The sequence below is a fragment of the Cupriavidus sp. YR651 genome, from assembly GCF_900101625.1.
Lineage (GTDB): Bacteria > Pseudomonadota > Gammaproteobacteria > Burkholderiales > Burkholderiaceae > Cupriavidus.
The window spans coordinates 1-177,325 of sequence record NZ_FMYZ01000011.1 but is presented as its reverse complement, the minus strand read 5'-3'; the positions used below and the strand labels follow the sequence as shown (position 1 = coordinate 177,325).

Genomic DNA, 177,325 nt, shown 5'->3' with positions numbered 1-177,325 from the left:
CTAATCGCGCCGCTATTGAGCGAATCGACCGGCCGGCGACGACTGCGCGCGAAATCTCTTCTCGCTCGGCAATCGTCAAAGCGAGCCTGGAGCGGTGTCGTGGCGTTGGCTGTATCCCGCCATTCCTCGCGAGAACTCGTTGTACTGCTGAGTGGTAGCGATCAAACAGTCTGGCAATCTGCGCAAGGGTGTCACCTTTTCGCCACCGCTCCCACATTAGTGCCTTTTGAGTCTCGGTGTAGTAGATCCTGCGCCTCTGTTTCATTTTCAACACCTCCACTGCACACGCAGTGTCTAGTGTTGCATCGACCCATTGAATCCACGCTCCAGATGTGATTGTCTTCCCAGGTCACCACAACGGTTGATGAGGAAAAGTGCGGGGATCCCCCCCCTATTTTCGCTCAGTTCCGAGCGTCGATTCCATTCAAAAGAGAGATGCTTTGCATGAGCTTTCCGGTTCCATTCGTTGCAAACTATCCGCTTCCAAAGCAAAAAAGCCCCAAACGTCTCGCGACGTCGGGGCTGGATCAATGGAACAGTCAGCAAAGTGCAAGTTGGGTCTGTTCACTACCCAGGCCACTCCACCCTGCGCGGCCCGCTTGAGGCAGGTCCTCAAACGAGACGGATTGAGCCAAGACGCTACGCAAGTCGTAGTTATCGGTCAGACCGAGCCGATCCTTGAACGCCGTCCGCCTGGCGATATCGTCGTGCTCAGCTTTCTGGCTGTGTGAGAGTGTCAGGCAGCCATACTGGGCATACCAACGGTACCCGGCGGTCACCGAACCGGGCGCGCTACAGGCGTCATGCATATCCAGCAGCCTCTCCACCTCGAACTCGGCAATCAGGTGTGCGGCCTCCAGGTCAACTCCAAACTGCTGGGAGGTCGGTAGATCCAGAATCGCCCGGCCATCAGCCCCAACCGTGATTGCGGGCTCACAAGCGCTCCCTTCTGTGAGCGCCTCGCGCATTGGATCCCGCAATCCCGTCCAGTCACTGTCAGGCGCAGAGTCGTCCCAAGCATCACCGACGTGTAGGAAGCGCGGCGCCGGAATGGGCGTTGGCGCGACTTCCAGAACCTCAGGCACGTCATACCGGATGCCACGCTCATGAATGTCCCGCAGGTCTGCCCATGCCGCAAAGGGCCTAGCCACCCCGTTGAGCGACTGCAGCGCGTCGACGGCAACCATCATGTCGAGCGGCAGCAGTTGGAACTTCGGCCGCTCGCCGACGGAGGCCACGCGCTGCTGTTCATCGTAGTCGAGCTGCAGCATGTAGCGCGTTAGTGCGCGCAGCATTGCCGGATGGTATGTGTCGGGCTGTACCTTCACATAACCGCCGCGGATGGTGCGACCGATCCAATGGCGGCGAGACCAGTCGTGACGCGTTGCCCGGATGAACCGATTCAGCCGGTGAAGGCCACGGGCGTAGGCATAGCGTTCGTCGAAGGCGATCATATTGGACAGGCTCTTGTCCTCCGCCATCTGGCACACATGACAGCCCATCCGCGCTCCACATTTGCCCTGCTTACGCGCAGTACCGCCATCCAGGATGGCATCGGCAACGACGGCGCAGCTCCTACCCACCGAATGGGCGTAAATGCGGCGCATCTCCTCAAAGTCGGAGAAGCACGGCCTCGATCCAGAGCCGTAAAGGGCGATCGCCTCCCACACATCGTCATCCGACCAGTGGGCAATCGGGCTGAGGACGAGGTCGCCGTCCTTGTTCCGGGCGGCAGTGTCGTCCGACTCCCCACGCAAGCGCATGCCGGTTGCCCGGCGCACGCTCTCGTCGTACCGCGTCCCCAAGCAAGTGACAGGCTCGGCCAGTCCCCGCTGCGACAACTGGCGGAACAGCTTGCGACGAAAGGCGCGTTGTGGCGCGATCTTGAGGTCGGTCGAACAGTCGCCTTGCGTGCCCGGAAAACTTGGCAGCGCGCGGCCCGAGAGCACCTTCACCTGAAACGTCGATGCCATTGACGGCCGCACCACGTGTGTCATCACAGTGAAACCGTGCGCTTTCCCGAATGCACGCATCCGGACCAGCTCCGCGCGGTAGTGCTGAGCGACCTCGGGGGATTCCATACCAATAAGTATCGCGCGGATGGACAGAGCTCATCGCCTTACGGGACAAGGGTTTCACGGAAGTCAGGCTGTCCATCTCGATGATGAATTTGATGGACAGTTTATGCATGGCTTGTCCATTTTTCGCTTGGCACAAGGAACCTCACCTACAAGGACCGTAGAGCCCAGGTACCGTCAACGGTTGCCTGACGTTGGCAGTCTCGGACGCCCGCGCCTCTGGATCCGAGCGGATGCTGCGTAGTGGTACATTACTGGTCGATGCAACGGCTGGGTGGGGTCGTCCACCGGTGTATCGACCGGTTGAAACCGCAGTCCGGCAGAGACGGTCCCAGTTTCCCTGCGGTAGTCCGTGGAGCGCGCACGGCAGCCGATAGCAGCCAGCCATCAAGATGCCGCGCCATGAGACTTGAGGGCCTGCAACAACCTAGCCCTGAGCGGTGCCAAGCATTCGTGCCGCAATTTCGCAGCATTGCGCGAAAAGCGCCCCCAGCACGACGTGCAACTTGCTTACGTCGTACGCCCCCGATGCAATGGCATCCGGAGTAGCGGTGTAGAACGCTTTGGCGTAGCTGTCCTTGAAGTCGAGTGCCCCCTGGTAGATGCCCAGCGACTCTTTGTAGTTGGTCCAGGTCACCTGCGGCAGTGGACGATCCTTTAACCGCAGGTCCAAATAGCACTCGATGGCTGCGGCACGTCCGTTGATGTCGGCTTTTTCGACACCACACGGTCCTCGTGCCGGGAAGTTGCGTAGCTCCTCCAGGTCAGGCAGGACTATTGCCCGCATGTTCACCGGAAAAGTGAAGCGCTGAAGACCACGAAACGCGTCGATTCCCTCAGCGTCGTTGTCGAAGAGGAAGACAACGCGGTTCTGAACGTCAATCTTGACCAACCCCTCGGCAAACTTGGACAAATTGCCCGTTCCGGAGAATGGGTGCCGGTCTTCGACGTCGATGAACCGGAAAAAGTCCTTGATATCCGGCCGGAGAAGCGCGAAGCCGCGCTTCAGGATGTGGGTGTCGGAGGTGCCCTCGGTCGCAATCAAGTAGGTCTGGGTGCGACGTGCGCCGGCGACGAAGTCTCCGTTTTCTGCCCAGCCGGCAGCGACGAAGTTCCCGTAGTCCCAAACGACTTCAAGGTCCAGATTGGCCGGATTCTCAGCAAGGATTCGGAGGGTTGAGTAGGGGTCCAGGAAACTGATTAGGGCACCGAAGTGACTGCGCTCTGAATACCCGCCCATGTCTCGGTCTGGATCACCCTCGGGTAGCAGAGCGATCGCGGGCTCGCTGGCGAACCGGCCTCGCCCCTGTGCGTGTTCAGCGTCGTAGCCATCGTTGTACTCATCCTTGAGGTCACGCACGGCATGCGCGCGGATGAACGTGACGAACTGCTCGAACGTCAAACGAATGGGCCGAGCAGGCGTGTCATCGGCTTCGGAGCCAGCGTACCGGTCGCTGTCGAGTGCTGATTGGATTTCGTAAGCTGCCTTGACCGCGCTCAACGTGTACCCGAGCAACTCGAGTCGCGAAACCATCGAGCCGAGGGTCCGGCAAAAGCACATCTCGCTTTGAACGACATCTTCTTCTGGATGTTGCTCGTAGTAGTCGTAGTTGATGCTAGGATGCCGGCGGCGCTGACGGTCTCGTTCCTGAAACAGCATGCCGTGATCCATGCCGACGTATCCCGTGTTGTATGTGAGCTCGATGTCGCCGACGGTCAGTGTGATGGGTGTACTCATTGGGTAATGAAAATTGCGCCGGCGTCGGCCATATGTTCTTACCCACCCAAATGCGGGGCGGGGCTACTTGGCAGTCAGTCTACCGGCTGCAACAACCATCGATCCAGTTCATTCGACTTTCGACGGTCAAAAGCTCATGCAAATGGAGCTTGGCTAAGTTGGGCCTTAGCCTGTACGAGTACAAGGCAGCGTTCTTTTGCGCGGGTGACCGCGTTATAGAGAAGCCGTCGTTTTTGCTCGTCGCTACCTCCAATGGCCGCTGGCCATAGCACGATAACGTTGTCAAACTCGCGGTTCTTTGCTCCATGCACTGTCATGCCTTTCCAACCGCTTTCACTACCTTTCCCTACTCGACGTCGCCGAGAAAATCCCTTCTCGATCGCTTTTTCAATCTCGTCTTTAGTAAATGTGGTCTTGGCGCGAGTTCGTCTTTGCGTGTCCATCCAATCAATAAGGTCGTCTGTAGCACGAAAATCACCCGCGGCGGTGAGAAGAGCGACCACCGAAGGAATGTCGTTCATGTCCCGAAGAGCGATCTTGTGAAGGAAGCTGGTGGCAGCCTTTGCTTCCGATTCCTCCCACAGTATTGAATATGGGCCCGCACCTTTCTTCGTTTTGTTCTGAGCAGCCCATGTCACCGTCGTCTCCGCAAACGCGCCCAGGGTAGGTGTGATCACGGCGACGCTCTTGCCTCTACCATACCAACAAAGATTCCCATTGAGCCATGCACCTGCAAGCGGCGGCTTCGGAGTCAATGCCACCATGAATGCCTTTCCCGACATGGGAGCGGCACCTTTGCGAACAGCAGCGGCAGCATCAAGTAGCTCCGCTATGTTTGTGCGTCGCGGCTGTATGAGCTCTTCCGCATAACACACCTGTGCGAGCCATGCGCAAGCGGGGTTCGGCTGCAGGTCCTCGTTGAGGCATTGAAATTCATCGGCGGCAGCAAAGACCTCCAGTCTGCTGGCTAATCCTTCTACAAGACGAAGCCGGTTGGCGGTCAGGTCTTGCGCCTCATCTACCAAGAGAACCGGGAAGGTGGCTGCCACCCAGCCGCAAACGTCTTTGACCTGCAAAAGAGCCCCAGCGGCATCGCACACCCGTTCGTACTGATCCGGTTCGATGTCAGCGAATCCGAGCGTGGCAGCAAGAGACAACCATCTCCGAACCAAGCGCCACGCAAAGCTGTCGATCGTGGCGCAATCTGTTCGTCCCCTCAAAGCACGTAGTAGCCCCAGCCTCTCTTCAAGCCGCCGGCGGGAGCCATGCATGAAAGTCAATGCCAAGACTTTTTGCCCGTCCTTCAGAGGCGTCGCCTCCAAGTGGGCGATCAGTGACTGCATCAATTGATGCGTCTTGCCACTGCCGGCACCTCCGGTGAACGCCCGAACCGTCACGGCTGAAACACCCACACGCCATTGGCGTCGCGGATGAAGCGTTCTGTCGCAGCGGATCCAGCGCAAGCGCACGCAAGCCCGCTGAGCAGGTCAGTAGCGCGCTCTCGACAGCCTGGCGTAGTGGCAATCGCCTCCGCGACAATCTCGTAGGCAATAATGTCCATCTTTTTTGCCTTGAGGTAGGCCACGACGTCCGCAGCAGACGTGGGCGGAACGTGAGATAGTTCAGTGAGATTAGCGATGGCTGCGGCCCCGTCCGCGGCCAAAATCCAACCGACTGCATCCTCAATCATGGCCCCATCATTCCAACGGATGACCGCTGCCGGAGGGGTTGGAGTCGCCATCAGACGCTCAGCGTAGAGTTGCCCTTCTCCGTCGCCATCGACAAGGCAGCACACATGCCTGTGCAGTCGGGCCATCAACTGATGGGTTTCAACCACCTTGGCGTCTTCGGTTGGAACAACCCCGACCTCAATGCCGAAGGGGCGGCTCATGGAGTCGACCCATCCAGCAGTCATCATGAGCGGTCTCAAGATACATCGAAGCAATTGAAAGTCGGCTCTTCCTTCGGGGACAAGCAGAGATGGTTGCATTAGCGCGCTGAGGACATCAACCCGGCTGTGCTGGAAGAATTTACGCTGCCAGTTTTGAGCCGCGGCCGGGAGAGGTGCCTCAAGAAACGGTTCAGCAGATAGGACACCATCGTGCTTCTTCAAGATGAGCACGGAGGTGGGAGCCGCCATGCTTGCTACCAGCGGCGAATGCGTTGTCACAAACGTCTGGGTCGAAAGCGCCTGAACACGCTGGACCAATCGCTGCTGCGCCGATGGAGGCAGATGAACTTCTGGCTCTTCCAAAGCCATCAGAAACTCACCACCTCCGGCGGCGCGGGCGCGCCCCAGTTCAAGTAGCAGGAGCAGGCCTTGCATCGAGACCAGCCCACTCCCCTGCCTCGCAGCGGGAATACTAAGCCCGTCTGTCGCTGCAAAATGGGCCGTCACAGCTTCCATGACAGAGCGGCTGTCAGTCCCAGTCAGCCGCAGTTGCACTTGCGGCGCATTTGGAAAAGAAAGGGCCAGTTCCTTATTGAGGTTTTGAATCAACGGCTCGATACCTGGGTCAGCATCGATCGGCTGTTCCGGCGCTCGGAGGCGATCGCGTTCGGCCAGGAGCGCAGCGGCAGGCTGCGCGGCCGCCGCGAGAACAGTACGCTTGAACAACTCATTGCCCCACGAGAAGACTTTGTCCCATGTGCGGCTTGCTCGAACGAGGTAGAAGCTCAGCTCTTGGATGAGCTTTCCCGGTACGACTGCCGCCGTGTCCTCTGCGAATGGGTCGACAGGCTCTTCATGGTCGTGAAAATACCGGAGCGTTTCCACAGCGAGTGACTCATGGTCAAATCTGGCTTGGACAGCAATCTGGCAGCACAATCTCCAGTCTTGATTATCCCGATGAGGGTGTACTGCACCCGTGGTTTCGTCCAGCCATTTGACGACAGCTCTGCTTTCTCGAAACCATTGACTACTTTGTTCAGGATTGTCGTTCGGAAAATCGGTGATGGTGGCAACGAGTTTGATGCGATCAGTCGCCTGCGGGCACGACCCATAAAAGTCATGTTCGGTTAGCTCCCGAACCAGTCGGTCTCGCCCCAAGAGCAGTGTAAGTGCTTCGATCAGCGTCGTCTTACCGGTGTTGTTGTCTCCGACGAGAACTGGATGCTTTCCGAAACGAACGAAGCCAGCGCGGACTCCGCGAAAGTTCTCAATCTTCAGGGTGGCGACTCTCATTTGATGCTCTTATGTGTGCGCTCGTTGGTAAAGATCGACCATTCAGGATAATCCAGGGACGACGTTGCCAAACTCCATGGTGGACTCCAATGGGAGTTTGCCATAACTCGAACGACCAAAAAAAGACGGAAGTTGCCGTTGCACTTGGAAGTATTGAACGACCGAGCGGGGTCGACTTGCGAGCTCCAAGGATCCCGATGAGCTAAGGCCTCCGCCCGCGGATCGGTAGCACCTTTTCGCCGGTCAGTTTGGCGAGCTCCTTCCTCGTCTCGATCAACTCGACTAGCAGGGACGCCTCTCTTGCCAAGGCCTCCTCCCACAGTAGACGGTAGTTGCTCGCCGACGTTTGCGCTGAGGCCAGCTTCTTCTTGACTTCCTCCTTCGGCTTACCTTGCTTCGCAGCAACCTCGTCGATCGCTTCAATCAAGTTCCGGAAGACCGGCCTGGACTTCTTGATACTTCCTTTTCCGCGCCCGGCCTCCAACGCTACAGCGTCGTTCGAAATCTTGGTGTCCTTCGGCACGATCTTGGGGATTCCCCTCTTTAGCCTCTCAAGCGCTTGGAAGTAGTCGCTAAGCGTATCAGCCATGATCGGCCTCCTTCTCTGTAGTTTCGCGGCAGCGCTTGCGGGCAGCCAGCATTGTGTCCAGGTCGTCCTTCTCCATCCGGTAAGTGGGCGATGTCGGCTCCAACGACTCAACCAAACGCTGTTGCTGGTCAATGATGCGGTCAAGCTTGGAGAGCTTGATTACGATGTTCTTGCAGTCATGCAGACACAGTACGCCCATCAGCCGCAGACCGACCTGGTCGCACTCACCGATCTTCAAGCAGCCTCCGAACGGCGTTTCCTTGTACGCGATCAACCCCTTCTTGAACTGCTTCACAGTCATCTCGCGATCTACGACTTGACCACGGTTCTTCTTCTGTTGCTCGAACGTGCCCGCCGCACCAAACAGACGTTCATCGGAGAACACCACGTCCCGAAGGAAGGCCATCGCCTCGGACACGGGCTTTGCTTCGCGCCAGTCCTTGCACATGTGTTCCCTATACTCATCGGGATCATCCTCAATGAAGTTCCGAGCGAAGACCGATCCCTTCGAGTAGTAAAGGGACATTTCCCTGGTGATATGCTGCAACTGCCGCCGTAGTGACGGCAACGAAACCAACCCGCTTCGCTGTGCATAAAGCGCCAAGGACCGCCGGAACTGGTGCGTCCGCAATGTCCACGCCTGCCCCACCCCGTATTCCGAGTCATTACGCCAGGCGCGATGTGGGTCGATTTCCTCAAGCTCACAGACGTCTTCGTCACCGATAATCGGGCACAATCGAAGCGCCAGCCTCTCGTAGGGCGGACTAGACAATCGCGAATCAGACGTCTGGTACGTATCCTGCACAGCCTGATACGACGGAGTGCCAGAGAATTTCAAATACGACGTCGAGATAAACAGCGGGTACACGTTGATTCGATCCTTGGATGCCGCTGGAGCGTCCCCAATAGCCTCGTAAATAGCGATCGCGATTTTCTGTGCCATGTTGACGGCCCTGGCGCCCTCTGAACTGGTGACCCATTTTGTTCTGCGAATGCGCCCCTTCTCCAACTCCGTTGTTCTCCCTTCGAGGAAGTAATGCGTTATGCCAGTCCCTTTATCGGCCGACAGGCAGTTGAACGGCAGAGTCTGTGCCTCGCTGTGTCTCATACCGCTGTAAGCATGAATCGTCAATCGGCAGACAACCTGGATATCCGAAAGGCCACTAGAGACGCCGGGGACTGTTATCGCCAGTCCCTTCTTCGCGAAGTACTCCGACAACGTGTACTCGGCGATCAGAGGACTGATATCGTAAAGACTGTCGCGCTCACCGCGGGGGATGGCACGGAGAGCTACGATACGCCTTACCAGCGCAAGATACCTATCCGCGACCTCCTCAAAGTCGTTGAGCTCGGCATTGAGTGTCGTCAGCACCGCCGAGTACACCCTGGTTGGCATCGGAGGAGTTTGATTTCTTGCCGGAAATTGGCTAACGCGCTCTTGTAGCGCGGCAAACAGGCTTGAGCATCCCAACGGGAAGCCTATGTCGGCGTCGGGGTCCATCGCCATGAGGGTGGCCATTACCCTAGCCGTTTGGGTCAGCGCGGCTCGGGATTTTAGGGTGAAACAGAAGTCAGAAAGCCGATCAGAGGATTGCCAGAATGCGTCGAATGCGATCCGGTGCATCTCGCAGTAATGGGCTATTGTGCGGAAGACCCCTGCATACTCTGCCAGCGATGCGAAGCTCAATGAGGCTCCGCGCTTCTTGTAGATCACCAGAGCCATGAAGCGCTGCATCTCAGCAACAATCTCAGCCCTCAATGTCGACATCGGCTCTCGGAGAGGTCGATCGATTCTGGACGTCGTTCTCTGCCAATAGTTGAAGACGAGCCACCGCGCCCGTCCATCGGGGTCGTACGGAGTCCAGTTCCAGTAAAGATCCCCAAGCCGCGAGGCAGCATCGCCGTTAGAGTAGCGGCTAACGACAAAATCGTCAGGGAGACGTATTCCTGTGCTGACGGGGTCCCATTCATCCGGCAGCGCAGCCCCCCTCGGCAGATCCAGTTTCGGCTGGAATCTACGGCTCATACAAGGAGCTCCAGATCATTGAGCAATGCCCACTTCTCGGACCAGTAAGGGTCCAGTTCCCCGCCCTCTTCCACCTCGATCGTTACCCGATCGACTATCGGCTCCATGCCTTCAAATGATTTGACTTCCCGCAGTAGCGACGAAATCCTGTCAAGAACCGGCTGGAAATACTCCCGCCCTCCGGGCAGGTACGTTGCCTGTTGAACGACAAAGGCGCAGCTCACGAGTTTGCGTATATCGGGCTCATCAGCGTGTACCCGAAGCTTGTCGCAGAAGAGACATCCTTCCTGCCGTGTGCAGTCCGGTGTGACTGGTACCCCTTGGGCAATTGCTCGCGGGGCAGCGAAGCGAGCGCACGTTCCCAAGTGGCCATTGACACCGTTATTTACGCTCTCGTGGGCTGGCATGACGATTTTCCTGTTAAGCGTTGAATCTTCAACCTTCGACAGGAAAATCGAAAGTTCCTCGTAATGGGCCGACTCGCTGCCAGCGCTATAGTGACGCCTCGCCGTTTCCTCCGAATGTCCCATGATCCGAGCAGTAACCGCGGGATCGTCGTTTCGAATGTGGTAGTCCTGCTTGGCAGCCCGCAGTTTCCGGCTTCTGATCCTCGGGATCTCCGGGTCGACCACCTGCAACGATGCGTAGAAGGACTCCAAGTATTTGATAGTGACCGGCTTGGGGTCACCGCGATACTCTGGGCCCAGATTAAGAAACAGTCGATCGAAATCACGACCGTTCAGCAGATACTGTCGGATCGCAATGAACTTCGCGAACAACGGCAGGAATCTGTTGCGGATGACAGCGGATACTACCTTTCCGCCGGCTCGCCACTTTATCTCTCGGAACCCCTGATGGGACGCTCCAACCTTGTAATGTTCTCCCCACCGCAGCGCAAAGGCTACTGAAGCGTTCATACCGGTCTGTCCGAGGAACAGCAGCAAGAAAGCGTTGTGAGCACGTACCGCAGCAGCGATCCGTGCTGAATGCCGCCCATCTCGGTTTGCCTCAGCCAGCCGAATCTTGGCGTGTCTAACCGCAGCATAGGCGTTGGAGGCGAGGTTGAAATGCGAGAAAATTTCCTCAACCCTGGCGACCTTACCGTTCTCGAAGTCATATGCTGCGTATGAGTGAACGCCGCGCCGTCTTTCGCGAACGCGGCCTGGAGGGTTGCACCAGATCTTGATCGGGAATAGCCAAACGTAGTGACGATCCCAATTGATGTATTTCGGCATGGCCAACTTATACGGAAAGTCTCGATTCTCCAGCACCAAATCGCAATACCCGTTAAAGATGGCGTCGCACAGCCCCTCAAGGCGGCCAAGGTCGCCTTCTGAGGGGGGCGAGGTGCGAGTGTCCGCAGAACGCACAAGATCGAGCAATCGAACCCCCCGATGGATGTCGTGCAGACCTGTGAACCGCTCCATCAACTTTAAGAGCGCTAACTGTCGAGACGCACCAGTCCTTTGCGATATTTGATTGGTGTCAACCCGGTGTCTCAGATACTCGACATAGGCGCGAAAGCCGGCGTAGGTCTCTTCCCCACCGCCAAAGATGTCCGGATATCCATTTGCGTCGGCCCAGTCCACGAGGTTGATCCATAACCCAACCCAGCCATGCACCGTCGAACTGGTGAAGCCGTTGCTTGAGATCAAGTCGGAGAAGAAGGTAGTGAACCGACCGATCAGGCTCACACGCGCAGTGCTCAACGAATCGAGATCTACCATCCGCGGCTGCCGCGTGCGCCGGTTGAGTTTTTCGTTGGCACCCTGCCGACGCAGATAGCAGAGCGCCCCAACATCTTTCGCCATGCCATCGAACATGATGACGGCTCGCTCGGGATGCAGGATGGAGACCCCATTCGCCAACGGAAAATGATGCAAATCTGTTGGTCGGGAAGAGAATTGAACCGCGTGCACGACCTGCCGACTACTCCTCGTCATGGAGAGACCCTCGCAATGCTCTTTCGATCAAGCTGCGAAAATAGTTCTCATGCCCGTCGACCGCTGCATTGACCATCTGCTGGTTCGCTCTGAAGTTCAGGTACAGGTCCGTTGTCGCTGAGCTTGCATGGCCCATCCTGACGCGGACGAAGTCACGGGCCTGCGATAGCGTTTTCTCTTTGCGCTCGACAGCGACCAGCTGGAGATCAGTAAGGTTCATACCATAGGTCGCCCTCAGATCGTGCGGTTTGTAGTGAAAGTCGCGATCGTAACGCTTTCGAACCCACGGTACTACGCGGTCGCGAATGAACATTCGGAAGGCCTGGCCACGCTCTCGGTAGCGTTGACGATAAGCTGGATCGAACTGAACGCTTTCGGCCTTTTGCTGGTAGTACGGCGCCCCTTGCTGCGTGAGGTAAAGGTACTGATCCTCGATGTCACCTCCTCTCGCCTTATCTCGTCGACCAGCGGCCCGCGCAGAGTGCCAATATTGGCGTAACATTTCGTACACCCAGCGCGGAAGGTGCAGCGTCATCTGCTTGTCATTCTTGGTATCCACGCTGGTTCCTGGTCCTACGTTGAAGCGGTATTCGCGAGCCGATTCGGGAAGCTCCCTGCTAACATGACTTCCCCGAAGTGTCAAAGCTGTCTGAATTCTCGCCCCGGAAGTGACCATGACCAGATGGATCAGCAGCATTTCCGGATTCCGAAGATCGGCAAGCGCCTCGAATAGCCACCTCTGTTCGTTTTGCGATAGCGGCCTTAACCGCTCACCGTCATTAATGCATCCGTCGTAAGGATCGTCTTGCTTTGTGGCACGGATGTTGACATCCGTCACGGTAACGCGTTTGCTGATCCCAAGGCCCCCCCCATCCTTGAAGGTCATGTACTGATCCCGGCTTTCCCACAGGGGATTCTCTGGCACTAGCAATCCTTCACTGACAAGGAATCGGTAGAAGCCGATTACAGAGCCCATCGCTCGCCTGGCGGTTGCGGCAGCCATCTGCCGCTGATGAATTCGGCTCTTCAGATACCCGTGAAAGCGGTAGGTTGGACGCTGAAGCTTGAAGCGGGGAAACGAGCAGTAGTCGACCCCGGAATCCTCTAGGAATCGCAGAAAGCTTGCCAAGTCGTCGGCGATCCCTTGAAACGTCGTCATGTCGGGCTGGAGTTGCGCCTGGCAACGGGAGAGGATATAGAAGGTAGCCACGTCCCACGGAACACCGTGGCTATCTAGCACGATGGGAAAGCGGTTGTAGTTGAACTTCATCCACCGTGGGCTGCCGCCATGCGAATCAACGGCATTCGCTACCTCGCGGAAGTAATAGGTCTGCTCGACGCCTCCCTGCTCCGCTGGGATGACTCGCTTCATCGCAAGCGGATCAGTCGAGTCACACGTTTCCGTGAGGACGAAGGCAGGGAGCACAGCACACTTAGGAGGGGGCTTCAGCATAGGTCTTTGATCAATTGGCCTTCGGGCACAAGCAAACCGTACAGAGATGGGATGTAGGCCGCTCGAGGCCAACACGAGGGCGCACAGAACTTAGTCTGTCCATCATGCAAAAACTTATCTGCTAAGGCAACGCTCATCATACTTATCCGTGATTCCACGAGGGTATCGCCCGTCGTTGCAACGACGATAGGCGATCCACCGGAAGCTTTGTGCAGTAGCGCAGCGTGCAGCACCAGCGCAGCAACGGCGCTGCTATCCTTTCCCCCACTGAATGCGATGACCGTCGGATGGCCAGCGTGGAACAGGGTGAGAATCGCAGAGATCGCCTTGTCGGCTTTGCGCTCCACAGGCTCAAATGCACCTTGCGGAAAGAGAGAGATTGTTTCCATGATGGTCCAGAAGATGGACCAGCACCCAACGGGCGCTGGACCCGTTGGGTTGAGAATGCGGCCTTAGAGCCTTGTGGGATCCGGCACCAGTGCGGCGATCTCACGATTCACGTAGCGACGGAAGTAGCCGCGAACGGCATCGTGCTCGGCGCCCTGAAAGTAGATCCCTGCGAGATCCCCTGTAGTGACGTTGAGGGCGGCTTGCACGTGGCCAGCCGCGGCGTCCAACGCCGCGTCAATCAATACCTCCACGAGCCCGATGTTGCGTTCGGTGGAAGTCGAAAGCCATGTATCCAGCGCGTTCTGCACCTGATTGAGAGCGTGCACATAGGTTTCGTTGTCGTCAGCCGTGACGCGAGGGAAGGCCTGCATCACCTGGTCATCGGGTTCGCACAGGCCGCCGATTTCATTGGCTTCCATGTGAGCATGAAGATCCGAGAAACGGGTTACAGTTGGCGGCACCTGCCGGTATGAAATCGCCTGCTGGATGTCTTGCTTCCCACGTGCGATTGCACGATCGATGACGGCCTGCTGGTCACGCGTAAAATTCAAAGTGCTAGGTTGCATTGGCATGTATGGATAAAAAAGCCCGCTCCCTTTCGGGACGCGGGCGGGTTAATGGAAGCGCCGACGCGCTACTGCAGCGCCAGCGCCGTAACGTCGATCACACCATCGGCGTCGTCGACCAGGTCGGGAGTCTGGGAAATGAAAAGCTCCCGCTCGTACCCACCGAGCCGCAGCACCTCGCGCTTCATTTTCATGAAGGCACGCTTGCGCTCCGGATCCAGCGGGCCATCAGCCTCATCGGTGAACAGGGTCTGAAATGGCTGCTGCGCATCCTGCGCTCGGTAGAGCGCAATTCCACGCGTCAGACATTCGTTGATCCATACCTTCTGTCCCCCCGACAGCACACCGAAATCCTTCTTGCTGTCGTTGTCGGCATCCAGCGCCGTGATGGCGAATCCCTCCCGGGCGTCACCATTGGCGAGCTTGGTCTGCGTCTCGATGGCAACCGTAAAACGCCGCCCATAGCAGGCCAGCAGGAGGTCATTGACCATGCTGGTGATGGCAGGGCCGGCATCATCGATCGACAGCGCGATGATCCCGTCATTGCCCAGCCCCTTCGCAAGCAGCTTCCACAGCGCAATCTCGTCGGACAGGTGTTGGACCCTCCATTCAAGCTCGCCGAGGCCGGCAAGCTCCTTATCAAGGTGACTGCACTCGGTGGCCAGCGCGCTTTGGCGACGTATTAACGATTCGATCTTGCCGTCCGAGGCGCTGACTGCCTCGCGGCTGCCAGCAATTCGGCGGTCAAGATCGGCAATCAACCCCGTCACGTCGGTCACCGCCAGAGTGTCGCGTTCACGCTGCACAACCGCTAGCTGGCCTTCCACGTCCTGGAAATCGCGGGTCAGCCGCTCTTTCCGTTCCGTTTCCTCCGCAATGAGCGTGGCCAGATCGCGCCGTGCCGTTTCAAGGCCCGAGGCGGCTGCATCGAGCAAGGGCTTCTTCGCTGCGAGCGCAGTCAGGCGTTGAAGGTCCTGATTGTCCCGGGCGACATCCTGCTGCAAGGCGTTGACAGCTTCGCGTGCGCCTTGCAGCCGAAGCAACGCAGCGTCGAGTTCCTTCAAGGCTGTCTGCTTCTCCTTGTAGTTCGTGCGCAGCGTCGACACCTCGATGACCTGGGTATCCAGCTTTCCCTTGGCCTCGCGAGCCTGAGCGAGCAACGGGCATTGAGCATGCATGGCTTGGCCCGTGCAGGGCACCTGATCCATCACCTCAGTTTGGGCCTGCAGCGTCTTCGCCAACTGAGCCGCCACGGATCCGCGTGCTTCCATCCCACGCAGTTCCGTCGTCAGCGCCGCATGCTGGCTCGCCACCGGCTCGAGTTCGGCAAGCTCCTTCTGCCGCGCATCGAGCGCCGTCTGTCGACGGCCAAGCGCCATCTGGACGGTATCGCGCTCCTCTGCAGCCCCCGTGATCGCACCCGATTGCGCAAGCGTGGCCTGGTGGCCGGCCGTAGCCCGCTCCAGCTCCTGCTTGCGCGTCGCGGCCCTTGCGGATGCCGTGCGATCGTCGTCGGAAGTCTGCTGCCGGCGTGACATCAACTCACGGCTGCGCTGATCCAACTCGCGCAAACGTGCTTCAACGCCTGCCGCGGCGGCCTGCTTTGCAGTCAGGGTGGCGCGCTCCTGTTCGAGCTTGCTCCCGTTGGCCAACTGGTCAGCACGTAGTACGCGTTCAGCGGCGATCGTCCCATCAATCTGTTGGATTTCCGAGGCCATCGCCGACGCCGTGTCACGCTTGCCTGACAGCACAAGCACGTCACGCTGCTGGTTCTCCAGCGCCCGGTTCAACGCCTTTGCGACATCGCCCGCTTTCGCGGACAACTCGCGCAGGTGATCGATCCCCAAAAGCTCGGCTAGCAGCTTCTTGATCTCGCCAGGCTGGTAGCTGGCGAGCGGGCGTCGATTCTGTGCAGAGAACACACTCGTAAAGAATGCTTCGGGGGATCCGAGGACAGCCTCTAGACACCGGTTGTAGGTGTCCGCCTTGCCGTCCGACAGCGTACCGTCGGCCAATTGCACCGGCTTCCAGTCACCATCAGCGCCCTTCTCGAACAGGTAGTACTCAGCCTTGCGACTCTTTCCAGGGTTGCGGAACGCAAATGCCGACCGATAGGTCTTGCCACCATGCTCCCATTCCAGGTCCTTCTCCGCGCGGGGAGCGCAGAGATGATCCCAGTACGAGAACGCGTCGGCCGACATCTTGGCTGCGTGGCTCGGCATGATCGGATACGGATGCAGGTTGTCCATGATCGTCGTCTTGCCGGCCCCATTAGGGCCGACAATAGCGATCAGCCCCTTTGGCAGAGACGTCAGATCCACAGTGACGCTATCCCGCTTCATGCCATCCCGGATTCCGAAAAACCCGGCAAGTGTCAGTTTCAGTGGGCGCATTCGAACACCTCCGTGCCGTTAAGCGAATGAAGGTAGTCCGACGGCACTTCCATGACGTCGTCATCAAGAATGGGCATCTCGGCAAACGCCGGGGCGTCGTGCTCGGGCTTCCCCGCGATCGCACGCTCAAGCGAACGCACAGCCGCGGCAAATTGATCGGTCGCCATCTTCAGTACAGCGGGCCAATCCTCATGACCGGTCATGGCCTTGAGTTCCAACCTGCTCCACTGCGAGGCGAGGCCATTCGAGAACGACCAGATCAGATCCTGCAGTTCCTTGGATGGCGCCACGGCGAAGAAGGTATTGTTGCCTGCCTCGCCAATTGCCAAAACCAGCATGTGACCGCGCTTGGCGATCACGGCGCCGCGGTCGGGGCCAAACGGCTCATACCGCATGCATTGCGTGAAATTGTGAAGCTCGGCAAGGCGTTTGGCCATCGCCGAACGCTCGACAAACACTTCCTCGATATGCAGCCAGTCAGGGCCAGCGTGGTAGAGAATCATGATGCACTCCTAAATTGGACGGAGCGCGCCCCTGACGGGATGCACCCGTCAGGGTAGATGAAAATGAAATGGATACTTCTGGGTCGATGCGTCGAAGACGCGGGGTAAAACCGGGTTTCGACAGCCTCAGCGGCTGTCGGAACATGGCTTCATGTTCTAAGGGTTGGCGTATCGCTACGCGAAAAGGTCATCGGTCAGCCAGTCCATCTTCGGCGCATCGGCTTCAGGCGGCGCTGCCAAGGGTTCGGCATCCGCAATGGCCATCGGCGCTGAGGGCGCTTCATCGTCCATCGTGGAGAAGAACGACGATGCTGGCGCCGCCTCTCCGGCAGGTACAGCCACCTGCACCGGGGTCGCTTCGCGCAGCTGCTGCAACACGCCATCGGCGATCGATTGCGCGTCGACCGAATCCAGCATGGCCAGGCGCTCGATAAGCGGGTCGGCTTCCACGCCGGCCAGTTCGCCCCAACGGGACAGCTTCTCCGGCAGGCTGGCTGCACGGCTGATGCCATCCGCACGACTGCGAACGGCAGGCAGAACCCGTGCCTCGATCTTGACCTCGGCACTCTTGCCAAACAGCGCAAGAATGGCGTCGCGATCCACCAGCTGGCGGTGCTCTTCGTTGAGGGTCCAGCGGATGCGGACGAACTTGTCAGAGGACTCCGTGGCCAGCGCAGCAAGCCTTTCCATGTCCGGCGGGCCATCGAAGTCAACACACACAGTCTCCCGCGCCGGTGTCTCCACCTGCGAGGCAACCGCATGGCCCGTCGCTACCTGCCATTGCAGGTAGCCTTTCGCGCCGATCTCACCGTAGTGGAACCGCCCGATCGAACCTGGATACGCCACCACTCTGCCCTCGCGCTCCCATTGCTGGGCGCGGTGGATGTGGCCGAGCATGAAGGCATCACAGTCCGCGCCGAATAACGCACCGATTGAGAACTCGTGATCGAATCCCGCCATCGGCACGCCGTGCTCGGTCTCGCAACCGTTCACAGTGCCATGTGAAACGCCGATGGTGCGAACACCCAGCGCGCTCAATTGCCGATTCACCACACCAGCGGCGCTCAGATAGGCCCCTAGATGGTCACCAACGGCGGTAGCCGCACCTGCGACGCTCACGGCCGCTGCGAGTACTGCCTTATTGACAGTCGGCACGCATGTGAAGACGACGTCAGGCAGGCCATGATCGGTCAGGAGCACGTCAATCTCCGCCGAAGTAAAGACCGCACCCACGGATGGAAAGAACTGCTCACCGATGAGTGCCACTTGGTGGATACGATCCGCAACATAGACTGGGCACCGCGCGCCTATCAGCCGGAAGACGTCCAACGTACCGGGCGGCTCGTGACTGAATGTCCCTTGAAGCAGCAGGACAGGCATGTGCGCGGACAGCTTGTGGATCTGCCGCCCAAGGGCAGAGAACGCGGGGGTGTGCGCATCCACACGATGGTCAGTGGAATCTCCCGATACAACACCTACCTGGCACCGCGACGCGATCGCGTGATCCACCGCAAAGCCAAAGCAACGCTCCGCCTCGGCCAGGTTGCCGGGGGAGTAATGCAGGTCTGAGAAATGTCCCACAAGCAAAACATTGCGCTCATTGAGCATTGTGCTTCTCCTGAAATGGTAAGTTGCCGGCATCGCGGCGAGAAAGAAAATGGACGCCCTGAGGCGTCCATGAGCGAGCCGGTACAGGACCGGACTCAGGGTGACAATTCGGCAGCAATCGCCTTGACCTGTTCGCGAAAAGCCATCGGGTTCGCAAGCGCGGTGCGCATGTCGTCGAGAACTCGGCGAACATCCTGCGGGCGCTTTGTCCATCCCTTGCCGAAGCTGGCCTGTAGGAACGCGCGCAGATCTGCGCGTTCCGCCTCGCCATCCATGCCGAGCTGGACACCAAGTTCGTTGAACTGATGTGCAAGGTCCGCTTCGGAATCTTGCTCACTCGAATCGGAACGGACGTGGTCGGTGCTTATGGCCTGAGTGGACGGGCTGGGATCCTCTTCGCGTTCGCCCACAGACCGTTGACCTTCCAGGACCGCTACGGCCTGTTCAGCTTCGGTATAAGTCAACTGCGGCTTATCCGAGCCATCCAGCAATGCCGCGAGGTCAATCTCTGCATCAAGCGTGATAAGCCACTGCATTTGACGGGTAGCGTTCCCGCTGTCATCAATGCGGCTGACCTCCTGCTCGATCTTCGACATGAAGAACTTCACACCTACCAGCCGACCCCGCGCAAGCGCAACGGTCTGCATCGCAGCATGTGCCTTCTGCAGGACGTAGATCGAGGTCGTGGGAATCTCGATGAGCCCTAGCCCGCGGATATCTGGCAAGGCGACGAAGAACGACGCTTTGAGGTTGCAGGCGCCATCCTGGTACTGCGGGCAGACATGCGGATCGCAATGACCGTCATGGATGTCGTCGTCCTGCCGCAAGATGACCGTGCGGCCACCCCAGTTTCGCTTTGCGCGGCTGGCGCGGGCATCCCGCTGCGGTGGAGCGTAGGTCTTGCAGTAGCGCAGGCCGTCTGCCCCATACTCGGAAAAATACTTCCGACCGCTGGCCGAGTAGGTCACGAGCTGGTTGGGGATATTGCGCAACCAGTCGTCGAAGGCAAACACGACTGGGAAACGCCACAGGCGCCGGCCGTTCCCATCACCACGATCCTCGCCGTAGATCTGCAGGATCTCATCAGCTACAGCGGGATTGGTGAAGTCAGACCCCCTGCACGTAAAGAACGGGGTGTTCTTTGGCACCAGGGCGTTGGAGATGCCTGTGCAGCGTGCGATCTCTCTGGCGATGCTATCGAACGAGGCTGCTTGCGCGAGCATTCGATCGTGAATCCTGACCGCCTCCTCGTTGTCGCGAGCTTTCTTCGTCAGCACCTTGATGCCGGGACGGATCTTGCCGATGGTGGGCGGCCGCATTGGCCGCTCTTCTATGACGCTGCGAGGACTGCTGAACTCGCTATAGGTGATTGGGGCATGTTGCATGATGCGCTCCTGTCGAGGTAACGAACGACACTCGCGCGAATCGACGCAGCATGCTCCCGAAGGCGCAGGGCTGTGTCGGCCCCGCGCTGGGTCGTAACGGAATTGAGGAAGGCCACTTGCGCGGCTTCCGAAAGACTGGCGACGTGTGCCGCCTCACAGATGTTGTGCCAAGCTGCCGGCATCCCCGCATAGACGGGACGTCGATCGCTCAGCTGTGCCGCAATGGCAGCGGAAATCTCAGAGTCTTGGTACATGGCATTTCCCTGAATCGAGGTCTCTTACAAACAAGAAAAGCCCGCTTCCGGGTGCGCCGGTTGCGAGCTTTTTTAGAGAGACCTGCAATGCCACGCCCCTTCCGGCGGCGTGGCACTCAGGGAGCGGCGCACTGATGCGCGCTGCTCTATGCTGAGGACGTAAAGTCGTCCTCGTGCAGCATGTTCACGCTGCACAACTACCCATTTAGCGAACCCACAGGTTCGAACCGCAGGTTCACGGTCAGCACGACGTCGGCCGTTCTGCCTAGGAGGGGCCTGGAGAGAGACGCCACATGGTCCCAGGCTCGAACGGTGTCCCAGCGTGCGCTCACGAGTGAGGCACAGCGAAGAACGCGTTTTACGGGCTGATTTGGGGAAGTGCTCGGCGAAAACACTTATCACAAGGAAATTTCCACACCGGTAGCCAACCGGTCGGCGCATGCGCAATGGCACGACTTGAACAAAGAGATGGACTCGCTAGGGAGTCAGGGTCGATGCGTCATGGACGCTAGGTATGGAAAGGATTGTGGCACATCTGGACAGCGAAAAAAGTCAGAAAGCTCGGCAATTTCATATCTCTTTCTGCGGTCATGTTTGCGACATTGTGTCGGACAATTCCCTGCGAGAGAGATCCACATGAAGAATGGAAAATGGCCGAATCATCCGAACCCGTGCTTGCCGACGGAGCGCTTGATGTTCAATCGGACGCCGACAGTAGGGCGCGCACGTCTATAAGCACACCCGTTTCCACTGGCGGGCCCAAGCCGATCAAGCGGCTACTGAGTCAGGATCGAGTGTCCAGAATCATCCCGGACACCGATAGCGGAACCACCATCCGCTACTGCTCAGATTTCGTGCGCGACTTCCTGCGCAGCGACTACAACTTCTGCACGGCGAAGTTCTCCGTAGCCAGCCGGAGCAAGATCGTCGCACTGGATGAACGATTCCGAGAAGCCAACGAATGGATGGATGCCCGCCTGGCGTGGTCGCGATCCTTCCGGCGACGGAGCATCAGCCTGCGCTACGACACGCGGGAAATCGTTGTGACGCATTCCCTGGCCGGCCGCCTGATCCGCCTGCTCAATCAGCACGACCAGCTCTTCGACAACGTCCTGGGAGCCTATCTGGCTCACAACGTCAACGACAAGCAGAAGGACGCTGCCCTGCTTGGCGCCGCGCGGCACATCAGCGCCATTCATCGGCTCTGCATCCCCGACAACAACCGCTTTTCGCGAGACGGCAAGCTGCTCGACGAAGAAGTCTGACCCCAATCGCACCTCCTGACCTCGCCATGGATATCAAAGAGATCGCGCTTCTGCACGAACACTACGCCACCCCCCCACTAACCATAGAGATGCCGGCTTCTGGAGAGCCCGCTCTCAGGCTCACTCCGCCCGAGACCGAAGCAGCTCCCGGGTCCAAGCCGCCGCTGTGGGCTCGCGTGTCTCCTGCCCAACGCCAGGCCATCGCCCTCCTTTTCGTTGCAGCCGTCGCGTTCCCAGTTGGGATGTGGTGGGCGTCAAAAGGCAAACGCCCTGCTTCGGCGCCGGTGGTCTCCGCGGAGCAGACACGGGCTACCGCGCCTGATATGGGAAAGCCGCCCGCTGCTGTCACCAACGAATGGCCAGGCCGGCAGGACCGCGCGGAGGGTGCCGCGGCCCCCTCGCAGCCTCAGAGCATTGCTCCGGCCACTCCCGTCAATCTCAACCAGAGTGGCGGACAATCGGCTGCAGCGCCTGCGGTCGCCCCTCCAAGCGCGGCGGCGCCTGCCCCCACGCCAGAACCTTCCCAGACTCGCCCGCTCAGCAAGGCTGCCACCCAGAGCGGCGCTCCGGTAGCCAAATCAGCTAGCCCAGCGCAGCCCGCAATGAAGCCGGTGGCCAGCGCCCCTGCGACCGCAAAGCCGGAAGCCCAACGCACCAACGAAATCAAGCTCTTCTGATCTCCCATGACGACTGCAACATTCAGCCTCATCCAAGCCGGGCTCAGCGTCCACGGCGACGTTGCTTGCGATCACGGCATCAGCTGCCTGGGTCTGGTCGGCGGCGACCTACGGTCCACGCATGGATTGGTACACGTGGGCGCTGAAGGCCTCATTCGCGGGACGGTCGAGGGCGAGCATGTGCTCGTCGACGGCACCATCGAAGGCGACGTAGCCGCCCGCGTGTCTCTCCGAATCAACGGGAGGGTGAAAGGTCGCATCGTCTACGCCGGCACCATTCGACTTGGCCCAAATGCCGCCCTGGAGGGAACGATAGCCCGGGTGTCAAGCCTTGGCTACGACGCCATCAATGTCGCGGCGGCCCCCATTGAATCAGGCGCTGCGCCTGCGGTTGAGCCACAGAAAGCGTGAGCATGCTCACCCTATTTCCTCAGTAAGCTCACATAAAGCTGCGCTGTTTCTCCTGATCGCACCCCAAAAAAAAGGCCCGACGAATCGAATCGTCGGGCCTTTTTCTATTCTCAGGGCAGCTCTCGCATGCTGACAATCTCCTCGATGGTGAAGAGCCGCGGGATCGTCAGCCAGGGGCCACGCTTTCCAGTGCCGTCGACAAACGCAACGATCGGCAACCGGCCGTCGATTCGGCATTCAAATACGCGCTGGCCGCGAGCCGCATCAACGATGGCATACCGTGCACCATGGCGCAGCACGAATGACAGATCGTTTTGTCGGATGCGGATTCCCGCGCTGGCGGCAGTTCCCGGTAGGGCCATGCCTGCAAGCCAGTCATCGAAGTCCAACTGCGTTCGCCCACTCCTCGCATCTGCGTACCATTGATCGACGCGCTGCGCCAATCCTTGCCGAAGGAGCCGTTCGATGTTCAATTCTAGGGGGAAGGTATCCAAGCCATTCTCCTTGGATGTTCCGCGCCCCCGCCAGGTGAGTGGGCGATTGTTCCAGAAAATGGCCACACGCCGTACAACAAGATCAATTGTTGCCAGCAGCGAAATCAAGCAGACGCCTTGAATAGCCTCATCTACGCGGATATGCATGGGAACATCCAAAAAAAAGCCCCAGCCAGAGCCGGGGCAGAGCCTGAAACGACCACATTTCGCACCTTCATCGGCACGAAAAGCGGTGTATTAAGGCAATTGAAAGAAATGATCGGGTTTTAGACGATCACCTCGACGGTTTCACCAAAGGGCGGCGCAGCAATGCGATCCAGAGCCGTGACACTTGCCCAGAGGACTGGATACGACGCGGCCTGGGCGGGAAATGCTCCCAGCAGATCGGTGAGGTAAACCAGAAAGGCCGGCTGCAGGCCTTCCTTGTCGAGCCAGGCGAAGGGCGGCTTGAAGCTCGTGCCCCCTCCTCCCTTCAGCGGGGCAAGGTCCACCACCTCGTCACGTGCAAACATCTGGACCTGCGTGACGCGCGTATCGCAGTCAATGACGATGAGCCGCTCGGGCTGCAGTTGCTGGTGCACGGCGATGATCTCAGCAGCGAACTGCCGCTGTGTTTCGTCGAACACCGAACCACTGGAGTCCCGTACGAATACGGCATCACCGACTGCCTCGGAATGAAGGGACGGCAGGTAGAGCCCCAAATGCGCATAGCGCCGGTTCGGAACCCTCCAGCTGTAGTCAGCACGTGCAGCCTCGGTCGCGAACCGATGCAGCACGGCCCGCCAATCCACCGACGGGCGCTGTGCTGCCTCCACCATGTGCTCGAGGTCTCCCGGCAAGGCTCCGCGCATCTTGGCCGCTTTCGCGGCCTGATTCACGGCAACTCGCCATTCGCTCTCGACACCTGGTTTGTCCGGCCCCGTGTATTGCCGCACCTCACCGCAGCCGTTGGGCTGTGGCGGGGGCGGCTGACTGCCAGATTGCGGTTGCCCACCGCCCGGCTGCTGCGACGGCTGACCGCCCTGCTGCGCTGGCGGTTGACTACCCTGCCCCTGCGACTGGCCAGCGGCTGCGGTGCTACCTGATTCGTCCGGCGATTGCGACGACTCATCCTGTCGCAACATCGCGTAGATTTCCTCGGCAGAACGGCCCAGATACCGGCCGTCCAGTAGCACGCCTTGCGGCAGCTTGAACTGTGCATTGAGCACCAGCGGGTTGACCGCATAGTCACACGCCCTGTTCCAACGGTCTTGGTCCCGCGCACCCATACGCCAGCAATGGCCATTGGCCACGTGGAGCACTTCGTGCGCGAGAAGACCGCGCAACTCAAGGTCATCGACAGTTTCGATGTAGGCCAGGTTGTAGCCCAGGCTTACACCGTCGACCCAAAGGGTCTCGCAGGACGCGTCTTCGACCAGCTTCAGTCGAAGCGCCAGCGCGCCAAAGAACGGCTGCGACAGCACCAGAGCCGCACGTTGTTTCACGAGTCGTGCATGCATGGCGGCCTCACGCGGCGATCAGCTGCAGCATCGGCATGTCGCCGCGGTCACGGGTAATCGCCGGGGGCGGACCACCCATGAACGCCGCCATCTGCGCCTCGATTTCCATCGCGCGCCCGGCCACATCCAAACGCAGCAACGGGTCGTCCTTCAGTTGTGCCCCGGTGTAGCAGGCCAGCTGGCTCTGCGTTTTGGCCAGGATGTCTGAGAGCTCTGGGTCGTCGGAGAAATTCAGCTTCGGCAACAGCGAGCTAAGTTCACGCACCTTGTCCGCGACGTCGAGCCGCACATTGCCTTCCCCGTACAGGCGGTTGGCAAAGTGCTGCACAGCCTCATACAGTCGGCCGACCAGGTCGTTGTTGGCCGTCTTGACGGCGCCCAACACCCGCGCATCCATCTCATCCCGGATGCCAGTCAGCACGTCGGGCGGAAGGTCAATGCCAAACTGGTTGGCATCGGGAAACGGCAGCACCGAGAAGCGAACGCCGAACTTCTTGCGCAGTTCCGCTTCGGTCGGGTAGTCCGCTTCGTCAAAGAGGTCGTTGAGCGCGGCACGTGCCTCGTCCTTCAGGCGTGGATAGTCAGCGAGAAACGTCGCCGTCGCACCTTCGAACTCGTCTCGCATACCACGCAGCTTCTCGGCCACCTCCATGTAGACGGCAGTGGGGAGCAGCCGCACGCCGAGTTGGTCGTAGTCCAGCGAATGGCTGTCGAACAACGAGCGAGCACGATTGCCGATAGCGCATACCTCCTTGTACGACGTAGCACCATCCGTCAGCAGCCGCTTGTTGAAGCGGCCAATGTCCTTGGCTTCGTGTTTGGCTTCCACTTCCTGCGTGGCGCGCGTGTCAAAGCGACGTGCACGCCAGACAGAGACGTTGAGTGTGGCAAGCATGACGCGAGACGTCAGATTGGTAATGTTCATGACAAATCCTGATAGAGATGTGCCGCGCAACGGCGGCGAAAAGAAAAAGGCCGGCAAGGGATTGACCCGAGCCGGCCGGCAGATGTGGTGAAACAGGAAGCGACGATTACTCGCCGCGAATGTGGGCGCCGATTGGGCCGCCTTGCGCTACGATGAACGCCGGCGTGCTGGCGATCGACGAATCACGCTCGACCGCGTCGCGGACAAGCAGCACCGCGAATTCGCCCAGACCCGCCTCATAGAGGCGATTGGCATAGACCATCACGCGATCGAAGTTGTTGGCGTTGGCCAACCGCGCGACTGCCGTGACGATGCCGTACTGCACCGCCACTTCTGTCGGGATGGGTGCCGTGGCCGGTGCAGCAAGCACCGCGTCAGGCGACGGCATCTGGCTGAACAAGCGCTTGAAGGAGACAAACTCGGTTGCTGCCGCCTCGCCGACCGCCCCAGCAAACGCAATGTGCTGAAGGTTAGGGGGGACGACACCAGAGAGCTTGCCTACATTCCCCCAGGTGCGAGGGCTCTCCACGTTCTCGATCTCTCGCGTCTTTGCGCTCGAGTGCAGCAGATCGGGCCTGAAGCGGATGAAAGCGATCAGTTCCGGTGGCTGGCTTGTGGCCACCGCCCAGCGGGTCCAGTCCTCTACCGAAGTCTTCAGCTCCACGATGGTCGCGAAGCGGGACTTCAGGGGGTCAAGGATGTTGGACACGCCAGCGTTGTCGACGCGCCGGTTAGTTGCCGCGACGAACGTGACATGCGGAGGCAGGGCATGCTCGCCGATGCGACGCGCGAGCAGCAACTGCATCTTCGCGGCCTGGACTGCAGGAGCAGCCTGGCCAAGATCGTCAATAAACCAAACCATCGGATTGCGCGCGTTCACCGCCTTTTCCAGATCCCCGAAGGGCAGGAAGCGGGCGTGGCCGCCATCGGCCGAAGGGAACGGCAAGCCCTTCGAGTCGGTCGGATCTTCGACAACGGGGTGAGAGATGAGCAACTCGTGCCCGGCGTCGGCTGCAGCCTTGGCGACGATGTCGCTCTTACCAATGCCCGGAGCGCCAGTCACCAGGACTGGCAAACGGGCGGGAATGCAGGCTGCGAGCAGATGTTGCAGTTGGGTGGGATTCAATTCCATGGGATTCCAAGAGAAGGAACCCACAGGCCGTCCCCACAGGGAGCGGTCCCTGTGGGAAGGTTTCAGAAGATGGCCGGCGAACCGGCGTTGGGGTCGATGCGTCAGCGACGCGGGTAAAACTGTGTTTGGACTGAATGGCTCCAGTACGAACACAGCTTCGCTGGGGAAAGCATACGGTGCGAAGACACACGCAATTGGCTCATAAGCTCACAATTTTGATACGTGTTTCAGGAAAAGCCCCCCGGCCCGTAGGCCAGGGGGGAAGCTCAAGCAGCCAACGCAATGGGCTGGTCAATGCGTGCAAGCCGCGCACGTGCGTAGGACAGCGTACCGTCCTTGGCACGCAGCGGCCGTGAAGCGCCACGCCCGGGGTGATGCATCCAGTAGCGTCGTGCACTGCCACGCAGCTGATCGATCAGCTGCGAGAAGCCCGCAGCGATACAGAAGTCCACATACTCGCGGCCACTCATGATCTGCCCGGTCTCGATCTGGATTCGGGCCTTTTCCGCCTGAACACACACTTCAGCGAACTCCCGATCGGCGCGGGCTTGCGCCTGCTCCTCCGCCGCATTGGATTCCCACCGTGCCTGTTCATCTTCCGAGAACCCGCACATGTTGAAAATCCGCCGCCGGCGGACCGCCGCAGTGCATTGCAGGAGATCCACATCAAGGACGTCGCGCAGGGCGCGCTTCGAGTCGGTGTTCCAGTCCTTCGGGCTATCAAAGTCCCTCAGGATTGACGCAACGTCGCGCTGCAGCACCGCCAGGGCCACCCTATTCGGCCAGTCGAAGCCGGTCGACGCACGGGTATGCGCCGCCCGGCGGCCGATGTCATCGAAATGCCGCTGGGTTATCAGCATGGCCTCGCGGTCGGCTGTGGCCTTCTGCATCGTCTCAGCGAACTGGCGCTCGGTGATGAGTTGATGGATACGCTCAGCCAGTGCAGACACAGGCCTGGCGGCCTCCCCCGCCGGCGCCTTGGTTGTTGGCGCCGACCGAGGCGGCAGAAATCCAGCCGCATACAGAGCATCGTCGACATGCACCATCGTGGCTTCGGCCGGCAGCCGTCGCCCAATTGCCAGTAGCTTCGACGCGTTGTGCTGCGTGATCGGCAGCTTCTCCAGTCGCATAACCTGACACAGGGCCTTCATGTGGTCATGAGGCAGAGCGCCCCGCAGCGAAGGCACCGCGATGAGCGTATGCAGCCATTCAATATCGTGCTGGCCATACCGCTCGTTGCCACGGTACGTGTTCAACACGCACTCGCGTAGCTTGTCGCCGCGCAACAGGGCGTAGGCGACATGCACCTCATGGCGCGCGTTGGGGATCTGATCCGGCGCGTACACCGGTCCATTAGTGCCATAGCCAAAGCGTCGGGCGAACTCCGACCGCACGTAGTCCGCCATGTCGAACGGACCCGATTCCTCGAACAGGTCTTTCGTCTGAAACAGCGGTCCGGCGTCGCCCTGCGCCAGGTCGATGGCTTCTTCAGGAAAAAAGCCCAGACGGCCAGCGGCCAGTACGGCGCCCCAGGAGGCACGACTCATTTCGTGCGGACGCAGGACCTTGCCATCCACACGCACAATGAATCGGTCCACCTCGTCGATGATCTGCGCGAGGATGGAGCGCGCGGTGCCTTGCGGACGGACGGCAAGTTTGCCGGAAGGCAGTCGTACCACCGGGATATCGCCGCGCTCGATGTGACGTAGGGAAATGTCTTCGAGCCGCACCGGGACTTTCGTGTCACGGTCGTCGTTCAGCAATTGCAGCACGCCGGCAAGCGTCGTGCGGGTTTCGGCCCTTTGGCCGAGGGAAGCAACATACATGTTGGGCTCCAAGGCGGAGCACTCCCCTTTCGGGAAGGCCCCGAAAGGGTGAAAACGGCGGAAGGCAAGTCGGAAACTTGCCTTCCATGGAGGTCTGCCCTTCCCCTCGCGCTGAGCGGAGGTTCAGGGTCGCCGGTATTGCCCGACGACGCGGGCGGCGACGACCTATGACGCGAGTTGAAACGGTCCAACCTGGACGCCGGGCTGGGCCTTGGCGGCGATGGCGGCGATGAGCTCGTCCTGACGCGCGGTGGGCACTCCTTTGGCGGACCAGATTGCTCGCAAAGTTGCTTCCGGATCCTCGTTGGGAGCCGAGCCTGGTGCTGTGAGCCCGCTATGCGAGTCACAGTTCTCAGTACTTGGCCTAGACACGGGTACCCCCTTGCGATGCGCAGTAGAGCTCCATCGCGCCGAGCATTCGTTTGCTTACCAGCTCGTGCGAGTCGTCCCCTTTTTCGCAGAAGAAGTTTGCGATCATGTCGGCGACGTGGGCCCGCGTGAGGTAGGTGTTGGCGCAAGAATGCTGACGCAAGTAGACGCCGGCGGGCTCACTGACCTCATATTCGAACACGCCCGGGTAGTCGAGCTTCATAGCCTCGATGACCGGCAGGCAGGCATCGATCAGGTTCGCCCACAGCACGAGGCAGTCGGCGGCGCCGGATTGGCCGCCGTAGTGGTTGGCCTCCTCCGCGGTCAATTCTCGTTTGGTGCCCAGGAATCCGGCCCAGAGAAACATGGCCGTGGTAGTGGTATGGCTGGCCATGCCAGCACGGTTGACGATAGCGTCCATAAGGAAGACTCCGAAAAGGAATGGGCCTATGCAGGCCGTATTTACTTCGCGACAGCGATCGCCCCAAGCAGTGCGCTGGAGGTGATGCGCCAAACGGCGCCGCGTGCGTTTCCGACAGCAAGCGTGCGCACCGGTTTGAAACAGTCGGAATCAAGCGGTGCGCAGACGGTGGATATGGGCAAGCGCCACAGACAGACGATCACCTCGTCGTGCGCCAGCGTTTCGCTGGGGACATTGCTGGTAAAGGTCTCGTAGACGTCGCCGGTCTCGTTTTCGATCAGCGACAACGCAGGACGGTCGTTGAGCGCGTATAGCTCGACGCCGATTCGCAAGGAACCCGGCGAACCGGCCAGGCCGGTCCCGTCGATGGTGATGGGCATGGAAGTCTCCGATGAGCCCACCGCCTTGCGGGATGGGCCCGCAAGGGTTGAAGAAAATTGAGCTGATCAGGCAACGGCAGCCATGCGCCGCGCCGACTTGCCACGGCTGGCCACCACACGTGCAGCCGCGACCTGCGAGAGCAGATCCGCATCCACGATGCGCCAGACTTCGCCGCTGTCAAAGCCAACCTGATTCCAGCGTCCGGTTTGCACGAACTTCCCGGTCTCGAGCAAGGCAGCCTTGAGATCGAGTGGCAGGTTCCAGTCCGCCGAGACGAGGATCTCGTCGTCGGCAAGGGCCGCATCCGGCAGGTTCACCGACAGCACGCCATAGGGCATGTCGTCGTCCGCGCAGACCAGCGAAATCGCCGCGCGCAGGTTGGTGGAATAGACACTGGCGCGCAGCAACACGCCAGCCGGATAGCTGGCCAGGCCAGCGCCATAGACGATATCCTCCATCGGGGTACTCCTTTGGTGGGGAGTCGCCCCGACGGGACGGCTCCCGTGTGGGTGTGAGAAAAGAAAAACGCACCCAGAGGTGCGTTTAAGCGGTGAGCCGACGAATCGGCTCCTGAGAATGGATTGGCGTGCTTGGACCTAGCCGTTGCGGTCAAGATCCTCGAGCATGCGCTCGCGATCAGCATTGCGCAGTACCCACATCCCAAATGCTGCAAAGCATAGGGCCAAGCCGAGAACAAATGGACCAAACATCACTTATCTCCTTTTGCGTGGACTGCACCTAGCGCAAATAGTACCGCAGCGCCTGCCAACAAGCATGCTGCATTTATGACAGTCGCCACAGTCCAAGACGGGGTCCCCGCCACGTACCCTACGAGACCGACGGTACATGCGGCAGAGAGGGTATGGTAATACCGCCCGTATGCCAGCATCTGATCCTTGCTGGGCTTGCGAAATGCATCAGCAAGCCGGGTCACCCAACGCTCGCTCGTGGCGTGCCTGCCGTCAAGCTTGTAGCTGGCCTCGGCAATGTGAATCAGCGGTATCTCATAGCCGCCCTGGTGGGCGACGATGGCATAGCCGTCGCCGGCTTCCACTGCCGCCGTGACGCGAGTCATCATGCGTTTGGGCAAGTCGACGGTATCGTCCTCATGCAACGAGGCGAAGCCGGTGGTTGCCTCTCCCGTCGTTGCGGTGAATGTCACTTTAATGAGCCGAGTCATGATCGCCCTTCAGCCTCGCCGCCCGGCCACCACGCGGAGTGTGGAGACAAGATCGGCATAGCCTTGATCGGTGGCCAGCGACTCCAGGTTGACGGCGTTGTCGCGGCCGCCAGTCTGGTCATCGCGGCTGCGACACGTGCGGTAGGACATGAGCACGCCACCGTCCGCGCCTGCGGGGTGCTGGATTTCCACCAGCAGCGAATCGGTATGCAACGCGAACACGTCAACGTCGCGGCGACGCTGGCGATGCTCGCGGATTGTGTAGTCGCGCGGGCTCAGCGCCATGTCACCTGCGACACGGCGCAGCACGCGGCATGCGTCGCGCCGTACCGCCTGGCAAGCAGCGGAATTGGCCGGCGTATGCCGATTCAGAAAAGATTTGGGAAACTTCATGGATGTCCTCAAGAATGGACGGGACATCCCTTCCCTGACGGGACGAGTGTCCCGCAATGGGTTGGTCCAGCTGATGCTGGACAGTGGTCGATGCGTCAGAGACGCGGGTGAAAGCGACTTGCCGAAGCCTCTAGGCTTGGGCAAGCCCTCTCGGGCTTGCACGCTCGATGTCAGGTGACATCGAGCATCTTGGCGATGGCGCGAACGACGTCCCACCCCTGGGACAACGTCTTGCCAATCAAAAGCTTCTGCGCAGTTGTCGTGAGGTTCGGGGCTTCGCCGGCATGGCCAACACGATCGACAAAAACGGTCCAGCCTTCCGACCACCCGCGCTGCAGGTAGACGGCGAGCCGATCGCGAGCACCGAGTACCGGCCAGGGACGTTTGATTTCGGGCCGAACATGGCTTCATTGTCGTCCTCCACCCAATTGGCTGGATTGAGCCACTCCGGTTCAAGTTCGGTACCGCGCAATTGGCGGTCGATCTGTCGGACAACTTCCGTGATGGTTTTCCCCTCGGTAGTGACGGGGACGAACTTCTGTCGGGCTTCTGCGACTTCGGGCATCTTGGCTCCAATGCGCGAAAGCCCCCCGCGCGGAGGGATTCCGCGCGGGAAGGTGAAAGGAAATGGGGAACCGGATGGCTCCGTTTAACGCGTCAGACGGTAGCCGCCACCAGCGGACACGAGGTAGAGCTGCTGCCCCGTGACGAACTGTTGGTCGGCGTCCTGCGTGACGGCGAGCTGGCTGCCGTTCTCCTTGCGGACAATGACTTCCAAGCCGTTGCGGCGGTTCATGTGACCGGCGACGGACTGTGCCAGGACGGCAGATACGGTGCCCGACATCGCGCCGGCGAGGTAACGACCGTTACCACCGCCGATGACACGTGCACCGAGCAAGCCGCCAACGACTGCGCCAACGACACCAGGGATGCCGCTGTTGGCAGACGTGTACCCGTCACTGTCGACGATCGTGACCGTGCGGACTCGGACGACCGTGACGACTTCGACGGAACCCGTGCGCAGCGCTTCCGAACTCCGATAGGCGTTCGGAGACGTCTGCTGGGCAGCGCAGCCGGTGAAGATGACGCAGCAAAGGAAAAGCGAAGCGATACGCTTGAACATGATGGCCTCTAAGGAAAATAGGGCCAACATGCCTACGGGCAGGAAGGCCCGTAGGTGGGAGAAAAAAAGCTGTCCGGCTATACAACCGGAAGTGTCGATGCGTCTGAGACGCGGAAAGTGCATCAATCTTAGCAGCGGCGCTCTCAATCAGCAACCGTTGACACGAGCGATAGCAAGCGCGTCCGTTCGGGCAATTCCATACTCGGCGGCGGGGTCGACCTGGACCCACGTTGGCGACCCGCACAGCGGGTTGTAGACCTCCATGCCGTCGCAGATGAAAACCAGTCGCGGCCGCGTTTCGCCGCCTCCGTCGTCGTGCATGGTGATGTACAGCCCCAGCTTCGGATAGCGGGAATGGAATCGCTCCAAATCCGCCACGGTCACTCCGGATGGCCCCGCATCTGCGCGAAAGAATCGAAAGCCCGAAAGGCTAATCTCCCGGCCAAGCTCGCGGGTCGAAGCAAACGCACGCAGCTTGGTCATGATGGCGATGTACTGTGCTACGCCAAGGACATCGAAGATGAATTGGTTTGCCAGTTTGCCCGTAACAGGCCCGACGGCGCCATGTGGCGCGAATTCCCAGTATGCTGCGTAGACCAGGTACACAGTGACCTGAGCAAACATCAGAATCGCAGCCCCATAGCTGTCAATGAGCTGCATGGCACGCGATTCGACGGCGCGCGTGCGCGAGCGCACGAGTCCCCAGGACAGCCAGCTGATTGCCACCAGAAGCGCCGGAAATCCGATGCCCGTCAGGACGTGCTCGATGCAGGCCATCCAGTCGCGGGGAATCGCAAGCCATGGCGCCGCGAACCAGCCTTTGTACTCAAAGTACCGGAATGCTCGCGACGCCAACGCAGCGCCACAGAACCCGAAGGCCAGGTACAGATTGATGAAGAAAAGTTTCTTTGCGTTCATGATTGATGTGTAGGGCGCGCGAGCTAAACCGCGCCACTCCCGAAGGAATGGCACGGACGGTCGCGCTTCAGGTTATGCGAAGGTGTGGAGGCGAATCGAGCGGGGTGTCACCGTGATCCGGACCTGCTTGCTGGCCGGGTCGGCTAGTGCGTTTCGAAGGTGCGTCAACGGCAAGCGCTCGCCGAAGTCGTCGCCTCCGAAAGCCCGTCTGGCGTTCTCGTAGAAGTCGGCATCCTTCGCAGGGTTACAGCCCTTGAAGTAGAAGAGACACTGGCGGTCCGGCGTGGCTCCGGTACTGAAACCCACGTACGCGCCATGGTCCTTGGCGATGAAGAACTGCTCAGAACCGGCGGCGTCGCAGAACGCAACGAGCGCGGCGACTTGACTGCGGGAGAGTGTGATTTGCGGCATGAAGGTGCTCCTAAGGAATGCGGAGCACGCCCACCAGTCGGGGACGTGCCCCAGGTGGGAAAGGGAATTGCCAGAATGGCGGCGCGAAGCTGGATAGGGTCGCTCGAACGGGACTATGTCGCCGTGACTACCGGACGCCGCCCAGCTCTGTGGCCAGGCGATCCAGAACCGTCTCGACGAAAATTTCGCGGTTAGACGAGGACATCTGGCCGCCGCCGGTCAGCAGAAGGACGGCCTCAACGATCCTAATCCAGTCGCCCGCGGGTACTGCCAGGCAATGCGTCGCCGGCAAGCGCAGTGCAGTCTTGCTCACCGATGCAATGACCTCGAAACCAGACAGATCGAGATTCGGCCGCCCCTCCATGCGTTCCTCGCAGAAGCTCTGCAACAAGAACGCGGCATAGGGTTCGACGGAAATGCCGTTCGCGACAGCGAGCTCGCGCAGCCAGTCAAGTACGGCCGGCCGCAGGCGAATTTCCATGACGTCGTCGGCGAGGACGGTGTGACTCGCGGCAAGCGCGGGTCGAGGGAAGTCTTGATTCACGTTTGTGCTCCGAATTGAGATGGAGCACAGCCGCTGGAGCGATGTGCCCCAACGGGTGAAAAAGAAAGGTGGCGTGATGCCACGTGGTCGATGCGTCAATGACGCGAGGTGTGCCGGCATCTTAGCAGCCAGGTGCGCGTCGCCGCAACGGCCTAGCACAAAAGAAAAAAGCCATCCCCGAACGAATCGGGAATGGCTGGTTAAGCTGACTTGCGCGACTTCCGCTTGGCAGGCGTTTTGGGAACCGGCAGCTTGTAACCGAAGCGCTCCCATGCCGAAGGATCGACGGGGAGCGCACTGGTCCGGCCTGCAGCCAAGTTCACGAAGGCACCACAGTACTTCAGGGTGCCGGTGCGAAACAACGTCCACAGAAGGTTGTACGCCTGCACCGCGATCGCCTGGTTGATGACCAACGACTGCTTCTGAAGCGCGTCCGCCATCGAACAGGAAGGCGCGGTGTCTGCTTTGTCCCCTTTCGGGTCCAGCAGCTCCGGGAACAGGTCGCCCACATGGGGCAACCGATCCGCCGCCTTGCCACGTACTTGGCCAAGTACCACCTGACCACTATCCGACTCATTGCCACAGTCGAGATAGTAGCCTCCGGTGCCGCCCTGCATCGCACCGAGTATCGCCTTGCGGGCGGTCCGCGTATCGACGCAGCCAATTACCATGTCGCAGACAAATCGGTCCCTGCCGCCAATCCGACGGGTCTGCGCTTCCCAGCGCGTACCCATCAAGTTGTTCAGCCGATTCACGATCAGCGTCGCCTTGTGCTGGCCAACGTCGACGGGATAGAAGCCCTGGCGCCCGACATTGGTCTCGCTGACGGTATCGTCATCGTAGACCGTGCACTCGATCCCACCGGGGTGGCCAAGCGCCAACATGGCGTGATGCAGGCGGGCGAGGTTCGGCAACAAAGCGCTGCCGGTACCGCCCGCACCAACTACTATCACCTTCCACGCTCGCGTCGTCATGGTCGCCGGAATGCGATGTTCAAAGGTCATACCAGCACCTCCTCGCGCGCCGCGGCGTACCAATCGGCGGGTACCTTCTCTACGTTCTCGAAGATACCCTTTGCGCAGAGCCGCAGCGCCATCGATGGGGTCGAGGCGTCGCAGTTGCCCATCACGAACGCAAACTTCACGTCGTGCCGGTCGTCAGCATCGTCGGTGGAAGAGAAGAATGCCGGGTGACGGCCATGCGAATGGCAGTCGACCACCAGCACGTCGTCTTGCGAAAGCGCCGGACGTTCATACTTCAGATGGCCGCCGCTATGCTCCAGGATCTGCACGGGGAGTAGTCGAAACGCCGCGGTTGCGGCATTCCAGACCAACCACCCGCCCGTTTCCTTGGGGTACGCGGCGCGCGCCATCGTGGCGAACTCGCCAATCAGATCCGCCGGTATCCGGCCACAGCGCATTTCGGTGGCTTCTTCCACCTCGCCGTACGGAATCGCGGTGCGGTACTGGAAGGCACCGAGACGGCGGACAACGCGCAGCCAGGGCCGCACGATTTCGAGGAAAACTCCGTTGGCAGCAATGAGCAGGCGCTCGCCGGGCCGCTCCAGGGGCGGTAGCGCGCCGAAGCGCGGCACCATCACAGATGGAAAGGACTGCTGCAGAGCAGCGTCAGCAGGATGCATGATTACTTCTCCAGTTTGCCAGCGATCAGATCGGCCAGCTTGAAGTGCATAGGAACGAGGACTCGCTTCGGATAGTCGGGGAATTTCCCGTCGAGCATGTCCTTCCAGAAGGCGTAAGCGCCGCGCTTGTACGTCACGCGCTTGCCCCCATGGTTTGGATGGGTGAAGGCCGAATTGAAGAACCCGGCTTCCCAACCCGCAATGGATGCCACGTCGATTTGCTTGGGAACATGTGCAGAGCCGATGCAGATCTTCCCGTGATCCCACGTATTGAAGTACGGCGGTTCGTACAGCATGCTGTCCGGTACCGGGCGCTCCTCCCCTCGCAGGGCAAAGACCTGGAACCCGGACTGCGACGCGCGGAAGACGAGCGCGGGGTGCGAAACAACCGCGCTGCGCTTACCAAACTCCTTGCAGTCGAAGAACACGCGTCGCCTTGCGGCGGCACACCACCACGTCACCGCGGTAGGGCTAATGGACAGCACGTTCGGTGTGAGGAACTCACCCTTGGGGAGCGAGGCCTCGGCCACCTCACGGACTGCGTGGATCAACGCCATGCGGTTAAGCGGCGTACCGGCGCCGATCACGGGTCGCCCCGCCACATCCGGCTCGATACGGTGCGCTGTGGCATAGGAAAACTGCCCCGGTGCCTGCCCATAAAGCAGAATGGCCCCCTGGAGGGCCACGTCGTGCGACCGCGAAGCGGTCAGAATATCGGCCATGTGGCCCTCCTCTTAAGAAAAATGCTCAAGCACGCGATCCAGCAGCGCGATGAGGTTGAGTGTGTCTTCAAGAATGGCGTACTGCTTCCGTATGGACGCTACTTCCTTGGGGAAACGAATGAAGCACTGGAAGTACGTCGCGTAGCCGCCATTGCTGGCGCATTCGAAATGGTCGTCCAGTAGCTCACCGACATAGTCGCTGTGCTGATAGGCGATCGTCGCAGCGGAGTACGCCGGCTCCGCCCATTGGGCATCGCGAATGAGTGAAGCATTGCCCATGCGTTCCAGTGCGAGATGCAGGTCCGCCAGCGCAGTGCAAAACCCGCTACGCCAGTCGTCACATTGCCTCGCCAGGTCACGGACGCTACGCCGTGTCAGCTCGCGCAGCTTGCGGTCCTTCTGCGACCACTGCCACTTTGGCAACGTATCGTCGGGCGAAAGCTCAGCGCGCACGACAGAAGGCAGATAGCGCTCGATGTCCGGATCGTCCTCACCGAAGCGCTCCTTCATGTGCTCACGCGCCGCTTCATCGTCGCCCATCAACTCATAGTCCCAGTGCCATCGGCAGAACATCTCAAGCAGATCGTCCGGCGTACGGATATGGAGTGACTTCCCGGCCGCGGCGCGAATCAACTGCAGGGCAGAGAACAGCAACGAAGGGTGAAGGGTCCGCAGAGCATCGGCCCGAGCGGGATGGATGGTGTAGACGTTCTCCTCTTCCAGCCGGATCCCGAGATACAGCGGGGATTCGTTTTCAATCTCCAGGCCGAACTCTGCAATCTCGCACTGTGCGGCTTCATGATCGATCAAAGCGAAGTCGAACTTCAACACCTTGGTCTTCGGCATGCGCGGCATTAGCCAACCCCGGAATGCCTGCGAGAATGCGTCGCCCGCGCTCGTTGGATTTGAGACGTGCTCCGCATCCATGACTTCAGCACGAAACTGCGCGAGCACAAGTTCCGCGAGGTCAACTTCGTCTCCGTAGCTGACGCGAGCTGTAGCTGGAATACCGCGCGGAATGTGCGGCAGTGTCAGAAAATCATGGGCAGGTCGACGTCCGGCAACGGAATGCTGTTGCGCAGACGTCCATCCGGGTTGCCCTGCATCGTTCTCTGGAACAAACGATCGAGGATCGAACAGCATTCCTTGACCTCCTCAGAAAATGAAAAAACCGCCCCGAGGGGCGGCTCCATAGTGGTGTCAGCGAACTGCCCAGTGGACAGCGCTTCCAACAAGTCAGACTTGCGCATGAGCGCCCTTTGCGCCGGCGGCGCGGACGAACGTGAAGCGAGCCGTCTCGTCCTTCACCTCCGGGCCATCCACCGCGGCGGTGGTCAGCTCGGGGTACTGGGCCGAATAGATATCGCGCACTTGCTCGGGCGTGAACGAAGGACCTGGGTCCACGAACGTCATGCCGTTGTAGCAAAACTGGCGAAGCAGCTTCTTGACTTCGAGTGCCATGTCCGTCTCCTTAGATCAGGAGGGAGAGATCAGTACCAGTCGATGCGACCGCCGGGGCTGTCGCATCTGTGGCAGCCTGGGCTACCGGCTTCTCGTCGCCGTCCTCTTCACTCGAATCGTCCGATGCATTGGACGATTCCGATGAATTGGCCTTGGTGAGCGCCTTGGTCGCCTTATTCGACTGCGAGGCCTTGGCTGCATCGAGAATCGAGTTCGTCGCCTCAGCCTGCTCGGCCAGCGACTTCCGTGATTCCGTGGTGCCGCGAACCACTTCGGCAAAGCCGGCGTCGAGCTCCTCGGGCGTTGCCGACAACGCCAGTGGCATGGTCAGAGCAGCATCCGCGGGGTTCTTGACGACCGGTACAACAACCACCGACATCGTGTCGCCCTGCATAGCCAGCGTGATGACGACCTTTTCGCATGTGCGCACCATGGGCGCGAGTTGCGTGAACATAGGTGAATCCTTTTAGGGAAATGGAATGACAGAGGGCGCCAATTGGCGCCCTCCGAGGATGAAGATTGGGATAGATCAGCAGCCCAGGACCTTGGGCACCTTACCGGTGTAATCGAAACCGTCGACCGCCAGCAGGCCGGCGATGACTTCGGGCTTCGACTTGTTGAACAGCTTGGCGAAGCCATCACCCAGCACCTTGCGAATGCCCAGCTCGTCCGCGAGAACCTTCGTCTCGGACTTGGTGAGCATTTCGAGGAAGTCCTGCGACTTCTGCAGGTTCCAGTGATTGCGCAGATCAAGCTTGTGGTACCGGCACAGTTCGCGGAGGTTCGACACCTCCATGCCATCGATTGCCGCGACAGTCAGGGCGACGGTCAGCTGTTGGCGCTTGCCCGTGTCCAGGGCATGGACGGCAGTCAGGCAGCCTTGCAGCGACGACGATGCCTTCTGCTCGGTCAGCTTCTCGAAAATCTTGCCCATCTTGTCCCCGCCAATGTTGCGCGCGAGGCCATTCAGAGCAATCGAGATGAGATAGGCATTGGCCAGCTCGGCGTTCTGCACGACTTCCTTGCGCAGGGCCTTGCGCCAGACGTCGGTGCGGTAGTTCTTCACCTTGTCCGACTCGCTGATCGCCGTCACGACTTTCTCGGCAGCAGCGGAAGACTTCTCGCCTTTCGTTGCCGCAGCCGACTTGCCGCCTGGTGCAGGCTTCGTCGCCGGCGCCTTGGCAGCGTCGCGCTCAGCCTTGAGGCGTGCTGCCACCTTCTGCTGATTGCAGACGGTGTCGAAGCACTGGCCACTGTAGACCTTGCCCATGGAGTCGGGCAGGCCACTCACTGCGGCGCCGAAGTTCTGGCAAGCGTGGCAGGCCTTGGCCTGTTCCTCGCCCACGCCGGTCGGTCCGTCAACCTTCAGCTGGATGCGCGTGTGGTTGTCACCGGCACGCATGATCCTGATGATCGGATACTCGTCCTTGAGCCCATAGGCAATGCCTTGGAGCTTTGCGTCGAGCTTCGTCTCGTAGCAGGCGCGGTTCGTACAATTGCCCGAGGCAATTGCCTCGCCGAACATCTCCGTTTGCAACGAAGAGTTATGCGGGCAGGAAGTGCAATCGGTCTTGTCGAAGATGGCCGTCTCCAGGCTGCACGCGGCGGCCTCGATGGTCTTCTTCAACTCGGCGATAGGCTTCTTCTCGCTGATGATGACCGGCAGGAGCTTGTCCTGCTTGTCTTTGGCGAGCGTGGCCAGCAGTTCGGCGTGGCCGAGCTGGATCTTGCGCTCGTTGAGCGCTTCCAGCACGGATTGGCTGCAGTTCATCAGTGCCAGGCGCTTGTCGAGCGTCGAGCGCGACCAGCCGAGCAGGCGGGCCGCTTCGTCGCGGTCGCCCTTCAGCTGGCCGACGATCTGCGATGCTGACACGGCCTCCTCGGAAGGAGCCATGTCCGCACGCTGGACGTTTTCGATCAGTGCCAGGCGGTCGGCCTCGGCGTCGGTCAGCTCCTTGATGTTGACCGGCATTGGGAAATCAACGCCGTGAGCGGCCTTGGCAGCGCGGTAGCGGCGTTCGCCGGCAACCACTTCGAACTCGTGCCCGTGCTCGTCTTCCTCAACAGGACGGATCAGGATCGGCTGAATGATGCCTTCCACACGAGCGGATTCAGTCAGTTCAGCCATCTTGACAGGATCGAAGTACTTGCGCGGGTTGCGGCCAGTACGGATCTTGCCAATGACAACAGTGGGGCTTTGCATTTGTGGGTTCTCCGAAACGGAATGGGAACCCGTTGCCGCACCGGGAACGTGGTTCCCGATGGGGTGGAAGGATGGACTACCAGGCTATGCCGGCGGCCACCGTACTGCAGAAGCTGGCACCAGAAGGTGCGGGGTCGATGCGTCTGGGACGCGGAAAGTGATGGAATCATACCGCAGCTTTTGGGCGATCGCTAGCGGCAACTCACACACCCAGCAGCCGGCCGCCATCCTGCCGCTGTACGCTAACGCACACAATGGAAGCTGAATTCTCTGGTGCCGAGGCTATAGTGCCTGCAACCACTGTTAGAACCGTCGAGTTGCGGACCTACCGTCTGTATTTGAAATATACGCGTCGAATCATTTTCAACAGAGAAAGGACCTTCTCCATGAATCCAACAATGACGATTAGTGGTCACAATCCGGAAATTTCATTGACACTTGAGAAGACGGTCCCTACCTCGAATGGATTCGGTTACGCGGTGACTCAGGCTGTGCAATTTAATGTCAATCAGGATGCACCAGCCGGCAGTGCACTATTTGTTGATCCGAATAACAACGCTGTTGTACAAGTCACGCTTACCAGCGACCATGTCTTCACCGATGCCTGGGCCCTCTTCCCAAGTAGCGTAGACCAGTCCGGGGCGCCCCGTGTCGAGATCGTTACGGCCATTGAACCCAACGGGAAGGTGGCCATCTTTACCATGCGGACAGGCGATCCGTGGCCAGTTGTACTAGTCACAGCGTTCGTGCTTCAGTTCGCTCCAGATGGGCATTGATCAGCGGCGGTCGCGGGCGAATTGATGACGGGAAGCGAAGCGCTCCATGCCTTCAATAGGGGCTAAGGTCGCCAACCGATGCATCAGTGCAACAGAGAACGCTCCTTGTTCCAAGCGCTCCTGCATACCCGAACGGCTAACTTGGCCATCCCGCTGCGACCTGCCAAGGTCCGAAAGGGATTAATAGCGGTAGGTCCCTTGGCGATGGCACGGGACTTGTCATTGCCCCATCCGTAATAAGAGCGGTAGCCTGAAAGCGCCAACCACTGGCACTGGTTAGACCAACTGCCGGGTCGTTCTAGCCGGTCAGAATTATTCAAAGAAGAAAAAAAAAGCCCTCACGAGGAGGGCTGGTAGAAACGGGTTCATCTGAGAGAGCTTCCGTAGCGGGGTCACGCTACGGAATCCATCATATGGTCATTTGAGCCGGAGACTGACCCAGAAAGCTCGCCAATTTCAGCTGCTTTTCACCATCAGAACAGCGCAAGCTGATCATCAGGTACGAAAACGCGCATGTCGGGTCGAGTCAACGCTGGCTGCTCCGGGTCGGCGCTGATATGGAGGACTGTCGGGGCTTCGGCTTCGACGTCCTCGCGCGGCGTCGCCTCCGGAGATTCGGTAGCGCTGTCCCGGGCTGGCGCATCCACCAAGGCATCCGTTGCCTCGCGGAATCGCTTGAGGCGCAGCTTCGCGCCCCACCCGCCCATAATGTGGGCCGGCGTGAACCAGTTGGCCCAGGACTCCACAGACAAGGCATTGCCGTGAACGACAATGGCCGGAATGTTCAGCAAGGAAAGCTGGACATATGTCATGTGGACGCACCGCGGGTCGATATCGATGCAGGTTGCATGCATGGCCTGCTGGTAGTTTCGGCCCGCATCATGCAGCGCGTCCGCACAGGCGATGACCATTCCGCCCGCGCCGCATGCCGGCTCGCTGATTGTGACGAAACCGTCTCGGTCGACGTACGGATTGCCATCGCCAATGTTCATGCGCGCCATCATCCGAGAGACGTCATATGGCGTGAAGAACTGCCCAGCCCTGTCGTTGCCGAGCTCGAGCATCATGTAGGTCTGGCCAAGTATGTCGGCCAGGCCGTCACCGCTGGGTACCAGCTGCTGCACGCGATCTTCGAACGTGAGCGTCAGTGCGCCAAGCATGCTGGCGAATCGCTCAAGGTCATCGCGCTCGTACCGCTTCACGATTTCCAGGTAGCGCTTCTCTCGCACCTCAAAGTGATGGCGATCGACCGCGTTGCTGATGGCCAGCGCGGACATCTCGACGAAGTCGGAGAAGACTTCATGCATCGAATGCCGGTGACCGAATGCCTTGAAGAACGACAGCAGTTCCTTGTGAGGATCGCTGGCCGTGCCTTCGAACTTGCGTTTCGCGGCGCGGCTCATGGTCGCACCTTACGCAGAAATGGGTACGCTACTGATTCGCAACGAAGATATGGAGAATGATTTTGGGGCATTTCTGCAGACGATTTGTCCGGAAACGCCCCATCCGGGACAGTTCCCGGATGGGTGAAAGAAAGGGTTCAGTCGCCAATGAAGCGAGCCAGGCTTTCGGCAAGCTCGCGGTGCAGACGTATCTCCCAGTGTTCATTGAACTGTCGGATCTCGGCCCCCGGGAATTGCCGTCGCTGCGTGGGGACAAACGACGCATCAACGCGGAATTCGCGCAAACACGCCGCGAGCGCCAATTTGCCGTAGTGCTTGGCGAACACCGCTAAGGCAATGACCACTAGGCGTGCGCGCTCGATCGCGCCGGCGCGAAGCCATCGCATGCCCGATGGCTGGCCGGCCGCCGGTTCGGACACTGCAGCGAGCCGGATAATGCCGTTGCTGCGCGTCAAACGCATACTGAGGACAGCGTTATCGGAAAACGCGCCCCGCAACAGATTCGCCGCATGATCTACGGCCACGGGCTGCGAATCCGACGCGACCAAAGCGTGCCAAAGCTTGTCCAGATCGGGAATCTCGCCAGCATCAATGATCAGCCACACATTGCGGTGGCCACTCAGAAAGACCCTGGTCTCGTCGACGCGTCGCCCGAGTTGCAGACTTGCCTTGTCGACAACGTTTGCGGTCAGGCGCTTCAGGAATGCCCGACGGTACCGCTGCCTCGACTCGCTGGAACGCGGCCGAGTGGCCGGACGAATCGCATTGGGGAACAGATCGGATTCCAGCATTGCGACTCGATCCATGTCGGCATTACTGGATTGCTCGGCGGCCAGGAACTGGCCGATTAATTGGTTGAACATGTGATCTCGATTCGAATCGGGACCAGCCCGCAGGGACATGGTCCCGTGCGGGTAGAGTGCGTCGGTCAGTGCAGGCCGAGCAACGGCGTCATCGGCGCGAAGCCCATTGCCCACCATTGGGCGATAGGGTGATCCGGAAAGTCCGGGATCTCGCCGCTTCTGAAGATGTCTGGCACGAGTGCCATCGCGGACGGTTGCGCGAGCACCCTCTCACGCCACTTCTGCTGCAGGCGCAGCCACGTCAGTTCGGCACGGGCAATGTGGTCCCATTCGATCGGCAGCTTGGCGTCATCGAAAAGGTTGGCGCCCTGGGCCGTCATGACGGCAACCACCTCGTGGTACCGGCCGAATTCATGCGGGAAGCCCCGGCGGACGAACTTCAGCACAGTGGGCTCGGGGTAGCCGAATATCCGCTGCAGCTGCCGGACGTACACGGCGCATTCGCGCCGGGAGCGTTCGTTGTAGTCATCCCGTCCAACCTGCGCGCAGGCCTCTTCGGCCGGGACAGGGCCAACTTCGATCTCGATGACTTTATGACCAATCATGGCGCTTCCTCAAGGATCTGGCGGGAGGCGCCCTTCCGGGAGCGCTTCCCGGCGGGGGTGATGGAAACCGCGCAAGCCCGAGGGCATGCGCGGCTATACGGTCGAATCGACCAAAGCTCAGGCCGGCTGACCGGTGAGCTGATCAAATTTGAAGATGATCCAAACGCTGGCAATCGCCAGGGCGATCGGCAGCAAGGCGCTCAGTTGGACGTAGAGAAGCGCGAGCTTCGTCGTCGTAACGATGAAGAACAGCGCAACGATAAGGATGACTACCAGCGCAAAGACGGCGTAGGCAGTTTCACGGGTGTGAATAACGGGCATGATGGCTCCAAACGAAAAATGGAGCCATGCCCATTAGGGACAAAGCCCCAATGGGTGGAAGGAAAGAAGATAGCCGGGACGCCGGCAAGGTCGATGCGCGAAAGCGCGGAGAATCGGGCGAATGTTACCTCGTGAGTCGCCCCTCGACAAGCGGGGCTCAGCCCACGCCCTTATGCGGCGGCAGACAATCCCGAAAATCTTCATTGAGCTTGCGCACGGGAACCATGTTCGCCTGGGGGTTCGTCGAGACCAATGCCGCCATCTGTGCCGCATAGCAAACGAGGCCGTTGGCGCGGCGGACCACGTTCTCAATCAGATCCAGCGGATACCCTGCCCCCGACCTCGACATCGGGTGCATTCCACCGTGTGTGAAGCTGTTCATGGCACGTATGGATTGCACGCGATACTCATCCAGATGCGCAACGATCCCCTTCGCTCTGGGGTCTTCCAGCGCCAGGAGTTCATCGAACATGCCCTTTACGCTGGGCGCCTTGTCGGCCGCGCGCACCGATTCTTCGGTGAGCGGCTCGTGATAATGGCGCACCCATTTCTCGTTTGCCGCCTCAAGTAGCCAAACGCCGCGCACCAGCGTTTCGAACTGCGGCCGGAACAGCGCCATCGCTGCGTTCGGCATACGGAATGTGACCAACGCGACGGCGCCGGCCGCATGCTCTACGGACATGAGCGCGCACTGATATGCAGGACCAATCCGTAGATGGTTTCCTGGCTTGGACTGCCCGATGCAGGCCACTGCAGCACTATGCAGCTCGGCCGAACGGCTCAGGAAATCATTCGACATAACCAGACCTCCGCATGGACCGGCGAGCTTCGCGCAGCCGGGTGACCACGGCCCAACGACGCTGAGCGACCTCCTCGGGATTCTCCAGACGCGAGTGGTCGAGCACAGGCCCCTCGCCCCCAAAGGGACTGAAGTCGGCCGGGAGCTCTCCCTCATTCATACTCTTTGCGGTCTGCATCCGATTGAGCCCGGCACTGATCTCACTGACCGCGACATAGTCCCAACGAACCGGAACATCGACTTCTGAGAACCAGACTTCCCCTTCGCCCTGCCCGACGATCGCAACGACATCGTAAATGCTGCCTGTTGCGGACGGCATGGCGCGCACTTCAAAGCGCAGGACTTCGCGCCTCGGATACCAGAACGTCCGATCCAGGAACCGTTTGAATGTGAAGGCATCCAGCATCGCAGTGTCTGCATACGACGGGGCACCGGGCTGAATGAACTCGGGCTCGCTCTTTGGGCGGGTGCCAAGAGATACCTCTCGGACAGTCGGTACGGGGGCGTTTGTCATGGGGTTCCGGTAAAACACGCGTGAAATTGTATAGCTTTCACCGCCAATGCCGGCTGGCAGAGCCTTGAAAATGGTACTCGGCGAACATCGCCCGCCGGCGGCTTGACTTTGAATTGGCGCCGGTATGCTGGTCTTAGACCATTCGATACCAAGCTGCCATGCGCTTTAGCCGCCTCGACCGCCATACCCCCATCGACTTCAACGCCCGCCGCCAAGCCGCCTTCGCACGCAAGCAGCAGCGCGAGCGTGACCGCTACCCGCTCTTTCCGGACCACGTGGCAGGCGAGCAGCATACCCCCGACGACGAAGTCGCCCGCCGTCAACGTCGGTCGGACAACTTGGAGCGAACGACGCGGACCCTGCACGCCAGGATTTGGCGTGAAAAACGCGCTGTCTACTTTTCGCTCACGGGCGACCTGCAAGCCGAAATTCGCGCCAAATGGTTGGAGTGGACGGGGCCCACAACCCCCTTGTACTACGCCTACATCGTCGACAACGTAAGCGGCGACTATGAGCGACGCGTGGCCGCCGCCCGCGCAAACGAAAAGGCCATCCGCAAGCGCGTGCTCGCGATGCTGCCCGAACAGACAGCGCTGGAGATCGTTTGATGACGCCGACCGACGAGCAGGAAGCGGTAGTTCATGCTGTCAAGGCCGGTGGCCCGGTGAAGGTCAAAGCCTACGCGGGCGCAGGAAAGACGTCGACGCTCAAGCTTGCTGCCCAGGCCCGCGGCTGCGATCGCGGCCTGTACATGGCGTTCAACCGGGACATTGCTGATGATGCCGCCCGCAAGTTCCCGACCAATACGAAATGCCGCACCGCCCACTCCGTTGCCCGTGCCGCGACGCGCGCTGAGATTACCCGCAAGCTCGACAACCCCTTAGAGCCGGCGCACCACCTGGCCGTGCGTTACAGTCTCGGCCCCCTCCGGTTGCCAACCAGTATCGGCAAGGATCTGGAACTGAGCGCCAGCAAAGTTGCGCGAATGGTCGCGGACGGCGTCGCACGCTTCTGTCGGTCCGCCCAGCCTGAGCCCCTCGCGTGGCACATCCCGGTTGAGCCAATCATCAAGGAAGAGGAAGCGGAGCACCTGCGCACAGCGCTACTCCCCCATGTCAAGCGGCTCTGGCAGGAATACATCGATCCGGCAGGGGCTGGTGCCATCAACCACGATGTCTACCTGAAGCTGTGGCAACTGAGCCGGCCCAGCATCAGAGCCGATTTCATCCTGTTCGACGAAGCGCAGGATGCCGACGGCCTGATGCTCTCAGTACTCCGGGCCCAGCAGTGTCAGGTGGTCTACGTTGGTGACCCGTACCAGCAGATCTATGAATGGCGCGGCGCCGTGAACGCCATGGATTTCATCAAGGCGCCCGAATGCGCCCTGACCGAATCCTTTCGCTTCGGTCCCGCCATCGCGCAGCTGGCCAGCCGCATGCTCCGTCTTATGGACGAGGAAATCCCCGTCCGTGGACAAGGCCAGCTCGAATCCCGTATCCAGTATGACTCGCTCCCAGGCCAGGACCGCTTTGACGCCATTCTCTGCCGCAAGAACGCCACCGTGCTGACGCATCTCGCGCAAGGCATTGGCCGCGGTGACCGCGTGGCCGTCCGCGCCAAGCTGGACGAGCTGCGTGCCTTCGCAGATGGCGCCGAGCGCCTGATGCGCGGCGAGCGGATCTCCTATCCGGCATCCCTTGCCCTATTTGAGACGTGGGAGGAGGTCCAGGACTACGCCGATTCACTAGCCGGGCGGGACCTGCAGCCTTTGGTGAAGCTGATCGACAGCGAAGGCGTGGACTACCTGCGGCTCATCCTTACGCGCGTCAGCCCGGAGAAGGAGGCGGACTACGTCATTTCGACAACTCATCGCGTCAAGGGTCTGGAATTCGATTCGGTCTATCTCGCTGGCGACTTCAAGTTCAAGACCGGCGAGGAAGGCGAGGTGACGATGACACCCGAAGAGAAGCGCCTTCTTTACGTAGCCATGACCCGCGCCAAGCGTGTTCTCAACGTGAGCGAAATCCGGCGCGATCTCGGTGCCATGTTCCGGGACGCCGGAGTTTAGGAGAAGCATCCATGATTACTGTGCGGATCGGCGGGAGCGAATTTCCGCTGGACGATGTGATGGAAGATCCCGGCCGCTATGCGCGGCAGCTTGAGCGTGCGAAGACAATCCAGGGCTTTGCCGAATGCGGATGCGTGGACGTGCGGCCGCGACCAAAGCTGGTCATACGCCGCCATCGGGACATCTTCCTCCTGGCTCGCTGGCCTGAGCAGGCTCATCATCACGCCGGCGGCTGCCCGTTCCACCGTCATGCGCAAGGCACACCTGGCACAGGTGACACTCTCGACGCCTTCCGCATGCGCGACGGCCACCATGACATTCGACTGGACGCCACCCTCTCCGTCAGCACCCACACCCCGGCCAAGGCGGTACAAAGAGCGGCCACGGGCCAGCGGACGAAGGCGCAACGGCGATCGGCTGGCCTCCTCGCCTTTCTCGAGTATGCGTGGGAGCAGGCGGGCCTCAACGTCTGGGGCGGTACCGGCTCACGCGGCTGGAGCGCCTGCTGGTCGCAGCTGACCACGGAGCTTTCCGACTGCCGTATCAATGGCAAGGCGGCAGACGGCCTGTTGCACGTGATGCGGCGATGGGATCCAGCCCGTAAGGGCGAGATCCTGGCCGAGTTCGAAGCCTGGCAGGGCCGCCTCACACCGACGTCGGCGGGCAACCCGCGCGGAATCGTGATTGGTGAGATCGAGTCCCACGAGGCCACCCAGTACGGCGGCAAGATCGTGCTGCGCCAGAGCACGCAGCGATTCTTCATGTCCGGGCCTCACTATAAGGGTCTGCAGAAGTCTTTCGGCACGGCTCTGGCCGGCATCGGAAAAACTGACCAGCGATGCGTTGCCATTCTCCTCGTTGAGAAATCCCCCTCGAACTATCTGACGGTGGTTGACGTGGCGGCTATGCTGGCAAACCGCCAGTTCCTGCCCTGCGATTCGTCCCACGAGGTCGTGATGGCGGATCACCTGGTCGCCCGGCACCGAGCCTTCCGCAAACCGCTGCGGAATGTTGGCCGTGCGGAGGTGCATCCCGATTTCGTGCTGACCGACATCGAGCCCGAGACCGTCATCGAGGTACTAGGTATGACCGGCAACCCCGAATACGACGCGCGTATGGCGGCCAAGCGCCAGCACTACCGTTCTGCAGGCCTCCCGTTCATTGAGTGGGATGCAGTGGCGAAACCAATCGAAAGTGTGCAGCTTCCCCCTGCTGGCACCAGAACGCCCGATGCACGCTGATCGAGCCGTATTGGCAGAAGCCTCGTTCCGTAAGGCGCTGGCGTTGGTCCACCAGCACCGCGCCGCATCTGTGGCGCTCCTGCAGCGCCATCTGGGCATTGGCCCGGACATGGCCGAGACGCTGCTGCGGCGGATGGCCAGTGAGACGACTGCCGTGCGACGCATGCAGAATGGCCTGTACTTCTATACGCACGGCCCCATTGGAGAAGAGCTGGCCGCGCTTCATGGGTTCGCACAGGAAGTTCTTGTCGCCCTTTCCCACGACTGCGTCGATGCCAACCAACTGCGCGAAGCCGCCATCCGCTATGGACTGGCGTCGGAGTCGACGGTCGCATTCACCGCCGAAGCGGCCGTTACCTGAGAGAAGATTAGACGTCCACGACTTGAACGAGACAGAGCGGATCGCCCTCCCCTCGCTCAGTCTGGCCTACGCGCCGAAGCGGATTTCTATGACCGCAGCCCTTGCAGGTGAAGAAGAAACCGCGCTCGTCAAATTCTGGATCGACCGCCGAGAACATCACGGACAGCCGGCATTCGGTGCACGTCCACATTGCGCCACCCCCGTTCCTTGACTTCAGACACGTCGCGATACGCTGATTTGACTGTACTCGCGATCAAACCACTATGAAATCTGCCGGCCGTATCTCATCCACGAAGGCACGTGCCACCCAGGACGTTGAGCAGCGCGGCACGCTTCCGCATGAACCTGTAAGCGTCGGGCGCGGCGTTTGCGAACTTTGCGGCTCAAACGACCCGCACGCGCCGCAACACCTTCCGCCCGAGCGCGACACCCGCACCATGGATCTGTTCGAGGACATGCCCACATGAGCGAAAACACCAAGATCGAGTGGACCGACCATACCTGGAATCCCTGGGAAGGCTGCCAGAAGGTTGGCCCTGGCTGCGATCACTGCTATGCAGAAGGCCATAACGCTCGCTTTGGCGGTGGCCAGGCGCCCAACTGGGGCCCCGGCGCGCCGAGGCGACGCACGTCTGCAACCAACTGGCGCAAGCCGTTTCGTTGGAACGCCGCCCACACCGCCTTTGCCGCGGTGCATGGACGCCGGCAGCGAGTTTTTTGCGCGAGTCTGGCTGACGTGTTCGACAACGAGGTGCCAATCGAGTGGTTTATCGACGTGCTCGACGTCTGGCGCCAGACGCCGAACCTCGACAAGCTGGTACTGACCAAACGCGTCGGCAATGTCTCGAAAAGACTGGCGGAGGCGTTCAACGTGCTGATGGCCCGCGCCGACTGTGCAGAGAACCCGACGGTGGCGTGGCTAGTGTCCTGTCCCACTAATACGTGAGCAAAGTCGGTGCAACTTTTCGAGAATCGAGTCGGCAGTAGCAGTCCAGCGAAACGGCTGGCAGTCCGCGTTGTAAGCGGTCACGAAATGATCGATGCGTTGGACCAACTGTTTGACGCTGGTGAACGAGCCGCGGCGGATGGCCTTATCAGTAATCAGGGAGAAGAAACGTTCGACCTGATTGAGCCAGGAACTGTAGGTCGGCATGAAGTGCATGTGCCAACGTGGACGCGCTGCCAGCCAGGCCTTGATCTTCGGGTGGTTGTGCGTAGCGTAGTTATCGGCGATGCAGTGAATGTCCAGCTCAGCGGGCACGGCTTGTTCGATCTCTCGGAGGAACGACAGGAACTCCTGATGGCGATGGCGCGGTTTGCATCGCGCCAGCACAGCTCCATTCAGGATGTTCAGCGCCGCAAACAGCGTGGTGGTGCCATGACGTTTGTAGTCGTGCGTGACGCCCTCGACGTAGCCGAATCCCATGGGCAGCATCGGCTGCGTGCGCTCCAGTGCCTGGCACTGGCTCTTCTCATCCACGCACAGCACCAGCGCGTTCTCAGGTGGGCTCAGGTACAACCCCACCACATCGCGCAGCTTCTCGACAAAGAACGGGTCGGTAGACAGCTTGAAGCCTTCGGTACGATGAGGTTGCAGCCCGAAGAGTTGGAAGTAGCGCTGCACGCTGCTCTTGGAGATGCCGGTCTCGGCCGCGACAGCACGCACGCTCCAGTGTGTCGAGCCGTTGGCCGGCTTCGTATGCAGGGTGGTCTGAATCAATTGTGCCACCCGTTCGTCGTCGACCGTGCGCGGGGCCCCCGGGCGAACGTCGTCATACAGACCGGCGATTCGGCGTGCAATGAAGCGCGCGCGCCATTTGCCGACCGTGGCGTTGCTCATCTTCAGCCGTTCGGCGATCGCGCTATTGAGTTCACCGTCGGCGCTGCTGAGGATGATGCGCGCCCGATTGCTCAACGCAGCAGGCAACGACCGGCTGCGCGCGAACGCCTGCAACTGCGCGAGTTCATCTTCGCTCAACACCAATTCGGCCTTCGGTCTGCCCGTAATCATCGCGATATCTCCGTTCCCAAAATGCCGAAACGGGATGCAAGACTAATGCCAGTTATTTGCGGGACAGGACACTAGCCACATGGATCGCAGGCGACGCCCCACCCGACATCTGGCTCGGCGCCACCGTGGTATCCCAGGCCGAAGCCGATCGCGATATCCCGAAGCTACTGCGCGTACCCGCCCGGGTCCGGTTTCTTTCCATGGAACCGCTGCTCGGCCATGTCGACGTCTTCTCCGCCTTGACTGGCGAGCTGCTGCACACGTCCGGCGACGACTACAACCCGGGCTCCATCGACTGGATCATCGCCGGCGGCGAGAGCGGGCCTCTGGCGCGCCACATGCACCCCGCGTGGCCACGTAGCTTGCGCGACCAATGCGCGGCGGCCGGCGTACCCTTCCTACTGAAGCAATGGGGTGAATGGCACACCGCCGCCGTGCTGACCAGCAACGGCGAGCCAGTCTTCAGAACGTTCGACACCTTCCAGCAGTGGGTGAACAAGGCGTCAACCTGGGGCAACGGAGGGATCTGTCTCGACCGGCACGGCACGTCGCTCAAAACCGGCGAAGATTTCATGCGCGCGCGACGAGGGACGCTTTCCCGTCACGGTCATGCATCGCGTCGGCAAGAAGGTGGCAGGTCGACTGCTCGATGGTGTTCTGCACGACGCCTTCCCTGTAACGCCGCTCGACGTGGCCGCCGCATGCCAGCGCGCCCTGACCCGCGCGGCGGGATGATTTCTCATACCTTTCTACTACTCCGATGGATCAGCACAGCAACGAAGAACAAGAGTATCCCGAGCCCGAAACCGTCCTTGCCATTCGGGGTGCCATCGCCACCGGCCGACAGGGTGGCCCAAAGGGGCCTGAAGGCCACTGGCTAAACGAGTTCTGGCAGATCGGCCAAGCCCTGCGCGACCACGGCGACATGCTCCACGGATTCCAGGGCACTGCCCGACGCGGCCTGTTAAGCACTTCCACGCGCTATCTCGCGATCAATGAGCCCGTTTATGGAGGGGTCCAGAACGAGCACTGATCTGGCGCAAGCCGCTACGAGGCATAATTCCGGCTTTTCACTCGGATATCCCCATGCCCAGCGGCTTGCTCAATTGCGCCCACTGCGACGGCATTGCCATGTACATTGCCGGCCGCCTTCAGGCCCTGATTGCCTGCGAGGAATGTGGCATGTCCACACCGCCTATAGAGATTGAAGCGGCGGATCCCGACACTGTATTCGAGCAGCTTCGCGCTATCTGGAACCACCGCGTGGAATATAGGCCCGCCGATCGGCAAGCAATTTCGATGCTGGCCAGGCGGACGCTCACCCCCTCCGATATCCCGTTCTTCCTCGGCTTGCTGGCAGAGACCTCCACGGATTGGGAAATCAACGGCCCAAAGTTTGCCGCCATGGCTTCTGCGCTGGCCCAGCCCGGCCATGGACTCCCGCACGTCGCTCCACCAGCGACCGTGCTTATCGACGCCGCGCGCTATCGGAAACTGCTGCGACGCGCCAAGATCATCTATATCGACGGCGCACCCATGATTCGCTTCGAGCCTGTTCCGGCATTGGCCGCTGAGATCGCCGAGGAAGCCCTGGCGGACAAGGCTTGGCCATTCTCCGACGTGGAGGAGTTCGTCGGCAACGCGATCGACAGCCTGCCAGACGGCTGGCAGCCTTGACATCGCGTAGCACATGTCAAGCTGGAAGGGTCTTCCATTATTAGGAGTCCCGATGATTCGCCAGCTCGCCGTCGCCGCCATTCTGGCCCTTGCCTCGCTCTACGCGGGAGCGAGGGATTCCCAGTCGCCCCAATGTGCCCACGTTCTCGGGACCGGCCAACCATCGGTTGGCAAGATTACCGGTGGCACGCAGCTACTGTGCTATCGGGGCTACGCCGTCCTGTATTCGAGTCAGACACGCACAGCACTGTGGTCAGCCGAACGCCTTACGCGCGAGGGAGTGGACGCGGCGCGTAAGCTGCCACGCGATAGCGACTTCTACGAAGAAGGCCGATTGCCCGAGGCGGACCGGGCCAAGTTGACCGATTATGGTCGTCGGTCTGGCTTCGACCGCGGGCACCTAGCTCCGAGCGGGGACTTTCCGGATATGGCATCGCAAGCCGAGAGCTTCAGCCTCGCAAACGTAGTGCCACAGGATAGCGTCTCGAATCGCCGCACCTGGAGCCACATAGAGACCTCCACCCGCAAGCTTGCGCGGCAGTACGGCTCAATCCAGGTAGTGACTGGCCCCGCGTTTGTCGGCAATGCAAGGATGCTCGGCGGACGCGTTCGGATTCCTGATTTCATCTGGAAGGCAATCTATGTCCCGGGCACCGGCGCCGCGGCCTACATCGCTCGCAATGATGCGACGCCAGCGTACAGCGTCATCACGGTCGACGAACTCCGCCACTTCACCGGGATCGATCCGTTCCCAACACTGTCCGTGACGATGCGCTCCACGGCCATTGATCTCCCCCCACCAACGCCGCACCCGGGCGAGAAAGCGGCTCGCCGGGTTGCGTTCGCCTGGTTGGTCTCTGGTGACCGCGTTGAGAAGGAAGCCATCACGGGCCAGATCACACATCTCGTCCGCGATGCTGGAACGCTGGCGTCGCTACTCCTTGCCTACTCCAGGTAGGGAGGTACAGACGGCGAGGCGCACGTACCTTCCAAGAACACGAAAGGCGCGTCACTGGGCGCGCCTTTCTCCTTCTCCAACCTGGCGTATCGGCCTCGACCGCTCGACCGGCTAGCGCCACTGTCATGGTGTATCGCAGCGAGCTCCGCGCCGCCTATTTGTTCACCGCCTCCTTGAACTTTTGGCCGGCCTTGAACTTCACCGTATTCGCAGCTTCGACCTTAATCTCCTCCCCGGTTCGCGGGTTGCGGGCTGTACGTTCGCCGCGCTGTCCCTTGCTGAAAGCACCGAAACCGACCAAGGTCAGCGTTTCACCCTTGGCGACGGCATCCATGATGGCGACCAGAGTTACGTTCAAGGCTTGCTCGGCCTTGTTCTTTGTCAGACCGTCCACACCTGCGGCAATCGCGTCGATCAGTTCAGCTTTCGTCATGCGTCATTCTCCATAAATGGTTGTGCCCGTAGATTCAACCACGCTGCGGTACAAATTGGGCTTCGAAAGATGGCACGAAAGCACGACCTTTTCGGGATTGTGAAGGTGCCAAGTGCGGCGGCATTTATATCATTTGCTTGACGAGCGCCCAGCACCGATTGCTTAGCCCGCTTGATTCGGACAAGGCCGCGTTGGAAGTTCCGCGAAATCTCTTAGCGCGGCAAGATAGTCAGTGTGGCTACAGGCTTCGGCCAGCTCCGGAATGCCTGCCCTCAGCAGGGCGCTGCCGATGGCCCGGCCAAGGCGACGACTTTGCCCATCGTCGGACTTTCGGAGAGTCGCATAGACCCGGAAAATCCGACCGGCCTCGTCACCCTCCTCCCAGTGCCAGCCCGCGGCGCTGATCGTAAGATCGGCGATCCGCACGAAGTGCATGCAAACCAGATCGCTTAAGTTGGTGCCCACGGCGGCGCCATTGCCCCAGAGCAACCCCAGGTCGAAAAACGGATCCTCCGCCAGGTAGCCGGCAAGCGAGATATCACTCTCGAACGTCTCAAGCGTGATCCTGCCCCACACCGTCCGGAAGCCACGGCGCCGTGGCGACAAGGCATCGGCGCCAGCAGCGGGCGTCGTGAGCCACGGCCACTCCGAAGTGGCATTCGGCGCAATGCCGGTTGCCAGGATTTTACGGACGTCATCGTCCGAATACGCCCTGTCTAGATACATTTAAAGAGCCTTTACTACCGAACCAAAGCCGAAAATGCGCTATAAAACATGCGCCTTACCGAGTAAATAGGGTGAGCATGCTCACCCTATTCCAGCCCATTCAATCACCGCGTTCGCACTACGCGGTACCCTTCAGCTTCTCTCAGCCTTTATCCCGAGCGAGAATCCGGTAAAGCTTCGTACGCGAAATCCCCAACTCTCGTGCAGCAATCGCCTTATTGCCTCCAGCCGCGGCGATTGCGGTCTTGACATCATCCAGCGTGGGCTCCGGACGACCGATCGATAGTTGCGTGGAGTACGTGGAGAGGTAGGCGTTTGCCTTTGTCGCACGGCTGTGGCCAGCTGCTTCCACGACCTTCTGCATCGCCGCGCGATGGGCGTCCGGGTCCATGACCTTGCCGCCGCCCTTCACCGGCGCAACCTGGCCAGACGTGCGCTGATACATCTCCTGCAGGAACTGATGCCGCAAGCCGTGTGCCGTGACTCCTGCGCCATTCTTGGTGATGCCATGCTTCTCGAGCACTGTGTAGAACCTCCGTCTCCACCGGTTCTGCGTATAGGTCGCCGGTATCAACGTGCCGCGACCGGGATTGGTGGACTCGGCCAGCCGCGCTGCCTGACCAAGCAGCTCGTATTGCCAACTGAACTCGATCTGGACCCGACGCGGGCGGCCGCCCTTTGTGCCATCGTGTACGTGCAACATGCCGGACGGTAAGACATCCAGTGCGGGACGCAGCCGCCAACTTTCCTTTGCACGAAGCCCAAATGCTGCCTCCAGCTTGAGCTGCAGCGCGACATGCGCATCCGTAACTTCGATTTGCGCAATCTTTGCAGCGGCATCAATCCCCTTGCCCTCCCACGATCGGTCCTCCTTCGCAACGTAGCTGCGCAAATAGTCCGCCGGGCGCTCCATGTAGTTTTCGATGCGGCCTACAACATTGGTCTTCCCCATCCACGCAAAAAAAGCTCGTAAGTGCGTCAAGCGCAGCTCAACCGTTCCTACGTTCAGCTTGCGCTCTTCCACCCAGTGACGAACAAGCCAGCGAACGTGCTTTTGCCGAACGGCATAAGGGGACGTCACAGCCATTCCCCCGACGCGGCGAAGCTCCACGAACATGGCTAGGAGTGCCTGAATTCTTTGGCGCTGCGACATCTGCGACAGCGATCGGCCGCTAACGCGCGTGCCGCTATGGGGTAGGTGGAGATTTTGCGTCGCCAGGATGGCGAACTCCGTTTTGAATCTTTCGGGAAGGTTGTACTGGTCGAGGATCGGACGCAGGTTGATGGTCTTGATCATGATGCATTTCCGTTTCGCCGCGCGCACGCAGCAAGGCCGTCGCACAGACAGCCGCTCACAGGACAGCGCCGACCCCGATTCGGATCTGCCCCATTCGATGTACCGGGATACCAACCCCAGCTTTGCCGGCCCACCCTGCCGGTCCCACTACGACTCTTCCGGTCCTTTAGCGATGCCAAACCGATCGGCCCTGAGCATGGAAGCAATGCGTCGTGACCGTCCGCTTACGCGAACACACAGGCTCTCGCCGTGCGTGCCGCCTGCGCGGCCACCCTATCCGGTGCATCTCGCGATGCCGATCCACTCGCGCAAGGATTTCGTCCTTACGCCCGCGGTTAATGCCGTGATGGGTGATTTCCTGTTGCGCCGTTCTGGTACCGGTGGCGCCCCCCGGATCGATAGTTGCTCAGAAGCCTGCGTTCGCCGTATCTCGGCACGCAAAGCAGCTTCCCGCCCCAAAGTCAGATCATCCCTGCCGCAGTGTGTCGGGCTTCGTGATCCGCACCCAGCCAGGTGGCTGTAAGGGCGTAAGGCTACGGCGGAGATTCCCGTGACACTGTTCAGTGTCCGGCTTCGGAATCGTCCGCACTACGGTCTATTTTCACAAACAGACCGCCAATCGGCTTGGTATCGCGGTGTCCGGTGTCCTCACTATCCGACACGGTCCACTTGATTTGATTGAAAAAAAAGCCGGTTCAATTTCCGGCATGAACAGTTGGTACCGCAAAGCCAAAATACTGAAGGCTGGGTACTAAGGTGCGCCGCGTCAATGGCGGCAAGGTCGATGCGTCGGGGACGCGGTAAGAGCCCACAGAATAAACCACGATCATTCTGAGTGACAACGGAAAGACGCGATAAACGCTGAGCTTTTGCCGACTTGACTTCACCATTACGCCAGTAGAGTTAGAGGCATGGGGCGACACATTGAGTCACTGCAGTGGACATGCTGTCAGTTAGTCACCGCATCACGCCTTTGCTGCTGTCACGTTCTGCCAGGTACAGGACCAATGTCCCACTTCGTGGCAGATTCAGCGACCAAGCAAGCGAAATGTGCGTCCCAACTCTACTTGCCATCTCTGGCGACCACCACCAATGCCGGTCGCTGTTGTTTGGCAATTAGGCAACATCCATCCTCTTTGGGAGTCAAGCTGTGCAACACGAATTGAACGGATCGAAGCTGGTGAAGGCCGCAACCCTTGCAGTCGATGTCGGCTATGGCAACACAAAGTCAGCATTCGCAGTGGGAGCGGAAATCGCGACCGCCATGTTTCCGTCTCTCGCGCCTCAAGCCGCCACAACGAGCTTGACACCTACGAGTGGCACGCCCTTCCGTTCGCGCAACGTCGTCAACGTGGTTATCGACGGCGCGCGGTATGAAGTCGGCCCTGAGGTTTCGATCAGCGGTGCATACAACACCGGACGCACGCTCTCTGAGGACTTTGTGACCACGCCGAACTATGCCGCGTTGCTCGCGGGCGCTCTTTACTACTCCAGGGCAGCCGAGATCGAACGGCTGGTCCTGGGCCTTCCGGTGCACAACATGCAGAAGTACGCGGGCTATCTCCGAGAGCGCTTCGTAGGCGAGCATGATTTCGGGTGGGGAAAGGTCGATATCAAGTCGGTGATGCCCCTTCCCCAACCGTTCGGAACGCTGCTCACGTTCATGCAACAGAGTGGAAAGCGGTACGACCCGGATAACGCGTACCTTGTAATCGACGTGGGCTACTTCACGATGGACTGGATCATCGCGCGCGGCTACACGGTGGACGACACCCGAAGCGGCGGTGTGCCTGGTGGCGCTGCTCGCGTCCACCAGCAGATTGCCAGTCTCATCTCCTCATCTAAGGGTGGCGAGCCCTTCGATGCCATCGAGCGCATCGACAAATCCGTGCGCGAGGGAAAGCCCATGCTCTACTTCCAAGAGGACCTGGACCTAAGTCCGTACCTCACCGAAGCCATGGCTGTGACCAATCAATCCATCAAGGAGATCCAGTCAAAGGTCGGGCGCACAGACGACATTCGCGCCATTATCCTCACCGGCGGAGGCGCCAACCTCTACGCGCCAACGATTCGTGCCGCATTCCCGCGGAATACGATCCACATGATGGAAGCCCCGTGCTTTGCCAATGTCCGCGGGTTCTACACGATCGGCTCTGCGCGCCAGGCCGTGAAGGCAGCAGCATAAGGGGACACTGCATGAGCAAACTGGAGATCAAGCTCACGTTGACAGAGGATTCCACGCCGGAATTGCTGCGTTACTTGCGCGGTATCTCCAGCGCTCGCGATCGCGCCTTCATCTTGAAGCGACTTGCAACCTGCGGCCTTAACGCACTTGGCAACGGAGGAGCTGAAGCGGCCCTCCTGCCGGCTCCGCCGACGGTGACCGCAGCGGTGCTTGCCGCTAACGCAACTGTTCCCGCCGGTGCGACACCATTCAGGCCGGAGCTTACTCCTCCCTCTACTGAGGCGATGGCGCCGTCGCCGGCAGCTGTGCGCATAGTCGTGGACCCGGTGCCGGCTTCGACCGGATCACCGCCATCGAATTTTGAGCATCTTGACCTTGGAGCATTGAACGCAGCCACCGACCAGTTTGCTTGAGCCAGTCCGAGCTACTTGATTCCATTTCGTATATGGCAAACTGGATGCATCAAGCCGAAGGAGACCTAAATGTTGGATTACCTCTCTACCCCTGAAGATGTAAAGCGCTTTGTGTTCTATGCATTGATTGGTTTTTGCGTTCTGCAATCAGCCCTGGAGGTCTATAAGGGGGTGCGCAAGCGCGGTTGATTCTTGCCCGACACAAAACAAAAAGGCCCAGCGAATGCTGGGCCTTTTGGTTAATGGGGTGGGTTCAGTGAAGAACCGAATTCAGGTTGACGCAATACTCGAAGGCGGAGTCGAACGAACGCTCCCGCTTGACCAGGACCAGCTGACCAGAAGTCCCGCGACGGAACACGTCGAAGAACTGCGCGTCAGATTGGCCCGCCATCACGTCGTACGACGATGTGCTTCGCATGGCCTGGATGTGCATCTTGTTCACGATTGCGGTAAATCCCTTTTGCAGCATTGCAGTACTCCTTAGAGTGCCTGCCATACGGAATTCCGCCCCTGTGGGTAGGAACCCACAGGGCAGATAGTAAAAATGGCACCGCCCGGAGGCGGTGTATCGTTCAGGCCGTTACGCCAGCTTCAGACATGGCGCGCAGCTGGTAGCCCGTGCGCCACTGATCGCAAAAGTCCGTGCCCCGCACCAACGGACGGTGGATTACGACGTTGAGTCCCGCCGCCCGCAAGCGCTTGGCCAGCGTTAGCGCATCGGCCATGCCCGGCGACTTTCCTGTCTTCGGATCCACCTGGTCGAAGTCGGCAAAGATGTGGATCGTGTGAATCCCCAATCCTTCCGGGACGACGAACTGACTCAGCAGGACACGATTCAGGCAGTACCACGTCGGAACGCCGAACAGCATGTAAGCGGCATAGGCCGTCTCAAGCCCTTCCGCGATACCGAGTTCGCCGTTGCGTGGTGCCATCAAGCGAACCGCGCCGCCGGCAGGCGGTAAGGCAGAAACGTCATTGCGCTTGGCCGGGAGAATCTCCCCGTCGGCGGAAATCACCGTGGCCTTTTCAGGTCTGGACGTGTCCAACGAGGTCCGATGCACAGTGGCCATGCGGCCATCCGGCAGCGTGAACTGTGCAACGATGGTCCAGTAGCGACCCACCACGACGTCGTCGTGACGGTAGTCCTGCAGCCCAAGACGCAATGCCTTAGGCAAAGGGGCACACAATCCGGGAACACGCGCCGCGAGGTAGCGTAGTGCCCGATCTCCCGGGACCAAAGGCTTAGCGTCGGTCCATTGCTTTGCGATACGTCGCCGCTTCCACTCGGGATCCGACGACTTCCGCGCCTTGACAGACGCAGAGCGCGCCGCTGGCAACGTCAAGGGCTCCAATGGCTCACCATTTAGCCTGCATTGCAGCTCAAGGTACGACATGCCTGTGTAGCGGCACACCAGCTCGATGCCATCACCAGCCTTGGGACTGCCGGCATTGCACTTTCGGCATACCCAGTCACCGCGGCCGTTCTTGTTGTCATACGTAAATCGGTCGTCGCCATCGGCGCAGATGGGGCAAGGACCAGGCTTGCCTTGCCAGAATCTGTCCGTGAGGACGTCTGCTGGAAGGTATTGGCGCACCAGAGCGTCCCATTGAGCGGACGTCCAGCTTTTAACAATATCACTCAGTTTCTTCATGGGATGACTCCGGTTAGGAGAGGTTGGTCGATGCCTGAGACAGGCGAAGGAACGTTTGCTCAAAAGACATCCCGGCTGTTGCCAGAAGGTCTTTTCAGCATGGCGGCTATATTCGGAAGAGGGCTACTGCAGGTACCGTTGGACGGTAGAGAGGAAGGACGACTGCGATCGGATGGACCGATCGCAGTTGCTTTGAAAAATGAAGAATTGGTACACCGCGCGCTTAGTTCAGGGCTCCATCATCCGTGGAGCAGAATTCCAAGCGCTGCAGGTGTTTTCAGAACGGAATGCGGTCTGGATCGTCGTCCATGTCCTCGAAACCATTCGAAGGGCCTGGCTGCTGCTGACGACGGCTCTGGCCGCGCTGGGCGCCACCACCGTTTCCTGCACCGTACCCACCTTCCTCGCCGGTGTCTTGCGACTGTCGACTGTAGCCACCGCCATCGCTCTCGCCCGACGCGCCACCGCGTCCGCCGCCCAGCATCTGCATCTGATCGGCAACGATCTCAGTGCTGTACTTCTCTTGGCCGGACTGATCCTGCCATTTGCGCGTACGGATGCGGCCCTCGATGTAGACGGACGATCCCTTCTTCAGGTACTGACCTGCGATCTCGGCAAGCTTGCCGAAGAAGGCGATGCGGTGCCATTCGGTCGCTTCCTTGAATTCGCCGGACTGCTTGTCCTTATAGCGATCGGTGGTTGCGAGGCGGATGTTGGTGACGGCGTCACCGCTCGGGAGGTAACGCGTTTCCGGGTCTGCTCCGAGGTTGCCCACGAGAATGACCTTGTTGACAGATGCCATGGTGATTCCTTTTCAATGAACGAGGTTGATTTGCCAGACCCACCGATCCCAGAGCTTCTGCAGTCCGGTATCGCGGTCCATAAGCGGGCGGCCAGTCTTCTTGTCGAAGGCGGGCACCTTTTCCTTGTGCAGTCGCTTGACGGCAACGCGGTCACCGATCTTGCACCCTGTGCTGGCCAGGACGTCTTTCAGTCCTTCGCCTTGCAACGTCCTCTCGCCTGTGCTCGTTTCAAGCTTGACGGCGAATGACGTGTAGGTGGGCTTGCCGCCGGCCTTGCGATTGGGAAATTCCATTTCTCCCCAGGCCAGCAACGTCCCTACCTCGTAAGAGGAGTGGGTGGCCTTTCCGTGAGCCGGACGGCCTTCCGCGTCAGCGTCAACTTCGCGTTCTCGGCCACGTGGTGACGGGGCGGCGTGCGATCTTTGAGCGGCAATGGGAGAAGGGTCGCGTCCCGCACCTTCCGATGCAGTGCGTAGCGCCCTTATTACCTCTTCGGCCACGTCCTCTAGCGAAGCGCCTTCGTGCCTCTCTACCAGGTGCCACCGCGGCACAACTTCTGGCAGGAGCTTGTCGCCGTGGGCACAGCGCTCGATACGACGGTCGAATACCGCTACGAAGTGAGCAACCTCGTTGCCAGCTTGATGAAGAAGATGCGGGATGCCGCCGATGCTAAACCGACGTTCGTTCTCTCCACCCTGCCCGACTTTGATCGTTCCCGCCGGATCGGTAGGCGCTGGCCTGCTCAGCGTGTGCGCGACACGCTTCAGGATCTGTATCCAGTCCATGATTTAAAGGAGTGAGCCGCAGCACATCCGGCGCACCTCATTGAGGTCGGCCTTCAGGCGGGCATTATTGAGGATGACGTCTTGAAGGGTCTCGGGATCTACCCCGCTGACTGCGCAGACGTAGGTGTATGGCAACGCGCCCTGCCAGTATCCGAAGATCCAGCCGAGCGTCATCGTGTATTCCTCTAGATCGAGGCCGCGCTGGTTTCGAAGCCGTCCCCGTAGCAGGTCCGCGCAGTCAATGAGCGACTCAGGCATGTTGTCGCCTCGGCGGCTATCACATGCCAGGCTGATCAAGGCATCAACCATTTTGTCCCGCACCGTCTCACTCCAAAGCGACGGATTTGGCAACGGCTCTGCCTTAGGAGGGACCACAACAATAGCAGCAGCTTCACTAAAGAAGTCCAACTGCCATCCTGATGGTTGGGAGGTATCCATAGGGTCTCCAGAACGGATACCCGGAACCCACCTGTCGGCGGGTATCGGATACCCGCGACAGGTGGAAGAGCCGCCCGAAAGTGGGCGGCGCTGGATCAGGAACGATTGTGGGTTCCTGTTCGACGAATTGGCGTCACAACAGCCGAGCGTTCGTACTGCAGCTCAGGTTGGACGAACATCTGTTGCACTTCGGGCTTCGAGCTGGACTGGTAGTCCGGCGTCGACACCTTCGGCGCAGCTGGTACGACTTGACTCCAAGCGACCGCCTTTTGATACAGGAACGACAGCCCGACTACGGCCACGAACAGACCGACCACGAACGACTGCGTTGCCAGGTAAAGCACCATGCAAAGCATGAACAGCTTGAGAGGACGCTTGATGAGGTTGTTGGCAAAGGATTCCACGGTTTCTCTCCAGAAACGTTGCAGGGATTTCCTGGCAGATGCCAGGCGATTATTCGATGCTCAGGGAGCAAGGAATCCTTTGCGGGCGCGCGAACGCGCTTGCGGCATGCCTGGTGCATGGCGCAAACACGCTAGCCGGGAAAGGGAAATGGGAAAGAGAGATGGGCGACAGGTTCAACCAGATGGCCTGGTCAAGATCTGTGCAGGTCGATGCGTTCGATTACGCGGAATTGCAATGATCCTACTGCATCATTTGGCGTCGCTGACCGCAGAAAGCTCGCCAAAACAATACGTCTTTCTGGGTAAATAGCATGAGCATGCTCACACTTTTGACCCGCCGCGCCGACTACCAATCATGCTGCGCGAATTTAATATATTTTACGTCTGCTCTTACCGTTGCTTAAATCGACCCCGTAACGTAGGGGTAAATACCTACAGCCCCCCCACTTCGCCCCGATAAGACGAGTACAAACAGTCAGCTTTTCGAGCTTTCCGGTAAAAGCTACCCCAAAAAGCGTAGCTTTCTGCCGGCCGCAGGTGCCCAGCGTTTCGTAATCTCCCCGTGGACTTGACAACGCGCATCCGTCGATACGCTGGTTGTTGTGTTCTTTATGAGTGAGCGAAACATGCCTGAAAACAACAAAAAGATATCAACAGAGTTGGCGCTGCCACACGCCGACGTTCTCGAGTTTCCCGTTGCACCAGAAGTCGCGCGGATGGAAGGAATCCTGCGCGATGTCCTGGGACCTTCGATTAGCGACGACCTTGTGAGCCGCCTGTGTGAAACGATCCGCAACATTCAGCGCACGCGCGAGAAGATCGAACGCATGCTGCTCGATATGGGCGCGGACCTTCAGCTGGTGCACGATGTCGCGATGCAGTCTGCCCTTCACGAGTTCGGCAACACGCGGGGCGCGCGTATGCGTGGGTGGGACAAGTTCAACAAGATGGCCGACGAACTGCTCGACATTCGCCCGAACCAAGCGAAGCTACACCTTAACCTTTACCGCCGCTTTCTGAGCCACAACGGCGCGCTTGAAAAGCTGAACATCGGCGAACTAATGGTCCTGCGCAGCAATGACTACACCGCGGAAGAGATCGACGCTGTCATCGAGTTCAAGGAAAACGATCCGAGCTACAAGCGCAAGAACATTCGAGAGTTCGTCGAGCGCTTGCGCAAGAAGCAGGAGGAAGTGATCGACGTTACGGCCCAGCTAGAAATGGCGACGTCGGAGCTTGCGAACACTGTCTCCGACAACGCCGACAAGGAGTTCGAAATCCGCCGGCTGACGAGTGAGATCGCGAAACTCACTACCGAACGAGACGCCGATCGTGTCGCCCTCGGCCACATTCGGGAGGAAATGACGCGCCACAATGCGAGTTCCAGCTTGCTGCAGATGCAGATCGATGATCTTGAACGCGAGAAGCGCGAATTGCAGGAGCGAATTGCGTTCGCCAGAGCGAACGCCCGCACCGAAACGGTCGAAGTTCCGGTTGTGCCCGTAGGCTATGCAACGCTCGAAGACGCGCTTGCCGCAAAGAACGAGCAGATCAGCGCAGCCCATACGGAGCTTGCCGATATCCAGTCCCGACGCAACGCCATCGAAAGCGAAATCAATGAGCGCTCAACGGTGTTGGAGCGCCGCACTCGCGCCAGCGATGAGCTTTCGAGCCTAGTCAGTCAGTTTGAGCAGATTGTGTCCACCTTCGCCACGGCCCAGCTGGCAGTGCAAATGGACGGAAACATCGCCGAGTTCCGCCCCACTCTCACCGTTCTCGACAGCGTCGTCGCACGTTTGCATGCCGACATTCGCTCCGCCCTGCACCCCATCTGAAGCCACGTCCATGCAACAGCAATCTCTAACAGCGGAATTCGAGCGTCTACAACTGACGCGTATGACCTGTGATCGCATCAGGTCTGCCAACTATCACCTGACCGACCACCTGGCCGAGTCGCTTGGTGCACATCCGCAGCTCGAAGCCATCCTGCACATCGATCGCGAAAAGGTAGAAATGGTGCGCAAGGCGGAAGCCACACAGCGCGACCTAAAGGGAACGCCCTTCCTTGTCGTCGTGCCCACCTTGCAGGATGTGCAGGATTGGAAATGCCTGACCGAAGGCACCACTACTACGCTCGCCGTGGATGCCCTTCGTGCCCAGCTTCCGGCATGGAACAACGACGACAAACTTCGGATGTTCTACAACAATCGCCACTACATTTGGCTGATCGTGGAGTTGCTGCATGTCAGCATTCTTGCCGCGCCGTTGCTCGGGATCAGCAAGGAACTGGCCGTCTATCTTCGGTCGCTGCCGCAGCACGTACTCGATTTGGCCATCTCGAAGGTCGATTTCCCCATGTTCCGCTGGCGCCTTGACAGCAAACGGTTCTGGCTCGACTTTGAAACCCGACGGGTGACGCCCGATGTGATCGGCCACCATTTCCTGGCAACCAATCTCATCCGGGCAGATCGCATCGAGGCAAAGCAAAGCTGGTCGAACTTGCGTCTGGAGCCGCTTCGGAAGAAGGTCTACAGCGAACTGATGATCCGTCAGTACTGCAGGGCGTCGACCGTCACCTCTCTTCTTGGCATTAACTCCACAAAGACTCGTCAGCTCTTTCAGGAAATCCACGGCGAATCGTCCCCGACCGGACAACTGCCGACCTCAACGATGTGGTACTTCGATCAACCACTTCACCGCATGCAAGCAACGATGATGGTGACGCTCTACCGCATGGCGTTGACGTTTGGTGCGAATGTGCCGGAAGCGTTTGTAGCAGCCTACGATCTGTTTGACAAATTCTTCGGCCCCTCTTCTCGCATTTCGTCTGATCGCGCCTGCCATATCTGCCGGACGATGTCCACGGACGCTGACCTTGACCTGGCCCCATGCCGGAGCTGCCGGACGCCCTATCTCATTGCCAACACCGCGCCAAAGATCGAGCTGAGCCATAGCTTCTCCTGCCCCGGCTGCACTGGTTCGCTCGGCAATCATCAGCTCGGCCGACGCCGGAAAACTTGACCCAGTGCGCGACCTACCCCGTCCTTCAGGGTCCTTCAGGGCGGGGAAGGATAGCGTGGACGCCGAGTGCTCTTGACAATGCCTGACTCCTGATACGATCGAACCATGCAACGACTTCAAGCCTTCAAATACGAACTGATACCGACTGGCGAACAGCTGCGCAACATGCGCCGCTTCGCAGGGTCGTGTCGATTCGTATTTAACAAGGCGCTAGCGTTGCAGAAGGAAAACTACGGGCGCGGTCTGAAGCATCTCAGCTACGTCGAGCTTGCTAGGGAGCTCACAGCGTGGCGCCATAGCACTGAAGATCCTTGGATCAAGGATGCCCCCTGCAGCTCCCAACAGCATGCTTTGAAGTACCTGGATCAAGCATATAGAAGATTCTTTGCAAAACAGGCTGCATATCCCAAGTTCAAGAAGAAGGGTGCTCGTGAGAGCTTCCACTATCCGAACAAAGCGGCAATTCGCTTGGACCAGGAACATAGTCGCATCCTTTTGCCAAAGCTCGGCTGGGTGCGATACCGAAACAGCCGAGCTGTGATTGGGGAACTACGCAATGCCACTGTATCTCTGACAGCTGACAAATGGTTTGTATCGATCCAAACTGCACGTGATGTTGAAAGGCCAACGCCACAGTCGACAAGTGCAGTTGGCATCGATGTCGGCATCGCCCGGTTTGCCACTATGAGCGACGGAACGTTCTTGGCACCACTACATAGCCTCAAGCGTCATCAAGCCAAGCTGCGCCGTGCGCAACACCAACTCAGTCGCAAGACGAAGTTCAGCAGAAACTGGAGGAAGGCGAAGACACGGGTTCAACGCATTCACGTTCACATCGCGAATGCCCGCAGAGATTTCCTGCACAAGGCCACGACCACGATCAGCAAAAACCACGCGATGGTGTGTATCGAGGACCTAAAGGTTGGGAACATGTCTCGATCATCGTCCGGCAATGCGACAAGGCCAGGGAGGTGTGTTCGCGCAAAGTCCGGACTCAACAAGGCTATCCTTGACCAGGGGTGGTTCGAATTCCGTCGGCAACTGGAATACAAGTTGGCATGGAATGGAGGGTTACTAGTTGCCGTATCTCCCGCCAATACCAGTTCGACGTGTCCGGCATGCAGCCATGTGAGCACGGATAATCGGAAAACGCAGGCGGAATTCTCCTGCGTCTCCTGTGGACATCAAGATCACGCCGACATCGTTGGCGCGCTCAACGTTCTGGCGCGGGGGCACCGCGTCGCAGCCTGTGGAGAGCCGGTGCAGTCAGGCCACTCAACGAAGCAGGAACCCACCGAAGCGATCCAGGCCGATTCCATTGGCTAGGATCCCCGTAGGACTTCTCTCTCGCATGGGAGAGGAGGGATGCCAACCTTTCGGACTTTGTCGTTCACTATTTGCAACGATGCGTGTACTTCCGGTCTTCGGCCGTGGGCGCAGCATGGCAAAAGTGAGAAGCGCAATGTCGTTGCATTTGCGCCCACGGCGATCCCCTCGTAAGAAGGGTTAAGGATCAGGACTCGCTGCCGATCCAAGTTTGGTCCGTGTTGTATTCTCCCGGACTTATCACATTTGACGATTACGACGATGCGCCTGCTCCTCGCCATCCTGCTGCCCTGGTTCCAGTTCTTCACGATTGGTCGCCCCTTCGCGGGCATCATCTGCCTGATTCTCCAGGTCACGATTATCGGTTGGATTCCCGCCGCAATCTGGTCCACCTACGCACTCAGTCAGTACAAGACGGACCGGAAGATCCAGGCCGCCTTGAACTCGCGAGGTAAATGATTCGATGCGCCGAGCACTACGACGCTGGTTCGCTGGCGCTTGCGCATGCACCGGGGCCTTTCTTCTGGTATGCGTGGTCCTGACCCTTCTACAGGGGGCCGGGGCTTTTATGAGTGCGCTCCCGATGCTTGTTCTGGGCGCCATACTTGCGGCCTTTTGGCCGCGCTGGCGCAGGCTCGTGAAGTACAACCGCGAGACCTTTGATTGGTACCAAGCAAGCAATCCGGATCGTGTGCAACGAGGAAAAGTACGCTGCTGCAAGTGCGACTCCGATCAGATCGGCACACAAACGCTGCGTCAGCACACCTATACGCGCGCGCACTTCTGCCGGACTTGCGGTACGAACCTTTACTACTCTCCCGAGACTTGACATCGCATCAAACTCGGTAATCTAAAGGTAAGCGATCCACTCGGACGCTAGACTCCAATCAGAGGAAGAAAAATGCAAAAAACCAAACTCGCACTCTCCACGATTTCTGCTGCTGCCCTGCTCGCACTCGCCGCCTGCGGTGGCGGTGGCGACGGTGCGCCGACAACTCAGCAACCGTCTGCACCGAAGCCCCCTGCGCCGACCATCACGGTCCAGGGTACGGCAACCGCCGTTAGCGGCGATCCGCTGGCAGTGGTGTTCGTGCCGCATACTGAGACGTCGACGAAGCCCGCGCCGCAGGCGATCGCAAACAACTCCTTCCCCGCACAGTTCCAGAAGGCAACTTCCGAGGGCGCATATACGCAGGTGGGCATTGATGCCAATAGCCTCATCTCCCTGACGGCTGGCAAGGTTGTGGAGGTTGCAGGGAATGGCGATTACGCAATCGGACGCTGGACCGACGGCTCATCGAGCATCGGCAACGCAAGCGTAAATCAGGGCGAGCACTATGCCGTTGGCAAGCCGCTTAAGCTCCTGCAAGTGCTTGGCATTGGCAAGACGCTGAATTGCACGTTGCTGGCGTCCACCAACCCAACGGCGATCTCTGGCAACTTCGCTCCCGGCAAAGTGAACTCAGCGACCGCCGTGATTGACCTGAACGGCCCAACCTTGCAGTCGATCAGTCTCGACGTGACAATCGGGTCCGACGCTCATGCCACCGCGACTGTTACTGGAACGATCCTGAATGGCGTGTTTCAGAGCAATGGCGTGCTCCACCACGTACAGACTTTCGGTACTTCGCAGACCCAGCCGTACCTTGCGTTCGGCTACGCGATGCCAACACCGAGCAGCGGCGATGTTACGGGTGTCGTCGTGCTGAAGTGCCAGTAACGATTTGAAGTTACCAAGGGCAAGGGCCGGCATTTGCCGGCCCTTTTTCTTAGGTTGCATTTCCTTCAGCTTGTGCAAGGAAATGCGCCATGTACGGTTCCTTGTCAACCGCCTCCGCCTCCACCTTGGTAGTCCGCTCCGCCTTTCCATTGGACCGTCCCGTCAGGACATGTCTTCCCGTAGAAGCCACCGTCCGCCTCGTAGCCAGTTCCGCCCGGCCAAGTAATGCATAGCCCCCAGCCGTGATACTGGCCATTTGCCGAATTGGCGCTCCACATTCCAACCACCACCCCCTGGGAAACGCCTCCGGCCGACCGCCAGACACCATTCTGACAAGACATTGTCTTCCCGTTCGGATCGCTCCGAATTGCACCCTGTGGATCGCCGCAGCCCCATCCTTCCATCACCTGTTGCCCGCCGCCGATTGACGGCACAAGAGCCCCAGCAGCATACAAGTATCCGCTCGCAACCATGTTCCCGGCACTTGTGACACTACCGTTAGAAGCCACCTGACTACCCACGACCTGTCCTACTGCTACGACGTTCCCGTTCGACTGAACATAGTTGCCGTAGACACCGTTTCCAGAGACATTCGCGGCAGCCGCAACGTTTCCCGCCGCTGACACGGATCCGTTCGACTGGAAGTTTCCGACGCGATTCATCGCCTGATTGTTCGCGTCCATCGGGCCGGTGAGGTTCAGAGAGCCATCGCGCTTGTAGAACTGATTCATCGACTGCGCAAGCAGCGATGTATTGCCGACGCGCATCATCAGCACACCGGCTGCGCCACCGGGTAGAGGGTTCGTCGCCGCCCAGCTGGCCGCCATGCCAGTGATGACACCTGGCGTCTCGGCATACGAGGCGCCACCGTCCACGCCCGCGGCCTGCACCGCCGCCGCCATCAGGTCGGAGCGAATACTTCCCGAGGCGTCACGATATGCGGTGGTCGAGTACATCTGACCCGGGATCGTGCAATTTGTCAGGCCTGCCGAGCAGTTGGTCGGAATCAGGTCGACCTTGAAAGCGAGACCCAAGGGACTTGCGTCGCTGAAGCCAATCGGCAGCAGCTTGAGGTTGACGAGGTCCTGGATCGTCGGATGCAGCGGACTCGGCACCGTGGCCGTGACACTGCCAGCCGTAATGCTCGTGGGACCGGCTGGGCTGCCTGCCAGGACAGTCATGTTGTCAAAAACGTAGGTGTTCACCGCCTGGGCCACGTTAGCCATGTACTGGCCTGTCCCCATGGCCAAGGCGTCATCGATGGCGCTGTTGGACGTGGAAATCATTGTGGCCAGGCCCACGGCCGAGATTGTCAGCTGGAACGCCGCATCGGTCATCAGCATCTTTGGCTCTCCGGATAAGCGAAACCCGGCCAGAAGCGGCCGGGTTGTCAGACTCCAATACTGTGAACCCTATTCGGGTAGAAATGCCGGCCGAAAGCTCACCAATTTCGTATTGCTTTCGGCGGACCGGCCGTCAGGCCACCACGATGTTGATCGTGTTATTGCCGCCCGAGCAGGAGATCTGCGATGGATCGACGGTGCCGCCGACCGCCTTGATTACGGTACCGTTCACGACGATCTTGCCGGCGCTGCCCTGATACGCCGCGACGAGCGAGCTGCAGGCCGCATCGGGTTGCTGCGACAGCGTCCACTGGATGGCGTCGTTGGCGCTCAGCAGCTGCGCCGGCGCAACTGCGAGTTGTGCGCCGCCCGGCTGCACGATGACGTTATTGCCCGCCACCGTCATTGTGGTCAAGTCTTTGAAGATACCGTTATTAATCAGGCCGGTCATCGAGACCTTGTTGTACTGGCCGCGATAGGTCGCCTTGGTCTTGCCAACGACCGAGTTCAATTCCGACGTCAACTGCTGCACCTCGGTGTCGGTCAGCGTCCGGGCGAAGGCGACCAGCACCGCGATCAGCACGATACCCGCGACGAGCAGGTAGATACCGTACTCTTCGATAATGCCGGCACCGCGCTGGCGACCGTATTTGCTGTTCGAGCGAATCGGCCGCTTCGCCATCGGCGTCAGGTTGCGAGCTTCCTCGTTCTCGATGGAAGCGGTCTGGTCATTCATGTGTTGGCTCATGGTCGGATCTCCTTAACGAATCAGGGTTGGGTAGTGACGGTTGGCGCCGGCATTCCGTGCTGCTTGGACATGCCGACAATCTGGGAACGGCTCTTCATCTCCATCGCGATGAAGAACGGGGTGAACGACAATCCCGTGATCAGGAACGCGAGAAAGACCGACATGCGGCGATTGAACGACGACGCGCGCCGCATCATCTCAGCAGGCGTCTCCTTCAGCATGCTTGCCGAGACAGTGCTAAGCATCTTCGAGAGGTCTTCTTCATACTCGGAGATGTCCTGAATAACGAAGCTGGTCTCTTTGTCGAACAGGCCTGTGTCGAACACCTTGCCGCCCTCGTTTGGGATGTACTCGAGGTTCAGCTCAATGCGTTCAATGTGGTAGGCCAGATACGGGTAGGCATTGGCCCGCATGAGCGATAGACCGGCAGACAGGCTTTTGCGATCGCCGCCGACGCGCTTTGTCACAGCCGACAGGCCGGCAAAGAACTGCGCACCTTGGAAGCGCCGGAAGAAGTCGAACGGCAGCAGGTTGCGGTCCATCCAGCCGCGGTGCTTGCCGACATACCGGGTCAGTGCCCGCGATCCCCATACGACGATGCCGATCTCCCCAGCCAGGATTAGCCAACCCCAGCTGCGCAGGAACGACGTGCCCACGTGAAACGCCGTGCCCAAAGGCCCGTACTGGCTCGGGTCCAATAGCGCACGGAACGACTGCTCGAACTTCGGCGCGATGAAGAACGCCATCGTGACGAGGTAGATGTGCAGGATCAAGATGGTGAATAGCACACCGGTCAGGATTGCAACGATGCCGGCCCGCGCTTCCTTTAGAGCAAGCAGGTTGGCACCAAGCGTTTCCAGCCCTTCACGGATGTCGCCGCCCTGCTCCGCTACGGCAAGGATGGGAATGTCTTCATCCGGTACAGTGCCGCGGAGGATCTCCGTGACGGTCGATTGCTGCTTCTCGCCATCGAGGCCCTCAAAGCGCGCCAGCCAGTGCGCCGACAGCCTGCCCAGCGGCTCGCCCGCCCGGCGCGCAGCATCCTTCGCGAAGAAGTTCGAAATCGGCTCGCCCGGCATGGCCGCGATCCGCTTGGCCAACGCGCTGTAGTAGGCGCCCCGCTCGCCCCGAAATCGAAACTTTGCCCAGAAGAGCCGATCGGCAAACATGCGATCGCCCGTCCGAAGGCCAGGCCCGAGAATCCTGTTCTGCACGAAGACGCCGACGCGTTCCATAAACTTTACGACCACAGTCAGTTCCTCCGTTGCATTTCGCGCTGACGCCTGGCCTCGTAGGCATCCAGCGACGTGATACGCTCGGCTTCGCGTGGATCGATGATCCCGGCGAAGACCTTGTACATGGCTACCTCGAACACTGTCTTTCCCGTGCTATCAGGCACGTCGAATCCGCTCGTGCGTTTTGTGCGCTGGTAGGCAGCCAGCTCGATGTTCTTGGCGTCTCGGATGTAGATGAGATCCTGCTCGTCTGGCTCGAACATCTCAGCCACGACGGTACGACCGCGGGCGCCGTTGAGGTCTGGCAGATTTGGGCGTGCGCACAGTTCGCAGCCCGTCGGGTTGCGGAGGCGAATCCCCTCCACGTCAAACTTGAACAGGCGCTCGATCTGCTGCAGCTTTGCAGCGCCAAGTACGGTCTTCATGTTCGCGCCATGCAGCCCGCAACCGCAGGTCTTCGGCAGCAGCGCCTGGTAGACGTAGAGGTTGATGAAGCCAGGTGTGGCCAGAACGCTGCGCGGGATGCGCAACTCGCCATCCGATAGCCGATCCGGCGCCGTCAAGGCGCTGGGCGCGTGGACCGTGGTGAGCGCGCGCAGGCCTGCGCCAGCGACGTCGCGGAAGAGCCCGGCGGACTCGTGGTCTCGAAGCTCGCCCACACTCACAAAATGTGGGTTCATCCGCTTGATCTGGCGCTTCATCCCGATGAACGGGTCCTCGTCGCGGTTGCCGCTATCCAGCGTGCGAGACACTGAGAAGTGATGGGCGCCTGGCGCGATCAGTTCGACCGGGTCCTCCACGGTCATCTTGTTCATCCAGCTGGGCAGCCGCTGCATCACCGCGTGCGCCGAAGTGGTCTTGCCGGAGCCGACTACACCAACGAAGACTGTGCCGCCACCGAGATTCAGTGTGCATCGGTCGAGCAGCGCAGCCTGTTGCGGGAAATAGCCAAGGTCCTCAACAAAGTCGAGTACGTCGGTTTGCGCTTCTTCCCGATGCACCCGCATCACCGTCAAATGGCCATTGACGCTCTGCGCCGAGGCCCAGCGACACACCACGCTCTGGCCGTCGACGCGGGTACGAATGCTGGTCTGCTGCGGCAGCGCGCGCGAAAAGGCATTGTGCGACCCACCCTTCCCCTTCTGGTAAATGTGCGAAAGGGTATCGAGGAGCACGCCGGTCTCCATCCGGAATTCCGGCGGGTCAACGAGATAGCCATCGATGGCAAAGCGAATTTGCGAATGCGTGCCCTGGTCGGCAACCTCCCAGTGAATGTCGGAAGCCGTCTCCCGCACTGCGAACCGGAGTATTGCCTCAAAGTTGTGCCAAAGGGCGCTCGCCGGGCGTCGTCCAGCCGCCGGAGTGCCGTCCGACAAGCCGAGGGGATCGACGCCGCCACGCGACAGCGTCACCATCACCTGAGGGGCAGCCACATACAGCATGGGGCTCGCGGCATCGAATCGCAGTCGCAGTTGGCGCAGAATTTCCTCGGTAACGTCCGAGGACACCATTTCCTGCGTCAGGATGACTGCAAACGTGCCACGTGCCGCCGGACCGCCACCCTCCGACACCAGCACCGGGCAGATGGAGTGGCGAAGCGATTGCGAGAGGTTGAGCTCCTCGTACAGGGTGCTGAGGAACACCGGCAAGTCATCGGCGGTACCAATTTCCGGTGCGGCGCCTGGCGGCGGCGCGAGCGTCGGCTCCGCAGGTGCGGGCGGTACAAAAGACGCGCCATTACCCGTCAGCACGACCACACCATTCATGCCACCGGCGGGCTTCGACCGCTCGCCTTTGCTGAATAGTCCCATTCTCGTCCCCTAGCGCTGGGCCACCGCCGGCATGCCGCCCGGCTGTTGCGCTGGCGCCAGCGCCGGCATCACCGGCGTGGCGGGAGTTGGCAACGGGGAAGGCTGCGCCGGCATCATCGGTGTAAATCCAGCGGGGGCCGTCGGCGACACGCCCTGCGGCTGCAAGGGGCTGGATGGCCGTCCAGCAGTGGAGGCATCGCCGGATTGCCGTTGGTCAATCAGGTTCACGGCATCATCCTGCTCGTACGGTGCGAAGATCCTCGCCTTGCCCTTAGTGAGCGTCGTGCCGCTCTCTGTGATCCCGCTGATGGTGTAGCCACGCCACTTGCCACCAACCTTTGCTGCATAGGTCTCTCCGCCCCACTGCACGTAGCTTCGCAACGACAGGGCGCCACCCGCAGCGCGCCCATCGACGCCGTACAGAGCGATCGTGCGCGGCTTCGACCGATCAGCTTCCGCCTTGACCTGTGCAGGCGTGGGTGCGGCGGAGACCGCCGCTGGCGGAGCACCCTTGTTCAAGTCCTGCTCCATCTTCTGCAGTGCCACGCGGCCGTCCGCGTCGATTAGCTTTTGCGTGAGGGTCTTACCATTGTCGTCGGCATAGGCGCCGCCAACGAGGGCGAACCCCAGGATCCCGGCCAGCGTGCGGCCAATGTAAAGTGCGTAGCGCATGGTTGTCCTTTAGTCGCGGGCGTAGGCGTCGCCCTTCACCGTCAACATGAATTTCGATTGTTTGAGATCGGGCGATGCGTCGAGATTGACGGTCAGCTCGATAGATGTGGCAACCACGGATCGCGGGAATGACTTGAACTCCGTGGTATTGCGCAATGGGCCGGAGATCTCCCACGTGGCGGCCCTGACCGGATGCTCGATCGACCCCGGCCCTTGCGGCGGCACCAAGCCGAAGAACGTGAAGTCCTCCAGCGCGGCTTTTCCGACGACCGGGCGGAGCACCTGAAGCTGCGAGCCGAAGTCCGACCGCAGCGCCATCGGCAGCGGCAGGCGTACGAGCAAATCACCCAGGCGCGTCTGATCGCCCAGCCTCACCTTGGCATCAACCTCCACCTCGGTATCGCCCTTTTGGAAGCGGGGATTCGAGGCCCAATCGGGAATCGCCTCAAGGAAAGTCCGATTCGTTGCGCCGCGCGCGCCATCCTTGATCGCGTAAGTGACAGTGCAACCGGTATCCGGGCTGACCAGCTGATTGCATTTCACGTTCGACAGAGTCCATCCGCCCACGGATAGCTGCGCAACAGTCTCGAACCATCGCATGAACGCAGGCAGCCCCGCAGCGGCCGGCGCTACGGGCGCTGCGCCACGGGATAGGAGATCGTCGGCATAAAGCTCTGCAGGCGTTTTCTGCGGCGGCGGCGGATGCAGCCGGCGCTGATAGGCGTCGTACTCGCTCTTTCCATACTTCCAACCGACGGCCGCCACCGCGCTGACCATGACCACAATCAGCAGTTGCTTGCGCTGCGTCGTGGCGCGCGGCTTCTTGAGGACAGCGGACGGCCCGGCGACTTCGACCAGCTTGGCCAGGTCAAACTCGACATGTGAGATTCGGCGATCCTGCGGCAAGAGCGACAGCAGTTCCGGTGAGTTACCCACCAGTTTGAATTCGCCGTCACACTTCGTCGGGAAATCGGCAATGAGCGTAGACAGCGTTCGCTCGTCGGTCACCACCTGATCGAAGCCGACGCGCGGCCGACCCTTCACGATCCCGCAGACGAGATAGAGCGGAGCGCCGCCAGAATGATCTAGGCGGAAAACGAACAGCGCATTGGGCACCAGCTCAGGCACGCGCGAGAGCGCGGCCGCAGCCGAGTACAGTTTGTCCTTGATCTTGGCCTGCGCGTCCGCCCCATTGAGGTAGCCCATGTGCAACGCCTGGTCCTCATGCCAGATACGCGCCGCCTTAACTTCCCGCGCGATGTTGGCCGCAAGCGTCGTCGGTGTGCCGCTACCCGTCAGGGTGCGCCATTGCATGCCGAAGACGAGCTTCTTGCCGTGAATGTCGACAATCATCGCGTCCCCCCCACAGTCGACCGATTAACACCCCGGCGATCGCGGAGGTACTCGTGAAGAATGCGGCCTTCATTCGCAAACACCACAGTGTGGCCCTCTGCGTCACGATGAAGCGCAACCCTTCCACTCCTATAGAGCCGCAGCCGCTCGGAAATAGCTCGCTCCCACTCGGCTCGAAACTCGTTGCGAATGCCGAATGCCCATGGAAAGCCGAAAAGGAGGAATAAGGCAATGGACGCGGCAATCCGCAGGCCATCGGCGGTAAGAGCAGCGACTCGGCCCGGTTCTCCCATGGCAGCAACAACGACATCCTTGAGCAAAGCCTGCGTGCCTGAGGCGTCGACAATGAGCCCGCAGATCAGACACCAGAAGATGAAAATTGGGATGTAGCGCGCGAGCCAGTACAGGAGCCGTACACCTCCCATCACAATATTGGCAATCTGGCGCAGATACGTGTCGACCGAAAAGACGGCGCGGCGGCGAAATGCCGCCATCTCGGCGTCCGAGATGGCGCCTACGTCAGAGCCATTAACCTGCACAGTCCAGGTGGAGCCGTCCTGCTTCGACATGCGTTGCTCAAGGCAAGAGCCGTAAGCCGACAGGAGGGCTTGCCCCAAGAGCGTCAGCGCGGCGAAGGCAATGTCCACGACAATCGCTTGCTTGCCATGCTGCATACTGTTCAGCAGAACGCAGGGAAGCCACGTGATCACTGCCACCCAATAGTGGTCCCGGTACAGTCGGACGACATCCGAACAGAGGAGTCGAAATCCCGGCATGGTCAGCTACCCTGTTGGATCATCGGCTCGCCCTGGTCCTGCACCATCACCGTCGCCAGAACAAGGGTGAAGGTACGGATCTTCGAGGCGGTGAGCGATCCGCCAAGCAGTATCGGCAGCGATTCGCCCAGCGTGCGGCGCGTCAGCTGTGTGTCATCTTGCTCGAATGCGGTCATCACAACCGTTTGCCCATTGCGTACGATCAGGTCCTGCTTCGGGATGCCCTTGGCAACGAGGTTGATGTTCTGCACCGATTGCTGGTTGGCGCCCGTGCCGGAGGTGAACTTCTCGAGCGGCCCATCCTGCTTGGACTGGTCGAACGCAATCTGAAGGTTCACGTCGTCACGGGTTGTCGCGTCCGCGTACACCTGCAGCTTGAAGCCCACCGTGGCCGTCGACGTGCTGATGCCGGGGATGCCACCAGTGCCGCCCGCCGTGGTCGTCGCCGGCGTGGTGCTCGATACGTAGGAGAATGTGCGCCGGTTGTTGTACTGGAACGCATGACGATTACGCATCGAAACCGGGATCGTCACAGACGAAGTCACAGTCCCGTATTGCTTGAGCGCGCTCACAATCGCCTGAGTACCAGTGAAGCCACCGGAGTTCATCGTGAGGCCAAAACTGCCTGCGTTGCCCGATACCAACGTAGCAGGCGACAGCGCAGAAAGCGTGAAGCCAGGGAGATTCTCCAGCGCCTTGGTCAGCACGACACTCCAGTCCGCGCCGCCCTCGCCGGTGTCGGTAACGGAAAGGTCGATCATCTGGAACTTCAGCGTGACCATGCGCGAGTAGATGGCAACCTGCCGGCGAACGATCTCGTCGGCGGCTTCCACGGCCTCACGCGTGTCACGCATCGTGAGCAGACCGGTTCCACGGTTCAGGTCAAGATCACCAACCATCGTGCGCACCGGGTTCAGGCTCTTCTTGACCTCTTCCATGTCGTCGAGCTCCTTGAGCTCGGCCTTGGCAGCGGCATCAATCTGTGACGAGTTGGAGCCACCGCTATTCCCCGTTGAGCCCGAGCCCTGCGACGTCTGCTTGAACTCCGTCGTAAACGAATTGGTGCCCGGCTGGATCGGCAGCTGCCACGTCTTGGTCACCAGTCGGTGGAAGCGAATGACACCCTTCGACGGGACGAACTCCCAGTTGATGCCCAGACGCGTGGCCACCAGGTCGAGCATGGTCGCCAGCGGCATCTTTTCGCTGTTCTTGAACTCCACATTCAAGGCGTTCTCGACCAGCGGCGTGGCCTGCACGCCCGCCGTGGATCCGACGCCGCCGCCGGTGAGCGAAGCGGGCAACGGCCCGCCCAGCGACGGCGTGGGCCCAAGCGAGCCCATCGGGGCGGGCGCCCCATTTGCCGGCGTCGACTTCAGGGCCTGCTGCGCCTGGGGCGCTAGGCTGCGCGGCATCAAGACATTCGTTGGCAAATACACATCGGATTCGATCTTGACCGGAATGCCCGTCGCCATCGTGATGCGCTGGGCAACGACAGCCAGCGGCATCGTGCGCTCCGGGAACATCACCAATGTATCGACGTTGTTGCGCAGCGACAGCGGTAGCGTGACATTGCGCGCTACTGCCACGCGCTTGCCAGCCAGGTACGGACGGGACACTTCCTGCTCCGCCTCCACGGCTGCACGGTCGCGGCGGATTCGGGCATACAGATCCTCGGTGGTCTGTGCCGCTTGCGCGCGCGTGTCGTCAGTGGTCTGGCGGATGTCCTTGACGAGTGTCGGCGACACGCAACCTGCCAGCGTCGAACAAGCAAGCGCGACGCCGGTGGCGGGTCTGAGGATGTGGGTCAGCTTCATGATTGGCTCACTTGGACGGGTCGCACTTCGTGGTCAGCTTCACCACGCGCACATAGTTGTTGGAGTAGAAGCACGGCTTCAGGCTGTAGTCCGTCATCTCCGTTGCCGAAAGCACGCGCCGGACAGCGGTTTTGAAATCTCCGGTGAACGAATCACCCCCACCGATTTCGACGTCCTGGTCCATCTCCCACGGCGCGGCAGTCCAGCCCGCGTCGCGCGCCCACTTCTCGATGAGCAGCCGGTAGTTCACGTCAGCGGCCGAGACGGTCCAGTCACGCGCTCCAGCGGGCGCGGTCGTCGACGCAGCCGGCGCTGCCACCACTGGAGCGACGGCCGCAGAAGTGACCGCGACCGGGGCGATCGCTGCCTGCGCGCTGGCCGGAACAGCGGTGATCGCAACGTCCGATGCCTTGCTCTGTGCAGCCGCACGACGCTCCGACAGCAGCTGCCAGCCGCCACCGGCCAGCGGTTTGGTCGGCTCAAAGTTCCCGGGCGCTTCCGCACCAAATGGCGAAGTACCAGGTACCGCAGCGTGGGCGCATACGGCGAGAGCGGCAGCGCCGCTTAGCAGGGCCCGGCACATCCGGGACATCGATCGAGGCTGGTGCATGGCTGATTTCCGTTGAATCCGATGGTTATTTGGTGGTGGTCGACTGCAGGATTCGGTAGACCCGATTCGCATATCGCAGCCGCTTCTCAGGTGCGCCCGCGTTGTAGCAACCTACAGCGGTCCAGGTCTCCCCGTAGCGCCCGAGGCAATCGGCGAGGATCCACGTGCCCACATACGCGTTCGTGCAGGGATCAAACAGGCTCTGCCGCGTGATTCCGAACTTCGCGAGCCGCGGCAGGTGCACCGAGTTGATCTGCATGAGGCCGATGTCCTCGCTGCCGTTGGTGTTCGTATTCGTCACCCACGACTTCATGCCGGATTCGACCTGCGCGATACCGCGTGCCAGCACCGGGCTCACCCGGTGATACGCGGCAGCATCGTCCAGACAGTCGGCCCGCGCAGCGCTGACCGCGGCCATGCCGGTCGCGAATGCAATCAACGTGGCTGCCAACTGGATCATTGAGCGCTCGCCGGACGTTCGTAGAACCGGACTTCGGGAAGGCGATCCACCCGCACAACGTTGCCATCGGCAATCACCGTCAGGTGGTCACTGACCCCGTTGAACTTGTAGTGGCGGTCCTTCTGCTCCCCGCCGCCCTGGTGGTTGTCACCGAATACCGAGATGCTCGCCATGGACTTGGCAAAGCTCAGATACGTTGCCCCGTCCTTCTCGAAGACTCGCTCGAGTCCTGCGTCGTTCTCGCGTGGGAACAGGAAGTTGATGCCAGCCACCCGGGCCACTTCCACGCGTTTGCCAGTTCCGGTTGCCGTGAAGCGGTCCACGGTCGGGAATGACAGCACTTTCGCGGCGTCATCCCACTTTGTACGCAGCTTGTCGCCAGCGGCGTCGCGCAACTCCATATCCTTCGGCTCATCGTCGAACCGAACTTCAATCCGGCCGTTCTTGGCGTCGCGGATAGCCAGCGCATTGAAGGCTGAGGCCAGCGTCGGACCTTCGGGGAGTGGTGCGCCAGTTGGGACCGCCGCGTCTGCACCCGGCGCCGCATCGGATGGTGCCAATACACGGAGCATGCCCCCCGGCGCGGAGCGCTTCTCGCTCTCAACGGCGAATGCCTTGGGCGGCGTGGCACGTAGGGCAATACTGCGACGGCTGAAGTCGACCTCCGCGTACAGGTTGCGCTGCTCAAGCACGCGGGCCAGCACCTGCAGCCAGTTCTCACCGCCGCGCGAGTCCAATGACACATCCTCCGTCAGCGGAATATCCTTGTGCGCGGTTCCACTCCATCCTGCCGGCGCAAGCGCCTTCACCATCTGTGCAAGCGGCAACGAGGACCGGCCAGCACGCACCAGCGGCAGCTCCGCGTAAGTACCAATCAGGGCCAGACGTCCTGTGATTGCAGCGAGGCTGCGCGGCAGGTCGCCGGCGGGATTGGCTGGCTCCGACGTGAAGCCATTGGCACGCTTCCATCGCGCCACAACCGGTTGGCCGCCGACTGAATAGCGCAGCACATCGGGAACACCGTCGATCACCCAATATGGACCATCCTGAATGGCCCCCTCAGCCTGGACGACCTGGCCATGCCGCGGTTGGATGTAGGTCGACAGGCCATCATTGAAGACAAGAGCGGGCCGGTCAGCAGCGCGCGCCACGACTTGGTAGTCAAAGTCGAGCGGGTCAGTGGTGGCCGCGATGGCATGATTGGCCATCAGCATCAGAGCGGAGAGAAGTAGCGGCCTGATCATTGGAATTGCGCGACGTGTTTCATGAATCGGGAAAAGTACGGGTCACCACGCTCCGGATTGGCGCTGTGGTACCACGCCACTGCCTTCATGGCCGACCCACTGCGTTGCAGGTTCTCAGCCAGGATGTCTTCCGCCACACGGATGTTCACCGCCGGTGCGAGAGCTTCCCAAGGAGATGCAAACCGCTTGCCGTGGTAGCACCAGTTGACTTGCATGAGACCGACGTCAAAGTCACAGCGGTCGTTCGCCAGCAGTCGATTGATCGCTGCATGGGCTTCCTCGCGCGTTGCGAAGAACATGCCGCGACCGGCCACGTTTAGCGTCCATGGCCACGGCCGACCGCGATATGACGACTCATTCATCGCGATGCCAGCAGTCACCTTGGGATCAACGCGGCTGCCCATCTGTGCAAAGGGCTCCGTCTTCGGCGCGCATGCCCAGCCACCCCGGCGTTCCGCAAGCGATTCCTGCGCCGCGTCGTTCAGCACCGCCGGGCGCAACCACCCCTCCCGGACCAGGAGACCCGCGATGGGTAGCGTCTTGCCCTCCAACGTGACTACTGGCCCTGCCTCCCCACCGGGCTCGATCTGCGCCCCGAGCAGGCGAGCCGACCAGCCAAGGAAGGCGTCTACGCCGCAATAGAGCACCGGCTTGCCGTCCATTGTGTGCACACGCACTTGTCCGTCGGCACGTACAACGATTGCATTCGGGCTGACGACCGCTTCGATCGTTGCTGCCTGCACTTCGCCGGCCAACAGCAAGCTCGCCAGGACGATCGGATGGGCAATACGCCTAATCACGATATGGCTCCAGAACGATGTCATGCTTGACCTGGACCATCATCGTCTGGCCCGGCTTCGTCGTGATCGTCGGGCGGATGTTCTGGTTGCGGTTCAGGATAGTTTGCGCCGTCTGCGTGGCCACCTGCCCAGCGGCGTTGCCGTATGCGACTAGGCCAGCCGGGCCGACCGTGGTAGTAGTGGGGTTGTCATTGAATCGAAGCGATAGCGCGCCGATGATCAGCGCGCCGCTGTAGATCTTCCAGAAATGGTTGTTGACGTCGCCGCTATTGCCCGCGCTACCATCCGGATCGGCACCCTGCATGCCCATGAGCGGGACTGTCTTGCCGTTCGGCAGCTGCATCCGCACGAACGCAGTCAAGATGCGCTCCTGACCAACGGCGATATCGGCGCTGTACATCCCGACGAGCGTGCTGCCAGCCGGAATAATCTTGCATTCGCCCTTCACAGTGTCGTAGACATCTTGCGACACCGTCGCGCGAAACTCGCCCGGTTTGTCCGAGTTCAGGCCTCCCGCGAACGCCGCAGGAATGATGAAGCCCCGACTGAGCGTGCAGTTGGGCAGCTTCCCGTCAAAGCCGGTGCGCAGCGTGCCCATCCCGCTTGCCTCGCGCAGGAATGCCTTGTCCGATGACGCCGGCTGCGCACCCGTATCCTGTCCCTGGGCCGCTGTCGCAGCACTAGCCCGCGCCGCAGCGGCTTGCTGCAGTGCCCGCATCTGGTTTGGATCGGTGACGTCAATCAGACCATTCGGTGTCTTCCCTTCCATCTGCGACTTACGTACGCCGCTCTTGTAGACCGGCGCAGTGAACAGGTTGTCCTGCTCATTCCTTTTCGCGTCAGGGGCCGATGACTTGGCCGCGCCGGTCATATCGTTGGCCGTCAGCAGTGGAGTCTTCCCTGCATCCGGCTTACTTCCCAACTTGCGTTGCCGCTCAGCCTCTTCCCGCGCCTTATCGGCCTGGTCGCGAATCGTTTGCTCGAGACTCTGCGCGCCATCTGCCGCGCCTGCGCGCTGACGCAGCTGCTCCGCCCGCTCCTGCTCGGCCTTCTGGTCGTGCTGGTCCTCGCTCAAAGACTGGAAGTAGTAGCCCAGGCAGCCAACGAGCACAGCAGCAATCGCCCCCAGCGCGACGACAATGTTGCGAGGCAGTTTGCCTTTGACTGTGCGCTCTTGCGCGTCGGTCACGTCGGCAACGTCATTGTTGCGCTTGCGGTCTCGCATCAGAACAGCCCCAGAATGCGACCACGGCCGCGCTCAATCTTCACCTCGTCGTCGCCGGAACGCAGGACAACGGTGTCGGCGATGCGTTGAACCACGAGATAGCCACCTCGGCGAATCGCGTTCACCACCACATAGTCGCTACCATCTTTCACTAGTGCCACTGGCCAGTTCTGCAGCGCTGCGGTAGGCAAGCGCAGCCACAATGCCTTCCCGTCATCGAAGACGGTCTCAGGTTTGAAGCTCGCGCTTCCCGATATCGAGTAGGCGAAGTTCAGCCGTTCCGGGGAAACGCCCACGGTGTCCGGACTCCGACCTTCTACGTCCGCCGGCTTTGCATCCTCGCCTTGAGCATCGCCACGAGCTTTCACCTTGGCGGAAACGGACGCCGGGATTCGGAAGCGCACTTTCTGGTAAAAGATTCCGCCCAAGGGCGACGAAACCAGCGTGAACTCGTAGCTGCGCTTGTTGGTATTGACCGACAGCGTATTGACGAGGCCGGGCGCTTGCGGCTTCACGTATAGGTGGTTTGCGCCATCGGTGTCGTAATCCCAGCGCACGTTCTCGCCCCAAGCCGGTTCGCCGACGATCTGCTCGCCGTCAGGGAACTCGATCGTCGTGACCTTGAGCGGAGCGGAGAGGACACGGAAGATCTGATCGCGGCTATAGGAGAAGACCACCAGACGCGAATCCCCCGGCAATGCAATGGGGTCTACCCCGCCATTGAACGGATTGGACGGGTTCATGGCGTCGCTCATATCGCCGACACTCAAACCGGAGAGGCCCGCGCCTATGTGGCGCGGGGCCTTGTCGGCAGCGCGACCATCAGGGGCAGAAAGAATGAGCGCCAGGGCAACGGCGATGGCAAACGGGAAAATCCGGGAGGGCTTGTTAGCTTCCATGGGCACGTGCGCGGCGTATCAGGCCTGCGACTTTTGGATGCTGAAGAAAACGGGATGAACGCCGAACGGGTTATGACCGAGAACAGAGTCAGTGTTCGGTGGCGTAACCTGATAACGAAAGGTGATGGCGTAGCGCTGCTTGCGCGGCTTGAAGCCGTCCTCGGTCGTCGTCGTGACGAACTCCACCGCCACAGTGTTGTCGGGCAGAATCGCGATGTTGGTGACTTTCGGCTCGCGTACGAGCGTAGGCGAAGTGATCACCTGCCGCACGGGCTGATCTTCATCCACCCAGTCCTGGAATTGGTTCCGACTGCTCCCGACCATCTGTTCACGAACGGAGCGCAGGTTTTGCGCGATGCGCGAGCGCTCGACATCGGTGCTCAAAATCGGCTCGATGGTGAACCAGCGTGTGACCAAGTCCTTGAACGCCCATTTCAGGGCCATTTCGTCGGGACGATAGTCCACCAACTCACGCACGTATGGCTTGCCTGTGGCATCCGCAGATACACCCACCGTCTTCACTACTGATGGCGCTGTCTCGCGGGTCATGATCGCCGCAAGCGCAAGGAATCCCAGCCCCAGCGTCGCGATCTTCCAATGATTTCGCTCCACGGCAATGCGCGTGGTTCGATCGAAGATCACCTGTTCGGGACTCTCTTCGCCATACATCCCTGGCGCGACGGCCAGAGGCTTGGCTTTCTCGGATTTCTTGGGGAAAAGGCGCATGCGGCGTTCCTATTGGATGCCGCTCATTGGAACAGTTAAGGGTCGGGCGTAGATGGCAAAAAGCTATGTGATTTTGCCGAGCTTTCTACAAAAACTGCATGTTCCATGTTGTCCCCGCAATTCGGAGGCGCGCATTGCCATGCCGGCCAGCCTGAGCGGGCAGACGTCTATTTCCCCGGAAAGCTCACATTAATCTATACGCTTACCGAGGAAATAGGGTGAGCATGCTCACACTTTGCTGGCCCGCATCCCATGGAGCAGCCGCATTGCAGTGATGCATTCAATCGCTTGATGTCGCACTGAACTAGCGGCCCCCCCCCTTCGCTACTCGAATGTCGGGGCGACATTTCCCAGAAAGCTCACGAAAATCGCGTAGCTTTCTCCAATCCACGGTAGCCCCCGCGCCACAACAATAGCGGGCATGGATTCATCCGCTAACCACCCCCTTCTCCAACTCAGCCAGCTCGAAGAGAGCGCCGTTGGCATGTTCTTCGAATCACTCGCACCGATTCGCCAGTACATGGACGCACCGGATGTGGCTGAAGTCATGATTAACCGCTTCGACAGCGTATGGATTGAGCGCCGGGGCGAAATGATTCGCCTGGATGTCAAGCTCGAACCGGCCAAGCTGGAAGGCGCGGTGCGTTCGCTCGCCTCGTCTGTCCAGAAGTCCGCCGTACGAGGCACTGCACAAGGGATCATCAATGCAGGCCATAAGGGCCTGCGGATCGCCGCAGTCATGCAACCCACTGCGATCGACGGCCACGCGCTCAGCATTCGCCGTCACCGTGAGACCAATCTCTCCTTGCACGACTACGCGAAAGCCGGCGCCTTCTCGGCCCGGCACGCTCGCAGCGTCGAATCGGACCGTCCCATCTTCAGTGGACCCGTCGAGAACGAAGCGCTCGTGGAGGCGCTGACGGAGATGGTCGGCCAGCGCAAGAACATTCTGGTCGCGGGAGGAACCTCCTCAGGCAAGACGACCCTTTTGAATGCACTTGTCGAAGTCATTCCAGACTCCGAGCGAGTGCTGACCATCGAAGACACGATGGAGCTAAAGCCTCGCGTTCCCAACGTGGTAAGGCTTCTTTCCAATGCCGACAAGGGCGTCACGACGCAGCATCTAGTGGCCCTTTCCTTGCGCTTTCGTCCCGATCGCATCCTGGTAGGCGAAGTGCGTGGTGGCGAAGCCTTCGATCTGCTCCAAGCCCTCAACACAGGACACGACGGCGGGATGGCCTCACTGCACGCCAACAACGCCCGGTCAGCGCTCTCGCGTATGGAGAGCCTTGCGATGCTTGGCATCCCGCAAGGTTCGCGCTGGGAGCTCGATGACATGCGCAAGCTGATCGCTGAGTGCTTCAACTACGTCGTTCACCTCCGCCGCACAGGCGAGATGCGCCACATCTCGGAAATCATCGAGATCAAGGGCTTCCGCAACAACGACTACGACTTCCGACGAGTTTTCTAACCCCAGGAGCCATCCTAATGTCCTTCCTTCAACTTCAGCGAGCCGTCGCGGCCGCACGCAAGAAGGCCCCCAAGGCACTCACACTTCTCGGTCTGATGGCAGTCGCCAGTTCAGCCGCCGCCGCGGAAATCGCGGCGTTCTCGGCATTGGGCGATTTCATCTGCGGCATTGCAACCTTCATCAACACCAAGTATCTCTTTGTCGCGGGCCTGATCCTCATCGTGCTGGGCGCGGTCGGTATTGCAAACTCCGAATCGACCATCATGAAGTTCGTGTCGGTGATCTGTATCGGCGTCGGTCTAGCTGCAGCGGCTCCGTCCATCCTCAGGGTTTTGAACGTCGCAGCCGCCTGCACGGGATTCTAAGATGCGCGAGCACCACGTCAGCATTGGCCTGTCGCGCCCTCGTCAGATTGGCGGGGCCGTGCGCGGGCTGGCCATCGCCAACGGCACCGTCGTTGCGCTGCTCGTCTACGTGACATTCCGCAGCGGCTGGAAGATCCCGGTCGCGGTAGTACTGATGGGTATGGCCTTCCACGCCCTCCTGCGCTGGCTGACCGCTCGCGATCCCTGGTGGAACCAGATCCTGAACGTCTACAACCACTACGGCGACATGTACGAATCCCGGCCGTGGCACGGAAAGCTTCACTCTCTCTTCCGCCGCCCATACGGCTTTGACAGCGATCTCCCATGCTGAAGCTATCCCGCAGGCCGCTTTATGAAGTAGCCCCTTGGCTCACGTCCATTACCCCGGAACTCATCCTAAATAAGGACGGTTCGCTTCTCGCGACCTATGAATTTCAGGGCGTTGATGCGGATAGTCCCGACCGCGGCAGCATCGAGGCGTCCCGCAACCAGCTTGATTCGGCCTGCAAGTCGTTCGACAACCGGATCACCGCCTGGTGGAAGCTGACCCACAGGCGGGCACACGGCTATGTCGGCGGCGAGTTCGCGCAAGAGACTGACGCTCGTCTTGATGCCCTGAACAAGGCGCATGTGACGTCTGGGAAGTACTTCCAGAACGCGCATTCCCTTGCCGTCGCCTACACGCCGGCGAGCGGTCTCGCCAAGTTCTTCGACAAGGTCGGCCACCATATGACGGTCGGCGGACGGTCTGTCTATGGTTCGATCTTTGAGGCTACGAAGGACACGGTCTTCGCGCGCAGTGCATTCGCTTTTGACATGGAGAAGCTGTCCGCCGACGCTCGCCGCTTCGAGGCGATGCTCGATGCCTTCACTGGCGGGGTGCCGCGCCTGAAGATGCGGCGTCTGGTTATGCAGGACAGCTATGCGCAGCTGCACCAGGCCGCCAACCCCAGCGTTCCGCCTCGCCGCATCCGCTACCCGGTCACATTGCTGGACACGCATCTGACGGAGTCGGAGGTCACGGTCGGCGCCGAACGCTTGCTGTTCGAGTCCGCCCACGGGAAGCGCTTCGCCGGCATCGTTGCAGTCAAGGAATGGCTGGGGTTCCAGGAAGCGGCGCTGGACAGTCTGATGCAGATTGACGCTGAGCTTGACGTCTGCATCATGTTCCGCTTCCTCGACACTGCCAGCTCCGCGGCCTATATCGAGAAAGTCCGGCGCTTCTACAAGATGGCAGCGCTCAACGTCCGCGCCATCCTGAAGCAATATTTCGGCAAGGAGGAGGCCGAGAACGACGAGGGCCGTGAGGAGCTCGCCAAGGAAGCTGGTGTCGCTCTGAAGCGCTTGACTGCCGACGGCACTCAGCACGGCTTTGCCAACATCTCCATCATCGTCTATGGCGATACCGAGGCGGATTGCGAAGACTCGATCAGTGAAGTTGTCGGCGCACTGACAAACGCCGGCTTTGGCGCCATCAGAGAGAAGGCCAACCTGATGCCGGCATGGAACAGCACGCTGCCCGGACGCTGGGACAAGCAGCGCCGCCTCCAATTCGTGGAAACGCCAGCGGTCTCTGACATCGCCCCTGTGTGTTCGGTTATGCCGGGTCCGACACGCAACAACTGGCTGTCGGAGAAGGCCGGCAAAGAGGTGCCACCGCTAACCTGCCTGCCGACTCGGCACAAGACGGCACAGCGCGTGGACCTTCACCAGCCTGGCGGGAATGGCCACCTTCTGGTTATCGGCCCGATTGGTGCGGGCAAATCGGTGTTCCTCAACTTTCTCGTGTCACAGGCTGGCCGGCACGGCGCACGCCGCATCCGTTTCGACAAGGACCGGTCCACGCGCATCCCGACGCTTCTGAGTGGCGGCGCGTTCGTCGACGTCACCGGAAAATTCCAGGCGGCTACTCACGCCAATCCCCTGTCGCTGCTCGGCGACCCCACGAATTTCACCTACGTCACTGAATGGGTGACGCTGGCGCTAGAGGACGAGCGCTTCTCGCTCACCCCCCAGCAAACTCAGGACGTTTTCGAGGCGGTCAAGATCCTCTCGACATATGAGTCCGAGCGTTGGACGTTGAGCAACCTTTCGACGCAGCTGCATGACGAACTGCGCGAGCGCCTCCAGATATGGTTGCAGGGCGGTCAGTACGGCCACTTCTTCGACCATGCCGAGGACGCATTCGCTGTCAGCGACAACCTGTCCATCGAGATGGGTGATCTGTTCGAAAAATACCCGCGTGCCGCTGCCCTCTTTGTCGACTACGCGTTCTATCGCATCAGTCAGTCCATGGATGGGCTGCGCTACACGATCATCGAAGTTGAGGAAGCAGGCTTCTTCTTCCAACATCCGCGCTTCTACAAGCGGCTGGAGACGTGGATCACCACGATTCGAAAGCTCAACGGCGCGATCTGGATGGCCACTCAGTCGCTGCGCCAGGTCGAGCGGATTCCAGACTTCGAGATCCTGAAGGACAACATTGGCAACCTGATCTATCTGCCGAACAGCCAGGCCAACACAAGTAAGGACCTCTACAAGGACAAGTTCGGCCTCACCAACGACCAGATCCAGATGATCAACGACGCGGTACCGAATCGCGACTATCTCTGGATCACGCAATCTCAGACACGAATGCTGCAGAGCACCTTCTCTGACGAGATGGTCGCAATGCTGCGCTCGGACGGCGTGGCCCAATCGATTCTCGACCGCCACCACGCTTCGGGGGCGGCCGACTGGCAGAAAAACTACGTGCGCGAAATGCTCGCGCGAACCGCCTAAGGAGAAACTGTATGAAGAAGTGGTTCATCAACGCCGCTGCGGCGGCGTCATTCGCAATCGCCTCGAGCGCGCATGCGACGGGTTTCCCCGTCATCGACATCTCGAACTTGATCCAGAACACGATGACCGCGCTGCAGTCTGTGAAGGACGAGGTCTATCAAAACACCAACATTGCCTATCAGTACAAGATGATGGCAAACCAGCTGCTTCAGGCCACTGGCCTGGACCCTAGCCAGCTGACGGAACAACTTGGGGCACTGCAAAGCGAGATTAGCAGCAACGAAACATACGGAGGCGCCCTCAAGGATCTCTACGGCAGCCTTTCCGGCAATGCCGACTATCTGAACCGTGTCCAAAGCATGGTGGTCTCTTCCGGCAAATCACCGGGTCAGTGGTTCGAGGATCAGCGCACGCTTCTTAACAACGGCGACAAGACGGCAAAGAACCTCTTTAAGCTTGGCACGAGCGTCTTCAACAATACCGAAGCGGTCGCGAAACGTCGGGAGAAGATTCAGAAGCAAATGAAGCTCTCGCCCACGGCTCAGGCCACCGCCCAGACAACGAATCAGATGCTCGACGTCCTGGCGAGCCAGAACTCCGACATGCTGCAACTCATGAGCGCGAAGACCCAATCCGATGCTGACAAGGATCAAAAGTCTCTCGCAGTCGCCACGGAGTCTGCGGCGGTGGCGGAACAGCTGCAGGCAGACCGCGACGCACAACGTCAAAAGATTCTCAATCTGAAATGAGGGCCGTGATGATGCGCCATGCCATGCGTATGGTCGTTGCGACGGCAGTCATTCTGCTGACGATGCTTGGTTCCCCGTCTTTCGCTCAGGAGTCTGTGTCCGGTGAGGCTGGTTCGCCCGGCAATCCTAGCGGGGGGAATACCCCAGGCTCACAGACGACTGTATCTGCTGGACACCCAGGCGACATTGGCGAAGGTATCAAGAAGGCGCTTAACAAGATGAATGGGTTGCGTAGCGGCCTGATTCAGGGCGCTACGTCGCTAAGTGATCGCGTCCGAAGCGAGTCGGACAAAGTCGCCTTCGGCCTAGGCGTGATCGCGCTTGTCCTCGCAGGGTTGCGCTGGGCAAGCACTAGTGACGCTGTCACAGCATGGACTGATTTCCTCGAATCCATCTTCTTCGTCGGAATCTTTGCGGCGCTATACACAAGCTACACGAGCTTCGGGCCAGCGATCTACGTCTGGTTCGACGCGATCGCAACATCAATCAATGGTGGGGTGAATGTCTACGATCTACCGATAACGCTGGCTAACACCGCCGGCAACTTCTACGACTCAATCGTGCGGATACTGATAGCAGGGTTGTCCAATCCACTCAGGTTTGTCGACGCAGTGTTAGCCGCTGTCGCCTTCGGCTTCGCCTGCATTGCCGTTCTGATCGCTGCCCTCATCTATTCCTGGTACATCCTGGTCGGTAATCTGATGGTAGCGGTGGGAATCGTAGTGGGGCCTCTGGCAGTTGCTTTTGGCATGCTGGACATCACTCGGAAGTACTTCACTGCATGGCTCGACTACATGGTGACAGGCTCCATGTACATGGTTGTCGCTGCGATCATCACGCAACTGGTTACGGCTTCACTACTGAGCATCGTGACTGATGTTGGCAATATCGGTACAGACACAACGCTCGCCGCAAGTTATGCGCTTTCCATCGCGATCGTCCTGGTCTTCATTGCCATGGAGATTCCGAAAATCGCGGGCTCGCTGTTCGGCACAGGAGGGGGCATTAGCGGAACCGGCGGCATGAAGATGCTTGGCCGCGGTGCGTGGAATCTTGGCTCCAAGCTTGCGGGGAAAAAATAATGAAGCATCAGCCGCTCAATGTTGCGGAGTCGATGCGAGCCCATTCCTCGCGCGTGGACCTGATCCGCCAGTATGCCAACGAATCGGATCGATCGATCTTTGATGCGAAGTGGCTGGGTGTAGTGGAATCCTGCGCATCGTGGTTCTCCTCGATGCCGCTGCGTCCCCTTGAGCACGCCGAGCCAGGCGGAGCGTTTCGCGCGACCGTTGAAGCCGCATACTTTGCCATGCGATTGTCTGGCGCCCAAAAGTTCGCGGCAGACCAGCCGTCGGAGCGCCGGCGCCTGCTGGAGCCACAGTATCTCTATGCCCTGTTTCTTGCCGCTTGCTGTTCGCGACTCGACGAGCCCTGCAGGCACTTCCGCTTCCATCGCGATAGCGACGGCAACGAGTGGATTCCCGCTGCTCACGGCGCTTTTGGAGCTTGGCTGGGCAACGCTACTTACACCGTGACGCGGCGCGAGGAAGCGGCACCGGTCGAACGAATGCGCACTGCCCTGCTGGCACGAGAGATTCTCGGCGCAGAGCGTTTGGCGCAATTCGATTCCGTTGTGCTGACCGATCTGTTTGGCGCGATCAACCCGGATCCCCGCCCGAGTGGCCTCGAAACGTTGCTGCACAAGGTCGCGCGCCAGGCGATCGACACTGTGACGCAGTTCGAGGTAAAGGCGCGTCGCGCTGCGTTTGCACCGGATAGCACCGCGCCACCCTCGGCGACGGCGCTGTCGGACTCCATGGCGCCCTCCTCCGGCGCGTCGGGCTCTGCAGTGCCCGCGCCAGCATCAACGGTTTCGCAGCAGGCAGTCGGCGCTTCGGAGGCCGCTCCGGCCGCGGCGTCGGCTTCGAGTCCCGCTGCCCCGCCGACTTCGGCGTCGACAGGGGTCGAATCGGAAATTGCCAGACCTGCCGTAGTTCAGCTCGACCCCAATCGACCCGTGCGCCAGGAGCCCCCGAAGGATCCATTCGCAGAAGCTCTTGCGGGAACTTCCAACCTGATGCGCGACTTCTTCCGCGCACTGGCCCAGGACGTCGCTGCGGGCAAGGCAAAGGTGTCGTGGGTCGACGGCAAGCTGGCGATCGGCAAGCGAATGATCGGCAACTATGGCATCGCCTCTGAAACGCTCATCGAGAATTTGCGCAAGTTCAACCTCCTCTATAAGGTCGTGGGCCAGGACATCCTGCTAGTGGAAAAGGTATCGGTGCTGGTTGCCGAACGGCCTGCGGGTTCGGAGGGAGCGTAATGCGTCACTACGTCAACCACTTCCGTCCCATTTACGAATTCCGGGCCGTAGCCGGCTGGCTGATGGCTGCAATGCTGCTTCTCGTAAGCGGCATGCCGAGTGCCAGCTACTTTGCGCTGTTCTGCACCGCCATGCTGGTCTTCCGGACTTCACAGGTCTGGCGAGCGCTGCAATTTCGTATGGCCATATCCACAAAATGGCTCACGGTCATCCAGATCGACGCGTTGCTTGCAACCAGCGTCATCATGCGCAAGAAGCAGGACGCCATGTTTCTGGGCACCGGTTTCGAATGGACGCAAAGGCACTGCCAGATCGCTCATGACATCCTGCGCATGCCGTCAAACGAGATTCCCGGGTTGCCGGACTGGATGCCCAAGCGTATGGTGGATCGGGTAGAGAAGCTATTCGCGCCGGCGGACAGTATTCCGGACCACACGCCTCAAGGCCGCTCGTGGATCCACGGCATGGAGCCAAAGAAGAGTTGGGTGCCCTTCCATTACAAGGCACTCCCCGGTCATACATCGGTAAGTGGTACGACAGGCTCCGGTAAGACCCGAACCTATGAGGTCATCTCGACCCAGGTCATCCACAATCCAAACGATGTCTTGATCATCATCGACCCCAAGAATGATGCCGACTGGGTCAAACGCGTCAAACGAGAATGTGAGCGGGCCGGCCGCAAGTTTTTGTATTGGAAGCAGGCCGCACCGTCTCAGTCCATTCGCCTGAACCCCATCGAAAACTGGTCCCAGCCATCCGAAATTCCGAGCCGCATTGCGCAGCTCATGGAGGAAGGCCCGTTCCGCCAGTTCGCGTTCCTGTTCATCGATCGTGCCGTGAAGGGCGAGTTGTATGTGGGCGATAAGCCGAATCTGCGCTCGATCCTCCAATACGCTCAGAACGGCATCAACAAGTTGCTGGACCGTGCGCTAAGGCGCTATTTCCCCGAATCCGGCATGGCGGATTGGGAGGATGAAGCGAACAGCTACATGCAGCAGGCCGGGCAGCGCCAGGGCGGCACTTTGCTGGACGCAATGGTCCGGTTGTATATCGAGCGTTTTGCCAATCAAGACCGCGGGCACGAAGCGATTGACGGTCTCGTTGCCACGTTCCACCACGACCGCGACCACTACGGCCGGATCATCGCTTCCGCCCTGCCGCTACTGCAAATGCTGGCGACGGGCGAGACCGGTCTGATGCTTGCGCCAAAGGCCGATGACTTTGACGACGACCGTGAGATTTGGGATATCGACAAGGTCATCAAGCAAAAGGCCGTGTTGTACGTCGGTGCGGATTCGCTGTCGAACGCACTAGTAGCCCAGGCGATCACGTCGATGCTGTTGGCTGACATCGCCTCCGTGGCTGGCGCGATCTACAACTTCTACGAAAAGCCGCCTGAAGTCGTCCTCATCATCGACGAGGTGGCCGAGGCCATCAATGAGCAAGTGATCCAGGTGCTCAACAAAGGGCGCGGCGCGGGCTTCAAAGCATTCGTCGCCTACCAGACGCGCTCCGACCTGACCGCGAAACTCGGAAACATCGCCAAAATGCAGCAGGTTTTGGGGAATCTCAACAACCAGATCGTCTTACGATTGGAAGACATCGACACCGCTAATTGGTTCTCCGAAAAGGCAGGGACGACTGCAATCCAGAACATCGTCGTTTCAAGCAGCACGAGCACCGGTACGGAGGCGCACGTCGGCGAGTTCAGCGGCTCCGTATCGCGCTCGACTCAACTGGAGAAAGCTCCGTTGATTCCGCCCGAACTGATCGTGCAACTTCCGAACCTGCAGTACTTCCTGCGCATCTCGGGTGGATCTGTGTACCAGGGTCGAATCCCCATTATTCAAGGTTAATCGTCAATGCGCACCCCCAGTCTGTTCCGACAAATCGTGAAGCAGTACAAGCTGAACGCGAAACTGTCGCCCATCTTTATTCTTTCGCCGGATCTGGATGACATTTGTACGCGCGTAGTCGACTACATCGGCGTGAACTTCCAAGTTCGTGACGAACCGCTGGTCAAGGAGATGCTTACCGATGCCATAGACGCATGGCGGGCTGCGCGGAAGCACGGTGATGCCAATGTCGCCTTCATGAAGGGATTGTTCAGCCGCGCCCATGATCTGTACATGAGGCGTTACGTGGCGTTCAAAGGTGAGAAGTACAACGTCTGGTATCCGTTCCACGAGTCCATCCCGGCGTTCGAGCAGCGCCAGCCAACCGGCTATGTCTGCCAGATGGTCGACGAGGCCGCGCCTGGCACGATCACGCAACGGTGCGCCGCATTCCAGCTGGCTGCACGCGTTCTGACCGGCTACGGTTTCACCCGCTACTTCGAGAGCTACGATGTCGCTGGCAACTTTGCACACTGACGCTCGCCGGCTCGCCGACGCGATCATCCGCTTTCCGTCTCGGTTCGCAGCCGCACTATTTCGTGTGGACCCTTTGGTTGCCGGCAACATGCGCGTCTGGCTTGAAGCAAACGTGCGTTTCGAGAACGCCGATGTTCCCCCAGTGTTTGTTCAAGGCGGCAATGCAGCCTGCTTTGCTCTCGTCAGCATCGCAATGCGCAAGCCAGCACTGTTCTGGGGCGCTCTGGCAGCAATTCCGTCGCTACCAGTTCTGATTCTCCTCAAGTGTCTTTGAATCATGGCAAGCCGATTTGTATCTCACGTTCGTTTGTGGCTGTTGGTGGCGCCGCTACTGATCTGCGCGACAGCGCCATTCATTCCCGACGATGCTGCGTTCGAAATCAGCGACGCGGAGCAGGCGTCCGTCGCGAAGGTGTTGGGATTCGTGCGTGCCGACCAGGCTACCGCCGCCGCCAACGAGCGCTTCACTCGCTGGTTCGTCCAATCTGGCGCCCTCAAGGCTTCGTTCTCGGGCTCTGACGCCGATACGACTTTATCTGACGGCGGGGCGGCGACGTTTGGTCGCCACTGGATGCGCAACTTCTGGTTGACCATCTACCGCGGCATTTACCGTGCCTCCGTTGGACTCCACTGGGCCTTTGGCGGTGCCGTTCTCCTCATTGCTTTGCTTAACGATGGCGCGGTGTCGCGCAAGATTCGTGCATCCGCGGCGGGTTTCGCCAACCCAGTAACGTTTCACGTTGCAGCGCACGGCCTGCTCGTCTGCTTTGGCTTTGGTGCTTCCGCCCTGCTCTTACCGCTTCCACTGCTCGCGTATTGGTGGACCGCCGGTGTCGGCATCGTTGGGCTCCTGAGTTGGCGATTGGCGTCGGCCTTCCACGTTGGCCGCTAGTTTCGAAGCATCCTTTACTTTTCACCCATTTCACTTCGGCCAGTCTCTGGCCACACAAGGGAGATTTGCATGACCACGACCGCTGAATTGACCACCACCGACCAAGTACTGGACAACACCCTGCCGCTGGTAGGAACCGGTGCCCCTATCGCATCTGACACGGACACCCCGGCTCTTGCCGGCGTATCTGCGAGTCCGGAAGATGTCGAGGCAGAGCTGCGCGAAATGGAAGAGTCGGCCGACGCATTGCACAAGGAGGGCCTCATCACATCGGCTGATGCTGCGACGAAGAAGGCGGAGGTCGAGCGCACGCGCAAGCGCTTCCGCGAACTCTCGCCCGACGATCGCCAAGCCATCGTGCGCCGCCGGCGCGAACTGGGTCTGCAGATCCTGGATCGTGAGCTGGCCGGCGCCGCTGTGGTCGTTGTCGGGCTCAAGGTCAATCACACGCGCCTGCGGCCTCTCTTCGAGCAATGGTGGCCGTACATGAACCGCATGTCCCTCAACTTGCAACGGTTTGGCCAATCCACGTTCTCGCGCTCCGAACTGGCCACCGTGGAGAAGTACCTTGAAGCCGAACTGACGAAGCTCGAAGACTACGTTGACGAGCAGGTCCGCGTCGCGGAGGCCTATCGTGCACAGCGCGAATCGGAAATGCGTGAGAAAGGTGACTTCGTATTTGAACCCACCGTTCGCCGTCCATCCATCGACATCGAAGTACAAGCATTTTCCCGTTTCGCCGTTCGCGCGCTGCAGGTGCTGATCAAGTTTGATAAGGCCATGGACCAGTTTGACTTCATGGTCTGGAATGGCATCCGCGATATGACTGATGTCAACGAAGAAGTCACGCGTTTCCTGCGCAAGTTCCAACCGCTCGGCCTGCGTAGCTACATGACCCACCTGAAGCTGATGACCACCGTTCGGGGCATTTGAACGCGCTCCCACTTCGGGCTATTCAATGGCATTTGGTGGCATTTGATCCGCCTATGTCACAGCAAGTGACACTTTCTGCCGGATCACTCGATGGCACGTGCTAGCGGATCGAGACACAACATGCCACTTGCCGACAGCAACTGTCCCCAAGTGCCACCAGGTGGCACTTGGGGATATCCCCCGCGCCACATCCCTTAGCCATGTCGCTCGAAAAGGTACTGGAAGGACTGAACCCCTCGCAACGGGAGGTCGTGGACTGCCGCACGAACTGCGCTGCCATTGCTGTCCCTGGCGCTGGCAAAACGGCGACGATCGCTGCGAAGGCCGCGGTGCTGCTCGCCGACCCCAATGTGACGGTCGGCGCAGTGACGTTCAGCAAGGACGCCGCCGTCGAATTGCGGGAGCGGATTGTGGCGCTGGCGGGCGCTAGTGCGAAGAAACGCTTGCTCGCCGGCACGTTTCACTCCCTCGCATATAAGCAGCTTGGCAAGGGTACCGGCAAATTGACGGACATCGTCAACGACGGCATCCGGTTTGCCATCGTCGGCCGCATCCTAGAAGAGAGCGGTATCGATTGGAAGGTGGAAGACGCCATTGCTGCGATCGAACGTGCCAAGATGGACTTAGGCGGACCGCCGGGCGGCACTATTGAATCGCAGCTATACGAGGCCTACCAAAGCGCGCTGGCCCGCAATGGCAAGATCGATTTCCAGGACATGCTCAGACTTGCCGTGTCCGGGATGCAGCAAGGCACCATCACGCCATATCGGGTGGCGTACCTGCTCGTCGATGAGTATCAGGATTGCGACAGCCTTCAGTCCCGCTGGACGGCACTTCATGCGGCCGCCGGCTCAATCGTTACGGTTGTGGGCGATGACGACCAGTCCATCTATGGCTTCCGCAGCGCGTTGGGCTACAAGGGCATGGAAGCCTTCATCAGTGAATTTGAAGCGCGACCTGTCATTCTCGGCAAGAACTACCGGTCGCACTCCGAAATCCTTGCTACCGCGGACCGGGTCATCCGGAACAACAAGGACCGCATCCAGAAGGATCTGGTTGCGCATCGCGGGCCAGGAGGCGCGGTGGATTTCAAGCGCATGGACGATGAGTACGCGGAAGCGGTTGCTGCCGTGGAGGCTCTCGCTCCGGTGCTCCGCGCCGGGAAGACCGCTGCCGTGCTGGCGCGGACCAACCGCATTCTTGACCCGCTGGAAGCCGTTTGCCGCTCTCACGGCGTGAAGTACTACCGCGCGGCCGGACGCTCAATCCTCGACCGTCCGGAAGCCGCGTTGGTGGGCGACCTGTTGGAGTTGATCCAGGTATCTAAGTCGTCTGGCATCGACGCGCTACTGGGCTTCGCGGGCATCGGCTCGCATGAGCTTCAACTGCTGCATGCGAAAGCCGACCAGAAGCCTGGCGGCGCTTTGCCGCGCAAGAAGGATTTGGTGGAGGCCGGGATCGCCGAGTCTACCGTCGACAAGTATCGGGACTTCCTGAAGAAGCTGGCGGAATGGCGAGCGCTCTGCGAGCGTCAGCTGTTCTCGCTCATCCTCGATGGCGTACGCGAATGGATGCTCAAGTTCGTAGCGGAGGATGCTGGAAAGCGCGCGGTGAATACGGCTTATGACGTCCTTAGTCGCTTGAACGGTCCCTTCTTAGATAGGTTGGCGTTTTTGCGCCAGAAGAATAATGAGCCTGCCGATGACGCGCTTGTGCTCACAACGATGCACGCCTCCAAGGGTCGCGAATGGTCTGCTGTTGCCGTCATCCGCGCCGAGGAAACCATCGTTCCTGACGAGGCCAGCCCGGAAAGTGAAGAGCGCCGTCTCTTCTACGTGGCCCTCACCAGGGCACGCGATTGGCTACAGGTCTCAACAGCAAAGAAGAATCCCACGTCGCGATTTGTCGTCGAGGCCGGTCTCGCGTGACGCATGAGTTCGCCCTAACTTGCGCCAAGGACTGGCTGCCGACGCCGCTCCTGGGGGCCTTCTGAACTAGACTGCGACCTTGCCCGTAAGTACATAGGACAAGATGTCCTCAGAAGTGGGCGCGCCCCAAGTCTCATCCGCAAGCCATTTGTAAAAGCTCGTCTGTGCCAATTTCGACGGGCGCTTGTTCGCAACAAGCCGAAGGTCTACGGCGGCACACTGGTCGTTGTACCTATCTATCAAGGGCGACTGCTCTTCCGCCGAGAGCTCACCGAAGTACTCCTGCGCCACTGGCAGACGAGCGGCTATATAGCGCTCTATCGCTTCCGCGGCCGACTTCGCTTTCGGCTCCGCAGTTCTTTCATTGGTCTCAGGAGCTTCTTCTGTCGTCATTCCGCGGCCCCAAGCTTCTGCAAGCGTCTTGCGGAAGTAGGCTGGGATATTATCGACGGCCGGCGAGTTCTTCTTCGCGAGCCTTGCGCGAACATATGCCAATGCCTCACGCAGGGATTCAGAACTATGCGTCTTAGCGAGCTTACGAGCCTCGCTCAATGGCAAACCAAGCTTCACCATCGCCTGCGTAAGTTCACTGCTCCCAGCATCGTCTTGTACTGCTTGTTCCTTCCGCGTGATCTTGAATTGCAGGTCGGCAACGGATCGCCCGATCTTGTGCTCGATGAGCTCAAGGTTATGATCAGAGACTTCGCAGATCTCCGCGATACAAGGATTGAGTACTGCGCGCTTAAAGATCTTGTATTCCTTGTACTTCGTCTCGCTCTCTTCCCGGCCCAGGATTAGGTTCCGAAATACCCCGAGCGGAATCCGCGCGGTAAGTCCCACGCGCTCGTACCGAACTGTGTTCTCCCAAAGAGCCAATGAATGCGCCCGGCGAAAAAGCTTTGCGATGCGCATATCAATCATTGCGTACCGCTCTGGATTCAGCAGCTCCTCCCTAATCTGCGGAGCAAACGAGTAAGAAAGCAGGGAACCCGTAATCTTCGCCCCAGCCAGCAGCGTAGAACCAGTCCATGTTGCCGTCCCATCGCTGTTTAGCTGATCCCAATCGACAACTGTGCGCATCAAAGACTTCGCAGTCTCCTTGATGTAGCCGGTGTCTTTAGTGGTCAGCGCGAGGTTCGACATCATCTCAGGAATCGAGATCTGAAACGTGTCCGCTGACCCCGCCTGGCCGAGCCGGTGCTCAATCGCGTTCTTGATGAGGGCGTTAAACAGCCGTCGTTGCTGCAGTGTCAGGGCTCCACCAACGGGCGACACGTGAATGGCTTGTACGGCCTTCTTAAACGGCTCCGGCACCTCAGGCTGTTGAAACAGTGCAATCTGGGAGCCCCTGGGCGCCGCCTTAGCTCGTGCCATCTCTACTTTTCCGTTACTTGGATGGGTGAAATCTTAGACGTGTATTGTTCACCTATCAAGATGAAGTGCAGTTTTCCAACGGAGTTGCGGGGAGGCGAAAGTTCTTCTGAATCAGGCGGCTACAACGTGTCCTGAAAGAGGATGCTCCCCAAAAACGTTCACCCAGGACCTTTGAAAGCTACCTAAATTCCTTCACCTTTCGAGGTAACGGGTGAAAAGGAGGGTGCAAGGGTATGTCTTTTGGGGAGCGTCGGCGTCGAAAGGTGAATGTTATTGGGTAGGTTTCGCTCAATCATCAATCGCATGAGCTTCCGCACGTGTCTGGTCCCCAACGGCATTCACCCTTCACTCCCCAAATGCTTTCACCTGAAGAGGAAAAGGAGAGATAAGTGAGTGCTCGCAAACCAAAAACACCCCAAATTCGTTCACCTTCGCAGCCCTCAAAACAGTTCACCTTAGCCGTCCGGCTTGCCTTGCAGGGCAATCTGGTCGATAGGGGCCCCAAAAACTTTCACCTACGGATTTCCCCAACGGTGTTCACCTTACTAGCCCTTTGTGGAACCATAGGCACCTAAGCCCCAAAACTATTCACCTTCAGGCGCCTCAATAACGTTCACCTTAGGCATTGCACCGCACTTACCTCAAATACGTTCACCTCGGCCCCAAATCCACAGCCCTTTCGCCTCAGACGAGTTCACCTCATCCCCAAATCCACAACCCTTATCCCCTAACGGTCTTCACCTATGCCCCAACAGGCTTCACCTGGAGACCGGAAACCCCTTTCAGATCATGAGGTTAGGTTGCCCTAAAGGTTTACTAAAGGGTTTACAGTGTTTACTAAAGCACTTAAACACGTTCGGCACTATGACGACACCTTCGCAAACCAAGGTGAATAGAAATGGGAGCAGAGATTGACGGAGGTTGGCGGGGGTCTGGAGCCTCTGACCTGCGCTTGAAGAAACGACTTTGGGGAACATGGGCAATTTCACTGCCCACGGCGATCAGGGTAATAGCGTCGGGGCCGAGTGGCCCCGAGCAAATGGGTCATTGACCCGACGCGAACCTAGCTTTCAGTTCGTCGACCAGTGCCTGTCGCCGCACCGGATCCAGAAGCGTGACTTCGAAAGTCACTTTCCCTGAGTCCCAGTCTTTCAGAACTCCGAGAGGCTGACCGTCTGCGCCAAGCAAGCGGTGCTGGCGGGATGTTTCCTTCTGTTTTCGAGCCGGCTTGTTCTCATAGCGCGCCCTAGCCTCTTCCACGTCTCGGCAGACCGCTACTTCGTCCCTTATCTTTACCGCCATTGCAGTCGCGACTTGGAACCCCGCCGCTCGCTCAAGCAGTGTGAGTTGGTAGAGAGTCGAGAGAGCAAACGGTTCGGGTCGCTCTTTCACGATATCAAGCACGCCTTCCGTCAGTTTGAGAATCGCCAAAGTCTTGTTGACGTTAGGCAACGACATGCCGGTGACTTCTGCAATAGCTGACTCGCTCGAGTAGGTGCCCTGGTCTATAAGGGATCGCCAGGCTAACGCGTTGTCCAATGGCGATTGCTGTTCACGTTCAGCGTTTTCCTTGTATGACAGTTGATAGAGTTGCTGGTCGCTGAGATCCGGATGTACCAGAAGCTTCATCCGGGTTTTCCCCGCCACCTTCAAAGCACGATACCGATAATGGCCCCCTGCAAGGACCCTGCGCCCATCGCGGACGGTTGCAATCCCAGGGACAAGTTGGCCGTCGGCACGGATACTCTCAGCTAACTCGTGCACGCGCTCAGGCCGATAGAGGCGCCGTGCATTAAACGGATTCTCGTCGATGAGACTGATATCCGTTTCCTCATAGTACGGCTCGTCGCTTTCACGAGTCGTAGGGGCGGAGGTCACGAGGTGAATTTGTGCAGGCTCTGCCAGGATTTCCTGCGAGGCTTGCCCACTTGAGGGTTCTCTCGGCACGTCGGGTTGCTTCTCAGCGAACCCATTCGGCTGCCTTTCAACGAGCGCCTGAGCACGCGCGAAGCGATCGGCTGGAGGTGCGGCTGATAGTGCCTTGGTCGCTTGCTGACGCATCATTTCGAGCTTGTTTGCCATTAGGCTGCCTCCTTCTGCTTAGCAATCTTTGATTTGGCTGGCTTCTTGCTGATGGCCACGCCGAGTTTCGTAAGGACTACGTCCGTCAGCGCCTCTACCTCCTTGACCGCTGCAGATGCGCCCGATACGCCGTGGACGCTGAGGCCGAACATTTGAGACTCACCATAGGCGTTTCGTTGCTGCAACCCAGTGTCCAACAGGGGAATCTGCGTGTCGTCCTGCAGTATTTCTGTGCAAGCTTTGAACACATTGCCTCTTCGTGACATCGACGGAACGCAGTATGTTTGCAATGTCGGGTTCTCATCGAGGGCCCGCCTGGCCAGTTCCTTGGCTTCCCTGCTAGCCCACACGTTGTCCATTAGCGGGATCACCGGTATCAGTGCGATATCAGAAATATTCAGTGCCGCCCATGGGATCGACGACTCAATAGCCGGCGGGCAATCGATGACGATGAAGTCGTGATTTTCGGCGTGCTTCGCGACTTCGCTAATCATCTTTTCCCGAAGTGGCGCCAGGCTCATCACACTTGCGGGATAGGGATTGTCTATTCCTCCCTGTCCTGCCCATATGGTGCTGGTACCTTGCTTATCCATATCGACTAACAGCGTTCTAAGTCCACGAAGTGCAAGGCTGGCAGAAAGTTGCATCGAGACCATGGTCTTTCCGCATCCTCCCTTCTGGTTAAACACCGTAACGATATGAGCTGGCATTTTGTTTCCTTAAAATATATTTAAGAAAAATATCACACTTTTAAAGTAAAGACTCAACAGTCGTACTGTGATAGACGCATTTTTGTTCAAATACCAGTGGTATCGCTCGAACTGTTGCTGATGCGCCACGCCCACACTTGCCCCTCGATATGTGATCTCTCGGTTCGCAGGCCGCTTTCACGCGTGAAAGTAGTCGTCGCTTCGCCGCGTGGACGTGCTTGCCCTGGGTCTGACTTTCAAGCATGAAAGTGGGTATCCACCGCGCGAGGCTTCCGTAGGGCGGCTGTTATCTGCCAGTTCTATGGAGCGGCCACTTTCATGCTTGAAAGTTGGTTCGCGTGCGTCGAGGTGATTTGCAAAACAAGAAACGTACGCCGGCCAGGGTGGCGAAATTTTTTGCCGGGTAAGTTCCCTGCGCGAATGGCGTTACGACGGCTGCACTGTCCTTTCCCCGAAACTAAGCGAGGTCGAAGTGTTTGTGTGACCATTCAGGCGGCACCTCTTGGGATGGCTCGTTTTCAAGCTTGAAAGTCCGCTAACACGCCCGAGAAGATCCCCCGAGCGGAGAACTTGTGTTGGCCCGTCCAGGTGAACGCGCGAACATGTCGTGGGACTTTCAAGCTTGAAAGTCAATGTGGTCAGCTCAATCCAGCCTTCCTGGCTTCCCAGATTTGTATCCCACAACGCTCCGCGTACGGAGAGTAATAATGAGAGTTTTCGTTGACGTGCCACGAGATTTTTTGCGCGTGTGAGTCGCGGCACACCAGCAATACCAGCAGCGAATTCCGGTCGCACGTGGTAACGAAAAAGCGCCGTTCGTGAGTACTTTCATGCTTGAAAGCGTTCGCGAGGTGTAGCGCTGGCGAGAAGGGCTACAGGTTTGTGGTCGTTGCTTTGCCGTGCATAGACAGTGCGCGACAGGTTTCTGCAAAACTGCGCTCTCTCCACGCATCCGTTAGCATGATGTAATTCGATTAAAAAATATCGCAATTTTCTATAAAATTCATTCCACTAACCTGCCGCTATCGCATAGCTGCGTTGCAGCTCAAACTTTACAAACGGGGAGGGGCTAGCTCAATTCCCCCCCCCCTACGTCCACTTTCCGCACGGTTTGCATTGCGAACATGCGCGGGACCTAATCGGTAGTGGCATAGCGGGTCGTGCATCGGGAGACGAATGCGCAGCGCTTTACTGAATCAATTCGTACGCACTGGTTACGCAACACCCAACACTTCCATGCCCTTGCCGCTGAATCGCCGATCAATCCGTTCCAGGCGGTTCTGCGCCAGCGGGCGGTTTCTTAACAAATGTACGACAAAGAAAGTATCTCTTTTGTACGGGGGAATGCTCACCACAGTGTCATTTGCGGTCGACCTTGATGGGAGTCTTTGATGTGGCACCACGCCAAAAAAGGACTTCGACGAGGAAATTCGTCCTCTAAGCTACGACGGCGTCGGGAGAGCGTCGACCGCTACTTGGGGCTGAGGCCTGCAACCGGGGATCGCGGGGGGCTTGATATGGATGGCAATCTGGCGCTAAGGGAACGAGCGCCGATAGGCTTCGAAGGCTACGTTGCGGTACGAATTGACTTGGGTGTGAATGGCGGAAGTTCGCACCCTTCGGAGCGGCAGTACGCCTTCCAAGTCGTCCGAAGAAGCTGATCAAGGCCGCTTGCACTGTAGCCTTGGGGTGTTTCTGATTGTTGCTTTGATCGTCCACGGCGCGTGGGGGGGAAGATCCCGGGCGCGAGCGCGGGTAGTGTCGCCGAGAACGCCGGATCGATTTGTCGTGTTGCCCAGTGTTGCCTAAGCGCCGAAAGGGCTTCGAATGAGGCCTTTTGATTCGGCACACCTGCGTCGTTCGATCGGCCAACGGCCGCTACTTCCGCGGGCTCCGTCAGCAAGTCTCCGCAAGTCAGTCGAGGTAGTCCACTGAGCTTGAATCCGTCCCGAATGAGCAGAGCCGTTGCCCGCGCCGCATCCGTTTGGAAAGATCCAGCGCTCCCGAGCCAAGCCAAGAAGTTATCGATGTGCTCCTTCTGGACTTCCGAAGTTTGGGGGCGTTCTGGAACTGCCTTTCGTGTTATTGCCTTCGGCGCGCGTTTCAGATGCCCGCTCTTATGCAACGACCTCAGCAAGACAAGAACGACCCGCAACGCCGCTGCAGATGAGCTTGAGGAAAGTGGTCCTTCGAACGGGCGCCAGTGCGCGAGATTGCGCGAGCTTGCGGGGCCGCACCAGAACGAGGCCGGGGCAGGATCAGCGAGAAATGTCTCATACCCCTTCAGTGCCTGTTCATCAAGGTCCGCTAAGCGAAGTCTCTGGCGAGCGGCCCAGAGCAATACGCGCTCTGCTTCCCGCCGGTAGCTCTTGAATGTGTGACCGGTAGGAGACTTGCCTGACAACCATTCTCTTACCAGCACGAGGTCCGACTGCTCAACGTCCGCGGAAATGGACCGCATGTGTTCAAGTGGCACTGGATAGGCCATTTCTGGCCCAAGCATGATCGGTCGAATCGCCTCTCGTCGAGTGAGATCCGAAGGGGCGACGACATAGGGTTCGAGAAGACGGACCTCGCCGGCCGGCCAAGCCTGCAACAGCCACCGCGTGATAATTTCTGCCGACTTCGGCCCAATTCGCGGCACACTTCGCCACCAGCTGGTCCCTCGCTTATTCGCAAGACGTGCTAGGTCGGCCAGGTGCCGGACGCCTGCCGCGGTGAGACGTCGCGCCAAGCTAGCGCTAAACCAGAGGTGAACTTCATGGCCGAGCATAGGCCTGCTCTGGCCCAGAGTTTCGAGGGAGGATAGGGCATCGACGCGGCGCGACATCCCGACGTCAGACCGACCGCGAAGTGCCTCAAACATCTCTGCGATGTCTGGCCGATTGTGCTGTAAAGCAAACTGGACCAACCTGTCCCGCAGGACCAGGATACGAGCGATAGCCTGGTGCTCGGTCAATGCCTCGTCCTCGTCAGGATCGAGCAGATAACGAGTTGCGATGTCCTGGGGACGCATCCCTTGGGCATAGGCACGCACGACGGCGAACTCGGTTCGAGTCAACTTTGTGGCCGCAAGAGCGTCGCGATCCTCACTCGTTCCCATTTTTCCTAAGTGACTGAAATTTAACAGGATTCAGCGTATGTGATTTCCAGCCGGCCTGATTTGCTGGTAGAAAGTTAATGTAAATTATTTTCTACTGGAATTCTAGGTCTAGAAGTGCGGAGACGTCCTTCTCGCTTCGGCCGCCCTGCTCAAAAAATGGACCTCCTACTGGGGCCGCGTCGGATGCGTCATCGGCCGAAGTAATGATCGTAGAAGCTGCGGCGCAGAATTGTCAGCTCTGTGGCGCAACTTTCGACCGTTGGCGACCAACGGTTCGAGCGTTTCAAGGCAACTCCTCGGGTTCACTGACTGACCATTGGCAAATCAACACTCCGGCAGGCCGAACGCGCGCTTGACGGCATGCAGAAGCGCGGCCGGGCGTTCTCCACAAATGGAACGTGGTACGACGGATGACGCTGACGAACAGCGTCCGGGATAGCGACGACACCTGGAACCAGACCACTTGGAACGCCCGCATAGCGGCTTGCTGCGCAACCCATCGCTAGCCCCGGTCTTGGCCCACGTGCGTACGCGCTCAGACATCAATGGCCGCGTTTGACCCCACCCGCTTGCGCAGCTCGAACTTCTGGATCTTTCCGGTCGAGGTCTTGGGCAGCTTGCAGAAATGCACGGCCCTGGGCACCTTGTAGTGCGCCAGCAGTGCCCGGCAGTGCTCGATCAGTGCCTCGGCGGTGGTGGTGGCGCCGTCCTTCAGTTCGACGAAGGCACATGGCGTCTCGCCCCACTTCGGGTCGGGCTGGGCGACCACGGCGGCCGCCAGCACGCTTGGGTGTCGGTAGAGGGCGTCCTCGACCTCGACACTTGAGATGTTCTCGCCGCCGGAGATCACGATGTCCTTGCTGCGGTCCTTGATCTTGATATAGCCATCCGGCATCGCGACACCCAAATCTCCGGTATGGAACCAGCCGCCGGCAAAGGCATCGCGCGTGGCGCGGTCATTCTTCAGGTAGCCCTTCATGCAGATGTTGCCGCGGAACATGATTTCGCCAATGGTCTCGCCGTCGTTTGGCACTGCCTGCATGGAGGCCGGATCGAGCACCGCGACCCGCGCTTGCAGGTGGTAGCGCACGCCCTGGCGCGCCTTGCGGACGGCGCGCTCGTCGGGCGACAGCGTTTGCCAGCCTTCCTGCTCGGCGCAGACTGCCGCCGGGCCGTACACCTCCGTCAGTCCGTACGAGTGGGTCAGCTCGAACCCCATCTCTTCGATCTGCGCAAGCACTGCCGCCGGCGGCGGTGCGCCGGCCACCATGCCGCGCACCGGTCCGCGCAGGCCTTCACGCATCGGCAGCGGCGCGTTGGCGAGAGCCGCGTGGACGATGGGGGCGGCGCAGTAATGTGTCACGCCCTCGGCACGCATCAGGTCGAACACGAGCTTTGGCTCGAACTTGCGCAGGCAGACGTTGACCCCGGCGCGCGCGGCGATGGTCCACGGAAAGCACCAGCCGTTGCAGTGGAACATCGGCAAGGTCCACAGGTAGACCGGGTGCTTGGGCAGGTCCCATTCGAGGATATTGGAGATGGCATTGAGCGCCGCGCCACGATGGTGGTAGACCACGCCCTTGGGGTCGCCGGTGGTGCCCGAGGTGTAGTTCAGCGCGATGGCGTCCCACTCGTCGTCGGGCATCCGCCACGCGAACTCGGGGTCGCCGCCGGCGAGAAAGGTCTCGTAGTCGGTCTCACCGAAGGGCGCGTCCGCCTGCGGGCCCAGTGCATCCTCGACGGCAATGACCGTCAGTCCGCGAACTTCACGCGCCATCTGGCGGGCGATCTCGGCAAACTCGGTGTCAGCCAGAAGTACTCTGGCCTCGCCGTGTCGCAGCATGAACACAAGATTGGCGGCGTCGAGGCGGATGTTCATCGCATTGAGCACCGCTCCGGCCATTGGCACGCCGAAGTGGGCCTCGACCATAGCCGGCGTATTGGGTAACAGTGCCGCCACCGTATCGCCCTTGCCGACACCGGCCTTGGTCAGCGCGCTCGCCAGTCGGCGCGCACGTGCGTAGGTATCGCGCCAGTTCTGGCGGACCGATCCATGGACGATCGCCAGGCGGCCACCGTAAACCTCGGCGGCGCGGGCGATGAAATCAATGGGCGTAAGCGGCACGAAGTTGGCCGGATTGCGGGTCAGGCCTGTGTCATAGTCGGTGGGCATTGCTGTCTCCTGTTGCGAAGCCGTGAGTCCTGGCCTGGCACCGTGGGGGTGCGGGCCGGACGCTGTTGATTTTGTTAAGCGGACGCTATCATTCCGGCACGTGGCAACTCTGTCGTCTGGACGACAAAGCGCTGTCAAAGGGGCGATAACGGCCTCCCCGCGTTCCGCGATCTGGCCAGAAGTTGCGATGGCTCAAGTATTGAAATTTGCCTCTCCGCCTCTCCGCCTCTCCCCATGACGCTGCCCGGTTCCGATTCGCCTTGCGCCGAGTTGCTTGCACAGCATGACTGGTTCCGCGCACTCGCGCCCGAACATCAGCGGCTGGCCGCTGCCGGCACATTGCTGCAGACGTTTCCCGCCGGGGGCTATATCGCGCGCCGCGGGGAGATGTCACGCTACTGGATCGGCGTGGACACTGGCCTCATTAAGCTCGCCGTCTACACACCGGACGGGCGCGGTTGTACCTTTTCCGGGGTTCCCGCCGGCGGCTGGTGCGGCGAAGGCAGCGTGATCAAGCGCGAGCCGCGCCGCTATGACGTGATCGCCATCCGGGAGTCGCGCGTCCTGCTGGTGGCCGAGCCTGTCTTCAACACGCTGCTGGCCGGGAGCCTGCCGTTCGCAAGCTTTGTGGTCAGGCAACTGAACGAGCGCATGGGCCAGTTCATCGCCACCGTGCAGAACGACCGCCTGCTGGGCGCCGACGCCCGCGTAGCGCAGGCAGTGGCGCAGCTGTTCCATCCGGCGCTGTATCCGCGCACGAGCGAAGTGCTGGAGTTGTCGCAAGAGGAAATCGGCCTGTTGACCGGGTTGTCGCGGCAGCGTGTGAATCAGGCGCTGCGGCGGCTGGGGGCGGAGGGGATGGTCGCGCTGTCCTACCAGAGCATTCGAGTGACTGACCTGGAGCGGCTGAGGCGGTTCGGGATGTCGGAGCTTTAATCGAAGACTTACTGTAACCAGCGGCTATTCACATCAGCGTACAGACCCTGGCAACTGCGGCGCGCTCACGCGCGAAGACGGTGGCGCTGAGAATCTGCAGGCGCCGATTGCGGAGTGCCGTGTATCGCCGCACTGGCAAGCATTTCGGCAGCCTGTCGCGTTGTACCCGTGCGCGAGTAATAGACGATGAGGTGATCGGACGTGGCGTGCCTCGCTTTGCGCGCTGGCAACGCACCACCTGCGCGCAAGCGCGGCGATGCATGGTGAGTCTAGTCAGCGGCCTGGCTGCCGGGCAAGGTAAGCCGCTATCAGGTTGGGGGCGATGCAACCCTCGTCGCCGGCCGACACCATTTCCCCTCGAAGCAAGCCAGTTCTTCCAACTTTGCGCGGCTTGGCGAATGATGCGAGGCGCCACGCTTGCACTATGAAGGGTGAGGCGCTATTGGACGTCGTTGGCGTCGCAGTACCGCGTCTCGGTATTGCCGACGTGCTCGTCAAGCAGCCTGCACGCGCCATCGATGTCGTTTGCTGCGATGGCGTCGTACAGCACCTGGTGCGTGTCCACGCACTCCTCGATCGGCGAGCGATGCCTCAGCGCCAAAAGCTGATAACGAATAAGGTCATAGGCGCCGCGCAGGTACTCGTTGTCGCAGTACACGAAAAACTGGTAGTGGAAGTCCATGTCGATGCGGGCGAGGGCGGACAGGTCGCCTGCCGCCTCGGCGACGGCCAGCTCGTCGATTAGCCGCTTCATGGCGACCAGCAAGTCTTCCCGCTGCGTGGCCGCGGCTTCCCGCAAGGCGGCCAGTTCGAGCATGGCGCGGAAGCGGCAAAGCTTGCCGACTTCGTCGTGGTTCAGGCGGAATACTTCGGTGCCCCGCTGCGGGTGCACGTCTACTAGGCCTTCCATTTTTAGCCGCACGAGGGCTTCGCGCACGGGCGTCTTGCTCGTGCCCAGTTGCGCGGCGATCTGGGCCTCCGATACCAGTTCCCCCAACTTGAAGTCGCCCTGCACGATGGCATCGCGAATGCGCTCCACCGCAAGGTCGGTGAGCAGTACAGGGCGTTCAAGACGCAAGGATCGAGTAGCCATAGGTCGCATTCATGAGGTTGGTGTGATTCTACCCCCAACTAGGGGTTATCGCGGATGTAATATCTGATATCTTAGATCTAAAGTACGACCGTCGCGCAAAGACGACGGGTAGATCAGCTTTCAGATAGAGGAGACCGCATGCGACGGATCAGGCAATTGAGCGAGGCCCTGCTGGCTTTGGGGCTCGCGGGCATGGTGATCATGGTGTTCGGCAACGTGGTGCTGCGTTACGCATTCGAGTCCGGGATCACGTTTTCGGAGGAAGTGTCGCGCTTCCTGTTCGTATGGATCACATTCCTGGGTGCCGTCCTGGCGTTCGTGCAGGGCGGGCACATCGCCATGGAAACGCTGATTCATCGGCTACCTCCGGGCGGGCAACGCCTTTGCGCGGTGCTGTCGATGCTGCTGATCGTCGGCTGCTGTGTGCTGATGGTGATGGGTGGCTGGCAGCAGACCGTGATCAACCTCAACAACTTCGCGCCGGTGTCAGGCCTGCCGCGGGGTGCCATCTATTTCGCCGCCGTGTTCGCCGGTGTCTGCATCGGTGTGTCAACGCTATGGAATATCTGGCGCGTGCTGCGCGGTGCTCCGGTCAATGACTTCCGCCAGCAGGCCGTGACCGAGTGAGGCAGCGATGACCGTATTCATTTTCATTTCTTCGCTACTCGGCGCGATGTCGCTGGGCATGCCGATCGCCTTTGCGCTGATGGTCTGCGGCGTGGCGCTGATGGTGCATATCGACATGTTCGATGCCCAGGTGCTCGCCCAGAACCTGGTCGACGGCGCCGACAGCTATCCGTTGATGGCTGTACCGTTCTTCCTGCTGGCCGGCGAGCTTATGAACGCTGGCGGTCTGTCGCGCCGCATCGTCGACGCCGTGATGTCGATGATTGGCCATGTGCGAGGCGGCCTTGGCTATGTGGCCGTGATTGCCGCATTCCTGCTGGCGAGTCTGTCCGGATCGGCGATTGCCGACACGGCCGCGCTGGCGGCGCTGCTGGTGCCGATGATGCGCGATGCCGGCTACAACCAGGGCCGCTCGGCCGGGTTGCTCGCCGCCGGCGGCATCATCGCGCCCGTGATTCCGCCGTCGATCGGCCTCGTGCTGTTTGGCGCAGTGGCTGGTGTATCGGTTAGCAAGCTGTTTATCGCCGGCCTGGTGCCAGGCGTGTTGATGGCCATCTCGCTGATCGTCACGTGGTGGTGGCTGTGCCGCAAGGAAGCCCCTGCACCGCGGCCGCGCGAAAGCGCTGCTGTGCGCCTGCGCACGATTCGTGAGGCCGGCTGGGCCATGCTGCTGCCCGTGATCATCATCGTCGGCGTCAAGTTCGGTGTCTTCACGCCCACCGAGGCTGGTGTCGTGGCCGCCGTCTGTGCGGCGCTGGTCGGCATGTTCGCCTATCGCGAACTGACCCTGGCCAAGCTCTACGAATCGATGATCAACGCCGCCCGTGTATCCGCAGTGGTGATGTTCCTGGTGGCGGCCGCCCTGATCTCGGCATGGCTGATCACGGTAGCGAACATTCCCGACGAACTGATCGCGTTGCTGCAACCGTTCATTAACCGTCCGGTCCTGCTGATGATCGTGATGCAACTGATCGTGCTCGTCGTGGGAACCGCGCTCGACTTCACGCCGACGATCCTGATCCTGACGCCCGTGCTGATGCCGCTGGTCAAGCAGGCTGGTATCGACCCGGTCTACTTCGGGGTGCTGTTCATCATGAACAACGCCATCGGCCTGCTGACGCCGCCCGTCGGCAACGTGCTCAACGTGGTGTGCTCAGTTGGCAAGGTCAGGATGGACGACGTCATTCGGGGCGTACTGCCGTTCCTGTATGCCGAAACCGTGGTCCTGCTGCTGATGTGCGTGTTCCCGCAACTGATGCTCGGGCCGTTGCGCTGGATACATTGAACCAGCCCTTCCAAAACAATGAGGAGATATCCGATGAGAAGAACCATCCTGAAGCTTGCGCTGTTCGCCGCGGCGATCGGCATGACCGCACCAATCATGGCCCAATCGCCCGCCAAGTTTGGCTACGGCTCGGCCGACGACCATCCGCAGGGCCTGGCAGCCAAGCGCTTCGCGGAACTGGTCAAGGATAAGACCGCCGGCCGCATCAAGGTCAACACTTATGGCAGTGGCAAACTCGGCTCCGATCCCGCCATGCAGTCTTCGGTGCAGGGTGGCACGCTCGAATTCATGGTTGGACCGACATCCAACCTGGTCGGCGCGGTCAAGGAATTCGCAATCTTCGATCTGCCCTACATCGTGTCCGACTACAAGGAGGCTGATGCGCTGATGGATGGTCCGGTCGGCCAGCAGTTGCTGGCAAAGCTCGATGGCATTGGACTGGTTGGCCTAGCCTACTGGGAAAACGGCTTTCGCAGCTTGACCAACTCGAAGCATCCGGTCAAACGCCTGGAAGACATGGCCGGCCTGAAGGTGCGGGTGATCCAGAATCCGGTGTTCATAGAAACATTCAAGACGCTGGGTGCCAATCCGGTACCGATGCCCTACACCGAGTTGTACGGCGCGCTGGAGTCCAAGGCCGTGGATGCGCAGGAAAACCCGGTCGGCTTGATCGACACGTCCAAGTTCTACGAGGTGCAGAAGTACCTGTCTCTGACCGGGCACGTCTATTCGCCGTTTATCGTCATTGCCAGCAAGAAGTGGTGGGGCAAGCTGTCCGACGCCGACCGCAAGGCAGTCAAGGACGCGGCCGTGGAAGCCGGCAAGTATGAGCGTCAATTGCAGCGCGATCAGGCAGTGAAGCTGCTGGAGCAACTCAAGGCGCATGGCATGCAGGTCAACGAGCTGTCCCCGGCCGAACTTCAGCGCCTGCGTACGGCCGTCAAGCCCGTGGTCAACAAGTTCGCACGCGAGATCGGTGGCGATCTCGTGCAGCAAGTGCCCGGAATCAAGGGCTGATCCAACTCCATCGATTTCCCATGACAGAGCAGAACCGGCTGGTCGTCGCGCTGGACGACGGCTATGCCTCCTATGACCAGGAGACGGACCTCCTGAAGACGGTCGGCGCACGCTTCGAACTGCGCCCGTGTGGTGGCGATGCGCAGCTGGCCGCCGACGCCGTGCGCGGCGCGGATATCGTGCTGGTACGCGAAACGCCAGTGTCGCTCCCGGTGATCGAGGCGATGGATCGCTGCCGTGCTGTGATCCGTTATGGCATCGGTACCGACAACATCGACATTGGTGCGGCCAGTGCGCGGCGTATCGCGGTGGCGAACGTACCCGACTATGGCATCGATGAAGTCAGCACGCATGCGATGGCGCTGCTGCTGGCCGTGGCGCGGCAAGTGGTGAACCGCGACCGCGAGGTGCGTGCCGGGCGCTGGAGCGCGGCAGCCACCCGCGCCATGTACCGCCTGAGTGGCCGGACGGTGGGCCTGGTCGGTTACGGCCGCATAGCGCGATCGTTCCATGACAAGCTGGCCGGCTTCGGGTTCTCCCGCGTGCTGGTGCACGACCCGCATGCGGCGCTGCCCGATGGCGTGGAGGCAGCAGGCATCGATCAGATCTGCGCGGAGGCGGATGTGATCTCGCTGCATGCACCGCTTGGGCCCGCCACGCGACACATGATCGATGCACGTCGCCTGGCGCTGATGAAGCCGACGGCGATCCTCGTCAATACCTCGCGCGGTGGCCTGGTGGACCTGGACGCGCTGCACGCCGCGCTCGCAGCGCGACAAATCCTCGGCGCGGGCCTCGATGTCTTCGAGCCGGAGCCGCCCAGCGCCAGTCACCCCGCCTTCACGCTCGACAACGTGGTGGTCAGCGACCACATCGGCTGGTACAGCGAGGAAGCCATGCGCGACCTCCAGCGCAAAGCCGCCGAGGAGGCGGTGCGCGTGCTGGCGGGTGGCCCGCCAAAGCACTGGCTCAACGCCTGGCAGTAAATCGATATACCCCCAATCTCTCCGGGAGCATTCATGCAAGACATCATCGAAGGTTTCAAGACCGTGGCCGTCGCATCGGTAGCCGACGCGGTGGATAAGATTACCGGCAAGCGCGGCTACATGGACGCCAGCATCAAGCCGCGCATCAACGACCATCGTGTGGTCGGCCCGGCGGCCACCGTGCTGGAAGCCGCCACCGACGAATTCGTGCCGCCGCAACACGCGCTGGACCTGATCGACGAAGCGCCGCGCGGTAGCGTGATCGTGATCTCCATCGCCGGCGGCGAGCCCGACGTGGCCGTCTGGGGTGGCCTGATGACGGCCGGCGCGGTTGCCAACGAACATGCCGGCGCGATTCTCGATGGCGGCGTGCGTGACCTGGCCGAGATCCGTCGTGACTACAACTTCCCGGTCTATGCACGTGACGTCAGTCCCGGCACCACGCTGGGACGCTACAAGACCGTGGCATCGCAGGTGCCCGTGGAAGTGGGCGGTGTGGTGGTGCATCCCGGCGACATCATCGTGGCCGACATCGATGGCGTGGTGGTGGTGCCGCATGAGCAGGCGGCCGAGATCCTGGCAATGTCGCGCGAGATCGACGAACGCGAGCTGGAACAAGCGCGCCTGATCATCCAGGAGCGCTCGCTGCGCACCGGGCTGGCCAAGTACGGTCGGATCTGAAGCAGGCGCTGCGATGACGGTAGACATCCTTGCTCTTGGCGAAGCCATGGTGGAGTTCAACCAGACCGGCGACGGCAACGGGCGTTCGTACTTGCAGGGCTTCGGCGGCGATACGTCGAACGCTGCCATTGCCGCTGCGCGCCAGGGTGCCCGCGCGGGCTATATCTCGTCACTGGGTGACGATGTCTATGGTCGCATGCTGCGAACGCTGTGGGATGCCGAAGGGGTAGACCACAGCACGGTGGTGACCGACACCCAGGCGTTCACGGCCGTGTATTTTGTTAACCATGACGATGCCGGGCACCACTTCAGCTTTTTCCGTCGCGGCTCGGCGGCCAGCCGAATGATGCCTGCGCAGTTGCCGCAGACGGCGATAGCGCGGGCCAAGATCCTGCATCTGTCAGGCATCTCGGCCGCAATTTCGGAGAGCGCCTGCGACACCTGCTTCGCAGCCATCGACATGGCGAAGCAGGCTGGCGTGAAGGTGTCGTTCGATACCAATCTGCGCCTGAAGCTTTGGACGCTGCCGAGGGCGCGTGCCGTGATGCGCGACATGATCCGTCTGTCCGACATCTGCCTGCCCAGCTACGACGACGTGGTCGCCATCAGCGGCCTGAAGAAGCCCGACGAACTCGTCGACTTTTGCCTCGGCCTCGGGGCATCGATCGTGGCCTTGAAGTTAGGGGCGGAAGGCGCCTTGATCGATGACGGCAGGCACCGTATCCGGCTTGCCGCCCATCCCTGTACGCCTGTGGATGCCACGGGCGCAGGCGACACGTTTGGTGGAGCGTTGCTGGCCCGCCTGATCGCGGGAGACAGTTTCGAGCAAGCCGGCCGCTATGCGGTGGTGGCCAGCGCGCTTTCCACGCAGGGTTACGGCGCGGTCGAACCCATTCCGGGTGAGGCGGAAGTCCGGGAGGAGATGGCGCGTCATGGCTGATCCGAAAGATGTGGACCGCGCGCAAGGGGGGACCTTCGACGCCGGGCTGTATGCCGGCGCACATGTGGTGGTAGCCGGAGGCACCTCCGGCATCGGTGCGGCGATTGCCTCGGCCTTCGCCAGGCACGGCGCGACGGTCGTCGCTACCGGCGCGACCTCCGACGATGTGGACGCGGCGCAGGTCATGCCCGGGCTCGCCCACGAGCGGCTGGATGTGGCGGATGGGACGGCGATCGAAGCCTTTATCGCCGCCCAGCCACGTATCGATGTGCTGGTCAACTGCGCGGGCATCACGCGCCGTGGTGGGCAGGAGCACGAACTCGACACGTTTATACAGGTGGTCGATGTCAACCTGACGGGCACCATGCGCATGTGCGCTGCCGCGCGTGCAGCGCTCAAGCAGAGCGGTGGCGCCATCATCAATACCGCGTCGATGCTCAGTTTCCTGGGCGGCGCGCTGGTCCCTGCCTATGCCGCCAGCAAAGGTGGCGTGGCGCAACTGACGAAATCGCTCGCGATTGCCTATGCCGCGGATGGCATTCGCGTCAACGCGGTGGCACCTGGCTACATCGCCACCCGTCTCACCGGTGCATTACAGGCCGATGACACTCGCAACGACGCCATTCTTGCCCGCACGCCCATGGGCCGCTGGGGGCAGCCGGATGACATCGCCGGTGCGGCGCTGTTCCTGGCGTCGCCTGCCGCCCGGTTCGTTACCGGCGTGGTGCTGCCGGTCGATGGCGGCTATCTGGTTTCCTAAAGGAGTCAAACATGATTGTTCAGTTGGCTGGCATCCAGCCAGAGATCGCCGAACAGGCCATTCCCGATGATGAACGCGTGTGGGTGCCACAAGCGCCAAACGTCTGGTTCCGGCCATTGCTGCTGAATACCGTGACGGGCAGTTGGTGCAATCTGCTGCGCGTTCGAAAGTCGGGCGTACTGTCGCGTCACATCCATCCGGCCTGGGTGACTGGCTACGTGATCAAGGGCGCCTGGCGCTACCTGGAGCACGATTGGGTGGCGAAGGAGGGCAGCTTCGTCTACGAACCACCAGGCGAAATCCACACGCTAGTGGTCGACGAGGTGGCTGGCGAGCAGGAGATGATTACGTTCTTCAACATCCACGGCGCGATGGTCTACGTCGACGAGAGCGGACAGACCACCGGCTACGAAGACGTGTTCACCAAGACCGAAATGTGCCGACGCCACTATGAGGCTGTGGGTCTCGGTGCGAATTTTGTTGATCAGTATCTGCGCTGACGTCGCATGGCTCGCATAATGGAGACATATGCGAGCCATAATCGGCCGCCGTTTTTTGTCGCGCCATCATGAGCCTATCGTCGTCGCAATCGGCCACGTTTGATCCCCGGGGAACGCGCGGGCCGGAGTGCTCGATTTACAGCATCACGGCCGCCGGACTCGAGAAGCTGACGGCTTGGGTGGCTAATGGATCGCCGCCTCCCGCCATCAAGGATGAACAGATACTGCACGTTTTATGCTTCGATATACTCGCCGCGCGAGACGGCGTTGCAGCAGGTCAAATCGGTGCGCGCGGACCACCAGGCCCAGCTTGAATTCTCTCTCGAAAGGGAGGCCGTGCTGACCAAGCATCAGCTTGAGCCGCCGTTGGCGATGTGCCGCGGCGTGCTGTGAGAACAGGCCCATATCGCATGGTGCGACGAGGTGGCCGAAATGATCGCTCGCCGGCCTGCCTGATGCCCGGCCGAATTCGGGCAGGTGCGCGGCCCGAATATGCCCATGGACGGGTGAGTCTTCCGGAGCCCGTCGGATCCAAGTTACCGGGCTGCAATCCTTGACTCATTTGCCTTGCATGCTGACCTTGTCGTTTTGCAGGTAGATCGAGGTGGTGGTGGCCACCGGTTGCTACCACCGGTGGCCTCTTGGCTCAGACCAGCACGTGACGTGTCTCTACAAAGAAGCGCTGTATCTCTTGTTCAATGTCGAGATCTATCATTTTTTCCGGACGATTTCCGTTCGGGCAGGCAAGCCTTGGGGTCGTGCCAAACAAGCGACAAATCAACGGGCGCTCCGCATACACGCTGCATCCCTTGGTATCAAGATGAGGGCAACTTAGGTTCGCCAACGCAGTTTCGTGCTCGGCATCGCTCTTGACGGGAAGCCTCGACATCTCTTCCGTTGAGGTTGTCACGGGCCCACAACAGTCATGACATCCAGGGGTGCACTCGAATGTGGGAATTCGTGAACGAAGAAATCTGATCTTTTGGCTATTCATTGGTACAGGTATCTGACAGTTGGCCAAGGGCGAGCCGAGACCGCAGAGGTTGCGCACTACGTTCTTCCCAACTGGGCGCCGGGCTCTTGTTCAACTACCGTTCCCCGGCGGTAGCCCGAGGAACTCAGAGGCCTCTTGCATAGCGCTCTCGGCAAGCTCACGGGCTACCTCGCCTCCGCCGGGCGTCACCAAGCCAACCAGTGCGGCGTAGAGCAAGTGGATCAGATCAACGGCACGGTGATGCTGTTCTTCGCTCATGATTCTCTCTCCACGAAGGCATCGAGCCGCGCCGTCAACTCAGGCTTGCGCAGCTTTCGCAATGCCTGGGATTCCAGTTGGCGGATGCGCTCGCGCGTCAGGCCGAACTGCGCGCCAATTTCATCGAGCGTGTAGTCGGTCTGCAGCCCTACGCCAAAGCGCATGCGCAAGATTTTTTCCTCGCGCGGTTTTAGCCTTGCCAGGACGGTTTCCAGTTCCTGCTGGAGCGTCGCTTGTATCGCAGCGTCCACTGGGGATATCGTGACCTCATCAGCCAAGGTGTCTCCCAGTAGGGCGTCCCCGCTTTCGCCCAGTGGGGTCTCCAGCGAGATCGGTTGCTTGACGACATTCAGGATTGATTTGATCTGCTTCTCGTTCATCGCCATGCGTGCGGCCAGCATGGGCGGCGTTGGCGCGGCGCCGGTTTCCCAGAAAATCTCGCGCGTATGCCGGTTAATCTTGCCAATCGTCTCGACAAGATGCATTGGGATGCGGATGGTGGGGGCCTTATCGGCGATGGCACGTATGACCGCCTGCCGAATCCACCACGTGGCGTACGTTGAAAACTTGTAGCCACGTCGGTAATCGAATTTGTCCACCGCGCGCATCAATCCGATATTTCCCTCTTGGATGAGATCCGGCAACGGCAGACCACGATTCTGATATTTCTTGGCGATGGAGACCACCAGGCGGAGGTTGGCCCCGATCATCTCAGTCCTGGCTTGCTGGGCCTTCGTCCTCGCGCTCGCGACCCGCTTAGCGGTTTCCCGCAGAGCGCCAAGTGGCATCGCGGCCCGGACTTCCATCGCACGCAAATGTTGCTGAAGCGCTCGCACCTCTGGCGTCCATCTGATCAGCTGAGCGCGGATGGCGGGGTTCTCAGCCACGAGTGCGTTCATCCAGTCAAGATTTTGGGCCTGATCTCTGAATTGCTCTAGAAATACTTCGCGCGTGATGCCGCACTGGTCGATCAATATCTTAGCGACGCGGCGCTCCGTTTGATGAACCTCCTCGATCAACGCTTCAAGAATCCGCGTGAGCGCTGCGATGGCAGGCGGGCTAAAGCGAAATGCCGCAAGTTCGGATTGGATGGCGGCCAGCACCCTGAAATACAGGGTCGGTTCGGGCTCCGGGCAGCGAGCGACACTTGCAAGCTCACCAGCCTGGCACCGGATCGCGGCGAATTTTTCAACGGCAATGCCCCTCCACCGCACCGGTGCGCGCTCAGAAGACGTGGTCGACACGGGATCCTCGAGCCCTGTTTCGTCATCCTCGGGATCAGTATCGGTTTGCGCCTGCGCCTCGGGTAGCCGGCTACTACCTGCCTCGGCATGCGGCTCAACAATATGGTCGACCAGGTCATCAAATGCCATCTTGTCGCATGCAACCCGGTCGGCCATCGCCAAGAGTTCGGAAACCACTGCGGGGCACGCCGCCATCGCCGCCATCACTTCTGCCAACGCATCTTCAATTCGCCGGGCAATGGCCACCTCCTCCTCGCGCGTCAGGAGGGGAATCGCGCCGATCTCTCGCAGGTACATCTGCGTGGGATCGGTCGTGCGAGTCAATCGACCGTCGCTTTGGGTGATGGCCGCAGCGGCTTCCTCTGCGGCGTCCTCATCATTCGCGGAGGGTGCCGCATCCTGATTCAGCCATGTTGCAACTTCCGCTGGCGCCCGGTCGACGACCTCGATGCCGAGATCGGCCAACATTGCCAGCATCCGGTCGAGAATGCCGGACGTGTCCTCGCAATCCGGAAGCTGATCGCTCACCTCGCCACGCGTGAGAAAGCCGCGCTCTTTGCCAAGCGCAATTAGTGCAAGCAGGTTCGTACGTAGGTTCTCACTCATCTCATGCGCGCTTGCCGCGCGGTTCTGCGCCTTGCTTCCGCCTGGGGATTCGCAAAGCCCATCATTTCTGCCTCGAGGGCAGTTCAACCGTGACTTGGCAGTGGGAATGGCCGATAGCTGCGCTTGATCCGGCCGTCGTTTCAGGTGTCTCACCGCCCGGCCAGATGCCGTACGAGCCAGACCGATGCCAACACCGAGGCAACGGCCCAGAGCGTCACGATCACCAGCGCCGCAACGTGGCTGACGGGGCGGTTGGCGGCCGCCGCAGCTGCCGCGCGATGCTCGCTCATCACCTCAACCGGAATCCACCGTATTGCCAGCAACAAGCCGAGAGGCACCACCACCACGTCATCCAGATAGCCGAGCACCGGAATGAAATCGGGAATCAGATCAATGGGCGACAAGGCATAAGCGGCGACCAGCAAGGCCAGTGCTTTCGCATACCATGGCGTGCGGGGATCTTGCGCGGCCAGCCACACCGCGTACACATCTTCCTTGACTGCGCGAGCCCAACGCCGAGAACGTGCGATTAGATGAGGCAGAAGGTCCCGGCGCCACAAGTGCTGACGCACATCGTCCAGCACCGGGACGGCAGCGAGGGCGAGCAGCAGGGTTGCGAGCACGAGCGTGGCGCTGAACCCGACGTGCTTGAACCCCAAGGCGCCAATAACGCCACCGGCAAAGAACAATGCGACGAGCGTAGTGAGTACCCGTAGTTTGTGCCGATTGGCGAGCACCAGTGGCTTGCTCGACTCAGCCCTGGACAGGTTCCAATAGAACAGCTTGCCTAGTTCGATGCCGATGTCGGTGACCATGCCGGTCACATGCGTGGTGCGGATCTCGGCATTCGACAGCTTGGTGACGATGGCATTTTGTAAGCCCATGATGAAACAGAGCACCATGACGGTTGCTGGCACGAACAACCATTCGTGGTGCTCGAGATTGCTTCCCAGCAGGCCAAAACACACCAACAGCGCGGCTTCCAACATGAGCGGCAAGGCGTATTCGCTATGCAGCCGCTCGCGCCGAGCCCAGTTGATCAGCACCGCTGAGCAGGCAGCGCCTGCCAGAAACGACAGCAGGGCGCCAAGGCCGTCCAGCATCAGCCAGAAACTGCCAAACGCCAGGTTGTCGGCCATGGCGGACACGATCCCCGACATGTGCGAGGTGTACTGCTGCACAGCCAGGAAGCCACCCGCGTTGGTCGCCCCTGCAACAAAGGCCAGGTAGCGGGCGAGTTGCTGATTGATTCCGGGATTGCGCTCCTTCCCAGTCAGCTTACGCAAGTACAGGATTGGCATGGTCGCGTTGGTGAGGAGGCCTGGGGGCGGGGGGGGGCGGTGTCAATACCGGATCTTCGATCTTGCGGGCTTGGGCCAGGAGGCACGGTCCGACGCAAGCTGCTCACCACGCTTCAGGCGGCGGGCGGCCGCAGTCAGTTTCAGCGAGTGCGCCGTTTCCAGGATGCGCGCACGCGCTATCAGCGCTTCCAGAGCGGGCAGCTTGTACGCCCCTTTCCAGGCAAACAGCGTGTAGTTGCAACTGTCTTCGGAAACGGAAATCGACATCGACTGGCCGAACACGGCGCTGACTTCCTCCAGATAGAGCGGAATATCCGGATCGCTTTCGAGAAAATTCGCAACCAGCACACCGGTATCGGCCAGGCGTGCATGACAGTCGGCATAGAAGTCCGCAGTACCCAACTGTACCGGCATGCCGTCGGCCAGGAATCCGTCCACCAGGATGACGTCCGGTCGCGCATTCTGCTTCGCTACATACTCAGCGCCATCCGCGCAGACAATCTCGAGTCGTTCATCCTCCGGGATCTGGAACTGCTCGCGCAGGGCGATGACTGCCGGATTGATTTCAATTGCCACGATCTTGGCGTTGGGCAGATGCCGGTAGCAGTATTTGGCAAGTGAGCCTCCACCCAGGCCAATCATCGAGATCCTGGCGGGCGTCGGGTGGAATAGCAGGAACCCCATCATCGTACGGGTGTAACCCAGTACGAGCTTGTCGGGATCCTTGCGCGACATGAGGCTTTGGGTGGCGAGCGCGTCGAAATGCAGCGACAACGCGTTTTGGGTTTCCAACACCTGAGGCATGCCGTCGTTGGTCGACTCGGCAAGAAATTTCAGATAAGCCTCGAACGAGGAGCGGTCGGCTTGCATCTGTCGGTCCATCAGAGCGACTTGGGGAGCTTGTCCCCCTTTAACAATGCCGCAATGGTGACGACAGCGGCGGCCTCGTCCACGCCGTCTGCCTGGATGCATATATGTGCCCCCACCCGCGCACACAGGCGCATGACCTCCATCACATTCTTGGCGTTTGCGATCCAGGGGCCGCTGGTGAGTCGGATCTCGCACTCAAACTGATTGGCCGTGAAAGCCAACCGCGCCGAATTCCGCCCTTGAAATCCATCTTTGGCAGTCGCCTCTAACGTCACTTCTACCACCTCGCCCTCATCAAGAATGGTGAACCTCAAGACTCATCTGTACAGGTGCCACGTGTTGTGCCTCTCGGAAGCCGCTCGTCATGCCCAAGCTGGTGGAGTCACCGCGGTGGATTGTCGATGAGACGTAGCGAGTCTCGCCGTTGTATGTAATGATAATGCCATTATAATACAATGACACTTTAGAACGTATGGAATCCAAGACTGCTCGTCTGACCGTATTGATTGACCCGGTGAAGAAGAAGGCCTTTGAGGATCTGTGTGCCGCCCAAGACCAGACGCCATCTCAGGTTGTTCGGCAGTTGATTCGCGACTATTTGCAGCAGTACGAAGTGGACTACACCACCAGGTCGAAAGTCGGCGCGCCCAGGTTGGCGGCGAACGATCGTGAGTGATAGTAGGAAAGGACCAGCCGGTGCCCAGGTATAGATGTCCACACGCGTTGTCTGGTCTGCATGGCATCCAAGTGTGGCAGGGGCACGCCAGTGAGCGACGGGCGTTTGGCCGTCATGCCATATTGATAGCACCCAGTCCGAAAGGCCTGTAGTCGACCGTGCCGCTGTGGCAGTGAGAGGAGGCCTCGCGTCAGGCGCTATGCAGTGTCCGAGGTTGGATGCTGAGCCCAACTTGGCAACTTGAAGGGCATCGCAAACAGCGCTACCCCGCGCGCTACATCGCTAGCGCCGGTGGGAATTGGTCTGCCGCACGACGCTCAAAATCCCACGCAGGATTTCTATGGGTGGCGGTGGGCAGCCCGGCACCGTTACGTCGACCGGAATGACGTTGGCGACGCGACCGCAACTAGCATAGCTCTCCCCAAAAATTCCGCCGGTAGAGCCGCAGTCGCCTACTGCCACCACCAGTTTGGGCTCCGGGGTTGCCGCGTAGGTGCGCCGCAGGGCCTCTTCCATATGACGCGCGACGGGTCCGGTCACCAGCAGCATGTCGGCATGGCGCGGGCTGGCGACGAACTTGATGCCGAGGCCCTCGATGTTGTAGTAGGGATTGCCGAGTGCGTGGATCTCCAGCTCGCAGCCATTGCACGAGCCTGCGTCGACCTGCCGGATCGTCAGCGCCTGGCCGAGAATGTCGAGCAGTTCCTGATGGATGCGTTGAATAGTGGTGGTCTCGCCCGCCGCGCTGAGTGGCGCGGGCTCAGTGACGATACCGGTGCGCGCGATCTGCTTAAGGATTTGCCACATCAGAGATCGTGCCCCGAATAGCTGAGGTTGAAGGATTTATTGATCAGCGGAAAGTCCGGCACGATGTTGCCGATGATGGCATGCTCGAGCACCGGCCAGTTCTGCCACGATGGGTCGTGGCAATGGCAGCGAAGGAGTCTGCCGTCATCGACCAGTTCAAGCGCGACGAGGACTTCGCCACGCCAGCCCTCCACCCATCCCGCCCCGATGGCGGCGCCGGCTCGCGCTTGCGGCATGCTTCGAATAGGGCCGTCCGGCAAGCCTGCACAAATGGCACGGATCAGTCGCAGCGACTCCAGCACCTCATCGAATCGCACCGCCACGCGGGCGGCGACATCGCCGCCGCGCTGCATCGCCATTTTCACTGCGAGGCTATCGTAGGGCAGCCACGCATGGTCGCAGCGCAGGTCTGCGGCGCGGCCGCTGGCGCGCCCGGCCAGCCCGGTAAGCCCAAGCTGGGCGGCAAGCTGTGGCGTGACGCAACCCGCCCCAAGAAAACGGTCCTGCAGGCCCGCATGTTCGTCGTACACGGCGCGCAGCACGCGGACTTCCCGCTCGATGCTGTCGCACTGCTGCCGCAGGCGATCACGCATCGCTGGGGTCAAGTCCCGCGCAACGCCGCCCGGTACCACGGCGTCCATCATCAGCCGGTGGCCGAAAGCCTCTCCTGACAGCCGCTGCCAGTCTTCGCGCAGGCGCGAGAATTGCGCCAGGCCAAAGGCCAGTCCCGCGTCGTTGCCCAGAGCTCCCAGGTCACCCAGGTGATTGGCCACGCGCTCACGCTCGAGCATCAGGGCACGCAGCCAGTTTGCCCGCAGCGGGAGCGCACAGCCCCAGGCAGACTCCAGCGCCATGCAATACGCCCAGGCATAGGCCACGGTGGAGTCGCCCGAGACCCGGCCGGCCAGCCGATAGCCCTCGAGCGGCGGCAGTTCGGTAAAACGCCGCTCGATGCCCTTGTGCGTGTAGCCCAGGTGTTCTTCCAGCCGCAGTACCTTTTCGCCGACCACGGAAAAGCGGAAGTGGCCGGGCTCGATGATGCCGGCATGCACCGGGCCGACCGCGATCTCATGCACCCCGTCGCCCTCCACCCGTACGAAAGGATAGTTGGCGGGCAGTTTGCCGGCCGTGGCCACACCCGCCTGCGCTCCGCTTTGCAGCGGCCGCGCCCCGGGCGGCCACAGGCCGTGGTCCAGCCAGGGCCGGGTATCGCGGCTGCCCTGCACGGCGACACCCACCAGGTCGGTCATGGCTCGCTGCATTCGGCCTGCACATGGGAATAAGCTGGTCAGATCCGGTACAGCAAGCGCGACGCCATCAAGCCGTAGTTCGAGCCATACCAGTCCCTGCAGCGTGGCGTACGTTACGCATGCCGCCAACGTCCCGCCGATGGCACTTCGGTCGATGCCCCACAGCGCAACGAGGCGCCCGCCAGCGTCTGCTACCGCTCGGGCCGTAGCGGACCAGCCGTCTTGCCCGACCTGGCCATGCCAGACCGGCAGCGGCGCAGGCAGCGGCTTCAGATCAAGGCTGAAATCTGATGGTGTCATCGGTTCAGCTCCCAAGCATTGCGGCAGCCTGGCGGTACCAGGTGTTGAGATAGGGCGGAATATAGAGGCCCAGCATCAGTCCCAAAGCGAGGTGCGTGAACACCGGAACCAGCGCTGGCGGATGCGCCAGCGGCTTGAGCGTGGTGTCGCCGAAGACCATCGGTTGCACGCGGCTGAACACCGCGGCGAACGCCAACCCGAGTGCCATCAGCAGGAAGGGGGTGGCCCACGGCTGCTCGCGCATGGCGGTCGTGACGATCAGGAACTCGCTGGCGAAGACCCCGAAAGGCGGCATGCCCAGGATGGCGAGCGCCCCCAGCATCAGGCCCCAGCCCACCGTGGGGCTGACACGGATCAGTCCGCGGATGTCGTCCATGACTTGCGTGCCCGCCTTCTGTGCGGCGTGGCCGACGGCGAAGAAGATCGCCGACTTGACCAGCGAATGCACCGTCATGTGCAGCAGGCCCGCATAGCTCGCGATCGGTCCGCCCATGCCAAAGGCGAAGGTCATCATGCCCATGTGCTCGATGGATGAATACGCAAACATGCGCTTGATGTCGCGCTGCCGGATCAGGAAGAAGACCGCCGCCACCACCGATACCAGGCCGAACCCCATCATCAGGCGGCCAGTAAGATGGTTGCCGAGTGCCCCATCGGTCAGCACCTTGCAGCGCAGCACGGCATAGAGCGCCACATTGAGCAGCAGGCCGGAGAGCACGGCAGACACCGGAGTCGGACCCTCAGCGTGGGCGTCAGGCAGCCAGTTGTGCAGCGGGACCAGGCCGACCTTGGTGCCATAGCCGATAAACAGGAAGGCGAACGCCAGCGTGATGATGTTGGGATCTAGCTGGCGCTTGACCGCGTCCAGATTAGTCCACAGTAACGCGCCACCCTCCGGACCGATGACCTTCTCGGCCGCCATGTAGAGCAGTACCGTGCCAAACAGCGCCTGGGCAATCCCCACCCCACACAGGATGAAGTACTTCCATGCCGCCTCGAGGCTGGCGGCGGTGCGGTAGACGCTGACCAGAAGCACGGTGGTTAGTGTGGCGGCCTCCATCGCGACCCAAACGATGCCCAGATTGTTGGTCGTCAGCGCCAGCAGCATTGTGAAGGTGAATAGCTGATACATGCTGTGGTACAGGCGCAGCCGCGGCGGGGTCATCTTGCCGTGATCGTGCTCCACGCGCATGTATGGCCGCGAGAAGATTGCGGTCGTCAGGCCCACGAACGCAGTCAGCGCAACGAGAAAGACGTTCAGCGGATCGATGTAGAACTCGCTGTCCCATGCCAGCATGGGACCATTGGCGACGATCTGCGCCGTAAGCACGCAGGCGGCGACGAATGTGCCCAGGCTGAAGGCGACATTGATGTCCCGTGCGCGTTCGCGATGTCCCGTCAGCGCCAGCACCAGCCCGCCAGCGAGTGGAATTGCAAGCAGCAGGGCCAGCGCAATCAACTCAATCCTCCTTCAGCTTCTCAAGGTGGCGGATGTCCAGGCTGTCGAACTGCTCACGGATTTGGAACATGAACACGCCCAGGATCAGCACGCCAATTAGCACATCCAGCGCGATGCCCAGCTCGACCACCATCGGCATGCCGTATGTCGCGGCGGTGGCCGCAAAGAAGAGGCCGTTCTCCATCGCCAGGAAGCCGATGACCTGCGGCACCGCCTTGGAGCGCGTGATCATCATCAGGAAGGACAACAGCACACAAGCCAGCGCAATGCCCAGCGTGCCACTGGCCAGCTTCAACGACAGCCGCGAGATCGGCATGGTGAGATTGAAGGCGAAGATCACCACCAGGATGCCGATCAGCATGGTGGTGGGAATGTTGATCAGCGTCTCGACGTCCCGGCGGATCTGGAGACGATCGATAGCGCGGTGCAGCAGATAGGGGATGAGCAACACCTTGAGTATCAGGGTCAGTCCGGCTGACACGTAAAGGTGCGGTTGACCCGTCACGTAGCCAACGACGGCGGTGGCCAATGTCAGGGTTGCGCCCTGGAGCGCAAACAAGTTGATCAGCGACGGTATCCGTCGCTGCGAGATCATGGCGAAGGCGAGGATCAGCAGCACCGCGCCGAGCAGGTTGACGAACTGGGTGAGGAGCGCAGTCATTGTTCTGTTCCTCAGTGCGCCAGCAGCAGGTGGACCAGCATGCCAATCACCGCCAGCAGAAAGGCTGTGGCCAGGAACTCCGGCACGCGGAAGATGCGCATCTTGGCGCTCGCCGTCTCCAGCACCGCGAGCAGGATTCCACCCACAATGAGCTTGAGCAGCAGCGCGGGCAGTGCCAACAGCATGGCAAGAGGGGCTTGCGCTTCAGCGATTCCCCACGGAAAGAACAGCGCCAGGCCGATGCAGGAATAGGCAAACAGCTTCAGGCTTGCCGCCCACTCAAGGAGTGCCAAATGCCGGCCCGAGTATTCCAGGATCAGCGCCTCGTGGATCATTGTCAGCTCGAGGTGGGTGGCAGGATTGTCGATTGGCACGCGGGCGTTCTCCGCCAGCGATACCATGGTGAACGCAACGCCTGCAAATGCCAGTCCCGGGTAGATGGCCAGGTCGCGATGAGCAATCGTCTCGACAATGGTGGTGAGCGAGGTCGACTTGGAAACCAGCGAGGCGGAGAACAGCACCATCAGCAGCGCCGGCTCCGCCAGGAAGCCGATCAGCATCTCGCGCCGCGCGCCCAGAGTTCCAAAGGCGGTGCCAACATCCATCGCCGCCAGCGAGATGAAGACCCGCGCCAGCGCGAACAGGCCGACCAAGGCGATCGCGTCGGCGGCCGGTGCCAGTGGCAGGTCGGTGGAAACAGTAGGAATAATCGAGCAAGCGAGCGCCATGCAGCCGAACACCACATAGGGCGTGGCGCGGAAAAGTGGCGACGCATTGTCGGCGACCACCGATTCCTTGTTGAACAGCTTATGCAGCACCCGATACGGTTGCCAGAGGCTGGGCGCGGATTTATTCTGCAACCAGGAACGCCACTGATTGACCCAACCGGTCAGCAGCGGTGCCAGCGTGATCGAGATCATGATCTCGAGTAGCTGTGACAGGGTTCCGGTCAGGTTCATGCAATCCTCATCACATCACGGCCAGCAGCGTAGCGGCCAGGGTCAGGAAGCTGTACAGCAGGTACGCTGAGATCCGTCCCTGCTGCATCAGACCAACCAGCCGGGCCAGATACGATGTCAGATTGATCACGGGGACATAGAGCCAGTGCCAGAAATGGTCCATAACAGTGACCCGGTAGCGCGGCTGTTCATCGAATGGCGTCGGCAGGTCACGGTGCATCAAAAAAAACGGCTCGAAGATCTGGCGGATCGGCTGACCGAAGCCCTCGGCAGTGTCCTGCATGCGCGCGGTGCCCCATGGGAAGCCGCAAGCCCAGGGTGGGCTGCGGCGAAGCCGACCATGGTAGAAGCGACGCACCAGCAGGTAGGCAAGTGCAAAACTGGCCAGAATGCCCAACAGGAAAATAACCGGCCCATAGCTGGCCTGAGCCAGGCCGTTCGGCGCCAGCAGCCAGCCGCTGGCCGCAGTCCGGGCGCCGAGTCCGCTCGCTACCAGTTGCTGCGTCACCGGATCGATCAGTTGGACGAATTGGGTCGGCAGCAGGCCAAGCGCGAGGCAGCCCAGCGCCAGCCACAGCATGCCCGCGCGCTCCCAGCTACCGGCGTCTTGCGCATAGGCCAGTTTGGGCTCACGCGGCTGGCCGAGGAAGATCACGCCGAAGAACTTGACCATGGTGTAGCCGGCCAGGGCTGCCACCAGCGCGATCAGTGCCGCGACCACTGGGATCAGCATGGTCAGTATCGGCTCCGGGAGGCCAGGCGTGAACAGGAAGCTTTGCAGCAGTAGCCACTCCGAAACGAAACCGCCAAGCGGGGGCAGCCCCGCGCCGGCAAGCACGCCAAGCAGCGTAAGCCAGCCTACCCATGGCATATAGCGAATCAATCCGCCCAGCTTACCTAGGCTTCTCTCAGCTGTCGCATGCAGCACGCTCCCGGTACCCAGAAAGAGCAGGCTCTTGAAGAAGGCGTGGCTGGCAAGATGGTAGAGCGCGGCCGTCAGGGCCAGGGCAGCTATTTGCTTCATGCCGTAGGCCGAAAACAGCAGGGCCAGGCCCATGCCAACAAGGAGCAGGCCCATGTTCTCGATCGACGAATAGGCCAGAAGCCGCTTCATGTCGGTCTGTACCGCAGCGAAGACCACGCCGAACAGCGCGGTGGCCAGGCCAATGGCCAGCAGCAATCCGCCCCACCACCACAGACGAATCTGCAACAAGTCAAAGGACACGCGTAGCAGGCCGTAGATCGCAGTGTTGAGCATGACGCCGCTCATCATTGCGGATACCGGCGATGGCGCCGCAGGATGCGCCTCCGGCAACCAGACGTGCAACGGCAGGATGCCAGCCTTTGCGCCGAATCCGAACAGGGCAAGCAGAAACCCGACGGAGGCCCAGAACGGCGTCAGCACCAGGGCCCGCATGTCGGCAAACGTATAGTCGCCAGTGTTGGCCTGCAGGACGCCAAAGCACAGCAGGACCGCGATTGCCCCGATGTGCGCCATCGTGATGTAAAGATAGCCGGCGCCGCGCACTTCGGCGATGCGGTGGTTGGCGGTCACCAGGAAGAACGACGACAGCGCCATGGTTTCCCACATCACCATGAAAGAGTACGCGTCGTCCGCCAGGATCACCCCGGCCATGCTGGCGAGGAACAGATGGTACTCAAGGCAAAGCAGGCCCGGCGGCGTGCCTTCCCCTTTGCGGAAGTAACCAGCCGCAAACGTCGAAATGCCGGCCGCCGCGCCCCCCATTACCATCAGGAAGTAGGCGGACAGGCTGTCGAGCCGGACGTGGAATGGCAGCGCTGGCAGGCCAATAGGCAGCACAGCAATCTCAGGCGTACCGAACACGGCGTGGAGCGCCAGACCGAACAGCGCCAGCCCTAGCAATCCGCCGATCGGGAACAGCACGCGGGATATCAGGGCAAACCGATGCAGCGCCAGAACGCCTGCCACGCCGACAAGCAGCCAGACCCCAACCACAACAAGCATCCAGTCGAGATGGAGCCATTGCGTGAGAGGGGGCACGCTGCTCACGGATCAGGCTCCGCGCCGGACTGCACGCCGCTTAGCGGGAGGTGTTGAGTCGCGCCGCGACGGCGCCTCCGCCGGTAGCGTCTCGTCGCCAATGGCTTCCGCATTGTCCGTGTCCACGCCGCTGGGAACATATTGAACGCCATGCTGGGCGAGGTAGTCGCGGATAAGACGCCGTATCACCTGCGAGGCCGTCAGATCCTGCTGCGCGCAAAGGCGCTCGAAGGCAGCCTTCTTGTTGGGGTCGATGAGCAGCGTAAGCCGGGCGGTCTTTTGCTCCATGGGAGCCCCAAGATGGCAATATGATGATCACATGAATCACATCATAGATGATGATCATGCGAATCCAAAGGGCAAGACGCTACATTCCTTGACCACCGATGGCCGGCGGTTCCGACCGATACTCGCTAGTTGATGCGCAGGGGGCGCTCAAATTTCATGGCACGTTTCAAGCTGGGGCGCATCCGGCCGACGCCACGCCGGGCCGCGGGCGGATGGACCCGTCGGCTTGATTGAGTGCTGGCTCGGGATGATTGAACCGCCGGCACTTGCCGTGTCGGTAAAGCTGGGCGGCCGGCAAGCGCAGTTGGCTGGGCCCGGCTCCTGGCTTTGATTGCCACTAGGCGGCCGGGGTGGTCGATCCGGAGACGTTATGGCATCCGGCCACAGCCGATGGGCGTAACGCGCGATCGGAAACTCGAAGGTGCGCGCAAGTTAGTGCCTTCCAGATGAGTCGAGGCAATCCGGCGCCGAACTGCGGCGCGTATGGCCTCCCCACCGATGGCCCCATCGAGCGCGTGCTGCATGTACTGCGTATTCCAGGCCACTACCGCGTTCGACAGCAAGGTAAGGCCGATGGCACGTCGTGCGCTGACCCTTAACCAGCGTCCCCCAAACGCAGACGTCGGCTGGGACGGAGTCACTCGGACATTTGAGTACAGCGTTGCACGAGCCCTTCTTGGGGGAACCTTGCCCACCCGAATAAATATGAGGCACCAGAGCCGTTTGCGAAACGGATTGTCAATACATTGAGGTCCGGTATGGTCCGTTGTTATTACAGCATGGCTGAATGCAAATGATAAGGATCGTCCAAGGTGTCAGCGACGATCTGCAGGGACTCGTCAATTTCCTCGCGATCGTAGGGACCGCCGAGGCAGAGGCGAATGGCATTTGGCGGATTTCCATCCGTGGAAAAAGCAGCACTGGATACGGCTCCAATTCCCCGAGAACGTAGGTGAAGCGCTAGTTCGGAGGGGCGCCAGTCACATGCCTCGGTGAGCGGTAGCCAGAGATGAAAGCCGTCCGGATCGCTGAAGTAGTCGTGGCCGGCCAGTACGCGCGCAGCGATTGCCTGGCGTGCAGTGCATTCTTCTCGCACGGCAGCCAGCATATCGTCGACGACACCGTTCTTTAGCCATGCGCAGGCGAGCAGCGTGTTGAATGGGCTAGCCATCACGGTGGTCGCGCGTAGCGTACCGGCCAGGCGCTGCGCTTGACGTGCGGTAGGCGCGAGTACAAACGCAATCCGCAATCCAGCCCCGAAGCATTTCGACAAGCCGGTCAAGTAGTAGGTGAGTTCCGGCGCCAAGCTTGAGAAGGACTCCGGCCTCTGCCGGGGCAGCATACCGTATGCATCGTCCTCGATGATCGGAACACTGTAGCGCAATGCCACGTCCGCAAGAATCTCCCGGCGTGCCTGTGACATGGTGCGCGTGCTCGGATTCTGGATTGTCGGATTGCAGTAGAGTGCAGCCGGCTTTTGCGCCTTGCAGAAGCTCTCGAAGGCAGCGCCGATCATCCCCTCTTCGTCGCAAGGAAGAGGTTGAACGTGAAGCCCGAGTTGCGCCGCAATTGCCTTGATGCCGGGGTAAGCCAAGTCTTCCACACACAAGGTTTGTCCACTGCGAGCCACCTGCGAAAGAAGTGCGACCAGGGCGCTATGGATTCCAGGGCATATGAGGAGGCGATCCGGGGAAGATGCCGGGACCAGTCTGCGCAGCCAGGTGTTGGCAGCCGCCCGGTCAGCCGGGGTACCTCCAAAGTCCTGGTAGCGCAGCAGCATGTATGGATCCGCAGCGCCAACTAGCGCGGCCGCCGATTCGCGCAGACGTGCCCCAAGCCCCGGGGGTTCGGGGGGCATGTTCATCGTCATCTCGGCGCTGGTTCCGGCGCGCAATGGCAGGGATGGCGGGCGTCCGCGCACATAGGTACCAGCGCCGGCTTTGGCGTCGATGAGGCCGCGCTTGCGAGCTTCACCGTACGCGCGGGCCACGGTCGAATAGTTCAGCTTTAAAGCTTCAGCCATGTCCCGGAGGCCTGGCAATCGGTCGCGTGCCCGCAGCAGGCCATTTGCCAGTGCCTCTTCTATGAGGTCAGGAATGGTCAGGTAGGCGGGCTTGGCGCTTTCAGCGACGCGCTTGGCCCAGTGGGCGGTAAGGCCAGACATGGGTTCCTCCATGCAAATTGAGTGCAACAGATGCTTCATCTTGAACGCATTTCCCATGCCAGATTGATCGCATCGGGTGGGCGGGAGAATGAGCCGGATTGGGGCGAGTTTCCCCATGCTGATGCCTCCGCGTCAAATCAATGGCGTGATCGCGGTGCATGCGATTCGTCGGACCGCTCATTGACAAAGATGGGAGCTGTGATGCGTGGAAGACTCAAGCAATGCGATCAAGGATGCGACCAAGTGCTTATCGCCTCGTTGATTGCGCATTGATTGGATGGCCAACCCAGCTTGGTGGCACATCGGTTGCACTGGGGAGTATGTCAGAGGGCGATCCCTGACCGGACCCTGGCCCATAACGGGCGTCCGCAATCCACCACCTAGCACTGGAGCCACGCATGCCCGCAGTCAACAAACCTGCTCACAAGGACGGAGATTTCCTGGTCGATTTCGAGGAGAAGGTGTTCGAGGACGTCAAGGCCGAACCCGGCGAGAAAGCGCTGGTGACGTTCCACACTGTCGCCTTCGAAGGCTCGATCGGCTTTGTGAACATGCTGCAAGCCACGCGCCTGCAGCGCAAGGGCTTCGACACTAGCATCCTGCTCTACGGGCCGGGTGTCACGCTGGGTCTGCAGCGCGGCTTTCCCACGCTGGGTGACGAGGCCTTCCCCGGCCACCTGAACTTCAACAAGCAACTCAAGAAGTTCATGGCCGAAGGCGGCAAGGTCTACGCGTGCCGCTTTGCGCTGCAGGCCCTCTACGGCCACGGCGAGGCCTCGCTGATCGAGGGCGTCCGCCCGATTAACCCGCTTGACGTGCTCGACCTGAAGCTGCTTCACCGCAAGGAGAACGCGCTCATCATCGACACCTGGACCGTCTGAGCGTACGCGAGGGGTATCGTCATGACACCAAAACGAATGGTACGTGCCGCGGCCGTCCAGATTGCGCCGGACCTGGAAAGCGGCGAGGGCACCCTTGCGAAGGTCGTGGACGCGATTGAGCGTGCCGCGCGCGCTGGCGTACAGCTGATCGTCTTTCCCGAGACCTTCGTGCCGTACTACCCATACTTTTCCTTTGTGCGCTCGCCCGTGCAATCGGGCAGCGATCATCTGCGGCTGTACGAGCAGGCGGTGACGATACCCGGTGCCGTGACGCACGCCGTGGCCGAGCTGGCGCGTCGGCATGACATGGTGGTCGTGCTCGGCGTCAACGAGCGCGACCACGGGAGCCTCTACAACACCCAGTTGATCTTCGACACCGAGGGCAAGCTGGCAGTCAAACGACGCAAGCTCACGCCCACGTTCCACGAACGCATGATCTGGGGCCAGGGCGACGCTGCCGGACTGAAGGTGGCCGACACCGCGATTGGCCGCGTCGGCGCGCTAGCCTGCTGGGAGCACTACAACCCGCTGGCGCGCTACGCGCTGATGACGCAGCACGAGGAAATTCACTGCAGCCAGTTTCCGGGGTCGCTGGTGGGCCCGATCTTCGCCGACCAGATCGAGGCGACGATCCGCCATCATGCGCTGGAGGCTGGCTGCTTCGTGGTCAACGCCACGGGCTGGCTGAGCGATGCGCAGATCGCCTCGATCACCCCAGACCCGGCGTTGCAGAAGGCGCTGCGCGGCGGCTGCAACACGGCCATCGTGTCGCCCGAAGGCCAACACCTGGCCCCGCCACTGCGCGAAGGCGAGGGCATGGTGGTGGCCGACCTGGACATGGGCCTGATCACCAAGCGCAAACGGATGATGGATTCGGTCGGCCACTACGCGCGGCCGGAACTGCTCAGCCTTGCCATCAACGACCGGCCAGTCAGCACCGTGTCGGCCATGCGGGATACCTCCGCGCCAGTTTCCGCTTTTCCATGGAGTTCTGATCATGCATCCCAGCGAATCGATGTCGGCCTCGAGCCGGCAGTTGATGACTGAGCTTCAATCCGTCGGACTACGTCTGGAAGATCCGCTCGCCGGTGCCGCCAGCCGCCGCGGCGGCGCAGGACCATCGGACCACAAGGCCGTGACCATCGATGGCGTGACCATCATGGTGCCGGTGCATACCAGCACCGCATGGCATTCGCCGTTCGTGGCTTCCGCTCCTGACCCGGGCGGCACGAGCTCGCTCAAGCGCGGCACCATTCCCATTGCCGACATCAGCTTCCCCAAGGCGCCACGCTTTTACGGCATGCAGACGCTCGATGGCGTGCCGTATTCGCACATCGCCACGCTGCATGGCGCCGATGTGCTGGCGACCACTGTGCTGCAGACCTGCATTCGCTACGAAAGCCGGCGCAAGACCTGCAAGTTCTGCGCGATCGGCCAATCGCTGGCAGCGGGGCGGACGATTGCCCGCAAGACGCCGGAGCAGCTTGCGGAGGTGGCACGGGCGGCCGTGCTGCTCGACGGCGTGAAGCACATGGTCCTTACAACCGGTACGCCACCTACGCCCGATCGGGGCGCGAGCATTCTCTGCGACAGCGCCTTCGCGATTCGCGCGGCCGTGGAGCTGCCTATCCAGGCGCAATGCGAACCGCCCGACGACGACCGCTGGTTTGCACGGATGCGCGCCGCCGGGGTGGACAGCCTGGGCATGCATCTCGAAGTGGTCACGCCCGCCGTGCGCGATCGCATCATGCCCGGCAAGGCAACGGTGCCGATTTCCCGCTACATGGAGGCCTTCCGCAGCGCGGTCGCGGTATTCGGCCGGGGCCAGGTCAGCACGTACATCCTTGCCGGCCTCGGCGATAGCGCGGAGGCGATCCTGTCGATCTCGCGCGAGCTGGTAGAGATCGGCGTCTATCCGTTCGTGGTGCCGTTCGTGCCGATTTCCGGCACGCCGCTGGAAGACCATCCGGCTCCGACCCCGGCGTTCATGCGCGACATCCTTGCGCCGCTTGGCGACATGGTGACGAACGCCGGCATGCGTTCGGCCGACATCAAGGCCGGCTGTGGCAAATGCGGCGCGTGTTCGTCGTTGTCCGCATACGAAGGAGGGCTGGCATGAGCCGCGATCTCTGTGTCGAAGTGCCGGCGATTCCCGCCTATCGGGTGCGCTGGGCCGATGCCCGCTGGGAAATCGAGCAAGCCTATGCGCTGCGCCGGGTCGTGTTCTGCGAGGAGCAGGGGATCTTTCGCGGCGACGATCGCGATGCCGTCGACGATGCCGCGCAATTGCTGGTGGCGGTGGAACTTGCCGACGAACGGACAGGCGCTCCAGGGCAGGTGGTGGGCACCGTGCGCATCCACGAGAGCGAGCCGGGCGTGTGGTACGGATCGCGGCTGGCCGTGGCGCAGCCGCACCGGCGCCACGGGCGCATCGGTGCCACGCTGATCCGGCTGGCCGTCAGCAGCGCCCACGCTTTGGGTTGCAAGCGCTTTCTCGCCCATGTGCAGAGCCAGAACGTCCCATTGTTCCGTCGCTTGCACTGGAGCACTCTGGCCGAGGAAATGCTGCTCGGCCGCCCGCATCACCTGATGCAGGCCAATCTGCATGACTACCCGCCGTGCCACACACCGTTCGCCGGCTTTGCGATCGAAGGCAGGAGGGGCATATGAATGCGGAACAGCTGGCGTGTGACTTGCGCGAAAGCCGAGGATTTGGCCACAAGACCGATATCGCCGGCATGCTGGCGCACCTGCACCGCGCACTGCCGGCCGGTCAGCGCGCGGAAGACCGCGGCATCCTGCTGGGCGACGACTGCGCGGCCATTCCCGATAGAGATGGCCACCTGCTGTTCGCCATCGAGGGCATGGTGGGCGATTTCATCCGCAGCATGCCGTGGTTTGCCGGATACAGCGCGGTGATGGTCAATATCAGCGACATCTATGCGATGGGCGGCCGGCCGCTGGCCGTGGTGGATGCGATCTGGAGCGAAGACCTTGGCGGTGCGACGGAAGTGATGCGCGGCATGGCGGCTGCCGCGACCGCCTACGGCGTGCCCATCGTGGGCGGGCACAGCAATGCCCGCAACGATGGCGCTCAGCTGGCCGTCGCCATCCTCGGCCGCGCCAGGCGCCTGCTGACCAGCTTTGCGGCGCGCCCGGGGCAACGGCTGCTGATGGCGGTCGATCTGCGCGGCGCGTTCATGGAACCGTATCCGTACTGGAACGCCTCAACCGACTCCCCCGCCGGCCGCTTGCGCCAGGATCTGGAACTGTTGCCGGCCTTGGCCGAAGAGGGGCTGTGCGCGGCAGCCAAGGACATCAGCATGGGCGGAGCGGTCGGTACCGCGCTGATGCTGATGGAGTGCTCGGGCGTGGGCGGCACGATCGATCTCGATGCGCTGCCGATCCCGCCGGGCGTTCCCATCTCGCGTTGGCTGGCGGCATTCCCCAGCTACGGCTTCGTGCTGGCGGTCGACGCTAATCATACCGCGGACGTCTGCGCCCGCTTTCACGCGCGCGGCATCGCCTGCGCGGACATCGGCGCGCTCGACGCCTCGCATTGTCTCCGTATCGCCTATCGCGGCGAAGCGGCGAAGGTGTGGGACTACGGCGCGACGCCATTCATCCTGCCGTCGCGGGCCGCCGAAGCGGACCTGCCCGGCGCCATCGCATCAGGACGCTGAACCATGCCGGTGACCTATCTGCACGTTCGCTGGTCGGACCAGCGAGAAGCGCGCTACTACTCGCCTTCCTCCATCGTGACCGAGCACTTCGAGGCGGGCGTCGTCTACGCGCTGCCGGAGTTCCTAGCGCGGGCGCGTCGCGCGCTCAGTGAGGCTTCCGAGCGCGTGGCCAGGAAATACGGCTACGCATGCTCGGCCGCACAGGACCAGTCAAAGGCGATCGAGCGGGATGCGAGGCGCTTTGCCGGCCAGCCCGATGCATCCGTTGAAATTCTCGGCTTCAGTCGCTAGGCCCTTCAGTCGCCAGGCCATTCCGCGGGGCATACGTATTGCCCCTGCATTCCACCGAAGGAAACGAATCATGTCAGACCATAGCAATGCCACCCGCACCGAAGCCGAGCCGCAACACCTTCCCGTGATCGTGATTGGCGGCGGCCAGGCCGGCTTGTCGATCAGCTATTTCCTGCAGCGCGCGGGCGTCGAACACCTCGTGCTCGAGAAGCACACCATGACCCATACCTGGCGCGCACAGCGCTGGGATGCGTTCTGCCTGGTCACGCCGAACTGGCAATGCGCGCTGCCCGGGCATCCCTATGCTGGCAACGATCCGCACGGCTTCATGAAGCGCGACGAGATCATCGCGTATCTGGATGGCTTTATCGAGAAGGTGGCGCCGCCGGTGCGCGAGCATACCGAGGTGCGCAGCGTCAAACGCCGGGCGCAGGGCGGCTACATCGTGGTCACCAGCGCAGGCACGTTCACGGCGGACCACGTGGTGGTGGCGTCGGGCGGCTATCACGTCCCCATCGTGCCGCGCATGGCGGAACGGCTGCCCGACAGCATCGCGCAGATCCAGTCCGCCGACTACCGCAATCCGCAGGCGCTGCCCGAGGGCGCGGTGCTGGTGGTCGGGTCCGGCCAGTCCGGCGCTCAGATCGCCGAAGATCTGCATCTGGCTGGCCGCAAGGTCTACCTGGCCGTTGGCGAGGCGCCGCGCTGCGCGCGCTTCTATCGTGGACGCGACGTGGTGGACTGGCTGGCCGACATGAAGTACTACGACCTGCCGGTGACCGCCCATCCGCTGCGCGAAGGGGTACGCGACAACACCAATCACTATGTGACCGGCCGCGACGGCGGGCGCGATATCGACCTGCGCAGGTTTGCCAACGAGGGGATGGAACTGTACGGCGTGCTCGACGATTACCGCGATGGCGTGCTGCGCTTCGCGCCTAACCTGGGTCAGGCGCTGGACGACGCCGATGCCACATACAACCGCATCAACGCCAGCATCGACAAGTACATCGCCGAGCGCGGCATCGATGCACCACCAGCGAGCCGCTACACGCCGGTCTGGACGCCGGCCGGCGAGCGCGACGGATTCGATCCGCTGGTCGCCGGCATCGGCAGCATCATCTGGTGCATCGGCTTCCGTCCGGATTTCAGCTGGCTCGAAGTGCCGGTGTTCAATGGACGCGGCTATCCCGGCCACGAACGTGGCGTCACGACGCATCCGGGTCTGTATTTCCTCGGACTGCCGTGGCTCCATACCTGGGGCTCGGGGCGCTTCTCCGGCATTGCGCGCGATGCGGAGCACATTGCCGGCCTGATCGCTGAGCACACCGCCGACCCCATTGCCGACCCCATCGCGTCGGCCAACCAGCGGGATGCACTGGCGGCCTGACATGGAAGCCGTCCGTTCGCACTTCGTCGCGGGCATGCCCGCGCTTTCCTATACCGGCTTGTCCGAGAACTGGCTCTGGAAGACATGCGGGGACAGGCACTGGCAGCAGCTGGCGGCCATCGCCGGGCAGGTGGTGCCCGATTTCCGCGATGCTGAGGGTCATCGCGCCTACGCGGCGTTCACCGCCATCCGCATCCGCGAAGCGGCGCTGGAAGCGATCGGCGAGAACGACGCCTTTACCATCGATTCGTTCCTGAGTGCGGCTGGTGGTGCCAAATACCTGAGCGAGCATGTGCTGGTTGCGCATGGCGCGCGTCGTGCCCGGGTGACGATGCTTTCCACGTTCGTCCGGCGCACGCGCGAGCGAGACAACCGGTCGGTGGTCCGCGCGATGCCGATGCCGATGCCGATGGCGATGGGGAAGGGTACGGCCACGCCACAGGCGGCTGACGGGCTGCAACTGTCGACGCTGGCGCGGTGTTTTCGCGGCGGTAACTGGGACGCGCACCTCGGGCTGGACCAGACACGGCATGCCACGAGCCATGCTATCGAATTCCTGCCGTGTCCCTATATGGACTTCAATGGAGCGGACCTGCTTTACTTCGCCAGTTTCCAGGCGATGGTCGATCGCGCGGAATGGCATTGGCGCACCGATTCCGAACCGCCTGTGGTGTGCGAGCGCGACCTGTTCTTTCACGGCAACGTGAACGTGGGCGAAGCGCTGGAGCTGAACTTCGCGGCCGCGCGCGCGGACGATGCCGAGTTAGGGCACTGGTGCGAGATCCGCCGTGCGCGCGATGGCGAGAAGATCGCCGATGTGGTGACCCGCAAACGCTGGAGACAACGATGAAGCCCGACGTGGATGACGCGCTGGCCCGTTCGGACACGCGGTTGAAGATGAAGCCGGTCTATGGCCCGGAGGACATTGACGGCCTGAACCACCTGGGCAGTCTGCCCGGAGACGCGCCCTACGTGCGCGGTCCGTACGCGACGATGTACCGCAGCCGGCCGTGGACGGTGCGGCAGTACGGTGGTTTTGCCGACGCTGCGGCATCCAACCTCGCCTACCGCGAGGCGCTGCGGCGCGGGGCGCAGGGACTGTCTGTGGCGTTCGACCTGCCCACCCATCGTGGTTATGATTCTGATGATGAAGCGGTGATAGCGGACGTGGGCATGGCCGGCGTGGCCATCGACTCGGTCGACGACATGCGGCGGCTGTTCGAGGGCATCCCGCTGGATCAGGTGTCGGTGTCGATGACGATGAGCGGTGCCGTGCTGCCGGTGATGGCCGCCTTCCTGGTGGCGGTCGAAGAGAGCGGAGTGCCGTTCCACGCGCTGCGCGGCACGATTCAGAACGACATTCTCAAGGAGTTCATGGTCCGCAATGCCTGGATCCATGGGCCCGTGCCGTCGCTGCGCATTGCGACGGACGTCGTGGAATGGCTGGGCAGGCATGCCCCCCATTTCCACGGCATGTCGATCTCGGGCTATCACTTCCAGGAAGCCGGCGCGGACCCGACGCTGGAGTTGGCCCTGACGCTGGCGAACGCGCGCACCTACCTGGCCCAGCTGGATGCGCGCGGCCTCGATGTCGACCGCTTCTGCGGCGGGCTGAGTTTCTTCTTTGGCGTGGGCAAGTCGTTCTATGTCGAGATCGCGAAGCTGCGCGCGGCGCGCCTGCTCTGGCACGAGATCGTCCGGGAACAGGGTGGCCGCTCGGCACGGGCGACGGCGATGCGCATGCACTGCCAGACGTCGGGCTGGTCACTGGCGGCACAGCAACCGCGCAACAACATCGCGCGCACCACGGTAGAGGCGCTGGCCGCGGTGTTCGGCGGTACTCAGTCATTGCATACGAATGGTTTTGACGAGGCGCTGGCGCTGCCCGGCGTGGAGGCCTCGCAGCTGGCGCGAGATACGCAGTTGATCCTGCAGCACGAGTTCGGCCTGAGCGACGTGGCGGATCCCTGGGCGGGCTCCTACCTGATCGAGTCGCTAACCGCGCAAATGGCCGATGGCGTGCGCGACCTGATGGCGCAGATAGGCGCGCAAGGCGGCGTGCTGGCGGCAATGCAGGGAGGATGGGTGCAGCGGCAGATCCACCGTCGCGCGCTGGACCAGCAGGCCCGCATCGATGCGGGCGAAGATGTCGTCGTCGGCGTCAACCGGTACCAGCAGGAGCGCGCGGAGCCGCAGGCGTGTAGCGAGGTCGACGGCGCCAGTACGCGTGCCCGGCAGGCGCACCTGCTGGCGGCCTTACGGCGCTCGCGCGACGATGCGGCATTGCGGAGCACGCTCGATGCGCTGACTGCGGCGGCGCGGCACGGGACAGGTAATCTGCTCGATTTCGCCATGGACGCCATGCGTTGCCGCGCCACGGTAGGGGAGTGCACCCGAGCGCTGCTGGCGGTCTGGCCGCGTCACGAACAACCATCGTTGTATCAGGACGGGCAATACGGCCTTGCGCGCGCGGAAAGTCCGGTCTGGGCGGCGGCCTGCGCCAGTGTGGACCGACTGTGCAGGCAATTTGGGCGTTCCCCGCGCGTGCTGCTGGCAAAGCTGGGTCAGGACGGGCACGACCGGGGCGTGCGCGCCGTGGCTAGCGCGCTCACCGACGCGGGATTCGAGGTAGTACTGACGCCATTGTTCCAAGTGCCGCAGGCTATTGCGGTCCAGGCGCACTATGAAGGTTTCGATGCGGTGGGCGTGTCGTCGCTGGGTGGCGCACATCTTGAACTGGTCCCTGCACTGCTCGACGCGCTAGGCGCGGTGGGTCGCGATGCGCGAGCCATGCCTGTTTTCCTTGGAGGAATCATCCCGGAGCAACACATCAGGCGATTGCGTCACGCAGGTGTGCTGGGTGTTTTCGGCCCTGGCACGCCGATGGATATCATCGTGACCGAAATCGTGGCGGCATTGGCTAATCAGCCACAAAGTGACAACGCGACGGCCCATGTGACCGAGCCAGTCGACGCAGGCGCGCGCGCATAGCTGCCTCAAAACATCGTGCGGATGCTGCGCCGGCCATCCTTCTGCAACGGCGCAGCCGCGCGCCGCAGCGCTGCCCCGGATGGCCTTGGCTGGGTACGCGGCCGATCGACAGCCGCACTGCATCGATGGGGTTAGGGGCAAGGAAATCGTCCGAACAGGCCACACGTACGCCTTGCGGATCCAGCGCGTGGGTCAATAAGGGCGGTCAGATATGCAGGCCCGTGGAGTACGCGCCCTGCGACTAAACCGGTCATTTTCATCTGACGTGCGACCCGCAGCCATTTTTAAAGCAAACAATATGCTCCCGATGCTACTAGTCTGCGGAGGAGTGCCTCGCGAAACCGCCGGAGGCGCCGCTCGCCAGACTTTCCTTCTGGTACCTTGCGATGACACAGGTCTCCGGCGAATACATTCCGTCGGCCGTCAAGATTGAAGGGGGAGAGATCGGCGCTGGATCCACTTAGATTCCACTGCGAAGCCGTGTGTACAATGTTCTGTAGATTGGTTCTCGACGGTTGTGGAGTGTATCAACGAACGACGATCGTACCCAAACCGCTGGAAGCAATTTCGAAGGACGTTGGCCTGTCTCTCCGCCATCGATCTTCAATCACGGCCTTAGTAGTTGGCAGGAAGTTATAGCCACTCTATTCGGCCGCTGCCGACACAAATCGAGTGTGCGCTGGCCGAAGGGAAACTCAGATGGCCTCTTCGGCAATAAGAAAGCGTTTGGGATTCTTACCCAGCCAGGCCGGTGCACGCCCGCGGCCAGACCACGTTTTACCCGTCTTGGGATCCAGATACTTTGGAGGCAGCGGGGCCTTCACGCCTAAGTCACTCGCACCGCTCTTTGCCGGCCGCCCGCGACGACGCTTTGGCGCGATATCCTGCTCCGTCAAGCCGTACTCGGCCATCAGACTACGGATTTTCTCAACGACACTCGCAACCTCATCCGCACGCATTTGCGAAAGTTTGACCTCCAGTGCCTCCTTTTCAGCCAGCAACTGCTTGTATGTTGCCATCAGTTTCTCCTTCAAGATTCATGGAACTCAATCATCCTATATCAAAAACAACTGAAGGAAAAAGGCAGGAGCAAAAAGGGGGCAAGGTACAGGGCTTACGAGATTCGAAAATGCTCCATCGATTGACCCGCGTTGATTGCCCGTTGCAACCACTCCGGAGCGACACCCAAACCATTCCAGACACGGCCGGCAGCGTCCTTGTACTTAGGAGGTTTCTCGGATCTTTCTCCCGATTGCGCAGGGGCGAAACAGCCCGCTTGCTCGAGTTGTTCCAGTGTAATGCCGTGGCGCGCAACGGCTGACTTAATCCAGAGAATCGCTTCCGCACGTGCTCGAATTTCTACTCCGGTGGATGGATGTTCGATGTCTACCAGAGTTGTTCGCAAATCGGGTTTTCTTGTCATCTTACAGTTCATATAAAGCCGCGTTGTGGCAGCAAGACACTCTGTCGGACCAGACTTAGGCCATGCTTCAATCAGGTGTTACGAAGGCAGCTAACGTCAGGGGTGATGACTACCGGCTTGCCAGGGGAGGCGGCTGGCTAGAGCCGAGCGGCCTGAAATCAAAATGTGCTGCGGCATACGTCGCGTTACACGCCCACACCTCTTCGTCGTTGCGAAAAAAAACCGCCCACTTGCCGTCGCTGACGCATTCTGCGCCGGGAAAAACTTCATCGTGCCCGTTCGGTCCGTCCAGCGGGAAGGGCGCATGCGGGACGGCCCAGTATCGACCGGCTGGTAGTGCTTCCGTCTGTTTCCTGGTCATTCGATACGTCTATGTTAGATACGCTTCCATAACTGGAATTCTGCTACGGTTCTCTCCATCCGTGTCAATACGGCAAAGGCATGGCAGCTGCAAATCGTGCGCTCATGTAGGCTTCTGCCTGTCATCTTTTTCCGTATCAGAATAGTCGGATGGCGCCAAATTTCTCTCTGACTCTTCGGGCGTTGGGTATCTGTGCTTTGGTGGCTTCGGCCGCCATTGTTTCCCGACAGCTCTACCTTCGTATTTTCGATGGGATAGAGGCCGCGGACGTCATCGTTGCGCCTGACGCGACGATGCTGGAACACTGCGAAGCGCTGCAACGCCATATAGAGGGCCGTCATGTATCTCAACCAGCAAGCCAGCCGGGACCTCGTGCGCGGTGCATGGATTCATGACCCTGGGTCCGACATCCGTACGCTCTGCTGCAAGGGGCAGAAGCCGTTGTGGCAATGCTTTTGTGAGCTGTCAAAAAGGGGTTCAACGAGGAATTCCGGGAACGCGCCTAATCTTGAGGTAGAGGCTTCGTTGTCGCGATAGCGGTAGGCCCTGCGCCTGATGATCTCGATGGCGCGCCGATTATCGGGACACTCTGACCGATCAACAAGCGTGATGGAATTGTGTTGCCGTCCGATTCGCAATCCGATTAGCGTCAAAAAATGCGATTAACCGCCAAGCCGCTGCTCAGGACACACCGGTGTGCCGCAGGCGATGCCACCAGCCGCGCGGTGCGGCTGAGTGCGCAGCAATGGCCGAATCCACAACCCTGAACCGCCATTCGGACCAGGGACACCGTACCGACGCTTCCAAGGCACAACCGCCGTTCGCCTCGGTCTAGTTGGAGGGAGAGGGAGCATTGGGGGCCACGAATTTGATCCCAAGGCTCATCCCAGATGCATCATGCGCCGGCCATGGTTTCGGCCGTTACATCCCACCCTGCATCGATGCCGCCGGGGAGCATTTGCCCACGGTCTTCACCGACTTCAGCGTCTGTCAAACGGTTCAGCTTCTCGTTCATTGCGAGAAGAAGCTCGCGGTGGCTGCTGTCCGCCGCCAGATTGTGCATCTCGAACGGGTCGGTCTGCAGATCGTAAAGCTCCATGTCATTGAACCGGTTGAGCTCTTCCAGCGTCGTCGGCCGGTTGTGCTGCTTGGGCGAGAAGTACCGTGCGAAGGTGTAGCGTCCATCGTAGACCGAACGTACCGCGCCTCGCTTCATCAGGTTGGGCCGGATGCCCACGCTCTTGAGCTGGTCCGGCTTTCCGCCTTTCTGCAGGTAGTTCACGGCCTTGAAAAGAAAATCGCCATCGATATAGGCCAGCATGTTGTAGCAGAACAGCGCGCCATCGCGAATGCCCCCCGAACCCGCCTTGTCAGGCGCGTCGAGTAGCCCCGAGAAATCCTTCCCTGCAAGCCCCCTGACGATGCTAGCGCACTTGTCGGCGCCGATGCCAGTCATTGCAACCAATGTCGGCGCGATGTCCAGGTGCGACGTTACTGCGCGGCATTGCCTGCCACCCTGATAGGCGGGGTGAGCGATGATCAGCGGAACGTTGTTCTGCTCCCGATACGAGACGGCGCCCTTGGCATGGAGCTGGTGGGCACCATCCATGTCGCCGTGGTCCGACGTCAGGATCACGATGGTCTTGTCGGTGAGGCCTCCAGCATCGAGTTCGGCCAGAATGGCTGCAATATTGCGGTCGACGTCGCGCATGCAGTTCAGGTAGTAATTGTGGCGCCGACGCCAGCGCGCGTCCTCGTTTGGGATGGCCCCGACCAGAGCATCATGCGAGCGAATGAAATCGCGGTGCGCTGGCGGGCGCCCCGGCGCATCGAGGGCCTGCTTCCGGCTTGCCGGAAGCATGAAGTCCCACTGCCTCGCGTACAGTGGGTCATCCGGGTCGCGAGCGACATGCGTGAGTCCGCGCCGTGCCTGGACCTCGGTTCCAGGAGCGTCGGTGTCGTAGAACATCACGTCATGCGGGTTGACCAGGTTGACCGCGAGGAACCATGGCTTCCCCTGTGCCGCCAGCTCGCGGCCTTTTCCGCGCAGCCAGCTCACGCCCATTGCGGCAATCACCCCATCGTGCAGGTAACCGCCGCTCGTGTGGGCAATGATGTCGCCAATGCCGACGTAATCGGAGAATCCATAGGCCTCCATTTCGGCGGTAAAAATCTTGGTCGGTGTGCCGAGCTTGTTGACCGTTTCGAATTCCTTGGTGAGATGCCACTTGCCCTTGTACGCGGTGTAGTAGCCTGCGTCGCGAAGCATGTCGCCGAGCGTCCGAATCTCAGTCGACATGCTGCTTATCCACGGGAAGTTCGTGTTGTCGAACATCCGCGTCTGCTGGATGTGCTGCCCCGCGTAAAGCACGGAGCGGGATGGCGTGCAGACGCACGAGTTGATCTGATGGTTCACGAACATCGTGCCGCTCTTCACCAGGCGCCCGTGTGCGGGCAAGCGATAGTCCGCTGGCAGCTCTCCAGGCCGAAAATGGCGCTCCTGATCGACAAGGATTAGGAGAATGTTAAACGGGCTTGCCGGGCGGCCTCCCGTGGCGGGCGCTGGCTTGTCGGCACCGGGCGCTGCGGCCTGCGTGCTTTCGCCTGGGGCTAGGCTCAACGCCACAGCTCCCAGTCCAGTAGTGCGCAGGAACTCCCGGCGAGTCAGTGCAGATCCCGATTCCTTGTCATTTGCCATCTCAGCCTCCTCATCCATGGCGCTCGCCGCATGGCTGACTTCTGCATCGCAGCATGCTATCGGGCAGGTGGGACTACGGCAGCCTATCAATATCGCTTATAGCCATCAAGCCGACTTGCGGCTGCTGTTGCATCTTGAACGTTGCCCACCGCACATGAGCATTTGAAGCCTATGACCGTCCAGCCAGTAGTTAGGTGGGAAGGACTACCGTTCCGTCTTGGCCCGCAAAAGTGCAGTGCGGTAGCCCAATTGCTACAACCACTACCTGTGGCGGAACCGCCCTTCGAGTGTCGATGGTGAGCCTCGGGCCAGCGTCTGGAGATGGCCGGTCCCGGCCGGCTGCCTACCGCCGAGCCGCGGCTGTCTCTGACCAACCCCTCTCGGCCACTTGTAAAGAACGTGTGAACGTCCGAAGTCTGGACTGTTTCAGCCGTACGAGGCTGATGCGACTAATCTCGGCCAAGTGCACGCCGCCTGCGACGACGCGGCGATCGCCGGCGCAAAGAGAGCGCTCGACCGATTGAGGGCCTTCACTGGTTGCAGCCCGGAGCGAACTCGCTACCCTGCGGCAACGGCCAACCCCCGGCGGAATGCCAGACGTTCTTCCACGGCTCGATTTCCATTCCCGAGGGAAGGTTAAGGATACGTACAAGGATTCAGATCCAGCGACATTCCCGCAGCTCCAACATGGTCGGCCCGACCTCGGCATCGGTCTTGGCCTGCTCGATGTGCATGCCAGCGATGACGCCATGGTCGCGCAGGTAGCACTGCAATCCAGCGATGGGTCCGAAGTTCGTTGTTGGCTTTTCCTCAACGTCCCATACGGAGAGTATGGTCACGTTCCTTGCTCGCCCTTGCGTCGCACAACCATCTCCGTTATCGCGCCTGTCGAGCCTATGCCACTAACCCCGGCGCCCGAAGCGCAAGGCGATTTCGCCGGCAACCTGCACCCCGGTGTTGCAACCTGGATCCTCTCGATGATGCGGAAGTGGTGGCGAGCCTGAGGAACCGTGGCGGATCCTGGCGAACGCGTAGTTCGCGGGCAAGGGGAAAGAGGGTCGTCACGCCAGTATCTGGGGGAGCCTCTTGAGAATGCCCGTAATGTGGCGGACAGTTCCGACCATGCAGCCCATGGCCCCATGTGCCAGAACACGCCTCATCCTGCAATCGTTACGCCACACTCAAGCGCCACCCCAGCCAGTTTCTCCAGATCCGGCGGCCCCAGCGGAACCTCCTCATCGATACGGGTGAACAGTTGGGATGCCCGTCCGCCTTGACTTGTTATCGAGATCATTTCGCCACCCTCGGGTCCGAAACGGAAATAATGCACCGTGCCTGCGGGCACATGAACAAACGTGCCAGAGATAGCAGTAACGGTCTGGTCGCCAAAGCCAATCTCGACCGTGCCCCTGGTAATGTAGAACGACTCGTCCCAGTCATGACTGTGGGGCGGGGGGCCACTGTCCTTGTCGCCCTGCTGCAGGAACACTTCGTAGCCCTGCGTGGCTGTAGTCGAAGCCAGCACGGTGATCTTCTCACCGACGACGTTGAGCGCGCGCGCATACGCATCAGGTGTTACCGCAAATGGTTGTGGCTTCATGGTTTGCTGTCTCCGTCAACCCGGATTTCGTCACATCAGATAGCCGCGCCGGGATCTGGTCGATGTGCCAGCGTCTTCAAATCGAGTGGTGTCGGCTTCTGCGGCGCCATTGCGAGTGCTGATCCGCAATTCAAGATAGCAGATGACGTGGCCGGCGACGCCCGCTACCCGAACGCGGATTGAACAAACATACCGCTCGTTCGTCCGCGTACGTCTGCGGGAAACATGCCTCGCCTGCTGCACAATATGCTGCATAGGCCTCCTCTGCGGAGGAGTGGGATGACACGACAGAAGGCGGGTCCCCGCGCGGTCATGTTTCGACGTCTCTGACGGCGAAAACCTGGCGTGAAAGCGACGAGGTTTCGATGCGTGATACGAACTGGAGCTCGCGCAGGTGCATCCATGCCTCTATAGTCGCGCTGTCCGCGACGTGCTGCCTGCCCTTTTGCGGCATGGTGCTGAAGCGCCGGGCCGCCGGCTGCCTGGAAGCGCAAGCAGTGCTGGAAATGTGAGTCTGTGAGTCCACTTTCGCCCCATCCCCTGATCTGCCATGTCCATTCGTACCGCATCTCCGGCATTACTGGCCGCTCTACTTTTCGGCGCAAGCACGCCGCTGGCCAAAGCGCTAACCGGTTCCGTTGCCCCGCTCCATTTGGCGGGCCTGCTATATCTTGGCAGTGGCATCGGACTGGCGTTTGTGCTCGCGATCCGGAGGGCCTGGATGACGCCTGATCCGGGAAATGATCACGGCGGTATTCCGCGAGGGGAAGTGCCATGGCTGATTGGCGCAATCCTTGCGGGCGGCGTAGCGGGGCCGGCGTTGCTGATGACTGGGCTGGTCTCGACCAATGCCGCTTCGGCATCACTGCTGCTGAACGTGGAGGGCGTGTTCACGGCCGTCATCGCCTGGGTAGTGTTCAAAGAAAATGCCGACCGACAAATTGTTCTGGGGATGATCGCGATCGTGGCCGGAGGCTTGCTGCTTTCTTGGCAGCCGGGCAGCCTGCAGATGTCAACTGGCGCGCTGCTTATCGTCGGAGCCTGCTTGTGCTGGGCTGTTGACAACAACCTGACCCGCAAGGTCTCCAACAATGACGCGCTGCTCATCGCTTGCCTGAAGGGGCTTGTCGCGGGGCTATGCAACACGAGCCTCGCCTTGATGCATGGGGCGGTGTTTCCATCTGTCAGTACTACGGCGGGAGCGCTGATCGTCGGATTCGCTGGATACGGTGTGAGTCTCGCCTTGTTTGTGGTGGCGCTGCGCCTGTTGGGAACCGCTCGAACCGGGGCGTATTTCTCCGTTGCACCATTGTTTGGCGTCTTGATTTCGTTTTTGATTTGGCCTGAGGTGCCGGGCTTGGCGTTCTGGTTTGCTGCGGCTTTGATGGGCTTGGGCGTGTGGCTGCATTTGCGAGAGCGGCACGAGCACGAGCATACCCATGAGCCACTGGCGCACAGCCACTCGCATCGCCACGACGAGCATCATCAGCATGAGCACGATTTCTCATGGGATGGCAAGGAACCCCACAGCCACTGGCACGAGCATGAGGTGATGGTGCACAAGCATCCGCACTATCCGGATGTGCATCATCGCCATTCTCATTAGAGTGTCATTGGCTCCCATCCTCCTCGGCTAGGGTTGAGCGAAAACTTCTGATCGAATCAGTCATTAAAGATCTGGGGCCCGACTGACGCCAACTGGCCGCGCTGAGACGTTGCTGCCGCGCAGCACGTGACAGTGATGTGGCTCGGGCGGTGGCGCGATCGGGCGTGCTAACGGAAAGCATCAGAATCCGCTCGGACTGGCTCTCGCCGGTAACACCCTTATCTTGCGTCGCCCAAAGCCTTGCTCAGCGGGGATCCCAGCGATCTTGGGACGCCACGTGCACGCGAGCTGTGTCTCCGAAGGCATATAGTCGGGGGCGACCTTCTTGCACTGGCTCGTCATTGTATCGGCATGTGTACGGGAAGCATGCTGATGCAGAGCGATACATGCACGCTCGTTTCCGTCGCACAGTGACACATTCCCCATAGCGCCAACTCCTAGAATCGGTCCCCACGAACCGTGCGGCAGCGAAACACCGACGACACGCGCGGATTGCACCATCTACCGGAGAAAAGGACATGGAGACATCGAACCAGGCAAGGCGCACGCGGGTATGGCCGCTGTTGCTTGCCCCCTATATTGCACTGCTGTGGTTGCCGTTCTACAACGACGCGCAGCCCGTTCTGTTTGGCTTTCCGTTTTTCTACTGGTACCAGTTTCTCTGGGTGCCGCTGACGTCAGTCCTGCTGTATATCGTGTACCGGAGCCAGCGATGATCGATCCGCAAAAAATCGACGGCGTCGCGATGACGGTCTTCATTGCGTTCTTCGCCCTGGTCACCGTTCTCGGGTTTTTTGCCGCCCGTTGGAAACGCGGGGACCTGTCGCAGCTTCATGAATGGGGGCTCGGTGGCAGGCAGTTTGGCACGCTGATTTCGTGGTTCCTCGTCGGCGGCGACTTCTACACGGCCTACACCGTGATCGCGGTGCCCGCGCTCGTGTATTCGGTCGGCGCTTACGGGTTTTTCGCGATGCCGTACACGATCATCGTGTATCCGTTCGTGTTTGCGGTGATGCCGAAGCTCTGGGAAGTGTGCAAACGCAAGAATCACATCACCGCGGCCGACTATGTGCAGGGCGAGTTTGGTGGCAAATGGCTGCCCGCGGCGATAGCGGTGACCGGAATCGTTGCCACGCTGCCCTATATCGCATTGCAGCTTGTCGGCATGCAGGTCGTCATCAAGGGACTGGGTGTTGATGGCGAGATTCCGCTGATGCTCGCGTTCGCCATCCTGGCCGTATACACGTACTCTAGCGGCCTGCGCGCACCCGCGATGATTGCGTTCGTCAAGGACATCATGATCTACATCGTGGTGATCGTCGCGGTGTCCGTGATTCCGGCCAAGCTTGGTGGCTATGGCGCGCTGTTCCATGCCGCCGACACGTTCTTCGCGGCGAAGGGCGGTGCAGCCGGTGTCATGCTGAAGCCATCGCAGTTCACGGCGTACGCAACGCTTGCGCTTGGATCGGCGCTAGCCGCCTTCATGTATCCGCATACGATGACCGGCGTGCTGTCATCGGCTTCGGCGAGTACGGTGCGCAAGAACGCCATCGCGCTGCCGGCCTACACGCTGTTGCTGGGCCTGATCGCGCTGCTCGGCTACATGGCCATCGCTGCCGACGTGCATGTGAAGTCCGCTTCCGACGTGGTGATGGCGCTGCTGTCGCGCCTGTTCCCTTCGTGGTTCGTAGGCTTTTCGGCTGCGGCCATTGCCATCAGCGCGCTGGTACCTGCAGCCATCATGTCGATCGGAGCAGCCAACCTCTTTACGCGCAACCTGTACAAACCGCTGATCGCACCCGACGTCACCCCGGAGAAGGAGGCCAGGAACGCCAAGCTGTTCTCGTTGATCGTCAAGTTCGGCGCGTTGCTATTCATCGTCGTGCTGCCGACCCAGTTCGCGATCGACCTACAGCTGCTTGGGGGCGTGTGGATCCTGCAAACCTTCCCTGCAGTGGTGTTCTCGCTGTACACGCGTCGCCTGACGTCTGCGGGCCTGCTCGCCGGGTGGTTCATCGGCATCGTGACCGGTACCGCGCTGGCCATCTCGATGGGGTTGAAACCGGTCTATCCGCTGCAGCTTGGCGGGGCGACGTATCCGGTCTACATCGGCGTGCTTGCGCTGGCGGTGAACATCGTCGTGTCGGTGATCGTGTCCGCGATCATGCCCAGAACACGCGCGATGACCGCGGCGGCGGCAGGTCGCTGAATTCGCGCAAACGAAAAAGGGGCGCCCTGCGGGGCGCCCCTTGCGCACAGTGCGCAAACCTGCCCAGAGATCGAGCTTCCGACCTTGCATTCCCTTCTGCACAAGACACTCCTTGCGAGTCTCTCCAAAGAAAAATCATGAGGACAGACGGGTAAATTCATGCTTGACGGACGGGTCATAGGGTTCGGTCATACACACCAGCGCCGGATCAGGCTTGCCGTCGCGGGTGAGTTTGACGACCGGGACAGGCGCGTCATGGCCGAGCCGATTATTCTTGATCCATTGTGTGAGAGGGGACCAAGTGATCTCGATGGCCTTGATCTTTAGGTGAGGCTGGTCAGTAGAGCGAAATTCCCGCGTTACAAGATTTACGAAGGCGTGCCAGTCCCGCCTAGGTGAATCAACGACTGAGCGCAAGAACTCGCTTCGTTGGATTGTTTGGATGGGCGAAACGCCTCCAACGGCCCGAAGGTGTAGGGCATCCTGACCGCCTTGGAAAACCAGTAGTTGGTTCGATCAATGCCGCCGGCCTTCGCTGGCCCCCCTAGCGGATAACAGGGGCAATGGTCTCAGACCCCGTGCACCAAGACTATCGCGACCGTATCGATTTTGTCCGTTGCGCTCAAATAGTGCAATAAGGGGTTCTATTCCTTCCAAGGGCCTACTGGGCGACCATCGGCCCGCGGCAGCAAGGGTAGGAGCTCCGGCATCCGAAACGCCACTCTGGAGCAAGTGCCTGTGGTCCGGTCGAAGTGCCAATTGTCAGCCCTGGATTGCCAGCCCTGAGACGCCAGGGCGATACTGGCGAACAATCGGCGGCCGTGTGCCGCGAGATGAGAGAGGGGAGCATGGACGAGAAGACACCAGGCGCCGGCCCCGCGCAATTTGGAGCGCGGTTCGCGGAGCTACCGGGTCAGGTCGTGCTGGTCCTGCAAGGTGGTGGCGCGCTTGGCGCCTACCAGGTGGGTGTCTATCAGGCATTGCATGAGGCGGGGCTTGAGCCGGAGTGGGTGATCGGCACCTCGATCGGAGCGATCAACGGGGCCATCATCGCCGGCAATCCGCCGGAGGAGAGACTCTCCCGGCTCAAGCGGTTCTGGGACGGTGTTGCTTGTCGCGGCACCGCTCAGGGAAGCGGCAGCTTTCGCCAATTTGAAGACTGGCTGCGGGTGGCGAAAATTACGACCCAGGGGATTCCGTCGTTCTTCACGCCACGCCCCGATGCTTGGTGGCTAGGCGTACGCGCCACTGTTGGCCTAGCCAGAGCGGCGTTCTACTCCACTTCGCCACTGCGTGCGACCTTGGCCGCACTGGTCGACTTCGACTACCTGAACGCCATGCAGACAAGACTGACTGTCGGCACGGTCAGTGTCCGCAGCGGCCGCATGCGCTACTTCACCAATCGCGACACACGGTTGAACGTCGATCACGTGATGGCCTCGGCGGCGTTCCCTCCTGGCTTCCCTTCCGTACAGATCGAGGGCGAGCCATACTGGGACGGCGGCATCTATTCCAACACCCCGCTGGAAGCAATTCTTGATGACCGCCCGCGTCGCAGTTCGCTGATCTTCGCCGTGCAGCTTTGGCCCGCCAGCGGCCCGGAGCCCGATTCCATCTGGCAGGTGATGAGCCGGCTGCGGGATATCCAGTACTCCAGCCGGGCAGAGTCCCGCTTGTATTGAAGATCTGACTTTGCGAGACGCGAGGTCGCTAATCGACCCTGAACCGCCATCCAATGTGGCGAAGCGTTAGCGTCGGCTTTGAAGTTCAGTTCGGTCATCGTAAGCCGGGCCCAATGGACACAAGCGGTCCGGAGGGGAAATCCGAGAGCTTGCGTTAGTACGGATCAACTACGTGGGTAACAAAGCTGCCTTGATTATTTTGCCGACGGCTTTTCCGTCGAAGCCAATCGAGCAGAGGGCGTGGGCAGGCTGCGCTAGAGATCTGGCCAAATCCGCGCGCCCCGTTGACTTAGGTCAACCGCGCTAGCGAGATAGCACCTAGTTTAAATGCAAGGGCAGCGTACATACGAGCGGCCAGTCTCGAGGCTTTGTCGCTATGCTTCGCTGATCTGAGACGTTATTGTGGTACGCGGCGGATACTCTCCAACGCTATGAAACACAGGCGCATCATAGTCACCAACTACGGCGGGCCCGATGTGCTTCACGTAGTGGAGGAAGAATGCCCCGAACCCGAGGTAGGCGAAGTGCGGGTGAGGGTGCTAGCGGCAGGTGTGGGCCAACCGGACCTAATGATGCGCGAGGGCTTTCACCCCGAAACGCCTCCGCTGCCTTTCACGCCCGGTTGGGATCTAGTCGGCGTGGTAGATAAACTAGGCAGTGGGGTCTCCGGGGTTAAACCCGGTCAGATCATTGCAGCCTTGCCGATCAGCGGCGCATACGCTGAGTTCGTCTGTCTGGCTCAGCGCGAGCTGGTTCCCGTGCCTCCGGGAGTGGACGTGGCCGAGGCTGTCAGCCTCGTACTGAACTACGTTACTGCGTACCAGATGTTGCATCGCTGCGCTTTGAGCTGGGTCAGCACGTTTTGATTCATGGTGCGGCGGGCGGAGTCGGCTCGGCACTAATGCAGCTTGGGCGCCTCGCCGGGCTACAAATTTATGCGACCTGTTCATCGCAAGATGCGATTGCGGTTTCTTGCCTGGGCGGCATACCAATTGATTATCAGAAGCTTGATTTCGTGGAAGAGATACGCCGCCTGACGGGTGACGGCGTAGACGTCGCCTTCGACGGGATCGGCGGTAGCCACATCTGGCGTTCCCGCGACGCTCTCCATTCCGGCGGGAAAGTTGTAGCCTATGGCCTTACTGCGTCGCTACGCGGGGGACGCCTGGCCTCGGGTCGCTCGGGGCGCCGTAATCGCTTCCAGCGACTTGCGATTTTCGGTTTGTGTATTGTTGGCGGCTGGCTCCTCCCGAGCCGGAAGCGGGTGGCCCCGTACAGCATTCAATGGCTTAAGCGGATGAAACCGGCATTGTTTCAAAAGGACTTGACTGTTCTGCTGGACCTTCTTCGACACCAAAGAATCAAGCCGCTGATTGCTCGGAGATTTCCTCTTGCCGAGGCAAGACTTGCGCACGAGTTGCTCGGCGAGAAAGGCGTGACCGGAAAAATCGTGCTCATGGCCAACGAGGCGGTGACCGACCGCAATCTCGAAAGCTCGCAAGTTGGGATCGGCATGACTGAGGCGAATGGGCGAGCATGAAACGCTAGCCTTTCCGAGCCCAATGACGAACTGCATCCGGACACCGTCGCGAGGAGTGCATTACGTTGCCGTTTGTGATTCGCAATCTGTTTAGCGCCAGAAATGCGATTAACTGCCGAGCCGCTAGCTGTGAAGCGTGCCGAGAACCTTCCCTTCGTTATAGGTACGACGAGGTACGACGTACGGCCGTACCAGGCCCGGCCAGGAATCCTATGTGGCGCGAGTCGCCGCATCGAACAGTGCCATACGTGGAATCCGCGCAAAGCGCGCCAGTTCGCGGCGCGCGGTGGTCAACGCCGCGGCTACCGCGTCATCGCCGAGCGTCAGCCCCTGCAGCAGCAGGAATTGCACGCTGCTGATGCCCACGCAGCCAAGTGCGTGTCGCAGGTAAGGCGTGAGGAAGTCAGGCTGGCGCGCGCGCTCGCCACTATGGAACCCGCCCGAGCCGACCAACACGAGCGTCGGGCGGTCCCTCAATAAGCCCACCTTGCCCTCGGGTGTGGCCGCGAAGGTGCGGCGGATGCGGAGCACATGGTCGATCCACAGTTTCAGCGAGGCCGATACCGTGAAGTTGTGCATCGGCGTGTTGATGACGAGTGCGTCGGTCTGCTCCAACTCCACGATCAGCTGCTCAGACCAGTCAAAGACCGCAGTGTCGGAGGCGTGGGAGGTAATGGCCGCCGCATAGCCCCTATCGATCGGCGGCAGCGGCTCGGCCGCCAGATCGCGTTCGAGCACCTCGCACGCCGGGCCACTGCCACTGGATTGCACAAGTGTGGCGATGGCCTCGGCGGCAAGGCGATAGCCGTGACTTTGCTTGCCGTGCGGGCTGCAGTTGAGCAACAGCGCGCGCATCATGCCACCTCACCCGTTGGCAACGGTTCGCTGAAATGCAGGCCCCTCGCCAGCAGCCCCTGGCGGAAATAGAAACGCTGCGCCAGCGCCATGTGCAGTCCGGTATCGGGGACGAAATGTGCGCAGCCGAGCGCCACGGCCTGCTCGCGCACCTTGCAGAGCAACTCGCCGCCGAGCCCACCGCGTTGCTGGCTAGCATCCACGACGAGATCATCCACGTAGACGAAGCGGCCGTAGATCAGGTTTTCCTGCAGGCGGTAGCCCTGCGCTTGCTGGCGCGCCACCTGGCCGGCGAATGCCTGGCTGTCGCGCAAATTTGGGCGAAACTGCTGCATGACGCCGAAGGCGGCGCGTAGGTCAGCGGGTGTATCGAGGTGACGGAACCGGGCTCTGGTAGTCATGATCGATTTCCTTGAAAGACGGCGATGTTGCGAACCTCGTCGGGTTTGTTCCTCGCTGCACCGTGTCACATATTTAAGGCGACCGGTGTATCGCGCCTATTGCATCTGAGGAGCGTTTGTGTATGGGTGCGTATTGCTGCAACTCCTTGATACAGACGGACACAAAGACTCTGCCGAATCAGTTCGGGAAGCGCGCGTTGCACAGGCCGGAGATGCACGGCGCGTTCAGCACGCATTTGCTTCAGCCAGGAACTGCTAGTCCGACCGCAGCGTTTTCCTCTGGTGTCGCCAGCCAGTAGCCGGAACGAATGGCTGTTGTCACAAAGTGCTGGATGGCTTCTGGGGTGGGAGGAATCGGCTCATCGTTCGCGGAGACTGGGCGGCCTATCTCTTCAAAAAAGCGGCCGAGCGCAGCCGTCGTGGTGGCGAGGCTGACCGCCGGTTTATCCGATAGATTTCGAAAGGCGTGTTTCGCTTCGCTTGGGACCCGGATGAAATCGCCAGGCGAACACAGGGTCCAACAGTAGGTCCCGTTCGTCTCGACCAGGACCTCTTGCTCTCCGGACAACATCAGGAAGCATTCAATGCCCGCGTGACTGTGCAAAGGCACCACACCTCCAGGCGGAACTACACATCTCATCACACAGTGTGTTTCGTCCGTCTCGGCGGGCGCCGCGAGGAACTGTACGGTCGGGCCGAAAACGTCCAGCACGGGGCTGGCGGTATTCTTGTACACACGTACTGAGGGACGCTGGGGCGATGACTGACTCAATCTAGGTACTCCGTTTCAACAGCCTGTGGTTGGGGTGGATTCGTGTAGGGAAAAGCGGATAGATGATCCGTCTTGATCCAGAACGAGGGCTGGCCGGGATTCGTTAATAATCCGCCACATTTCGACCTGACAGGCTGATTTGAATGCAGCATCGATGGTCGGACCGGAGCGATGAGCCGGGTCGTTGAAGATCCGGGCGATAGTCCCCCAGCCGGTTGACGTGCTCCCGTGGCGACAGCCCCACGAACTCCTCAGAATGGATAGTGAATCGGTTTGTCCAGCGCACTTACCCATTGAGTCTGTGTGAACTCATGGAAGTTGGCTGGTCCGCCAAACCTTCCGCCGTTTCCGGATGCGCCCATGCCACCAAATGGGATATGAAACTCGTTGTTCACCGTTTGGTCATTGATGTGAACCATCCCTGCACGGATACCGGCAGAAAAGGCGAGGCCGCGCGAGAGGGAAGCCGTATATACCGCTGCAGCAAGCCCGTATTCGGAGGCGTTTACCAAGGCTAGGGAAAGAGATTCCAGCATCCATGAAACGCCAAAACAAGCCCGCGCCTGATCATGAGCGTTCGGAACTGGAACAGCAGATCGAATCGCTTCGACGTGACATCCGGCAACTGCAGCTCGAACGTGACATCCTCAAGAAGGCGAATGAACTGGTAAAAAAAGAGGTGGGCGTCGACCTGCAACTCCTGCGCAATCGGGAGAAGACGATGCTGGTTGACGCCCTGAAACAAACCTACGCATTGCCGGAGCTGTTAGGCGCGCTGCAACTTGCTCGGAGTTCTTACTTCTATCACCGTGGACGTCTACTCGTCGCTGACAAGTATGAAAGCGCACGTGGCGCCATCGCAAGCATCTTTGAGCTCAACCACCGCTGCTACGGCTATCGTCGGATATGCGCGGCGCTTGGCAGGCAGCAGGTGTTCATCTCGGAGAAGGTGGTGCGACGTCTGATGCGCCAGGAAGGTCTGGCGGCTGCCACGACCAGGCGACGGCGCTACCGCTCATATCGCGGTGAAATCGGCCCCGCGCCGGAGAATGTCGTCAACCGCGACTTCCGCGCGGCATCCCCGAATGAAAAGTGGCTCACCGACATTACCGAATTCCGGATTCCGGCAGGCAAGGTCTATCTGTCGCCGGTGATCGACTGCTTCGACGGTCTTGTCGTGAGCTGGACGATCGGCACGCGACCGGACGCTGAACTCGTGAATACCATGCTGGATGCTGCCATCGAGACGGTAGCCAACAGCGATGCACGGCCTGTGGTCCATTCCGATCGCGGTGCGCACTATCGCTGGCCCGGATGCTTTCAAGGATGCGCGATGCCGGGCTCATTCGTTCGATGTCACGCAAGGGTTGCTCGCCCGATAACGCGGCCTGCGAAGGCTTCTTTGGGCGGCTGAAGACAGAGTTGTTTTATCCTCGTGACTGGCGGACTACACCCATTGAGCAGTTCATCGAGGTAGTTGACTCATACATCCGCTGGTACAACGCAGAGCGAATCAAGGTCTCCCTCGGCTCCCTCAGCCCGATCGAATACCGGAAGAGTCTCGGAATAGCGGCATAAACCAGTCCAAGATTTTAGCCGCACCCCCACCCCAAGGAGGTTTTGCATCGAATGTTGACCCACGTGTAGAACACTTTCCCGTATGGGAAAAAGCGGGAGTTCGGAGTGATCGACGGGGGGCCATACTGAGCATCATTCGACGCTGGCATCTTCGCGACTAGATCCCGTTGCGCTTTGCCTAAGGCGAGGCGTTTCAGTTCGACTGGAGCGAGGGCTGGGCGGCTATCGCCGGCGAGCGCACCAAGTTTCAGGTGGCGCAGTTCAAGCTCAGCCACAGCCGAGCCTTCTTCCTGCGCGCCTATCTGGCGCAGACCCACGAGATGCTGTTCGATGCCCCCACCACGCCTTCGTGGTGGGGGCGGCATCCCGTTCCGCGGCATCTGTGAAAGAACAGGACATCGCTAGCTCACGAGGCACTTGCCGATTCCGGAAGCATGATATCTGCAGGCGTTATGCGGTGGTAAGGGTCAGGAAACGCAAACCTCAGACGGACAGAAACGCACCGCCAACAACAACAGCGCTGACGCTACCATCGAAAAGAATGTAAGAGCCATTCCCGCAACTCGGTAACCTGGTGGTTCTGGCGTTTTCCCACTCCACGAGCATGTAGGAGGCGACCCGCAATCAGGATCGAGCACAGTGCATGAAGGTACCAGGGGTTGGTCACGGCGCTCTCGAGGAAATGCAGCAATAGCAGGCTCAGCGGAACATACTCCGCAAAATTGGAATGAGCTCGCATCGCACGAAGCAGTACCTCTTGCCCACCATCACCGAGCGCAACTCTAAGATTGCGACGTAGCTTGATGGCGCGGCAACTTAGGCCAACGTATATTTGAATGAGTACAGCGCTGTATGGGGGTACGATCTGCACTTTGAGTTTCCCTCCGCCGTCTCGACGATTTAGGGCATAAAACGACGTTGCAGCCAGCGAACGGGCGCGCCAATCAGCGGTAACTCGCGCCACAGAGCGGCTGCGTCCCAGTAATCGCTATGCGCGCTGACGCGCCCATCCTCGGCAAAGCGGAGGTGGGAACTACCCGGAACGGCAAATGATTTTCCGCGTACCGCACCCGTGAATATCCACGTGGCAAAGCCTTCGTCGTGTCCCATTACCTGGCTTTGGATGGCAAAGCGGGGGGTATCGACCGTGTCGAACATGTGCTCGAACACCGTACGGATGGCGGCATAGCCACACACGCTGTTGAAAGGGTCGGTGAAATGCGCATCCGGTAAGTAGAAGCGGCCGATTGCATCCAGCGAATCAGGGGTCAATGTGGAATACCAATCTACTAGCGCTGACAAAGCGCCAAGTTGGGCGGTTGTGGCAGTCATGTTTTCATCAACCGAAGCATCAGCGTCAGGCGCAACCTATACGGCAGCATGCTGAGCAAGCGCATGGTACGTGTGAACCGCGAGGGGAAGGCTATTTCGAAGTGGCCACGCGCCAATCCAGACAGGATCGCCGCCGCCGCCGCCGCGGTGGTTTGCAGTGCAGGCATTGTGAAATCATTGTGTGCTGTCAACCGGGTTTTCACGAAGCCCGGATTGACCAGGTAGACACCGATGCCATGCGGATGTAGCTCCGCGTACAGCAGTTCGGCCAGATTAATCAAGGCGGCCTTGGTGGGACCGTATATCGTCGCATTCGGTAAGCCGAGGTAGCCAGCAACGCTGGCAAGCAACACCACGCTGCCTGCTTGGCGCGCCATCATGGCAGGCAGGACGGCTGCCAGGCCGTAGTAGACGCTGGAAAGGTTGGTCTCGATGGTGCGGCGCGCCTCCTCGGCATCGATCTCCCACGGGCGCAGCGGGCGATACTCCGCCGCGCAGAAGATGACCATGTCCACGGCGCTCCATGTCTCGCACAGTGCTGCGTGCGCTGCCACCCAGTCGGCCGGTACACGGACGTCCAAGGGCATGACGACGCCTCGCGCATGACCATCCACCAACGACGTCAGCGCATCGGCTCGCCGCGCAGACACCGCCACGTTTGCGCCCCGGTCCAGCGCGGTGCGCGCGAGTTCTGCGCCGATACCGCTGGAGGCGCCGACAATCCAGACTCGCTTGCCGGCCCAGTCGGTCCAGCGAGGATTCAGAGAGAAACCTTGCATGATCGTTCCTGGCACGTCAAGGTGCGGGGCGACGAAAAAAAACCGTGACCTGCCCAACTTCGAAGCCGAATTTGGTGACGCGCGCACGATTGATCATGGTGCGATCGTCTACCAGTACCATCCAGTCATCGAAGTGGACGTCATAGGTCTTGCCGTCGACGGGTAGCTGTAGTGTGTAGCGCCAGCGCAGGACATTGCCGGCGGCATGCCCGCTTGCCGTGCCCAAGACGTCGGGCGCGCTGCCTTGCCAGCTTCCGTCTGCTGCGCGTGTAAGCGTCCACGTGCGACGCTGCGTGGTGCCGTCGCTATAGCGAAAATCCTCGTCGAGCACGAAGCGGCCGCCACGCTCGCGGCCTTCGAGATTCACGTGGAAGCGCTTGACGATCTCGCCGCTCCGCTTCTGGAACATGCCCCAGGCTTCGGTCCTGCCGACAAAGAACGCAGCAACGTCGAGCGGGGGTTGTTGATCGGCATAGTGCGCGACGTCGGGCGTCGAGCACCCTGCGCATAGTGCGACGGCACACGCCGCGCTCCACTTGGCAACGTGTTTCATCACGAGGGCTCCGGTGAGGCATGGGGTACTGCAGATAGTAGTGCCATGGCGGCAAGCTTTAGCATGCATGGTGGGCCGGCGTACATCCACGCCAACGCGTCGACTGGGGAACCGATGGTCGGTGTGCCTGGCTGATAGCCAAGCCACGCCAGCACGGGAAGCGTCAGTCCCGATATTGCCAGGGATAGTTTGCCCAGCAAGGTCCAGATGCCGTAGTAGACGGCAGGCCCCTCACCCGCGGGAATGCGCAATGCCAGCAGGACAGGCGGGAGAGCAAGGTCCGCACCCAGCGCCAGCCCCGACAGCGCGCAAACGAGCAGGAATGACAACACATCGCCGGGACCCAGCAGCCCCGCCCAGACGAATGCCACCACAGCCAGCAGCATTGCGAGGCGCCAAGCCTGCATCGGGCCAATTCGACGAGAGACATACACCCACCCAGACAGACCTGCGGCACCTGCCAAGAAATACAGGATCAGGCACGGTGCGACCCAGTTGGGTGCCATCAAGGTGTCCTCGATAAAGAAGACCGCTAACGTAGCAGGGATTGCGACGGACAGGCCATTCAGGAAATGGGGCAGGAGCAGAGCTCGGAACGCGAGATTGTCACGCACCGCATGCCATGTCATCTGTGATGGTGCGGGGCTGGTGGCGGGGGTTGCTTGCCAGGGGGGTGCAACGCGGACTAGTAGCCATAGCGCGGCAATCAGCAGCGCGGCAAATAGCGATGAGAAGGCTGCCATCGTCATGCGCGGCGTGGTGTTCGGCATGGCCATCCACCATGCGGGAAGCCCGGTGGCCAGCAAAACGCCGATCAGCCCGGCGCCCTCGCGCCACGCCGAAGCGCGAGCGAGTGTGCGGTCGTCACCGAGTCGGGCGCCCCAGGCCAGATACGCAACGTTGATCAGGCTATGCGCCAGATACACCACGATCAGCGATATCGCTAGCCACGCCGCCAGCCACGCGTCTCCTGATACCGGCGGTAACCACAGTGCAGCAAAGGCGGCGGCAAGGCATACCGCCCCGGTCCCCATCGTGCGACGCAGTGCGTTGCGTCGCGCGAGCGTGTCGATCCAAAGGCCCAGTAGTGGGTCCTGCGCGCTATCCACCAGACGCGCTGCGAACAGAACGATGCCGGCGAGCGACAGCGACATGCCCAGCCGGGTGGTGTAGTACGCGGGCACCTGGACGTACACCGGCAGTGCTACCATCGCCAATGGCAAGCCGAGGGCGCCGTAGGCCGCAAGTCGCGGGGCAGTGGGTGGGTTCACGGTGATAACCCCAACAGTTGCCGGCGAAGCGCTGGCGCGCGCGTGGCCGGATCGAGCCAGATGGCAAAGAATGCGCGGGCCAGCGCCGGATCCTGAATCTGGCCCGCCACGCGGTCGTTAGCGTAGAAACGTGCCCCTTCGGCCGGCAGGTAGACACCGGTCAGGCGATCGCCGGCGTGGACGTCCGGGAGCACCTGCAAAAGTGCTGCGCGCCAGCGCCCTAATGTCGCATCCGGAATTGTCTTGCCGTAAATGCGCCGGATCTCATCGATGCTGGTGTCTACGAGCCGTTGTCCGCTGAGGCTTCGTGCGTAGGTGAGTTGCAGCGCGAGCGGTGTGTCCAGCGTGACCGGCGCTTGTGCGGCCCACAGTTGAGCGGTGTAGATGCGCAAGCCAAGCCAGCGATATTCGCCCTCCCCGATCATTCGCGACGCGGAAGACTGGGGCAATGCATCGTGCCACGCCTCGGCTCCCGCGCTCGTGAGCAAGGTAGTGGCCATGACGATTGCGAGAAGCAGGCGCAACACGCTAGCCCTCGCGTGTGAGCAGGAATTGCATCACGTCGGTGCGCCTCTCATCGAATCCCGCCTCGCAGTAGCAGAAGTAAAGGTGCCAGAGACGCAGGAAGGCTGTATCGAAGCCCAGCGCGGACACATCATCTCGTCTGGCGGCAAATGTCTGGCGCCAGCGCCGCAGGGTCTCCGCATAGTCGCCGCCGAACGCCAGCACGCCACGCGCGACCAGCCCGGAACGTTCTGCGATACGCTTCAGGCGTTCCTGACTCGGCAGCATGCCGCCGGGAAAGATAAACTCGCGGATGAAATCGCTGCTGGCGCGATACGCGTCGAAGCGATCATCGGCAATCGTGATGGACTGGATGAGGGCCTGCCCGCCGGGGCGCAGGCGACGGCGCACGATGTCGAAGTACGTACGCCAGTACGCTTCGCCGACGGCTTCGAACATCTCGATGGAGACGACGGCGTCATAGGTGCCGGTGAGGTCACGATAGTCGCAAAGTGCTAAAGTGACGTGTTCTTCCAGGCCAGCATCGGCAATCCGCCCCTGTGCCAGCGCCAGTTGTGATGGCGAAATCGTGACGCCATGCACATGTACACCACGCCGCGCCGCATGCATCGCGAATCCCCCCCATCCGCAGCCGATTTCCAGCACACGCATGCCGGGCCGCAGGTCCAGGGCTTCGACGATACGGGCGTACTTGGCTTCTTGGGCATCGCGCAACGTCAGGCTGTTGTTGCCGGCGAATAGCGCCGCGGAATACGACCACGTATCGTCCAGCCAGAGCGAGTAGAAGGGATTACCGAGGTCATAGTGCGCGTAGATGTTGCGACGACTGCCGCTTAGGGTGTTCCGACGAAGCAGATGGCGCAACTTATACCAGCGGCGTGACAGCCACGTGCCCGTGACAGTGCGCGGTAGCGCGGGCTGGTTGCGGATGGCCAGGCGCAACAACGCGGTCACGTCGGGGCTATCTACCCACCGGTCGCGCCAGGCCTCTGCAAATCCGATATCCCCCGCGCACATAATCCTTTCGCATGCCCGCCAATCGAGGAGGTTCAACCGAGCCCCCGGCGCTCCATGCGGATCGCCAAATATCGTTTCCTCCCCGTCCGGCCGTAGGAGCACCAGGTGACCCACGGCCATGCGCTCAAGCGCGGCCAGGAACATCCTGACAAAGAAGGATGTCCTTGGCGAGAAGACACTGGGAATTCCATGCCGGGACAGTGCACGTTGATGAGACTCTGCTGTGGTCATGGTGGCGGTATTGGCGGATCGGGGCGCTGGTTATGCTGCGGGCGGTACGGTGGGCGGATGCTTGCCATGGAATGGCACAGATAGCCGCCAGAGCTTTAGCGCTTGCCAATGGATCCGCACGACGACAGACAGCGTGATCCACGGCTGACGAAGGAGCGCCTCCAACATCGCGCGGCCGGTCAGGGGCATCTTGCGGCCGCCAATCGAGGTCCTCAGTAAAAGACCGCTGTCGTCGAAGTAGTCAATGCCTGTGTATGCTGTGTTTTGCGTTTCGCGCACATGAAATGCATAGTGGCCGCACACGACATTAAACGGCGAAACATGCAAGCTCTTGCGAGTGGCTAGCACGGACGTCTCATGAATCGGCCCGAGGTCAGGTGTCGTGACGAGGTAGGCGTGACGGCCACCAAAGGTGTTGGTGACCTCGGCTAGCAGCGCACGCAGGTCGCCGTTGCGATCGTGGCAATACCAGAAGCTGACCGGATTGAACACGTGTCCGAATATTCGGGGAAAGGTTTGCAGCCAGATCTCGCCATCGTCCGGTAGCCCCGCCGCCCGTAGGTGAGTACGCATCCAGCCGGCCAGATCGCTGCCATCGCATGGGCCGTAGTCGCGCGTGCGCAGGCTGACGATGCCCGGCCGGTCCACGCCGAACCACCAGCGCTGAAGGAGTGGGAGCGCCTCGAGGTTCAGACGTAGGCAGAACACGGGATAAACGAAACGGTTGCGCACCGGCCGCAGACGGTCGTGCATCACGTGAGAGTGGATCAACCATGCGACTGGGCTCACAGTTTGCTCCACGACGGCAGTACCCCGAAGTCATTGGCGACGCGCAGCGCAGATTTCAGACCATCTTCATGAAAACCATAGCCGGTCCATGCGCCCGCATACCACGTGCAGCGCTGACCTTGCAGCGCGGGTAGCGCCTGCTGGGCTGCGATGGCGCGCAGATCGAACAGCGGGTGCTGGTAGTAAAAGCGCCGCAGTTCCGTGCCCGGCGCCGGTTGGCGGAATGCGTTGAGCGTGACCACTACCGGTTTGCGGAACGGCAGCGGCTGCAACTGATTCACGAGGTAGCTGACGCAGACCGCGCGCGAGGACTCGTCAAGCGCTCCGCCCAAATAGTTCCAGGCAGACCACACACGGGGACGGCGCGGCAGCAGCGTGGGATCAGTGTGGAGGATGGCGACGTTGGGCGCGTAGCGTACGGCGCTCAGCACGTCGCGCTCGGCGTCGCTGGGATCGGCGAGCATGTGCAGGGAGTCGGGCGCATGGGTGGCCAGCACAACGGCGTCGAACTGTGACGTGCCGTCGTCGGTCATCACGTTGACGGCGACCGCATCGCGGCGGATGGCGCGCACGCGGGCGCGCAGGCGGACATCGTCAAGCTGACCAGCCAGGCGTCGTACGTATTCCCGGCCGCCGCCGGCTACCGTGCGCCATTGTGGGCGATTGCTGATCTGCAGCAGCGCGTGGTTCAGGCAGAAGCGCAAGAACGTGGCGGCAGGAAACTGCAGGACATCTGTCGTGGCGCACGACCAGATCGCCGCGGCCATCGGCAACAGATAGTGCTGGCGGAACGGCTGTCCGTAGTTGCCGGCCAGCAGCAGATCGCCAAGTGAGCAGCCAGTGGCGTCAGCGTGCGCAACGTTGCGGCGGGCTGTGCCATTAAAGCGGACGATATCGCGAAGCATGCCCAGGAACGTGGGCGAGAACGCGTTCCGGCGCTGGGCGAACACGGTGTTCAGGCTGGTTCCGGCCCACTCCATACGGCCCCGATCCATCGACACCGAAAACGACATGTCACTGGCGTGCGACGCCACGCCAAGCTCGTCGAACATCGCGACCAGATTGGGGTAGGTGCGCTCGTTGAATACCAGGAAACCAGTATCGACGGGGGCGGTGTGTCCATCCAGCGTCACATCCACGGTATTGGTGTGTCCGCCAAGGTAGTCGCCCGCTTCAAACAGCGTGACCCGATGGCGACGAGCCAGCAGCCAGGCAGTGGCCATTCCGGCTATGCCCCCACCCACGACGGCGACACGCGATCCCGCTTTTGTTGCTAGAGATGCACTCACGACTAGCTTTCTCCCGTGAATTTTTGTTATTTACTGCACGCCGGTTACACAAGTGCTAAGGTGGAGTCTACCGCTTTGAAAATAATGGTACTACATAGTAGCGAGATTTACTAATGAGTATTTTAGGCAGGCTCAGCTTCAAAGATCAGGCATTTCAACTGCGTGAGGACGCCATCCTGGACGCGGCCACGCGCATCCTGGCAAGTAAGGGGTTCGACCTGATGACCATGGATGACGTGGCGAGTGAGGTTGGTGTCTCAAAGCCCAGTCTCTACAAGCACTTCAAATCCAAGGACGATTTGGTGGTCGCGGCGATGATTCGCCTGATCGACGGCGCGCTAGCCTTTCTTGGCAAGCTACCGGATGAGGAAAGCGCACTTGGCCGCCTGCGCGCCTTGTTGGCTTGGGCATTGGGTGTGCGCCTCGAGGGAGGGCTGCCGTTCCTGCCTTCCACGAGCCCCAACGTGCGCAACATGCTCACCCGCAATGTGCGATACGTCACGCGTGTGCTCAAATTGAACGACCTCCTGAAGGGACTGGTTGGCGAAGCGAAAAAGGTCGGCGACCTGAATCCGACGCTGCCCGACGAAGTGATCCTCTTTTCCTATTACTCGCGCACATGCGACCCCGCCGTAGAGTACTTGCGCCTGTACACCAAGATGGCAGATCAGCAGATCATCGAGCACATGCTTGACGTGTGCTTTCATGGCGTCGCGCTGTCAGGTGCTGATGGATTCCGCGGCTGACGGTCACCTCACCAGAGCAAGCAGTAAATCGCCGTACTCATTACGAAGGCATGTGGCGTGTAGGCTCCAATGCATTTACAAAGAACACTTCGCGCCGCGACTTACGAGACCTGCGGCCGTCGGACGGCGCGACCACGGTTTCATCGGCCCCGCCTAGATCGCGCATTGACCTAGTGTACTGTGCCGCAGTCGGCGGCTTTGTGGAGGACGCGATGAGGGTGGGCGGGTCTCCCAGTCTTGCGCAGGAGCTTATGCGGCACGAGCTATGCGGCTCACGACCTTGCCATGCTCTACTATTTAGTATAGAACGCTACCAATCAGTAGCGACCATGAGGGTCCGCCGGAGTGGTAAATCTTCACGCCCGTGTGGTTGCAGCAACTGGTGACTGCTGGATTGGAGGTGGCTATGCGATTCCTCGCTGGACTGTTTATTTGTTTGCTTTCTACTGTAAGCGTTACCGGATGCGGTGGCGATGATGATGGCCCGGCGGCCGCACGGTTGCGCGTGCTGCACGCCTCCCCAGATGCGCCCAACGTCGACGTATTTGTCGATGGAGGTAAGGTCCTATCCAACGTCCCATACCCGACGGTCTCCAACTATCTGAATGTCTCACCAGGAACCCATCGCATCACAGTAAATGCGGCAGGCACTTCCACAACTGTGCTCGATGTATCCCCGAACTTAGGCAGCGGGGCAGCCTACACAGCCATTGCGGCCAACTTCGTGGCCAATATTCAGATGCTTTTGGCGACGGATCGAATTACGCCGGCGGCGTCGGGTCAGGCGAGCGCGCGGGTTGTTCACGCAGCGCCTGACGCAGGGCCTGTCGATATTGTGATCAATGGACAAAAGGCGCTGGCGAATGTGCCGTTTGGTGCGATCAGCGACTATCTGAATTTGGCTCCTGGTAACTACATTGTGCAGGTGAATGCGGCAGGAACGTCCACCACAGCCATTCAATCTGTCCTAGCGGTCAGTGCCGGCACCAACTACAGCGTGTTCGCGATTGGCTCGGTGAAAACAGCCGCGACCAATCCACTGGTGCTGAAAGTGCTCACGGACGGCTGACAGTATCGCCTCATGCTGGCGAATGAAGTTGGTCATCTTTGCGCCACCCAAAACAGCCCACCAGCCGTCAAACTGAGTTGGTCGTGACGACGACGCTGGAGCGTTTGTATAGCTGCCGGATTAGGTGGCGGAGCGTTGTGCTGTCGGCCGAGCTGCGTAGTTCAGCTGCACAAGAGCATCACGTTTCTGTTCATGCCGGTAGACACAGATGGCAGTTACTGTCCGCCGTTCTCTGTCCGTGGTCGGGCCTGGCGTGAAGCTGGTCCACCGCCCCCAGCTTGCTGGTGACAAATTCATTTCGCAATCTGCGAACGCTTGCCTAGCAAGGGCTGGCGGGAACTGAGACCGGAATCGCCAGGCGTATTGACACATTTATTGTCGCAACGGTGACACTTTTAATACGTTCTACGGGAGGGGTTAAGATACGATTTTTTCGGGGCGTTTTCGTCGGGAAACTAGGACAGGGAAGTGGTGCGCCTGCCTATTTCGCGAACCAACAGGTGCCGAAACACCGCAGGATCTGACGGCTCATGCCGGCATCAACCTGCGGCTACCGACCCATGGCGAGCTCTTCATGTGGACCTTCAAGAAGGGAGGTCATTCCGCCGCCGCAGTTGTATGGCGGCGGTCAGTCTGACGTGGCTACTCGCCTCACCAAGGCGAAAGAGAGCAACTAGCCGGTCTCTGCCGGACGCTCGTCGCAAAGCCGCGACCATCCCTGACCGACCAAGTTCCGCCGTTCGACCTTGCCTGGCCCCAACAGCCGCTTTCAGGTGGAACAGTCAATAGGTATCCGGGAGCCAATCGGCAAGAACTCGCCCAAGCGGACCGCCACTCACGGCGAACTGCGCCGATCGACCGGGATGTTCGGGGTCGGCCCCTTCCTTTTGTGCTAACGTACTGACCACCAGCCGTCTTCGTTTGGCTAGCCGAGCGCGCAATTGCTGCAGAAGGCATATGCAATGGATTGTCCGGAACCCCAGTTTTGGAACCAGCCTTCAGCCGCGCTCCAGGCCCTTTTGGCGTCATCACTTGAGGGGTTGAGCCAGTCGGAAGCACGCCAAAGGGCAGCGCGCTTTGGTCCCAATACACTGCGGCCGCGCGGTGAACGATCCCTGTTGCTGCAGTATCTGAGCCACTTCAGGAATCCCCTTGTGATGATCCTGCTCGCCGCCAGTGCCGTGTCCGCGCTGACTGGCGAGGTCACCGGATTCGTGATCATCTGGGTGATCGTTCTTGTCAGCGTGACCCTGGATTTCGTCCAGGAGTATCGGGCGGGGCAAGCTGCGGAACAGCTCAAACAAACGGTTGCCGTCCGCGCAAACGTGATGCGCGATGGACATCCGCAGGACATGCCGATCGCCACGCTGGTTCCTGGTGATGTTGTTCTGCTTGCCGCCGGCGATCTTATGCCGGCAGATTGCCGCTTGATCGAGGCCAAAGATTTCTTTGTCAACCAGGCATTGCTGACGGGCGAATCCTACCCAGTTGAGAAGCACGCTGCCGACCTCACTGAGCCGGTGGACGACCTCAATCAGGCCGAGAACGCTGTCTTCATGGGGACGTCCGTGATCAGCGGGATGGCCAAGGCGATGGTGTGCCAGATTGGTGCGGATACCGCCGTTGGCAGCGTTGCGGATTCGCTGGTGACCAAGGCTCCGCCCACCGCTTTTGAGCTGGGTACGCATAGTTTTGGCATGTTGATCATGCGCTTGACCGTGCTGCTGGTGCTTTTTGTGTTTCTGGTCAATGCGCTATTCCATCGCCCCTTCCTGGAGTCGTTTCTCTTCGCCATCGCGCTTGCGGTCGGGCTGACGCCCGAACTCCTGCCGATGGTGGTCACGGTAACGCTCTCGCGCGGCGCACTGCGCATGGCCCGGCAACACGTCATCGTAAAGCAGCTCGCCGCGATTCATAACCTGGGCAGCATGGACATCCTTTGCACCGACAAGACGGGCACGCTGACCGAGGCACGCATCCATTTGGAACGGCATCTGGATGCGCAAGGGCGCGATAGGGCGCAGGTGCTGCAGTTGGCATACCTCAATAGCTATTTTGAAACCGGCCTCAAGAGCCCCTTGGACGCCGCCATCCTCGAACACAAGGAGATCGAGGTCGGCCATTGGCGCAAGATCGACGAGGTGCCGTTCGATTTCGAGCGCAGGCGTGTCTCGGTATTGCTCGACGATGGTCAGCAGCGGTTGCTGGTGGTAAAGGGCGCGCCAGAGGACATTCTCAAACTATCCACGCAATACGCTCTTGGCGAGGCACTGGGGACGCAACCTCTGGATGAAGCCGCACTGGCGACCATCCAGATATTGCAAGACAGTCTTGGGCGGGAAGGCTTCAAAGTGCTTGGCATCGCGTGGCGATCGGTCGCGCCGGACTACTCGCACGCGGTATTGAGTGATGAAACCGAGCTGATCTTCGCCGGCTTTGCCGCCTTCCTCGATCCCCCTAAACCCAGTGCGGCCAAGGCGCTCAAAGACTTGGCGGAAATTGGCGTGGACGTCAAAATCATCACCGGTGACAGCGAGCTGGTCACCCGACACGTGTTTACACAACTTGGCGTGCCAGTCTCGGGGGTGCTCACCGGCAACGAAATCGGACAAATGGACGATACCGCACTGGCGGTGCGGCTAAAGGGGGCTAACTTGCTTTGCCGGGTCACGCCGGCGCAGAAAAACCGCGTCATCCTGAGCCTGAAAGCCCAAGGACATACCGTCGGTTATCTTGGCGACGGTATCAATGACGCACCCTCGCTTCACTCTGCAGATATCGGCATTTCGGTCGATAGCGCGGTAGACGTGGCCAAGGCGGCGGCAGCGATGATCCTGCTGCGGCAAGACTTGAACGTATTGCGTGCTGGCGTGCTGGAGGGCCGACGGACCTTCGCCAACATCATGAAGTACATCATGATGGGAACCAGCTCGAATTTCGGTAACATGTTCAGCATGGCGGGCGCGACGATGTTTCTCGCCTTTTTACCGATGCTGCCGGCGCAGATTCTTCTCAATAACCTGCTTTACGATGTCTCGGAACTGCCTATTCCAATGGACAACGTGGATGACGATTCCCTAACCCATCCCAAGCATTGGGATACGACGTTTATTCGCAATTTCATGTGGGTGGTCGGCCCAGTGAGCTCGGTCTTCGACTTCTTGACATTTTTCATCATGCTGAAGGTGTTCAATGCGGGCGAAGCGCTATTTCACACTGGCTGGTTTATTGAGTCGATTGCCACTCAAGTATTGGTGATCTTTATCATTCGAACCCAGGGCAGCCCATTCAAGAGCCGGCCAAGTCGCGTACTGACGATTACTTCGCTCGCGGTCGTGCTCATTGCCGGCGCATTGCCCTTCATGCCGGCCGCCGCGCTGCTCGGTTTCGTCGCACCACCGCCTCAGTTCTTCCTGATTCTATTGGCGATGCTGCTCTGCTATTTGGTCGCCGTGGAATGGATAAAGCGATTGTTCTACCGCTATTTCGCGGTGCATTGATGCGACACAACACCACAGCGGACCCCGGTTTTCCGATAGTCAGTCCCGAAATGCAAAAAAACATTGCCAGAAATAGGCAGATGGACAGGCTCACCGGGAAGGTCCGTTACCTGATTGAAGCCGACGTTTAGACGTCCGCCCGAGAGCGCAGTCGAATGGCCGTAGGTGGGCGCACGGTGATGTCGATTGACCTCGACGGCGTGTTCTTTGGCTCGCGCGCCGTGCTGCCGCCCCGCATCCGTCTCGGGGCTGGGCGCCGACTGGAAGCTGAGCTTCTACAACGCGGCAAAAGGCGGCGTGGTCAATCTGACAAGATCGCTGGCGCTCGCTATGGCCGCGATGGTGTGCGGATCAATGCGGCGTGCCCGACGCTGACACGCACGGACCTGACTGCCGACATGTTCAAGGACGAAGTCACGCTCGACATATTCCGCGAACGCATTGCGCTGGGCCGTATGGCAGAGCCCGAGGATACTGCAGGTGCGATTGCGGTCCTGGCCACTGATGATGACCGGTTCATCACTGGCGTCAATCCGCCAGGTTCGGCGGGTCAATTCAATGATGCGAGCCGTGGCTTTGGTCATGCGCTGAAGTGTTGGGGCCGCGTGCGCGTGCCAACGTAAAGCGGGTGCTTAGGGCTGCCGTCCTTGTTCAGGCCGAGGTGATGGAGCATCGTGGCGCGGCCGCATATACGGATGATGGCCAGCACCTCCGCCGCGCGGGCCGGTGCCGACTTGTGCGCGCCCCACGCGCAGATGACCGTTGCGCATTGATCGATCGCGTCCATGATGGCTCGAGGCCTCCAAACTTGTAGCTATCCAGCGCACGCTGGAGGCACCGCGTGATCGTCGGGTCGTTCACCTGGTTGTCAGCGGTCGACGTGTTGAGCATGATGAAGCCGAGCGACGGCAGTTTGCGATCCCACTCGCGCCAGAGGCGATAGCGGTACCGCTCGTAGTCAGAGGGGATGCAGACGGCCTCGCCGTCGAGGGCATGGATGGATAGGTGCTTCGTGCTACGGTCCTCTGTAACGTCGGGAGAAAGCGATGGATCTCCAAGGCTTCACGTACTACCGAGACCACTGGTATCAGGCGTCCGCAACGTCACTTAGTGCGGCGGGCCCTTGGCAGGGAGAGGTGACGATCTGTGCGAAAGCTGCAAGCGGCGCGCCACTGAAGATTCTCGATCGCTACCTTGTTCCAGGCGAATTCTTCAGCGAGGGCGAGGCCTGGCAGCACGCTACCGATTGGGCCAGACTGCAAATTGATGGGCGTTGTCCTTGATTCGTGGAACACGTGAATCTCACTTCCGCATGCGTCCGCTAGGGCGCCAGAGAAGGGGATGGGGCATTCGTTGGTCGCGCTAGGACGGGAAACGTTGCTGGAGCGGATATGAAAGGTATTTCCGAGTATCGGGGCTTCAAGATTCAGATGTACTTGACAGATACTTCCAGATGGCATGTTTGACGTCTGGTTCGGATCAACGGGCCGATGAGTCCACCTGGTCTCACGTTGCCCCCACCCGCTTGCATTCCTTCGCCGACCAACTCGTCATTTCTGACACGTTAGCGCGCACCATAGCGCCGCCAGAGAGGATGGGGTGTTCTGTGGTCATGCTAGGATTCCAGAAACAATCAGGTCGGGCTCGTTGCGATGAGGCTTGCTATCTTTGCGATGGCAGCACCGCTGTTGTCGGTTTGTGCTGTTGGTTCCAATTGCTCGTTGGGGCAGAAGGAGCCCTGCAAGTTTGTTCCTTACGTTGTTCCTCCCGGAACGACGGCCGTGCCTGCGACGGCGCCACGCTGAAGAGCCCGTGACAAAGTACTGAGCGCGCACGCCATCGGCGATAGCTATCGCATGACATCGCGGCAGTCGCCCAGGTAGCAGGGGTTGGTCAGCATGCTAGGACTCGAATATCTGGGAGATGCACATGCCGGACAATATTCAGGGCGCGAAATTGGATGTCAGTGGGGAGTCCATCAAATTCGGTATCACGGTTGATGGCCAGCACCACTTTTGCTTGATCAGCCGCGCGGTGCTCAATGATTTGAGCCGGTCCCACGCTGCGGGCGACCAGAAAGAGAACTCGGAAGCTGAATTGATGAGCGAATTCGGAGCCTTTCGGCATGTGATTGCCCGAAAGGCCGAAGAAGCGATTCGCATGGGTATGGTCGGAGACCCACTGCTGTTGCCGGGCGAACTCTTCTTTCCGCGTGGTCGTCCGCTTGATCGGCTGTATCAAGAAGACTGATTTACGCAGCCTCACGTTGCCTCCTGGATACCGGTTCCGGCAGGACCTTGGGCGCGGCGAGCCCGCGCAAGGATGCCAACTCGATGTTGTAGCCCTGCTCGCGGAGGGTCGACCATTGGGTGCAAGTACCGCGCGCGCTGCTCCCATCTGCCCCAGAAACTTTAGAGTCGTACCTTCCTTCTGGTAAGCCAGAGCTTCGCCGATGTTGATAGCGCCAATCGTCATTTGCTGACCAGCAAGGGCACCACGGACCTCGCCGGCGCCTTTGTAGCCCACCGTGGGTCATCTTTACGCCTGACGCCTTTTCAAGTGCAGCATGGCGAGATGGTCCTCTGGGCCCACGCCCGTGGTGCCCACAGTGGTCGCACCGGGGCTTGCCTTGGCATACTTCACGAGCGTGGTCAAACAATCGATGTTGCTGGACTGGCTAACGGTGAATGCGCCCAGGTCGTCTACTGGGTTGCCGATGAGGTCATAGCTCTTCCAGGTGAACGTCGTCTTGGGCTCAATTGGAATCGTCAGCAGGTTCGGCGTGTTCGTGAAGCCGATGGTGTAGCCGTCCGGGGTGGCACGCGCCAGCTCCGCAAAGCCAATGGCACCACCCGTGCCGGGCTTGTTTTGGACGACGCCTGGTTGCCAGGCGATTTCGCAGCCGTTGCGAGGCTGGCGTTCTGCGCTGTTTTCGTTTGATCGCTTGCGCATTCTTTATTGCCGCCAGCAAAGAGTGTGATGCTCAAGGTAGTGCGCAGAGGCTGCGACCTGATGCGGCTCAGTGCCTGCAGTGTTGACGCGGCGGTTTGACGCCATGCTCGACAGCGTCCACTCACGCGCAGGCCATTAAATGCTATTAACCGCCATAGTCGATCCTCACCTTCCTAGGAAGGCTCGCAGGCCGAGGGGACGATCATCCGCATCCATAGATTGCCGAGTCGAAGTTTCGGGAAAAATCAGTCTATTTAGATAAGAAGACTTATCGCAATAGGCATGTAAATTGGGTGTCATTCCGGCGGAGTCCAACCGCCCCTTCGACACCGCTCCAAGCTTGGCTTGACGCTTGCCGTGCGAGAGGATATCTCCCGTGCCGTGGTGGGGGGGCTTTCGACCCGCTCGATAGCAGCTCAGCTTGGGCGGGCTGCATCTACCATTAGCCGTGAGCTCCGTCGAAACGGGGAATTCATGGCTATCGCGCAAATCACGCGGATCCGCTCGCCTGGGATCGAGCTCGCCGCCCCAAGACCTGCAAGCTCATCAGAAGCCGGGCTCTGGCGCATGTCGTGGCAGCAAGCTCCAGCTTCAGTTGTCCCCTGAAAGATTGTAGGGTGGGTAAAGCACGCCTATGCAGTCAACAAGGACTACCAGGTGTCACACGAGACCACCTATCGGATCCTATATATACAGGCCATCACACCCAAAAGACGGACGACCATGGCCAGATTTGCGAGACGGTATGGATCAGTGCGCGCCCTGCCACGGCCGCCAAACACTCGCTATTTGGGGCACACGGGGTCATGAATCGGTTTGCAGATTTCTTGGCCTCCATCAATACCTATACATTTATCACGTTGCTGGCCGTGATCCGAACATGGTCGAGTAGTAGGCCATTGCTCAACGGGAATCTTCCGGGCCTCTTCAGCCGTTATAGCCATAGCAACACCGGATATTGCGATGGGTGAAAGCACAACTGCAAAAATTAGGTTTTTCACAATTTATCATCCAAAATTTATCGTCTACTGGGATTCAATCACTTGGTAGAGAGTATTCCAAGTGGGAGCCCCGCTTGATCGTGATTGCAATGGACCTCCGTACATATGAGCTCGATACTCCTTATCGGGTGCTACTTTGAAATAAGCATATTCACCGTCTTGCCCGATGTAATTAAAAACGGAGGAACTATATTTTTGATCCGTGATATCAAACATTCTCCACGTACCGTCGGCCTGTCGATCGAGCCTCTTATTGTTGGCATTTGCTCCAGCCGCCTTCGTTTCGATTCTCGATAGGGTCACCTCGATTGGCAGAAGACAAGCGGAGGATAGCCATCGCCTCGGATTAGGTTCCGTTCCAACCTGCACCTCGTAGCCCCTCAGTTCAAGCATCAGTGGTTTCTCGCCAGGCGCAGGGGCCTTGAATGAGATTATTGATACATACGCCCCTCCTTCTGTCACAAAATCATAGACCCGATCGATATTCTTGAGTTCTCCAGCGGCATTTCCTTTGAGCCAATTCATAAGACCGCCGGATGAAATTTTCAATGCCCCCTTAAGATTGTTGATTTTTCCTAAGACGTCCAGAACGATAGAGAGTGCTTGAGGTGCTGCGCGCAAGGAGTCAAGGTTGGATCTCAGTGCCGCAAGTTCTACGTTTGTTAATAAATGTACGTTTTTCACCTGATCAGCGTTCGCGGCGATAATCGTGTTAAGCGAGGATTTTGGCGCTACCAGGTATTGGCCGCCAACGTTGTTTGTCTTTCTGATAAAGGCAGATGGGTTGCCGGCAACAGGAGATTCGAACTCGCATTTTCGAGATTCCTTTTCATACCACCCAATCTCCTGCGCGCATACACTCGTTATGTTTGCGAAAATAATTCCATTAAAAATTAAAAGAAATTCAGTACGTTTCGACATGGCGCGACTTCCGATAAAAAACTAGCCTTCTGATACAGGTACTTGTATAGGTCGAAAACTCATTTCAGTAAAGTTCAATCTGACTTGCCGAGTCATGAATCCACGATATGTGTTTCAAACTTGAAACGGGAAATGAGAATGGTCGATGCAATCTCACCCGAACGGGGGAGTGTCGATGCCATTTTGTCATCGGCCGCAGGACGAATCCCAATGGACGCCCATATTGCTGGTCAAACGGCGAGTGCTATTGCCGCAGCCACGATCCAGTCTCTGGAAGGAAAGCTTGCTAATGAATAAGTGCCTCCCTCAGGGGCGCTTATAGGTTAGCGGAGGAGCGGGTCTTCTTGGTCAGGAAGCTGCCATATTGAATGTGTTTTCGCCGCAGCAGACGTCACCGGAGAGCAATCCACCTACCGCGAAAAGGGGACGGCCAACCGATGGAGTCGCTACGAACCGGGGATCAAACGGCCGTTTTGCAAGGTGCAGCGGACGTCGGAGGGTCTAGCGCAACATGCGATCAAATGACCGCAGATGGCCGAGGTTGTGTGAAAACGCTAGTGCGTCGCCTAGACTGAAGAAACTTCTCAGCGCGGGACGGTCTATGAAGCGATTCATCGAAGGCGAAGATCGACAGCAAGTTACGCTGTTGCCCGAATGTCTCGACGACTTTATCGGCGAAGACAACCCTGTGCGCGTCATCGATGCCTTTGTTGATGAGCTGGATCTGCATAAGCTCGGCTTTAAGGGCGCGGCTCCTGCATCCACCGGTCGGCCGGCATATCACCCGTCTGTCTTGCTGAAGATTTATATCTATGGCTACCTCAACCATATCCAGTCCAGCCGCCGCCTGGAGCGCGAGACTCAGCGCAATATCGAATTGATGTG

The 177,325-nt window shown here is 60.4% G+C and carries 169 protein-coding genes and 8 pseudogenes; 68 read left to right on the top strand and 109 right to left on the bottom strand.

Features of this window, described 5'->3' with window-relative positions:
• The 15 genes and pseudogenes from BLR29_RS32985 to BLR29_RS25015 form a co-directional block, all read right to left on the bottom strand.
• Positions 1–265, bottom strand: a pseudogene (locus BLR29_RS32985) (IS30 family transposase); the annotation flags it as partial.
• Positions 266–539: 274 nt separating this feature from the next.
• The gene (locus BLR29_RS25075) at positions 540–2,081 is read right to left on the bottom strand and encodes an adenine nucleotide alpha hydrolase family protein (protein WP_255371431.1); all 1,542 of its coding nucleotides are present in this window, start codon (positions 2,079–2,081) and stop codon (positions 540–542) included.
• Positions 2,082–2,505: 424 nt separating this feature from the next.
• A complete protein-coding gene (locus BLR29_RS25070) occupies positions 2,506–3,816 on the bottom strand; it encodes a HEPN/Toprim-associated domain-containing protein (protein ID WP_092140686.1) in 1,311 nt (436 codons plus the stop codon).
• A 134-nt stretch (positions 3,817–3,950) separates the two neighbouring features.
• Positions 3,951–5,213: an ATP-dependent helicase gene (locus BLR29_RS32980; RefSeq protein WP_092140683.1), complete on the bottom strand. Its 1,263-nt coding sequence runs from the start codon at positions 5,211–5,213 to the stop codon at positions 3,951–3,953.
• Positions 5,210–7,000, bottom strand: a complete 1,791-nt coding sequence (locus BLR29_RS25060; protein ID WP_092140680.1) for an ATP-dependent nuclease — start codon at positions 6,998–7,000, stop codon at positions 5,210–5,212. Before BLR29_RS25060 ends, BLR29_RS32980 begins: the two co-directional genes overlap by 4 nt.
• 202 nt (positions 7,001–7,202) lie before the next feature.
• Positions 7,203–7,589, bottom strand: a complete 387-nt coding sequence (locus BLR29_RS25055; RefSeq protein WP_092140678.1) for a hypothetical protein — start codon at positions 7,587–7,589, stop codon at positions 7,203–7,205.
• Positions 7,582–9,615: a hypothetical protein gene (locus tag BLR29_RS25050; protein WP_143018532.1), complete on the bottom strand. Its 2,034-nt coding sequence runs from the start codon at positions 9,613–9,615 to the stop codon at positions 7,582–7,584. Before BLR29_RS25050 ends, BLR29_RS25055 begins: the two co-directional genes overlap by 8 nt.
• Complete coding sequence (locus BLR29_RS25045) at positions 9,612–11,534, bottom strand: hypothetical protein (protein ID WP_143018531.1); 1,923 nt, start codon at positions 11,532–11,534, stop codon at positions 9,612–9,614. Before BLR29_RS25045 ends, BLR29_RS25050 begins: the two co-directional genes overlap by 4 nt.
• 10 nt (positions 11,535–11,544) lie before the next feature.
• The gene (locus tag BLR29_RS25040) at positions 11,545–12,930 is read right to left on the bottom strand and encodes a site-specific integrase (protein ID WP_092140672.1); all 1,386 of its coding nucleotides are present in this window, start codon (positions 12,928–12,930) and stop codon (positions 11,545–11,547) included.
• 74 nt (positions 12,931–13,004) lie between these two features.
• Positions 13,005–13,400, bottom strand: coding sequence for a hypothetical protein (locus BLR29_RS32570; RefSeq protein WP_176861058.1), 396 nt, complete (start codon positions 13,398–13,400; stop codon positions 13,005–13,007).
• Positions 13,401–13,463: 63 nt separating this feature from the next.
• Positions 13,464–13,967, bottom strand: coding sequence for a hypothetical protein (locus tag BLR29_RS25035; RefSeq protein WP_143018530.1), 504 nt, complete (start codon positions 13,965–13,967; stop codon positions 13,464–13,466).
• A gap of 68 nt (positions 13,968–14,035) precedes the next feature.
• Positions 14,036–16,360: an AAA family ATPase gene (locus tag BLR29_RS25030; RefSeq protein WP_092140668.1), complete on the bottom strand. Its 2,325-nt coding sequence runs from the start codon at positions 16,358–16,360 to the stop codon at positions 14,036–14,038.
• Complete coding sequence (locus BLR29_RS25025) at positions 16,348–16,863, bottom strand: hypothetical protein (RefSeq protein ID WP_092140666.1); 516 nt, start codon at positions 16,861–16,863, stop codon at positions 16,348–16,350. Before BLR29_RS25025 ends, BLR29_RS25030 begins: the two co-directional genes overlap by 13 nt.
• 174 nt (positions 16,864–17,037) lie before the next feature.
• Positions 17,038–18,471 (bottom strand): metallophosphoesterase family protein, encoded by a 1,434-nt coding sequence (locus tag BLR29_RS25020; protein ID WP_092140664.1) that lies wholly within the window; start codon positions 18,469–18,471, stop codon positions 17,038–17,040.
• A gap of 95 nt (positions 18,472–18,566) precedes the next feature.
• On the bottom strand, positions 18,567–19,856 hold the full coding sequence (locus tag BLR29_RS25015) for a recombination directionality factor (protein WP_092140662.1): 1,290 nt from the start codon (positions 19,854–19,856) through the stop codon (positions 18,567–18,569).
• Positions 19,857–20,760: 904 nt separating this feature from the next.
• Between BLR29_RS25015 and BLR29_RS25005 the strand changes: the two genes are divergently transcribed.
• Positions 20,761–21,375, top strand: coding sequence for a hypothetical protein (locus tag BLR29_RS25005; protein WP_143018529.1), 615 nt, complete (start codon positions 20,761–20,763; stop codon positions 21,373–21,375).
• A gap of 683 nt (positions 21,376–22,058) precedes the next feature.
• Positions 22,059–22,463 (top strand): bactofilin family protein, encoded by a 405-nt coding sequence (locus tag BLR29_RS25000; protein WP_092140658.1) that lies wholly within the window; start codon positions 22,059–22,061, stop codon positions 22,461–22,463.
• 110 nt (positions 22,464–22,573) lie between these two features.
• Here the strand turns inward: BLR29_RS25000 and BLR29_RS24995 are convergent, their stop codons facing one another.
• The 22 genes from BLR29_RS24995 to BLR29_RS24890 form a co-directional block, all read right to left on the bottom strand.
• Entirely contained in the window at positions 22,574–23,104 is a 531-nt protein-coding gene (locus BLR29_RS24995) for a hypothetical protein (RefSeq protein WP_143018528.1), read from the bottom strand.
• A gap of 119 nt (positions 23,105–23,223) precedes the next feature.
• On the bottom strand, positions 23,224–24,456 hold the full coding sequence (locus tag BLR29_RS24990) for a vWA domain-containing protein (RefSeq protein ID WP_092140654.1): 1,233 nt from the start codon (positions 24,454–24,456) through the stop codon (positions 23,224–23,226).
• Between the two features lie 7 nt (positions 24,457–24,463).
• Positions 24,464–25,381, bottom strand: a complete 918-nt coding sequence (locus tag BLR29_RS24985) for a hypothetical protein (RefSeq protein WP_092140652.1) — start codon at positions 25,379–25,381, stop codon at positions 24,464–24,466.
• 106 nt (positions 25,382–25,487) lie between these two features.
• Positions 25,488–26,513, bottom strand: coding sequence for an ATP-binding protein (locus tag BLR29_RS24980; RefSeq protein WP_092140650.1), 1,026 nt, complete (start codon positions 26,511–26,513; stop codon positions 25,488–25,490).
• Between the two features lie 266 nt (positions 26,514–26,779).
• The gene (locus BLR29_RS24975; protein WP_092140648.1) at positions 26,780–28,339 is read right to left on the bottom strand and encodes a hypothetical protein; all 1,560 of its coding nucleotides are present in this window, start codon (positions 28,337–28,339) and stop codon (positions 26,780–26,782) included.
• A gap of 364 nt (positions 28,340–28,703) precedes the next feature.
• On the bottom strand, positions 28,704–29,129 hold the full coding sequence (locus BLR29_RS24970; RefSeq protein WP_092140646.1) for a hypothetical protein: 426 nt from the start codon (positions 29,127–29,129) through the stop codon (positions 28,704–28,706).
• A 41-nt stretch (positions 29,130–29,170) separates the two neighbouring features.
• Positions 29,171–29,509 carry a hypothetical protein gene (locus BLR29_RS24965; protein ID WP_092140644.1) on the bottom strand — a complete coding sequence of 113 codons (339 nt, stop codon included), beginning with the start codon at positions 29,507–29,509 and terminating at the stop codon, positions 29,171–29,173.
• Positions 29,510–29,575: 66 nt separating this feature from the next.
• Entirely contained in the window at positions 29,576–29,968 is a 393-nt protein-coding gene (locus tag BLR29_RS24960; protein WP_092140642.1) for a hypothetical protein, read from the bottom strand.
• Positions 29,969–30,219: 251 nt separating this feature from the next.
• Positions 30,220–30,690 (bottom strand): hypothetical protein, encoded by a 471-nt coding sequence (locus BLR29_RS24955; protein ID WP_255371429.1) that lies wholly within the window; start codon positions 30,688–30,690, stop codon positions 30,220–30,222.
• 9 nt (positions 30,691–30,699) lie between these two features.
• A complete protein-coding gene (locus BLR29_RS24950) occupies positions 30,700–31,083 on the bottom strand; it encodes a hypothetical protein (protein WP_092140640.1) in 384 nt (127 codons plus the stop codon).
• A 238-nt stretch (positions 31,084–31,321) separates the two neighbouring features.
• On the bottom strand, positions 31,322–31,648 hold the full coding sequence (locus tag BLR29_RS24945) for a hypothetical protein (protein ID WP_255371428.1): 327 nt from the start codon (positions 31,646–31,648) through the stop codon (positions 31,322–31,324).
• Between the two features lie 84 nt (positions 31,649–31,732).
• Complete coding sequence (locus BLR29_RS24940) at positions 31,733–32,206, bottom strand: outer membrane lipoprotein (protein ID WP_255371427.1); 474 nt, start codon at positions 32,204–32,206, stop codon at positions 31,733–31,735.
• 147 nt (positions 32,207–32,353) lie between these two features.
• A complete protein-coding gene (locus BLR29_RS24935; protein WP_092140638.1) occupies positions 32,354–33,124 on the bottom strand; it encodes a hypothetical protein in 771 nt (256 codons plus the stop codon).
• Between the two features lie 72 nt (positions 33,125–33,196).
• Positions 33,197–33,535, bottom strand: coding sequence for a DUF3085 domain-containing protein (locus BLR29_RS24930; protein WP_092140636.1), 339 nt, complete (start codon positions 33,533–33,535; stop codon positions 33,197–33,199).
• A gap of 127 nt (positions 33,536–33,662) precedes the next feature.
• Positions 33,663–34,079, bottom strand: a complete 417-nt coding sequence (locus tag BLR29_RS24925) for a hypothetical protein (protein ID WP_092140634.1) — start codon at positions 34,077–34,079, stop codon at positions 33,663–33,665.
• Between the two features lie 200 nt (positions 34,080–34,279).
• Positions 34,280–35,083: a PRTRC system ThiF family protein gene (locus tag BLR29_RS24920; protein WP_092140632.1), complete on the bottom strand. Its 804-nt coding sequence runs from the start codon at positions 35,081–35,083 to the stop codon at positions 34,280–34,282.
• Entirely contained in the window at positions 35,080–35,721 is a 642-nt protein-coding gene (locus tag BLR29_RS24915) for a PRTRC system protein A (protein ID WP_092140630.1), read from the bottom strand. Before BLR29_RS24915 ends, BLR29_RS24920 begins: the two co-directional genes overlap by 4 nt.
• Before the next feature lie 2 nt (positions 35,722–35,723).
• Positions 35,724–36,443 (bottom strand): PRTRC system protein B, encoded by a 720-nt coding sequence (locus BLR29_RS24910; protein ID WP_092140628.1) that lies wholly within the window; start codon positions 36,441–36,443, stop codon positions 35,724–35,726.
• 12 nt (positions 36,444–36,455) lie between these two features.
• A complete protein-coding gene (locus BLR29_RS24905) occupies positions 36,456–37,586 on the bottom strand; it encodes a PRTRC system protein F (RefSeq protein ID WP_092140626.1) in 1,131 nt (376 codons plus the stop codon).
• A 93-nt stretch (positions 37,587–37,679) separates the two neighbouring features.
• Positions 37,680–37,904 (bottom strand): PRTRC system protein C, encoded by a 225-nt coding sequence (locus BLR29_RS24900; RefSeq protein WP_092140624.1) that lies wholly within the window; start codon positions 37,902–37,904, stop codon positions 37,680–37,682.
• A gap of 10 nt (positions 37,905–37,914) precedes the next feature.
• Positions 37,915–38,358, bottom strand: a complete 444-nt coding sequence (locus BLR29_RS24895) for a PRTRC system protein E (protein ID WP_092140622.1) — start codon at positions 38,356–38,358, stop codon at positions 37,915–37,917.
• Between the two features lie 75 nt (positions 38,359–38,433).
• Complete coding sequence (locus BLR29_RS24890; protein WP_092140620.1) at positions 38,434–40,107, bottom strand: PRTRC system ParB family protein; 1,674 nt, start codon at positions 40,105–40,107, stop codon at positions 38,434–38,436.
• Between the two features lie 254 nt (positions 40,108–40,361).
• On the opposite strand from BLR29_RS24890, the gene BLR29_RS32130 reads away from it, so the two are divergent.
• Positions 40,362–40,883, top strand: a complete 522-nt coding sequence (locus BLR29_RS32130; protein ID WP_143018527.1) for a hypothetical protein — start codon at positions 40,362–40,364, stop codon at positions 40,881–40,883.
• Positions 40,884–41,356: 473 nt separating this feature from the next.
• Here BLR29_RS32130 and BLR29_RS24885 read toward each other — a convergent pair whose 3' ends face one another.
• The 6 genes from BLR29_RS24885 to BLR29_RS24860 all read right to left on the bottom strand — a co-directional run bounded on the left by BLR29_RS24885 (position 41,357) and on the right by BLR29_RS24860 (position 45,220).
• Complete coding sequence (locus BLR29_RS24885) at positions 41,357–42,286, bottom strand: N-6 DNA methylase (protein WP_255371426.1); 930 nt, start codon at positions 42,284–42,286, stop codon at positions 41,357–41,359.
• Between the two features lie 137 nt (positions 42,287–42,423).
• The gene (locus BLR29_RS24880) at positions 42,424–43,149 is read right to left on the bottom strand and encodes a hypothetical protein (RefSeq protein WP_092140618.1); all 726 of its coding nucleotides are present in this window, start codon (positions 43,147–43,149) and stop codon (positions 42,424–42,426) included.
• Positions 43,150–43,214: 65 nt separating this feature from the next.
• Positions 43,215–43,694, bottom strand: a complete 480-nt coding sequence (locus BLR29_RS24875; protein ID WP_092140616.1) for a hypothetical protein — start codon at positions 43,692–43,694, stop codon at positions 43,215–43,217.
• Positions 43,695–43,811: 117 nt separating this feature from the next.
• On the bottom strand, positions 43,812–44,015 hold the full coding sequence (locus tag BLR29_RS24870) for a hypothetical protein (protein ID WP_143018526.1): 204 nt from the start codon (positions 44,013–44,015) through the stop codon (positions 43,812–43,814).
• A gap of 157 nt (positions 44,016–44,172) precedes the next feature.
• Positions 44,173–44,814, bottom strand: a complete 642-nt coding sequence (locus BLR29_RS24865) for a DUF6988 family protein (protein WP_176861057.1) — start codon at positions 44,812–44,814, stop codon at positions 44,173–44,175.
• A complete protein-coding gene (locus BLR29_RS24860) occupies positions 44,804–45,220 on the bottom strand; it encodes a hypothetical protein (RefSeq protein WP_255371425.1) in 417 nt (138 codons plus the stop codon). Before BLR29_RS24860 ends, BLR29_RS24865 begins: the two co-directional genes overlap by 11 nt.
• Before the next feature lie 266 nt (positions 45,221–45,486).
• On the opposite strand from BLR29_RS24860, the gene BLR29_RS24855 reads away from it, so the two are divergent.
• The 5 genes and pseudogenes from BLR29_RS24855 to BLR29_RS24830 all read left to right on the top strand — a co-directional run.
• Positions 45,487–45,936 carry a hypothetical protein gene (locus tag BLR29_RS24855; protein ID WP_092140612.1) on the top strand — a complete coding sequence of 150 codons (450 nt, stop codon included), beginning with the start codon at positions 45,487–45,489 and terminating at the stop codon, positions 45,934–45,936.
• Positions 45,936–47,396: a 3'-5' exonuclease gene (locus tag BLR29_RS24850; RefSeq protein WP_092140610.1), complete on the top strand. Its 1,461-nt coding sequence runs from the start codon at positions 45,936–45,938 to the stop codon at positions 47,394–47,396. The genes BLR29_RS24855 and BLR29_RS24850 overlap by 1 nt, the downstream gene beginning before the upstream one ends.
• 11 nt (positions 47,397–47,407) lie before the next feature.
• Entirely contained in the window at positions 47,408–48,637 is a 1,230-nt protein-coding gene (locus tag BLR29_RS24845) for a DUF1173 family protein (protein WP_092140608.1), read from the top strand.
• Positions 48,627–48,998 carry a hypothetical protein gene (locus BLR29_RS24840; RefSeq protein WP_092140606.1) on the top strand — a complete coding sequence of 124 codons (372 nt, stop codon included), beginning with the start codon at positions 48,627–48,629 and terminating at the stop codon, positions 48,996–48,998. The genes BLR29_RS24845 and BLR29_RS24840 overlap by 11 nt, the downstream gene beginning before the upstream one ends.
• Before the next feature lie 463 nt (positions 48,999–49,461).
• Positions 49,462–49,926, top strand: a pseudogene (locus BLR29_RS24830) (DUF5131 family protein); the annotation flags it as partial.
• Here BLR29_RS24830 and BLR29_RS24825 read toward each other — a convergent pair.
• Entirely contained in the window at positions 49,918–51,009 is a 1,092-nt protein-coding gene (locus BLR29_RS24825; protein WP_092140602.1) for an IS630 family transposase, read from the bottom strand. The pseudogene BLR29_RS24830 and the gene BLR29_RS24825 sit on opposite strands and share 9 nt — an antisense overlap.
• Before the next feature lie 98 nt (positions 51,010–51,107).
• Between BLR29_RS24825 and BLR29_RS32975 the strand changes: the two are divergent.
• The 3 genes and pseudogenes from BLR29_RS32975 to BLR29_RS24805 form a co-directional block, all read left to right on the top strand.
• Positions 51,108–51,431, top strand: a pseudogene (locus BLR29_RS32975) (DUF5131 family protein); the annotation flags it as partial.
• Positions 51,432–52,095: 664 nt separating this feature from the next.
• Positions 52,096–52,686 carry a hypothetical protein gene (locus tag BLR29_RS24810; protein ID WP_092140598.1) on the top strand — a complete coding sequence of 197 codons (591 nt, stop codon included), beginning with the start codon at positions 52,096–52,098 and terminating at the stop codon, positions 52,684–52,686.
• A 52-nt stretch (positions 52,687–52,738) separates the two neighbouring features.
• Positions 52,739–53,644 (top strand): DNA/RNA non-specific endonuclease, encoded by a 906-nt coding sequence (locus tag BLR29_RS24805; RefSeq protein WP_092140597.1) that lies wholly within the window; start codon positions 52,739–52,741, stop codon positions 53,642–53,644.
• 154 nt (positions 53,645–53,798) lie between these two features.
• Here the strand turns inward: BLR29_RS24805 and BLR29_RS24800 are convergent, their stop codons facing one another.
• From BLR29_RS24800 to BLR29_RS24790, 3 genes are all read right to left on the bottom strand, one after another.
• Complete coding sequence (locus tag BLR29_RS24800; protein WP_092140595.1) at positions 53,799–54,077, bottom strand: HU family DNA-binding protein; 279 nt, start codon at positions 54,075–54,077, stop codon at positions 53,799–53,801.
• Between the two features lie 162 nt (positions 54,078–54,239).
• Positions 54,240–54,803, bottom strand: coding sequence for a hypothetical protein (locus tag BLR29_RS24795; RefSeq protein WP_092140593.1), 564 nt, complete (start codon positions 54,801–54,803; stop codon positions 54,240–54,242).
• Positions 54,804–54,945: 142 nt separating this feature from the next.
• Entirely contained in the window at positions 54,946–56,100 is a 1,155-nt protein-coding gene (locus tag BLR29_RS24790) for an integrase domain-containing protein (RefSeq protein ID WP_092140591.1), read from the bottom strand.
• Between the two features lie 1,180 nt (positions 56,101–57,280).
• On the opposite strand from BLR29_RS24790, the gene BLR29_RS24785 reads away from it, so the two are divergent.
• Positions 57,281–58,285, top strand: a complete 1,005-nt coding sequence (locus BLR29_RS24785) for a PRTRC system protein D (protein WP_092140711.1) — start codon at positions 57,281–57,283, stop codon at positions 58,283–58,285.
• Positions 58,286–58,296: 11 nt separating this feature from the next.
• Positions 58,297–58,698 carry a hypothetical protein gene (locus tag BLR29_RS32125; protein ID WP_143018525.1) on the top strand — a complete coding sequence of 134 codons (402 nt, stop codon included), beginning with the start codon at positions 58,297–58,299 and terminating at the stop codon, positions 58,696–58,698.
• Positions 58,699–58,951: 253 nt separating this feature from the next.
• Here BLR29_RS32125 and BLR29_RS24780 read toward each other — a convergent pair whose 3' ends face one another.
• The 4 genes from BLR29_RS24780 to BLR29_RS32970 all read right to left on the bottom strand — a co-directional run bounded on the left by BLR29_RS24780 (position 58,952) and on the right by BLR29_RS32970 (position 61,446).
• On the bottom strand, positions 58,952–59,167 hold the full coding sequence (locus BLR29_RS24780; RefSeq protein WP_092140589.1) for a hypothetical protein: 216 nt from the start codon (positions 59,165–59,167) through the stop codon (positions 58,952–58,954).
• A gap of 103 nt (positions 59,168–59,270) precedes the next feature.
• Complete coding sequence (locus BLR29_RS24775) at positions 59,271–60,350, bottom strand: DUF7146 domain-containing protein (RefSeq protein ID WP_092140587.1); 1,080 nt, start codon at positions 60,348–60,350, stop codon at positions 59,271–59,273.
• 277 nt (positions 60,351–60,627) lie between these two features.
• The gene (locus BLR29_RS24770; RefSeq protein ID WP_092140585.1) at positions 60,628–61,152 is read right to left on the bottom strand and encodes a single-stranded DNA-binding protein; all 525 of its coding nucleotides are present in this window, start codon (positions 61,150–61,152) and stop codon (positions 60,628–60,630) included.
• A 12-nt stretch (positions 61,153–61,164) separates the two neighbouring features.
• Positions 61,165–61,446 carry a hypothetical protein gene (locus tag BLR29_RS32970; protein ID WP_255371424.1) on the bottom strand — a complete coding sequence of 94 codons (282 nt, stop codon included), beginning with the start codon at positions 61,444–61,446 and terminating at the stop codon, positions 61,165–61,167.
• A 228-nt stretch (positions 61,447–61,674) separates the two neighbouring features.
• Between BLR29_RS32970 and BLR29_RS32965 the strand changes: the two genes are divergently transcribed.
• The gene (locus BLR29_RS32965; RefSeq protein WP_255371423.1) at positions 61,675–61,953 is read left to right on the top strand and encodes a hypothetical protein; all 279 of its coding nucleotides are present in this window, start codon (positions 61,675–61,677) and stop codon (positions 61,951–61,953) included.
• Here BLR29_RS32965 and BLR29_RS24760 read toward each other — a convergent pair.
• Together BLR29_RS24760 and BLR29_RS24755 are read right to left on the bottom strand one after the other, a co-directional pair.
• The gene (locus BLR29_RS24760; protein ID WP_092140583.1) at positions 61,942–62,376 is read right to left on the bottom strand and encodes a hypothetical protein; all 435 of its coding nucleotides are present in this window, start codon (positions 62,374–62,376) and stop codon (positions 61,942–61,944) included. The genes BLR29_RS32965 and BLR29_RS24760 overlap by 12 nt on opposite strands.
• 95 nt (positions 62,377–62,471) lie before the next feature.
• Positions 62,472–62,780 (bottom strand): hypothetical protein, encoded by a 309-nt coding sequence (locus BLR29_RS24755; RefSeq protein ID WP_092140581.1) that lies wholly within the window; start codon positions 62,778–62,780, stop codon positions 62,472–62,474.
• A gap of 626 nt (positions 62,781–63,406) precedes the next feature.
• Between BLR29_RS24755 and BLR29_RS24745 the strand changes: the two genes are divergently transcribed.
• The 5 genes from BLR29_RS24745 (at position 63,407) to BLR29_RS24725 (ending at position 68,847) form a co-directional block, all read left to right on the top strand.
• Complete coding sequence (locus tag BLR29_RS24745) at positions 63,407–64,615, top strand: hypothetical protein (RefSeq protein ID WP_143018524.1); 1,209 nt, start codon at positions 63,407–63,409, stop codon at positions 64,613–64,615.
• A 10-nt stretch (positions 64,616–64,625) separates the two neighbouring features.
• Complete coding sequence (locus BLR29_RS24740) at positions 64,626–65,801, top strand: FlhC family transcriptional regulator (RefSeq protein ID WP_176861056.1); 1,176 nt, start codon at positions 64,626–64,628, stop codon at positions 65,799–65,801.
• 105 nt (positions 65,802–65,906) lie between these two features.
• A complete protein-coding gene (locus BLR29_RS24735; RefSeq protein ID WP_092140573.1) occupies positions 65,907–67,127 on the top strand; it encodes an RNA-guided endonuclease InsQ/TnpB family protein in 1,221 nt (406 codons plus the stop codon).
• A gap of 261 nt (positions 67,128–67,388) precedes the next feature.
• Positions 67,389–67,586, top strand: a complete 198-nt coding sequence (locus BLR29_RS24730; RefSeq protein WP_092140571.1) for a YqaE/Pmp3 family membrane protein — start codon at positions 67,389–67,391, stop codon at positions 67,584–67,586.
• A 442-nt stretch (positions 67,587–68,028) separates the two neighbouring features.
• The gene (locus tag BLR29_RS24725; protein ID WP_092140569.1) at positions 68,029–68,847 is read left to right on the top strand and encodes a hypothetical protein; all 819 of its coding nucleotides are present in this window, start codon (positions 68,029–68,031) and stop codon (positions 68,845–68,847) included.
• Positions 68,848–68,951: 104 nt separating this feature from the next.
• Here the strand turns inward: BLR29_RS24725 and BLR29_RS24720 are convergent, their stop codons facing one another.
• The 15 genes from BLR29_RS24720 to BLR29_RS24650 all read right to left on the bottom strand — a co-directional run bounded on the left by BLR29_RS24720 (position 68,952) and on the right by BLR29_RS24650 (position 84,563).
• A complete protein-coding gene (locus tag BLR29_RS24720) occupies positions 68,952–70,190 on the bottom strand; it encodes an adhesin (protein WP_092140567.1) in 1,239 nt (412 codons plus the stop codon).
• A gap of 133 nt (positions 70,191–70,323) precedes the next feature.
• Positions 70,324–70,938, bottom strand: coding sequence for a type 4 pilus major pilin (locus tag BLR29_RS24715; RefSeq protein ID WP_255371422.1), 615 nt, complete (start codon positions 70,936–70,938; stop codon positions 70,324–70,326).
• Positions 70,939–70,958: 20 nt separating this feature from the next.
• Positions 70,959–72,173, bottom strand: coding sequence for a type II secretion system F family protein (locus tag BLR29_RS24710; RefSeq protein WP_092140563.1), 1,215 nt, complete (start codon positions 72,171–72,173; stop codon positions 70,959–70,961).
• Between the two features lie 17 nt (positions 72,174–72,190).
• A complete protein-coding gene (locus BLR29_RS24705) occupies positions 72,191–73,984 on the bottom strand; it encodes an ATPase, T2SS/T4P/T4SS family (RefSeq protein ID WP_092140561.1) in 1,794 nt (597 codons plus the stop codon).
• Between the two features lie 9 nt (positions 73,985–73,993).
• Positions 73,994–74,656, bottom strand: coding sequence for a hypothetical protein (locus tag BLR29_RS24700; RefSeq protein WP_092140559.1), 663 nt, complete (start codon positions 74,654–74,656; stop codon positions 73,994–73,996).
• A gap of 9 nt (positions 74,657–74,665) precedes the next feature.
• Positions 74,666–76,009, bottom strand: a complete 1,344-nt coding sequence (gene pilO2 / locus BLR29_RS24695) for a type 4b pilus protein PilO2 (protein ID WP_092140557.1) — start codon at positions 76,007–76,009, stop codon at positions 74,666–74,668.
• Entirely contained in the window at positions 76,006–76,683 is a 678-nt protein-coding gene (locus BLR29_RS24690; RefSeq protein ID WP_143018523.1) for a hypothetical protein, read from the bottom strand. Before BLR29_RS24690 ends, pilO2 begins: the two co-directional genes overlap by 4 nt.
• Positions 76,684–76,787: 104 nt before the next feature.
• Positions 76,788–78,599, bottom strand: coding sequence for a protein PilN (locus tag BLR29_RS24685; protein ID WP_092140553.1), 1,812 nt, complete (start codon positions 78,597–78,599; stop codon positions 76,788–76,790).
• Between the two features lie 7 nt (positions 78,600–78,606).
• Positions 78,607–79,209, bottom strand: coding sequence for a toxin co-regulated pilus biosynthesis Q family protein (locus tag BLR29_RS24680; protein WP_092140551.1), 603 nt, complete (start codon positions 79,207–79,209; stop codon positions 78,607–78,609).
• A gap of 25 nt (positions 79,210–79,234) precedes the next feature.
• Complete coding sequence (locus BLR29_RS24675) at positions 79,235–79,627, bottom strand: lytic transglycosylase domain-containing protein (RefSeq protein WP_092140707.1); 393 nt, start codon at positions 79,625–79,627, stop codon at positions 79,235–79,237.
• A 38-nt stretch (positions 79,628–79,665) separates the two neighbouring features.
• Positions 79,666–80,913 carry a TrbG/VirB9 family P-type conjugative transfer protein gene (locus tag BLR29_RS24670; RefSeq protein ID WP_092140549.1) on the bottom strand — a complete coding sequence of 416 codons (1,248 nt, stop codon included), beginning with the start codon at positions 80,911–80,913 and terminating at the stop codon, positions 79,666–79,668.
• Positions 80,910–81,737: a lysozyme family protein gene (locus tag BLR29_RS24665; protein ID WP_255371421.1), complete on the bottom strand. Its 828-nt coding sequence runs from the start codon at positions 81,735–81,737 to the stop codon at positions 80,910–80,912. The genes BLR29_RS24670 and BLR29_RS24665 overlap by 4 nt, the downstream gene beginning before the upstream one ends.
• Complete coding sequence (locus tag BLR29_RS24660) at positions 81,706–82,938, bottom strand: TrbI/VirB10 family protein (protein WP_092140545.1); 1,233 nt, start codon at positions 82,936–82,938, stop codon at positions 81,706–81,708. The genes BLR29_RS24665 and BLR29_RS24660 overlap by 32 nt, the downstream gene beginning before the upstream one ends.
• Positions 82,938–83,837, bottom strand: coding sequence for a TrbG/VirB9 family P-type conjugative transfer protein (locus tag BLR29_RS24655; protein WP_092140543.1), 900 nt, complete (start codon positions 83,835–83,837; stop codon positions 82,938–82,940). The genes BLR29_RS24660 and BLR29_RS24655 overlap by 1 nt, the downstream gene beginning before the upstream one ends.
• A gap of 18 nt (positions 83,838–83,855) precedes the next feature.
• Positions 83,856–84,563 carry a VirB8 family type IV secretion system protein gene (locus BLR29_RS24650; protein WP_092140541.1) on the bottom strand — a complete coding sequence of 236 codons (708 nt, stop codon included), beginning with the start codon at positions 84,561–84,563 and terminating at the stop codon, positions 83,856–83,858.
• A gap of 421 nt (positions 84,564–84,984) precedes the next feature.
• Between BLR29_RS24650 and BLR29_RS24645 the strand changes: the two genes are divergently transcribed.
• From BLR29_RS24645 to BLR29_RS24585, 13 genes are all read left to right on the top strand, one after another.
• The gene (locus BLR29_RS24645; RefSeq protein WP_092140539.1) at positions 84,985–86,034 is read left to right on the top strand and encodes a CpaF family protein; all 1,050 of its coding nucleotides are present in this window, start codon (positions 84,985–84,987) and stop codon (positions 86,032–86,034) included.
• Positions 86,035–86,051: 17 nt separating this feature from the next.
• Complete coding sequence (locus tag BLR29_RS24640) at positions 86,052–86,399, top strand: prepilin (protein WP_092140537.1); 348 nt, start codon at positions 86,052–86,054, stop codon at positions 86,397–86,399.
• Position 86,400: 1 nt separating this feature from the next.
• Entirely contained in the window at positions 86,401–86,730 is a 330-nt protein-coding gene (locus BLR29_RS24635) for a VirB3 family type IV secretion system protein (RefSeq protein WP_092140535.1), read from the top strand.
• Positions 86,724–89,180 carry a VirB4 family type IV secretion system protein gene (locus BLR29_RS24630; protein WP_092140533.1) on the top strand — a complete coding sequence of 819 codons (2,457 nt, stop codon included), beginning with the start codon at positions 86,724–86,726 and terminating at the stop codon, positions 89,178–89,180. Before BLR29_RS24635 ends, BLR29_RS24630 begins: the two co-directional genes overlap by 7 nt.
• Positions 89,181–89,191: 11 nt before the next feature.
• Entirely contained in the window at positions 89,192–89,929 is a 738-nt protein-coding gene (locus BLR29_RS24625) for a conjugal transfer protein TrbJ (protein ID WP_092140531.1), read from the top strand.
• An 8-nt stretch (positions 89,930–89,937) separates the two neighbouring features.
• Positions 89,938–91,011: a type IV secretion system protein gene (locus BLR29_RS24620; protein WP_176861055.1), complete on the top strand. Its 1,074-nt coding sequence runs from the start codon at positions 89,938–89,940 to the stop codon at positions 91,009–91,011.
• A complete protein-coding gene (locus tag BLR29_RS24615; protein ID WP_092140527.1) occupies positions 91,011–92,252 on the top strand; it encodes a TraI domain-containing protein in 1,242 nt (413 codons plus the stop codon). Before BLR29_RS24620 ends, BLR29_RS24615 begins: the two co-directional genes overlap by 1 nt.
• Positions 92,252–94,108 carry a conjugative transfer system coupling protein TraD gene (traD, locus tag BLR29_RS24610; protein WP_092140525.1) on the top strand — a complete coding sequence of 619 codons (1,857 nt, stop codon included), beginning with the start codon at positions 92,252–92,254 and terminating at the stop codon, positions 94,106–94,108. Before BLR29_RS24615 ends, traD begins: the two co-directional genes overlap by 1 nt.
• Before the next feature lie 6 nt (positions 94,109–94,114).
• Positions 94,115–94,624, top strand: coding sequence for a hypothetical protein (locus tag BLR29_RS24605; protein ID WP_092140523.1), 510 nt, complete (start codon positions 94,115–94,117; stop codon positions 94,622–94,624).
• Positions 94,599–94,898, top strand: coding sequence for a hypothetical protein (locus BLR29_RS24600; RefSeq protein ID WP_092140521.1), 300 nt, complete (start codon positions 94,599–94,601; stop codon positions 94,896–94,898). Before BLR29_RS24605 ends, BLR29_RS24600 begins: the two co-directional genes overlap by 26 nt.
• Entirely contained in the window at positions 94,899–95,516 is a 618-nt protein-coding gene (locus tag BLR29_RS24595; protein ID WP_092140519.1) for an IncC plasmid conjugative DNA transfer DtrJ family protein, read from the top strand. It abuts the gene before it with no gap.
• 69 nt (positions 95,517–95,585) lie between these two features.
• Positions 95,586–96,449: an ATPase gene (locus tag BLR29_RS24590; RefSeq protein WP_092140517.1), complete on the top strand. Its 864-nt coding sequence runs from the start codon at positions 95,586–95,588 to the stop codon at positions 96,447–96,449.
• A gap of 200 nt (positions 96,450–96,649) precedes the next feature.
• Positions 96,650–98,377: an ATP-dependent helicase gene (locus BLR29_RS24585; RefSeq protein WP_092140515.1), complete on the top strand. Its 1,728-nt coding sequence runs from the start codon at positions 96,650–96,652 to the stop codon at positions 98,375–98,377.
• Between the two features lie 66 nt (positions 98,378–98,443).
• Here the strand turns inward: BLR29_RS24585 and BLR29_RS24580 are convergent, their stop codons facing one another.
• The 5 genes from BLR29_RS24580 to BLR29_RS24560 all read right to left on the bottom strand — a co-directional run bounded on the left by BLR29_RS24580 (position 98,444) and on the right by BLR29_RS24560 (position 107,819).
• Positions 98,444–99,751, bottom strand: a complete 1,308-nt coding sequence (locus BLR29_RS24580) for a replication initiation protein (protein WP_092140513.1) — start codon at positions 99,749–99,751, stop codon at positions 98,444–98,446.
• Between the two features lie 1,044 nt (positions 99,752–100,795).
• Positions 100,796–101,833, bottom strand: coding sequence for a ParB/RepB/Spo0J family partition protein (locus tag BLR29_RS24575; RefSeq protein WP_092140511.1), 1,038 nt, complete (start codon positions 101,831–101,833; stop codon positions 100,796–100,798).
• The gene (locus BLR29_RS24570; RefSeq protein ID WP_092140509.1) at positions 101,833–102,543 is read right to left on the bottom strand and encodes a ParA family protein; all 711 of its coding nucleotides are present in this window, start codon (positions 102,541–102,543) and stop codon (positions 101,833–101,835) included. Before BLR29_RS24570 ends, BLR29_RS24575 begins: the two co-directional genes overlap by 1 nt.
• A 1,567-nt stretch (positions 102,544–104,110) precedes the next feature.
• Complete coding sequence (locus tag BLR29_RS24565) at positions 104,111–105,373, bottom strand: phage integrase family protein (RefSeq protein ID WP_255371435.1); 1,263 nt, start codon at positions 105,371–105,373, stop codon at positions 104,111–104,113.
• A gap of 808 nt (positions 105,374–106,181) precedes the next feature.
• Positions 106,182–107,819: an acyl-CoA synthetase gene (locus BLR29_RS24560; RefSeq protein WP_092140505.1), complete on the bottom strand. Its 1,638-nt coding sequence runs from the start codon at positions 107,817–107,819 to the stop codon at positions 106,182–106,184.
• 234 nt (positions 107,820–108,053) lie between these two features.
• On the opposite strand from BLR29_RS24560, the gene BLR29_RS24555 reads away from it, so the two are divergent.
• Positions 108,054–108,755 carry a Crp/Fnr family transcriptional regulator gene (locus BLR29_RS24555; protein ID WP_092140503.1) on the top strand — a complete coding sequence of 234 codons (702 nt, stop codon included), beginning with the start codon at positions 108,054–108,056 and terminating at the stop codon, positions 108,753–108,755.
• 439 nt (positions 108,756–109,194) lie between these two features.
• On the opposite strand, the gene BLR29_RS24550 is transcribed toward BLR29_RS24555, so the two are convergent.
• Complete coding sequence (locus BLR29_RS24550; RefSeq protein WP_092140501.1) at positions 109,195–109,848, bottom strand: GntR family transcriptional regulator; 654 nt, start codon at positions 109,846–109,848, stop codon at positions 109,195–109,197.
• A 138-nt stretch (positions 109,849–109,986) separates the two neighbouring features.
• On the opposite strand from BLR29_RS24550, the gene BLR29_RS24545 reads away from it, so the two are divergent.
• The 9 genes from BLR29_RS24545 to BLR29_RS32960 all read left to right on the top strand — a co-directional run bounded on the left by BLR29_RS24545 (position 109,987) and on the right by BLR29_RS32960 (position 117,037).
• Complete coding sequence (locus tag BLR29_RS24545) at positions 109,987–110,475, top strand: TRAP transporter small permease (protein WP_092140499.1); 489 nt, start codon at positions 109,987–109,989, stop codon at positions 110,473–110,475.
• Positions 110,476–110,482: 7 nt separating this feature from the next.
• Positions 110,483–111,760 (top strand): TRAP transporter large permease subunit, encoded by a 1,278-nt coding sequence (locus BLR29_RS24540; RefSeq protein WP_092140497.1) that lies wholly within the window; start codon positions 110,483–110,485, stop codon positions 111,758–111,760.
• A 33-nt stretch (positions 111,761–111,793) separates the two neighbouring features.
• Entirely contained in the window at positions 111,794–112,777 is a 984-nt protein-coding gene (locus tag BLR29_RS24535; RefSeq protein WP_176861054.1) for a TRAP transporter substrate-binding protein, read from the top strand.
• A 20-nt stretch (positions 112,778–112,797) separates the two neighbouring features.
• The gene (locus BLR29_RS24530; protein WP_092140493.1) at positions 112,798–113,763 is read left to right on the top strand and encodes a C-terminal binding protein; all 966 of its coding nucleotides are present in this window, start codon (positions 112,798–112,800) and stop codon (positions 113,761–113,763) included.
• A gap of 33 nt (positions 113,764–113,796) precedes the next feature.
• Positions 113,797–114,444: an RraA family protein gene (locus tag BLR29_RS24525; protein WP_092140491.1), complete on the top strand. Its 648-nt coding sequence runs from the start codon at positions 113,797–113,799 to the stop codon at positions 114,442–114,444.
• Between the two features lie 13 nt (positions 114,445–114,457).
• Positions 114,458–115,384, top strand: a complete 927-nt coding sequence (locus BLR29_RS24520) for a sugar kinase (RefSeq protein ID WP_092140489.1) — start codon at positions 114,458–114,460, stop codon at positions 115,382–115,384.
• Entirely contained in the window at positions 115,377–116,144 is a 768-nt protein-coding gene (locus BLR29_RS24515) for an SDR family NAD(P)-dependent oxidoreductase (protein WP_092140487.1), read from the top strand. The genes BLR29_RS24520 and BLR29_RS24515 overlap by 8 nt, the downstream gene beginning before the upstream one ends.
• 11 nt (positions 116,145–116,155) lie before the next feature.
• Positions 116,156–116,644, top strand: a complete 489-nt coding sequence (locus BLR29_RS24510) for a 2,4'-dihydroxyacetophenone dioxygenase family protein (protein WP_092140485.1) — start codon at positions 116,156–116,158, stop codon at positions 116,642–116,644.
• A 267-nt stretch (positions 116,645–116,911) separates the two neighbouring features.
• Positions 116,912–117,037, top strand: a complete 126-nt coding sequence (locus BLR29_RS32960; RefSeq protein WP_255371420.1) for a hypothetical protein — start codon at positions 116,912–116,914, stop codon at positions 117,035–117,037.
• Between the two features lie 253 nt (positions 117,038–117,290).
• On the opposite strand, the gene BLR29_RS24500 is transcribed toward BLR29_RS32960, so the two are convergent.
• From BLR29_RS24500 to BLR29_RS24480, 6 genes are all read right to left on the bottom strand, one after another.
• A complete protein-coding gene (locus BLR29_RS24500) occupies positions 117,291–117,638 on the bottom strand; it encodes a YkgJ family cysteine cluster protein (protein ID WP_092140483.1) in 348 nt (115 codons plus the stop codon).
• A gap of 90 nt (positions 117,639–117,728) precedes the next feature.
• Entirely contained in the window at positions 117,729–117,896 is a 168-nt protein-coding gene (locus BLR29_RS32565) for a hypothetical protein (RefSeq protein ID WP_176861053.1), read from the bottom strand.
• A complete protein-coding gene (rpoD, locus tag BLR29_RS24495; protein ID WP_255371419.1) occupies positions 117,893–119,899 on the bottom strand; it encodes an RNA polymerase sigma factor RpoD in 2,007 nt (668 codons plus the stop codon). The genes BLR29_RS32565 and rpoD overlap by 4 nt, the downstream gene beginning before the upstream one ends.
• On the bottom strand, positions 119,896–121,047 hold the full coding sequence (locus BLR29_RS24490) for a DUF1275 domain-containing transporter (RefSeq protein ID WP_092140479.1): 1,152 nt from the start codon (positions 121,045–121,047) through the stop codon (positions 119,896–119,898). The genes rpoD and BLR29_RS24490 overlap by 4 nt, the downstream gene beginning before the upstream one ends.
• A gap of 42 nt (positions 121,048–121,089) precedes the next feature.
• Positions 121,090–121,917, bottom strand: coding sequence for a fused MFS/spermidine synthase (locus BLR29_RS24485; protein WP_092140705.1), 828 nt, complete (start codon positions 121,915–121,917; stop codon positions 121,090–121,092).
• 11 nt (positions 121,918–121,928) lie between these two features.
• On the bottom strand, positions 121,929–122,231 hold the full coding sequence (locus BLR29_RS24480) for an HPr family phosphocarrier protein (RefSeq protein WP_255371418.1): 303 nt from the start codon (positions 122,229–122,231) through the stop codon (positions 121,929–121,931).
• Between the two features lie 158 nt (positions 122,232–122,389).
• On the opposite strand from BLR29_RS24480, the gene BLR29_RS24475 reads away from it, so the two are divergent.
• Positions 122,390–122,593, top strand: coding sequence for a CopG family transcriptional regulator (locus BLR29_RS24475; protein WP_092140477.1), 204 nt, complete (start codon positions 122,390–122,392; stop codon positions 122,591–122,593).
• 282 nt (positions 122,594–122,875) lie between these two features.
• Here BLR29_RS24475 and BLR29_RS24470 read toward each other — a convergent pair whose 3' ends face one another.
• The 8 genes from BLR29_RS24470 to BLR29_RS24435 form a co-directional block, all read right to left on the bottom strand.
• The gene (locus BLR29_RS24470) at positions 122,876–123,400 is read right to left on the bottom strand and encodes an NADH-quinone oxidoreductase subunit B family protein (protein ID WP_092140475.1); all 525 of its coding nucleotides are present in this window, start codon (positions 123,398–123,400) and stop codon (positions 122,876–122,878) included.
• Positions 123,400–124,950 (bottom strand): hydrogenase large subunit, encoded by a 1,551-nt coding sequence (locus tag BLR29_RS24465; protein ID WP_092140473.1) that lies wholly within the window; start codon positions 124,948–124,950, stop codon positions 123,400–123,402. Before BLR29_RS24465 ends, BLR29_RS24470 begins: the two co-directional genes overlap by 1 nt.
• A gap of 4 nt (positions 124,951–124,954) precedes the next feature.
• Positions 124,955–126,409, bottom strand: coding sequence for a hydrogenase 4 subunit F (locus BLR29_RS24460; protein WP_092140471.1), 1,455 nt, complete (start codon positions 126,407–126,409; stop codon positions 124,955–124,957).
• 1 nt (position 126,410) lies between these two features.
• Complete coding sequence (locus BLR29_RS24455) at positions 126,411–127,070, bottom strand: formate hydrogenlyase (protein ID WP_092140469.1); 660 nt, start codon at positions 127,068–127,070, stop codon at positions 126,411–126,413.
• Positions 127,071–127,081: 11 nt separating this feature from the next.
• Entirely contained in the window at positions 127,082–128,029 is a 948-nt protein-coding gene (locus BLR29_RS24450; protein WP_092140467.1) for a respiratory chain complex I subunit 1 family protein, read from the bottom strand.
• 10 nt (positions 128,030–128,039) lie between these two features.
• Entirely contained in the window at positions 128,040–130,061 is a 2,022-nt protein-coding gene (hyfB, locus tag BLR29_RS24445) for a hydrogenase 4 subunit B (RefSeq protein ID WP_092140465.1), read from the bottom strand.
• 3 nt (positions 130,062–130,064) lie between these two features.
• Positions 130,065–130,340, bottom strand: coding sequence for a ribbon-helix-helix protein, CopG family (locus tag BLR29_RS24440; protein ID WP_092140463.1), 276 nt, complete (start codon positions 130,338–130,340; stop codon positions 130,065–130,067).
• Positions 130,341–131,112: 772 nt separating this feature from the next.
• Entirely contained in the window at positions 131,113–132,504 is a 1,392-nt protein-coding gene (locus BLR29_RS24435) for an aminotransferase-like domain-containing protein (protein WP_092140701.1), read from the bottom strand.
• 398 nt (positions 132,505–132,902) lie between these two features.
• Here BLR29_RS24435 and BLR29_RS24430 point away from each other — a divergent pair, with 398 nt between their 5' ends.
• The 9 genes from BLR29_RS24430 (at position 132,903) to scpA (ending at position 141,740) form a co-directional block, all read left to right on the top strand.
• Complete coding sequence (locus tag BLR29_RS24430; protein ID WP_092140461.1) at positions 132,903–133,385, top strand: MSMEG_0572/Sll0783 family nitrogen starvation response protein; 483 nt, start codon at positions 132,903–132,905, stop codon at positions 133,383–133,385.
• Positions 133,386–133,406: 21 nt separating this feature from the next.
• Positions 133,407–134,432: a Nit6803 family nitrilase gene (locus BLR29_RS24425; RefSeq protein ID WP_092140459.1), complete on the top strand. Its 1,026-nt coding sequence runs from the start codon at positions 133,407–133,409 to the stop codon at positions 134,430–134,432.
• Positions 134,425–135,504, top strand: coding sequence for an MSMEG_0568 family radical SAM protein (locus BLR29_RS24420; protein ID WP_092140699.1), 1,080 nt, complete (start codon positions 134,425–134,427; stop codon positions 135,502–135,504). Before BLR29_RS24425 ends, BLR29_RS24420 begins: the two co-directional genes overlap by 8 nt.
• Positions 135,501–136,055: an MSMEG_0567/Sll0786 family nitrogen starvation N-acetyltransferase gene (locus BLR29_RS24415; RefSeq protein ID WP_092140457.1), complete on the top strand. Its 555-nt coding sequence runs from the start codon at positions 135,501–135,503 to the stop codon at positions 136,053–136,055. The genes BLR29_RS24420 and BLR29_RS24415 overlap by 4 nt, the downstream gene beginning before the upstream one ends.
• Entirely contained in the window at positions 136,052–137,068 is a 1,017-nt protein-coding gene (locus BLR29_RS24410; RefSeq protein WP_092140455.1) for a sll0787 family AIR synthase-like protein, read from the top strand. Before BLR29_RS24415 ends, BLR29_RS24410 begins: the two co-directional genes overlap by 4 nt.
• Before the next feature lie 3 nt (positions 137,069–137,071).
• The gene (locus tag BLR29_RS24405; RefSeq protein ID WP_092140454.1) at positions 137,072–137,359 is read left to right on the top strand and encodes an MSMEG_0570 family nitrogen starvation response protein; all 288 of its coding nucleotides are present in this window, start codon (positions 137,072–137,074) and stop codon (positions 137,357–137,359) included.
• 70 nt (positions 137,360–137,429) lie between these two features.
• Complete coding sequence (locus BLR29_RS24400) at positions 137,430–138,749, top strand: MSMEG_0569 family flavin-dependent oxidoreductase (protein ID WP_092140452.1); 1,320 nt, start codon at positions 137,430–137,432, stop codon at positions 138,747–138,749.
• 1 nt (position 138,750) lies between these two features.
• A complete protein-coding gene (locus BLR29_RS24395) occupies positions 138,751–139,599 on the top strand; it encodes a Pnap_2097 family protein (RefSeq protein WP_092140450.1) in 849 nt (282 codons plus the stop codon).
• A complete protein-coding gene (gene scpA / locus BLR29_RS24390; protein ID WP_092140448.1) occupies positions 139,596–141,740 on the top strand; it encodes a methylmalonyl-CoA mutase in 2,145 nt (714 codons plus the stop codon). The genes BLR29_RS24395 and scpA overlap by 4 nt, the downstream gene beginning before the upstream one ends.
• A gap of 695 nt (positions 141,741–142,435) precedes the next feature.
• Here scpA and BLR29_RS24385 read toward each other — a convergent pair.
• From BLR29_RS24385 to BLR29_RS24365, 5 genes are all read right to left on the bottom strand, one after another.
• Positions 142,436–142,759, bottom strand: coding sequence for an H-NS histone family protein (locus BLR29_RS24385; RefSeq protein ID WP_092140446.1), 324 nt, complete (start codon positions 142,757–142,759; stop codon positions 142,436–142,438).
• Between the two features lie 95 nt (positions 142,760–142,854).
• Positions 142,855–143,163, bottom strand: a complete 309-nt coding sequence (locus tag BLR29_RS24380; RefSeq protein ID WP_255371415.1) for an H-NS histone family protein — start codon at positions 143,161–143,163, stop codon at positions 142,855–142,857.
• Positions 143,164–144,419: 1,256 nt separating this feature from the next.
• Entirely contained in the window at positions 144,420–146,240 is a 1,821-nt protein-coding gene (locus BLR29_RS24370) for a sulfatase-like hydrolase/transferase (protein WP_255371414.1), read from the bottom strand.
• A gap of 638 nt (positions 146,241–146,878) precedes the next feature.
• Entirely contained in the window at positions 146,879–147,061 is a 183-nt protein-coding gene (locus BLR29_RS32115) for a hypothetical protein (RefSeq protein WP_143018522.1), read from the bottom strand.
• 317 nt (positions 147,062–147,378) lie between these two features.
• Positions 147,379–147,822: a cupin domain-containing protein gene (locus tag BLR29_RS24365; RefSeq protein ID WP_092140440.1), complete on the bottom strand. Its 444-nt coding sequence runs from the start codon at positions 147,820–147,822 to the stop codon at positions 147,379–147,381.
• 550 nt (positions 147,823–148,372) lie between these two features.
• On the opposite strand from BLR29_RS24365, the gene BLR29_RS24360 reads away from it, so the two are divergent.
• The 6 genes and pseudogenes from BLR29_RS24360 to BLR29_RS32950 all read left to right on the top strand — a co-directional run bounded on the left by BLR29_RS24360 (position 148,373) and on the right by BLR29_RS32950 (position 154,859).
• Positions 148,373–149,428: a DMT family transporter gene (locus tag BLR29_RS24360; protein WP_092140438.1), complete on the top strand. Its 1,056-nt coding sequence runs from the start codon at positions 148,373–148,375 to the stop codon at positions 149,426–149,428.
• Between the two features lie 518 nt (positions 149,429–149,946).
• Positions 149,947–150,144, top strand: a complete 198-nt coding sequence (locus BLR29_RS24355) for a DUF3311 domain-containing protein (protein WP_092140436.1) — start codon at positions 149,947–149,949, stop codon at positions 150,142–150,144.
• A complete protein-coding gene (gene mctP / locus BLR29_RS24350; RefSeq protein ID WP_092140434.1) occupies positions 150,141–151,637 on the top strand; it encodes a monocarboxylate uptake permease MctP in 1,497 nt (498 codons plus the stop codon). The genes BLR29_RS24355 and mctP overlap by 4 nt, the downstream gene beginning before the upstream one ends.
• A gap of 848 nt (positions 151,638–152,485) precedes the next feature.
• Positions 152,486–153,313, top strand: a pseudogene (locus tag BLR29_RS24345) (patatin-like phospholipase family protein); the annotation flags it as partial.
• A 437-nt stretch (positions 153,314–153,750) separates the two neighbouring features.
• Positions 153,751–154,185, top strand: a complete 435-nt coding sequence (locus BLR29_RS32955) for an alcohol dehydrogenase catalytic domain-containing protein (protein WP_369804703.1) — start codon at positions 153,751–153,753, stop codon at positions 154,183–154,185.
• Positions 154,186–154,220: 35 nt separating this feature from the next.
• Positions 154,221–154,859, top strand: coding sequence for a zinc-binding dehydrogenase (locus tag BLR29_RS32950; RefSeq protein WP_255371413.1), 639 nt, complete (start codon positions 154,221–154,223; stop codon positions 154,857–154,859).
• 210 nt (positions 154,860–155,069) lie between these two features.
• Here BLR29_RS32950 and BLR29_RS24335 read toward each other — a convergent pair whose 3' ends face one another.
• From BLR29_RS24335 to BLR29_RS24320, 4 genes are all read right to left on the bottom strand, one after another.
• Positions 155,070–155,714, bottom strand: a complete 645-nt coding sequence (locus tag BLR29_RS24335) for an FMN-dependent NADH-azoreductase (protein WP_092140693.1) — start codon at positions 155,712–155,714, stop codon at positions 155,070–155,072.
• Positions 155,714–156,115: a GNAT family N-acetyltransferase gene (locus BLR29_RS24330; protein ID WP_092140432.1), complete on the bottom strand. Its 402-nt coding sequence runs from the start codon at positions 156,113–156,115 to the stop codon at positions 155,714–155,716. The genes BLR29_RS24335 and BLR29_RS24330 overlap by 1 nt, the downstream gene beginning before the upstream one ends.
• 241 nt (positions 156,116–156,356) lie before the next feature.
• Positions 156,357–156,851 (bottom strand): cupin domain-containing protein, encoded by a 495-nt coding sequence (locus tag BLR29_RS24325; protein ID WP_218132717.1) that lies wholly within the window; start codon positions 156,849–156,851, stop codon positions 156,357–156,359.
• Between the two features lie 287 nt (positions 156,852–157,138).
• Positions 157,139–157,423 (bottom strand): aldehyde dehydrogenase family protein, encoded by a 285-nt coding sequence (locus tag BLR29_RS24320; protein WP_369804702.1) that lies wholly within the window; start codon positions 157,421–157,423, stop codon positions 157,139–157,141.
• On the opposite strand from BLR29_RS24320, the pseudogene BLR29_RS24315 reads away from it, so the two are divergent.
• Together BLR29_RS24315 and BLR29_RS24310 are read left to right on the top strand one after the other, a co-directional pair.
• Positions 157,402–158,465: pseudogene (locus tag BLR29_RS24315) on the top strand (IS3 family transposase); the annotation flags it as partial. The gene BLR29_RS24320 and the pseudogene BLR29_RS24315 overlap by 22 nt on opposite strands.
• A 182-nt stretch (positions 158,466–158,647) precedes the next feature.
• A pseudogene (locus tag BLR29_RS24310) lies at positions 158,648–158,846 on the top strand (IS21 family transposase); the annotation flags it as partial.
• Between the two features lie 145 nt (positions 158,847–158,991).
• Here the strand turns inward: BLR29_RS24310 and BLR29_RS33245 are convergent.
• The 9 genes from BLR29_RS33245 to BLR29_RS24265 all read right to left on the bottom strand — a co-directional run bounded on the left by BLR29_RS33245 (position 158,992) and on the right by BLR29_RS24265 (position 166,251).
• Positions 158,992–159,336: an MAPEG family protein gene (locus BLR29_RS33245; RefSeq protein ID WP_218132716.1), complete on the bottom strand. Its 345-nt coding sequence runs from the start codon at positions 159,334–159,336 to the stop codon at positions 158,992–158,994.
• 29 nt (positions 159,337–159,365) lie between these two features.
• Complete coding sequence (locus BLR29_RS24300) at positions 159,366–159,797, bottom strand: nuclear transport factor 2 family protein (RefSeq protein ID WP_092140430.1); 432 nt, start codon at positions 159,795–159,797, stop codon at positions 159,366–159,368.
• The gene (locus BLR29_RS24295) at positions 159,794–160,576 is read right to left on the bottom strand and encodes an SDR family NAD(P)-dependent oxidoreductase (protein ID WP_092140428.1); all 783 of its coding nucleotides are present in this window, start codon (positions 160,574–160,576) and stop codon (positions 159,794–159,796) included. Before BLR29_RS24295 ends, BLR29_RS24300 begins: the two co-directional genes overlap by 4 nt.
• Before the next feature lie 16 nt (positions 160,577–160,592).
• Positions 160,593–161,129: a DUF3833 domain-containing protein gene (locus BLR29_RS24290; protein ID WP_092140427.1), complete on the bottom strand. Its 537-nt coding sequence runs from the start codon at positions 161,127–161,129 to the stop codon at positions 160,593–160,595.
• Positions 161,129–162,400 carry an MFS transporter gene (locus BLR29_RS24285; RefSeq protein WP_255371412.1) on the bottom strand — a complete coding sequence of 424 codons (1,272 nt, stop codon included), beginning with the start codon at positions 162,398–162,400 and terminating at the stop codon, positions 161,129–161,131. Before BLR29_RS24285 ends, BLR29_RS24290 begins: the two co-directional genes overlap by 1 nt.
• Positions 162,397–162,900: a chalcone isomerase family protein gene (locus BLR29_RS24280; protein ID WP_092140688.1), complete on the bottom strand. Its 504-nt coding sequence runs from the start codon at positions 162,898–162,900 to the stop codon at positions 162,397–162,399. Before BLR29_RS24280 ends, BLR29_RS24285 begins: the two co-directional genes overlap by 4 nt.
• A 28-nt stretch (positions 162,901–162,928) precedes the next feature.
• Positions 162,929–164,086, bottom strand: coding sequence for an SAM-dependent methyltransferase (locus BLR29_RS24275; protein ID WP_255371433.1), 1,158 nt, complete (start codon positions 164,084–164,086; stop codon positions 162,929–162,931).
• Between the two features lie 117 nt (positions 164,087–164,203).
• Positions 164,204–164,962 (bottom strand): DUF1365 domain-containing protein, encoded by a 759-nt coding sequence (locus BLR29_RS24270; RefSeq protein ID WP_255371411.1) that lies wholly within the window; start codon positions 164,960–164,962, stop codon positions 164,204–164,206.
• Complete coding sequence (locus BLR29_RS24265) at positions 164,959–166,251, bottom strand: NAD(P)/FAD-dependent oxidoreductase (protein WP_092140423.1); 1,293 nt, start codon at positions 166,249–166,251, stop codon at positions 164,959–164,961. Before BLR29_RS24265 ends, BLR29_RS24270 begins: the two co-directional genes overlap by 4 nt.
• Before the next feature lie 113 nt (positions 166,252–166,364).
• Between BLR29_RS24265 and BLR29_RS24260 the strand changes: the two genes are divergently transcribed.
• The 4 genes from BLR29_RS24260 (at position 166,365) to BLR29_RS24245 (ending at position 172,189) form a co-directional block, all read left to right on the top strand.
• Positions 166,365–166,997 (top strand): TetR/AcrR family transcriptional regulator, encoded by a 633-nt coding sequence (locus BLR29_RS24260; RefSeq protein WP_092140421.1) that lies wholly within the window; start codon positions 166,365–166,367, stop codon positions 166,995–166,997.
• 406 nt (positions 166,998–167,403) lie between these two features.
• Positions 167,404–168,066: a DUF4397 domain-containing protein gene (locus BLR29_RS24255; RefSeq protein WP_092140419.1), complete on the top strand. Its 663-nt coding sequence runs from the start codon at positions 167,404–167,406 to the stop codon at positions 168,064–168,066.
• A 941-nt stretch (positions 168,067–169,007) separates the two neighbouring features.
• Positions 169,008–171,566, top strand: coding sequence for a magnesium-translocating P-type ATPase (gene mgtA / locus BLR29_RS24250; RefSeq protein WP_369804699.1), 2,559 nt, complete (start codon positions 169,008–169,010; stop codon positions 171,564–171,566).
• Positions 171,567–171,745: 179 nt separating this feature from the next.
• Entirely contained in the window at positions 171,746–172,189 is a 444-nt protein-coding gene (locus BLR29_RS24245; RefSeq protein WP_255371410.1) for an SDR family oxidoreductase, read from the top strand.
• On the opposite strand, the pseudogene BLR29_RS24240 reads toward BLR29_RS24245, so the two are convergent.
• Positions 172,147–172,457: pseudogene (locus tag BLR29_RS24240) on the bottom strand (DUF1643 domain-containing protein). The gene BLR29_RS24245 and the pseudogene BLR29_RS24240 overlap by 43 nt on opposite strands.
• Positions 172,458–173,495: 1,038 nt before the next feature.
• On the opposite strand from BLR29_RS24240, the gene BLR29_RS24230 reads away from it, so the two are divergent.
• Complete coding sequence (locus BLR29_RS24230; protein WP_092140413.1) at positions 173,496–173,816, top strand: DUF1488 family protein; 321 nt, start codon at positions 173,496–173,498, stop codon at positions 173,814–173,816.
• A 7-nt stretch (positions 173,817–173,823) separates the two neighbouring features.
• Here BLR29_RS24230 and BLR29_RS24225 read toward each other — a convergent pair.
• Positions 173,824–174,443, bottom strand: a pseudogene (locus BLR29_RS24225) (tripartite tricarboxylate transporter substrate binding protein); the annotation flags it as partial.
• Positions 174,444–174,875: 432 nt separating this feature from the next.
• Here BLR29_RS24225 and BLR29_RS24220 point away from each other — a divergent pair.
• Entirely contained in the window at positions 174,876–175,124 is a 249-nt protein-coding gene (locus BLR29_RS24220) for a helix-turn-helix domain-containing protein (protein WP_369804706.1), read from the top strand.
• Positions 175,125–175,543: 419 nt separating this feature from the next.
• Here BLR29_RS24220 and BLR29_RS32105 read toward each other — a convergent pair whose 3' ends face one another.
• Positions 175,544–176,440 carry a hypothetical protein gene (locus BLR29_RS32105; protein WP_143018520.1) on the bottom strand — a complete coding sequence of 299 codons (897 nt, stop codon included), beginning with the start codon at positions 176,438–176,440 and terminating at the stop codon, positions 175,544–175,546.
• 138 nt (positions 176,441–176,578) lie between these two features.
• On the opposite strand from BLR29_RS32105, the gene BLR29_RS32555 reads away from it, so the two are divergent.
• Entirely contained in the window at positions 176,579–176,737 is a 159-nt protein-coding gene (locus BLR29_RS32555; protein ID WP_176861050.1) for a hypothetical protein, read from the top strand.
• 304 nt (positions 176,738–177,041) lie between these two features.
• A partial coding sequence (locus BLR29_RS24215) for a transposase (protein WP_143018519.1) occupies positions 177,042–177,325 on the top strand: 284 nt, incomplete at its 3' end.

What these genes read in the sequence shown, in the direction of transcription:
- BLR29_RS24635 (WP_092140535.1), top strand. Translation starts at nt 86,401, where the DNA reads ATGCGCGAGCACCACGTCAGCATTGGCCTGTCGCGCCCTCGTCAGATT.
- BLR29_RS24530 (WP_092140493.1), top strand. Translation starts at nt 112,798, where the DNA reads ATGACAGAGCAGAACCGGCTGGTCGTCGCGCTGGACGACGGCTATGCC.
- BLR29_RS24465 (WP_092140473.1), bottom strand. Translation starts at nt 124,950, where the DNA reads ATGACACCATCAGATTTCAGCCTTGATCTGAAGCCGCTGCCTGCGCCG.
- BLR29_RS24810 (WP_092140598.1), top strand. Translation starts at nt 52,096, where the DNA reads ATGCCCAGCGGCTTGCTCAATTGCGCCCACTGCGACGGCATTGCCATG.
- BLR29_RS32565 (WP_176861053.1), bottom strand. Translation starts at nt 117,896, where the DNA reads ATGAGCGAAGAACAGCATCACCGTGCCGTTGATCTGATCCACTTGCTC.
- BLR29_RS24955 (WP_255371429.1), bottom strand. Translation starts at nt 30,690, where the DNA reads ATGACTCGGCTCATTAAAGTGACATTCACCGCAACGACGGGAGAGGCA.
- BLR29_RS24980 (WP_092140650.1), bottom strand. Translation starts at nt 26,513, where the DNA reads ATGGAATTGAATCCCACCCAACTGCAACATCTGCTCGCAGCCTGCATT.
- BLR29_RS24735 (WP_092140573.1), top strand. Translation starts at nt 65,907, where the DNA reads ATGCAACGACTTCAAGCCTTCAAATACGAACTGATACCGACTGGCGAA.
- BLR29_RS24745 (WP_143018524.1), top strand. Translation starts at nt 63,407, where the DNA reads ATGCCTGAAAACAACAAAAAGATATCAACAGAGTTGGCGCTGCCACAC.
- BLR29_RS24960 (WP_092140642.1), bottom strand. Translation starts at nt 29,968, where the DNA reads ATGGAGGATATCGTCTATGGCGCTGGCCTGGCCAGCTATCCGGCTGGC.
- BLR29_RS24550 (WP_092140501.1), bottom strand. Translation starts at nt 109,848, where the DNA reads ATGGCTACTCGATCCTTGCGTCTTGAACGCCCTGTACTGCTCACCGAC.
- BLR29_RS24860 (WP_255371425.1), bottom strand. Translation starts at nt 45,220, where the DNA reads ATGCTGGATGCCTTCACATTCAAACGGTTCCTGGATCGGACGTTCTGG.
- BLR29_RS24725 (WP_092140569.1), top strand. Translation starts at nt 68,029, where the DNA reads ATGCAAAAAACCAAACTCGCACTCTCCACGATTTCTGCTGCTGCCCTG.
- BLR29_RS24995 (WP_143018528.1), bottom strand. Translation starts at nt 23,104, where the DNA reads ATGCATATCCGCGTAGATGAGGCTATTCAAGGCGTCTGCTTGATTTCG.
- BLR29_RS24900 (WP_092140624.1), bottom strand. Translation starts at nt 37,904, where the DNA reads ATGGCACTCGAAGTCAAGAAGCTGCTTCGCCAGTTTTGCTACAACGGC.
- BLR29_RS24965 (WP_092140644.1), bottom strand. Translation starts at nt 29,509, where the DNA reads ATGCCCATCACCATCGACGGGACCGGCCTGGCCGGTTCGCCGGGTTCC.
- BLR29_RS24355 (WP_092140436.1), top strand. Translation starts at nt 149,947, where the DNA reads ATGGAGACATCGAACCAGGCAAGGCGCACGCGGGTATGGCCGCTGTTG.
- BLR29_RS32970 (WP_255371424.1), bottom strand. Translation starts at nt 61,446, where the DNA reads ATGGAATTTCCCAATCGCAAGGCCGGCGGCAAGCCCACCTACACGTCA.
- BLR29_RS32955 (WP_369804703.1), top strand. Translation starts at nt 153,751, where the DNA reads ATGAAACACAGGCGCATCATAGTCACCAACTACGGCGGGCCCGATGTG.
- BLR29_RS24930 (WP_092140636.1), bottom strand. Translation starts at nt 33,535, where the DNA reads ATGCCGCAAATCACACTCTCCCGCAGTCAAGTCGCCGCGCTCGTTGCG.
- BLR29_RS24915 (WP_092140630.1), bottom strand. Translation starts at nt 35,721, where the DNA reads ATGCATCCTGCTGACGCTGCTCTGCAGCAGTCCTTTCCATCTGTGATG.
- BLR29_RS32950 (WP_255371413.1), top strand. Translation starts at nt 154,221, where the DNA reads ATGCAGCTTGGGCGCCTCGCCGGGCTACAAATTTATGCGACCTGTTCA.
- BLR29_RS24780 (WP_092140589.1), bottom strand. Translation starts at nt 59,167, where the DNA reads ATGCTGCAAAAGGGATTTACCGCAATCGTGAACAAGATGCACATCCAG.
- BLR29_RS25035 (WP_143018530.1), bottom strand. Translation starts at nt 13,967, where the DNA reads ATGCAACCTAGCACTTTGAATTTTACGCGTGACCAGCAGGCCGTCATC.
- BLR29_RS24255 (WP_092140419.1), top strand. Translation starts at nt 167,404, where the DNA reads ATGCGATTCCTCGCTGGACTGTTTATTTGTTTGCTTTCTACTGTAAGC.
- BLR29_RS24330 (WP_092140432.1), bottom strand. Translation starts at nt 156,115, where the DNA reads ATGACTACCAGAGCCCGGTTCCGTCACCTCGATACACCCGCTGACCTA.
- BLR29_RS24650 (WP_092140541.1), bottom strand. Translation starts at nt 84,563, where the DNA reads ATGCGCCTTTTCCCCAAGAAATCCGAGAAAGCCAAGCCTCTGGCCGTC.
- BLR29_RS32105 (WP_143018520.1), bottom strand. Translation starts at nt 176,440, where the DNA reads ATGTCGAAACGTACTGAATTTCTTTTAATTTTTAATGGAATTATTTTC.
- BLR29_RS24600 (WP_092140521.1), top strand. Translation starts at nt 94,599, where the DNA reads ATGTCGCTGGCAACTTTGCACACTGACGCTCGCCGGCTCGCCGACGCG.
- BLR29_RS24875 (WP_092140616.1), bottom strand. Translation starts at nt 43,694, where the DNA reads ATGATTGGTCATAAAGTCATCGAGATCGAAGTTGGCCCTGTCCCGGCC.
- BLR29_RS25040 (WP_092140672.1), bottom strand. Translation starts at nt 12,930, where the DNA reads ATGAAGCGAGTCATCCCAGCGGAGCAGGGAGGCGTCGAGCAGACCTAT.
- BLR29_RS24510 (WP_092140485.1), top strand. Translation starts at nt 116,156, where the DNA reads ATGATTGTTCAGTTGGCTGGCATCCAGCCAGAGATCGCCGAACAGGCC.
- BLR29_RS24245 (WP_255371410.1), top strand. Translation starts at nt 171,746, where the DNA reads ATGTCGATTGACCTCGACGGCGTGTTCTTTGGCTCGCGCGCCGTGCTG.
- BLR29_RS24385 (WP_092140446.1), bottom strand. Translation starts at nt 142,759, where the DNA reads ATGGCAACATACAAGCAGTTGCTGGCTGAAAAGGAGGCACTGGAGGTC.
- BLR29_RS24655 (WP_092140543.1), bottom strand. Translation starts at nt 83,837, where the DNA reads ATGGAAGCTAACAAGCCCTCCCGGATTTTCCCGTTTGCCATCGCCGTT.
- pilO2 (WP_092140557.1), bottom strand. Translation starts at nt 76,009, where the DNA reads ATGATTGTCGACATTCACGGCAAGAAGCTCGTCTTCGGCATGCAATGG.
- BLR29_RS24410 (WP_092140455.1), top strand. Translation starts at nt 136,052, where the DNA reads ATGAATGCGGAACAGCTGGCGTGTGACTTGCGCGAAAGCCGAGGATTT.
- BLR29_RS24405 (WP_092140454.1), top strand. Translation starts at nt 137,072, where the DNA reads ATGCCGGTGACCTATCTGCACGTTCGCTGGTCGGACCAGCGAGAAGCG.
- BLR29_RS24360 (WP_092140438.1), top strand. Translation starts at nt 148,373, where the DNA reads ATGTCCATTCGTACCGCATCTCCGGCATTACTGGCCGCTCTACTTTTC.
- BLR29_RS24585 (WP_092140515.1), top strand. Translation starts at nt 96,650, where the DNA reads ATGTCGCTCGAAAAGGTACTGGAAGGACTGAACCCCTCGCAACGGGAG.
- BLR29_RS24290 (WP_092140427.1), bottom strand. Translation starts at nt 161,129, where the DNA reads ATGAAACACGTTGCCAAGTGGAGCGCGGCGTGTGCCGTCGCACTATGC.
- BLR29_RS24470 (WP_092140475.1), bottom strand. Translation starts at nt 123,400, where the DNA reads ATGTGGCAAATCCTTAAGCAGATCGCGCGCACCGGTATCGTCACTGAG.
- BLR29_RS24320 (WP_369804702.1), bottom strand. Translation starts at nt 157,423, where the DNA reads ATGCTGGAATCTCTTTCCCTAGCCTTGGTAAACGCCTCCGAATACGGG.
- BLR29_RS24395 (WP_092140450.1), top strand. Translation starts at nt 138,751, where the DNA reads ATGGAAGCCGTCCGTTCGCACTTCGTCGCGGGCATGCCCGCGCTTTCC.
- BLR29_RS24400 (WP_092140452.1), top strand. Translation starts at nt 137,430, where the DNA reads ATGTCAGACCATAGCAATGCCACCCGCACCGAAGCCGAGCCGCAACAC.
- BLR29_RS24775 (WP_092140587.1), bottom strand. Translation starts at nt 60,350, where the DNA reads ATGAAGAAACTGAGTGATATTGTTAAAAGCTGGACGTCCGCTCAATGG.
- BLR29_RS24935 (WP_092140638.1), bottom strand. Translation starts at nt 33,124, where the DNA reads ATGAACGCAAAGAAACTTTTCTTCATCAATCTGTACCTGGCCTTCGGG.
- BLR29_RS24565 (WP_255371435.1), bottom strand. Translation starts at nt 105,373, where the DNA reads ATGTCGCGCCGCGTCGATGCCCTATCCTCCCTCGAAACTCTGGGCCAG.
- BLR29_RS24825 (WP_092140602.1), bottom strand. Translation starts at nt 51,009, where the DNA reads ATGATTACGGGCAGACCGAAGGCCGAATTGGTGTTGAGCGAAGATGAA.
- mctP (WP_092140434.1), top strand. Translation starts at nt 150,141, where the DNA reads ATGATCGATCCGCAAAAAATCGACGGCGTCGCGATGACGGTCTTCATT.
- BLR29_RS24690 (WP_143018523.1), bottom strand. Translation starts at nt 76,683, where the DNA reads ATGCAGCATGGCAAGCAAGCGATTGTCGTGGACATTGCCTTCGCCGCG.
- BLR29_RS24890 (WP_092140620.1), bottom strand. Translation starts at nt 40,107, where the DNA reads ATGCAAAGCCCCACTGTTGTCATTGGCAAGATCCGTACTGGCCGCAAC.
- BLR29_RS24415 (WP_092140457.1), top strand. Translation starts at nt 135,501, where the DNA reads ATGAGCCGCGATCTCTGTGTCGAAGTGCCGGCGATTCCCGCCTATCGG.
- BLR29_RS24275 (WP_255371433.1), bottom strand. Translation starts at nt 164,086, where the DNA reads ATGTTCCTGGCCGCGCTTGAGCGCATGGCCGTGGGTCACCTGGTGCTC.
- BLR29_RS24450 (WP_092140467.1), bottom strand. Translation starts at nt 128,029, where the DNA reads ATGAACCTGACCGGAACCCTGTCACAGCTACTCGAGATCATGATCTCG.
- BLR29_RS24865 (WP_176861057.1), bottom strand. Translation starts at nt 44,814, where the DNA reads ATGTCGAATGATTTCCTGAGCCGTTCGGCCGAGCTGCATAGTGCTGCA.
- BLR29_RS24920 (WP_092140632.1), bottom strand. Translation starts at nt 35,083, where the DNA reads ATGACCTTTGAACATCGCATTCCGGCGACCATGACGACGCGAGCGTGG.
- BLR29_RS24855 (WP_092140612.1), top strand. Translation starts at nt 45,487, where the DNA reads ATGCGCTTTAGCCGCCTCGACCGCCATACCCCCATCGACTTCAACGCC.
- BLR29_RS24440 (WP_092140463.1), bottom strand. Translation starts at nt 130,340, where the DNA reads ATGGAGCAAAAGACCGCCCGGCTTACGCTGCTCATCGACCCCAACAAG.
- BLR29_RS24665 (WP_255371421.1), bottom strand. Translation starts at nt 81,737, where the DNA reads ATGACATCGTTCTGGAGCCATATCGTGATTAGGCGTATTGCCCATCCG.
- BLR29_RS24770 (WP_092140585.1), bottom strand. Translation starts at nt 61,152, where the DNA reads ATGGCATCTGTCAACAAGGTCATTCTCGTGGGCAACCTCGGAGCAGAC.
- BLR29_RS24805 (WP_092140597.1), top strand. Translation starts at nt 52,739, where the DNA reads ATGATTCGCCAGCTCGCCGTCGCCGCCATTCTGGCCCTTGCCTCGCTC.
- BLR29_RS24300 (WP_092140430.1), bottom strand. Translation starts at nt 159,797, where the DNA reads ATGACTGCCACAACCGCCCAACTTGGCGCTTTGTCAGCGCTAGTAGAT.
- BLR29_RS25060 (WP_092140680.1), bottom strand. Translation starts at nt 7,000, where the DNA reads ATGAGAGTCGCCACCCTGAAGATTGAGAACTTTCGCGGAGTCCGCGCT.
- BLR29_RS24525 (WP_092140491.1), top strand. Translation starts at nt 113,797, where the DNA reads ATGCAAGACATCATCGAAGGTTTCAAGACCGTGGCCGTCGCATCGGTA.
- BLR29_RS24685 (WP_092140553.1), bottom strand. Translation starts at nt 78,599, where the DNA reads ATGAAGCTGACCCACATCCTCAGACCCGCCACCGGCGTCGCGCTTGCT.
- BLR29_RS24675 (WP_092140707.1), bottom strand. Translation starts at nt 79,627, where the DNA reads ATGGCCGCGGTCAGCGCTGCGCGGGCCGACTGTCTGGACGATGCTGCC.
- BLR29_RS24970 (WP_092140646.1), bottom strand. Translation starts at nt 29,129, where the DNA reads ATGGACGCTATCGTCAACCGTGCTGGCATGGCCAGCCATACCACTACC.
- BLR29_RS32125 (WP_143018525.1), top strand. Translation starts at nt 58,297, where the DNA reads ATGAGCAAACTGGAGATCAAGCTCACGTTGACAGAGGATTCCACGCCG.
- BLR29_RS24580 (WP_092140513.1), bottom strand. Translation starts at nt 99,751, where the DNA reads ATGGCACGAGCTAAGGCGGCGCCCAGGGGCTCCCAGATTGCACTGTTT.
- BLR29_RS24940 (WP_255371427.1), bottom strand. Translation starts at nt 32,206, where the DNA reads ATGTTCAAGCGTATCGCTTCGCTTTTCCTTTGCTGCGTCATCTTCACC.
- BLR29_RS24430 (WP_092140461.1), top strand. Translation starts at nt 132,903, where the DNA reads ATGCCCGCAGTCAACAAACCTGCTCACAAGGACGGAGATTTCCTGGTC.
- BLR29_RS24425 (WP_092140459.1), top strand. Translation starts at nt 133,407, where the DNA reads ATGACACCAAAACGAATGGTACGTGCCGCGGCCGTCCAGATTGCGCCG.
- BLR29_RS24760 (WP_092140583.1), bottom strand. Translation starts at nt 62,376, where the DNA reads ATGGATACCTCCCAACCATCAGGATGGCAGTTGGACTTCTTTAGTGAA.
- BLR29_RS25055 (WP_092140678.1), bottom strand. Translation starts at nt 7,589, where the DNA reads ATGGCTGATACGCTTAGCGACTACTTCCAAGCGCTTGAGAGGCTAAAG.
- BLR29_RS24720 (WP_092140567.1), bottom strand. Translation starts at nt 70,190, where the DNA reads ATGCTGATGACCGATGCGGCGTTCCAGCTGACAATCTCGGCCGTGGGC.
- BLR29_RS24625 (WP_092140531.1), top strand. Translation starts at nt 89,192, where the DNA reads ATGAAGAAGTGGTTCATCAACGCCGCTGCGGCGGCGTCATTCGCAATC.
- BLR29_RS25015 (WP_092140662.1), bottom strand. Translation starts at nt 19,856, where the DNA reads ATGCAACATGCCCCAATCACCTATAGCGAGTTCAGCAGTCCTCGCAGC.
- traD (WP_092140525.1), top strand. Translation starts at nt 92,252, where the DNA reads ATGCGTCACTACGTCAACCACTTCCGTCCCATTTACGAATTCCGGGCC.
- BLR29_RS24670 (WP_092140549.1), bottom strand. Translation starts at nt 80,913, where the DNA reads ATGATCAGGCCGCTACTTCTCTCCGCTCTGATGCTGATGGCCAATCAT.
- BLR29_RS24560 (WP_092140505.1), bottom strand. Translation starts at nt 107,819, where the DNA reads ATGCCCACCGACTATGACACAGGCCTGACCCGCAATCCGGCCAACTTC.
- BLR29_RS24435 (WP_092140701.1), bottom strand. Translation starts at nt 132,504, where the DNA reads ATGTCTGGCCTTACCGCCCACTGGGCCAAGCGCGTCGCTGAAAGCGCC.
- BLR29_RS24985 (WP_092140652.1), bottom strand. Translation starts at nt 25,381, where the DNA reads ATGAACATTACCAATCTGACGTCTCGCGTCATGCTTGCCACACTCAAC.
- BLR29_RS24570 (WP_092140509.1), bottom strand. Translation starts at nt 102,543, where the DNA reads ATGCCAGCTCATATCGTTACGGTGTTTAACCAGAAGGGAGGATGCGGA.
- BLR29_RS24590 (WP_092140517.1), top strand. Translation starts at nt 95,586, where the DNA reads ATGACCACGACCGCTGAATTGACCACCACCGACCAAGTACTGGACAAC.
- BLR29_RS24950 (WP_092140640.1), bottom strand. Translation starts at nt 31,083, where the DNA reads ATGAAGTTTCCCAAATCTTTTCTGAATCGGCATACGCCGGCCAATTCC.
- BLR29_RS24260 (WP_092140421.1), top strand. Translation starts at nt 166,365, where the DNA reads ATGAGTATTTTAGGCAGGCTCAGCTTCAAAGATCAGGCATTTCAACTG.
- BLR29_RS24490 (WP_092140479.1), bottom strand. Translation starts at nt 121,047, where the DNA reads ATGCCAATCCTGTACTTGCGTAAGCTGACTGGGAAGGAGCGCAATCCC.
- BLR29_RS24380 (WP_255371415.1), bottom strand. Translation starts at nt 143,163, where the DNA reads ATGACAAGAAAACCCGATTTGCGAACAACTCTGGTAGACATCGAACAT.
- BLR29_RS25075 (WP_255371431.1), bottom strand. Translation starts at nt 2,081, where the DNA reads ATGGAATCCCCCGAGGTCGCTCAGCACTACCGCGCGGAGCTGGTCCGG.
- BLR29_RS24715 (WP_255371422.1), bottom strand. Translation starts at nt 70,938, where the DNA reads ATGAGCCAACACATGAATGACCAGACCGCTTCCATCGAGAACGAGGAA.
- BLR29_RS24540 (WP_092140497.1), top strand. Translation starts at nt 110,483, where the DNA reads ATGACCGTATTCATTTTCATTTCTTCGCTACTCGGCGCGATGTCGCTG.
- BLR29_RS24680 (WP_092140551.1), bottom strand. Translation starts at nt 79,209, where the DNA reads ATGCACCAGCCTCGATCGATGTCCCGGATGTGCCGGGCCCTGCTAAGC.
- BLR29_RS24790 (WP_092140591.1), bottom strand. Translation starts at nt 56,100, where the DNA reads ATGATCAAGACCATCAACCTGCGTCCGATCCTCGACCAGTACAACCTT.
- BLR29_RS24455 (WP_092140469.1), bottom strand. Translation starts at nt 127,070, where the DNA reads ATGACTGCGCTCCTCACCCAGTTCGTCAACCTGCTCGGCGCGGTGCTG.
- BLR29_RS24575 (WP_092140511.1), bottom strand. Translation starts at nt 101,833, where the DNA reads ATGGCAAACAAGCTCGAAATGATGCGTCAGCAAGCGACCAAGGCACTA.
- BLR29_RS24975 (WP_092140648.1), bottom strand. Translation starts at nt 28,339, where the DNA reads ATGTATGTTGCTTCCCTCGGCCAAAGGGCCGAAACCCGCACGACGCTT.
- BLR29_RS24230 (WP_092140413.1), top strand. Translation starts at nt 173,496, where the DNA reads ATGCCGGACAATATTCAGGGCGCGAAATTGGATGTCAGTGGGGAGTCC.
- BLR29_RS24645 (WP_092140539.1), top strand. Translation starts at nt 84,985, where the DNA reads ATGGATTCATCCGCTAACCACCCCCTTCTCCAACTCAGCCAGCTCGAA.
- BLR29_RS32570 (WP_176861058.1), bottom strand. Translation starts at nt 13,400, where the DNA reads ATGGAAACAATCTCTCTCTTTCCGCAAGGTGCATTTGAGCCTGTGGAG.
- BLR29_RS24535 (WP_176861054.1), top strand. Translation starts at nt 111,794, where the DNA reads ATGAGAAGAACCATCCTGAAGCTTGCGCTGTTCGCCGCGGCGATCGGC.
- BLR29_RS24880 (WP_092140618.1), bottom strand. Translation starts at nt 43,149, where the DNA reads ATGTTCAACCAATTAATCGGCCAGTTCCTGGCCGCCGAGCAATCCAGT.
- scpA (WP_092140448.1), top strand. Translation starts at nt 139,596, where the DNA reads ATGAAGCCCGACGTGGATGACGCGCTGGCCCGTTCGGACACGCGGTTG.
- BLR29_RS24615 (WP_092140527.1), top strand. Translation starts at nt 91,011, where the DNA reads ATGAAGCATCAGCCGCTCAATGTTGCGGAGTCGATGCGAGCCCATTCC.
- BLR29_RS24700 (WP_092140559.1), bottom strand. Translation starts at nt 74,656, where the DNA reads ATGCGCTACGCACTTTACATTGGCCGCACGCTGGCCGGGATCCTGGGG.
- BLR29_RS24870 (WP_143018526.1), bottom strand. Translation starts at nt 44,015, where the DNA reads ATGCCCGTTATTCACACCCGTGAAACTGCCTACGCCGTCTTTGCGCTG.
- BLR29_RS32555 (WP_176861050.1), top strand. Translation starts at nt 176,579, where the DNA reads ATGGTCGATGCAATCTCACCCGAACGGGGGAGTGTCGATGCCATTTTG.
- BLR29_RS24705 (WP_092140561.1), bottom strand. Translation starts at nt 73,984, where the DNA reads ATGGGACTATTCAGCAAAGGCGAGCGGTCGAAGCCCGCCGGTGGCATG.
- BLR29_RS24945 (WP_255371428.1), bottom strand. Translation starts at nt 31,648, where the DNA reads ATGCCCGAAGTCGCAGAAGCCCGACAGAAGTTCGTCCCCGTCACTACC.
- BLR29_RS24990 (WP_092140654.1), bottom strand. Translation starts at nt 24,456, where the DNA reads ATGCATGCACGACTCGTGAAACAACGTGCGGCTCTGGTGCTGTCGCAG.
- BLR29_RS24885 (WP_255371426.1), bottom strand. Translation starts at nt 42,286, where the DNA reads ATGAGCCGCGCCGCGAAACGCAAGTTCGAAGGCACGGCCAGCGATCCT.
- BLR29_RS25050 (WP_143018532.1), bottom strand. Translation starts at nt 9,615, where the DNA reads ATGAGCCGTAGATTCCAGCCGAAACTGGATCTGCCGAGGGGGGCTGCG.
- BLR29_RS24365 (WP_092140440.1), bottom strand. Translation starts at nt 147,822, where the DNA reads ATGAAGCCACAACCATTTGCGGTAACACCTGATGCGTATGCGCGCGCG.
- BLR29_RS24520 (WP_092140489.1), top strand. Translation starts at nt 114,458, where the DNA reads ATGACGGTAGACATCCTTGCTCTTGGCGAAGCCATGGTGGAGTTCAAC.
- BLR29_RS24710 (WP_092140563.1), bottom strand. Translation starts at nt 72,173, where the DNA reads ATGGAACGCGTCGGCGTCTTCGTGCAGAACAGGATTCTCGGGCCTGGC.
- BLR29_RS24845 (WP_092140608.1), top strand. Translation starts at nt 47,408, where the DNA reads ATGATTACTGTGCGGATCGGCGGGAGCGAATTTCCGCTGGACGATGTG.
- BLR29_RS24910 (WP_092140628.1), bottom strand. Translation starts at nt 36,443, where the DNA reads ATGGCCGATATTCTGACCGCTTCGCGGTCGCACGACGTGGCCCTCCAG.
- BLR29_RS24605 (WP_092140523.1), top strand. Translation starts at nt 94,115, where the DNA reads ATGCGCACCCCCAGTCTGTTCCGACAAATCGTGAAGCAGTACAAGCTG.
- BLR29_RS24640 (WP_092140537.1), top strand. Translation starts at nt 86,052, where the DNA reads ATGTCCTTCCTTCAACTTCAGCGAGCCGTCGCGGCCGCACGCAAGAAG.
- BLR29_RS24630 (WP_092140533.1), top strand. Translation starts at nt 86,724, where the DNA reads ATGCTGAAGCTATCCCGCAGGCCGCTTTATGAAGTAGCCCCTTGGCTC.
- BLR29_RS24280 (WP_092140688.1), bottom strand. Translation starts at nt 162,900, where the DNA reads ATGGCCACTACCTTGCTCACGAGCGCGGGAGCCGAGGCGTGGCACGAT.
- BLR29_RS25000 (WP_092140658.1), top strand. Translation starts at nt 22,059, where the DNA reads ATGACGACTGCAACATTCAGCCTCATCCAAGCCGGGCTCAGCGTCCAC.
- BLR29_RS24795 (WP_092140593.1), bottom strand. Translation starts at nt 54,803, where the DNA reads ATGTATCTAGACAGGGCGTATTCGGACGATGACGTCCGTAAAATCCTG.
- BLR29_RS24295 (WP_092140428.1), bottom strand. Translation starts at nt 160,576, where the DNA reads ATGCAAGGTTTCTCTCTGAATCCTCGCTGGACCGACTGGGCCGGCAAG.
- BLR29_RS24905 (WP_092140626.1), bottom strand. Translation starts at nt 37,586, where the DNA reads ATGCTGTTCGATCCTCGATCGTTTGTTCCAGAGAACGATGCAGGGCAA.
- BLR29_RS24485 (WP_092140705.1), bottom strand. Translation starts at nt 121,917, where the DNA reads ATGCAAGCCGACCGCTCCTCGTTCGAGGCTTATCTGAAATTTCTTGCC.
- BLR29_RS24740 (WP_176861056.1), top strand. Translation starts at nt 64,626, where the DNA reads ATGCAACAGCAATCTCTAACAGCGGAATTCGAGCGTCTACAACTGACG.
- BLR29_RS25025 (WP_092140666.1), bottom strand. Translation starts at nt 16,863, where the DNA reads ATGATTCTCTACCACGCTGGCCCTGACTGGCTGCATATCGAGGAAGTG.
- BLR29_RS24545 (WP_092140499.1), top strand. Translation starts at nt 109,987, where the DNA reads ATGCGACGGATCAGGCAATTGAGCGAGGCCCTGCTGGCTTTGGGGCTC.
- BLR29_RS24895 (WP_092140622.1), bottom strand. Translation starts at nt 38,358, where the DNA reads ATGTTCACGCAACTCGCGCCCATGGTGCGCACATGCGAAAAGGTCGTC.
- BLR29_RS24515 (WP_092140487.1), top strand. Translation starts at nt 115,377, where the DNA reads ATGGCTGATCCGAAAGATGTGGACCGCGCGCAAGGGGGGACCTTCGAC.
- BLR29_RS24850 (WP_092140610.1), top strand. Translation starts at nt 45,936, where the DNA reads ATGACGCCGACCGACGAGCAGGAAGCGGTAGTTCATGCTGTCAAGGCC.
- BLR29_RS24475 (WP_092140477.1), top strand. Translation starts at nt 122,390, where the DNA reads ATGGAATCCAAGACTGCTCGTCTGACCGTATTGATTGACCCGGTGAAG.
- BLR29_RS24335 (WP_092140693.1), bottom strand. Translation starts at nt 155,714, where the DNA reads ATGCGCGCGCTGTTGCTCAACTGCAGCCCGCACGGCAAGCAAAGTCAC.
- BLR29_RS25030 (WP_092140668.1), bottom strand. Translation starts at nt 16,360, where the DNA reads ATGCGCCCACTGAAACTGACACTTGCCGGGTTTTTCGGAATCCGGGAT.
- BLR29_RS24730 (WP_092140571.1), top strand. Translation starts at nt 67,389, where the DNA reads ATGCGCCTGCTCCTCGCCATCCTGCTGCCCTGGTTCCAGTTCTTCACG.
- BLR29_RS24555 (WP_092140503.1), top strand. Translation starts at nt 108,054, where the DNA reads ATGACGCTGCCCGGTTCCGATTCGCCTTGCGCCGAGTTGCTTGCACAG.
- BLR29_RS25070 (WP_092140686.1), bottom strand. Translation starts at nt 3,816, where the DNA reads ATGAGTACACCCATCACACTGACCGTCGGCGACATCGAGCTCACATAC.
- BLR29_RS25005 (WP_143018529.1), top strand. Translation starts at nt 20,761, where the DNA reads ATGGCCGAATCATCCGAACCCGTGCTTGCCGACGGAGCGCTTGATGTT.
- BLR29_RS24500 (WP_092140483.1), bottom strand. Translation starts at nt 117,638, where the DNA reads ATGAATAGCCAAAAGATCAGATTTCTTCGTTCACGAATTCCCACATTC.
- BLR29_RS24620 (WP_176861055.1), top strand. Translation starts at nt 89,938, where the DNA reads ATGATGCGCCATGCCATGCGTATGGTCGTTGCGACGGCAGTCATTCTG.
- BLR29_RS24420 (WP_092140699.1), top strand. Translation starts at nt 134,425, where the DNA reads ATGACTGAGCTTCAATCCGTCGGACTACGTCTGGAAGATCCGCTCGCC.
- BLR29_RS24660 (WP_092140545.1), bottom strand. Translation starts at nt 82,938, where the DNA reads ATGCGAGACCGCAAGCGCAACAATGACGTTGCCGACGTGACCGACGCG.
- BLR29_RS25020 (WP_092140664.1), bottom strand. Translation starts at nt 18,471, where the DNA reads ATGCTCAATGAGCGCAATGTTTTGCTTGTGGGACATTTCTCAGACCTG.
- BLR29_RS32130 (WP_143018527.1), top strand. Translation starts at nt 40,362, where the DNA reads ATGGAAGCTGAATTCTCTGGTGCCGAGGCTATAGTGCCTGCAACCACT.
- BLR29_RS24800 (WP_092140595.1), bottom strand. Translation starts at nt 54,077, where the DNA reads ATGACGAAAGCTGAACTGATCGACGCGATTGCCGCAGGTGTGGACGGT.
- BLR29_RS24370 (WP_255371414.1), bottom strand. Translation starts at nt 146,240, where the DNA reads ATGGATGAGGAGGCTGAGATGGCAAATGACAAGGAATCGGGATCTGCA.
- BLR29_RS24840 (WP_092140606.1), top strand. Translation starts at nt 48,627, where the DNA reads ATGCACGCTGATCGAGCCGTATTGGCAGAAGCCTCGTTCCGTAAGGCG.